The 230,686-nt window shown below is 44.0% G+C and carries 211 protein-coding genes, 1 other RNA gene and 10 pseudogenes (2 of these 222 only partly in view); 95 read left to right on the top strand and 127 right to left on the bottom strand.

The genetic code is table 11. From position 1 onward, the window contains the following. The 11 genes from M1D59_RS11005 to M1D59_RS10955 form a co-directional block, all read left to right on the top strand. Positions 1–264, top strand: partial view of an amino acid adenylation domain-containing protein gene (locus M1D59_RS11005; protein WP_458118029.1) — the final stretch only. The gene continues 7,392 nt to the left of window position 1, outside the view; the window shows 264 of its 7,656 coding nt (coding positions 7,393–7,656); the start codon falls outside the window, past its left edge; its stop codon occupies positions 262–264. Positions 265–290: 26 nt separating this feature from the next. Further along, positions 291–7,985: an amino acid adenylation domain-containing protein gene (locus M1D59_RS11000; protein WP_458118028.1), complete on the top strand. Its 7,695-nt coding sequence runs from the start codon at positions 291–293 to the stop codon at positions 7,983–7,985. Between the two features lie 16 nt (positions 7,986–8,001). Then, positions 8,002–15,642, top strand: coding sequence for an amino acid adenylation domain-containing protein (locus tag M1D59_RS10995; RefSeq protein WP_458118027.1), 7,641 nt, complete (start codon positions 8,002–8,004; stop codon positions 15,640–15,642). 22 nt (positions 15,643–15,664) lie between these two features. Then, complete coding sequence (locus M1D59_RS10990) at positions 15,665–26,455, top strand: amino acid adenylation domain-containing protein (RefSeq protein ID WP_458118026.1); 10,791 nt, start codon at positions 15,665–15,667, stop codon at positions 26,453–26,455. A 17-nt stretch (positions 26,456–26,472) separates the two neighbouring features. Beyond that, positions 26,473–30,276 (top strand): non-ribosomal peptide synthetase, encoded by a 3,804-nt coding sequence (locus tag M1D59_RS10985; protein WP_219192640.1) that lies wholly within the window; start codon positions 26,473–26,475, stop codon positions 30,274–30,276. A 238-nt stretch (positions 30,277–30,514) separates the two neighbouring features. After that, positions 30,515–31,855, top strand: coding sequence for an acetyl-CoA carboxylase biotin carboxylase subunit (locus M1D59_RS10980; RefSeq protein ID WP_020451697.1), 1,341 nt, complete (start codon positions 30,515–30,517; stop codon positions 31,853–31,855). Positions 31,856–31,872: 17 nt separating this feature from the next. After that, complete coding sequence (locus M1D59_RS10975; protein ID WP_003182452.1) at positions 31,873–32,085, top strand: acetyl-CoA carboxylase biotin carboxyl carrier protein subunit; 213 nt, start codon at positions 31,873–31,875, stop codon at positions 32,083–32,085. Positions 32,086–32,102: 17 nt separating this feature from the next. Beyond that, on the top strand, positions 32,103–33,014 hold the full coding sequence (locus tag M1D59_RS10970; RefSeq protein ID WP_080131408.1) for a hydroxymethylglutaryl-CoA lyase: 912 nt from the start codon (positions 32,103–32,105) through the stop codon (positions 33,012–33,014). Between the two features lie 21 nt (positions 33,015–33,035). Next, positions 33,036–33,818 (top strand): enoyl-CoA hydratase, encoded by a 783-nt coding sequence (locus M1D59_RS10965; RefSeq protein ID WP_039072760.1) that lies wholly within the window; start codon positions 33,036–33,038, stop codon positions 33,816–33,818. Between the two features lie 20 nt (positions 33,819–33,838). Then, positions 33,839–35,368, top strand: coding sequence for an acyl-CoA carboxylase subunit beta (locus tag M1D59_RS10960; RefSeq protein WP_026579615.1), 1,530 nt, complete (start codon positions 33,839–33,841; stop codon positions 35,366–35,368). A 30-nt stretch (positions 35,369–35,398) separates the two neighbouring features. Then, the gene (locus M1D59_RS10955; protein ID WP_458118025.1) at positions 35,399–37,351 is read left to right on the top strand and encodes an AMP-binding protein; all 1,953 of its coding nucleotides are present in this window, start codon (positions 35,399–35,401) and stop codon (positions 37,349–37,351) included. 70 nt (positions 37,352–37,421) lie between these two features. Here the strand turns inward: M1D59_RS10955 and M1D59_RS10950 are convergent, their stop codons facing one another. Beyond that, the gene (locus tag M1D59_RS10950; protein WP_020451692.1) at positions 37,422–37,646 is read right to left on the bottom strand and encodes a hypothetical protein; all 225 of its coding nucleotides are present in this window, start codon (positions 37,644–37,646) and stop codon (positions 37,422–37,424) included. Positions 37,647–37,739: 93 nt separating this feature from the next. On the opposite strand from M1D59_RS10950, the gene M1D59_RS10945 reads away from it, so the two are divergent. The 14 genes from M1D59_RS10945 to M1D59_RS10880 all read left to right on the top strand — a co-directional run bounded on the left by M1D59_RS10945 (position 37,740) and on the right by M1D59_RS10880 (position 53,212). Then, complete coding sequence (locus tag M1D59_RS10945) at positions 37,740–37,970, top strand: excisionase family DNA-binding protein (protein ID WP_020451691.1); 231 nt, start codon at positions 37,740–37,742, stop codon at positions 37,968–37,970. A 398-nt stretch (positions 37,971–38,368) separates the two neighbouring features. Further along, a complete protein-coding gene (locus M1D59_RS10940; RefSeq protein ID WP_020451689.1) occupies positions 38,369–38,803 on the top strand; it encodes a helical membrane plugin domain-containing protein in 435 nt (144 codons plus the stop codon). Between the two features lie 36 nt (positions 38,804–38,839). Then, positions 38,840–40,018, top strand: a complete 1,179-nt coding sequence (locus M1D59_RS10935) for an NAD(P)/FAD-dependent oxidoreductase (protein WP_020451688.1) — start codon at positions 38,840–38,842, stop codon at positions 40,016–40,018. Between the two features lie 373 nt (positions 40,019–40,391). After that, complete coding sequence (locus M1D59_RS10930; RefSeq protein ID WP_458118024.1) at positions 40,392–40,811, top strand: hypothetical protein; 420 nt, start codon at positions 40,392–40,394, stop codon at positions 40,809–40,811. Further along, complete coding sequence (locus M1D59_RS10925; RefSeq protein WP_020451686.1) at positions 40,804–41,658, top strand: ABC transporter ATP-binding protein; 855 nt, start codon at positions 40,804–40,806, stop codon at positions 41,656–41,658. The genes M1D59_RS10930 and M1D59_RS10925 overlap by 8 nt, the downstream gene beginning before the upstream one ends. Next, entirely contained in the window at positions 41,655–42,365 is a 711-nt protein-coding gene (locus tag M1D59_RS10920; protein WP_101560950.1) for a fluoroquinolone export ABC transporter permease subunit, read from the top strand. The genes M1D59_RS10925 and M1D59_RS10920 overlap by 4 nt, the downstream gene beginning before the upstream one ends. Then, positions 42,362–43,078: an ABC-2 transporter permease gene (locus M1D59_RS10915; RefSeq protein WP_103750463.1), complete on the top strand. Its 717-nt coding sequence runs from the start codon at positions 42,362–42,364 to the stop codon at positions 43,076–43,078. The genes M1D59_RS10920 and M1D59_RS10915 overlap by 4 nt, the downstream gene beginning before the upstream one ends. Positions 43,079–43,141: 63 nt before the next feature. Continuing rightward, positions 43,142–44,614, top strand: coding sequence for a D-alanyl-D-alanine carboxypeptidase/D-alanyl-D-alanine endopeptidase (gene dacB / locus M1D59_RS10910; protein WP_224067050.1), 1,473 nt, complete (start codon positions 43,142–43,144; stop codon positions 44,612–44,614). A 136-nt stretch (positions 44,615–44,750) separates the two neighbouring features. Further along, entirely contained in the window at positions 44,751–46,250 is a 1,500-nt protein-coding gene (locus tag M1D59_RS10905) for a glycosyltransferase family 4 protein (protein ID WP_123032185.1), read from the top strand. Positions 46,251–46,526: 276 nt separating this feature from the next. Next, on the top strand, positions 46,527–48,752 hold the full coding sequence (pflB, locus tag M1D59_RS10900) for a formate C-acetyltransferase (RefSeq protein WP_020451683.1): 2,226 nt from the start codon (positions 46,527–46,529) through the stop codon (positions 48,750–48,752). A 60-nt stretch (positions 48,753–48,812) separates the two neighbouring features. After that, the gene (gene pflA / locus M1D59_RS10895; protein WP_458118023.1) at positions 48,813–49,571 is read left to right on the top strand and encodes a pyruvate formate-lyase-activating protein; all 759 of its coding nucleotides are present in this window, start codon (positions 48,813–48,815) and stop codon (positions 49,569–49,571) included. Between the two features lie 155 nt (positions 49,572–49,726). Continuing rightward, complete coding sequence (locus M1D59_RS10890) at positions 49,727–50,929, top strand: DHH family phosphoesterase (RefSeq protein ID WP_458118022.1); 1,203 nt, start codon at positions 49,727–49,729, stop codon at positions 50,927–50,929. 91 nt (positions 50,930–51,020) lie between these two features. Then, entirely contained in the window at positions 51,021–52,214 is a 1,194-nt protein-coding gene (locus M1D59_RS10885) for a glycoside hydrolase family 10 protein (RefSeq protein WP_373367296.1), read from the top strand. Between the two features lie 140 nt (positions 52,215–52,354). Beyond that, positions 52,355–53,212 (top strand): RhaT/GlcU family sugar-proton symporter, encoded by an 858-nt coding sequence (locus tag M1D59_RS10880; RefSeq protein ID WP_020451679.1) that lies wholly within the window; start codon positions 52,355–52,357, stop codon positions 53,210–53,212. Positions 53,213–53,496: 284 nt separating this feature from the next. On the opposite strand, the gene M1D59_RS10875 is transcribed toward M1D59_RS10880, so the two are convergent. Beyond that, the gene (locus tag M1D59_RS10875; protein WP_020451678.1) at positions 53,497–54,222 is read right to left on the bottom strand and encodes an endonuclease/exonuclease/phosphatase family protein; all 726 of its coding nucleotides are present in this window, start codon (positions 54,220–54,222) and stop codon (positions 53,497–53,499) included. Between the two features lie 123 nt (positions 54,223–54,345). On the opposite strand from M1D59_RS10875, the gene M1D59_RS10870 reads away from it, so the two are divergent. The 4 genes from M1D59_RS10870 to arsC all read left to right on the top strand — a co-directional run bounded on the left by M1D59_RS10870 (position 54,346) and on the right by arsC (position 57,354). After that, complete coding sequence (locus M1D59_RS10870; RefSeq protein WP_020451677.1) at positions 54,346–54,939, top strand: YdeI/OmpD-associated family protein; 594 nt, start codon at positions 54,346–54,348, stop codon at positions 54,937–54,939. Positions 54,940–55,146: 207 nt separating this feature from the next. Continuing rightward, a complete protein-coding gene (locus tag M1D59_RS10865) occupies positions 55,147–55,494 on the top strand; it encodes an ArsR/SmtB family transcription factor (RefSeq protein WP_020451676.1) in 348 nt (115 codons plus the stop codon). 122 nt (positions 55,495–55,616) lie between these two features. Further along, positions 55,617–56,912 (top strand): arsenic transporter, encoded by a 1,296-nt coding sequence (locus M1D59_RS10860; protein ID WP_458118021.1) that lies wholly within the window; start codon positions 55,617–55,619, stop codon positions 56,910–56,912. Between the two features lie 22 nt (positions 56,913–56,934). Continuing rightward, positions 56,935–57,354, top strand: coding sequence for an arsenate reductase (thioredoxin) (gene arsC, locus M1D59_RS10855; RefSeq protein WP_023857526.1), 420 nt, complete (start codon positions 56,935–56,937; stop codon positions 57,352–57,354). A gap of 255 nt (positions 57,355–57,609) precedes the next feature. On the opposite strand, the gene M1D59_RS10850 is transcribed toward arsC, so the two are convergent. Continuing rightward, positions 57,610–58,620, bottom strand: a complete 1,011-nt coding sequence (locus M1D59_RS10850; RefSeq protein WP_023857527.1) for a LacI family DNA-binding transcriptional regulator — start codon at positions 58,618–58,620, stop codon at positions 57,610–57,612. Between the two features lie 465 nt (positions 58,621–59,085). Between M1D59_RS10850 and M1D59_RS10845 the strand changes: the two genes are divergently transcribed. From M1D59_RS10845 to M1D59_RS10795, 11 genes are all read left to right on the top strand, one after another. Continuing rightward, positions 59,086–60,090: a TRAP transporter substrate-binding protein gene (locus tag M1D59_RS10845; protein WP_144497696.1), complete on the top strand. Its 1,005-nt coding sequence runs from the start codon at positions 59,086–59,088 to the stop codon at positions 60,088–60,090. A 54-nt stretch (positions 60,091–60,144) separates the two neighbouring features. Further along, a complete protein-coding gene (locus tag M1D59_RS10840) occupies positions 60,145–60,660 on the top strand; it encodes a TRAP transporter small permease (protein WP_023857529.1) in 516 nt (171 codons plus the stop codon). Between the two features lie 39 nt (positions 60,661–60,699). Then, positions 60,700–61,995 carry a TRAP transporter large permease gene (locus tag M1D59_RS10835; protein WP_023857530.1) on the top strand — a complete coding sequence of 432 codons (1,296 nt, stop codon included), beginning with the start codon at positions 60,700–60,702 and terminating at the stop codon, positions 61,993–61,995. A 19-nt stretch (positions 61,996–62,014) separates the two neighbouring features. Then, a complete protein-coding gene (locus M1D59_RS10830) occupies positions 62,015–64,423 on the top strand; it encodes a TIM-barrel domain-containing protein (RefSeq protein ID WP_458118020.1) in 2,409 nt (802 codons plus the stop codon). Positions 64,424–64,667: 244 nt separating this feature from the next. Beyond that, a complete protein-coding gene (gene uxuA / locus M1D59_RS10825; protein ID WP_145929821.1) occupies positions 64,668–65,738 on the top strand; it encodes a mannonate dehydratase in 1,071 nt (356 codons plus the stop codon). Positions 65,739–65,775: 37 nt separating this feature from the next. Next, positions 65,776–66,627 (top strand): SDR family oxidoreductase, encoded by an 852-nt coding sequence (locus M1D59_RS10820; protein WP_101561238.1) that lies wholly within the window; start codon positions 65,776–65,778, stop codon positions 66,625–66,627. 288 nt (positions 66,628–66,915) lie between these two features. Then, positions 66,916–67,290 (top strand): GntR family transcriptional regulator, encoded by a 375-nt coding sequence (locus M1D59_RS10815; RefSeq protein WP_020451666.1) that lies wholly within the window; start codon positions 66,916–66,918, stop codon positions 67,288–67,290. A gap of 2 nt (positions 67,291–67,292) precedes the next feature. Next, positions 67,293–68,171: an ABC transporter ATP-binding protein gene (locus tag M1D59_RS10810; RefSeq protein ID WP_023857534.1), complete on the top strand. Its 879-nt coding sequence runs from the start codon at positions 67,293–67,295 to the stop codon at positions 68,169–68,171. After that, positions 68,155–68,811, top strand: coding sequence for an ABC-2 transporter permease (locus M1D59_RS10805; RefSeq protein ID WP_023857535.1), 657 nt, complete (start codon positions 68,155–68,157; stop codon positions 68,809–68,811). Before M1D59_RS10810 ends, M1D59_RS10805 begins: the two co-directional genes overlap by 17 nt. 272 nt (positions 68,812–69,083) lie before the next feature. After that, positions 69,084–71,027 (top strand): BglG family transcription antiterminator, encoded by a 1,944-nt coding sequence (locus tag M1D59_RS10800; RefSeq protein ID WP_318601963.1) that lies wholly within the window; start codon positions 69,084–69,086, stop codon positions 71,025–71,027. A gap of 771 nt (positions 71,028–71,798) precedes the next feature. Beyond that, positions 71,799–71,975, top strand: a complete 177-nt coding sequence (locus M1D59_RS10795; protein WP_026579630.1) for a hypothetical protein — start codon at positions 71,799–71,801, stop codon at positions 71,973–71,975. A gap of 189 nt (positions 71,976–72,164) precedes the next feature. On the opposite strand, the gene M1D59_RS10790 is transcribed toward M1D59_RS10795, so the two are convergent. Both M1D59_RS10790 and M1D59_RS10785 read right to left on the bottom strand, forming a co-directional pair. After that, the gene (locus M1D59_RS10790) at positions 72,165–72,479 is read right to left on the bottom strand and encodes a YfzA family protein (RefSeq protein ID WP_023857538.1); all 315 of its coding nucleotides are present in this window, start codon (positions 72,477–72,479) and stop codon (positions 72,165–72,167) included. Positions 72,480–72,601: 122 nt separating this feature from the next. Beyond that, positions 72,602–72,766: pseudogene (locus tag M1D59_RS10785) on the bottom strand (hypothetical protein); the annotation flags it as partial. Positions 72,767–73,019: 253 nt separating this feature from the next. Between M1D59_RS10785 and M1D59_RS10780 the strand changes: the two are divergent. The 7 genes from M1D59_RS10780 to M1D59_RS10750 all read left to right on the top strand — a co-directional run bounded on the left by M1D59_RS10780 (position 73,020) and on the right by M1D59_RS10750 (position 82,435). After that, positions 73,020–74,963 (top strand): PTS fructose transporter subunit IIABC, encoded by a 1,944-nt coding sequence (locus M1D59_RS10780; protein WP_039072745.1) that lies wholly within the window; start codon positions 73,020–73,022, stop codon positions 74,961–74,963. Between the two features lie 18 nt (positions 74,964–74,981). Further along, a complete protein-coding gene (gene manA / locus M1D59_RS10775) occupies positions 74,982–75,938 on the top strand; it encodes a mannose-6-phosphate isomerase, class I (RefSeq protein WP_065643169.1) in 957 nt (318 codons plus the stop codon). Between the two features lie 462 nt (positions 75,939–76,400). Next, positions 76,401–78,116, top strand: a complete 1,716-nt coding sequence (locus M1D59_RS10770) for an acyl-CoA dehydrogenase family protein (protein ID WP_026579632.1) — start codon at positions 76,401–76,403, stop codon at positions 78,114–78,116. A 15-nt stretch (positions 78,117–78,131) separates the two neighbouring features. Then, positions 78,132–79,019, top strand: coding sequence for an NAD(P)-dependent oxidoreductase (locus M1D59_RS10765; RefSeq protein ID WP_020451657.1), 888 nt, complete (start codon positions 78,132–78,134; stop codon positions 79,017–79,019). 18 nt (positions 79,020–79,037) lie between these two features. Beyond that, positions 79,038–80,492: a CoA-acylating methylmalonate-semialdehyde dehydrogenase gene (locus M1D59_RS10760; RefSeq protein WP_216920699.1), complete on the top strand. Its 1,455-nt coding sequence runs from the start codon at positions 79,038–79,040 to the stop codon at positions 80,490–80,492. An 80-nt stretch (positions 80,493–80,572) separates the two neighbouring features. Continuing rightward, positions 80,573–81,358: an enoyl-CoA hydratase-related protein gene (locus M1D59_RS10755; RefSeq protein ID WP_020451655.1), complete on the top strand. Its 786-nt coding sequence runs from the start codon at positions 80,573–80,575 to the stop codon at positions 81,356–81,358. A gap of 15 nt (positions 81,359–81,373) precedes the next feature. Continuing rightward, positions 81,374–82,435 carry an enoyl-CoA hydratase/isomerase family protein gene (locus tag M1D59_RS10750; protein WP_020451654.1) on the top strand — a complete coding sequence of 354 codons (1,062 nt, stop codon included), beginning with the start codon at positions 81,374–81,376 and terminating at the stop codon, positions 82,433–82,435. Between the two features lie 101 nt (positions 82,436–82,536). Here M1D59_RS10750 and M1D59_RS10745 read toward each other — a convergent pair. Further along, positions 82,537–82,752: pseudogene (locus M1D59_RS10745) on the bottom strand (Tn3 family transposase); the annotation flags it as partial. A 362-nt stretch (positions 82,753–83,114) separates the two neighbouring features. Here M1D59_RS10745 and M1D59_RS10740 point away from each other — a divergent pair. From M1D59_RS10740 to M1D59_RS10700, 9 genes and pseudogenes are all read left to right on the top strand, one after another. Continuing rightward, on the top strand, positions 83,115–84,359 hold the full coding sequence (locus tag M1D59_RS10740; RefSeq protein WP_023857547.1) for an MFS transporter: 1,245 nt from the start codon (positions 83,115–83,117) through the stop codon (positions 84,357–84,359). Between the two features lie 14 nt (positions 84,360–84,373). Then, positions 84,374–85,639, top strand: coding sequence for an ATP-grasp domain-containing protein (locus M1D59_RS10735; protein ID WP_025810008.1), 1,266 nt, complete (start codon positions 84,374–84,376; stop codon positions 85,637–85,639). Positions 85,640–85,849: 210 nt separating this feature from the next. Next, a complete protein-coding gene (locus tag M1D59_RS10730; RefSeq protein WP_095290763.1) occupies positions 85,850–86,950 on the top strand; it encodes an MBL fold metallo-hydrolase in 1,101 nt (366 codons plus the stop codon). Between the two features lie 499 nt (positions 86,951–87,449). Then, positions 87,450–87,551: pseudogene (locus tag M1D59_RS10725) on the top strand (NADP-dependent alcohol dehydrogenase); the annotation flags it as partial. A gap of 529 nt (positions 87,552–88,080) precedes the next feature. Then, positions 88,081–89,397 (top strand): branched-chain amino acid transport system II carrier protein, encoded by a 1,317-nt coding sequence (brnQ, locus tag M1D59_RS10720; RefSeq protein ID WP_095290657.1) that lies wholly within the window; start codon positions 88,081–88,083, stop codon positions 89,395–89,397. Between the two features lie 137 nt (positions 89,398–89,534). Then, positions 89,535–90,941 carry a right-handed parallel beta-helix repeat-containing protein gene (locus tag M1D59_RS10715; protein ID WP_458118019.1) on the top strand — a complete coding sequence of 469 codons (1,407 nt, stop codon included), beginning with the start codon at positions 89,535–89,537 and terminating at the stop codon, positions 90,939–90,941. 268 nt (positions 90,942–91,209) lie between these two features. Further along, entirely contained in the window at positions 91,210–92,388 is a 1,179-nt protein-coding gene (locus M1D59_RS10710) for an MFS transporter (protein ID WP_145929827.1), read from the top strand. Positions 92,389–92,409: 21 nt separating this feature from the next. Continuing rightward, the gene (locus tag M1D59_RS10705) at positions 92,410–92,967 is read left to right on the top strand and encodes a TetR/AcrR family transcriptional regulator (protein WP_026579640.1); all 558 of its coding nucleotides are present in this window, start codon (positions 92,410–92,412) and stop codon (positions 92,965–92,967) included. A gap of 357 nt (positions 92,968–93,324) precedes the next feature. Continuing rightward, on the top strand, positions 93,325–94,461 hold the full coding sequence (locus M1D59_RS10700; protein ID WP_095290649.1) for an alpha/beta hydrolase: 1,137 nt from the start codon (positions 93,325–93,327) through the stop codon (positions 94,459–94,461). 600 nt (positions 94,462–95,061) lie between these two features. On the opposite strand, the gene M1D59_RS10695 is transcribed toward M1D59_RS10700, so the two are convergent. The 4 genes from M1D59_RS10695 to M1D59_RS10680 form a co-directional block, all read right to left on the bottom strand. Next, the gene (locus tag M1D59_RS10695) at positions 95,062–95,568 is read right to left on the bottom strand and encodes a GNAT family N-acetyltransferase (protein ID WP_101560930.1); all 507 of its coding nucleotides are present in this window, start codon (positions 95,566–95,568) and stop codon (positions 95,062–95,064) included. Between the two features lie 26 nt (positions 95,569–95,594). Beyond that, positions 95,595–95,852, bottom strand: a complete 258-nt coding sequence (locus M1D59_RS10690; protein WP_023857562.1) for a YnfE family protein — start codon at positions 95,850–95,852, stop codon at positions 95,595–95,597. A 98-nt stretch (positions 95,853–95,950) separates the two neighbouring features. Continuing rightward, on the bottom strand, positions 95,951–97,498 hold the full coding sequence (locus tag M1D59_RS10685) for a cellulase family glycosylhydrolase (protein WP_025809984.1): 1,548 nt from the start codon (positions 97,496–97,498) through the stop codon (positions 95,951–95,953). 425 nt (positions 97,499–97,923) lie between these two features. Next, on the bottom strand, positions 97,924–98,295 hold the full coding sequence (locus tag M1D59_RS10680; RefSeq protein WP_020451642.1) for a DUF1360 domain-containing protein: 372 nt from the start codon (positions 98,293–98,295) through the stop codon (positions 97,924–97,926). A 165-nt stretch (positions 98,296–98,460) separates the two neighbouring features. On the opposite strand from M1D59_RS10680, the gene ric reads away from it, so the two are divergent. Then, on the top strand, positions 98,461–99,174 hold the full coding sequence (ric, locus tag M1D59_RS10675) for an iron-sulfur cluster repair di-iron protein (protein WP_075213281.1): 714 nt from the start codon (positions 98,461–98,463) through the stop codon (positions 99,172–99,174). Between the two features lie 44 nt (positions 99,175–99,218). Here ric and M1D59_RS10670 read toward each other — a convergent pair whose 3' ends face one another. From M1D59_RS10670 to M1D59_RS10660, 3 genes are all read right to left on the bottom strand, one after another. Continuing rightward, the gene (locus tag M1D59_RS10670) at positions 99,219–101,573 is read right to left on the bottom strand and encodes a nitric-oxide reductase large subunit (protein WP_020451640.1); all 2,355 of its coding nucleotides are present in this window, start codon (positions 101,571–101,573) and stop codon (positions 99,219–99,221) included. A gap of 155 nt (positions 101,574–101,728) precedes the next feature. Beyond that, positions 101,729–102,397: a Crp/Fnr family transcriptional regulator gene (locus M1D59_RS10665; protein WP_023857565.1), complete on the bottom strand. Its 669-nt coding sequence runs from the start codon at positions 102,395–102,397 to the stop codon at positions 101,729–101,731. A 43-nt stretch (positions 102,398–102,440) separates the two neighbouring features. Continuing rightward, entirely contained in the window at positions 102,441–102,680 is a 240-nt protein-coding gene (locus M1D59_RS10660) for a DUF2164 domain-containing protein (RefSeq protein ID WP_020451638.1), read from the bottom strand. Between the two features lie 220 nt (positions 102,681–102,900). Here M1D59_RS10660 and M1D59_RS10655 point away from each other — a divergent pair, with 220 nt between their 5' ends. Then, complete coding sequence (locus M1D59_RS10655) at positions 102,901–104,085, top strand: nitrate/nitrite transporter (RefSeq protein ID WP_020451637.1); 1,185 nt, start codon at positions 102,901–102,903, stop codon at positions 104,083–104,085. Positions 104,086–104,231: 146 nt separating this feature from the next. Continuing rightward, positions 104,232–104,945: a Crp/Fnr family transcriptional regulator gene (locus tag M1D59_RS10650; protein ID WP_020451636.1), complete on the top strand. Its 714-nt coding sequence runs from the start codon at positions 104,232–104,234 to the stop codon at positions 104,943–104,945. 45 nt (positions 104,946–104,990) lie between these two features. Here the strand turns inward: M1D59_RS10650 and M1D59_RS10645 are convergent, their stop codons facing one another. Further along, positions 104,991–105,713, bottom strand: a complete 723-nt coding sequence (locus M1D59_RS10645; protein WP_212110209.1) for a YwiC-like family protein — start codon at positions 105,711–105,713, stop codon at positions 104,991–104,993. Between the two features lie 149 nt (positions 105,714–105,862). Between M1D59_RS10645 and M1D59_RS10640 the strand changes: the two genes are divergently transcribed. The 9 genes and pseudogenes from M1D59_RS10640 (at position 105,863) to M1D59_RS10600 (ending at position 116,137) form a co-directional block, all read left to right on the top strand. Then, positions 105,863–106,330 (top strand): cyclic nucleotide-binding domain-containing protein, encoded by a 468-nt coding sequence (locus M1D59_RS10640; RefSeq protein WP_020451634.1) that lies wholly within the window; start codon positions 105,863–105,865, stop codon positions 106,328–106,330. A gap of 112 nt (positions 106,331–106,442) precedes the next feature. Next, positions 106,443–107,546 carry a TIGR04053 family radical SAM/SPASM domain-containing protein gene (locus M1D59_RS10635; protein WP_023857568.1) on the top strand — a complete coding sequence of 368 codons (1,104 nt, stop codon included), beginning with the start codon at positions 106,443–106,445 and terminating at the stop codon, positions 107,544–107,546. 103 nt (positions 107,547–107,649) lie between these two features. Then, positions 107,650–107,880, top strand: coding sequence for a DUF1858 domain-containing protein (locus M1D59_RS10630; protein WP_458118047.1), 231 nt, complete (start codon positions 107,650–107,652; stop codon positions 107,878–107,880). Continuing rightward, positions 107,877–109,118 carry a DUF438 domain-containing protein gene (locus tag M1D59_RS10625; RefSeq protein ID WP_023857570.1) on the top strand — a complete coding sequence of 414 codons (1,242 nt, stop codon included), beginning with the start codon at positions 107,877–107,879 and terminating at the stop codon, positions 109,116–109,118. The genes M1D59_RS10630 and M1D59_RS10625 overlap by 4 nt, the downstream gene beginning before the upstream one ends. A gap of 172 nt (positions 109,119–109,290) precedes the next feature. Beyond that, positions 109,291–112,977, top strand: a complete 3,687-nt coding sequence (locus M1D59_RS10620) for a nitrate reductase subunit alpha (RefSeq protein WP_458118018.1) — start codon at positions 109,291–109,293, stop codon at positions 112,975–112,977. After that, entirely contained in the window at positions 112,967–114,436 is a 1,470-nt protein-coding gene (gene narH / locus M1D59_RS10615) for a nitrate reductase subunit beta (RefSeq protein ID WP_020451629.1), read from the top strand. Before M1D59_RS10620 ends, narH begins: the two co-directional genes overlap by 11 nt. A gap of 17 nt (positions 114,437–114,453) precedes the next feature. Further along, positions 114,454–114,997: pseudogene (gene narJ / locus M1D59_RS10610) on the top strand (nitrate reductase molybdenum cofactor assembly chaperone). Beyond that, the gene (narI, locus tag M1D59_RS10605) at positions 114,994–115,680 is read left to right on the top strand and encodes a respiratory nitrate reductase subunit gamma (protein ID WP_458118017.1); all 687 of its coding nucleotides are present in this window, start codon (positions 114,994–114,996) and stop codon (positions 115,678–115,680) included. Before narJ ends, narI begins: the two are co-directional and overlap by 4 nt. Positions 115,681–115,792: 112 nt before the next feature. Continuing rightward, entirely contained in the window at positions 115,793–116,137 is a 345-nt protein-coding gene (locus tag M1D59_RS10600; protein WP_020451626.1) for a hypothetical protein, read from the top strand. A 45-nt stretch (positions 116,138–116,182) separates the two neighbouring features. Here M1D59_RS10600 and M1D59_RS10595 read toward each other — a convergent pair whose 3' ends face one another. Further along, positions 116,183–117,595 (bottom strand): alanine/glycine:cation symporter family protein, encoded by a 1,413-nt coding sequence (locus tag M1D59_RS10595; RefSeq protein WP_023857575.1) that lies wholly within the window; start codon positions 117,593–117,595, stop codon positions 116,183–116,185. 327 nt (positions 117,596–117,922) lie between these two features. Between M1D59_RS10595 and M1D59_RS10590 the strand changes: the two genes are divergently transcribed. From M1D59_RS10590 to M1D59_RS10580, 3 genes are all read left to right on the top strand, one after another. Further along, positions 117,923–118,267, top strand: coding sequence for a hypothetical protein (locus tag M1D59_RS10590; RefSeq protein ID WP_020451623.1), 345 nt, complete (start codon positions 117,923–117,925; stop codon positions 118,265–118,267). A gap of 28 nt (positions 118,268–118,295) precedes the next feature. Further along, positions 118,296–118,421: a hypothetical protein gene (locus M1D59_RS10585; protein ID WP_020451622.1), complete on the top strand. Its 126-nt coding sequence runs from the start codon at positions 118,296–118,298 to the stop codon at positions 118,419–118,421. 309 nt (positions 118,422–118,730) lie between these two features. After that, entirely contained in the window at positions 118,731–119,513 is a 783-nt protein-coding gene (locus M1D59_RS10580; protein ID WP_020451621.1) for a (S)-acetoin forming diacetyl reductase, read from the top strand. A 226-nt stretch (positions 119,514–119,739) separates the two neighbouring features. Here the strand turns inward: M1D59_RS10580 and M1D59_RS10575 are convergent, their stop codons facing one another. The 4 genes from M1D59_RS10575 to M1D59_RS10560 all read right to left on the bottom strand — a co-directional run bounded on the left by M1D59_RS10575 (position 119,740) and on the right by M1D59_RS10560 (position 125,223). Beyond that, on the bottom strand, positions 119,740–121,146 hold the full coding sequence (locus M1D59_RS10575) for a sugar porter family MFS transporter (protein WP_026579648.1): 1,407 nt from the start codon (positions 121,144–121,146) through the stop codon (positions 119,740–119,742). A gap of 281 nt (positions 121,147–121,427) precedes the next feature. Continuing rightward, the gene (gene araA / locus M1D59_RS10570) at positions 121,428–122,852 is read right to left on the bottom strand and encodes an L-arabinose isomerase (protein WP_020451619.1); all 1,425 of its coding nucleotides are present in this window, start codon (positions 122,850–122,852) and stop codon (positions 121,428–121,430) included. Positions 122,853–122,895: 43 nt separating this feature from the next. After that, a complete protein-coding gene (locus M1D59_RS10565; RefSeq protein ID WP_039072737.1) occupies positions 122,896–123,591 on the bottom strand; it encodes an L-ribulose-5-phosphate 4-epimerase in 696 nt (231 codons plus the stop codon). Between the two features lie 24 nt (positions 123,592–123,615). Then, the gene (locus M1D59_RS10560; RefSeq protein WP_224067033.1) at positions 123,616–125,223 is read right to left on the bottom strand and encodes a xylulokinase; all 1,608 of its coding nucleotides are present in this window, start codon (positions 125,221–125,223) and stop codon (positions 123,616–123,618) included. A 351-nt stretch (positions 125,224–125,574) separates the two neighbouring features. On the opposite strand from M1D59_RS10560, the gene M1D59_RS10555 reads away from it, so the two are divergent. Then, complete coding sequence (locus tag M1D59_RS10555) at positions 125,575–126,666, top strand: GntR family transcriptional regulator (protein ID WP_095290630.1); 1,092 nt, start codon at positions 125,575–125,577, stop codon at positions 126,664–126,666. A gap of 313 nt (positions 126,667–126,979) precedes the next feature. Here the strand turns inward: M1D59_RS10555 and parC are convergent, their stop codons facing one another. The 3 genes from parC to M1D59_RS10540 all read right to left on the bottom strand — a co-directional run bounded on the left by parC (position 126,980) and on the right by M1D59_RS10540 (position 132,112). Then, a complete protein-coding gene (parC, locus tag M1D59_RS10550; RefSeq protein WP_216920680.1) occupies positions 126,980–129,403 on the bottom strand; it encodes a DNA topoisomerase IV subunit A in 2,424 nt (807 codons plus the stop codon). 4 nt (positions 129,404–129,407) lie between these two features. Then, positions 129,408–131,375 (bottom strand): DNA topoisomerase IV subunit B, encoded by a 1,968-nt coding sequence (gene parE / locus M1D59_RS10545; protein WP_020451614.1) that lies wholly within the window; start codon positions 131,373–131,375, stop codon positions 129,408–129,410. Positions 131,376–131,698: 323 nt separating this feature from the next. After that, positions 131,699–132,112 (bottom strand): CoA-binding protein, encoded by a 414-nt coding sequence (locus tag M1D59_RS10540; protein WP_075754574.1) that lies wholly within the window; start codon positions 132,110–132,112, stop codon positions 131,699–131,701. Positions 132,113–132,290: 178 nt separating this feature from the next. On the opposite strand from M1D59_RS10540, the gene plsY reads away from it, so the two are divergent. From plsY to M1D59_RS10520, 4 genes are all read left to right on the top strand, one after another. Further along, positions 132,291–132,884, top strand: a complete 594-nt coding sequence (gene plsY, locus M1D59_RS10535) for a glycerol-3-phosphate 1-O-acyltransferase PlsY (protein ID WP_023857586.1) — start codon at positions 132,291–132,293, stop codon at positions 132,882–132,884. Between the two features lie 102 nt (positions 132,885–132,986). Continuing rightward, positions 132,987–133,274: a HesB/YadR/YfhF family protein gene (locus M1D59_RS10530; protein WP_020451611.1), complete on the top strand. Its 288-nt coding sequence runs from the start codon at positions 132,987–132,989 to the stop codon at positions 133,272–133,274. A 267-nt stretch (positions 133,275–133,541) separates the two neighbouring features. Continuing rightward, a complete protein-coding gene (locus tag M1D59_RS10525; protein WP_035338659.1) occupies positions 133,542–134,573 on the top strand; it encodes a YdcF family protein in 1,032 nt (343 codons plus the stop codon). A gap of 426 nt (positions 134,574–134,999) precedes the next feature. Beyond that, positions 135,000–135,362 (top strand): YxeA family protein, encoded by a 363-nt coding sequence (locus tag M1D59_RS10520; protein ID WP_130569491.1) that lies wholly within the window; start codon positions 135,000–135,002, stop codon positions 135,360–135,362. A gap of 223 nt (positions 135,363–135,585) precedes the next feature. On the opposite strand, the gene M1D59_RS10515 is transcribed toward M1D59_RS10520, so the two are convergent. The 7 genes from M1D59_RS10515 to acnA form a co-directional block, all read right to left on the bottom strand. Beyond that, positions 135,586–135,888: a hypothetical protein gene (locus tag M1D59_RS10515; protein ID WP_020451608.1), complete on the bottom strand. Its 303-nt coding sequence runs from the start codon at positions 135,886–135,888 to the stop codon at positions 135,586–135,588. Beyond that, entirely contained in the window at positions 135,888–136,304 is a 417-nt protein-coding gene (locus M1D59_RS10510) for a YbgC/FadM family acyl-CoA thioesterase (protein WP_020451607.1), read from the bottom strand. Before M1D59_RS10510 ends, M1D59_RS10515 begins: the two co-directional genes overlap by 1 nt. Before the next feature lie 104 nt (positions 136,305–136,408). Then, positions 136,409–136,645 carry a small acid-soluble spore protein Tlp gene (tlp, locus tag M1D59_RS10505; RefSeq protein WP_023857589.1) on the bottom strand — a complete coding sequence of 79 codons (237 nt, stop codon included), beginning with the start codon at positions 136,643–136,645 and terminating at the stop codon, positions 136,409–136,411. A gap of 25 nt (positions 136,646–136,670) precedes the next feature. Continuing rightward, positions 136,671–136,814: an acid-soluble spore protein N gene (locus tag M1D59_RS10500; RefSeq protein WP_003182261.1), complete on the bottom strand. Its 144-nt coding sequence runs from the start codon at positions 136,812–136,814 to the stop codon at positions 136,671–136,673. A gap of 68 nt (positions 136,815–136,882) precedes the next feature. Continuing rightward, positions 136,883–137,008 (bottom strand): FbpB family small basic protein, encoded by a 126-nt coding sequence (locus M1D59_RS10495; RefSeq protein ID WP_023857590.1) that lies wholly within the window; start codon positions 137,006–137,008, stop codon positions 136,883–136,885. 71 nt (positions 137,009–137,079) lie between these two features. Then, positions 137,080–137,586, bottom strand: coding sequence for a redoxin domain-containing protein (locus M1D59_RS10490; RefSeq protein ID WP_020451605.1), 507 nt, complete (start codon positions 137,584–137,586; stop codon positions 137,080–137,082). Positions 137,587–137,655: 69 nt separating this feature from the next. Then, positions 137,656–140,382 (bottom strand): aconitate hydratase AcnA, encoded by a 2,727-nt coding sequence (acnA, locus tag M1D59_RS10485; RefSeq protein ID WP_458118016.1) that lies wholly within the window; start codon positions 140,380–140,382, stop codon positions 137,656–137,658. 234 nt (positions 140,383–140,616) lie between these two features. On the opposite strand from acnA, the gene sspO reads away from it, so the two are divergent. The 4 genes from sspO to M1D59_RS10465 all read left to right on the top strand — a co-directional run bounded on the left by sspO (position 140,617) and on the right by M1D59_RS10465 (position 142,128). Beyond that, on the top strand, positions 140,617–140,763 hold the full coding sequence (gene sspO, locus M1D59_RS10480) for a small acid-soluble spore protein O (RefSeq protein ID WP_020451603.1): 147 nt from the start codon (positions 140,617–140,619) through the stop codon (positions 140,761–140,763). 41 nt (positions 140,764–140,804) lie between these two features. Beyond that, positions 140,805–140,951, top strand: a complete 147-nt coding sequence (locus tag M1D59_RS10475) for a small acid-soluble spore protein P (RefSeq protein ID WP_003182250.1) — start codon at positions 140,805–140,807, stop codon at positions 140,949–140,951. 135 nt (positions 140,952–141,086) lie between these two features. Then, entirely contained in the window at positions 141,087–141,494 is a 408-nt protein-coding gene (locus tag M1D59_RS10470) for an Hsp20/alpha crystallin family protein (protein ID WP_020451602.1), read from the top strand. A gap of 205 nt (positions 141,495–141,699) precedes the next feature. Continuing rightward, positions 141,700–142,128 carry a DUF2621 family protein gene (locus M1D59_RS10465; protein ID WP_020451601.1) on the top strand — a complete coding sequence of 143 codons (429 nt, stop codon included), beginning with the start codon at positions 141,700–141,702 and terminating at the stop codon, positions 142,126–142,128. Positions 142,129–142,163: 35 nt separating this feature from the next. Here M1D59_RS10465 and M1D59_RS10460 read toward each other — a convergent pair whose 3' ends face one another. The 3 genes from M1D59_RS10460 to M1D59_RS10450 form a co-directional block, all read right to left on the bottom strand. Beyond that, positions 142,164–142,658, bottom strand: a complete 495-nt coding sequence (locus M1D59_RS10460) for a CcdC family protein (protein ID WP_020451600.1) — start codon at positions 142,656–142,658, stop codon at positions 142,164–142,166. Between the two features lie 73 nt (positions 142,659–142,731). Then, positions 142,732–143,103 carry a response regulator gene (locus M1D59_RS10455; protein ID WP_020451599.1) on the bottom strand — a complete coding sequence of 124 codons (372 nt, stop codon included), beginning with the start codon at positions 143,101–143,103 and terminating at the stop codon, positions 142,732–142,734. Positions 143,104–143,186: 83 nt separating this feature from the next. Beyond that, positions 143,187–143,894 carry a cytochrome c biogenesis protein CcdA gene (locus M1D59_RS10450; protein WP_020451598.1) on the bottom strand — a complete coding sequence of 236 codons (708 nt, stop codon included), beginning with the start codon at positions 143,892–143,894 and terminating at the stop codon, positions 143,187–143,189. A 242-nt stretch (positions 143,895–144,136) separates the two neighbouring features. Between M1D59_RS10450 and M1D59_RS10445 the strand changes: the two genes are divergently transcribed. Then, positions 144,137–144,298, top strand: coding sequence for an aspartyl-phosphate phosphatase Spo0E family protein (locus M1D59_RS10445; protein ID WP_020451597.1), 162 nt, complete (start codon positions 144,137–144,139; stop codon positions 144,296–144,298). A gap of 80 nt (positions 144,299–144,378) precedes the next feature. Here M1D59_RS10445 and M1D59_RS10440 read toward each other — a convergent pair whose 3' ends face one another. The 6 genes from M1D59_RS10440 to yneA form a co-directional block, all read right to left on the bottom strand. Beyond that, on the bottom strand, positions 144,379–144,597 hold the full coding sequence (locus M1D59_RS10440) for a YneF family protein (protein WP_003182236.1): 219 nt from the start codon (positions 144,595–144,597) through the stop codon (positions 144,379–144,381). 84 nt (positions 144,598–144,681) lie between these two features. Further along, a complete protein-coding gene (gene sirA, locus M1D59_RS10435) occupies positions 144,682–145,119 on the bottom strand; it encodes a sporulation inhibitor of replication protein SirA (protein ID WP_003182234.1) in 438 nt (145 codons plus the stop codon). Positions 145,120–145,273: 154 nt separating this feature from the next. Beyond that, entirely contained in the window at positions 145,274–147,277 is a 2,004-nt protein-coding gene (gene tkt / locus M1D59_RS10430; protein ID WP_458118015.1) for a transketolase, read from the bottom strand. A 163-nt stretch (positions 147,278–147,440) separates the two neighbouring features. Then, positions 147,441–147,674: a DUF896 domain-containing protein gene (locus tag M1D59_RS10425; protein WP_020451594.1), complete on the bottom strand. Its 234-nt coding sequence runs from the start codon at positions 147,672–147,674 to the stop codon at positions 147,441–147,443. A 65-nt stretch (positions 147,675–147,739) separates the two neighbouring features. Continuing rightward, complete coding sequence (locus M1D59_RS10420; protein ID WP_161517393.1) at positions 147,740–148,387, bottom strand: YneB family resolvase-like protein; 648 nt, start codon at positions 148,385–148,387, stop codon at positions 147,740–147,742. An 18-nt stretch (positions 148,388–148,405) separates the two neighbouring features. Then, a complete protein-coding gene (yneA, locus tag M1D59_RS10415) occupies positions 148,406–148,717 on the bottom strand; it encodes a cell division suppressor protein YneA (protein WP_020451592.1) in 312 nt (103 codons plus the stop codon). 151 nt (positions 148,718–148,868) lie between these two features. On the opposite strand from yneA, the gene lexA reads away from it, so the two are divergent. Continuing rightward, complete coding sequence (gene lexA / locus M1D59_RS10410) at positions 148,869–149,492, top strand: transcriptional repressor LexA (RefSeq protein WP_020451591.1); 624 nt, start codon at positions 148,869–148,871, stop codon at positions 149,490–149,492. A gap of 197 nt (positions 149,493–149,689) precedes the next feature. Here lexA and M1D59_RS10405 read toward each other — a convergent pair whose 3' ends face one another. From M1D59_RS10405 to M1D59_RS10320, 18 genes and pseudogenes are all read right to left on the bottom strand, one after another. Beyond that, complete coding sequence (locus M1D59_RS10405; protein WP_025809943.1) at positions 149,690–150,118, bottom strand: NucA/NucB deoxyribonuclease domain-containing protein; 429 nt, start codon at positions 150,116–150,118, stop codon at positions 149,690–149,692. A gap of 292 nt (positions 150,119–150,410) precedes the next feature. Then, entirely contained in the window at positions 150,411–151,250 is an 840-nt protein-coding gene (locus tag M1D59_RS10400; protein WP_025809941.1) for a thymidylate synthase, read from the bottom strand. A gap of 59 nt (positions 151,251–151,309) precedes the next feature. Next, on the bottom strand, positions 151,310–152,071 hold the full coding sequence (locus M1D59_RS10395; protein WP_025809940.1) for a hypothetical protein: 762 nt from the start codon (positions 152,069–152,071) through the stop codon (positions 151,310–151,312). Between the two features lie 88 nt (positions 152,072–152,159). Continuing rightward, complete coding sequence (locus M1D59_RS10390; RefSeq protein WP_020451587.1) at positions 152,160–152,993, bottom strand: prohibitin family protein; 834 nt, start codon at positions 152,991–152,993, stop codon at positions 152,160–152,162. After that, on the bottom strand, positions 152,986–153,126 hold the full coding sequence (locus tag M1D59_RS10385) for a hypothetical protein (protein ID WP_023857597.1): 141 nt from the start codon (positions 153,124–153,126) through the stop codon (positions 152,986–152,988). Before M1D59_RS10385 ends, M1D59_RS10390 begins: the two co-directional genes overlap by 8 nt. Positions 153,127–153,435: 309 nt before the next feature. Then, positions 153,436–154,050, bottom strand: coding sequence for an NAD(P)H:quinone oxidoreductase (gene wrbA, locus M1D59_RS10380; RefSeq protein ID WP_026579653.1), 615 nt, complete (start codon positions 154,048–154,050; stop codon positions 153,436–153,438). Between the two features lie 201 nt (positions 154,051–154,251). Continuing rightward, a complete protein-coding gene (locus M1D59_RS10375; protein ID WP_020451585.1) occupies positions 154,252–154,860 on the bottom strand; it encodes a flavin reductase family protein in 609 nt (202 codons plus the stop codon). A 21-nt stretch (positions 154,861–154,881) separates the two neighbouring features. After that, the gene (locus tag M1D59_RS10370) at positions 154,882–155,820 is read right to left on the bottom strand and encodes a ring-cleaving dioxygenase (protein ID WP_025809935.1); all 939 of its coding nucleotides are present in this window, start codon (positions 155,818–155,820) and stop codon (positions 154,882–154,884) included. Positions 155,821–155,852: 32 nt separating this feature from the next. After that, positions 155,853–155,991: pseudogene (locus tag M1D59_RS10365) on the bottom strand (nitroreductase family protein); the annotation flags it as partial. A 129-nt stretch (positions 155,992–156,120) separates the two neighbouring features. After that, positions 156,121–156,576 carry a MarR family winged helix-turn-helix transcriptional regulator gene (locus tag M1D59_RS10360; RefSeq protein ID WP_020451583.1) on the bottom strand — a complete coding sequence of 152 codons (456 nt, stop codon included), beginning with the start codon at positions 156,574–156,576 and terminating at the stop codon, positions 156,121–156,123. 239 nt (positions 156,577–156,815) lie between these two features. Continuing rightward, positions 156,816–157,421 (bottom strand): TetR/AcrR family transcriptional regulator, encoded by a 606-nt coding sequence (locus M1D59_RS10355; RefSeq protein ID WP_020451582.1) that lies wholly within the window; start codon positions 157,419–157,421, stop codon positions 156,816–156,818. A gap of 323 nt (positions 157,422–157,744) precedes the next feature. Then, entirely contained in the window at positions 157,745–158,047 is a 303-nt protein-coding gene (locus tag M1D59_RS10350) for a hypothetical protein (RefSeq protein ID WP_020451581.1), read from the bottom strand. Between the two features lie 16 nt (positions 158,048–158,063). Further along, on the bottom strand, positions 158,064–158,411 hold the full coding sequence (locus M1D59_RS10345; protein WP_229129055.1) for a GNAT family N-acetyltransferase: 348 nt from the start codon (positions 158,409–158,411) through the stop codon (positions 158,064–158,066). Beyond that, complete coding sequence (locus tag M1D59_RS10340; protein WP_458118014.1) at positions 158,369–158,524, bottom strand: hypothetical protein; 156 nt, start codon at positions 158,522–158,524, stop codon at positions 158,369–158,371. The genes M1D59_RS10345 and M1D59_RS10340 overlap by 43 nt, the downstream gene beginning before the upstream one ends. Before the next feature lie 131 nt (positions 158,525–158,655). Next, positions 158,656–159,456, bottom strand: a complete 801-nt coding sequence (locus M1D59_RS10335; protein ID WP_020451579.1) for a DUF2935 domain-containing protein — start codon at positions 159,454–159,456, stop codon at positions 158,656–158,658. Positions 159,457–159,538: 82 nt separating this feature from the next. After that, positions 159,539–160,403 (bottom strand): annotated as a pseudogene (locus tag M1D59_RS10330) (manganese catalase family protein). Positions 160,404–160,479: 76 nt separating this feature from the next. Next, positions 160,480–161,019: a thiol-disulfide oxidoreductase ResA gene (gene resA / locus M1D59_RS10325; RefSeq protein WP_458118013.1), complete on the bottom strand. Its 540-nt coding sequence runs from the start codon at positions 161,017–161,019 to the stop codon at positions 160,480–160,482. A 61-nt stretch (positions 161,020–161,080) separates the two neighbouring features. Next, the gene (locus tag M1D59_RS10320) at positions 161,081–161,521 is read right to left on the bottom strand and encodes a hypothetical protein (protein WP_026579657.1); all 441 of its coding nucleotides are present in this window, start codon (positions 161,519–161,521) and stop codon (positions 161,081–161,083) included. A gap of 209 nt (positions 161,522–161,730) precedes the next feature. Here M1D59_RS10320 and M1D59_RS10315 point away from each other — a divergent pair, with 209 nt between their 5' ends. Continuing rightward, complete coding sequence (locus M1D59_RS10315) at positions 161,731–162,057, top strand: YxeA family protein (RefSeq protein WP_206761302.1); 327 nt, start codon at positions 161,731–161,733, stop codon at positions 162,055–162,057. Between the two features lie 36 nt (positions 162,058–162,093). Here M1D59_RS10315 and speG read toward each other — a convergent pair whose 3' ends face one another. From speG to M1D59_RS10295, 4 genes are all read right to left on the bottom strand, one after another. After that, entirely contained in the window at positions 162,094–162,636 is a 543-nt protein-coding gene (speG, locus tag M1D59_RS10310) for a spermidine N1-acetyltransferase (protein WP_020451574.1), read from the bottom strand. Between the two features lie 28 nt (positions 162,637–162,664). Then, positions 162,665–162,982, bottom strand: a complete 318-nt coding sequence (locus tag M1D59_RS10305; protein WP_020451573.1) for a DMT family transporter — start codon at positions 162,980–162,982, stop codon at positions 162,665–162,667. A 2-nt stretch (positions 162,983–162,984) separates the two neighbouring features. After that, positions 162,985–163,317: a DMT family transporter gene (locus M1D59_RS10300; protein ID WP_020451572.1), complete on the bottom strand. Its 333-nt coding sequence runs from the start codon at positions 163,315–163,317 to the stop codon at positions 162,985–162,987. 80 nt (positions 163,318–163,397) lie between these two features. Then, the gene (locus tag M1D59_RS10295; RefSeq protein WP_020451571.1) at positions 163,398–163,982 is read right to left on the bottom strand and encodes a TetR family transcriptional regulator; all 585 of its coding nucleotides are present in this window, start codon (positions 163,980–163,982) and stop codon (positions 163,398–163,400) included. A 560-nt stretch (positions 163,983–164,542) separates the two neighbouring features. Here M1D59_RS10295 and M1D59_RS10290 point away from each other — a divergent pair. Next, complete coding sequence (locus tag M1D59_RS10290; RefSeq protein WP_026579659.1) at positions 164,543–165,163, top strand: hypothetical protein; 621 nt, start codon at positions 164,543–164,545, stop codon at positions 165,161–165,163. 352 nt (positions 165,164–165,515) lie between these two features. On the opposite strand, the gene M1D59_RS10285 is transcribed toward M1D59_RS10290, so the two are convergent. From M1D59_RS10285 to M1D59_RS10240, 10 genes are all read right to left on the bottom strand, one after another. Beyond that, the gene (locus tag M1D59_RS10285) at positions 165,516–165,689 is read right to left on the bottom strand and encodes a hypothetical protein (protein WP_224067028.1); all 174 of its coding nucleotides are present in this window, start codon (positions 165,687–165,689) and stop codon (positions 165,516–165,518) included. A gap of 119 nt (positions 165,690–165,808) precedes the next feature. Beyond that, positions 165,809–166,285, bottom strand: a complete 477-nt coding sequence (locus tag M1D59_RS10280) for a Rok-like winged helix domain-containing protein (protein ID WP_130569497.1) — start codon at positions 166,283–166,285, stop codon at positions 165,809–165,811. A gap of 130 nt (positions 166,286–166,415) precedes the next feature. After that, a complete protein-coding gene (locus tag M1D59_RS10275) occupies positions 166,416–166,988 on the bottom strand; it encodes a GNAT family N-acetyltransferase (RefSeq protein ID WP_095290608.1) in 573 nt (190 codons plus the stop codon). A gap of 33 nt (positions 166,989–167,021) precedes the next feature. After that, complete coding sequence (locus tag M1D59_RS10270) at positions 167,022–167,504, bottom strand: DUF4944 domain-containing protein (RefSeq protein ID WP_145929835.1); 483 nt, start codon at positions 167,502–167,504, stop codon at positions 167,022–167,024. Between the two features lie 105 nt (positions 167,505–167,609). Continuing rightward, positions 167,610–168,206, bottom strand: a complete 597-nt coding sequence (locus tag M1D59_RS10265) for an SAM-dependent methyltransferase (protein WP_101560914.1) — start codon at positions 168,204–168,206, stop codon at positions 167,610–167,612. Between the two features lie 110 nt (positions 168,207–168,316). After that, a complete protein-coding gene (locus M1D59_RS10260; protein WP_026579662.1) occupies positions 168,317–168,538 on the bottom strand; it encodes a hypothetical protein in 222 nt (73 codons plus the stop codon). Positions 168,539–168,597: 59 nt separating this feature from the next. Continuing rightward, positions 168,598–169,578 (bottom strand): alpha/beta hydrolase family protein, encoded by a 981-nt coding sequence (locus M1D59_RS10255; protein ID WP_212110221.1) that lies wholly within the window; start codon positions 169,576–169,578, stop codon positions 168,598–168,600. Positions 169,579–169,811: 233 nt separating this feature from the next. After that, positions 169,812–170,114 carry a hypothetical protein gene (locus M1D59_RS10250; protein WP_026579664.1) on the bottom strand — a complete coding sequence of 101 codons (303 nt, stop codon included), beginning with the start codon at positions 170,112–170,114 and terminating at the stop codon, positions 169,812–169,814. Positions 170,115–170,743: 629 nt separating this feature from the next. Further along, entirely contained in the window at positions 170,744–171,172 is a 429-nt protein-coding gene (locus M1D59_RS10245) for an HIT domain-containing protein (RefSeq protein ID WP_026579666.1), read from the bottom strand. Between the two features lie 198 nt (positions 171,173–171,370). Further along, positions 171,371–171,583, bottom strand: coding sequence for a hypothetical protein (locus tag M1D59_RS10240; protein ID WP_145929838.1), 213 nt, complete (start codon positions 171,581–171,583; stop codon positions 171,371–171,373). A 224-nt stretch (positions 171,584–171,807) separates the two neighbouring features. On the opposite strand from M1D59_RS10240, the gene M1D59_RS10235 reads away from it, so the two are divergent. Further along, complete coding sequence (locus tag M1D59_RS10235) at positions 171,808–172,125, top strand: hypothetical protein (protein WP_026579667.1); 318 nt, start codon at positions 171,808–171,810, stop codon at positions 172,123–172,125. A gap of 126 nt (positions 172,126–172,251) precedes the next feature. On the opposite strand, the gene M1D59_RS10230 is transcribed toward M1D59_RS10235, so the two are convergent. From M1D59_RS10230 to M1D59_RS10215, 4 genes and pseudogenes are all read right to left on the bottom strand, one after another. Then, a complete protein-coding gene (locus tag M1D59_RS10230; RefSeq protein WP_035338642.1) occupies positions 172,252–173,688 on the bottom strand; it encodes a DUF6179 domain-containing protein in 1,437 nt (478 codons plus the stop codon). A gap of 1 nt (position 173,689) precedes the next feature. Beyond that, entirely contained in the window at positions 173,690–174,157 is a 468-nt protein-coding gene (locus M1D59_RS10225) for a DUF6323 family protein (protein ID WP_020451555.1), read from the bottom strand. Positions 174,158–175,232: 1,075 nt separating this feature from the next. After that, the gene (locus M1D59_RS10220) at positions 175,233–175,436 is read right to left on the bottom strand and encodes a hypothetical protein (protein WP_035338640.1); all 204 of its coding nucleotides are present in this window, start codon (positions 175,434–175,436) and stop codon (positions 175,233–175,235) included. 356 nt (positions 175,437–175,792) lie between these two features. Then, positions 175,793–176,089: pseudogene (locus tag M1D59_RS10215) on the bottom strand (type I glutamate--ammonia ligase); the annotation flags it as partial. Between the two features lie 132 nt (positions 176,090–176,221). On the opposite strand from M1D59_RS10215, the gene M1D59_RS10210 reads away from it, so the two are divergent. Continuing rightward, a complete protein-coding gene (locus M1D59_RS10210; RefSeq protein WP_009327761.1) occupies positions 176,222–176,452 on the top strand; it encodes a hypothetical protein in 231 nt (76 codons plus the stop codon). Positions 176,453–176,484: 32 nt separating this feature from the next. Here the strand turns inward: M1D59_RS10210 and M1D59_RS10205 are convergent, their stop codons facing one another. The 19 genes and pseudogenes from M1D59_RS10205 to M1D59_RS10115 form a co-directional block, all read right to left on the bottom strand. Further along, entirely contained in the window at positions 176,485–177,072 is a 588-nt protein-coding gene (locus tag M1D59_RS10205) for a hypothetical protein (RefSeq protein WP_020451551.1), read from the bottom strand. 157 nt (positions 177,073–177,229) lie between these two features. Next, the gene (locus M1D59_RS10200; RefSeq protein WP_224067359.1) at positions 177,230–177,823 is read right to left on the bottom strand and encodes a peptidoglycan-binding domain-containing protein; all 594 of its coding nucleotides are present in this window, start codon (positions 177,821–177,823) and stop codon (positions 177,230–177,232) included. Between the two features lie 545 nt (positions 177,824–178,368). Then, positions 178,369–178,998, bottom strand: a complete 630-nt coding sequence (locus M1D59_RS10195) for a hypothetical protein (protein ID WP_035338636.1) — start codon at positions 178,996–178,998, stop codon at positions 178,369–178,371. 682 nt (positions 178,999–179,680) lie between these two features. Beyond that, positions 179,681–181,015 carry a type I glutamate--ammonia ligase gene (gene glnA / locus M1D59_RS10190; RefSeq protein ID WP_020451550.1) on the bottom strand — a complete coding sequence of 445 codons (1,335 nt, stop codon included), beginning with the start codon at positions 181,013–181,015 and terminating at the stop codon, positions 179,681–179,683. 56 nt (positions 181,016–181,071) lie between these two features. Next, complete coding sequence (locus tag M1D59_RS10185) at positions 181,072–181,479, bottom strand: MerR family transcriptional regulator (RefSeq protein WP_003182143.1); 408 nt, start codon at positions 181,477–181,479, stop codon at positions 181,072–181,074. A gap of 102 nt (positions 181,480–181,581) precedes the next feature. Further along, positions 181,582–182,847 carry a methionine gamma-lyase family protein gene (locus M1D59_RS10180; protein WP_212110224.1) on the bottom strand — a complete coding sequence of 422 codons (1,266 nt, stop codon included), beginning with the start codon at positions 182,845–182,847 and terminating at the stop codon, positions 181,582–181,584. 18 nt (positions 182,848–182,865) lie between these two features. Then, positions 182,866–184,110: a GTPase HflX gene (gene hflX, locus M1D59_RS10175; protein WP_020451548.1), complete on the bottom strand. Its 1,245-nt coding sequence runs from the start codon at positions 184,108–184,110 to the stop codon at positions 182,866–182,868. Between the two features lie 122 nt (positions 184,111–184,232). Next, the gene (spoVK, locus tag M1D59_RS10170; protein WP_003182136.1) at positions 184,233–185,198 is read right to left on the bottom strand and encodes a stage V sporulation protein K; all 966 of its coding nucleotides are present in this window, start codon (positions 185,196–185,198) and stop codon (positions 184,233–184,235) included. 306 nt (positions 185,199–185,504) lie between these two features. Further along, the gene (locus M1D59_RS10165) at positions 185,505–186,203 is read right to left on the bottom strand and encodes a hypothetical protein (RefSeq protein ID WP_224067024.1); all 699 of its coding nucleotides are present in this window, start codon (positions 186,201–186,203) and stop codon (positions 185,505–185,507) included. A 439-nt stretch (positions 186,204–186,642) separates the two neighbouring features. Beyond that, entirely contained in the window at positions 186,643–187,080 is a 438-nt protein-coding gene (locus tag M1D59_RS10160) for a hypothetical protein (protein WP_026579677.1), read from the bottom strand. A gap of 397 nt (positions 187,081–187,477) precedes the next feature. Then, complete coding sequence (locus M1D59_RS10155; protein ID WP_080131400.1) at positions 187,478–188,080, bottom strand: PadR family transcriptional regulator; 603 nt, start codon at positions 188,078–188,080, stop codon at positions 187,478–187,480. A 35-nt stretch (positions 188,081–188,115) separates the two neighbouring features. After that, positions 188,116–188,804 (bottom strand): annotated as a pseudogene (locus M1D59_RS10150) (urease accessory protein UreH domain-containing protein). A 65-nt stretch (positions 188,805–188,869) separates the two neighbouring features. After that, positions 188,870–189,694, bottom strand: coding sequence for an urease accessory protein UreD (locus tag M1D59_RS10145; protein ID WP_458118012.1), 825 nt, complete (start codon positions 189,692–189,694; stop codon positions 188,870–188,872). A gap of 1 nt (position 189,695) precedes the next feature. Next, the gene (gene ureG / locus M1D59_RS10140) at positions 189,696–190,307 is read right to left on the bottom strand and encodes an urease accessory protein UreG (RefSeq protein ID WP_020451539.1); all 612 of its coding nucleotides are present in this window, start codon (positions 190,305–190,307) and stop codon (positions 189,696–189,698) included. 20 nt (positions 190,308–190,327) lie between these two features. Then, on the bottom strand, positions 190,328–191,011 hold the full coding sequence (locus M1D59_RS10135; protein WP_026579680.1) for an urease accessory protein UreF: 684 nt from the start codon (positions 191,009–191,011) through the stop codon (positions 190,328–190,330). Further along, complete coding sequence (gene ureE, locus M1D59_RS10130) at positions 191,004–191,459, bottom strand: urease accessory protein UreE (protein WP_026579681.1); 456 nt, start codon at positions 191,457–191,459, stop codon at positions 191,004–191,006. Before ureE ends, M1D59_RS10135 begins: the two co-directional genes overlap by 8 nt. Before the next feature lie 10 nt (positions 191,460–191,469). Next, positions 191,470–193,182, bottom strand: coding sequence for an urease subunit alpha (gene ureC / locus M1D59_RS10125; protein ID WP_458118011.1), 1,713 nt, complete (start codon positions 193,180–193,182; stop codon positions 191,470–191,472). After that, a complete protein-coding gene (gene ureB / locus M1D59_RS10120; protein ID WP_020451535.1) occupies positions 193,179–193,505 on the bottom strand; it encodes an urease subunit beta in 327 nt (108 codons plus the stop codon). The genes ureC and ureB overlap by 4 nt, the downstream gene beginning before the upstream one ends. A gap of 21 nt (positions 193,506–193,526) precedes the next feature. Then, the gene (locus tag M1D59_RS10115; RefSeq protein ID WP_020451534.1) at positions 193,527–193,829 is read right to left on the bottom strand and encodes an urease subunit gamma; all 303 of its coding nucleotides are present in this window, start codon (positions 193,827–193,829) and stop codon (positions 193,527–193,529) included. Positions 193,830–194,070: 241 nt separating this feature from the next. Between M1D59_RS10115 and M1D59_RS10110 the strand changes: the two genes are divergently transcribed. Continuing rightward, positions 194,071–195,015: an urea transporter gene (locus M1D59_RS10110; RefSeq protein WP_020451533.1), complete on the top strand. Its 945-nt coding sequence runs from the start codon at positions 194,071–194,073 to the stop codon at positions 195,013–195,015. Between the two features lie 571 nt (positions 195,016–195,586). Here the strand turns inward: M1D59_RS10110 and M1D59_RS10105 are convergent. The 17 genes and pseudogenes from M1D59_RS10105 to M1D59_RS10025 all read right to left on the bottom strand — a co-directional run. Next, a complete protein-coding gene (locus M1D59_RS10105) occupies positions 195,587–195,838 on the bottom strand; it encodes a hypothetical protein (RefSeq protein ID WP_020451531.1) in 252 nt (83 codons plus the stop codon). A 518-nt stretch (positions 195,839–196,356) separates the two neighbouring features. Next, positions 196,357–197,490 carry a Rap family tetratricopeptide repeat protein gene (locus M1D59_RS10100; RefSeq protein WP_025811520.1) on the bottom strand — a complete coding sequence of 378 codons (1,134 nt, stop codon included), beginning with the start codon at positions 197,488–197,490 and terminating at the stop codon, positions 196,357–196,359. 59 nt (positions 197,491–197,549) lie between these two features. Beyond that, the gene (locus tag M1D59_RS10095) at positions 197,550–198,803 is read right to left on the bottom strand and encodes an MFS transporter (RefSeq protein ID WP_025811518.1); all 1,254 of its coding nucleotides are present in this window, start codon (positions 198,801–198,803) and stop codon (positions 197,550–197,552) included. 205 nt (positions 198,804–199,008) lie between these two features. Further along, positions 199,009–199,428, bottom strand: coding sequence for an SMI1/KNR4 family protein (locus M1D59_RS10090; protein ID WP_025811516.1), 420 nt, complete (start codon positions 199,426–199,428; stop codon positions 199,009–199,011). Then, positions 199,428–199,811, bottom strand: coding sequence for an immunity 22 family protein (locus M1D59_RS10085; RefSeq protein WP_458118010.1), 384 nt, complete (start codon positions 199,809–199,811; stop codon positions 199,428–199,430). The genes M1D59_RS10090 and M1D59_RS10085 overlap by 1 nt, the downstream gene beginning before the upstream one ends. Before the next feature lie 192 nt (positions 199,812–200,003). After that, the gene (locus M1D59_RS10080) at positions 200,004–200,459 is read right to left on the bottom strand and encodes a DUF4274 domain-containing protein (protein ID WP_025811512.1); all 456 of its coding nucleotides are present in this window, start codon (positions 200,457–200,459) and stop codon (positions 200,004–200,006) included. 209 nt (positions 200,460–200,668) lie between these two features. Then, the gene (locus M1D59_RS10075) at positions 200,669–201,196 is read right to left on the bottom strand and encodes a hypothetical protein (RefSeq protein ID WP_216920643.1); all 528 of its coding nucleotides are present in this window, start codon (positions 201,194–201,196) and stop codon (positions 200,669–200,671) included. 9 nt (positions 201,197–201,205) lie between these two features. After that, positions 201,206–203,044, bottom strand: coding sequence for a T7SS effector LXG polymorphic toxin (locus M1D59_RS10070; protein ID WP_106070730.1), 1,839 nt, complete (start codon positions 203,042–203,044; stop codon positions 201,206–201,208). Positions 203,045–203,194: 150 nt separating this feature from the next. Next, positions 203,195–203,755 (bottom strand): SMI1/KNR4 family protein, encoded by a 561-nt coding sequence (locus M1D59_RS10065; protein ID WP_458118009.1) that lies wholly within the window; start codon positions 203,753–203,755, stop codon positions 203,195–203,197. A 772-nt stretch (positions 203,756–204,527) separates the two neighbouring features. Beyond that, positions 204,528–204,962: a DUF2243 domain-containing protein gene (locus tag M1D59_RS10060; RefSeq protein ID WP_020451523.1), complete on the bottom strand. Its 435-nt coding sequence runs from the start codon at positions 204,960–204,962 to the stop codon at positions 204,528–204,530. A gap of 171 nt (positions 204,963–205,133) precedes the next feature. Beyond that, entirely contained in the window at positions 205,134–206,873 is a 1,740-nt protein-coding gene (locus M1D59_RS10055; RefSeq protein WP_023857639.1) for a hydantoinase B/oxoprolinase family protein, read from the bottom strand. After that, positions 206,870–208,348, bottom strand: coding sequence for a hydantoinase B/oxoprolinase family protein (locus tag M1D59_RS10050; protein ID WP_458118008.1), 1,479 nt, complete (start codon positions 208,346–208,348; stop codon positions 206,870–206,872). Before M1D59_RS10050 ends, M1D59_RS10055 begins: the two co-directional genes overlap by 4 nt. Continuing rightward, positions 208,345–210,450, bottom strand: coding sequence for a hydantoinase/oxoprolinase family protein (locus M1D59_RS10045; protein WP_458118007.1), 2,106 nt, complete (start codon positions 210,448–210,450; stop codon positions 208,345–208,347). The genes M1D59_RS10050 and M1D59_RS10045 overlap by 4 nt, the downstream gene beginning before the upstream one ends. A gap of 24 nt (positions 210,451–210,474) precedes the next feature. Beyond that, positions 210,475–211,824: a cytosine permease gene (locus M1D59_RS10040; protein ID WP_075213262.1), complete on the bottom strand. Its 1,350-nt coding sequence runs from the start codon at positions 211,822–211,824 to the stop codon at positions 210,475–210,477. A 32-nt stretch (positions 211,825–211,856) separates the two neighbouring features. Beyond that, entirely contained in the window at positions 211,857–212,243 is a 387-nt protein-coding gene (locus M1D59_RS10035; protein ID WP_448155299.1) for an OsmC family protein, read from the bottom strand. A gap of 2 nt (positions 212,244–212,245) precedes the next feature. Then, positions 212,246–212,869, bottom strand: coding sequence for a TetR/AcrR family transcriptional regulator (locus M1D59_RS10030; RefSeq protein WP_025811499.1), 624 nt, complete (start codon positions 212,867–212,869; stop codon positions 212,246–212,248). 298 nt (positions 212,870–213,167) lie between these two features. Then, positions 213,168–213,290, bottom strand: a pseudogene (locus M1D59_RS10025) (hypothetical protein); the annotation flags it as partial. Positions 213,291–213,732: 442 nt separating this feature from the next. Between M1D59_RS10025 and M1D59_RS10020 the strand changes: the two are divergent. Continuing rightward, complete coding sequence (locus M1D59_RS10020) at positions 213,733–214,182, top strand: DMT family transporter (protein WP_197407280.1); 450 nt, start codon at positions 213,733–213,735, stop codon at positions 214,180–214,182. A gap of 21 nt (positions 214,183–214,203) precedes the next feature. Then, entirely contained in the window at positions 214,204–214,689 is a 486-nt protein-coding gene (locus M1D59_RS10015; RefSeq protein WP_020451514.1) for a DMT family transporter, read from the top strand. A gap of 173 nt (positions 214,690–214,862) precedes the next feature. On the opposite strand, the gene ssrS is transcribed toward M1D59_RS10015, so the two are convergent. Continuing rightward, positions 214,863–215,046, bottom strand: a non-coding RNA gene (gene ssrS / locus M1D59_RS10010) — 6S RNA. 159 nt (positions 215,047–215,205) lie between these two features. On the opposite strand from ssrS, the gene M1D59_RS10005 reads away from it, so the two are divergent. Then, the gene (locus tag M1D59_RS10005) at positions 215,206–215,967 is read left to right on the top strand and encodes an N-acetylmuramoyl-L-alanine amidase (RefSeq protein ID WP_025811494.1); all 762 of its coding nucleotides are present in this window, start codon (positions 215,206–215,208) and stop codon (positions 215,965–215,967) included. 54 nt (positions 215,968–216,021) lie between these two features. On the opposite strand, the gene M1D59_RS10000 is transcribed toward M1D59_RS10005, so the two are convergent. From M1D59_RS10000 to sufU, 4 genes are all read right to left on the bottom strand, one after another. After that, positions 216,022–216,996, bottom strand: coding sequence for a DMT family transporter (locus M1D59_RS10000; protein ID WP_020451510.1), 975 nt, complete (start codon positions 216,994–216,996; stop codon positions 216,022–216,024). Between the two features lie 7 nt (positions 216,997–217,003). Continuing rightward, positions 217,004–217,669 carry a GntR family transcriptional regulator gene (locus M1D59_RS09995; protein ID WP_048350649.1) on the bottom strand — a complete coding sequence of 222 codons (666 nt, stop codon included), beginning with the start codon at positions 217,667–217,669 and terminating at the stop codon, positions 217,004–217,006. Positions 217,670–217,713: 44 nt separating this feature from the next. Further along, positions 217,714–218,178: a Fur family transcriptional regulator gene (locus tag M1D59_RS09990; RefSeq protein ID WP_026579698.1), complete on the bottom strand. Its 465-nt coding sequence runs from the start codon at positions 218,176–218,178 to the stop codon at positions 217,714–217,716. 94 nt (positions 218,179–218,272) lie between these two features. Then, a complete protein-coding gene (gene sufU / locus M1D59_RS09985) occupies positions 218,273–218,704 on the bottom strand; it encodes a Fe-S cluster assembly sulfur transfer protein SufU (protein WP_020451508.1) in 432 nt (143 codons plus the stop codon). 202 nt (positions 218,705–218,906) lie between these two features. Between sufU and M1D59_RS09980 the strand changes: the two genes are divergently transcribed. Further along, positions 218,907–219,707, top strand: a complete 801-nt coding sequence (locus M1D59_RS09980; protein WP_020451507.1) for an MBL fold metallo-hydrolase — start codon at positions 218,907–218,909, stop codon at positions 219,705–219,707. An 18-nt stretch (positions 219,708–219,725) separates the two neighbouring features. On the opposite strand, the gene M1D59_RS09975 is transcribed toward M1D59_RS09980, so the two are convergent. From M1D59_RS09975 to M1D59_RS09940, 8 genes are all read right to left on the bottom strand, one after another. Next, complete coding sequence (locus M1D59_RS09975) at positions 219,726–220,343, bottom strand: hypothetical protein (RefSeq protein ID WP_020451506.1); 618 nt, start codon at positions 220,341–220,343, stop codon at positions 219,726–219,728. Between the two features lie 117 nt (positions 220,344–220,460). Further along, positions 220,461–221,438 carry a class 1b ribonucleoside-diphosphate reductase subunit beta gene (gene nrdF / locus M1D59_RS09970; protein ID WP_020451505.1) on the bottom strand — a complete coding sequence of 326 codons (978 nt, stop codon included), beginning with the start codon at positions 221,436–221,438 and terminating at the stop codon, positions 220,461–220,463. A gap of 20 nt (positions 221,439–221,458) precedes the next feature. After that, entirely contained in the window at positions 221,459–223,561 is a 2,103-nt protein-coding gene (nrdE, locus tag M1D59_RS09965) for a class 1b ribonucleoside-diphosphate reductase subunit alpha (RefSeq protein ID WP_020451504.1), read from the bottom strand. Next, entirely contained in the window at positions 223,518–223,913 is a 396-nt protein-coding gene (gene nrdI / locus M1D59_RS09960) for a class Ib ribonucleoside-diphosphate reductase assembly flavoprotein NrdI (protein ID WP_020451503.1), read from the bottom strand. Before nrdI ends, nrdE begins: the two co-directional genes overlap by 44 nt. 250 nt (positions 223,914–224,163) lie before the next feature. Beyond that, a complete protein-coding gene (locus M1D59_RS09955; protein WP_020451502.1) occupies positions 224,164–224,376 on the bottom strand; it encodes a hypothetical protein in 213 nt (70 codons plus the stop codon). A gap of 313 nt (positions 224,377–224,689) precedes the next feature. Next, positions 224,690–224,911, bottom strand: coding sequence for an RNA chaperone Hfq (hfq, locus tag M1D59_RS09950; RefSeq protein WP_020451500.1), 222 nt, complete (start codon positions 224,909–224,911; stop codon positions 224,690–224,692). Positions 224,912–224,952: 41 nt separating this feature from the next. After that, positions 224,953–225,897 carry a tRNA (adenosine(37)-N6)-dimethylallyltransferase MiaA gene (gene miaA, locus M1D59_RS09945; protein WP_025811482.1) on the bottom strand — a complete coding sequence of 315 codons (945 nt, stop codon included), beginning with the start codon at positions 225,895–225,897 and terminating at the stop codon, positions 224,953–224,955. Between the two features lie 101 nt (positions 225,898–225,998). Next, complete coding sequence (locus tag M1D59_RS09940; protein ID WP_020451498.1) at positions 225,999–226,400, bottom strand: YmaF family protein; 402 nt, start codon at positions 226,398–226,400, stop codon at positions 225,999–226,001. A 124-nt stretch (positions 226,401–226,524) separates the two neighbouring features. Here M1D59_RS09940 and M1D59_RS09935 point away from each other — a divergent pair, with 124 nt between their 5' ends. From M1D59_RS09935 to erbB, 3 genes are all read left to right on the top strand, one after another. Next, the gene (locus M1D59_RS09935) at positions 226,525–226,746 is read left to right on the top strand and encodes a hypothetical protein (RefSeq protein WP_020451497.1); all 222 of its coding nucleotides are present in this window, start codon (positions 226,525–226,527) and stop codon (positions 226,744–226,746) included. A gap of 372 nt (positions 226,747–227,118) precedes the next feature. Further along, positions 227,119–227,457: an SMR family multidrug efflux transporter EbrA gene (gene erbA / locus M1D59_RS09930; protein ID WP_080131392.1), complete on the top strand. Its 339-nt coding sequence runs from the start codon at positions 227,119–227,121 to the stop codon at positions 227,455–227,457. A gap of 13 nt (positions 227,458–227,470) precedes the next feature. Continuing rightward, positions 227,471–227,830: an SMR family multidrug efflux transporter EbrB gene (gene erbB, locus M1D59_RS09925; protein WP_020451495.1), complete on the top strand. Its 360-nt coding sequence runs from the start codon at positions 227,471–227,473 to the stop codon at positions 227,828–227,830. On the opposite strand, the gene M1D59_RS09920 is transcribed toward erbB, so the two are convergent. Continuing rightward, the gene (locus M1D59_RS09920) at positions 227,827–228,282 is read right to left on the bottom strand and encodes an OsmC family protein (protein ID WP_020451494.1); all 456 of its coding nucleotides are present in this window, start codon (positions 228,280–228,282) and stop codon (positions 227,827–227,829) included. The two genes, erbB and M1D59_RS09920, sit on opposite strands and share 4 nt — an antisense overlap. Before the next feature lie 165 nt (positions 228,283–228,447). On the opposite strand from M1D59_RS09920, the gene M1D59_RS09915 reads away from it, so the two are divergent. Continuing rightward, positions 228,448–228,753 (top strand): hypothetical protein, encoded by a 306-nt coding sequence (locus M1D59_RS09915; protein WP_020451493.1) that lies wholly within the window; start codon positions 228,448–228,450, stop codon positions 228,751–228,753. A 54-nt stretch (positions 228,754–228,807) separates the two neighbouring features. Here M1D59_RS09915 and M1D59_RS09910 read toward each other — a convergent pair. The 3 genes and pseudogenes from M1D59_RS09910 to M1D59_RS09900 form a co-directional block, all read right to left on the bottom strand. Beyond that, positions 228,808–229,660 (bottom strand): annotated as a pseudogene (locus tag M1D59_RS09910) (NmrA family NAD(P)-binding protein). Positions 229,661–229,677: 17 nt separating this feature from the next. Further along, positions 229,678–230,094: a nuclear transport factor 2 family protein gene (locus M1D59_RS09905; protein ID WP_020451491.1), complete on the bottom strand. Its 417-nt coding sequence runs from the start codon at positions 230,092–230,094 to the stop codon at positions 229,678–229,680. Between the two features lie 88 nt (positions 230,095–230,182). Beyond that, positions 230,183–230,686, bottom strand: the 3' portion of a protein-coding gene (locus M1D59_RS09900) for a TetR/AcrR family transcriptional regulator (RefSeq protein ID WP_020451490.1). The gene runs 81 nt beyond the window's last position; the window shows 504 of its 585 coding nt (coding positions 82–585); its start codon lies beyond the right edge, outside the window; it ends in the stop codon at positions 230,183–230,185.

Below are 230,686 nucleotides of genomic sequence, written 5' to 3'. Positions count from 1 at the left end.
GCAGAAGAGCGGCCGAGAGAATTTGATTTGGACATTAATGCAATGGTCGTCAATCAGCGGCTTGATATTCAAACTGTCTATACCGACGTCTTTTCCAGGCGTACGATTGAAACATTTATGGATGGCTTCTATGACCGCCTTTGTGAGGTCATTGAGCATTGTTCCGCCAAGAAAAAACGAGAAAAAACATTGAGCGATTTCAGCAATAAACAATTGACTTCCGCTTCATTCGAAAGTATTGCCAATCTCGTAAAAGAACTTTAATTTCGCCGGAAAGGTGTGTGGCATTCATGGCGCAAGAGACAGAGATTCAAGATATTTATCCATTGTCGTATATGCAGGAAGGAATGCTGTTTCATTCACTGCTTCACCCTGATTCAAACGCCTATATTGAACAAATTTCCTTCACCATCAGCGGTGATTTGTGTCTGGATTCATTTCAGAAGAGTCTGGATCTATTGATTGAACGTTACGACATTTTCAGAACGATTTATATAAAAGAGGTGCCTGATCTGGACGGGCCGCAGCAAGTCGTTCTATCACACCGAAAAGTAGCTGTTCAGACGGAGGATATTTCTGCCTTGACGGCTGAACAACAGAATACGTTGATAAATAGCTGCAAACAAGCAGATCGGCATCAACGGTTCGACCTGCAAAAAGGCCCATTAATGCGGCTGACCCTGTATCAAACAGGAGAAAAACGACATACATGCGTCTGGACCCACCACCACATCATGATGGATGGATGGAGCTTAGGTATTGTGCTGCAAGATTTTTTCCATATGTACTACGCTCTAAGAAACGGCCGGCCTTTCCGCCTTGGGAAGCCGGCGCCTTACAGCACATACATGACTTGGCTTCGCGGTCAGAGTAGAGAAAAAACAGCTGCCTTCTGGTCCGATTATTTGGAAGGGTACGGGGAGCCTGTCTCTGTCCCCGGTTCAAAAAGCAAAACAACAGAAGGCGTTTATACACCGAGTCACCTTCAATTCTCACTCAAGCCGGAAACGGTTGAAAAACTTTCCGATTTAGCAAGGCGATTGGGCGTGACGTTAAACACATTGTTTACAAGTATATGGGGCTTGCTTCTGCACCGCTACAACGCGACTGATGACGCTGTATTCGGCGCAGTTGTTTCAGGGAGGCCTTCCGCCATTGACGGGATCGAATCAATGGCCGGACTGTTCATTAACACGGTGCCTGTCCGGATTCGCTCTTCTGCGGGTATGTCATTTTCTTCACTCGCCAAACAGGTGCAAAAAGACATCCTGACTTGTGAAGATCACGGCTATTATCCTCTCTATGAGATTCAAAACGAGAGCGGCTTAAACAAAGACCTGGTCAATCATATCCTTGTATTTGAAAATTATCCCGTCCAAATGCAGAAAGAGGTTAACGGCTGGGAAGAATCGGAGGAAAACGCTCTTCATCTTGATCATTTTTCCACGTCAGAGGAAACCAATTACGACTTGAATATTGTCATTGTTCCCGGTGAGACCTTTTACATAAAATTCAGCTATAACGCCGAGGTCTATGATCAAACCGACATACTTCGGCTTCAAGGGCATGTAAAAGAAGTGATCGATTGTATACTATCAGATCCCGATCAATTGATCACAAGCATTGATCCCGTGCCACTCGCTGAAAAAAAACTGATTCATTCCTTTCACGGCAAACAGCGAACTTATCCGGATCAAACAGTTTATGAGCTGTTTGAAGAGCAGGCCGCCAAAACACCGAAACAAGAGGCGCTCAGATTCAATGAAACAAGCTGGAGCTACCGTGAATTAGATGAGCGAGCTAATCAAATCGCTCGTGCGCTAAGGAAAGAAGGCGCAGGTCCAAATCAAGTTGCAGCTGTTATGCTGCGCCGCTCAAAAGAAACTGTCGCAGCTCTTCTCGGCATCTGGAAATCGGGCAGTGCGTATATGCCGCTTGATCCGGATCATCCGCCTGAGCGGCTCTCGTTTCTCTTACGCGACAGTCAAGCCAAATGGCTCGTTACGCAACAAGAACTGCTCCCTTTTATCCCTGCGGATTACAAAGGGAAGATTGTAACAATTGAAGAAACAGACGCGGAACCAAAAGCCGCTCTTTCAGCACAGTCACACAGCGAAAATTGGGCCTACATCATTTATACATCAGGGACAACGGGGCAGCCCAAAGGGGTGCTCGTCAGCCACAGAAGCATTTCCAATACATTGCAATGGAGACGGGAAGAATACAGCATGACAGACCGAGATATCGCGCTCCATCTCTTTTCATATGTGTTTGACGGGTCAATAACAGGTCTGTTCACACCGCTTCTGTCAGGCTCCTGCGTCTTGCTGACCGATGAAGATGATGCAAAAGATGTCGTGGCTATGAAACAGCTTATCGCCCAACACGGCGTCAGCCATCTGCTCTTCGTTCCTTCCTTATACCGCGTACTGCTGGAGACCTTGACAAAAACAGACGCGGAAACACTCCGGGCTGTGACATTCGCCGGGGAAGCCGTGACACCTGATTTAATCACCGTAAGCCGCGAGATTTGCAGCAACGCCGAACTGATAAACGAATACGGACCGACAGAAAACAGCGTGTCAACGACGGTGCTGCGGAATCTTCAGAAAAGCGAGCGATTGACAATCGGACGGCCGGTTGATAATACATCTGTCTATATTATGCACGGGAACCTCCTTCAGCCGATCGGTGCTGTCGGTGAATTATGCATTTCAGGAAAAGGCCTTGCTGAAGGGTACTTTCAGCAAAAGGAATTGACAGATCAAGCCTTTACCGCCCATCCCTTTCATGAAGGAGAACGGCTGTACAGGACAGGGGATAAGGCGCGCTTTTTGCCGGATGGAACGATCGAATACCTTGGACGCCTGGATCACCAAGTAAAAGTCAGAGGATTCAGAATAGAACTAGGAGAAATTGAATCCGCACTTCGCGGTATTTCCGGGGTAAAAGACGCGGCGGCACTCGTACGCACCACAGCAGATGGAGAACAGGAGCTTGCGGCTTATGTTGTGTTGCAAAAGGAAACAGAGCGCTTGGACCTGCATAGAGCCCTTGCCGGGAAATTGCCGGCCTATATGATGCCTGACAGCTTTACAATACTGCCCAAAATGCCGCTTACAACGAGCGGAAAGCTGGATCGCTCCGGTCTCCCGGAACCGGCACATTCAGGCGGGACAGACGTCATGCCGAAAACGCCCCGCACTTTGCTGGAAACAGAGCTTATGTCGATTTGGCAAGACGTGTTGAAGCGGGAGCGGATTAGCATACATGATGATTTCTTCCAATTGGGCGGTCAATCTCTTAAAGCGGCGGCGCTTGTCTCAAAAATCTATCAGCGGCTTAATGTTCAGCTGCCGATTCGCGAAGTCTTTTCATATCCGACGATTGCCAGCATGGCTCCTGCAATAGAACGGGTCAAAAGTGAGACCCGTCCGGAGATAAAACCGGCGCCGGAAAAAAATCTGTATCCTTTGTCTTTCGCGCAAAAAAGGCTCTATGCCCTGCATCAGCTGGCAAAAGACAGTACAAGCTACAACATGCCCGCTTGCTTGGAACTCTGCGGAACACTGAACCGAAAGCGATTGAAAGAAACTTTTGCATCATTAATCGACAGACATGAGGCGCTGCGCACTTCGTTTGTTTTACAGGACGGGGAGCCGATGCAAAAAGTCGTATCATCTGCCGAAGTGAAATGGACAGAGTTGCACATCCAATCCGAGAAATCGCTCAATGAAGTGTTGGAATCGTTCGTTCAGCCGTTTGATCTTGAAAGAGCTCCGCTGATCAGAGTCTGTTTAGCCGCGTTGAACAAAGACCGGCATTTCTTCCTGCTTGATATGCATCATCTCATTGCTGACGGAATGTCAATGAGCACGTTTATTCGTGAATTCACGGCCATTTACAGCGGGAAAGAGCTGCCTCCATTGACACTGCAATATAAAGATTTCGCTGTATGGCAAAATGAACAGTTTTCAGCCGGGGTATTCGGCAGCCAAAAACAGTACTGGCTGGAAGTGCTGAAGGGAACGTTGCCGGTGCTGGACTTGCCGCTTGATCAAAAACGGCCGCTTCTCCCCGATTTTAGCGGAGACACTTTGACCACGCATATTGACAGGGAAACAGGGGCAAAGCTGCGCCAGTTAATGGATGAGACCGGTTCAACGTTATATATGGTGTTGCTGGCTGGCTTCTCAGTCTTTCTTTCTAAACTGAGCGGCCAAGAGGATATTGTCATCGGTTCGCCGGCACATGGCCGAGAACGCGCAGAACTTGATGGCGTGATCGGGATGTTCGTGAATACAATGGCGATGCGAAGCAAGCCTGAAGGGAATAAAACAGTCCGTACATATTTGAAAGAGATCAAAACACTGACACTTGAGGCTGTTGACAACCAATATTATCCGTTTGAGGAGCTCGTCCAACACATTGACGCCCCACGAGAAGTGAACCGCAACCCGCTTTTTGACGCTATGCTGGTGCTTGAAAACAGCGATGATTTCAAGATGGAATTACCGGAACTGACGCTTTTATCACATAAACTGCCGCATCACTCGTCAAAGTTTGATTTGACTTTGCATGCCGAAGAACAAGATGACGGTACGATCAGCTGTCATTTTGAGTACAGTACCGCCTTATTTGAAAAGGCAACGGTCGCGCGCTGGTCTGATCATTTTAAAGCGCTAATCGGCAGCATGTCGGCCAATCACGACATGAAACTGTCCGACATGCAAATGCTGACTCCGAAAGAACAAAACATGCTGATCAATGCTGCAGGAGAAACGGCTGAATACCCGAGACAAGAGAACATCGCGAGTCTATTTGAAAAACAGGCAATGGCCGCTCCGGATCAAATAGCCGCCGTGATCGATGATCGGCAGCTGTCTTACCGGGAACTTGATGAAAAGGCTGAACGGACAGCTGCTGTGTTGAATGAACATGGTGTCGGTTCAGGGCAAGTGGTCGGTTTAATGACAGACCGTTCACTCGATATGCTTGTTGGGATTCTCGGCATCTTAAAAGCGGGAGGCGCCTATTTGCCGATCGACCCTGATTATCCAGCTGAACGGATCCGCTTTATGCTGAATGACAGCGGGGCCAAACTGCTGCTTACTCAATCCGGACAACAATGGGAAGAACCTATAGACATACCTGTTTTATATATTGACGAGGCAGAAAAAGCCGCAGCGAAAAGGCGGCGCCAGCCGATATCAGCCGAACAGCCGGCATATGTGATCTACACATCAGGAACAACAGGAAAGCCAAAAGGTGTAGTGATTGAACACCGCAATGTGGTCAGCCTGATCAAACATGACGAGCTGCCTTTTTCATTCGGATCCTGGGACGTCTGGACGCTGTTCCATTCCTATTGTTTCGACTTCTCAGTTTGGGAAATATTCGGCGCTCTTTTACACGGCGGAAAAATTGTCATTGTCCCGAAAGAAACCGCCCGCGATCCCCATGTCTACCGGCGGCTTTTACAAAAAGAAGGCGTGACTGTGCTAAACCAGACGCCTACAGCTTTTCACGGGCTTATCGATGAAGAATTAAGGCATTCGGACCGCTTACAGCTCCGCTATGTCATCTTCGGCGGAGAAGCCCTGCAGCCCGGGATGCTGATGAACTGGATTGAGAAGTATCCAGAAACGGATCTCATCAATATGTACGGCATTACCGAAATAACGGTGCACGCCACGTATAAAAAGCTGACTCGAACCGATATGAAACACAATAAAAGCAATATCGGAAAACCTCTGGCAACCCTACAAGCCTATGTCGCGGACGCCTATATGAACCTGCAGCCTGTCGGTGTGCCGGGAGAACTGTATATCGCAGGCGCCGGAGTCGCAAGAGGCTATATCAACAGAGAAGAGCTGACCGCTTCCCGATTCATCACAAATCCATATGTCGGAGGTCAGCGCCTGTATCGTACGGGAGACATCGTCAAAAGGATGCCAAACGGCGAGCTGGAATATGTCGGCAGAAAAGATGCGCAAGTGAAGATCAGAGGATACCGGATTGAGTTGGGAGAAATCAGAAGCGCCCTTCAAGAACTGCCTCCAATCAAGGAAGCAGCAGTCATAACAAGAAATGACAAAGACGGACAGCAATCGATCTATGGATATGCGGTAACGGCGCAAAGCCTGAATGAAGCAGAGATTCGTACATATCTCAGAACGCTCCTCCCGGAATACATGATACCCGCGCGGATCATACAGGTTGATGAACTGCCACTGACAGCTAACGGCAAGCTCGACGAAAATGCGCTGCCAGAACCGGCGGCCAATCAGGGCGCAGGTGAAGATATAAGCCCAAGAAACGATATTGAACAGATGATGGCTGAGATTTGGGAAGAGCTCTTAGGAATGGAGGGGCTCGGTGTGAACGCCCATTTCTTTCACCTTGGCGGAGATTCTATTAAAGCGCTGCAAGTATGCGCAAGGCTAAAGCAGCGAGGCTATGAAACAACGGTTCGCGAGCTGTTTAAACATCAGACGCTTGGCCAGCTGTCAAAGCGGGTAACGAAAGTCCGGCGCGAGATTGATCAAGCGCCCGTCAACGGCGAAGTGCCGCTGACGCCTGTACAGCACTGGTTTTTCTCACAATCTTTGTCACACGATCACTTTCATCAATCTGTCATGCTGCACAGTTCCGCGCGATTTGATGAAACAGCTCTGCAAAAAACGCTCGCCCATATCGTGGTCCATCATGACGCATTGCGGATGGTATGCGGATATCAAGACGGAGTTTTAACACAGTACAACAGAGCCGAAGAGCTTGCCAAAGAGGAGCTGTTTTCGTTTGAACTGCTTGATGTAAGAGAAGCAGGATCATTAGCTCAAGAGCATGTGATGATTGAAAGGGCCGCGGAACATATTCAGAAATCGATTCAGCTTCAGACAGGGCCGCTTGTTGCAGCCGGCGTTTTTCGCGGATCGGACGGCGATCATTTGCTGCTTGTGATTCATCACCTTGTCATCGACGGAGTATCATGGCGCATCCTCTTCGAAGATTTAACCGCCGGATACAAACAGGCCCTGGCGGGAAAAGAAATCGTGCTTCCGGAAAAGACAGATTCCTATCAAACCTATGCCAAGCGGCTGACTGATTACGCAACAAGCCGACAGCTATTACGGGAAATAGATTACTGGACTGAAAGGGAAAAAACAAGAGTTGAACCGCTTCCGAAAGATGCCGAAACCATTACGAATCTGCTGCAAGATACAGCCACCATAGACATTCGGCTGACAAAACAAGAAACAGAGCGTCTGTTAACGGCTGTAAACATGCCGTATACGACAGATACAAATGACATATTACTCGCCGCGTTAGGTCTTGCGCTTCACAAATGGACCGGCAATGATCGATTCAAAATCAGCTTGGAAGGCCATGGAAGAGAAGCGCATTTGGAGGATATCGATATCAGCCGGACGGTCGGCTGGTTTACCTCGATTTATCCTGTTTTACTCGATGCAAGCCTTCCGGAGTCCGCAGATGATCATGAGCGTTTCGGCTACCACATCAAGCGGACAAAAGACATGCTGCGCCGTATTCCGTATAAGGGCGTTGGCTACGGGGTGCTGAAATACATCGGCGGCATGTGGGAACCTGAAGATTTCCAGCGTCCCGACATCAGCTTTAACTATTTGGGACAGTTTGACGAAGATATCAAGTCGAGCGGATTTCGCGTTTCTCCCGTCAAAGCGGGGCATGAGATCAGTCCGGATTGGGAGCGGCCTCATCTTCTCGATATCAGCGGCGCCATATCTTCAGAATGTCTCGTCATGCACTTTGTCTACAACCGGCTTCAATATGAGAAAGAAACAGTACAAGCTCTAGCAGACCATGTTCAATTTTTTCTCAAAACGATCATCAAGCATTGCACAGAAAAAGAAAACCATGAAAAAAGTGCAACAGACTTCACTGATGAAGATTTAACTTTGGAGGAACTAAGCGACATTATGGGAGCTGTCAATAAATTATAGAAAAGGAGAGTCGCTGATGGTGCAGCAACCGGAAATACAAGATATCTATCCTTTATCTTTTATGCAGGAGGGCATGCTGTTTCACTCGCTATTGGATCAGGAATCTAGAGCCTACTTTGAACAGGCATCATTTACGATAAACGGCTCGCTTGATACAGAACGGTTTCAAAAAAGTTTAGACGCGCTGATTGAACGCTATGATATTTTCCGCACTGCGTTTATACACAAAAATGTGGCAAAACCGCGCCAAGTCGTGTTAAAAGAGCGGCAAAGCCGCCTTCAATTTGTTGATATTTCTCATCTGGACGAGGCGGCTAAAGAAACATTTGTCGATCAATTCGAACATGACGACAAGAAAAAAGGATTTGATCTGCAAACAGACCCTCTTATGAGAGTATCTATCTTAAAAAGGGCACACGAACAATATCATTGTATTTGGAGCCATCATCACATTTTAATGGATGGCTGGTGCTTTGGTATTGTGATGAAAGAATTTCTTGCGATTTACAAGGCTTTAGGAAAAGGGCAGCTTCCTGATTTTGAACCGGTTCAGCCGTTCAGCAAGTATATTAAATGGCTGATGCGACAGGATCGAAAAGAAGCTGAAGCCTTTTGGAAAACAAGGCTTGTCGATGTCAAACAAACCGCATCACTGCCCAAAACATCATCATCCTCAAAAGGAAAGCTTGAGCAGATGGCATTTACCCTATCTAAAGAACAGACTGAAGGGCTGCGAAAATTGGCCTTGCAAGCAGGCGCGACGCTGAATACGGTTTTTCAGGCATTATGGGGAATCATTCTGCAAAAGATCAACCGCTGTGATGACGCAGTCTTCGGCTCCGTTATTTCCGGGAGGCCGTCTGATCTTGAGGACGTAGAAAAAATGGTCGGGCTTTTCATTAACACCATTCCCGTCCGGGTCAAAAGCGGGCCGGAGTCCTTTTTGACATTGGTCAGCCACTTGCAGCAGGAGTCACTGAAAGCGGAAGCGTACAGTTATTATCCTTTATATGATATTCAGGCGCAAAGCACGCTGAAACATGAGCTGTTTGACCATATTGTCGTATTTGAAAACATACCGGCCCAGCGCGAAATTGAAAGTCTGAATCAAGCTGATGCATTCGATTTCACAGTCGATGATTTCGATATGGAGGAAGTTACCAACTATGGATGCAGCATTAAAATCATTCCGGGAAGCTCGCTTTATATTCGCATAAATTTTGATATCGGACTGTATGATCCAGCCATGATGAAAAAAATCGAACTGTATTTACGCCATATCATAGGCTCTGTCATCGCTGATCCCAATCAACAAATCGCACAAATTGCATTGCTTGGCGAAGAAACTGCCAAAAAGATGCTGTACGAATTCAATCAAACAGAGCCCGCTGCACCTTTGGCGCCGACGCTGCATGGTTTTTTCACCCGCCGTGCAGCTCTGTCGCCGAACATGCCGGCGCTTCGTTTTTCCGGCGGTACCTTAACATATCGAGAGCTTGACCAGTATACCAATCAGCTCGCTGTCCGGTTGAAGAAAAAAGGCGTTGCCAAAGAAAGTGTGGTCGGCGTGCTCGCTGACCGTTCACCGGAGATGGTGATCGCGGTGCTGGCTGTTTTGAAAGCCGGCGGCGCTTACGTGCCGCTTGATCCAGACTATCCTGAAGAACGGCTCAGATACATGCTCGCCGACAGCGGCGCCAAGCTTCTCGTCACAGGGCCGGGTTTGTCCGTCTCCGGTTTTGCCGGTGAGACGCTTGAAGTCAACCTGTCATCGTTTCAAGCGGAGACAGCGGAGACCGAATCGGTTTGCGTTCATACAGATGGCGGCTCACTCGCCTATGTCATCTATACATCCGGTTCAACCGGGACACCGAAGGGCGTCGCGGTTGAGCACCGACAGGCTGCCGCCTTTTTGTCCGGGATGCAGCGCCAGTTCCCATTAACTGAAGATGATGTCATCGTGCTCAAGTCATCGTTTTCATTTGATGCTTCGATCTGGCAGTTGTTTTGGTGGATGATTCCCGGCGCCTCCATGTATTTGCTTCCGCAGGGCTGGGAGAAGGATCCCGCTTTAATGACAGAAGCCTTCACAAACGAAGGAGTGACGACGGCGCATTTTATCCCGGCGATGGCCAACAGCTTTTTAGACCAGGTCGAGATGGAAACAGAGGAGAAAAGGACAAGCCTTGCGAAAACCTTGAAACGCGTATTCGCCGGAGGTGAAGCGCTCGCTCCCCAGACAGCCGCCCGATTTGCCCGGTCTTTGCCGGAGACTGCGGTCATTCACGGCTACGGGCCGACAGAAGCTACGGTGGATGCCGCATTTTTTCGGTACGACCACGAAAAAAACAGGGAACGGATGCGGCTTCCGATCGGAAAGCCTGTACCAGGGGCGCGTCTTTATATTTTAGACAGTGAGAAAGCTGTCCAGCCCATAGGGGTGGCCGGAGAACTGTATATCGCAGGCGCGGGTGTCGCAAGGGGCTATTTGAACCGTCCGGAGCTGACAGAAGAACGGTTTCTCGATGACCCCTTTTATTCAGGGGAACGCATGTATCAAACGGGCGATCTGGCGAGATGGCTCCCGGACGGCACCGTTGAATGGCTGGGCCGCATGGACGGTCAAGTGAAAATCCGCGGCTACCGGATCGAACCGGGGGAAGTCGAAGCGGCGCTTCGCCAGATCGACGGCGTGCGGGAAGCGGCGGTTGTCGCCCGGACAGAAGGGGAGGAAACCGAGCTTTGCGCCTATATTGAAGGTCAGGATCAAAAGACCGCAAGGACAGAACTGGGCAAACGCCTGCCGGCCTATATGATGCCTTCATCATTCATCGAGATGCGTGACTGGCCTGTCACACCGAGCGGAAAGCTTGACCGCAAGGCGCTGCCCGCTCCCGACGGAGCGGCTGAACGACGCGCTTACACCGCGCCGCAAACCATCACGGAAATGAAGCTCGCCAAGCTTTGGGAAGAGGTGCTGAAATACGGCCCTGCCGGCATTCGCGACCACTTTTTCGAACAAGGCGGCCACTCGCTGAAAGCGACTGCGCTCGTCTCCCGCATCGCCAAAGCGTTTGGCGTGCAAGTGCCGCTGAAGGAGATTTTCGCCAAGCCGACACTGGAAGAGCTCGCCGCCGTGATTCAGGAATTGGATGAAAGCCCGCATGCGGCGATTGAACCGGCAGAAAAACAGGACACCTACCCGGTGTCCTCGGCGCAAAAGCGGATGTATGTCCTTCAGCAGCTGGAAGACGGCGGTGTCGGCTACAATATGCCGGCGGCGCTTAAGCTGACAGGACCGCTCGACCGCGCCCGGCTTGATGAAGTATTCAGGCAGCTGATCCGCCGCCACGAATCGCTCAGGACGTCGTTTGAAACTGGGGTAGACGGCGAGCCTGTCCAGCGCATCCATGATGATGTCCCGTTTCAGCTGATGGAATTGGCCGCGGCTGAAGACTTTGTCCGTCCGTTCCGGCTTCAAGAAGCGCCGCTTTTCCGCGCCGCTCTTGTGAAGGAAGCGGAGGAGAGCCACCTGTTGTTGGTAGACATGCATCACATCATTTCCGACGGGGTGTCTGTCGGCACTTTAATCCACGAATTCAGCGAGCTGTACGCCAGCCGGACGCTTGCCCCGCTGCGGATTCAATATAAAGACTACGCCGTCTGGCAACAGGCATTCAAACAAGGGGAGGCGTACAACAGACAGGAAGCCTATTGGCTGAAGCAGCTCGACGGAGAGCTGCCGGTGCTTGAGCTTCCGGCCGACAACGCCCGCCCGGCGGTACGAAGCTTTGCGGGTGATACAGTGTCCCGCACGCTTGATGCGAAAACAACAGCCGGCCTTTACAAGATCGCCCGCGACAACGGCTGCACCCTGTATATGGTTCTTCTCGCCGCGTACAGCACGCTTCTTGCCCGTCTCAGCGGACAGGAGGACATCATCATCGGTTCGCCGATCGCCGGAAGGCCGCACAAAGACTTAGAACCTGTCATCGGCATGTTTGTCAACACATTGGCGATCAGAACGCAGCCGGCAGAAAACAAATGTTTCAGCGATTTCTTAAAGGAGGTCCGCGAAACGGCGCTTGAGGCGTTCGAACATCAGGATTATCCGTTTGAGGAGCTTGTCGACAGGCTTGATGTCGTCCGTGATATGAGCCGCAATCCGTTGTTTGACGTTATGTTCGCTCTGCAAAATATGGAGCGGGAATCACTGACTCTGCATGACTTGCATTTGACGACTATAGCTCATGACGCCCATAAAGTCTCTAAGTTTGATATGACTCTTTATGCAGCTGAAGAAGATCAAGAGACAATCCGTTTTGATGTTGAATTCAATACAGACATCTATCAAAAACAAACGATCAAGAAATGGCTTTCCTACTATATTCATATTCTCCATCATGTGATCGAACATCAGAACATTCATCTCGGAGATATCCATGTATTAGATGAACATGAGACAAGCTCATTCATTCACACATTTAATCAGACAAAACAAGACTACCCGAAACACGAAACGATCAGCCGTTTATTTGAATATCAAGCAGCCAAAACACCTCACGCCCCGGCCGTTATATATGACAGGCAAACCTTGACTTACCGTGAACTAAACGAACGCGCCAACAGAATAGCCGCTGCGCTTCGAGCAAATGGCGTCGGTTCAGAAAGTGTTGTCGCACTATTAACAAGTCGCACCCCTGAACTTGCGGTCGGAATTCTAGGTATTTTAAAAGCCGGCGGAGCCTATCTTCCCGTCACTGAAGACATGCCGACAGAACGGCTGGAATGGATGTTGTCTGACAGCAATGCTGTGATGCTCCTCCAATCAGATCGATTAGAATCTCATATGGCAGGAAAACGGTTATTCATAGAAGACATCCAGCTTGAGGCCGGCATTTCAGCAAACAATCCCGAACAGCAGGGCGGTCCTGATTCTCTCGCTTATATCATGTATACATCCGGATCAACCGGCACGCCAAAAGGCGTAATGGTTGAACAGCGCGGCGTCGTCCGTCTCGTAAAAAACAGCGATATGGCATTTTCACCTGAAGACAGGATTTTATTGACAGCGTCATTGGGATTTGACGCGATGACATTTGAAGTATTCGGACCGCTATTAAACGGTGCTTGTTTATACATCAGTGACAAGGAAACTTATTTAGATTCCGATCGGCTCAAGACATTCATACAGCAGAACGGCATCACGACTTTATGGCTGACATCATCCTTATTTAATCAATTATCAGAACAAAATGAACGAACATTTTCCGACCTGTCCAGATTGATTCTCGGCGGAGAAGCCCTGTCGCCAAACCATGTCAATCGCGTTCGCAACGCGGCGCCGGATCTCGCGCTATGGAATGGCTACGGCCCAACGGAAAACACAACATTCTCAACGTGCTTCCGGATTGAACACGAGTATAAGCATTCCATTCCGATCGGCCGCCCAATCGCTAATTCAACCGCTTATATTGTCAACAGCCGCGGGAGATTGCAGCCTATGGGTGTCATCGGAGAATTATGCGTTGGCGGGGACGGGCTAGCCAGAGGCTACTTCGGGAGACCTGAACTGACGAAAGAAAAATTTGTGCCAAATCCCTTCACACCTGGTGAACGAATGTACCGGACCGGTGATTTGGCCCGCTGGCTGAAGGATGGGTCGATTGAATATATCGGCCGGATGGATGATCAAGTAAAAATTCGCGGCTACAGGATTGAGCTGGGAGAAATTGAAGCAGCATTGCGGCAGATTGACGGTGTCAAAGAAGCCGCCGTCATCGTGCGAACCGGTCCCTCAGGACATAAAGAACTCCTTGCCTATATGAGTCTGCAAGCGGAAATGAATATCGAGAAAGTCAGATCCCTTCTTTCTCAGCAATTGCCCGGGTTTATGATCCCGGCGCATTTGGTTGAGCTTGCCGCCTTGCCTCTGACACAAAACGGAAAGCTCGACAGAAGAGCGCTGCCTGAGCCGGAGACCACAGCAATCAACACAGCATACGCCCCTCCGCGCAACCAGCTGGAGGAACGGCTTGCCGTGATCTGGCAAGAGGTGCTCGGCGTTGAAAAAGTCGGGATTGAGGATTCGTTTTTTGAACTGGGAGGCGATTCGATTAAAGCCCTCCAAGTATCTGCGCGCCTTGGACGGTTTGACTTGAAAATCACGGCAGGCGACTTATTCCGCCATCCAACTATTAAAGAAGCCGCGCCTCTCATCCGCAAGACTGAGAGAAATATAGATCAGCGGCCGATTGAAGGAGAAGTACCTTGGACGCCCGTTCAGCGCTGGTTCCTCGCACAGCATATCGAAAAGAGGCAGCATTTCAACCAATCTGTCATGCTTCATAGCTCAGAAGGATTTCAGGAACAGCCGCTTCGAACAGCTTTACAGCATCTTGTCATCCATCATGATGCCCTCCGCATGACAATCATCGATGACGGCGGCCAGCTGCAGCAATTTAACAGGGGAATTCATGGAGAACTTTACAGCCTGAACATAAGAGACCTTTCTAAAACGGCACAATGGGAGAAGCTGATTGAAGACGAAGTCGCTGATTTGCAGCGCAGTATCCATTTGCAAACAGGCCCACTGCTAAAAGCAGGCTTGTTCAACACAATGTCGGGAACTTATTTATTTCTCACCATTCATCATTTGGTCGTCGACGGGGTCTCATGGCGGATTTTGCTTGAGGATTTATCGGCAGCATACAGTCAGGCGGCCGCAGGACAACCGGTTCAGCTTCCGCGGAAAACGGACTCATACCAATATTTCGCAAACCGGCTTGCCGAATACGCAGAGAGCAGCAAGGTCATTCGCGAACAATCGTATTGGCGCACTGTTGAAAAAGAAAAAGCCGCTTTACTTTCTTGTGAAAAACCGCATAGCGCTGCGGACAACATTCGGAAAACGGAAAGCTTTACCCTTTCCGAAGAAGACACACACGTTTTAATCCACAAGGTTAACAACGCCTACAACACAGACACCCAGGATATTCTGCTGACGGCAGCATCATTAGCCCTGTGTGATTGGATGGGAGAGAGGAAACTGCGGATCGCGATGGAAGGACATGGGAGAGATCACACCCTTCCTGAATTGGATATCAGCCGGACAGTCGGCTGGTTTACCACAATATATCCTGTGTTGATTGATTTACATGCAGTCGAAGGCGAGTTGGGGCTGGCAGTGAAAACAGTCAAAGATACACTCGGCAGAATACCGGACAAAGGAATGGGATACGGCATTTTGAAATATTTAACATCCTCTGAAAACAAAACAATCCAGTTCAGCAAAGCGCCTGAAATCGGTTTTAATTATTTAGGGCAATTCAATGATACAGAACGCCAACAAAAGTTCAGCTTTTCGGGGCTTGCAAGCGGGAAAGACATTACACCTACATGGCAGCGTGAGCAAACGCTGGAAATGAGCGCCATGGTAAGGCAAAATCAGCTGCATTTCAATTTGAGCTATCCGCCAAGCCGGTTCCATAAAACAACAATGAAACAGCTGCTGCACATGGTGAAACATAATTTGCACCAAATCATCAAACATTGCGCACATAAACAAGAAACAGAGAAAACGGTCAGCGATTTTAGCAGCCAATCGTTAACAGCGGAAGATTTGGACAATATTGCGAGCTTTGTCGAGGAACTGTAGGAACAGGAGGCAGGGAAAAAATATGACAAAAAAACATGAGATTCAGGATATTTATCCGCTTTCTTATATGCAGGAAGGCATGCTATTTCACACCCTTCTTAACAAGGACACACAGGCATACGTCGAACAAGCCTCATTTTCAATGACAGGAAAGGTTGACACAGACATTTTTCAGAAAAGCATCACTGCTCTGTGCGCCCGGCACGATATTTTCAGAACGATTTTTATCAGTCAAAATGTATCCGTTCCGCAGCAGGTCGTCTTAAAAGAACGGACGATCACCGTTGAAGAAAAAGATCTGACTCATTTGGATCGATCCGGCCAGCTTAGATTGATCGATGACGTCAAAAAAACAGACAGAGCCAAAGGATTTCATTTGCAAAAAGATGGATTGATGCGCGTCATTCTTTTTAAAACAGGGGAACGCGAATTTACATGCATATGGAGCTTCCATCACATCATTATGGACGGCTGGTGCCTCGGGATTGTCCTGAAGGAGTTTTTCCATATATACGCTTCCCATTTGCACCAAACACCATTAAAGCTTGAGCCTGCTGTGCCTTACGGGAGCTATATTCAATGGCTGATGGAGCAGGACAAAGAAGCCGCCGCCCGGTACTGGGAGGGTTATCTTGAAGGATATGACCAACAGAGCCGGCTGCCGCAGCAAAAAAAAGCGGGCGCCAAAAGCAGACAAGAAGAAGTCACATTTTCCCTTTCTAAAACAGTTACGGATAAGCTGAAAGAGCTGGCCGCAAAGGAAGAAGTCACATTGAGCACCATTTTTCACACGCTTTGGGGAATGTTGCTGCAAGCTTATAACCAGACGGATGATGCGGTTTTCGGTTCGGTTATTTCCGGCAGGCCGGCTGAAATTGCAGGGATAGAGCGGATGATCGGCCTTTTCATTAATACGGTACCGGTGCGTGTTACCGGTACAAAAGTGCCTTTTGTGAAACTGATTAAACAAGTGCAAAAAGATGCGCTCAATGGGCAGCCGTACAGCTACCACCCGCTCTATGAGATACAGGCGGAATCCGCCGTCAAACAAGGCTTAATCGACCATATTCTTGTTTTTGAAAATTATCCTGTTGAAAAAGAAATCGCGCTGCTGAACAGTGGACAAGATGCAGAGGATCTGTTTCGCATTCATGATTTCAACATGGAAGACGAGACCAACTACAGCTTTTATCTCATGGTAGCACCAGGTGAAAACATTCATCTCAAAATGAGATTTGATTCCGGCATTCATGAACGTTCTTTCATCGAAAGCGTCAAAGGCCATTTGCAGCATATCATCGCACAAGTGCTGGAAAATCCGAATTTGACCCCGGAGGAATTGACGATCACAACACAGCAGGAACAAAAAGACCTGCTCAGCACGTTGAAAATAGAGACTAAACAGCGTGAATATGAAACGATCCAGTCGATGTTCGAACGTCAGGCGGCACAATCCCCTGATGAAAAAGCAATTCACTATGAAGGGCAGTCGATCACTTATAAAGAGCTGAATGAAATGGCCAACAAACTTGCACGCCTTCTCCGAAAACGGGGTGTCAAACGCCAGGAGCCGGTCGCGATCATGGTCGAACGTTCTCCCGCATTAGCGGCGGGAGTACTCGGCATTTTAAAAGCGGGCGCGGCATTTGTTCCGATTGACCTGAGCCATCCTGCCGAACGCATTCGCTATTGCATAGAAAACAGCGGCTGTCAGCACATAGTATCACAGCATCATGTGGCGGCTTTAGCAAAGTCAGCCGCAACAAAACGATCTGTGACATTCATAGAAGAAGCAGATGCGGAAAGCGACGGAAGCAATGTCGAGACGGTAAACACTGCGGAAGATTTGCTTTACATCATGTATACATCTGGAACAACGGGGAAGCCGAAGGGTGTTTTATTTGAACATCGAAATATGGCCAATTTGCTTCATGACCAATTTGAAAACTCACGTATTGATTTCAAAACAAATGTGCTCCAGTATGCATCTTGTGCGTTTGACGTCTGCTATCAAGAATTGTTTACAACTTTGCTTAGCGGCGGCACGCTTTGCATCGCGCCTGAATCAATCAAGCGCGACCCAGCTCAGTTGTTTTTGTTGATCAATACACAGCGAACAGAAGTCGTCTTTTTCCCGACGGCTTTTGTGAAGATGCTTTTTAATGAGGAACACTATGCGAACCACTTTCCAAACTGTGTGAAGCATGTCATCACTGCGGGGGAGCAATTGACGGTCTCGCATATTTTTAAGGCATTGCTCAAGCGGCACGGCATACACTTGCATAATCATTACGGCCCGGCGGAAACCCATGTCGTCTCGACATGCACCATTCATCCTGAGGGCGACATCCCGGATTCTCCGCCGATCGGAAAACCGATCAGCCATAACGCCTTGTATATCCTTGACAAATACAAACGACTTCAGCCCTGCGGTGTAGCAGGAGAGCTTTATATATCAGGCGCGAGCGTCGGGAGAGGATATGTCAATAATCCAATCTTGACAAAACAGAAATTTTTGCCCGATCCATTCAGAGCGGGAGCCGTCATGTATCGAACAGGAGATATAGCAAGGCTTCGTGCAGACGGACAAATGGACTATATCGGCCGGACGGATGATCAAGTGAAAATCAGGGGCTACCGGGTCGAACCTAAGGAAATAGAGGTGACATTGGCAAATCATCCTGCTGTTAAGGAAGCGGTTGTCCTGGTTCAAAAAGACAGTGAAGGGGAACATGAATTGTGCGCATACTACAGCACACGGAAACCGATCGACCCTTCTGCATTGCGTCATGATTTGGCCGACGCCATCCCTGACTACATGATGCCAGTAAAATGGACTGCTGTGCCAGCGATTCCGCTTACAGCAAATGGAAAAGTCGATAAAAGCGCCCTCCCAGAACCGACATCATCCGCATCGCATCAGTCATACGCCGCACCTCGCAATTTGAACGAGCTCAGGCTTTCACAGCTTTGGGAAGGTCTACTGAAAAGGGGGCCGGTCGGCATCCGCGACAACTTTTTTGAACTGGGCGGCCATTCTTTAAAAGCAACATCGCTCATCTCTCGCATCGCCAAAGAATGGAACGTTCAGATTCCGTTAAGTGATGTCTTTGCCCATCCGACCGTAGAAGGGTTGGCAGCAGTCATCAGTGAAGCGGAAGAAAACCCGTTTGCTTCGATTCAGCAAATAGAGAAGAAGGAGACAAATCCGGTTTCTTCCGCACAAAAACGGATGTATGTTCTGCACCAGCTTGATGGCGGAGGAGTCAGCTACAACATTCCGGCCGTTTTGGAGCTGACAGGCGAGCTCGATCAACAGAGGGTGGAAGCTGTATTTCGCGAACTGATCCGCCGGCATGAACCCCTTAGGACATCATTCGAAGCAGGAGACGACGGCGAGCCGGTGCAGCGGATTCATGAAAAGGTGCCGTTTGCTTTTTCAAACGAATCTTCATCTGAATCATTTATCCGGCCGTTTGATCTTGGAAAGGCTCCGCTTTTCAGGGCGGGCTTAGCGACCATTGAAAAAGGACGATATCTGCTTTTAGTGGACATGCACCATATTATTTCAGACGGTGTCTCCATCCAATTGCTCATGCAGGAATTCAGCGAGCTGTATAAAGGACTTGAACTGGCTCCGTTGCGCATTCAATACAAAGACTATGCAGCATGGCAAGAAACATTCAAAACAAGCGACATATACAAACGGCAAGAATCGTATTGGCTCAAACAACTGGCCGGTGAGCTGCCAGTGCTCGAATTGCCGACGGACAAACCGCGGCCCCCGGCAAAAAGCTTTGCAGGTGACCGGGTTACGTTCGAGATCAGTCAGGATCTTACATCACGTTTACAACAGCTCGCAGGAGAAAACAGATGCACACTGTATATGACGCTTCTTGGGATATACACCGTTTTATTATCACGGCTAAGCGGGCAGGAAGAGATCATTGTCGGTTCGCCGATCGCGGGCAGACCGCATGCTGACCTGGAATCCGTGCTCGGAATGTTTGTGAACACATTGGCTTTTCGAACACGTCCGGTGAGCGGAATATCTTTCAAACAATATTTACAGGACATTCGAGAAACAGCGCTAGAAGCCTATGAACACCAGGACTATCCGTTAGAGGAGCTGGTTGACCGCCTCGGCGTTCAGCGGGAGATGAGCCGAAATCCGCTCTTTGATACAACGTTTGCACTGCAAAATATGGAGCGGCAACAATTGTCGATGGAGGGGCTTGAGTTTCGGCAGAAAGATATCAGCCACCCGATTTCTAAATTCGACCTGTCACTGTACATGGCCGAAAGCGGCGGACAAATATATTGTCAGTTTGAATACAGTACAGATTTGTTTGAACGGAAAACGATTCAAAAATGGGCCGATTTTTTTAAAACGTTGGCTAAAAACGCTGCACAGCATCCGGAGCTGGAACTGGACCATTTGTCAATCCTTTCGAAAAAGGAAGAAAGCGCACTTCTGCAAAACCTCAGCCCGATGCAAAAAATCGATTTCCCACTGGATCAGCCGCTTCATCATCAGCTCGAGCAGCAGGCAGAAAAGACGCCTGATCGTCCGGCCGTTTTGGCGGATGGCGTCTCCATCTCCTACAGAGAACTGAATGAACGGGCCAATCAAATTGCATGGAAGCTAATTGGCCTCGGTATTCAACAGGAAGATGTGATTGCCGTGATGGGGAGACGTTCACCAGATATGCTGATTGGAATTTATGGCATTTTAAAAGCGGGAGCTGCTTACGTGCCGATCGACCCTGACTATCCTGAAGAACGAATCCGTTTTTTAATGAAGGACAGCGGCGCAAAGACCTTGCTTGCAGAATCTAATCCATCGATGTTTGAGGGAACCATTTTGCCGCTAGATGGCGGGCGCGAGAATCACGGAGAAGCGGCAGTCAATCCGAATCTCCCGGTACCGCCCGATGCCTTGGCCTATATCATCTATACATCTGGCTCAACGGGACGCCCAAAAGGCGTCATGGTGGAACACAGGTCCGCGGTCAATTTTTTATACTCACTGCAAACCCGCTACTCACTTAACGACTCGGACATCATTCTGCATAAAACGTCTTACTCGTTTGATGCTTCAATATGGGAGCTGTTCTGGTGGCCATTCGCCGGGGCTTCTGTTTATCTGCTTCCTCAAGGAGGGGAAAAAGATCCTGAAATCATCTTAAAAGCGCTGGAGGAAAAGGAAGTTACAGCCGCCCATTTTGTCCCTTCTATGCTTCACTCATTCTTGGAATATATGAATCAAAGAAAAAAACCGGCCGACATCAGACATTTAAAAAGAGTCTTTGCAGGCGGCGAGCAGCTGTGGGCGCACCTCGTCTCCCGTTTTCATGAGCTTCTGCCGAGGGTGGAATTGACAAATTCCTACGGACCGACGGAAGCGACGGTAGAAGCGGCATACTTTGATGTCCCTAAAAGGAAAACACTTGACCATGTCCCGATCGGCCGATCAGGACACAATATGAGACTCTATATTTTAAATAAAAAACGGCAGCTTCTGCCGTTCGGCTGTCGAGGGGAACTGTATATCGCAGGCGCGGGCGTCGCAAGGGGCTACTTGAACCGTCCGGAGCTGACAGAAGAACGGTTTCTCGATGACCCCTTTTATTCAGGGGAACGCATGTATCAAACGGGCGATCTGGCGAGATGGCTCCCGGACGGCACCGTTGAATGGCTGGGCCGCATGGACGGTCAAGTGAAAATCCGCGGCTACCGGATCGAACCGGGGGAAGTCGAAGCGGCGCTTCGCCAGATCGACGGCGTGCGGGAAGCGGCGGTTATCGCCCGGACAGAAGGGGAGGAAACCGAGCTTTGCGCCTATATTGAAGGTCAGGATCAACAAACTGTAAGGACAGAGCTGGGCAAACGCCTGCCGGCCTACATGATGCCTTCATCCTTCATCGAGATGAAAGAGTGGCCTGTCACTCCGAGCGGAAAGCTTGACCGCAAGGCGCTGCCCGCTCCCGACAGAGCGCCTGAACGACGCGCTTACACCGCGCCGCAAACCATCACGGAAATGAAGCTCGCCAAGCTTTGGGAAGAGGTGCTGAAATACGGCCCTGCCGGCATTCGCGACCACTTTTTCGAACAAGGCGGCCACTCGCTGAAAGCGACAGCGCTCGTCTCCCGCATCGCCAAAGCGTTTGGCGTGCAGGTGCCGCTGAAGGAGATTTTCGCCAAGCCGACACTGGAAGAGCTCGCAGCCGTGATTCAGGAATTGGATGAAAGCCCGCATGCGGCGATTGAACCGGCGGACAAACAGGACACCTATCCGGTGTCCTCGGCGCAAAAGCGGATGTATGTGCTTCAGCAGCTGGAAGACGGCGGTGTCGGCTACAATATGCCGGCGGCGCTTAAGCTGACAGGACCGCTCGACCGCGCCCGGCTTGATGAAGTATTCAGGCAGCTGATCCGCCGCCACGAATCGCTCAGGACGTCGTTTGAAACCGGGGCAGACGGCGAGCCTGTTCAACGCATTCATGATGATGTCCCGTTTCAGCTGATGGAATTGGCCACGGCTGAAGACTTTGTCCGTCCGTTCCGGCTTCAAGAAGCGCCGCTTTTCCGCGCCGCTCTTGTGAAGGAGGCGGAGGAGAGCCACCTGTTGTTGGTGGACATGCATCACATCATTTCCGACGGGGTGTCTGTCGGCACCTTAATCAGCGAATTCAGCGAGCTGTACGCCAACCGGACGCTTCACCCGCTGCGGATTCAATATAAAGACTACGCTGTCTGGCAACAGGCATTCAAACAAGGAGAGGCGTACAACAGACAGGAAGCCTATTGGCTGAAGCAGCTCGACGGAGAGCTGCCGGTGCTGGAGCTTCCGGCCGACAACGCCCGCCCGGCGGTGCGAAGCTTTGCCGGAGATCATGTGTCCTTTTCACTTGATGCGGACACTTCATCCGGCCTATACAAGATCGCCCGCGACAACGGATGCACCCTGTATATGGTTCTTCTCGCCGCGTACAGCACGCTTCTTGCCCGGCTCAGCGGACAGGAGGATATCATCATCGGTTCGCCGATCGCCGGAAGGCCGCACAAAGACTTAGAACCTGTCATCGGCATGTTTGTCAACACATTGGCGATCAGAACGCAGCCGGCCGAAAACAAATGTTTCAGCGATTTCTTAAGAGAGGTCCGCGAAACGGCACTTGAGGCATTTGAACATCAGGATTATCCGTTTGAGGAGCTTGTCGACCGGCTTGATGTCGTCCGTGATATGAGCCGCAATCCGTTGTTTGACGCTATGCTTGTCGTACAAAATATGGATCGCCAAGAGCTTTTCCTGGATGGACTGCATATTCAGCCTGCCGATATGCCTCAAACTGGGGCGAAGTTTGATCTGACGCTGCAAGTTTCAGAAGGGGATGAACGCATACACTTTCGGTTTGAATATGCATCATCTTTATTTAAACAAGATACGATCGAACGCTGGGCATCACATTTCACGACAATGCTTCAGCACATTGTCCACGCACCGCAGACAGCGTTGCCTGCCATCAGCATGCTGACAGCTAAAGAACAACAGCTGCTGATGACAAACTTTAACAGGATGCCGGAACAACACGGCCCTAACATAACCGTTCACGAATTATTCGCCCGTCAGGCGGCAAAATCGCCGAGTGCAACTGCACTCATCACTCGGGAAGGGGTGCTCACTTATCAAGAATTAGACGAATGGTCCAACAAAATAGCGAGAACATTGCAAAATCAAGGGATTGGTCCGGATCTCACTGTAGGTATTATGATTCCTAAATCAACAGGCTTGATCGCAGCCGTTCTCGGAACCTGGAAAGCAGGGGGCGCCTATGTCCCACTTGATCTTGGATATCCGGACGAGCGCAAACAATATGTATTAGCCGACAGCGGAGCTAAACTGCTGATCACCGATAAAAAAACAATTCATCAAGTACCTGATGATTTTAAAGGCGAAGTGCTTCTGATTGAAGATGTACAGGAACAGGACACCTCACCTATTCTAACTGCTTCCGGGCCTGATCATTTGGCTTATATCATTTATACATCAGGTACGACGGGCAATCCAAAAGGCGTCATGGTGGAACACAGAGGAGTCGCTTATACAGTTCAGTGGCGCAGTGCTTTTTATGAATTTCATGATCATGATATCGCGCTTCAGCTTTCCTCATTTTCTTTTGACGCATTTGTCACAAGTATGTTTGCGCCGCTTATATCAGGAGTACAGACCGTTATCCCGGCTGAGGAAGAAGCGAAAGACATTCTCGCTATTAAACAATATCTAGCCGATTACGGCATTACGCATATGAATCTCGTTCCGATTCTATACCGGACACTGCTTGACGTATTGCAGCCGGAAGATGTACAAGCACTGCGACTTGTCACATTAGGAGGCGAAGCGATTGAACCGAATTTGCTGGAGCGCAGTTTCTCGCTCCGCCCTGACATAGAGATTTCCAATGAATACGGGCCGACAGAGAGCAGCATCACGGCCACTGCGGCCAGAAGATTGAAACGAGAAGAAAACATCACGATCGGCCGGCCGATCGGCTATACAAATGTTTATATTTTAAAAGGAGATCACTTGCAGCCTATCGGTGTCACCGGAGAACTTTGCATTACAGGACCGGGGCTTGCAAGAGGATATATCAATCTTCCTGAGCAAACGGCAAAAGCTTTCGTTCAAGATCCGTTCCATCCAGATCAGCGCATGTATCGGACGGGGGATTTGGCGAAATGGCTGCCGGACGGCACACTGCAGTATGTCGGCAGGATGGATGAACAAGTCAAAATCAGAGGCTACCGAATCGAGATAAAAGAAGTGGAAGCGGCACTCTCCGGCCTTGCCGTAGTAAAAGAAGCGGCAGTGGTGGATTCTGTTACCGCAGCAGGTCATAAGGAACTGTGCGCTTATATCGTTGTTGAAGACGGCGCAGATTGCGGCATGGTGCGCAAAGCTTTGGCCAAAAAAGTGCCGTCTTACATGGTACCGGCGTTTTTCCAAACGCTTGATGCATTGCCTACCATGCCAAACGGGAAGCTGAATAAGCCCGCACTGGCAAAGATCCCGCACAAGGGAGAGACTAGGCAAACATTTACGGCTCCGGCCACTGATATTGAAAAAGAATTGGCTGCCATCTGGCGCGGGGTGCTCGGTGTGGACAAGATCGGAATTGATGAATCATTTTTTGAGCTTGGCGGAGATTCCATTAAGGCATTGCAAGTCTCCGCGAGATTGCATCAATCAGGAAAGCAATTGGCCGTAAAAGATATCTTCAGCCATCCGACAATCCAAGAATTGGCGCCATATGTCCGTTTATCACAACAACCGATCAGCCAAGCATCTGTAGAAGGCGAGATGACATGGTCACCGGTGCAAAAATGGTTCCTGTCTCAAGATATAAAAGAAGCCCACCATTTTAATCAGTCAGTTATGCTGCATCGGTCAAATCCGTTAGATGAAGATGCATTGAGGAAAACGCTAAAAGCGATAACCGTCCATCACGATGCACTCAGGCTCATATGCGTCAAAGATGAACAAGGGAACTTGCGCCTGTACAATCGTCCAGCGAACATCGGAGAGGACCAGCTTTACAACTTGCGAATCTTCAATCTGGCCGGCGAACCAAAAGATCATGAACACATTATCAAACACCAAGTTCGTGAGCTGCAAAAAGCAATGGACTTGGAAAACGGGCCGCTGGTGCAAGTCGGGCTTTTCCGCTCAAGCGAAGGAGATGACCTGTTTCTTGCTATCCATCACTTGGCCGTCGACGGCATATCATGGCGGATTATCCTGGAAGACTTGGCATCCGTCTATGAGCAGGCGATTCGCGGAGATGACATAGCACTCCCGCCAAAAACCGCATCATTCCAGACATATACCGAGCAATTAGCCAAGTATGCAGAAAGCCGGCGGTTATTACAGCAAGCAGACTATTGGCGCGCCATCGAACACCATGAAACAGTTGCACTGCCAAAAGATCAGACACATATCGACAAAACCGCTTTGAAAAAACGTAACACCGTATCATTTACTTTAGCTCAACAAGAAACAGACGCGATTCTAAAAGATGTGCACAATGCTTACAATACGGATACCCAAGACCTGCTATTGGCGTCAGCGGTACTCGCTATATGGCAATGGGTGCCGCAAAAGGCGCTAAAAATCGCGCTTGAAGGGCATGGCCGTCAATCTGAGGCGGCATATCACGATATCAGCCGAACCGTAGGGTGGTTTACTTCCATATATCCAGTATTGCTTCAACTTGAACCCAATACATGGGATGACCATCATGAAGAATATATGATCCGCGCATTAAAAATAACAAAAGACACGTTAAGGCGGATACCTGATAAAGGATTTGGATACGGTGTTCTCAAATATATGACACCGCCTGAAAAAGCAAAGATCAAATTCGGCAAAGCACCTGATATCACCTTTAACTATTTAGGACAATTTGAAATCGGAAACCGTGCGCAAACCGAAACAGAACAGCTTGATGCATTTACATTTTCTCCTTTGGGGGGCGGCGAGGATATCACCGGCACTTGGAAGCGTGAACAGTCGCTGGATATCAGCGCACTCGTAGCCGAAGGCAAACTGACCGTTAACATGACATATGAAACAGGGCGTTTTCAAAAAGAAACCATTGAGCGGCTTTCCCAAGATTGTCAGTACTATCTCAGAAAGCTGATGAACCATTGCCTCGGCAAAACTGAAACAGAGAAGACCGTCAGCGACTTTGATGATCGCGAGCTGACCGAGGAAGCTTTTAAAAATATAACCGACTTACTCGGATTTCATTAAACGAGCGGAGGGAAACAATGGATCATACACAAAAAATCCAAAACATTTATCCTTTAAGCCACATGCAGGAAGGAATGCTTTTTCATTCTTTCCTGCAAGACGAAGGAACCGCATATATTGAACAGTCCGTCTTCACAATAAGAGGTCAGCTCCATTTAGACTGGTTTCAACAAAGTGTCCAATCGATCATTGACCGCCACGATATTTTCAGAACGGTTTTTTTGCCTCATGTTGCCGGGCTGAAAGAACCGCGCCAGGTCGTTTTACGCGATCGATCCTTTCAGTTGCATGCTGAAGACTTGACCGAAATGCCGGAGACCGATCAAACCGCATATATCAGCCAGTTTAAAGAGCGGGATCGGCAGAAAGGCTTCAATCTGCAAAAAGATATGCTGATGCGTATTTCTCTGTTCAAAACGGCGCCGGAACAACACGTATGTGTATGGAGCCATCACCACATCTTAATGGACGGCTGGTGTCTCGGGATCGTACTCCAAGAATTTATGCAGTTGTACGAAGCCATCTATACGGGTGAATCTGTGCCTTTAGATCCTGTTCAGCCATACAGCGCATATATTTCCTGGTTGTATGATCAGGACAAAGACAAAGCCAAGGAATATTGGAAGAACTACTTGACAGACTTCAATGCGCCAACAGGTCTTCCGAAAGTGTCTGCAAAACCTGCTGAAAAGGGATATCGGCAGAAAGAGCTGATGTTTTCATTAGACCGAAAGTTGACAGCCAGACTCAAAACAATCGCCAAACAGCATGGAGCCACACTCGCCACTCTCATACAAACCGTGTGGGGCTTAATGCTTCAGCGCTATAACCGGACAGATGATGTCGTGTTCGGCTCTGTCGTTTCCGGCCGTCCTTCCGTGATTCCGGGTGTTGAGAAGATCATCGGTTTATTTATCAATACTGTGCCGGTGCGAATCAAGACCGAGAGCGAAAATGAAACCTTTTCAGAGCTGCTTCGCCGCTCCCAAAAAGAAAGGCTCGCTCAAGACATGTTCAACTTTTATCCATTGGCTGACATTCAGTCGCATATCGCTTTTAAACAGCATGCGATTGACCATATTTTCGTTTTTGAAAACTACCCTTTGCAGCAAATGCAAGACTCGGCAAACCGCGCCGAATCACCGCTTCAGATCGAAAATGTAAAAGTGTCGGAGCAATCAGGCTACAACTTCAACCTCATGATTGCCCCGGATGATGAACTTGTCATCAAGTTCATCTACAATGCAAACGTTTATGATGAATCATGGATTGACTGTGTGAGGGGCCACCTGCTGGAAGCTTTGCGAAGAGCGGCGGAGGACACCGATATCCCCGCCTCCAGGCTGCCGATGATCGCGCCTGACGAAAAAGCCCGGATCATCGGGGAATTCAACGATACAAAAACAGATTACGATACGAACAAAACAATCACTGACTTGTTTTCCAATCAAGTAGAGAAAACGCCGGAGCATATCGCACTACATGCCGGCGGCTTGACGATGACATACCGGGAGCTGGATCAAACATCCACTGCATGGGCCCGCATCTTCCAAGAACAAGGCTTAAAGAAAAACGGAATTGCCGGCATTTTAGCAGAGCATTCACCTGAATTCATCATCGGAGTTCTTGCCGTTTTGAAAGCGGGCGGCGCCTATCTCCCGCTCGATGCCGAACTGCCGCCTGAACGGATCAGCTGCATGCTGAAAGAAAGCGGGGCGGACGTATTGGCCGTTCAGAAAGGACTCAAGACGAACATTGATTTTCCGAAAAAAGTGTTGATATCCAAGGAAGCGAAATTGGCACCTGTCAGCGCTATCAACATAAATACGCGTCCGGATGATTTGGCTTATATCATGTATACATCAGGTTCGACAGGCAAACCAAAGGGCGTAATGATTTCGCACCGCAATGTCGTATCACTGATCTCAAACAGCAATTACACATCAGCCGATACAAATGACCGATTAATCTTAACCGGTTCACTGGGCTTTGACGCCATCACATTTGAAATATTCGGAGCGCTCCTGAAAGGAGCATCTCTTCATGTTATCGACCGCTCGACGATGTTGACTCCTGCCCGTTTTGGCAGCTATTTGCTTCACCATGATATCACAGTGCTGTTTTTAACAACGGCTCTCTTTAACCAGCTGGCACAAGCCCAGCCGGACATGTTTTCAGGGCTCTCCACTTTATATGTCGGCGGGGAAGCTTTGACGCCTGCACTGATGAATACGGTCAGACATCGGTGCCCAAACCTGAAGCTTTATAACATATATGGTCCGACGGAAAATACAACATTCTCTACATTTTATGAAGTCAAGCAAGATTTTTCACAAGCGATTCCCATCGGAAAACCGATCAGCAATTCAAATGCCTTTATTGTTGACGAGAGCGGTCAGCTCGCGCCGATCGGCGTTCCCGGCGAACTTTGCGTCGGCGGCGATGGGGTTGCAAAAGGATATTTGCACAGACCTGATTTGACGAGTCAAGCATTTGTAGAGCATCCGTTTCAACCAGGGGAAAAAATGTACAAAACCGGCGATCTGGCGCGCTGGCTGCCAGACGGCAACTTAGAATATATCAGCCGGATGGACCGGCAAATCAAAATTCGCGGCAAACGAACTGAACCGGCTGAAATAGAAGCGCGGCTCATCGAGATTGAAGGCGTTCAAGAAGCCGCTGTCATCATTGAAGAAAAAAACGAAGAAGCATTCCTTATCGCATATTATGTAAGCGATGATCAAACAGAGGAAAAAACGATCCGTTCATTACTATCAAGGCAGCTTCCCGACTATATGATTCCTCATGATTGGGTTAAACTGGACCGCATGCCTCTTTCGGCAAACGGCAAAATCGACCGCCGCGCGCTGCCTGCACCTGATCAAAAAACGGCTTTGAAACAGATTGTGCCGCCAAGAAACTGGGTCGAAAAAGAACTGATTGACATATGGAGACCTATCCTTGGCGTGAAGGAGCTCGGTATTGAAGATGACTTTTTCGAACTTGGCGGTCATTCGCTAAAGGCTCTTCAAGTCATTCACCAGCTGAAAAACAGCCAGGGGATCGATATTCCGATTGAATTATTATTCGAGAATCCAACAATCGAACAATTGGCCGAAAAGCTGTTTTCACATGAGCTGCGCGCCTCGGCCGTACAGCATGTCAGCAGACTGAATCCGCCGACCGGAGTGAACCTTTTCTGCTTTCCTCCCATTTCGGGCTTCGGGATATTTTATAAAGATCTCGCTGCCAAGCTAAACGGCAAAGCGACTGTGTACGGATTTAACTTTATTGAAGAAGACAGCCGTATGGAACAATACGTGAACAACATCATCCAAAAACAGCCTCGGGGTCCTTATATCCTGCTGGGATATTCAGCGGGAGGCAACACGGCATTTGAGACTGTCAAAGAAATGGAAAACCGTGGTTTGGAGGTCAGCGATCTCATTATTGTCGATGCATATCAAAAGAAACAAGCATTGCCGCCACAGCCAAGCAGCACCTCGGCAGAACATGTTCCCGCTCACCTCAGGGAAGCAGTCATCAAAAAGACGGCAAACTATCAAAAATATTGGGCACAATTAATCAATGGCGGCCAAATCAACGCAAACATCCACTTTATTGAAGCCGGCATTCAGACGGATCAAATTGACAGATTCATATTGCAAAAATGGGCCGACGCCACAACAAGAAACTATCAAGAGTATAAAGGAGCCGGGCCGCATCAGGATATGTTCGAAACTGCCTTTCTGTCAAAAAACGCCGAGATCATTCAACATATCCTCACAAACAGCGGCAAACATGCAGAGCATTCTCGGTAAAAGCCGTCCAAACACCAACAGGCCCGAGCCAAAACATTGAGAGTTCTAAAGCGATTTCTTAAGCTTTAGGACTTTTTTCTTTCAAATCATCATAAGCTGTAAAGAACAGACAAGACCCGTCTGAACCTATGGCAGGAAACAGGATAAGCTACTTCACTTTCGAATTCGCACAATAAATAAATGAAGGCGCTTTCAAATTCTATTTCAGACACTTTTGAATATGAAAGGGGGCATTTTTTTGTTTCAAAAATTGCTTATCGCCAATCGTGGCGAAATCGCACTTCGGATCATCCGAACTTGTAAACGGCTCGGTATTCAGACAGCTGCCGTCTACTCTGAAGCGGATGCTGAGTCCCTGCACGTTAAAGCTGCAGATGAAGCCTGGCTGATCGGCAAACCGCGGGTCAGTGAAAGCTATTTAAATATCGAAAAAATCATCGAAACCGCTAAAAAAGCGGGGGTCTGTGCCATCCACCCGGGATACGGCCTGCTTTCCGAGAACAGCCGTTTTGCCGAAAGATGCCTGCAGGAAAATATCACGTTTATCGGTCCGCCGTCCGATGTGATCGCCAAAATGGGGAGCAAAATTGAAGCAAGGCTAGCGATGGAACAAGCCGGGATTCCCGTCGTTCCCGGCGTGACAAAAAGCTTGGCCGGTCTGAATGAAGCCAAGGCTCTTGCCGAATCCATCGGCTATCCCGTGATGCTCAAGGCTTCTTTTGGAGGCGGAGGCATCGGAATGCAGCTGATTCGCAATGAAGGCGAATTAGCAAAAGCATATGAAGGCAGCCAAAAACGAGCCGCCGATTTTTTCGGAGACGGGGCTATGTACATCGAGAAATATATCGAAGATGCAAGACATATCGAGATTCAGATTTTAACAGACGAATACGGAAATGCCGTCTATCTTTGGGAACGGGACTGTTCGATTCAGAGACGCCAGCAAAAAATCATCGAAGAAGCACCTGCTCCGTTATTCGATGAAAACATGCGCGCGAAGCTCGGTGAAGCGGCCGTGAAAGCCGCGCTGTCGATCGGCTATGCCAACGCCGGGACAATCGAGTTTTTAGTAGACAGCAAGAATCATTTTTATTTTCTCGAGATGAATACCCGCCTGCAGGTCGAACACCCGGTGACAGAGGAAATTACAGGGCTCGACATTGTCGAAGAACAGCTCAATATCGCAGCAGGCAAAGCGCTTCCGTATAAGCAGAAAGACATTCGGCGTGACGGACATGCGATCGAAGTCAGAATCTGTGCCGAAGATCCGAAAACATTTTTCCCTTCGCCGGGACGGATCACTGACCTTAAGCTGCCTGAGCACCCGAATGTCCGTCATGAATGCGCAGCAGCCCCAGGTATGAACATCACACCGTATTACGACCCGATGATCGCCAAGATGATCGTCAAAGGAAATAGCAGAGATGAAGCCATCCGGACATTGGCCGAAGCGCTCTCACAATATCAAGTGAAAGGCATTAAGACAAATATTCCGTTGCTTGAAGACATCGTACGTTCTGACGAATTCCGAAAAGGCGGGGTCCAAACCGATTTTATCAGTCGTTATCAGTCAAAATGAAATTAAGGAGGCGCGCCATGAATACTGTTGTCACCAATATGGCGGGAAACGTGTGGAAAATATTAGTGAAAGCAGGAGACAAAATCGAAAAAGGGCAGGAAGTCGCCATTTTAGAATCGATGAAAATGGAGATTCCGATTGTCGCCGAAACGGCCGGCACCGTCAAAACCGTCAGAAAAAACGAAGGTGATTTTGCCGATGAAGGAGATGTCTTATTGGAGCTTCAATAAGGTCTGGAGGATGGCAAATGAATGTACCGAAGAAAATTTTCATTAAAGAAGTCGGGCCGCGCGACGGTCTGCAAAATGAAGAAACCGCACTCTCGACAGCCGATAAAATAACCTGGATCGACATGCTTTCCCAAACAGGGCTTTCATATATCGAAATCACTTCATTCGTTCATCCTAAATGGATTCCTGCACTGTCTGATGCCCTTGACGTCGCCAAAGGCATTAACCGGAAGCCGGGCGTCACCTACGCAGCCCTCATTCCGAACCGAAAAGGGCTGGAACGGGCTCTCGAAGGAGGGATCGATGAAGCTTCTGTTTTTATGTCGGCAAGCGAGACACACAACCGGAAAAATATTAACAAATCGATCGGCGAAACGCTTCCAGTCTTGCAGGAAGTCACCGGGACAGCAAAACAAGCAGGCCTCACCACCAGAGCCTACCTGTCCACCGTATTTGGCTGTCCTTATGAACATCATGTGCCATTAGAACAAATCATACGCCTCTGTGATGCGTTGTTCAACATGGGCATCGACGAACTTTCTCTCGGAGATACAATCGGCGCAGCGAATCCCGTGCAAGTTCAAAAGGTGCTTGACGTACTTTTAAAACGCTTTCCGAAAGAGAGTTTCGCCCTTCATTTTCATGATACGAGAGGGATGGCGCTCGCCAACATGATCACAGCGATGGATATGGGAATCACCGTATTTGACGCATCATGCGGCGGGCTGGGCGGCTGTCCTTATGCCCCTGGAGCCACGGGAAATGCGGCAACTGATGATTTGATTTACATGTGCGCCCAGATGGGCATCGAAACCGGAGTTGATCTCAGCAAGCTGCTTTCAGCTGCCAAATGGATCGAAGACAAAACCGGGAGAGAGCTACCAAGCCGAAATTTGCAGGCGGCGAAATCAAAGAATTGCTTTTCATAGATTGAGGAGGAGGAAGACCGAATGGAGCCCAATGTTCTTTATTCCATAAACGAGCAGGCGGTCGCCGTGTTGACGTTGAACAGACCGCAAGCTGCAAATGCCCTCTCGCTCGGACTTCTCGACGACCTTCAGCATATCCTTCGCGATATCCGTTCAAACCCGACCGTCCGCTGTGTCATTATAACGGGAGTAGGGAACAGGACGTTTTGTGCAGGTGCCGATTTAAAGGAAAGAGCCCGCATGAGCCCCACAGAAGCGAAGCAGGCCGTTTCCATGATTCAACAAGTGGTCAGCCAGACGGAAAAACTGCCGCAGCCCGTCATCGCTTCATTAAACGGAAGCGCTTTGGGAGGGGGGCTGGAGCTTGCATTGGCGTGCGACATCAGGATCGCAGCCGAACATATTGAACTCGGCCTCCCCGAAACAACGCTCGCGATTATTCCCGGGGCAGGGGGAACACAGCGGCTGCCCCGCTTGATCGGCAGGGGAAAGGCAAAAGAAATGATCTATACCGGCTGCCGCATCAGCGCCGAAGAAGCGCAAAAGATCAGCCTAGTTGAACATGTCGTTCCGCTTCAAAAGTTAAAGGAAACAACCGAAAATATCGCAGCGAACATTGCGGCGAACGGACCGGTTGCCGTCAGACAGGCGAAGTTCGCTATCAATCAAGGGCTTGAGACAGATATCGAAACTGGACTCGTGATTGAACAAAAAGCCTACGAACTGACGATTCCGACGAAAGACAGAACAGAAGGGCTGAAAGCTTTTACAGAAAAGCGGAAGCCGTATTATACGGGAGAATAAAACGAACGGGGGGACAGCCGATGCCGGCCGAAAAGGAATTGTATGAACGCATTCGCCGGATTCAGGAAGGCGGAGCGCAAAAATACCATGAAGCTAATGAGAAAAAAGGAAAATTATTTGTCAGAGACCGATTAAAGCTGCTGCTTGACGAAGGCCTCGACCTTGAGGACGCTTTTTTTGCCAATTGCATGGCAGACGGGCTTCCAGCAGACGGAGTCGTCACGGGAATCGGAAAAATCGGCGGCCGAACCGTTTGCGTCATGGCTAATGATTCAACGGTGAAAGCAGGATCATGGGGAGCGAGAACCGTCGAAAAAATCATCCGCATCCAGGAAACAGCCGAAAAGCTGAATTGTCCGCTTCTTTATTTGGTCGATTCAGCAGGCGCAAGGATTACGGATCAAGTTGACATGTTTCCGGGGCGAAGAGGAGCAGGGCGGATTTTTTATCAGCAAGTCAAATTATCCGGGCGCATCCCGCAAATCTGTCTTTTGTTCGGTCCTTCAGCGGCAGGCGGCGCCTACATACCGGCTTTTTGCGATATCGTTATCATGGTCGAAGGTAACGCCTCGATGTATTTAGGCTCGCCGCGCATGGCGGAAATGGTGATCGGCGAAAAAGTGTCGCTTGAAGAAATGGGCGGAGCGCGAATGCACTGTTCTGTTTCAGGCTGCGGAGACATTCTTGCCGAAACGGAAGAAGATGCGATCAAGTCGGCGCGCCGGTATCTTTCCTACTTTCCGCCGAATTACACCGAAAAAGCGCCTGTTATTGAAGCAAAACCCGCTCGTCCGTTTGACCGGCCGTTGGAGGAGATCATTCCGAAAAACCAAAACGCACCGTTTCAAATGATGGATTTAATCGACCGGATCATTGATGAAGCGTCTTTTTATGAGATCAAAAAATTGTTCGCGCCAGAGCTGATTACCGGTTTGGCGAGGATTCACGGGCAGCCTGTCGGCATCATCGCCAATCAGCCGCGTGTCAAAGGCGGTGTGTTGTTTCACGATTCGGCAGACAAAGCCGCAAAGTTTATCAATTTGTGCGATGCCTATCATATCCCGCTGCTGTTTCTGGCTGATATCCCCGGCTTTATGATCGGAACAAAAGTCGAGAGGGCGGGTATTATCAGACACGGTGCGAAAATGATCTCAGCGATGGCCGAAGCAACCGTGCCGAAAATATCTGTCATCGTCAGGAAAGCTTATGGCGCAGGCTTGTATGCGATGGCGGGACCGGCCTTTGAGCCTGACTGCTGTCTGGCGCTGCCTACGGCTCAGATTGCTGTGATGGGTCCGGAAGCAGCGGTAAATGCCGTTTATGCCAAAAAAATCGCACAATTGCCTGAAGAAGAGCGGTCCGCCTTCATTGCCGAAAAACGGGAAGAGTACCAAAAAGACATAGACATTTACCGGCTTGCTTCAGAAATGATTGTCGACGGGGTCATTCCGGCCGATTCGCTTCGTACGGAACTCATCAAACGGCTGAATGCATATATGACCAAATACATGATATTTACGGAACGGAAGCATCCTGTTTATCCCGTCTAAAGGCCAATGAAACGAAAAGGGGGAAACGGTATGGCCGAAAAAGCGGTTTGGCAGCCTGATCCGGAATTTGTAAAAGCGACCCGGCTGTTTCAATGGATGACAGCTCTCGGTTTTTCCGACTATGATGATTTTTTGAAAGCAAGTACAGACGATATCGCCTGGTTCTGGGAAGAGGCCGAAAAAGCGCTCGGCATCAGCTGGTACAAGCGGTACAGCCAAACATTGAATCTCGATAAAGGCATAAAATGGCCGAAATGGTTTTCCGGCGGACGCTTAAATGCCGTTTGCAGCGCCGTGGAAAAATGGTCCCGACAGCCTGATACGGCCGAGAGGACAGCCCTCATCTGGGAAAGTGAAGACGGAAAAACAGAACGGATCACCTATTCTTCTTTACATCAAAAAGTCGCCCGTGCGGCAGCAGGCTTTAAAAAACAAGGCATATCAAAAGGGGATGTCATTGCGATTTACATGCCGATGATCCCGCAAACGGTCATCGCCATGCTTGCCGCCGCTAAAATCGGCGCGGTATTCTCCCCGGTTTTTTCAGGCTACGGGGCCCATGCGGCAGCCGCGAGACTCAGCGCTGCCGGAGCAAAAATTCTTGTCACGGCAGATGCCTTTTTGCGAAGGGGAAAGAAGGTCTGTATGAAGAAAGAAGCTGACAAAGCAGCAGACCGCGCCCTCACTGTCCAAAAAGTTGTCGTCTGCCGGCTTCACGATGGCGAACAAGATTGGAATCATAAGAGAGATATAGACTGGAATGAATTGATGAAAAGCGATCCTCTCCAGATGACAGAAGAAATGGACAGTTCAGATCCGCTCATGCTGCTTTACACATCAGGCACGACAGGACAACCGAAGGGAGCGGTTCATACCCACGCCGGTTTTCCGCTGAAAGCTGCATTTGATGCGGGCTTCGGGATGGATGTCAAACAAGGGGACACGTTTTTCTGGTTTACAGACATGGGCTGGATGATGGGACCGTTTTTAATATTCGGGGGACTCATAAACGGAGCGGCAGTTTTGCTGTATGACGGAGCACCGGATTTCCCGGCCCCGAGTCGGCTGTGGGAGCTTGTCAGCAGACACCAGGTGTCGCATCTCGGCGTCTCTCCGACGCTCATTCGCTCACTGATGCAGCACGGCGAAAATTTTCTTCATCAATGCGACCTGAGCAGTCTGAAGGCAATCGGCTCAACGGGAGAACCATGGAATTATGAACCGTGGATATGGCTGTTCCGCCATGCTGGAAAAGAGCGGATTCCTATTTTTAATTATTCAGGAGGAACGGAAATTTCAGGCGGCATTTTGGGCAATGTGCTCCTGCGGCCAATCACGCCGATGACGTTTAATTCGCCTCTGCCTGGCATGGCGGCCAATGTCTTCAACGAAAAAGGGGAGGAAGTCGTCAATGAAGTCGGGGAGCTTGTCCTGACAAAGCCGTGGGTCGGCATGACGAACGGTTTTTGGAAGGAGCCTTCCAGATATGAAAAAGCATATTGGAGCCGCTGGACTGACGTCTGGGTGCATGGCGATTGGGCAAAACGTGATGAAAACGGCTACTGGACGATCAGCGGACGTTCTGATGATGTGATCAATACTGCTGGGAAAAGGATCGGGCCCGCCGAAATAGAGTCCGTACTGGTCGGCCATCCAGCGGTGGCGGAAGCAGGCGTTATCGGCGTTCCGGATCAGCTCAAAGGTCAGGCTGCCGTCTGCTTTGTCGTCCTCACACAGTCGGAAAAGCCGTCGGAAAAACTAAAAGATGATTTGCTGAACCTCGCCTCTGACGCGATCGGTAAAGCGATCAAGCCAAAAGCGGTTTACTTTGTCAGCGGTCTGCCGAAGACGAGAAATGCAAAAGTGATGAGACGGCTGATCAGAGCTGCCTATTTGAACGAGCCGGCAGGCGATTTGTCAACATTGGAAAATCGTCAAACATACGATGAAATTGCCGGCCTTTCAGCGCAAAAAAATCTGTAGTATACTGGATAAGGCTTGCAGACAAAGAAGAAGGACACGTCCTTCCTCTTTTTATTTTAAGACCAAAAACTCACATTCTGACGATAACCGAACCTCCGCCGGCCGCGCAGACGCGGTTTTGCTGCTCTTCAATTGAACGCAGCAGCTGATTGTTGCATTCCATGAGTTTGATCAGCAATTCCATTTGATCTTCGAGATTTTTCAGCCTTTGATTCATCTGCTGAGAAGATTGGCCGGTGTGCATGTGCGGGGCTGAAGGCGGATAAGACGTTTCAGAATTCCATTTTGAATACATAGAAATAGGCCTCCATCATCTAAACTGATATATCTTATCGTATGATCCTAAAATCGCAACGTTCGCCTAAATCAAAACGAGAGGAACTAAAACATGTACTTGACGATAAAGGAAACCGCAGAATATTTAACGCTTTCAGAAGCATATGTTGAACAGCTTGTGAGAGAAAAGAAAATTCGCACCGTCTTCGACGGACAGCAGCATTTAATCAACAAAGATCAATTCAATACCCATATGGAACAGATGGAAAAGTATAAAGAGTGGGCGGAATCCGTTCTGAACGAACCCATCCCCGAAGATCCGGATGTTAAAGATGAAGATTAACCGAGATAACGATAATTTCATTATGTAAACTAGATGCGTTTCTAGGAAATGTTCGCACGACTCTATCATGACGTGTGAATGGGACGTTTCGTAAAAAAAGACACAATATAGGAAATGAAAGGGATGAAAGAAGCCCTATATATAAAGTTTTCTATGATTTTATTTCATTTCCGAAACAATCACGTTCATTTTTTGTTCAAAAAGTGTTATCATTTAGTAGTAAAAAATACAGCGTGTTTTGAGATTGCGGGTTTTCGGGAATTCCAGACTGAAAACAGCAAAACAAACACAAAAGGGGAGAACCTTTTTGCGGACTTGTTTGTGCACAAATTCACAAACTGTGAAAAAGGGGTTCCTTCAAAAAACAGCACATCGCTTATTGAAAAGGAGAATTGGTTATGCCGGAAACAATCGATCAAACAGCTGATCAAACAAACGAATCTGTAAGCCAAAGCCAACGCGATCTTATCGATCAACTGCTAAAACCTGAAGTACAGGAGTCTTTGACTGTTTTAGTCGACCAGCTTCCAAAGCTGACAGAACTGGTCAACATTTTGACAAAGTCTTACGATTTCGCACAATCCGTTGCAACTGATGAAGTATTAAAAAATGATACGGTCGGTGCCATCACAGAAATTCTTGAGCCTGTCAAAGATACGGCAAAAGAAATCGCGGCTACCGCCATTGAAGCAAAAGACCGCGCTGACGAAAGCAATGAAGTCATCGGACTTTTCGGTTTGCTGAAAATGCTTAAAGATCCGCAGGCCCAAAAGATGTTCCGCTTTGTTCAAAGCTACCTGCAAATCATGTCAGAACGCGAAAAACAAAAATAATCACTATACATTCAGAATAAGGACGGAGGATTCACGATGTCAAAACATATCGTCATTTTAGGCGCTGGTTACGGCGGATTACTGTCTGCTTTAACAGTTCGCAAACACTACACAAAAGAAGAAGCAAAAATCACAGTGGTTAACCAATACCCGACACATCAAATCATCACAGAACTGCATCGCCTTGCTGCGGGCAACGTGTCAGAACAGGCCATTGCGATGCCGCTTGCAAAGCTTTTCAAAGGAAAAGACATCGATCTTAAAATCGCCAAAGTCAACTCGTTCTCAGTTGACAAAAAAGAAGTCGCTCTTTCTGACGGCTCTACCCTGACGTATGACGCGCTTGTCGTCGGTCTTGGTTCTGTCACTGCTTACTTCGGCATTCCTGGCCTTCAAGAAAACAGCATGGTGCTCAAATCTGCAAACGATGCAAACAAGATCTTCAAGCATGTTGAAGAGCGCGTGCGCGAATACGCTAAAACGAAAAACGAAGCGGATGCTACGATCCTAATCGGCGGCGGCGGACTAACAGGCGTCGAGCTTGTCGGTGAACTCGCCGATATCATGCCGAACCTTGCGAGAAGCTACGGTGTCGATCCGAAAGAAATCAAGCTGAAGCTTGTTGAAGCCGGTCCGAAAATCCTGCCGGTTCTTCCGGATGAGCTGATCGAACGTGCGACAAAGAGCCTTGAAAAACGCGGCGTTGAATTCTTGACAGGACTGCCTGTCACAAATGTAGAAGGAAACGTTGTTGATTTGAAAGACGGGCAAAAAATCGTCACAAATACATTTGTCTGGACCGGCGGTGTTCAAGGCAATCCGCTGATCGGCGAGTCAGGTCTTGAAGTGAACCGCGGACGCGCAACTGTAAACGATTTCCTTCAATCTACATCACATGAAGACGTATTTGTTGCAGGAGACAGCGCCGTTGTCTTCGGTCCGGATGGCCGTCCGTACCCTCCGACAGCTCAAATCGCTTGGCAAATGGGCGAGCTGATCGGCTACAACCTGTATGCATACTTAGAAAACAAATCAATGGAAACATTCAGCCCTGTCAACTCAGGCACGCTTGCAAGCCTTGGCCGCAAAGACGCAGTTGCCGTTATCGGCGCGAACAGTACATCTCTTAAAGGCCTGCCTGCTTCATTGATGAAAGAAGCGAGCAACGTCCGTTATCTGACTCATATTAAAGGTCTGTTCAGCCTTGCTTATTAATGGAAATGAAGCGCTACTTATAGTTTAAACTATAAGTGGTGCTTTTTTTTGCTTTAAATTTGACGGGCAAATGAAAATATTGTGGTAAATTTGAACCAAAATGCATTGACAAAAAGACGGTCTCATTGCATTATATGAATATAAAATAAAAATATTCATATGTTTATAAATCAAGGAGAGACTGACATGCCGAAATTTACCGAAAAAGAAAAGGAAGCGATACGCTCAGCTTTAGTGCAAAGCGGAAGAGAGCTTTTTGCGCAGCTTGGATTGAAAAAAAACGAGCGTTGGTGAGCTAACAGCCTCGGCCGGAATTGCCCAAGGCTCATTTTATACATTTTTCGACTCGAAAGAGGAGCTTTATTTTGAGATTTTGCAGCAGGAAGAAAGTAAGATCCGCGCCCAGCTTGAGGCTTCATTTTCTGAAAGCGGGAAAACATTTGCACAGTTTTTGCGTGAAGCATTGGCGGTGATGGAAGATAACCCGTACATTCGCCAAGTTTACGATGACAACTTACTCGAGACACTCTTCCGCAAACTCCCCGAAGAAAAGCTGCAGGCGCATTTCGACAGCGACGAAGATTTTTTCAAGCCTTTAATTGAAATGGGCCAGGAAAAAGGTTGGCTTGTCAGAAAAAAACCGGAGACGATCGTCAGTGTGATTCGCGCCATTGTTCTTTTATCCTTTCAAAAATCAAATATTGGGGAAGACCGCTATGACGAAACGATGGATTTGCTTATCGAATTGATCGGACAGGGGCTTTCGGCCAAGGAGGATGCATCCCATGATTGAAGTCAGCGGGCTTCGCTTCACATACCCCGGACAAAAAACGCCCGTATTGAAAGGAATCGACTTTTCGATTCAAAAGGGTGAAATTTTTGGATTTCTCGGCCCGTCCGGTGCTGGAAAAAGCACGATTCAAAAAATATTAATCGGTATTTTAAAGCAATATGAAGGCCGGGTTTCTGTGATGGGGAAAGAATTGAGTCAAGCCGACAGCTCCTTTTATGAGAAAATCGGCGTCGCCTTTGAATTTCCGAATTTCTATCAACGATTAACGGCACTGGAAAACTTAAATTTGTTCCGTTCCTTGTATGCATCTGAAACCGAGGAGCCGGAAACGCTGCTCGCTTTAACGGGTCTTGAAGAGTACGGCCGGACAAAGGTATCCGCTTACTCAAAAGGCATGAAAATGAGGCTGAATTTTTTGAGAGCCCTGATCAATCAGCCTGATCTTTTATTTCTAGACGAACCGACCTCGGGGCTCGATCCCGTGCATGCCAAAAAATTAAAACAGCTTATCCTGAACAAAAAGGCGGAAGGGAAGACGATCCTGATCACAACGCACCACATGCAAACAGCTGAAGAAATCTGCGACCGCGTAGCTTTCATCGTTGACGGCAGGGTGGCTTTGATTGATTCTCCAAGCGCCTTGAAAGTGCAAAAAGGAAAAAGGCACGTAAAAGTGGAGTACCGCAGCCGCAGGCAGCTGGAAACTGCTCAATTTGACCTTGATCAGATCGGCAGCAGCCCGGAATTTTTGAACTTGATCAAGGACCACCCTGTGGAAACCATTCATTCCCAAGAAGCATCGCTTGAAGACATCTTTATCGATGTGACGGGGAGGCGTTTAAGTTGAGGATCTTATCAGCGATTTCCCATGATATCAAACTTCAGTTCAAGCACGGTTTTTATTATGCCTATTTGCTGATCAGCGCGGTGTATATCGCTGTGTTGCAGTTTCTTCCAGCTGATTACAGGGAGGCGGCCAACATTGCCTTGACGTTTTCAGACCCGAGCTTCCTGGGGTTTTTCTTCATCGGGGGTCTTGTTTTACTGGAGAAAGGGCAAAACATCCATGACAGCCTGTTTGTAACGCCGCTAAGTGCGAGTGAGTATATTCTTTCCAAAACGGCGTCTTTATCCGTTTTGTCTCTCGGATCGAGCATTTTCATCCACAGCAGTGTGTTTGGCTATGGAACAAATTCCGGTTTGTTCGCTTGCGGCGTGCTGTGCACTTCATTTTTCTTCACGATGATCGGCTTAGGTTTGGCGGTGCGGTGTGAAACCTTAAACGGATTTTTCTTTTTGTCTTCTTTGAGCACCTTTGTGTTCGTTCTGCCTTTGTTTGAAACAGCTGGCATTTGGAGCAGCCCGCTGTTTTACGCTCTGCCGTCAAAGGCCTCATTAATGCTGTTAGGTTCCGCCTTTACCGGCCTTCAGCAGTGGGAGCTCGTCTACGCGATTTCCACTCTCTTGTTGTGGAACGGAGCCGCGTATTTGTGGGCGAGGCATTCACTTCAAACGTTCATCACATTAAAGCTTGGCGGAGGTGATACACGATGATGAAAATCATTCAGCTGATACGCGGAGATATGAAACAGATCAAACGTGATTCAATGCTTGCTTTTTACGGTCTGGCGCCTTTTCTGCTCATCATCGTGACAGCCGCTGGCATTCCTTTGTCAGCGGAACTGGCGGCATTCAATATCACCCCATACCGTCATTTGATCATGAGCTTTGCCATGCTTTTCATCCCCCTGATTCTCGGTATCATGTCGGGGTTTATCCTGCTTGATGAGCGCGACGAAAATATGATTCAGTATTTTGCCGTGACGCCCTTGTCGAAGCGCGGATATGTCTTGATACGCCTCATCCTGCCAATGGCGCTGACTTTTTGCTACAGCATTTTGCTGTTTGCATCCGGCGGTTTAATGGCGCCCGGCTCTGTGTACCTTTTGTTCATCCTGATCATGGTCACGCTTGAAGCCCCGATTTACACGCTGCTTTTAGCCGCTTACGCTTCGAACAAAGTGGAAGGGCTCGCTTTAATGAAAGGGTTCAGCCTGCTCACTTTCATGCCGGCCGCGGTTTATTTTATTCCTTTGCCGTGGCAGCTTTTCGGCGTTTTCACGCCGACCTACTGGACAGCGAAAACGTACTTGGCAGGAACTTCTCATGAAGGGCTTGTTTTCGTTTTCGGGTTCATCGGAGTTGTGCTGCATGTAATGATACTGCTGCTTTTATACCGGAGGTTTTTGGTGAAAACCGATCAATAGGAGTATATCCCGCCGCGTTTTGCAATAAAGTATTAGAACCATCAGCGGGAGGCGGGATATTCTATGAAGAAAAATATGAAGCTTTGTCTGTGTATGATGATGATCTTTGTATTGACGTTGGCCGGCAGCATAGACGGCTTGGCCGCCGGGGAAAAAGGCGCCGGGCTCAAAGAGCAAATTGATCAGCTGTTAAAGACCGAGCCTGATTTAAAAGGAGCGCTCGCAGGCATCAGCGTCAGGTCCGCAGAAAGCGGGAAAATGATATACGGCCATATGGGCGATACACGGATGAGACCGGCGTCCAATCTGAAGCTTTTAACGGCAGCAGCTGCCTTTTCCGTCCTGGGTGAGGACTATACCTTTCCCACAGAGGTGATGACAGACGGCGCACGATCCGCGAGCACACTCAAAGGCAGCCTTTATCTAAAAGGAAAAGGCGATCCGACGCTTTTGAAAGCCGATTTTCAGCAAATGGCCAAGGCACTCCGAAAACAAGGGATCACTGTCATCCGGGGAGACTTGGTCGGCGATGATTCCTGGTATGATGAGGTCCGCTACTCTCAAGACCTTTCCTGGAGCGATGAAGACGCATACTACGGAGCGCAGATCTCGGCTTTAACAGCTTCGCCAAACGAAGACTATGATGCCGGAACGGTCATCATCGACGTGAATCCTGACGGCAAAACCGGGAAAAAACCCGTTGTATCGCTTACTCCGCAAACTAATCATGTCAAAATCGAAAACGGTGCCAAGACCGTTGCTGCAGACGGAAAAAAAGATATCACGATTAAAAGGGAACACGGCGGAAATACCATCCAAATCAAAGGGACGATTCCACAAGGCGCTTCAAGGGTCAGACAATGGGTTGCGGTTTGGGAGTCGTCAGAATATGCACTCGATTTATTTAAACAGGCTTTACAGCAACAAGGCATTCGAATCCTGGGAGAGACTAAAACCGGCAAAGCGCCAAAAAAAGCGCGCCGCATCACCGCACATCAATCCATGCCGCTTTCAGAGCTGATGATCCCCTTTATGAAGCTCAGCAACAACGGCCATGGCGAAACACTGATCAAGGAAATGGGAAAAGCCGCGAGCCGTGAAGGAAGCTGGGATCAAGGTCTGGAAGTGTTGAATAAAGAACTGCAGGGATTTGGAATGGACACAGAGAAGATCGTTCTCAGAGACGGCTCAGGCATCTCGCATATCAATTTGATTTCTGCCGACCAGATCACAAAGCTATTGTATTCCGTTCAAGAAGAGAAATGGTTTCCGTCGTTTACCCGTTCACTCCCGGTTGCGGGAGAAAGCGACAGAATGGTCGGCGGCACATTAAGAAACCGGCTGAAAGACCCGGCTCTAAAAGGCAAAGTCAGAGCGAAAACAGGCTCTCTTTCAACCGTCAGTACCTTATCGGGCTATATCGATACTGCAAGCGGCGAGACATTGATTTTCTCCATTCTTCTCAATCAGCTCGTGGATGATGAAAAAGGAAAGGATATTGAAGATAAAATCGTTCAAATATTAGCTTCTTCATGACAGCTCCCATTGCTTAAGGCAATGGGTTTTCTTTATTGAAAAGGCTTTCCATTCACTTCGTACTTTTTTCAGCTGAGGCCATATAATGCTAAGAGATTTCATTTCAATAAGTTTAACAGCAGGCAGGGGGAAATATATGAACATTTTGCTGGCTTATTATCGATACTCTCCACATACAAACGGCCCGTCTACCTATATTGATATCCTTAGAAAAAGCTTGGAAGGAGAAGGGCATTCTGTCGATTTAATGTCGCACGATACCCGATGGCTCAACATTCAGGTCGCCGATCAGCAGCCGGCCGATAAACACCGGTTAAAACATGAGCTGATTCACCGTCTTCAAACAGCTTATACCGAAAAATATCCCCTGTGGATATATTGGCGTGAAATGGAGCGCTACAGTTTGGAACAAGCTGTTAAACAGTTTGATCTTAAGAAGTATGATTTGATCCACTGCCACGATTTTATGACGGCAAGAGCACTGGCCCGTTCCAAACCTCAGCACACGCCTTTAATCGTGTCCCTCCATAACTTTAAATATCATGAAGCAAAGATTACCGGGGAATTTGACGAGAAAAGCGGCCAGGAACAGCAATACATGAAAATCGAAGAATGTTTGGGCGCAATGTCTGGAGACGTTGTGGCCGTTCCGTGCGAATGGCTGAAACACGAGCTGATTCAAATTGGTGTGACGCCTTCGAACATCCGAGTCATCCCGTATGGAATTGTAAAAACACCCTTTATCGAAAAGAAAAATAATCTCCCTAAAAACCTCCCGCATCAAGGAAAAAAGATCATTCTCTGTCCGGCGCGGCTCGTTCCGGTGAAAGGACACCGCTATTTGATCGAAGCGCTTTATAAACTGCGGTGCGAAAGGGATGATTTTCACTGCCTTCTCGCAGGCGAGGGTCCGGAGCTCGAAACTCTGCAAAGCCTGTCCGAAAAGCTCGGTATCGCGTCGGCGGTCTCTTTTCTCGGAAAGCGAAAAGATATACCTGACTTAATGAATATTAGTGATGTCATTGTTTTGCCGTCGCTTCACGATACATTTCCGCTCGTCATCCTGGAAGGGCAGTTCTCCGCAAAACCTGTGCTGGCGACAAACGTAGGCGGGGTAAAAGAAATCATTGATGACGGTGCGAACGGATTGCTTGTTCCCCCGGCAGACAGCGAAGCGCTTACTGAAAAGCTGCGCCTGCTGCTCGACGATGACAAAACCCGGCAAAAATTGGGGCGCCAAGCGTTTCAAAAAGCTATGAAACATTGGGATATCAGCTTTCACATGAGGTCGATCGAAAACCTGTATCAAACATTCGAGACACAAAAAAGAGCAGTGCGGTCCTGCAAAAATCATCGAAAAGAGCAGGGGCTGGACCTGGAAATCCTCGAACAAATCGGTGAAAAGAAAACGTCAGAAGCGGAGTACACGATTGCCGGGGAAATCCCGGAACATCTCAAAAGCCAACTTAAAAAAGAGGACCATTACATTCATGTTTATGATTTGTCAGGCGTTTTACTGCAGACAAAAGCGGTCGATTCGAAAGGGTGCTATGAATTTCACCAGCTCCCCCGAGGCAGCTATGTCTTGAAAAGCACTATCGAAGCATTCGGCAATCAGTTCGTATCCCTCGACTGATGATAAATACTTCTGCGCAAGCCGGCTGTTTAGCCGGTTTTTTTATATAACAGTTTTCATTTTATTTGACTTTATTATAATACAGATTCAAATAAGAAAATTGCTTCAAACAACATCCTATATTAGGAAAAACGCGATGTTCAAAGAACTTTCTTAAATTTGTTAACTATTTCACAAAATATGTGATTTTTATCACATTCAAAACTGTTATATTAAACATAAGATATAAATGCAACAACTGTTATATCATTTCAACTTGAAAAGAGGGGGATTTAAATGGAACAATGGAAAGGTTTCACCACAAACGTTTGGCAAAAAGAAGTCAATGTCCGCGATTTTATTCTCTCGAACTTTGAGCCATATCAAGGTGACGAATCGTTTCTCGAACCTCCGACGGAAGCTACATCGGCATTATGGGATCACGTAATGGACTTGACAAAAAAAGAGCGTGAAAACGGAGGCGTCCTCGATATGGATACAGAGATCGTCTCAACGATTACCTCGCACGGTCCCGGCTATTTGGACAAAGACTTGGAAAAAGTCGTCGGCGTTCAAACCGATGAGCCGTTTAAACGGTCGCTTCAGCCTTTCGGCGGCATTCGCATGGCGAAACAAGCATGTGAATCCTATGGTTTTGAATTGAATGAAGAAGTGGAAAGAATCTTTACCGATTACCGCAAAACCCATAACCAAGGCGTGTTTGACGCGTATACGGACGAAATGAAACTCGCCCGAAAGGTCGGAATCATTACCGGACTGCCTGATGCTTACGGGCGCGGGCGCATCATCGGCGATTACCGGAGAGTGGCGCTTTACGGCGTGGACTTCCTGATCGATGAAAAGAAAAAAGATGCGGCCGGCACCTCTCGCGTGATGTCTGAAGAAAACATCCGCCTTCGTGAAGAATTGTCAGAACAAATCCGGGCATTGAATGAACTTAAAGCACTTGCAGCAAGTTATGGCTTTGACATTTCCGAGCCTGCGGCGAATGCAAGAGAAGCATTTCAATGGCTGTATTTTGCCTATTTGGCTGCCATTAAAGAGCAAAATGGAGCAGCAATGAGCCTTGGCCGCGTGTCCACGTTCCTTGATATATACATCGAAAGAGATTTGAAAACGGGCGCATTAACAGAACAGGAGGCCCAAGAGCTTGTCGACCATTTTGTCATGAAGCTGCGCTTGGTCAAATTTGCACGCACACCTGACTACAATGAGCTGTTCAGCGGCGATCCGACGTGGGTGACAGAATCAATCGGCGGAATAGCGCACGACGGACGCGCACTCGTCACGAAAAACTCGTTCCGTTTCCTGCATACGCTTGACAATTTAGGTCCGGCGCCGGAACCAAATTTAACCGTCCTTTGGTCTGTCAGGCTGCCGCAAAAGTTTAAAAACTACTGTGCCAAAATGTCGATTAAAACGAGCTCGATTCAATACGAAAATGACGATATCATGCGTCCTGAATACGGGGATGACTACGGCATCGCCTGCTGTGTATCGGCAATGGCAATCGGCAAACAAATGCAGTTCTTCGGAGCACGCGCCAACTTGGCGAAAGCGCTTTTATATGCGATTAATGGCGGAAAAGACGAAAAGCATAAAATGCAAGTCGGTCCGGAAATGCCTCCGGTTGCTTCCGATGTGCTGGACTATGACGAGGTCATGCATAAATTCGATCAGACGATGGAATGGCTTGCAGGCTTGTACATCAATACGCTCAATGTCATTCACTACATGCATGATAAATATTGCTATGAAAGAATTGAAATGGCGCTACACGACACGGACATTTTGCGGACGATGGCCACCGGGATCGCCGGCTTGAGCGTTGTGGCCGATTCGTTAAGCGCTATCAAATATGCCAAAGTCAATGTTGTCCGCGATGAAAACGGCATTGCCGTCGATTTTGAAACAGAAGGCGACTTTCCTAAGTACGGAAATAATGATGACCGCGTCGACGCGATCGCCGTTGACATTGTCAAGCGCTTTATGAAAAAACTGCGCAAGCACCAGACATATCGCCAGTCTGTTCATACCATGTCAATTTTAACGATCACGTCAAACGTCGTTTACGGCAAGAAAACCGGAAATACGCCGGATGGACGCCGGGCGGGAGAACCGTTTGCTCCAGGCGCGAATCCGATGCACGGCCGCGATACTAAAGGAACGCTTGCATCGCTGTCTTCAGTGGCAAAGCTGCCTTACAGCTATGCGCTCGACGGCATATCCAACACCTTTTCGATCGTCCCGAAAGCGCTTGGCAAAGACGAAGAGAGCCGCGCCGTCAATTTATCAAGCATCCTTGACGGTTACGCCGCAAAAACAGGGCATCACTTAAATGTAAACGTATTTAACAGAGAAACATTGCTCGACGCCATGGAACATCCGGAGGAATATCCGCAGTTAACGATTCGCGTCTCAGGCTATGCGGTCAACTTTATTAAGCTGACGAAAGAACAGCAGTTAGACGTTATCAGCCGTACCTTCCATGAATCGATGTAACGAGCATAAAGCGGAGCGCGGCCGAGGCGCTCCGCCCCATAAAAAGAGGTGATCTTCATCATGGATGGAAATATTCATTCGATCGAAACATTCGGCACCGTTGACGGTCCGGGCATCAGATATGTCGTCTTCACACAAGGCTGCCTGATGCGCTGTCAATTTTGCCATAATGCTGATACATGGGAAATCGGAACCGGAAAACAAATGACGGTTTCCGAAATCGTTCAGGATGTCCAGCAATATCTCCCGTTTATTCAATCATCAGGCGGAGGCATCACCGTTAGCGGAGGCGAGCCGCTTTTACAACTGCCATTTTTAATCGAGCTGTTCAAAGCCTGTAAAAGCCATGGCATACACACGGCGCTCGATTCGTCCGGCGGATGCTATTCGGCGGCGCCGGCATTTCAAGAGCTGATCAAAGAGCTGATCCAGTATACAGACCTTGTTTTGCTTGATCTCAAGCATATCAACAGGAAAAAACATATCAACCTGACAGGAATGCCGAATGACCACATATTGGATTTTGCCCGGTTTCTCGCTGATCATCAAGTCCCCGTCTGGATCCGCCATGTACTGGTTCCGGGGATCTCTGATATCGATGACGATTTAGCAGCCCTCGGCACGTTTATCGGCACGCTGGGGAACGTTCAGAAGGTGGAGGTTCTTCCTTATCACAAACTCGGCGTCTACAAGTGGGAAGCGCTTGGCCTGGATTATCCATTAAAAGGGGTTGAACCGCCAAGTGCCGCCAGGGCCGAAAACGCATACAGACTACTCACCGCCCACTTGCAAGGGGGAGCCATGCTGCAAGAAACATAAACCCTTTTAACCGGACAGACTTTTTCCAACAAAAAGCTGTCCTTTTTGTCTTACCGCACAACCGTATAAAAAATCCCTTTTTTTACAATAGTAAGATGAGAAAGATGCGCCTGCTGCGGCAGGCCGACAATAAAACAGCAAGGTGGGCGGGAAGCATGTATCATTTGTATTCTCACAACGACTTGGACGGAGTCGGCTGCGGAATTCTCGCAAAGGTGGCCTTTGGCGAACGGGTCGAGGTCCGCTACAATTCGGTCACCGGACTTGATATGCAAGTCGGACGTTTTTTGGAACGGACAAAAGGAAAAGAAAAACAGCATGAAGGCCTGTTTATTACGGACTTGTCTGTTCATCAAGAAAATGAAGAAAGGCTGGACCAATATGCTGAAGCGGGCGGAAAGGTCAAACTCATCGACCACCACAAAACTGCGCTTCATTTGAATGAACGCTCTTGGGGCATGGTAAAAGTTCAATATGAGGACGGCAGGCTCGCTTCAGCGACTTCTCTTTTTTATGAATACTTAATAGACAACGGCTATATTCAAGAGACAAAAGCGATGGATCAGTTCGTCGAACTCGTACGCCTCTATGATACATGGGAATGGGAACAGACGGACGCGCTCGAAGCAAAACGCCTGAATGACCTGTTTTTTATGGTCTCCATTGACGAATTTGAGGAAAAAATGGTCCGGCGCCTTAAAGAAAGCGACGCGTTTTCATTTGATGAATTCGAAGAAAAAATCTTGGATATGGAAGAAGAAAAAATTGAACGGTATATCCGCAGGAAACGGCGGGAAATCGTTCAGACCTTCATCAATGCACACTGCGTCGGCATCGTGCATGCGGAATCCTATCATTCCGAAGTAGGGAACGAACTCGGAAAAACGTATCCGCACCTTGACTATATCGCCATCTTAAATATGGGCGGCAAAAAAGTGAGCCTTCGCACCATCCATGATGAAACAGATGTATCAGAAATCGCCGGCACGTTCGGCGGAGGCGGCCATGCCAAGGCAGCGGGGTGCCCGCTGACAGATGAAGCATTCAAGCTGTATGTGACTGAACCGTTTCCGCTGGAGCCCTTGAGAGCGGATGCCTTTAAAAACGTCTATAATTTAAAAGAGTCGGACAACGGCAGCCTTTATATCAACAGGGACGAAGACCAGTTTTTTCTCTTTCCTGGAGAACACGGCTGGAACATTCAATTAAACGGCGTGACTCAGCATGAGACATTTACTTCATTCGAAGAGGCAGAACGGTTTATTAAAAGAAATTATGCTGCATGGCTCGCAAGGGATGAAGCATTTGTCCAATATTTGATGCAGCAGGTGAAACAGGCAATCCAAACGACAGGCTAAAGACTTCGACAGTCTTGGCCTGTTTTTTCATATACAAAAAAGAACAGCCGGCATATAATAACAGAAAGTTCCGATTTTTCCAAAAGGGGAGATGTTCATGAAAGAAAAGAACACAAGCTGCGAAACAAAAGAATTTCGGGCCGTGTGGATCGCCACCGTCACAAACATTGACTGGCCTTCGAAAAAAGGGCTGACAATCGAAGAGCAAAAAACAGAATATGTGAAGCTTTTGGATGCTGTGACAGCCATGGGGATGAACGCAGTTGTCGTTCAAATTAAGCCGGCGGCGGATGCGTTTTACCCTTCCGCATACGGGCCGTGGTCGGAATACTTAACAGGCGTTCAAGGAAAAGACCCCGGCTACGATCCGCTGTCATTTTTGCTCGAAGAAACCCACCGGAGAAAGCTTGAATTTCATGCATGGTTCAACCCTTATCGGATCACGATGAATCATACGGATTTGAACAGGCTCTCACAGGATCACCCGGCTAGAATGCACCCCGATTGGGTCGTTGCCTACGGCAGACAGCTGTATTACAATCCCGGCATTCCTGAGGCACAGGAATTCATTGTCCAAGGCATAGCAGAGGTCGTCAAGAATTACCAAGTCGACGCCGTTCATATGGATGACTATTTTTATCCGTATAAAATTGCGGGCGTCGAATTTCCCGACTTGAGCACGTATGAACAATATGGAAAGGACCGTTTTTCAAATATTGAAGATTGGCGGAGGGACAACGTCAACCAGCTTGTCAAACAGATCAACGCCGCCGTCAAAAAAGAAAGAGCATCGGTCAAATTTGGAATCAGCCCCTTTGGTGTATGGCGCAATATAGCAGATGATCCGACGGGATCGAATACAGCCGCCGGAATGACAAACTATGACGACCTTTATGCTGACACGAGGGAATGGATCAGGCAGGGATACATCGATTACATCGCCCCGCAAATCTACTGGAGCATCGGCTTTGCCCCGGCTTCCTACGACATTTTAGTAGACTGGTGGAAAAATGAAGTCAGCCAACGCCCCGTTCATTTATACATCGGACAAGCAGCCTATAAAATCAATCAAAACTCAGATCCTGCCTGGTCAGACCCTGAAGAATATCCGCGACAGATCGCCTTAAACCGCGACTCAATGGTGATGGGAAGCATCCATTTCAGCCTGAAAGATTTAAACCGGAACCCGCTCGGCATAAAAGACAGGCTGATCCAGGACTTGTACAAAAAACCGGCAGCTATTCCCGGTATGCCTTGGCTTGACAGCGTAAACAGCAAACAGTGAAAACTGATATTTTAGTGATACGGCCGCCGGTAACAGTACCAATCCATTTTGACAATGTTCAAAATGGATTTTTTGTGTTAAAAATCGCATGAATAGAGCACCTTAATAGATAAAAACAAGGAAAGAAAGGTTTACATCAAATGGACATTTTCTTAGCGATTTTACCAGCGATTTTCTGGGGAAGCATTGTGCTCTTTAATGTAAAGCTTGGGGGCGGACCGTACAGCCAGGTGCTCGGTACGACATTCGGCGCTTTAATTTTTTCAATCGGAATCTACTTCGTCGTCCAGCCTGAATTATCCCCCCGTATATTTGCCGTCGGCGTCGTCTCCGGACTATTTTGGGCGCTCGGTCAGACCAATCAGCTGAAAAGCATCAAGTTGATCGGCGTGTCTAAAACGATGCCGATCTCAACAGGACTTCAGCTTGTATCCACTTCTTTGTTCGGCGTGCTTGTTTTTCGCGAGTGGGCGACGACAATCTCGATTGTTCTCGGGATTCTGGCGCTGATTTTCATCATCGTGGGAATCGTGCTGACATCGCTGGAAGACCGCAGCCAAAAATCGGAGGAAAAAACCGGCGACATGAAAAAGGGAATCGTGATTTTGCTGATTTCCACATTCGGCTATCTCGTGTATGTCGTCGTCGTACGGCTTTTCGATGTCAGTGGCTGGGCGGCTCTTTTTCCTCAGGCTATCGGCATGGTAGCCGGTGGCTTGATCTTGACATTCAGGCATAAGCCGTTTAATTTTTACGTCATCAAAAATATCATTCCGGGTTTAATCTGGGCAGCCGGAAACATGTTTTTATTCATTTCCCAGCCGCGGGTCGGCGTAGCGACCAGTTTTTCGCTATCGCAGATGGGAATCGTCATCTCAACGCTCGGCGGCATTATTTTGCTCGGCGAAAAGAAAACGAAGCGGCAGCTGATCGGTATCGCCATCGGCATTATATTAATCGTCGCAGCCGGCGTTTTGCTGGGCATTGCAAAAGCTTAAAGGACGGCTTCTAAAGCCGTCCTTAAGCTTTTTGACAAAATCCCAAAACGATATTTAGTTTTGGGATTTTGTCATCCTTTCAGCGTGATTGAAAACCCTTGCAGTCTAGGAAGACCGAGCATCGGAAGCTGACTTTCACAGGATGTGATGACGGCGGCGTTCAGGCAGGACGCCTGGGCGGTTAGCCGCCGATCCTTCTCCTATTCGTGAGCACCGACGCACAGGCCTGACAACGAATGCGAGGGTTTGTCGACACGCTGAAGGACGGCTTCTCAAGCCGTCCTTTAATATGTGACAATGCCCTTAAGCGGCAGGTGGTCGGAAGCGTTCGGATCAACGGCGACAACTTCAGCCGCTGACACATGAAAAGACCGGCTGAGGAAGATGTAGTCCAAGCGTCGTCTCGGGCGGTGCGAAGGGTGGGTGAACCCCTGTCCGTATTGTCTTTCATCCCACAGGTCGGCCAGTTTTTCCGCGACCTTTTTCCACCCCCGTGAATGAGGTTTCATATTAAAGTCTCCCATGACGATCACAGGCAGATCACTCTCTTGAACCCTCTCGATTAAAAAATCCGTCTGCTTGCCGTGAAGCCACGGATTCAGGCTCAAATGCGTAACAAAAACGCGAAGGAGCCGATCACCGATCCGGACATCAGCCTCAAGAAGAGACCTTCCTTCGATCAGCCCTTTGACAAAGTTGAATGAATGATGCCGTTCTTTCACAATCGGAAAACGCGTTAAGAGAGCGTTCCCGTATTGCCTGTTCACTGAAGAATCACCGGAACTCAATGAAAGGGAGGGGCAGTACGCATAGTGCATGTTCAATTGTTCTGCTAACGAGCCGATTTGGTCTTCGTAATCGCTTCTATTGGAGAAATGCTGATCTACTTCATTAAGGCCGACGATGTCGCAGCCGCTCTCGGCGATCACACCGGCTGTTCTCTCTAAATCAACGCGACGGTCCCTTCCTTTTCCATGATGAATATTAAATGTCATGATGCCAAATTTCATAATCAACCCGCCTCTTCTTTAAGCTAAGCATATTGTACCTCCGGAACGATTAAAATATTTCTGCTGTCGGCGGAGCGAGATTAGGTTAAAATGACATTATGATATAAAGAGGAGTGTTCCTTGATGACAAATAGCAGAACGAATCCAAAGGTTGATGAATTTTTAAGCAAAGCCGAGAAGTGGAAGGGAGAGTTTGAGAAGCTGCGTCAAATCGTTCTTGACTGTGAGCTGAACGAAGATTTCAAGTGGAAGCATCCTTGCTATACGTTCGAGAATAAAAACATCGTATTAATCCATGGATTTAAAGAATATTGTGCGCTCTTGTTTCATAAAGGCGCCTTGTTAAAGGACCCCAACGGGATTCTTATCCAGCAGACGGAGAATGTACAAGCCGCGCGGCAGATTCGATTCACCAATGTACAAGAAATAGCTGAAATGGAAACCATCTTGAAAGCTTACATCAATGAAGCGATTGAAGTGGAAAAAGCCGGTCTTGAAGTAGAGTTTAAAAAGGCTGCGGAATATACGATTCCAGAAGAGCTTCAAAAAAAATTCGCTGAAATCCCAGCTTTAAAAACGGCGTTTGAAGAATTGACGCCGGGACGGCAAAGAGCATATATTCTTTATTTTTCTAAACCAAAACAATCCAAAACCCGAGAATCGAGGATTGAAAAATATACAAAGCAAATTCTTGATGGAAAGGGATTGAATGACTAGTCTATTTCGCAACTACCGTTTTCATGAGAGAGGCGAATCATAACCATATGGCCGAAGAAGCGGTGAATTGATTAGTGAAGGGCCGCTCAATTTTTCGAATGGCACGAGATCCATACCTTGATGATCACCGCTTGATTATATAAAAAGACATTTATATAATGGAGGCAATATACCGGCTGCAAAGCGCCTGAGATTGGAGGGAATGTCATGACCGTACAAACGAAGCTTGATTCGAAAAGCACGGTGAGCTGCATGAAGATATTGAACGATTCGACCCGGCTCTTGATCCTGAAACTGCTTCAGGAGAAACCTTATTGCGTCTGCCAGCTTGTCGATATGTTTGAAACAAGCCAGCCCGCCATCAGCCAGCATTTACGAAAGCTGAAAAGTGCAAATATGATCAAGGAAGAAAGAAGGGAGCAATGGCGCTTTTATTCGCTTCATGACAACTTTCCGGAACGCGAATTGGTCCTTGCCATTCTCAATCAGATCGATGAACACGATGAGGTTCTTCAAACCGTTAAAAGAAAAGAAAGACCCGTTTCGTGCCAATAAAAAAGCAGAGGGAGGACGGTTCCCTCTTTTTCATTTCACTTTTTATATAAGCATTGACTTATATAACGATTTTATTATAAGATGTGTCCGGAGAGGAAACCTATGAAGGAGGCGTACACGCGATGACGACAGTCTTAGCCATTTTGATTTTTCTGCTGACCCTCACGCTTGTCATTTGGCAGCCGAAAAATCTATCCATCGGCTGGTCGGCCTGCGGAGGTGCGGTGCTGGCTTTAATTGCCGGGGTCGTCAATTTTCAGGATGTATTAGATGTGACGGGAATCGTATGGAATGCGACTTTGGCTTTTGTCGCGATCATCATCATCTCCCTGATTCTTGATGAAATCGGATTTTTCGAGTGGGCCGCCCTGCACATGGCCAAGGCAGCGAAAGGAAACGGCATTCGGATGTTCGTCTATGTCTCCCTGCTGGGAGCCATAGTAGCCGCGCTGTTTGCCAATGACGGAGCTGCTTTAATTTTGACGCCGATTGTGCTTGCCATGGTACGCGCGTTACATTTTCAAGAAAAGCTCGTTTTTCCTTTTATTATCGCAAGCGGATTTATCGCGGATACAACATCGCTGCCGCTTGTTGTCAGCAACCTTGTCAATATTGTCTCAGCAGACTTTTTCAACATCGGATTTATCGAATATGCGACAAGAATGATTGTTCCAAACCTGTTTTCGCTTATTGCAAGCATCATCGTGCTTTTTTTGTTTTTCAAAAAAAGCATTCCGCGGCATTATGACATGACAAATGTAAAACAGCCGGCGGAAGCGATTAAAGACAGGAAAATATTCCGCTTGTCATGGCTCATATTAGCCGTTCTGTTGGCCGGTTACTTTATCAGCGAGCTGTTCTCGATCCCTGTCTCGATCATCGCAGGCGTGATCGCCGTCATTTTCTTAATTACAGCGAAAAACAGCCCCGCGGTACAAACGAAGAAAGTGCTGAAGGGAGCGCCTTGGGCGATCGTTTTCTTCTCAATCGGGATGTATGTAGTGGTATATGGTTTAAGAAATGCCGGCTTAACAGATATTCTCTCACAGGTCATCCAGACCGTCAGTGATCAAGGGCTGTTTGCCGGAACAATCGGAATGGGCTTTATCGCAGCCACCCTGTCTTCATTCATGAATAATATGCCGACGGTGATGATTGATGCGCTTGCGATTCACAATACCGACACACACGGGATTCTCAGAGAAGCGCTGATTTACGCCAATGTCATCGGCTCTGATCTCGGTCCGAAAATCACGCCGATCGGCTCCCTGGCGACGCTTTTGTGGCTTCACGTCCTTTCACTGAAAGGCGTAAAGATTTCTTGGGGAACCTATTTTAAAACAGGTGTCATTTTGACCATTCCAACCCTGTTCATCACGCTTGCCGGACTTTATGTGTGGCTGCTGATTATCCACTAAACATGATAGGAGACGATGACCAATGTCAAAAAAGACCATCTATTTTTTATGCACAGGCAACTCTTGCCGCAGCCAAATGGCTGAAGGCTGGGCGAAGAAACACCTCGGAGACGAGTGGAACGTCTACAGTGCAGGGATTGAAGCGCACGGTTTAAACCCGAACGCGGTCAAAGCCATGCGAGAAGCAGGCATCGATATTTCTGAGCAGACGTCCGATATCATTGATCCCGATATCTTACACAACGCAGACCTCGTCATTACGCTGTGCGGGGACGCGGCTGATAAATGCCCGATGACACCGCCGCACGTCAAGCGCGAGCATTGGGGTTTTGACGATCCCGCCAAAGCAGAAGGGACAGAAGAAGAAAAATGGGCATTCTTTCAGCGTGTACGCGATGAAATTGGAGAGCGGGTCAAGCGTTTTGCGGAGACAGGCGAATAAATACAAAGCTCAGGTATTGTTACCTGAGCTTTGTATTTTTTAGAAACATCTATTTTTGATAAAGAAAGAACGTACCAAAAGGCATGCGGCCGTTCATGTAAAAATTCAAAAATCAATTTACCGAGAAATTCTGTAAGATCCATTGCCAGAGGCTGAATGAGTACCAAGGGATTCCCGGCAAACACTAAAAAATCCCCAGGCCGGGGATTTTTCACTTTAATAAGAAAAGATGACCTGAAAGACTCGTTTTAAATGTTAATTGTTTTCTTTACCTAAAACTGCTGGAGAAGCGCATGACATTCTGACGTTTAATTCAGGGTCCATTTTTTGAGTTAATGGTATTGAGCCCGGCTCACGAATAAGAGACAGCAGAGAATCGACCATTTTGTGAGCCAATTGATCAATTGGAACCCCTACGCTCGTCAGCGGGGTTTCAAGGCTTGCCATTTGAGGAATATTATCATAAGAAATTAAAGATAGGTCTTCGGGTATGCTGAGCTGTTGTTCCTTTACGGCTCGTAAAATCCCTACACTGATATCGTAGCTTCCGCTAATAATAGCTGTAGGTTTTGAGGTTTGTTGTAACAGTTTTTTCGCAGCGGTGTAACCGTTATACCAGCTTAACCCATTAGTATTTAAAATACTGTTTCGACTTAACTTTAAACCGGCTTCCATCATAACCTCTTCAAACCCTTTGCTTTTTTCAATCTGACGCTTATCGGCAGGGGAAAGGTCGCCGACGTAGCTAATGTTTTTGTGGCCAAGTTGATACAGATACGCAACGGCTTTGTAAATTGCTTTTTTATGATTGACATCGATAATAGGATGTGTATGTTCACCTGACACTCCGTAAGATAAGATAGGAATCGTTAATCCAGTATCATCACTGAGCTGAGTTTCGCCGCCTTCTTCAAAAATCATGATCCCATCCACGCGAAAACTCTTGAACAATTCCACTGCCTCTTTAGCTCTGTTAACGGATAAAATCATTGAATAGCTGTTCTTTTCGACCACTTCATTTATTTTTGTAACAAGTGCCGATAAAGCGATTCTTTCAATTGTAGGCCAGACAAGACCGATCGTTTGACTTTTTTTAGATGCCAAGCTTCTCGCTGCAAAATTCGGAGTATACCCTAATTGTTCGGCAACTTGCAAGACCTTTTTCTTTGTATCCGGTTTTACAAGAGGGCTGTTTCTTAAAGCCTTTGAGACTGTTGAATAGCTTACTCCGGAAGCATGGGCGATGTCTTTAATAGTTACAGTCATTTTGGACCTCCAAAAAATCCTTAAAAATATAATATTGCAAATTTTCGAAAATGATTTTATGATAATAAATAACAACGTTGTTATTATAAATGATACATTATAAAATAACAATCATATACATCTTCCGAATAAAATAACAACGTTGTTAAAAGGGTTTTCGGATCATGAAGCAACGTTTATTTTTAACAACGTTGTTAAACTTATCGTAAAGGAGGGGAAGGGTGAGAAAGACGATCATCTAATGTCTTGCACCACTAAAATATTACACAAATTGTTACTGAACATCATCGGAAACGGGATTCAGGGGATAAACCGAAACATACAATGCAAAAATTTTACTTATTCGTTCACTATTTGAGAGAAATTGTAAACGCTATCAAAAAAATATGACGATGAAAGAAATCATGAATCGCAATCAATCATTGCTTAGAAAGCAACGGTCATGAGATTCAAGGAGGGTAGTTCATGAGAAAAATGCTATCCGTGTTTTTTGTATGCGCTTTAATCTTTGGGATGCTTACGGGATGTAAAAGCAGCGATGTAATAGGCGCCGATAAAACCGTAACGTTACGGCTTGCTCACAACCATAATGAGGAGCACCCCATCCACAAGTCTTTACTCAAATTTTCAAAAGACGTAGAAAAGAAAACCAATGGCACCGTTAAAGTGCAATTGTATCCAAATGCTCAGCTCGGTTCAGAGCGTGAAGTGATTGAATTGACACAAACCGGGGCTGTCGATCTGGCTAAAGTAAGTGCGAGCGCTTTAGAAAGTTTTTCAGAGGTCTACTCCATCTTCAGCCTGCCTTATTTATTTGACAGCAAACATCATTTCTATGAAGCCATGGACAGTGATATTGCAAAAGAAATGTATGATACAACGAAAAACATAGGTTTTATTGGATTAACCTACTATGATGCCGGTTCACGGAACTTTTACACAAAGAACAAACCGATTATGCACCCAAATGACCTTAAAGGTTTAAAAATTCGGGTGCAGCCGAGTGCTACAGCGATTCGAATGGTGGAACTCATGGGTGGAGCACCTACTCCAATGGCTTATGGAGAAGTGTATACAGCATTGCAGTCAAGTGTAATCGATGGCACCGAAAACAACGAAATGGCTTTAACAAGCAGCAATCACGGGGAAGTGGCAAAAGAATATTCATACTCAGAACATGCGATCGTTCCGGATATTTTAATCATGAATTTGGACAAAAAGGATCAATTAAGCGAAGAGCAGCAGCATGCGGTGATCGAAGCGGCGAAAAAATCTACTGAGTATCACAAAATCGTTTGGGCTGAGGAAACTGAAAATGCGGTTAAGAAAGCAAAGGAAATGGGAGTGAAGTTCCACAAACCAGACAAGACTCCATTCCGGGAAGCGGTAAGCCCGCTTCATGATGAGTTTGCCAAAAAAGAATTGATCGGAAAATACTATAGGAAAATTGTGCGAAAGCTAAAAAAGTAAAATGACTCTGGATGAATGAGGGACTCGAATATGTTTCGATAAGGGGGGATGTATATGCTAGCTTTAAAAAAAGCAGTGAATAAAGCGATTGAATGTTTGACTTGCACACTAATGGCCATCATGGTTTTGGTTGCGATATGGCAAGTATTTACGCGATATGTACTAAATTCTCCCAGTACGTTTTCAGAAGAATTTTTACGCTATTCACTGATATGGATCTCTATGTTGGGCGGTGCCTATGCATTTTGGAAAAAAAAGCACTTGGCGATTGAATTTATCGTTCGAAAACTTCCAATAAAAGCAGCTGTTTTCGTTCATACTTTCATTCAGATTCTTTTGATTGCTTTTGCTCTGATTGTGTTGGTCTTAGGAGGTTCGAAAGCAGTGATCACCACAATGGAGCAATCTTCAGCAGCATTAGGGATACCGGTGGGATTTGTTTATCTATCACTTCCTGTTGCAGGCATACTCATCATTGGATACAACTTGGCCGGTTTATATGAATCTTTACATGAATTCAATTCAAAACAAAAGTCAGGTGATGATGTAAAAAAAGCAGCAAAGATGTGACCTGAGGCTTTTTGAAAACTAAAAAAGAGGTGAAATGATATGGCCATAGCAGCAGGTCTCATTTTATCGGCAGTATTCTTCATATTGTTGTTTCTCGGCGTTCCGATTTCTGTAAGTATTGCGGCAGCATCCATTGTAACAATGCTTACCATTTTTCCTTTTGATGTTGCCATTTTCACTTCGGCGCAAAAAATGGTCACTGGAATCGACAGCTTTGCTTTATTAGCGGTACCGTTCTTCATTTTATCAGGCATTATTATGAATAATGGCGGTATTGCAATGCGGCTCATTAACTTCGCAAAATTGATCAGCGGCAGGCTGCCCGGTTCTCTGGCCCATACAAATGTTGTCGGAAACATGTTATTCGGTTCCATTTCCGGTTCGTCTGTAGCTGCTGCGGCGGCAATCGGCGGGGTCATGTCGCCGCTGCAAGAAAAAGAAGGATATGACCGGACTTACTCTGCCGCAGTAAATATTGCTTCTGCACCAACTGGTTTGCTTATTCCGCCTAGCGGTCTTTTGATCATTTTCTCATTAGTCAGCGGCGGAACATCTGTAGCCGCTTTATTTATGGCGGGCTATTTGCCCGGAATCTTGTGGGGGCTGGCTACGATGGTTGTCGCCTGTATGATTGCAAAAAAGAAAAAGTACCCTGTTGCGCCAAAAATTACAATTAGTCAAGGTTTTAAAGTGCTGCTCGATGCGATTCCAAGCCTGTTGCTCATTGTAATCGTAATCGGGGGTATTATCGCCGGTGTTTTTACAGCAACTGAAGGAGCGGCAATAGCGGTGGCTTATTCCTTATTGTTATCGCACTTTTATAGGACATTGAAATGGAAACAGCTCCCCCAAATGCTGCTGGAAACGGTAGAAATCACAGCCGTTATTATGTTTTTGGTTGGGACATCAACGATGCTCTCATTGGTCATGGCGTTTACAGGCATACCGACGGCAATCAGCAATGGAATTCTAGGGATTACAGATAACCCAATTTTGATCTTGCTGTTGATGAATATCATCTTATTAATAATCGGTACATTTATGGACATCACTCCGGCTGTATTAATTTTCACTCCAATCTTTCTGCCAATTGTTCAAAGCTTTGGCATGGATCCCGTGCATTTTGGAATTATGATTGTATTTAACCTTTGTATCGGCAATATCACTCCTCCTGTGGGAAGTGCTCTGTTTGTGGGCTGCAGCATAGGTAAAGTTGATATTGAACGAGTGGTTAAACCGATTCTGCCATTTTATGCTGCGATCATGATCGTCCTTTTAATTGTTACCTACATTCCACAAATCAGCTTAATGCTGCCTCAATTATTTGGACTTTAAGACAGGAGGCGTCTATTTAATGTCAATTAAAGAAACCTACATGTTTACATTTATGAAAGAAGAGAAAAATGTGCTACATTTTCATTTAAATGACGGTCATGCACATGCGAAAATATTCATTCTTGAAGAAGATATAATTCGGATTTTACTGACGGAGGGAGAAGCGTTAACGCTTGAAAAAACGTGGAGTGTCGCGCCTGGACAGATCGATGTGCCATGGGAGGGACGCCATCGTTTAGACATGAGCGGATTTACATTGCCTCAATACGAATTCCAGCAAGTCAAAGATGTTTTTATCGTGAAAACCGGTAAGGTCAAGCTTCATGTTCAATTGAACGGCTTTAGAATCAGCTGGTTTTATCACAATGGTTCTGAATGGATCAATGTTGCAAACGATCGGCAAACACAAGGGTATAATTTTGAAGGGGCTTTTGGAAAGGACGTATACCATTATTTACAACGCGATGTCCAGGAACAATATTTTGGATTTGGCGAGAAAACGGGAAACGTCGATAAACACGGGAAACGCTACCGGATGTTAAATATCGATGCGATGGGGTACGACGCAGAGTGGTCAGATCCGCTATACAAACATATCCCATTCTATATTACACGTCATAAGAAAACAGGCATCTCCTATGGAATGTTCTATGATAATCTATCAGCTTCCATTTTTGATATGGGTTCAGAGCTTGATAACTATCATGGACTGTACCGCTATTATCAGGCTGAAAAGGGGGATTTAGACTACTACTTCATAGCCGGTCCGAAAATAAAAGATGTAGTCGAAACATTCTCTTGGCTGACAGGCAAAACGATCTTGCCGCCAAAATGGAGCCTGGGCTATTCAGGCTCTACGATGAGCTATACCGATGCGCCAAATGCACAGGAACAATTAAAAAACTTCGTTCGTCTTTGTGAAGAACATGATATGTTATGCGATTCGTTTCAATTATCGTCAGGATACACATCTATCGGTGATAAACGTTATGTCTTTAACTGGGATGAGAGCAAAATCCCTGCTCCAAAAGAGATGGTGCAACACTTCCATGAGAAGGACGTCCGTTTATGCGCCAACATTAAACCGTGTTTGCTAAAGGATCATCCGTACTTTGATGAACTACAAGAAAAAGACATGTTCATTGTAAACAGAGAAACACAAAAACCGGAAATGGCCCAATTTTGGGATGATATCGGAGCTTATTTAGACTTCACGAAGCGCCAAACGTTCGACTGGTGGAAGGCTCAAATAACAGAAAAGCTGTTGGAATACGGAATTGATTCAACTTGGAACGATAATAACGAATTTGAAATATGGAGTCAAAACGCCAAGTGTCACGGCTTCGGCAAAGAAGTGGAGTTTGAACTGATCCGCGCGCTTCATCCGCTTTTGATGATGAAAGCGTCTTTCGAAGCTCAGCTAGAATACAACCCGGAATTACGCCCGTACCTGATCTCAAGATCCGGATGTCCCGGCATGCACCGTTATGCACAAACTTGGACCGGTGACAACCGAACAAGCTGGAAAACATTAAAATTTAACATTAAAACAGGCATCGGTCTAAGTTTATCAGGCATTTACAATTTCGGCCATGATGTCGGCGGATTTTCAGGACCGGCCCCTGAACCGGAGCTATTCGTAAGATGGATTCAAAACGGCATCATGCATCCGAGATTTACCATTCATTCGTGGAACGATGACGGGACAGTTAATGAACCATGGATGTTTCCTGAAACAATCGATGAAATCCGTGAACTCATTAAGTTTAGACATAAGATCATCCCTTACATTTACACCGCGCTATATGATGCGCACGAACATTATCAGCCGATCATTCGACCGACATTTTATGATTTTGAACATGATGAGAAAACATTTGAAGAGAACGATGAATTTATACTTGGTGAATCTTTGCTAGTTGCATCTGTCGTCGAAAAAGGAATGAGGGAGCGGGAGGTATATTTACCGAACCATGAAAAAGGCTGGTATGATTTCCATACGGGAACATGGTATGAAGGAGGGAAGACAGTCGTTCTGCCGGCACCATTACATTATACTCCGCTATTAGCGAAAGCGGGAGCGATCGTTCCGGTAAATAGTGCAAAAGTGACATTCCAAACAAAGAACCAAGATGAAAGAGGATTTTTGTTATTCCCATTCAAAGGAAAAGGAAAATCGACATATCGTTTGTATGAAGATGATGGGTTAACAAATGAATATACTCGTACATTTGCCTTTATACATGTCGATATGGAGACAACAGAAGACGGGATCAATCTTTCAATACAAAAGGAAGGAACATACGAGTTATCGTATGATCAACTCACTTTTCACGTACCAAATGGAGAAAAGAGAAAACTGATCGTAAATGGCACAGAGCTGGAAAGCAAGAACGGAGCGTTTTCTTACAGTTTGCCGTGTGATTAAAAGATTAAGGCCACATGATGATGATGTTTCCATTAATCGAGCAAGAATCTTTGTCCGCGGTTACATCCCGGCCAGCTGAATTTTGTCATCTAGCACGACACATGAATCATGATCATGAAAATTTATGTAAGCGGATACTAATCGGCAAATTCTTTTGAAAAAAACCGCTCCAATATATTGTTATTGTCATGCGAAATGATGATATCGAATGTTAAATAATAAGAGGGAAGAGGATGGGAGAACCATGCAAATGACGTTTCGATGGTACGGAGACAGCGACCCGGTCACATTAGAGTATATTCGCCAAATTCCCGGCGTTACTGGAATTGTTTCGGCCATTTATGATATTCCTGTAGGGGAAGCATGGCCTTATGAGAAAATTGTAGAGTTAAAAGAAAAAATTGAAAATCATGGTCTATCGTTAAGTGTCATTGAAAGTGTACCTGTCCATGAAGATATTAAATTAGGTCTTCCGACAAGAGATCAATATATTGAAAACTATAAAACGACGATACGCAACTTGGCAAAAGCGGGAGTTAAAATCGTTTGTTACAATTTCATGCCTGTATTTGACTGGACTCGTTCTTCTTTAGACTATGCACTAGAAGACGGTTCTACAGCATTAATTTATGAAGAAGAAAAAGTTAGACAAATGAATCCATTACATGGTGAACTAAAACTTCCCGGTTGGGACACAAGCTATGAAGATGGACAGCTAAAGAATCTTTTTCAACAATATCAGCACATGACGGAAGAGGATTTATGGGAAAATCTTTCGTATTTTATTAAAGCGGTTATACCGGCGGCAGAAAATGAACAAGTCAAAATGGCGATTCACCCGGATGATCCGCCATGGCCTATCTTTGGACTGCCTCGAATCATAACGAACAAAGAGAATTTGGAGCGATTGATTAATCTCTATGACAGCTCCTTTAACGGTTTGTGTTTATGCAGCGGGTCACTGGGTGTGAATTCAACAAATGATATTCCGGAATTGATTCGTTATTTCGGAAAAAAAGGAAAAGTCAACTTTGTGCACCTGAGAAACATTAAGATCATCGGGGAACAGTCATTTCAAGAATCCTCCCACCGTTCAGAAGACGGTTCTTTAGATATGTATGAAATCGTAAGAGCATTAAGAGATATAGATTTTGCCGGACCAGCCAGACCGGATCATGGAAGAATGATTTGGGGAGAGACCGGTAAACCGGGTTATGGTTTATATGACCGTGCGCTGGGTGCAGTGTATTTAAATGGAATGTGGGAAACATTGACGAAAGAAAAGAAGCGGATAGCCTTTGAATGCAATAAATGAACAAGCACTAACTAAAATGCAGAGACGAGGGATGAATGTGCAGATTCCTTTTCATGTCAACTTGAAAGATAAGGTGGCTGTAGTGACAGGTGGAGGCGGCATTTTATGCAGCTGTTTCGCTAAAGCAATAGCTCAATGCGGTGCAAAAGTAGCAGTAGTCAGCCGAAGAGCTGAATCGGCAGACAGAGTAGCGAAAGAGATCCAAGAAAACGGAGGCGAAGCACTTGCCGTTACAGCAAACGTCCTTGATAAACAAAGCCTTGAACAAGCGAAACAACTCATTAACAGAACATTCGGCAGATGCAATATCCTCATTAACGGTGCAGGCGGCAACCATCCAATGGGAACAACAGATAAAGAATATTTATATAAAAAAGACTTGAATACTAAAGAATTGACTACGTTTTTTGATTTAGAAATAGAGGGAGTAAGGTCTGTATTTGATGTAAACTTTCTTGGTACACTGTTAACCACTCAAGTATTTGCAAAAGACATGGCTGATCACGACGGAAATGTGATCGTTAACATCTCATCCATGAACGCCTATACGCCGCTTACGAAAATACCAGCCTACAGCGGTGCAAAAGCGGCCGTCAGTAACTTTACCCAATGGCTTGCTGTGCATATGTCAAAAGTCGGAATTCGTGTCAATGCCATTGCCCCAGGCTTTTTTCTTACCGCCCAAAATAGGAGCCTATTGCTCAATGAAGACGGAACATATACGGAGCGAGCACAAAAAATTATCAACCAGACGCCGTTGGATAGATTTGGGGTTCCGGAAGATCTAATCGGAACGTTATTATGGTTGGTAAGCGATAAAGCCTCGCGATTTGTCACTGGAACCATCATACCGGTCGATGGAGGATTCTCCGCCTATTCTGGAGTATAACTAAGAGGATTTGCTCTAAAAAGCTGATTTTCAACACTGAAAAAATCCCAATTTCTCTGTGCCACATTGAGAAATTGGGATTTATTAATTCAATTTTTCCTTTTTACAGGCAAGAAGATAAACAACATTTTTGTATGATCTGCCATGCAGGAAACAGGAGGTTTTCTGCTGCTACGTAATACAAAACCATCGCAAATAATATGCATTGTTTTGTGATGGTTTGACAACAGTACTATAACTGTTTATATTGTATATATACAGTTATAACGAATAGAGGGATGTCATGCATTGAATATCATCATTTCAAATTCATCGGATGAACCGATTTATTTGCAGATCGTCAACCAATTAAAAGATCAAATCGTCAAGGGAGAACTCTCGGAGTCAGAGGCGCTCCCATCGATCAGAAACCTGGCCAAAGAGCTTAAAATCAGCGTAATTACAACAAAAAGAGCCTATGACGAACTGGAGAGAGAAGGGTTTATCGTCACAGTCGCGGGAAAGGGCTCGTATGTCGCAGCGATCAACAAAGACGTGCTTCGAGAAACAAAAGTCAAATTGATCGAAGAACACATAGCAGAAGCCGTCACTGAAGCGAAACAAATCGGCTTTACATACGAGGAACTTCAAGAGATGCTCAAACTGGTTTATGAGGAGTGGTAAAAATGACCAGCATACTGGAATTAAAAAATGTATCAAAACATTATCAAGATTTCTCTTTAAAAAACATCAACTTCTCGCTTGAAAAAGGATATATTATGGGCTTTATCGGCCCGAACGGAGCCGGAAAAAGCACGACCATCAAGCTGATCATGAACCTGATCAAAAAAGACGAAGGAGACATCACCATTTTCGGTCTCGACAATGAAAAGCACAATATCGAAATCAAGCAGAGGATCGGCTTTGTATACGATGAAAATCATTTTTACGAAGAACTGACACCGAACGAAATGAAAGGAATCATCAGACCGTTTTACAAAAAGTGGGATGAGGCTGTTTTTCAGCGGTACGCAAAAGACTTCCAGCTCCCTTTAAACAGGCAGATCAAAAACTTGTCAAAAGGAATGAAGATGAAATTCTCACTGGCGGTCGCGCTATCCCATCATGCCGAATTATTGATTATGGATGAACCGACTTCAGGACTCGATCCTCTTGTCAGATCGGAGCTCCTCGACGTGCTGCAAACATTGCTGCAGGATGAAAACAAGTCGATTTTCTTTTCGACGCATATTACCTCTGATTTAGAAAAAGTAGCGGACTATATCACTTTCATTCATAACGGCCGGCTCGTGCTGAGCAAAACAAAGGATGAGCTGTTGGAGGAGTACTGCATTGTAAAAGGAGACCTCGATACGCTGCATAAAGGAAACGAAGACGCCTTAATCGGCATTAAGAAAAACAGCTATGGCTTCGAAGCGCTCTCCAAAGATAAGCGGGGAGTCGTTCAGCATTTCGGGGATTCGGTCATGATCGAAAAACCGACTTTGGAGGATATTTTGGTATTTTCAACCGGCAGGAGTGATCAACATGTATCATCTTATTAAAAAGGATATTTTAATGCAGAAAAGAGCAATGAAACTATCGCTGTTATTGATGATATTTTTTACTTTTACATTGTCACAGCTTGAGCTCGTCGGATATACAGTGGCGGTTTTGGCTGTCACATATCAGCTGGCATTAGGCGCAAGCTCCTTAGAAGACAAAAACAACAGTGATAAAATCCTGATCAGCTTGCCCATTAAAAGAAACATCATCGTCTTATCAAAATATGTATCGGTTTATGTCTATGCGGCTTATGCCATTCTCTTCTATTCTTTGATCAATGCAATCGGACATATGCTGCACTTGCCGCTTGATTTCCCATTGACACTTTCAGGCGTCATGGGTGCTGTTGTGGCTGTCACTTTATTTAGCTCGATCTCATTTCCTCTGATTTTTAAGTACGGCTATTTGAAGTCCAAAATGGCCAATATCATCATATTTTTCGTCATTATATTTGGAGGGACGGCCTTTTTTAAATTTATAAATGCGGGGGAAAACCTTGCACTAAGCCAAAAATTAACGGCTTTTCTGAGTGAAATGTCAAATGCGGGCACATTCATCCTTTTAGTTGGCGTACTGCTCGTGATGATTTCTGTTTCATATGCGATATCGCTCAGCTTTTATAATAAAAGAGAATTTTAGTTTAAGGATCAGCGGGAGGAGCTTTCGCTGATCCTTTTTTCGTTGCTTAGAACCGTACGGCTGTTTTACTTTCCTCCCACTATCATCTATTATAAAAAATTCCTATAAAAGAAAAATTTCCGTGTAGATAAAAGCATTTTTTCCGGAAGTTTCGGTAAAAAACGAAACTTTTGACCCTTTTATTTCACTGTATAATGTAAACGGTTACGTTTGTAGTATACTTATACTATCATTTCTTTTTAGGGAAGGATAGAAAAACAGGTGAGAGAGATATGAATACAAGGCAAAAAGACATTCTGAATCTGTTGTTATCTGAACCTGAAGACTATTTAGTCGTACAAGATTTCGCAGACAGGGTAAAGTGTTCTGAAAAAACGATCAGAAATGATCTAAAAACGATTGAAGATTATCTCAATCAGTACTCTGATGCTCAATTGATTCGCAAACCGGGACTGGGCGTTTATTTGAATATTGAAGATCATGAAAGGGTCCGTTTAAGCCGGCAGTTATATACCGAACATCACGCCGCACAGCAGCAATCCGATGAAGAAAGGATGCTGCAAATCGCTTATCAGTTATTAATGAATCCAAAGCCGGTTTCTGCAAAAGAAATGGCTGCCGAGCACTTCTTGAATAAGTCTTCCATTAAAAGGGATTTGAATCAAATCGAAGTTTGGCTCCAGCGGTTTGGCCTCACTCTTGTGTCCAAGCAGCGCCTCGGTTTAAAGATCGAAGGAAGTGAAAAAAATAAGAGAAAAGCGCTGGCGCGCATCTCGGAGTTGATTGATAACCCGGAGTTTACAAGTCGATTTATTAAAAGCCAATTTTTAAGTCATGAAGTGGAATTTGTTAAGAGGGAGATCAGATCATTACAAAAGCGCCATTCTTTATATTTCACTGATGAAACGTTCGAAAATTTACTGTTGCATACACTGCTGATGATCCGCCGCATCAAAATGAAACAGCCGATCACCATTTCTCCGGAAGAAATAGATGCAGTCAAAAAGAAAAAAGAATTTCAGTGGACGTTTGCTTGTTTAAAACGGCTGGAAGCGGTTTTTGCGATCCGCTTTCCTGAAGAAGAGGCCGTCTATTTAACATTGCATATATTAGGCGGCAAAGTTCGTTATCCATTTGGGAAAGAAGGGGAGAACGGACTGGAAAACCCTTTGCTTCCAAAGGTTGTCGAATATTTAATCCGGCGTGTCTCAGAGTTGAAAATGATGGATTTCCGCGAGGACCGGGTTTTGATTAACGGATTGAAAATTCACCTTAATACCGTTTTAAACCGGCTGAGCTATGACCTTTCCGTATCAAATCCGATGCTCAACGATATCAAAAAAATGTACCCATATCTGTTTCATACTGTCATTGATGTTCTTGAAGACATCAACCAAACGTTTTCACTTTCGATTCCCGAGGAAGAAGCCGCCTATCTGACATTGCATTTCCAAGCGGCGATCGAGCGCTTCAGCTATGGAAAAGACAAGCATAAAAAAGCGATCATTGTCTGTCATATGGGCATCGGGATGTCACAACTGCTGCGGACAAAAATTGAACGGAAATTCTACCAAATTGCCGTGATGGACTGCATCGCAAAAGCTGATTTGGCGGACTATACTGCACGACATGAAGATATCGATCTTGTCATATCAACGGTCAGCCTGGAGGATTTATCAATTCCCCATATCGTTGTATCTCCGCTGCTCGAGTCGGCCGATGAGAAAAAGCTCAGCGCTTTTATGGATCAGCTCGGTGAATCGTCCCGGCAAACACAAAAAACGTTTAAAGTGCTGAATGACACGACTCCTTTCCTCGTCTTCCTGCAGCAAGAATCAGAACACCGCTACAAGCTGATTGAACAGCTGGCGATGGCTTTATACGAGAAAGGCTATGTAGAAAAAGAATATGCTGTACAGGCAGTCATGAGAGAAAAAATGTCGGCGACAAACATCGGAGCGGGCATCGCCATTCCTCACGCGAACGCCAAATTGATTAAACAATCAGCCATTGCGATCGCCACATTAAAAGAGCCGCTTGACTGGGGCTCTGAAAAAGTATCGCTCGTCTTTATGCTGGCTGTCAAACACGAGGATCAAAACATGACAAAACAATTGTTTCAAGAGCTGTCCAGCTTAAGCGAGCAGCCGGCTTTCATCCAAAAGCTGACGAAAGAAACAAATGTCATGACATTTTTATCTTATTTGGATTATTAAAGGCGGGGTTCTGACCTTCATCAACATTCAAGAAAAGATCGATATACAGACAACAGAATGGGATAGGTGAGCAGTTTTGCTTTATCCTATTCTTTGTTTATTGCAAGCCCAACAACAAAGGGTTATGTTGTCCATAAAATTAGATTTTTTAATGTGTAATTAAAATATATTCTTTGGAGAAGAAAGGCTTTATTAAAGTATCAACTTTGTTTTTAGTTAGAGGGAAGAACTTCATTTTCGCTTAACATCTTCAATGCGATTCTATGTTTTTTGTTAAATTGCTGCGGATGTTTTTTGATTTAACTGTTTTATTTGGACTCTCCGGGCTTCAACTTTTCTGTTCTTACGTAGTACTTTTTGAGAAACTTTCCAGCATCTTTTCCAGTTACAATGGGGCTGCCTCTCATTTCCGCATCCGTATAGTTACCTCTTTATGAAGAGAGTATCAGTAACGTTCCCACAATTTAAGAATTTTAACTATGAGATAAGTATTTTAAAAGAGAAATGAGCATATGAATTGAATGTTTTTCAAAATGAATGAATAGTTCTGATCTTTATAAAAAACACAAACCATTACATCGGGAAAATTTACTCGAATTTTGGACTTTTTATGTAAAACGAAAAGGCAACGTGTTAGAGTTAGGCATAATGAGAAATTTTAAAGCCGATAATTACTATAAAGTTATTTATTTTCCAATAATATAAAAATTTATTATTCCAGGGTTGCATCAAATATGCACCTAGAATCAATTGCTTAATGGGGGGAACTTGATGTACAACAAGAAAAATGTTTTTGATATTGTGATGTACATTATTTTCGGTCTGATCAGTCTTTATTTAGTATCAAAAACTGATTTTGGCACTGGAGTATTAGTGTTTATTGCAATTTTATACCTCGCTGTAATTGCTTATAAAGTTAAGCAATTATTTAGTAATTCTAATTCGTAAGGTGTAACACGAGGAGGATATTAGTGAACAAGGACTAGCACGCCTGCACGTATAGATTTACCCAATAGCTAATGTTGCCGAAATCGCTTTGCCTCTGTTTAGAGACAAAGTGATTTTCAATTTCACTCAAAAGCAAAACCCCTCTCAAATTTATTCATTTTAATCAACCATATTTATTTTTAATCACGGTTATTTAGAGCTATTACTATAGTGTCTAGGCGAAAATACGTTTTTTAATGCACTTATTATTCCTGGCACAAGAAAGAAGACGCCAAAAAAGACAGTAAGTAAATTTAATTGTGGTGTTTCATAAAAAGTAAACCATTCTATAAAAATTGACGATTCCGTAATTCTCCCAAATAGTGTTCCATCAATCTCTCTATAATTAGGTATCCATCCTGTTGTTTCAAATGTAATAAAAATTATCTGTGACAATAAAAATACACCAATTTGAGAAACCCAATATTTTTTAAAAAATGGAACCCTTTTTTGCTTTTCAGCCAACGAATATTCCTCCCCGCATTAGATGCCATTTTTATATTGATATACGGAAAATTAAAGAATAAGTTTCAAAATTTAATCCTCTCGACATGATAGGAGGAAATACCTTCTTTTTTACATTTCACTCAAAAGCAAAACCCCTCAAGAAAGGGATCTTGGTTTTTGAATAAAAGAGTGATTTTACATAAATATTTGATTCGAAGATCATAGTTTTTCATTGTAGTGGAAACATCTTCGTGTTCAGCAAGGGATTTGCTGACAAGTTCAACCTTGATTTTCTTGATTTCGAGATATCCTTCATTAAAAAGGAATGTCCTCACTTTACACCTCTTCGAAAAATTTCAGTCCCCAATTGTTGCAATACGGCACATTTTCACAATCAGTCCCAAGTGTTACAAGTCGCCCCTTATTGCAGTCCGGTTTTTTTAAAAAAGCCGGTTTTTCCGGAACATGCGGTAAAAAACAACGCTTTTACACACACGTTTTTATTATAAAGTAATGACAAGAGCTGCTCACTACTTTAGTTTCAGAAGGAGGATTCGCATGAAACTGTTAGCGATTACATCATGTCCAAACGGAATTGCCCACACGTATATGGCTGCGGAAAATTTGCAAAAAGCGGCCGATCGAATGGGCGTTCAAATGAAAGTCGAAACACAAGGCGGCATTGGGGTGGAAAATGAGCTGACCGAGCAGGAAATCCGCGAGGCAGACGCGATTATCATAGCCGCAGACCGCTCGGTCAACAAAGACCGTTTTATCGGGAAAAAACTTCTGGCTGTCGGTGTTCAGGAAGGCATCCGAAAACCGGAAGAATTAATACAAAAAGCGATCAGCGGCGATATACCTGTCTATCGGCCGGCTGCGAAAACGGAAGCCTCAGCTCAAACTGAGAAAAAACAAAATCCGATTTACCGGCATTTAATGAACGGTGTATCGTTTATGGTTCCTTTCATCGTCGTCGGCGGATTATTGATTGCGGTCGCACTGACGCTTGGAGGTGAAAAAACGCCGAAAGGGTTAGTGATTCCTGATGAATCTTTTTGGAAAACGATTGAGCAAATCGGGGCTGCCTCATTCTCATTCATGATCCCGATTTTAGCCGGTTATATTGCCTACAGCATCGCCGATAAACCGGGGCTTGTGCCAGGGATGATCGGCGGATACATCGCAGCGACAGGAAGCTTTTACGGCAGCGGAAGCGGTGCGGGGTTCCTCGGCGGCATTATCGCGGGCTTTTTAGCCGGATATGCGGCGCTGGCCATCAAAAAATTAAAAGTGCCAAAAGCCATTCAGCCGATCATGCCGATCATCATCATACCGGTGGTTTCCTCGCTTATTGTCGGCTTGGCATTCGTATTGCTGATCGGCGCGCCTGTCGCGCAAATCTTTGAATCTTTGACGGTTTGGCTGGCTGGTATGCAGGGCTCAAGTTCGATTCTTTTGGCATTAATTTTAGGGGCGATGATTTCGTTTGATATGGGCGGCCCCGTCAATAAAGTGGCATTCCTGTTTGGTTCGGCCATGATCGGTGAAGGAAACTATGAAATTATGGGTCCGATCGCCGTCGCCATTTGTATTCCTCCGATCGGGCTTGGCATCGCAACGTTTTTAGGAAAAAGAAAATTTCAGGCGCAAGAAAGAGAAATGGGAAAAGCAGCATTTACAATGGGGTTATTCGGTATTACTGAAGGTGCCATACCGTTTGCTGCACAGGACCCGCTTCGCGTCATACCAAGTATTATGGCGGGTTCAATGACTGGTTCTGTGATCGCCATGATCGGTAATGTAGGGGACAGAGTCGCCCACGGCGGACCGATTGTAGCAGTGCTTGGCGCTGTCGATCATGTGTTGATGTTCTTCATCGCCGTTATTGCCGGATCCCTGGTCACCGCTCTTTTGGTCAATGTACTCAAAAAAGAGGTCGCAGCCGCTCCTGCAGGGGCAAGTGAGACTGCTGCAGTTCATGACATTCCGCAGCCGAACATCGAAATAAAAGCGGAAAGCAAAAAATCCGAAATACCGGAAATTAAAAAGCTCACAGACATCATTGATACAGATTTGATCGAACCTCATTTATCAGGGGATACGAGAGACGACATTATCGATGAAATGATTCAAAAATTGTCCCGTAAAGGTGCACTGCATTCGGAAAGCGAATTTAAACAAGCGATCATGAACCGCGAATTAGAGGGGACAACGGCAATCGGCATGAACATCGCGATCCCGCACGGGAAGTCTGACGCCGTCAAGAAGCCGAGTGTAGCATTCGGCATCAAACGTTCGGGCGTCGACTGGAAGAGTCTTGACGGAACTGACGCCAAACTGATCTTTATGATCGCCGTCCCGAAAGAAAGCGGGGGAAACGAGCATCTGAAGCTTCTGCAAATGCTCTCCCGAAAACTGATGGATGACACCTACAGGGACAAGCTTCTCTCTGCTCAAACAAAAGAAGAAGCATACAAACTTCTGGATGAAATCATCTAAAAAAGGAGGATGCCCGTCATGACTGAACCATTATTTTTCGAGCCTGTTTTTAAAGAAAGAATTTGGGGCGGCACAGCTTTAGCCTCTTTCGGCTACGAGATTCCATCCGAACAAACGGGGGAGTGCTGGGCTTTCGCCGCCCATCAAAATGGGCAAAGCGTCGTGAAAAACGGCATGTATAAAGGGCTCACACTCAGCGAATTATGGAATGAACATCGCCATTTATTCGGACATATAAAGGGAGACCGCTTTCCTCTTCTGACAAAAATTTTGGACGCCGACCAAGACCTATCCGTACAAGTGCATCCAAACGATGAATATGCAAAACTGCACGAAGACGGGGAGCTTGGAAAAACGGAATGCTGGTATATCATTGATTGTAAAGAAGATGCGGAGATCATTTACGGCCACCATGCCAAAACGCGGGAAGAACTGGTCTCAATGATCGAACACGGGAAATGGAACGAGCTCTTGCGCCGCGTCAAAGTGAAGCCGGGAGATTTCTTCTATGTGCCGAGCGGAACCGTCCATGCGATCGGAAAAGGTATTTTGATTTTGGAGACGCAGCAGAATTCAGACACAACCTACAGACTATATGATTATGACAGAAAAGATGCTGAAGGAAACCTGCGCGAGCTCCATTTGCAAAAAAGCATAGAAGTGATCGACGTCCCGTCTTCGCCTGGCCGCGAAGACGTTCGATATGAAACATCGGGTAATGTCAAGACTGCCGCACTGATTGAGTGTCCTTATTTCTCAGTAGCAAAATGGGATGTAAAAGGATCAGCCTGTTTCAAACAGGATAAACCGTTTCTTCTTGTCAGCGTCATAGAAGGGGAAGGGCAGATCAATGCGTCTTGCGGCAACGACTTTTCTTTTAAAAAAGGAGATCACATGCTGCTGCCTGCGGGCTTTGGAGAATTTACAATCGCCGGCCGTGCAGAATGTATCGTCTCAAGCCTGTCAAATGAATAAGCCATCAACGGTACACTTTCTAAACAGACCATCAAAACGATGGTCTGTTTTATTTTTTCAAAAAAAGCATGCCGGCTTGCCAAAACGCGTTCGCCACAAGGCGGACAATGCATATTCCCAAGCTTTCACAAGTAAAATAGAGTAAACCAAAAAAACATTTGGAAATCTTCCGATTATTTGATAAGCTGATATTAAAAGCTTCATAACTTACACATCAGCTGCACTGCCCGGAGCTTTTCGCGGAACAGTTGCTTCATGAAACAAAAAAGCGGGGCTGTGTTCCGGCGACAGGCAGAAGAAAAGCCTGCTAAATGACCGAAACAACCGTGCCCTTCATAATTGGTTGGTCCTTATCTGGATGAGAAAAGGAGACGATGATTCGTATCAGGTAAAATGTAAGCGGATTCATCGTCTTTTTATCTCAGTTTATCACTCTTTTTAGCGGAAGCGAGGAGGAAAGCAATGGGGAAAGCAAAAATTCGATGGAATGAACCCTTGATTTCTCAACACGAATCGGCTGCTGAAGGATTTACGCCGGAAGATTTCACAGAGGAAGATCAACTGATTTCAAAAACGACAGAATCATTTGTCAAAAATGAAGTCATGCCCCTTCTTGAATCGATCGATCAGCAGGATCACGAAAGCGTGAAAAAATTGTTTCAAAAAGCGGGAGAGCTCGGATTGCTCAGTATCGAAGTTCCTGAGGAATACGGCGGCCTTTCACTCAGCAAGAAGCTTTCCGGGTTAGTAGCAGAGAAAATGGGAGCCGGCGGATCGTTCAGCGTCTCCTTTAATATTCATGCGGGCGTCGGGACATTGCCGTATATTTATTATGGAACAGAAGAACAAAAACGAAAATACCTTCCGAAACTGGCATCGGGCGAATGGATCGGAGCATATGCTCTGACAGAGCCGGGCGCAGGCTCAGATGCTTTAAACGCAAAAACGACGGCCGTCTTGAATGGGGAAGGAACAGCCTGGGTTTTAAACGGGGAAAAACAGTGGATTACGAACGCGCAAGTAGCTGATGTATATGTTGTCTTTGCAAAAACGGCGGAAGGCATGACAGCATTTATCGTCGAACGTTCGTTTAAAGGCGTTTCCATCGGACCTGAAGAGAAGAAGATGGGAATCAAAGGGTCTTCGACGGCAACCTTAATCCTCGAAGAAGTCGAGGTGCCAAACGATAATGTTTTGGGTCATGTCGGGAAAGGTCATCACGTCGCTTTGAACATTTTAAACATGGCCCGCTTAAAGCTCGCGTTTTCGAACATTGGAATGGCAAAGCAAGCATTGAACCTTGCCGTTAGCTACGCCAAACAGCGCAAACAATTTAACAAGCCGATCATCGGTTTTTCAATGATTCAAGAAAAGATTGCCGACATGGCAATTTCGATTTTCGGCGCCGAAAGCGCTGCTTACAGAACGGCAGACTGCCTGGACCATGTTTTAAATTCGGCTGAGCCATTAGACGACAGACTGAGAAAACTCACAAACTATGCATCCGAATGCGCGATCAATAAAGTTCACTGCTCCGAAATACTCGACCGAAATGCAGACGAGGCGGTACAGATTCATGGCGGCTACGGATACATGCAGGAGTACGAAGTCGAACGTTTGTACCGGGACGCGAGGATCAGCCGGATTTTCGAAGGGACAAACGAGATTAACCGTTTGACGATCGCCAAACTGATGATGAAAGAAGTGAAGCAAAACGGCATCTCAGAGCCGGAAGCTCAATTAAGCAGCGGGGAAAACCGAAACCGGCGGTTTATTCAGCTGTCCAACAGGCTTTTCGGCAAAACATTAAAAGCGCTTAAACGCTCCCGCGTGAACATTCAAAAGGAGCAGGAATACGCGCGGATTCTCGCCGACATGCAAAAAGAACTCTATGTGATGGAATCCGCCGCCCTCCGGACCGAAAAGGCAACCAAAAGATACGGAAGCGAAAAAGCACGGTTGAAAGAAATGATGACGAACGTTATTTGTGAAGAAGGCTTCCGCAAAATCGAAGAGATGGCGGTAACCGCCTTATCAGGCATAGAATCTGATGAAGCTGAAAGAAAGCTCGAATTGGAAGAGGTTCACAGCCTTACTTTGCCCCTTTTCAGCAATCTGTTTGCTCAAAAACGCGAAATCGCAGAGAAAATAGCCGCTCATGAAAAATATACGGTGTGATCGGAGGGAAACCGTTTGAAAAAAATCGGGTTTATCGGTTTGGGCAACATGGGTCTGCCCATGTCGAAAAATTTGCTTCAGGAGAACTTTGCGGTATATGGAACGGACCTTAACAAAGAAGCTGAATTGGCCTTGCATCATGCAGGGGGAACGATCGGGATTTCAGTTGAAAAGATGGTAAAAGAGTGTGACGCCATCCTGACAAGCCTTCCTTCATCAAAAGCTGCAGAGGAGGTTTTTCTGGGGAAAAAGGGGCTCGTACACCTGGCTGAACCAGGCGTCCTTCTGATTGATACAAGCACGGTCGCTCCTGAACTGAATATCCGGATTGCAGAGGAAGCGAAAAGCAAAGGAATTGATTTTCTTGCGGCGCCGGTCAGCGGCGGTGTAATCGGAGCAGTCAACCGGACGCTTACCTTTATGGTCGGGGGGCCGAAGTCTGTTTTTGATAAAGCATTGCCTATTTTCAACGTATTGGGCGAGAATATTTTTCATGTGAACGAAAACATCGACAGCGGAACGAATACGAAGCTGATCAACAACCTCTTAATCGGTTTTTATACAGCCGGCGTCAGTGAAGCCTTGCATCTTGCCAAAAACAGCAATCTCGATCTCGAAAAATTGTTTGAGATGCTGAACGTCAGCTATGGGCAGAGCCGAATCTATGAGCGCAACTATAAAAGTTTCATAGCGAATGAAAACTATGAACCTGGCTTTTCTTTGAAGCTGCTGCTGAAAGACCTTGGCTTTGCACTGGATTTGGCTGAGAAAAATGAGGTTGAACTGCCGGTGAGCAAGATTCTCTTCGGCATCTATGAAGAAGCCGATCAAAATGGATACGGCGACAAAGATATGTCTGTTTTATACAAAAAAATAAGCGAACAGAAGACAACTTATCGGTAAGGAGAGGTGAGAAAGTACATGATCACAACGAATGCCAAGAAAATTATGAACCATATCGACGGGGAGTGGGTGAATTCCTCAGGTACGGAAGCTGAAGAAGTCGTCAATCCTGCAAACGGAAACGTCATCGCTTATGCGCCCCTATCTGTGAGAGCGGATGTAGATCGTGCCGTGCAGGCTGCCAAACACGCTTATCAGACCTGGTCACTTGTGCCTGTCCCCAATCGGACGAGACTTTTATACAAATATTTACAGCTTCTTCAAGAGCGAAAAGAACAATTGGCAGACATCATTACGACAGAAAACGGCAAAACGTTGAAAGACGCCCGAGGCGAAGTGCAGCGCGGAATCGAAGTTGTTGAGCTTGCGACAGCCACACCTACTTTAATGATGGGAGAATCCCTGCCCGCGATAGCTGGGGGCATCGACGGATCGATTTGGCGCTATCCTTTGGGGGTCGTCGCCGGTATTACGCCGTTTAACTTTCCAATGATGGTTCCTCTGTGGATGTTTCCGCTCGCCATTGCTTGCGGAAACACGTTCGTCCTGAAACCTTCGGAACGCACTCCTATTCTTGCCGGAAAGCTTGTCGAGCTGTTTTATGAAGCAGGGTTTCCGAAAGGTGTGCTGAACCTCGTTCATGGAGGAAAGGATGTTGTAAACGGAATATTGGAGAACGATGATATTAAAGCCGTCTCCTTCGTCGGTTCAGAACCGGTCGCAAAATATGTGTATCAAACGGGCACAGCCAACGGGAAGCGCGTTCAGGCTCTGGCCGGCGCAAAAAACCATGCGATTGTGATGCCGGATTGTCATCTTGAAAAATCGGTTCAAGGCATCATCGGGGCGGCATTCGGAAGCAGCGGAGAACGCTGTATGGCCTGCTCCGTCGCGGCGGTCGTTGATGACATCGCCGATGACTTCATGGAAATGCTCGTGTCTGAAACACGGAAGCTGAAGACAGGGGATGGCAGATCAGAGGATCACTTTGTCGGCCCGCTGATCCGCGAAGTTCATAAAGAACGCGTTCTTGACTATATCGACAGCGGTATAAAAGAGGGAGCCGCACTCGCCGTGGACGGACGCAATCCGGATGTTCAGGAAGGATATTTTGTGGGAGCCACGATTTTCGATCATGTAACACCGGAGATGAAAATCTGGCAGGACGAAATCTTTGCGCCGGTCTTGAGCGTCGTCCGCGTACAAGACCTTGATGAGGGGATCGAGCTCGCCAATCAATCCAAGTTTGCCAACGGCGCTGTCATTTACACGTCGAGCGGGAAAAGCGCCCAGCAGTTCCGCGACAAAATCGATGCCGGAATGATCGGCGTCAATGTCAACGTACCAGCTCCGATGGCATTCTTCTCCTTCGCAGGGAACAAGGCCTCTTTCTATGGAGACCTTGGGACAAACGGAAAAGATGGCGTCCAGTTTTACACGCGCAAAAAGGTCGTCACCGAACGCTGGTTCTAATTCTTAACATAAGGCTCCCTCTCATGCGCAACAGATTTTTTCAGAGGGGCCTTTTCTATTTCAACAGGGAGGGATCCATATTGAACTTGAAATATGCCACACTTAAAACCGAACATAGCATCACGACCGTCACGTTGAACAATCCGCCGGCAAATACACTCTCTTCTTCCTGTATCGCCGAATTGCGCTCTCTTTTTCGGGAATTGGCCCGCGACGAGGAGACAAAAGCGATCATCGTCACAGGAGAAGGACGATTTTTTGTGGCGGGAGCGGATATAAAAGAATTCGTTTCAAAACTCGGGGACCAAAAACAAGGGCTGGCACTCGCACAAGGGGGCCAGGCGCTCTGTGATGAAATCGAAGCTTCCAATAAGCCCGTCATTGCGGCGATAAACGGACCGGCTCTTGGCGGAGGCCTGGAACTCGCAATGAGCTGCCACTTCAGAATCGTATCAGACGATGCAACACTCGGCCTTCCCGAATTAAAGCTCGGCTTGATTCCCGCATTTGGAGGTACACAGCGGCTTCGCAATATAACGGATACAGCGACAGCACTCGATCTCATCCTGACGGGCCGAACGCTTTCAGCTCAAGAAGCGGTAGAGCTGAAAATTGCGCAGATGGCGGTAAAGGGGGAGGAACTGATGAAGACGGCAGAAGGGGTCGCGTCGTCTTTTATCGAAGGAAAAAGCATGACCAGCGTGAGACGCGCCGTTGAATGTGTCGTACAGGGCGCCTCTGAAAGCATGGAACAGGCACTGGAGAGAGAGCGAAACAGATTCGCCGAGCTGTTTGTCACTTCAGATGCCAAAGAAGGAATTCACGCATTTGTCGAAAAGCGCAAACCAAACTTTCATCATTCATAAAAGGAGTGGATCCAGATGTCCGATGATGTGCTGTTTTCCCTTAATCAAAACGGCGCCGCAGCGATTGTTTTGAATCGCCCGAAAGCGCTCAACTCCCTCACATACGACATGGTCCGTCTGATTGGTGAAAAATTAAACGAGTGGGAGACAGATCAAAACGTTTCTGTTGTATTCATCAAAGGTGCAGGACCAAAAGGACTGTGTGCCGGAGGGGATATTAAGGCACTCTATGAAGCACGTTCGTCAAAACAGGCCCTGCAAGAAGCCGAGCGCTTTTTTGAAACAGAGTACGAAGTCGATATGGCAGTCCATCGATTTCCGAAACCGATCATCGCCTGCTTGGATGGGATCGTCATGGGGGGAGGCGTCGGCCTGACATACGGGGCCAGCCACCGGATTGTCACGGAGAGGACAAAATGGGCGATGCCTGAAATGAATATCGGTTTCTTTCCGGATGTCGGGGCAGCCTATTTTTTAAACAGAGCTCCGGGACACATAGGAAGATATCTTGGATTAACGGCATCTGTCATCCATGCGGCAGACGTGCTGTATATCAATGGGGCAGACGCCTACATGGAGAGCGGCGCTTTAGAACGATTGATCCAAACAGTGGAACAAACAGATTGGCGCCTTGTAAACGTTGAAGAAAAGCTCAATCAGCTGATCGGCGAATCGAAAACGAAGCCCTCCCAAGAAAGCACGCTCGCCCGTGATCAGCAAGCGATTGACCGGCATTTTAAGTATGATAAGCTCGAAGAGATCCTTCAATCGCTCGAAAGCGAAGGAAGCACTTTTAGCTCGAATGTGAAAAAAACGATGCTTTCAAAAGCGCCATTTTCATTGAAAATCACATTGAAACAGCTGGCGGACGGACGTCAAAAAACATTGGAAGAATGCTTTGCCACGGATCTTGTGCTGGCGAAGAACTTTTTGAAGCACGACGATTTCTTCGAAGGCGTCCGGTCCGTCCTGATCGACCGTGATCAATCGCCGAACTACAAGTACCGGCACGTTTCAGATGTAACCTATGAAGCGGTGGACCGGTTTTTCCAACCTTCTGAATCTGTCCGATTTTAAAAGCTGGAGCTGACGATTAACGTCAGCTCTTTTTTTGTAAACCTCCCACGGTTTCTATCTGGGGGCCACCAACAATATGCTAAGGTACCATCGGCTTTAATTCATTGATTAAGAGGGCTGAGTGAACCTAAGCTTGCTATATTCTTCATATCAAAGGTGTATACTCCAAGAAAATTAATATGTTCCCATCCCAATTCCCCTCGTTTCCCAAAAATAAGGCGCTCGCAAGGCCATTCATGGTCTCACCTTTTTTCACTGATACGACGACGTAAGGATTCATTTGATATGTAATCCAAAATTAGAATTGTATTTTTCAATTCCTCCACGTGATTCTCATAATCCACACTAATCTCAACGATAAATGTTTCCTGTTCAATGATATGGTTTTATAAATTCGTTGATTATTGATGCTGTACATTCATTAGGATCATTGGAGAGTACCTCAGCTTTTTAAAAAACTGAGGTCATTTGTTTCAATATAATTACACCTATAGTTGAACATCAAAACAAAAACTACAATTTTGATATCTTGCTTTTACATTCGCAAACGCGTACGAGGGTCATCATAGGAGATATACTATGGATGGAGGTTAATAACAATTGAGACGCCCAAAACAATGCTGAATAAGGGAACTGGCGTATAAAGGTTTCGAATAATATGAATTAATAGGGGGTTATTATGAAAAATAAAATACATTTTAATTTTTACAAGCTTTGGCTAGGACAGTCTGTAAGTTTGTTAGGTACCCAGTTTACAATAGTAGCTTTGCCTCTTTTTGCATTAGAGGTGCTACAAACAAGTGAGGCAAATGCTGCCATGCTTCGTGGGATTATATTCATACCCTACCTAATTTTCGGATTAGTAGCTGGTGCTTTGATAGACATCCTTCACAGAAAAAATATTTTGCTAATTTGTAGTATATGTCAAGGCGTTTTATTTTTAGCAGTATTCATACTGACTGTAACAAATATAATAACGTTCCCTTTATTGGTGTTTCTCATGTTTTTGAATGGAGTATTTACTACGTTTTACAACATTGCAATTCCCTCTTTCTTGCCTGAAATATTAACAGATAAAGACAACTTAAAAAAAGGAAATGCACTACTAGCTCTTTCAGAGTCTCTCTCTATAGTAATTGGTCCTATGCTAGCAGGAATCGTTATTACTCTAGTTGGATTAACAGGCTCTTTCACTGTTGACGCAGTAACGTATTTTGTTTGTTTTGTGTTTGTATTATTTATTTCAAAGTTTAAACCGCATACAGAGGGCTCTTTAAAAAACGCAAATATAAAATCCGTATACAAAGACATATATGAAGGTTTGATATATTTTAAAAAACACCCTGTATTAGAACCAATTGTAAGCTGTGGCGCTGTTTACGGTTTTTTTAAATACATACTAAATAGTATTTTAGTAATATTCCTTTATAAGGTAATGGGTCTATCTGAACTTGAAATAGGCTTTGTTGTAGGTTCAGCAGCGGTGGGATTTTTAATAGGCAATACATTACTCATGAAAAAAAGTCAACAAATTAATAATACAAAAATGCTTATTTATAGCGCTACTGTATCAGTTATCGGTCTGGCCTTTATACCGATAATGGGATATTTGGGAACCGTTTACGGTATAGTAGCTGCAAGTATCATACATGGCATGGGAGAAGGTGTATTTGGCCCTTACTCTGCAACCATACGACAACTTGCTTCACCAAGTCACATGCTAGGCAGAGTAAATGCTGTACAGCGTACGCTTAATTGGGGAGCTTGGGCATTAGGAAGTTTTGCTAGTGCATTTTTAGTTTCTATATTCGGGCTTCAAACTACGTTATTTATAGGGGGCTTCGGAACAACATTGTGTTTAATGATGTTGTTAAGGCGAGGCGTATCAAAAGGAACCGAAATTGAATATACGAGTTCATTATAGAGGAGATGATTATGATGTATAAGATATCAAAAGGAATCGACATAGAAAATACACCACACATTTTATTTATAGGGGGATGGACAAAACCTATACAAGATGCTTTAGATAGGGGGTATACTGTTTCGTATATAGGGTCTTACACTAAACACATATACTTTGATGGAACTATTTTAGAAAAGTGTTTCTATAAAAAAGAAATAGACACAACAAATATACCCTTGTCTGTATACTATGCTGAAGAATTGTACAAAGAGAAACCATTTGAGGTGGTAGTATCTTTCAACGAAGCAGCCTTAGATACGGCTTGCATAATTGCAAAGATTTTTAATGTTAAAGGACCTTCTTACAATGCTAATATGATAACCCGCAATAAGGACATGATGCGTGAAATTCTAGCAGGCAAAGACTTTTCGATAGATTCGACAGTTTGCAATAACATAAAAGACATTGATGAATTTTTGAACAAAAAAGGCAGCATTATAATAAAGCCTCCGATTGGTGCAGGTGGTATAGGAGTGTCTAAGCTAGACACGGGAGATAACGTAGAGGTATTTATTAAAGATAATGGTATTCAACTACCTGTTTTAGTGGAAGAGTACGTTGAAGGTGACGTAGTTTATACGGTCGAAACCGTTTCTTATAACAAAAAACACTCTATACTAGCTATATCAGCTGAAATATTTAAAGAAGATACGTTTATAATAAACTATACTATTATGCCGGCACCTATAGATGAATCCCAAAAAAAATTAATTATGGAGAAAGTAATGCTATTTTTGGAGGACATGCAACTGGAAGACGGCATTACTCATACAGAGGTAAAGTTAGACAAACAAAAAAAGCCAATAATCATAGAGTCTCAAGTTAGGATAGGTGGCGGAAACATATGGAAAATGGTGGAACTAACAACCGGCATATCTCAATTTGGATACTATTATGATGCGTTAGCTACCAAGACTATAGATGAATTTAGATGTGTACCTTCAAAATGTCAAGCTATGTCTTTAAGCTTGATTCCAAAACCAGGTTGCATAAAAGAAATCAAATACAATGAGCTAGCTAACATTTCCGAGGTCGTATTAATTGATCTATTTGTAAAAGAGGGTGACACCATATCACCTATTGTTGACAGTACAGGGCGCAAAGGAAGTATATTATTTACAGCTAAGGATATAGAACATATGTATGAAGTTGCTTATGAAATATGTGACAATATAACATTTGTTTATCAGGACTTGTCAGAATGGAAACCTTCATTTAAAAAGAAATGTGGCACATGACTTGTCTATGTCAAGGTGCCTCAAAAAAGAACTCTTCAAATTCGAAGGGTTCTTTAAATTTTTATTCGCTGTTTAGTTATGCACGGTATTCAGCTACGATGGTATTATCTCAAACAGTACAGCGTTACACTGGCGATGATGCAAGTATAATCGGTAGAATAGGAAGCAGCAAGATATCATCCTAAAAAGGAAGGAACAATGAAAAAAATCATGATGTTTTTATTCATTTTTATCATCGTATTTTGCGCGGCTGTTTTGTTATTCATCAATTTACACCCCGTGTTTGGGGGAAATCCAAGCACAGAACAAAAAAAGCTGTATCAAAGCTTTGACAATTATGCAGATGGCAAATTTGTCAATCAGGCTCCAGAAAAAATGGATATGGGCGGAATCTCCGGCGTTTTCTCGATGATGAGAGACGCTGTTTCCGGCGGCAAGGAACGCAACCCTTCCGGTCAAATCCCTGTTTCTAAGATCGATTGGAGCACAGTTAAAAGTAACGAAGACAGCTTAACGTGGTTTGGACATTCCGCTTTTTTACTGAGCATCGACCGCAAAAAAATACTCGTAGATCCTATGCTGGGTCCAATCGCTTCACCCGTATCATTTATCGGAAGCAGACGCTACAGCGAAGACATCCTGCATATGGTCGATGATATGCCGCCGATTGACGCCGTCTTGATCACACATGATCATTATGATCACTTAGATTATCCATCCATCTTAAAACTGAAGGAAAAGGCCGGTCATTTCTTCGTTCCCCACGGAGCCAGCGCACACTTGATACGGTGGGGAGTTGAGAAAGAAAAAATCACAGAGCTCAATTGGTGGGATGAAACGGAGTTTCAAGGTTTGACGATAGCCTTGACACCGTCCAAACACTTTTCGGGTAGAGGGTTGTTGAATCGAAACACGACCCTGTGGGGCGGCTGGGTTATCCTCGGAAAACATACGCGTTTTTATACGAGCGGCGACGGAGGATATGATGAACATTTTAAGGAAATCGGCAAAAAATACGGCCCTTTTGATATCACCTTAATGGAGGGCGGTCAATATGACAGACGCTGGTCCGGGATTCATATGACACCCGAACAATCTGTACAAGCCCACAAAGATGTAAAAGGAAAGAACATGATGTTGATTCACTGGGGCGCGTTCACCCTCGCCTATCATGGCTGGAAAGAGCCGATTGAACGTGCTTTGAAAGAAGCTGAGAAAAAAGGCGCCAACATGATTGCTCCCGCGATTGGTGAAACAATCCTGTTAAACGGCCAATACTCGCTTCCCGAGTCCTTTTGGTGGGATATGTAAACAGGCCGTTTATCCGTATACAAGTCATATCCTTTGCAACTCTAAAAAAAGCCGTTTCCCGCGCAGACCGGAGACGGCTTTTTCTCTATTTTATTTGGCTGCAAACTTTTTAGTCTGCATTCCTTTAATCATGACTGAATTTTTTTGAAAGAAACTTGATTATATTAAATATCCAATAGGCAATTGCCCCTGTTGCGATGCCATATAATGCGCTCACTAAAAGGATTGCTGTTATAACACTTACATACCCCATAGCTGTTTGTCCTGGCCTTGACCTGAAACTTGTTTTCATCAATTGGAGTTTCGCTCACTGAAGTAATAAAATAGGTTGGAGAATAGTAAGGATAAGTTTTATACCATTTCCTAAATCATGCTCACTGAAGCTTCCGTCATCAATACTACTTTGTATGTAGTTGTCAATATCTATTGTATCACCAAAAATTTAACAAGTGTTCTACGTCAACAGGATTTTCTTTGAAGTATTGAGTGGAAAACTCATCAGATTGAAGTCATCGGAGCGGAACAAGTAGATGAAGCGTATGAGCGCGTACTTCGCAGCGATGTGCGTTATCGATTCGTGATTGATATCTCCACTTTGTAAATCATATGTAATACAGAGAGGCCAGACATTTTATTTGACTGGCCTTTTTTGGCATGATCCGGCAATTTCAGCAGATTGGATGGACATACAGCTTCATTCTATATGTCTCGCTTGGAAATTGGCGGGCTTGGGTCTCTGAAAAAGAGCAGTTTGCGACAAGGGAGTTAGAGCTGAGACGTTCTGCCATCAATTAGATTTTCTCACAGCTCTCATGATGACATATACGATGCCGAATACTATTAATACCGAAATGATTGCAGGCCCTAATGGCATTTCACAACCTCCCACATGTGAATTTCCTTTCCGTTATTATTTTTACATGTTGTAACAAACTTGTAAATCCATTTCAAAGTAAAAGCATATACAGACGAAACCTTTGACAATACAAGCAACAGCTACTATAGTAGGATAGTACTTTTATTTAATATTTACTGATAATTCAGGACATTCATTTATGAAATTTTTATCGTGCTACACTGCTGACTACTACAAACACACTAATAGCTTAACCCGAATCGGAGGACTCATGATGGCAAAAAAAATTCCTTTTTCATTTATCCTAATCATAGGACTAATGTTGTTTGCATTATTTTTCGGTGCAGGAAATCTCATTTTCCCGCCTATGCTTGGTCAGATGGCCGGAGAGAATGTATGGACAGCCAATGCAGGATTCTTAGTGACCGGAGTCGGATTGCCATTACTCGCCATTACCGCATTCGTTTTTTCAGGAAAAAATGATTTGCAGTCTCTGGCCAGTCGTGTGCATCCATTGTTCGGAATTGTATTTACGACGGTTCTCTATTTAGCAATCGGCCCTTTTTTCGCGATTCCCAGATCCGGTAATGTATCGTTTGAAATAGGGGTTAAACCTTTTTTATCTCATGATGCAAGCCCTGTCGCCTTAATCATATTTACCGTATTATTTTTCACGGTGGCCTGCTTGCTGTCTCTGAATCCAACTAAAATTATTGATGTTATCGGAAAATTTTTAACTCCTATTAAATTAACATTTATCGGATTGCTCGTCGTTACGGCAATTATTCATCCAATCGGAAGCTTTCAAGCTCCGTCTGCAGGATATGCATCACACGTGTTTTTTAAAGGGTTCAAAGAAGGTTACTTTACACTTGATGCCCTTGTCGCTTTTGTATTTGGAATCATCATTGTGAACGCCATGAAAGAGAAGGGAGCGGTCTCCAAAAAACAGCTCATGATCGTTTGTGCAAAATCGACGGCGATTGCAGCAGCGCTCCTGGCTCTGATCTATTCAGCGCTTTCATACATGGGGGCTTCCAGCGTTGAAAAACTGGGTCTATTAGAAAATGGAGCCGAGGTTTTAGCGAAGGTTTCATCCTATTATTTCGGACCATATGGTTCCGTTTTTTTGGGCTTAATGATCACAGTGGCATGTCTGACAACAAGTGTGGGACTCATCACAGCATGCTCTTCGTTTTTCCACGGCTTGTTTCCAAACATCTCCTACAAAAAAATTGCTGTCATTCTATCAATGTTCAGCACCCTTGTAGCAAATATAGGATTAACACAGCTGATTAACGTTTCAATGCCGGTTTTAACAACTTTGTATCCCATTGCGATTTCTTTAATATTCTTAACATTTTTACATCCCTTATTTAAAGGGAAGAGGGAAGTGTATCAAGGCAGTCTGATAATGACCTTTATCATCAGCTTGTTTGACGGCCTGAATGCTGCCGGACTCAAAATTGCAGCTATTAATCAATTTTTCAATCAGTTTCTCCCGATGTATGACATCGGATTAGGATGGGTGCTTCCGGCGATTCTAGGAGGAATAGGCGGCTATATTATTCATAGACTGCGGAAGTGCTGAATAAATTCATAAACATGGAGGCAACCCTTTGATCACAGGGTTGCCTTTTTCTTTCAAATGTTTGCGATGGTTTTCCATAAATGGATATTCTATAATGGTGTTAGTTTATCCATTTTGAAAAGAAAAGAGAGCTGAGTATGAGAAAATGGTATTTTATTTTATCAGCGTGTATTTTAGTTTCTGTTATCATCGCTTTTGCTTACGATAAGACCGGAGCAAAAGAAGCAGAACCGGCTAACAGCTTGTATGTTTCCCCCGATGGAAATGATCAAAATGAAGGAACGAAAGAAAAGCCGTTTCGAACTCTGGGACATGCAGCAAAAAAAGCTGTCCCCGGCACAACTGTTATGATTCGGGAAGGCACGTATCATGAAACGCTTGATGTGAAGGAGAGCGGGTCGGCTGAAAAGCCTATCACATTTCAAAACTATGAGAATGAAAAAGTCGTCATCAGCGGAAAATCTATTCAGGACGCTGAATATGAAACACCGCTCATTCAGATTCACAATCAACAGTACATCACAATCAACGGCCTGACGATTCAAGACCTTTCCGTTTCATCGGAAGAAGCAACCGCCATCGGAATTTATGTTTCAGGCTCCAGCAGTCATATCACCATTAAAAACAATCACGTCCGGGATATAAAAACAACAGCGGATGACGGCAATGCCCACGGGATTGCCGTCTATGGCTCCGGCAGCATGAAAGACATTAAGATCGAGGACAATACGGTTGAAAAGCTGACACTCGGGGCGAGTGAAGCGGTTGTGCTGAACGGAAACATTGACGGTTTCACGGTGAGAGGCAATGTGGTTCGCGACAATAATAACATTGGAATTGATCTGATCGGTTATGAAGGAACGGCCGCTCAAAACGATTTTGTGCGCAACGGTATCGTAGAAAACAACACGGTTTACAATAACTCCACTTACGGAAATCCCGCCTATGGGGATGATTACTCTGCGGGCGGAATTTATGTTGACGGAGGACAAAGCATTGACATTAAGAAAAACACGGTCTACGGCAACGATATCGGGATAGAAGCAACGTCTGAACATAAAGGGAAATATGCTGATGATATTCAAATAACCGACAACAAAGTGTATGAGAATGCGTACACGGGCATTTCTATCGGCGGATACGACCAAAAGCGGGGAGGCACCAGCCATTCTGTTATTGCGCACAATATTGTTTACCGCAATGATACAAAGGGGCTGGACGGCGGACAGCTTTTGCTCCAGTATGACACAAAAAGCAACAAAATTGAAAAGAACATCATCACAGCAAGCGATTCGCGAATATTTATCGCAAACGATTTTACGAAAAATGAAGGAAATAAAGTAAATCATAACGTGTACCACAAGGAAGCCGGCAAAGACGGTCTGTGGATTTGGAAACAGAATGAATACGACTCGTTTTCGTCGTATCAACATGCGACAAATCAAGATCAAGACTCGATTTATGCCGATCCGATGTATCGCGACGAGACGTCTTATGACTTTACATTAGATCCGGCTTCACCGGCTTGGCCGCTCGTTAAATAATTTCATAGGAAAACAGGTTTAATTTATGAAGCGTATGGAAGTTTAATGCCTGCACGCACCACAAAAGCTACTCTTTGAGAGTAGCTTTTTTATTTATTGGAAGATACCCTTTGCGACTCAACTTCTATCTGTCAACAGTCAGTTTAATCAAGTTTTATTTTTTAAATTCTGCTTATTAATAGCTTAAATTATATTTACAAACTGACCGTGGTCAGTTAAAGTGAATGCTTAAGAAGGAAAATAAAATCAGTGAGTGAGAGGTAGCCAAATGGAATTGAATGTAGAAAAAATACATACTGCAAAAATGTGGTCATTGTCATTTGTTTTTGTGACGTTTGCAAATGCTTTCTTGTTTATGGTATTTGAAATGTTATTGCCGACATTGCCTTTGTTTGTGACGGCTATTGGGGGAGGGGCAAAACAAGTCGGGTATGTTACAGGTATTTTTATGATCTCTGCAATTGCTGTTCGTCCTTTTGCAGGGGCATTGGCTTTACGGTTCAATAAAAAATATTTGCTCATTTTAGGAATTGTGATCAGCGCTTTCTCAACAGGAGCCTATTACCTGGCGTCTGATGTCAGCGTTTTATTATTGATTCGCTTAATACATGGGGCCGGGTTTGGATTGGCGACGACCTATTTTGCGACAATCGCAGCCGAAATTATCCCTAAAGAGCGGAGAGGGGAAGGCATTGGATATTTTGGAGTAGGTGAGACAATTGCAGTTTCCGTTGGACCGATGATCGGTATCGCGGCTCTGGAGCTTTATGATTTTCAAAGACTTTTTTTAGGCGGGATGTCCGTTCTTTTGCTGGCGGTACTTATGGCTGTTTTCGTGCGAAGACAGCCGGAAACAACTGGCACTGGCGGAAAAGGAACTGCAAAGTTAAAAGTATTGGAAAAACGTGTACTGTTTCCGTCAATACTTATTTTATTCGTTGGTATTGCTGCATCTGGAATTATGTCTTTCTTTTCGCTCTATGCAATCGAAAAGGGGTTTCATAGTGTCGGGATGTTTTTCTTTTTGATTGCAGGAGCCAGTTTTTTTATACGGCTTATTTCCGGCAGAACATTTGACCGATACGGAGCTGCCGCCATCCTTATTCCCGCCTCGCTATTTTCAATAGCAGGGCTGTCAATATTATATTTCGCGCAAACAAATGCAATGTTTTTTACAGCGGCTATATGCTACGGTTTTGGATTCGGCTCAATTTTTCCCGCCATCCAAACATGGTGTATCAATCTTGTGGAAGAGCATGAACATGAGGATGCAATGGGAACGTTCTTTAATTTTTTCGATATGGGGATTGGCGGAGGGTCCTTATTATTAGGTTTGGTGGCGACGGTTTATTCCTATCGGGAGATCTATATTACCGCCATTTTCATGTACCTTCTGTTTCTTTTATTATATATTTTATATATCTGCATGAAGAGAAAAACAGCCTGAAAAATAGGGGAGGACGGTATATTGACCAGAGAGAATATAAAGCGTACAGCGGTTCGCCAATTTAATGAATTGGGATATGAGGGAGTCAAAATGTCGCATATCGCACAAGAATTAGGAATCAGAAAACAATCTCTCGCTTATCATTTTTCGTCAAAAAAAGAGCTGCTGATGGAAATATACCCCGAGATTGTGGAAGAGGAAATTTCATTTATCAACGAATTCTTCGATTCAAGAAAACATATGCCTGCAAAGAGTCAAATATATGACTTTTTAAAAGAAACCCAAGTCCGTTTTCATGCATTGCCAAATGTAGCTTTTTTGCAGGCAATGTCCTTTAAGGCGCCTGCTGAAGTAAGCGATTTTATTTCAGCCCAATACCTTTTATATCTGCATACTTTAAAAGAACGGGTAGCGAATGTTTTTAAGGAATCGGATGTGAACTGTCCGCCGGAGAAATGTGCGATAGGCTTTATTACGCTTTATGACGGGCTTAACATTCAACTGGTATACGAAAACAAACAATCATTTGAACGGTCTTTAGAGATATCATTTGATATTTTTTGGCGCGGACTATTGTAGGTGCATCTGATTTAATTTAGAGCTGGAATCCATGGTTGAAAGGCAGAAGGGGGGAGGCCGCTTGTCTGGAGTTATTTTTGGAATCGTATGCTTCTTTCTTGTGTTTTATTTCCTAAACTATATCGGTCAAAAGTTAATATCTAGAAAATCACCTGTGAATCATAAGATTATCATTTCGATTTCATTTGTAGAAGCTCTTATTTCACTAACTTTAGTCTATTACCGTCCCCCATTTTTATAATAACAAATTAATTTTAAGTTACCTCCATTAAGAAGTGTCTATATAAAATTGTGGCTTTTCTTTGAATCTTCAGCAAGTACTTTGCTGACTTTTATTAATTAAGGGGGAACAAGAAAATGAAAACTTATGACGCATTTCCAGAACCAATTGGCGGCTATACTGTCGGTCGAACCCAGATGGATTTTGATTACACGGCATCAGACCACTCAAAAAGAGAACTGACGGCGTTTGTGTACTATCCGTCCGACAGTAGCGAAGGCAAGACTGCATCAACGTACATGTTTCCTGAGGTCTACGAAATGCTTGATGAGCAGCCACTTCTCACTGCGTTGAAGGATGCTTACTCTATAGATATCAAGACCCAGTGTTACGACGACCTTGCTCTCTCCGGGAAGGAAAAGCGCTATCCGGTGTTATTCTATGTATGCGGCGGGGGCGGTTCTCCAGAATGGGGTACAGTGATCTGTACAGACTTGGCAAGCATGGGATATGTTGTGGTAAGCATCGGCCATCAGAATAGCACGATGTATAAGCGTAAAGATGGGCGCCTGTTTAATGTATCAAAGGATTTTTCGGATGCCATTATGGCGTTTTCTGAAGATCCGGAGATGCTGGCGTTGGCTGGTAAGATGGAGATGCGGCCTGACGATGAAACTGCCATTGAGATGTGCCGTAACGTGCTTACACTGCCGATACTTGCCAAGTTAACAGAGTATAGTGAATTACAGGCAGAAGATGTAAGGTATGTAGCCGATTATCTTTACAAACTGGACTCTGGAGAACTGAATTCCATCTTTAAGGGCAGATTGTTGCTTGACATCGGCATGGGCATAGTCGGACATTCTTATGGAGGGCCTACGACGGCGATTGTTTGCCGGGACGACGACCGGTTCGCCTGCGGGATTGGCTTGGATAGCGGTGCGTTCGGCCTTCGCGACAGCGACCTGAAGAAACCCTTTTTGCTACTGTTTTCTGAACCTAACTATAATATGAATGCGATCATTGGCGCTAACAACAGCATGGAAACCTATTATTTCTCTGTTGATCGTGTTGCGCATTTAGATTACTGCGACATCGTGTTTACCAGTGTTAATGAGGAACTCAGAGGCGAACGGGATGCTATGGAGATGCGAAATCTTGTTACAAACTATACGAAGAACTTTTTTGATCATTACATACTGCAGAAGGCTGCAAGTGTGGAAAGTCTGGCATACGATGGCGTGGACTTGATCAAGAAGACCAGCAACAAGTGACATAGCCGAGAGGTTGCTGATAAACGCATGTCAAAGAGCTAGCCGTACAGACACAGAGCCGATAACCCTATTACGCGGTTATCGGCTCTCTCATATTTCAGGCATTGTTTTTAAGTGATACAAGCTTTTGTCTAGATACTGAGATGAGTGTTGATTTGGGAGAATCGCGTCCAATTAAAACTAAATGAATATGCAAACTGCATGCTTAATGTATGGAATGAAGTTAATACATTACATGTGAATGCTGATGTTGAAGTCAATGAAATATTACATATAATGTTGTGAACATTTCAAATCAGTAAAGTAAAGTTGAAAGAACCAGCCAAAATTACAATGTAAGTTAAAGGAGTTTGCGAAGAATGGGTTATAGGAATGGAAATTATGGCTGCATTTTATGTCAAAGAACTGTTTAGTGAAAGTAGTTCATGGGCTAATGCAACCAAGGGTTTTGTGTCGTACAGCTGATGGAGGAACATTGCATAATCCTGACCTTCATTTTTTCTAGTTTACATAATATATATTCTCGGAAGTTAAGGATTGAAAAGAAATTCTGTCTCAATATCAAAGTATACTCAAGTTAGTGAGACAGAATAAAAAATTTTATCGATAAACTGAATATACGGCAATTTCTTTTCCCCATTTATGTATCGTTTTTTCTAAAGTCATGCCGATTCGTTCGGCAACTTTTCTGGACGGCAGATTTTTCGCATCAGGTAAAGATACGATTTTTTTCAGGTGAAATGACTCAAATCCATACTGTTTGCATGCTGATGCCGCTTCGGTTGCATAGCCGTTTTTCCAGACGCTCCGTTTAAACAAATAGCCGATTTCCATTTCGTCCGATCCTTCGACTTCCTGTGGCACGATACCGCATTGACCTAGAAATTCGCCTGTTTGTTTATGTTCGGCAACCCACAGGCCGGTTCCGTGTTTTTCATAGTTTTCAAGCGTCCAGTCGATCCAGTGCAATGTCTGTTTTTCATTCTTTGTCGATGGATAATATTCCATGGCTGTCGGGTCAGAAAAGATTTCGAGCAGGTTTTCGGCGTCATCACGCCTCATTTTTCGCAAAATCATCCGGTCTGTCTTCATGATCGTATCTTTCATGGTTCTTCTCCCCCTTATTTTATTGATTATGAAGACGTTAATTCCCGATAAACCGTTTCTAATTCTTCCATTGTCAGATCTCCGTATGCGCATTTAATCACGGCATCTGCGAATTCATCATAGTCGTCATCTGTTGAAAAACCTTGCTGGAGCGTTTTGGCGTAAAGCTCGATTTGTTTTTTTCGCTTTTCAATGTCTTCCTCTTTGCCTGCGTAATCAGGTCCATTGATCGTGTCGTAGTTTTCCTTGACAAGCATCATGTATTGCTGCAATGTTTCATTCATACATCCATCTCCTTTCATGTTTACAAAAATATTCCTCATTCCTTCCATTATAATATATACGAAAACGGACACCAAATTCGGTGTCCGTTAAAGTGCCGTTATTTAGGTTCAGCGCCCCAAATCAGTTTTCCATTCTCATACAACGTGATTTTTTTCGTATTTTTAAATGTGTTTGAACCTGAAGAAAATGAATAGTCGCCGCTTTGGGCATAATTGCTCCAGTTGTCATTGTGAAGACGGATCTGGATTTCGCCTGTACTTGCACCCGGCGCTAATGTACCGTTTTTAAATCCTACTTCAAGATACGTGTCTGCTCCGTTTACCGCTTTTTTTAATTGGACGAATTTGTGCGTGATTTTGCTGCAGCCGATTTGGGCATAGTCGCAGTCAAAATTTTGTCCTTTGTGATTCGTTTTATACCAATAGCGGACAGTGATTCGATTTAAAGACACGGTTTTTTTGCTGTTGTTTTTAATGTTGAGTTGAGGGCGGATTTGGTTGCCGTTTACATTGTTGTCCCCCGCTCTGTATTGTACTGCTATCGTGTTGGCTGCAGCGCCGCTGTCTTGACCTGGTTTATCCTGATCCTTTTTCTGGTCTTTTTGATCTGACCCTTTCGAATCCGATCCAGAGTCTCCTGACGAACCGTTTGATCCGCTGCGGATGTTTTCCCTGACGAATTTACCTGATGAGGATAAGTCGGATTGAGACCATCCTCCCTTTTTAGAGGCGCCGGAGTTTAAAGCAGCTGACGACTCTTGTTTGTCGCACAAGCTCCAGTTTACCCAGCTGATTTTTTTGCTGTCTAAATATTTCAGCCACTCCCTGGATTGGTCGAGGTAGACACCGCCGTTTCCGGAAGCATCGCTCGTTCCCCATTCTGTGACGAAAATCGGCGCTCCTTTGCTGAGTGCATAGTCTGCTTTATCCCGCAAAGACTGACCGTGCGTACCCGCATAAAAATGGAGCGCGTACATGACATTGCCGTCTTTCAGCTGATTGTCCGCCGCATCGTTGACATCTTGGCTCCAAGTGCCTGTCCCAACGATCACAATATTTTTCGGAGAATTTTTGCGGATCACGGACAAAATGTCTTCAGCGTAAGGTTTAATGTCACGGTTCCAGTTGACATCGCCGTTCGGCTCGTTAGCAATTTCAAAAATGACGTTTGGCGTCTTGCCGTAAAGCCTTGACATTTCGTTGAAAAACTCTTTTGCTTTCGCTTTGTTTTGGTTTGGATTGCCGTCGCTCAGTATGTGCCAGTCGATGATCACATAGATTCCGAGTTCTTTTGCCGCTTCGACGGCTTCCTTCACTTTGTTTTTAACCGACGGATTGTCAATATAGCCGCCTTCACCCGTATACATAGCCGCGCGGAAGACATTGATGCCCCAGTCGTCTCTCAGCCATTTTAACGAGTCTTTGTTGACATAATCGCCATACCACTGCAGCCCGTGTGAACTGATTCCTTTCAGCTGAACCGCTTTTCCTTTTTGATTGACGAGCTGCGTACCTTTCAAGGTGAGCTGTCCGTTTACAGCAACGGGTGTTTGAGAAGCGGCAGACGCTTTAGGTGCGATGATACCGCTGATGCCGAGTGCTGCTACCATGAAGCAGGCGATGAAGACAGAAATGGAACGTTTCATGTATGACATTCTTTTTCCTCCAATGATGTTATTTTCCAAAAACACTTTCTGGCAGACATTTTCACCCCTTTCTTGGCTTGTAGCACGTTACTGATTGTAAAAAAACTATTCATTGATTGTCTATCAACCATATTTCACGTTTTTTTCGTTTTGAAAATCTATCTATTTCCTCTTTTCGTATGAAATGGGAGGTCTGAATGCTAATGATGAAAAGCTAAAAAAGTATGACCGGGGACTTTGTGCTTCCTTTTTCTCTCAATTCGAAATTTTAAAACCTGATTCTTCTTCAAAATAATGTCTTCCCTCTGCCTAAAATGCGGCAACCGGGAAAAAATCGCTGTAAAAAGTTCACAAAGCGGACATGTTCTCTCTGCTGTTTGTGTCACTTTATTGTCAAAAAAATAAAACCATCCGCTTGGAATGGTTTATTTCTTTAAATCAGAGAAAAAGCTGACAAGTTTTGTTGCGACACCGACAAACGTTTCAAGAATCGCCTGTCCACCTGCGACCGATAAAATTAAAATTAACGGGAATATCGTTTTTGGGACAATCAGATACCCGACAGCGATGATCAAAGCGCACCATATCCCTGCGCACCAATAGCAATTCAGCAAATAGCCGAAGTTTGATTTCGGCACTTTTTTCGTTTCTACATGCCCTTGTTCATCAACCGTCTGCTTTTTCTTCATGAACGGTTTCCGGATAAACTCCGTGATCTTGTCAAAAACAATCAAATGAGTTAGCCGGTAACTGGCGAGAATCAGCATCGTAAATGTAAGCCAGGATAAATGCTCCATTGCAGGCCTCCAACATGAAAAGTTATCTATAGCTATTTCCCGATTTCTTCTGACTTATTGCTTTTTCTGTCATTTTTCCCGAATGTGATGTAGATCACGATTTTCCATCGGTGAACCCGTTACATTTAACCCATAGCATAAAAAACACTTCAGGAGGTTTTACAAATGGAAGCAGTATTTGATCAAAACACAAAAACAGGTGATATTGTTACGCGTTTTCCAAGAGCCAGCCGGCTGCTGAAAGAATATCGCATCGACTTTTGCTGCGGGGGCAACCGCCCGATCGGTGAAGCGATAAAAGAACAGGATTTAAATGAAGAAGAGATCTTAGCAAAAATCAATACATTATATCAAGAGACAAAGGCATTGAATGCAAAAGAGACGAACTGGAGTGAAGCCCCGTATTCACAGCTGATCGACCATGTGATTCATACGCACCATGCTTACCTGTATGAGGTGCTTCCTGAACTATCAGGCTTTGTCACAAAAGTCTACCGGGTTCACGGCATCCATCATCCGGAACTCGCCCAGGTCCATCAATTGTTCCATCAGCTGAAAACTGAACTGGAACACCATCTCTTTCAGGAAGAGGAACTCATTTTCCCGAAAGTGACGGCCTATGAAGAGACGCGATCAATGGACAGCCTGGCAGAAGCGGTTCAGGCGATCGATGTCCTTGAACAAGAGCATGAAGCCGCAGGCAGCATCTTGAAGGAACTGAGAAAAGTGACCAATGACTATACCCTTCCTGAAGGGGCATGCACAACATATACACTGACTTACTTAAAGCTTGATGAATTGGAAACAGATCTTTTTCAGCACATTCACCTGGAAAACAATATTTTGTTCCCGCGGCTTGAAGCGGAAGCCAATCAATAAAATAAAAAGACAGAGGATTTCACTTCCTCTGTCTTTTTGTTTATCTATTCATCTGAAGCAATGTCTTTAACTGGAAGCGCTTCTCCTTCCTGATGCGTCGGTTTGCGGAGATGGAATAATGCTCTGATGCTGAATATGACCAAAATCACGATTCCGGCTAAAAAGATCGTATCCGGCACAGCCCTCCAAGTCAGCAGCGTTTGCACCGTATCCTGCTGTAAAAACTCAGGCGCCCTTGAGCTCCAGTACCCGTCTTCAAACGCTTTTTTCAATTGAAGAAAACCGACCGGCAACAAATTGATAAACACCATTCCGAACAAGCCGATGTTCAGCGACCAGCAGGCTATTTTCAGCCATTTATCATTCCACGCTTCTTTTTTGGCGATATTGCGTAGCGTATACAGCCAGACAGCAATGGCAAACATGCCGTACACGCCCATCATCGCCCCGTGCCCGTGGGCAGGTGTCAGGAACTGGCCGTGCTCAAAATAGCTGACAGCAGGCAGATTGATCAAAAAGCCCAATACCCCTGCACCGACCAGATTCCAGATCGCCGTTGAAATCAAGAACCAGAACGTTGCTTTATACGGGAAATGATGGCCTCCGTCTTTCATCATCTTGTATTGTTCATAAGCTTCCAATACAAGCAGGGTAAGAGGAATCACTTCCAGGCATGAGAAGACGGAACCGAGGCCGATCCAAACTTCGGAAGAACCGTTGTAATAGTAATGATGTCCGATCCCGATGACACCGCTCCCCAGCAGGATCGTCAGTTGAAAATAAAGCGTTCTGACGGTCGATTTTTTCGTAACCAGGTTCATTTGCACGAGCAAAAAGCCGATGACCACGACGGCAAAGACTTCAAAAATCCCTTCCACCCAAAGATGGATAATCCACCACCGCCAAAAATCCGACATTGTAATATTTGTGCCGGGATTAAAGAAAAAGGCTGCACCGTAAAACAGCGGAATGGCGATCGAAGAATAAAACAGCAGATGAATCAAACCGCCTTTATCAGATTCCCGCTTGAGGCCGCTCTTAATGCCTCTGAAAACGATAAACAGCCATATCAGCATGCCGAGTGCGAGAATGACCTGCCAGAAGCGGCCGAGTTCAATATATTCCATTCCTTGGTGGCCGAATAAGAACCAGTTGTTTCCTAAAAGGCCTTTCGCTCCGAGCCATTCGCCGGCCATGCTTCCGCCGACAAGGACGATCAGCGCCCAAAACAGAATATCGACAAGCAGCCCCTGCCTTTTCGGCTCGCGGCCTCCGACAAGCGGCGCCGCATAAATGCCCATACCGAGCCATGAAGTCGCAATCCAGAAGATCGCCAGCTGGAGGTGAAATCCCTTAGATATGCTGAATGGCAACATATCCCTGATCCAATCGATCCCAAAAAAGCTGTCCGGCTCAATATAATAGTGGGCAAGCAAAGCTCCGAACATGGCCTGAACAAAAAACAGCAGCGACACAACGGCGAAATATTTTCCGGTTTTAACCTGTGACGCCGTAAGCGGCTGTTTATCCAGATCAAATACCGGAAACGCCCCTTCCTGGTAAGCCTCTTTCATTCCAAGCTTGTAACGGTAAAACACGAATAAAATAATGCCGACAAATAAAATCAGGATGGTGACGCTTGCGCCGCTCCACCAAACGGCGGCAAATGACATCGTGTTTCCGGCATCTTCATCATACGGCCAGTTGTTCGTGTACGTAATGTCGTCGCCAGGCCTTAATGTACTGGAAAGCCATGCCGTCCAGAAGATAAAATCGGAGATCTGCGTGATTTGGTCTTCGCTGTCAACCCACGCTCTGTCGCGTTTAGGCATGTGGCTTTCTTTAATTAAACCGGGCTCAAGCCCCCAGCCGTCTCCTTTTGTAAAGACATTGCGGTAATGATCACGCACTTGCTGCAATCCATAAACCTGCGCATCTGTCAGCTTCAATGTATCTGACGCGCGATTATAACGGTTTTTTCTCATTTCGCGGATGACTTGATTCCGGATGGTGGACTGCTTTTCATCTGAAAGTTGTTTAAAGCGCTTGCCGTATCGTGCCTCCGCCTTAAAATCCTGCATCCCTTCCGTATAGATTTTCAGGGCTTCGGCCGTGTAATCAGGCCCCATGTAAGATCCGTGCCCCAAAATCGTGCCATAATCCATCAGCGCGTATTTTTGAAATACGGCCTGACCGCCTGAAATGGACGATTTGGTCATGAGCACCTCTCCGTTTGGCCCGGACACTTCAACTGGTCTTGGTGCAAGTCCTTTGAAGATCCAATAGCCTCCCAAAAGCAGCACCGAAAAACTAACGATTAAAGTAAAGACGAGAACAGATTTCAAAAAACCGTTTTTCGATGCTTTTTTAACGGGCACCGTCTTTCTTTGAACTTCCATTGCGGTTCACTCCTTTTTTGATTTTGCATGTCCTAAGATACTGGATATGCAGCACACCGGTTGTGAACCAGATCACTTAAATAATGGCGGATTTGTGAACAAAATAAAAACAGGCTTTCCATCTGTTGTTCAATGGAAAGCCTTCATCTTATCCTTCAATTGCAGCCGTTCAGCCAGTCTGTATCATGTATGAAAATTCCGCTCCTGTCAGCTGTCAGCAGATTTTTCTTTTTCATTTCATTTAATGTGCGGTTAATCGTTTCCCTTGACGTTCCGACCATGTTCGCAAAATCCTGATTGGTAATGGGCAAGCTGATGTAGACCCCTTTTTCTTGAGGAATGCCGTGTTCTGCAGCGAGCTTCATTAATACATGCGTCAAGCGGTGCTGGACATCTTTTGAAATAAAACCCTGGATCCGCTCTTGCAAATCGAGAATCTTTTTCCCCATGATTTGCATCACTTTTATTGTCATTTCCGGATATTTCATCAAAAGTTCATTAAAATCAGCGATGCGGATTACGATCAACTCGGTTTCCTGAACGGCTTCGGCTGTTGCCGGGTATGGGGAGCGGTCAAAAAAGCCGACATGGGGAAACATGTCCCCGCTTTGCAGAATCGAAATCACTTGCTCATTGCCGTCTTCATCGATTTTAAAGGCTTTAACAAGACCGGATTTAATGAAGAATACCGCTTCCCTCTCTTCCCCTTCCATAAAAACAAACATTCTCGGCTGATAGGTGCGCTTGACCGCGATTTGCTCGATTTGTTTGAACTCTTCATCATTCAGCCCGCTGAAAATCATAAATTGCTTCAGAAACTCCATTGGTCTTTCAATCCCTTCGGTTTTGCTAAAGGAGAGCGCGTTGTCACAGACGGCGCTCCAGCGCAAAGAGCTCTTCTTCAATCGCCGCTGCCTTCTCTTCCACGACTCTGCGGCTGTCCTTCAGCGCCTGATTATAAAAGTAAGGGCCCAGCTTTTCCTTTACGAATTCAAACATTTGAATCGCCGCGATGTCTCCAACCTCTTCTCCCCTTTCTTCAACATAAAAGCGTTTGATTTCCTCGATGATCGCTTGCTTTTCTTCTTGCGTAAGCTTTATAAACATAAAAGCGGCACTCCTTTTTTTATTTTCATGATAAACGAAAAAGTCCGCAAATGAACCATTTATTTTTTACATCCGTTTACTATCCCTCACTTACCGATATTAAACACGAATCAAACGAATGACCGTGTGACGTAATTCACAATGTTTTTAAAAGACTTTTTGTAAGATAAACATGCTGATTGATTTATTCATTTTTCCCTTTGAAAGGAGCAAAAACGCAATGGTAAATCGTCAAAAAATACAATTACCGCTGCAGTCATTTAGTTTAGTCGCAGGATTTATGGTTTGGGTGTTGATTTCCTCTTTAATGCCCCACATTAAGCAGGACATCGCCCTGACAGACAGTGAGATCTCCCTTGTCACGGCCATTCCGGTCATACTCGGCTCGCTTCTGAGGATTCCGCTGGGATACTACACAAACAGATTCGGTGCGAGAATCACGTTCATGATCAGCTTTGTGCTGCTTCTGTTCCCGATTTTTTGGATCAGCACAGCCGATTCGCTGTTCGACTTGATCCTTGGCGGATTCTTCCTCGGCATCGGCGGAGCGGTCTTTTCCATCGGGGTCACATCATTGCCGAAATACTACCCTAAAGAAAAACACGGGTTTGTCAATGGGATCTACGGCGCCGGGAACGTCGGTACAGCGATTACCACGTTTGCCGCTCCTGTCGTAGCAAAGACAGCCGGGTGGGAAAATACGGTGCGGATGTACATCGTGTTAGTCGCCGTATTCGCTTTATTGAACTTTATCCTTGGAGATCGAAAAGAAACAAAAGTGACGGTTTCTGTAACAGAGCAAATGAAGGCAGTCTACCGAAATCAGACATTATGGTTTTTAAGCTTGTTTTACTTCATTACATTCGGATCTTTCGTCGCGTTTACGATTTATCTTCCGAACTTTCTTGTTAATCACTTCGGGCTTGATCCCGTTGATTCAGGGCTTAGAACCGCCGGATTTATCGCTGTCGCAACTTTTCTGAGGCCTGTCGGCGGCTGGCTCGCGGACAAATTCAACCCGCTGAAGCTGTTGATGTATGTATTTGCCGGCTGTACCTTGTCAGGGATTTTATTGGCCTTTTCACCCAGCCTCGGACTTTACGGATTTGGGGTATTAACCGTTGCCGTGTGCGCCGGTCTTGGAAACGGGATCATCTTTAAGCTTGTGCCGCTTTATTTTTCAAATCAGGCCGGCATCGTCAATGGGATTGTATCAGCGATGGGCGGCTTGGGAGGATTCTTCCCGCCACTCATCCTGTCAAGCGTTTTTCAGGCAACCGGCCATTATGCGATCGGATTCATGGCGCTGTCAGAAGCAGCCCTTGCCAGCTTTGTGATCGTGGTCTGGATGTATTTTCAGGAAGTGAGCAAAACATCGACCAAAACGAAGACGAACCATTTATAAACCTTTCCTGCAAAAGGAGCCTTGAGCTGATGTGCTCAGGCTCTTTTTTGGGACTTTATTCATAAGTTCACAATATTGTTTATATTTAAAAGGTCACTCAGCCTTATTTAACGTTAAAATAAGAACTGCTAAAGGGGTGACGCTCAATGAATATTTCTGTTAGAAAATCAGACACAGATTTGCTCTCAGACGATCTGCATCACTTGCTGGAATCAATCAGTACACGACGAAAAATCAGGCAGGACACATTCCTTTTTCAAGAAGGGATGGATGCGGAGGAACTGTATCTTATTCAGTCGGGACTTGTCCAAATCGGCAAATTGACGTCCGATGGCAAAGAACTGACACTCAGAATGTGCAAAAAAAATGATATTGTCGGGGAGCTTACGCTTTTTACAGAAGATGCGAAATATATGCTGAGCGCAAAGATCCTCTCTGATGGCGAAGTGTTGGTCATCAATAAAGATAAGCTTGAAAAAGAACTCATACAAAACGGTGCACTGACGTTTGAGTTTATGAAATGGATGAGCACGCATTTGCGAAAGATTCAATCGAAAATCCGCGACCTTTTGCTGAATGGTAAAAAAGGCGCGCTCTACTCCACCTTGATCCGTCTCGCAAACAGCTACGGCATCACAAGAAGCGACGGGATTCTCATCAATATTGTGCTGACGAACCAGGATCTGGCGAAATTCTGTGCCGCCGCAAGGGAGAGCATCAACCGCATGCTGAGCGACCTCCGGAAGAACGGTGTCATTTCAATTGAGGACTCGGGAAAAATCGTCATTCATCAGCTCAACTATTTAAAACGCGAAATCGACTGTGAAAACTGCCCGCTCGACATCTGCAATATCGACTGAAAAAACGAAAACAAACAAGGACATGAAGCACAGTGTCCTTGTTTTTTACGTTTGCAGCAGAAAAACGATCAACACGGCCATAAAGAAACAGGCATTCACCAGCTCTGAGATTCCGATTGTCTTAATCGACAGTTTCCTTCCATGTAAAAACCACGCTCTGAAACTGCTCGGCACTACACCAAGCACGGCCCATCCTGCCCCCGCGGCCAGCGAGATGAACGGCAGGAATATGTGGTATCCCCATGAATAAAGTTTAAACCGATTGTTTTTCTTTTCGCGGATCATCGACTTGACATAAAAGGCGCTCCCTGTGAAAAACAAAACGGACTGGATAAAAACAAACAATGCTTCACCATCAAGCTTCCCCGCTCCCATCCAGAAGCTTGCAAGCCCGCCCGCGCTGAAAACAAGGATTGCAGCAATATCATTTAAAAGCGCCCTGTCGTTGTTTCTTTTCGCATAATAAAGATTGATGAGAAAGAGCGGAAACAGCGGCAGCCCGAGAAAAACGAGCCGCGGCTCCAGCCAGACCGAAATAAGCAGGAAAACGATGGCCGGAATGCCGTAGATGAGAACCCATTTTTGATAGTAAACGATATTTTTCTTCTTCACCATCATCGTAGCCGGAAATGCCGCTAGATATAGAAACAGCCATCCGCAGAACAGCGGAATATGCTTTACATCCGCGCCCCCGGCGAACATGCCGAGAACAAACGGGATGACAAGCATCGCCCAGGCGCCGTGCTGCTTCGGTATGAACACTTTCATCACGCATCCTCCCTTCTTTTCTATTACATTATAAAAGTTTCGTCTTTTTTACACAGTGACATTTTGCATACAGGCGTGTGAAATAAATCACTGCGCCCTCCAGCCCGGCGCTTTATACTAAATGCTAATATATAGAAGGAGGATATACCATGGACCGGTTTGACTACTTATTGTTTCTGAAAAATCTTCCTATGTTTCTCGGGGTACCCCTTCCGATCATCAAAAGGCTGCTGAAAAACGGGAAGGTGATCGATATCCAGCCATCTCAGCATTCGCGATCGTTCCTTCATTCGCAATCCGTCTATTTTGTTTTAAAAGGGGAAGTTCATTTTTCTGACAGAAGACTTCCAGAAGAATCCCGAACGATCGCCGAGTGGGAAAAAGGCGATGTTTTCCCTATTGATCAAAAAGGCGAACCTTTCGTATCTCCGTTTATTTCAGTCAACACTGCCGCAGAAACCGCCGTACTTGAAATTCCATTTCATACTTTCAAAAAAATGATGACTTATAACCGCCAATTACAGACGAACTTTCTCATGCTGCTTCAGCAGAATTTGTATTTTTCCTACCAGCTTTTTTTGCGTTACCTCAACTCCTCCGCAGAAGACGACGCGTGAGAAGGGCCTCCCCCTTCTTTCCCTTCCTTTTCTAAATGTGATCTACTTAACTTTTTTTCTTTTTCATTTCCGCTACGATACACATGAATGCAAACGAAAGGACAGATGAAAGATGATACATTGCGATTTCGACAAGTCTCCGTTTATCGTCATTTGGGAGCTGACAAGAGCGTGCGAGCTCAAGTGCCTTCATTGCCGGGCATCGGCTCAAAATAAACGCGATCCGCGGGAGCTCACCCTGAAAGAGGGAAAAGATTTAATTGATCAAATTCATGCGATGGACAATCCCCTCCTCGTGCTGACAGGGGGTGACCCTTTAATGAGAGACGACGTATTCGCCATTATTGAGTATGCCGTCCAAAAAGGGGTTCGCGTCTCCATGACCCCGAGTGCTACGCCGAATGTTACAAGAGAAGCGATTCAATCAGCAAAAGAAATCGGCTTATCCCGATGGGCGTTCAGCTTGGACGGCCCGACCCGAGAGATTCATGATCATTTTCGAGGAACGGACGGTTCCTTTGACCTGACCATGAAGGCCATACGCTACATTCATGAATGCCATCTGCCTCTGCAGATTAATACCGTTATATCCGCTTATAACATCGATTACCTGGATGAAATGGCAAAGCTGATCGAAGAATTGAACTGTGTATTATGGAGTGTATTTTTTCTCGTCCCGACAGGCCGCGCGAAGCGGGAAGATATGATTTCGCCGGTGGACCATGAAAAAGTCTTTCTTTGGCTCAGCCGTTTGGCAAAAGAAGCGCCTTTTGACATCAAAACGACAGCAGCCCAGCACTACCGACGGGTCGTTATTCAACAAAAAATGCGGGAAGCGAAAGACCCCAACATGAAAATCCGCTATGAACACGCATTGCAGAAAGGGAAAATGGATGCGATCGGCGGATTGGGCCGGGCTCCGAAAGGTGTGAACGATGGCAACGGCTTTATGTTTATCTCCCATATCGGCGATGTATATCCAAGCGGACTCCTGCCGTTTAAAGCCGGAAACATCCGCGAACAGCCGCTGGCTGAGATTTATCGCGAATCACCGATCTTTAAGGATTTGCGAAATCCGGACGGATTTAAAGGAAAATGCGGCGTCTGTGAATTCCGCCATGTGTGCGGCGGTTCGCGCTCACGTGCCTATGCTCTGACAGGCGATTATCTGGAAAGCGACCCGAGCTGTATTTATATTCCGAAGGCTTTGCGCTGAAAAATGTGATGTACGTCACATTTTTTTCAGCATACTTGTATTACGGTATAGATGAGAATGATCATCACTATCAAAGGATGTGATCCCTCTGCATAATAAAAAAATTGATTTGAACGATTCCGTATACGAACTTTGCACATTGCATCCTGAACTAAAATCCGTGATGAAGGAAGCCGGGTTTAAAAACATAACGAAGCCCGGCATGCTGGAAACAGCCGGGCGTATCATGACGATTCCGAAAGGCGCGCGAATGATGCAAATCGAATGGCCGCTTGTCTTAGACATATTGAAAGCGCACGGATTTGACCCCGTTTGGAAAGGAGAAAAACAATGAGCGAAATGATTAACAACCGGGAAACGCAGCAAGGTCTGCCAGAGGAAAAAAAGCAGCTTTTGAAAGAAATCATCATCGACCTTCATAAAGGAAAACCGCTTGCCGACGTCAAAAAACGGTTTGAAAAGGCGTTCGGTTCAGTCAATGCTGAAGAAATCGCTCAGCTGGAACAGGCGTTAATGAAGGAAGAAGGCATTACCCCCGAAGAAATTCAAGAGCTTTGTTCCGTTCACGCCGCTGTGTTTAAAGGATCGATTGAAGACATTCACCGAGCTGACGCCGATAAGCAGCCAGGCCATCCCGTTCATACTTTTATGAAAGAAAATAAAGAAATCGACCTCCTTTTGAACTTTAAAATGCAGCTTCATTTGGAACGTTTTGAAAAAGAAGATCACCGCGACAACATTCTCAAGCTGCTCACAGACTTAAACTTGCTCGCCGATGTCGACAAACATTACAGCAGAAAAGAAAATCTTCTCTTCCCCTATTTAGAAAAGTACGGAATTACTGGGCCCAGCCAAGTGATGTGGGCTGTCGATGATTTTATCCGCAAGAGCATCAAAGAAGTGAAGCGTTTGTTGGAAGAGTATACGCCGGACAAAAAAGATGAAGTCATCCGCGAGCTAACGTTTATCATTCAAGAAGGCACGGAAATGATTTATAAAGAAGAAAATATCCTCTTGCCGATGGCGCTCAGAACGCTGACAGAAGACGAATGGCTGAAAATCGCGGCTGAAAGCGACGAGATAGGATATTGCCTGACTGCTCCGGAAACGGTGTGGAAGCCTGAACGCCATCAGCTCAAAACAACAGAAGAGGCGGCTGACGGATATGTCAGGCTCCCTACTGGTATTCTGTCCGTGGCCCAGCTTGAGCACATGATGAACCATCTTCCGGTCGATATCACCTTCATCGATGAAAACGATGTGGTCCGCTATTTTTCACACGGAAAGGAACGGATTTTCGCAAGGACAAAAGCCGTAATCGGCCGGACCGTCCAAAACTGCCATCCGCCGGCAAGCGTCCACATCGTCAACAAACTTCTTGACGACTTTAAATCAGGCAAAAAAGACGTTGAAGACTTTTGGATCAAATTTAAAGACAAATACGTGTTCATCCGCTATTTTGCCGTACGCGATGAAAACGGCCGCTATATCGGAACTTTGGAATTCACCCAGAACATCGCCCCGATTCAAGAGATTACCGGGGAAAAGAGAATTTTGAACACGAGCGATTGACCCATTCGACAGCCCGCTTCCATGCAGGCTGTTTTTTTGTCCTCCCTCTCCCCTCCTGAAAATGTGACAAATTTGTGAAAACCCGAAACCATGTGACAAATTTAACAAGGTCCAGCGCCTCCTCCATATATAGTGAGGGTAGCATCACTGACTCAGAAGGAGTGAACCAGCAATGAAAAAAAAGAAACAGAGTCCCATTTTCAGGAGATTAAATTATTTCTCTCCTATTGAACGCCATTCCAATCAACACAGCCAAACCACTTATGAAGACCGGAATTGGGAAGATGTATACAGAAATAGATGGCAGCATGATAAAGTGGTTCGCTCTACCCACGGGGTGAACTGTACAGGCTCCTGCAGCTGGAATATCTACGTCAAAAACGGAATCGTCACATGGGAAGGGCAGCGACTCGATTACCCTTCGACTGGCCCTGATATGCCGGACTTTGAACCGCGCGGCTGTCCGAGGGGAGCGAGCTTTTCCTGGTATATATACAGCCCGCTCCGCGTGAAATATCCGTATGTACGCGGTGTGCTGATCCAGATGTGGCGCGAGGCGCTAAACAGCAGCAAAAATCCGCTGGAAGCATGGAAATCAATTATCGAAAACCCTGAAAAAGCAAAGGCCTATAAACAGGCGCGCGGAAAAGGCGGATTTGTCCGCGCCGAATGGAGCGAAGTCCTGAAGCTGATTTCGGCTTCCCTTCTGTACACCATTGCCAAATACGGTTCTGACCGAAATGTCGGCTTCTCGCCGATTCCAGCCATGTCGATGCTCAGCCACGCAGCAGGGTCACGCTTTATGTCCCTGATCGGCGGGCCGATGCTGAGCTTCTATGACTGGTATGCCGACCTCCCTCCTGCTTCACCGCAAATTTGGGGAGATCAAACCGACGTTCCGGAAAGCAGCGACTGGTACAATTCAGGCTACATCATGACATGGGGTTCTAATGTGCCGCTTACCAGAACGCCTGACGCTCACTTTTTAGCCGAAGCCCGCTATAAAGGGGCAAAAGTGATTTCGATCAGCCCGGACTTTGCCGAGTCCTCAAAGTTTTCCGATGATTGGCTGAGCATCAGACAAGGCACGGACGGCGCACTGGCCATGGCGATGGGCCACGTCATTCTCCAAGACTTTTATGTCAACCAGAAAACGGAGCGTTTTATTGATTATGCAAAACAATATACCGATTTCCCGTTTTTGGTGACTTTGAAAGAGGAAAACGGAACGTTCACAGCAGGCCGCTTCCTCCATGCTAAAGATATCGGGCGTGCGACAGAACATGATGAGTGGAAGCCTGCCGTTTGGGATGAAGACACAGATGGATTTGCGATTCCGCAGGGCACGATGGGCTCCCGCTGGGACGGCCAAGGAAAATGGAATCTGCGCATGGTTGATGAGGATTCAGAAAAACCGATCACACCTCGGCTTTCCATGCTTGGACACGAAGATATGATCGGCACGGTCAACATTCCTTACTTCTCACATGACGGCAATAAAGTGCTTGAAAGACCGCTTCCGATCAAAAAAATGATTCTGGACGGAGAGGAAGTTTTTGTTTCTACCGTTTTCGACCTGACGCTCGCCAACTATGGCGTCAACCGCGGAATTGACGGACAGACGCCGGCATCATTTGATGATCCTGAACCGTTTACACCGGCTTGGCAAGAGCCGATTACCGGCATTAAAAGTGAAATGGTGATCAAGATCGCGAGGGAATTCGCGCAAAATGCGATTGACACAGAGGGCCGTTCAATGATCATTGTCGGCGCCGGTATTAACCATTGGTTCAATTCAGACACCATTTACAGAGCTGTGCTGAACCTTGTGCTTCTCGTCGGAGCTCAAGGGGTTAACGGAGGCGGCTGGGCCCACTATGTCGGCCAGGAAAAACTCCGGCCGGCCGAAGGATGGCAGACGATCGCGACGGCCAAAGACTGGGGAGGCCCTGCCAAACTGCAAAACGGAACATCATTTTTCTACTTCGCTACCGACCAGTGGCGCTATGAAGATCAGGAAATCAGCGGGCTTGCTTCCCCTATCGCAAAAACATCGCGCTACAAGCACCACGCCGATTACAATGTGCTGGCGGCAAGACTCGGATGGCTTCCTTCGTATCCGACGTTTGAGAAAAACGGTATCGATCTGTATAAAGAAGCAGAAAAAGCAGGCGCTGAGAACGCTCAGCAAGTCGGAAGCTATATCGCCAGACAGCTTGAGGAGAAAAAGCTCAAGTTTTCAATTGAAGATCCTGACAATGAAAAGAACTTCCCGAGAAATCTATTTGTCTGGAGAGCCAACTTAATCTCGAGCTCCGGCAAAGGTCATGAATATTTTCTGAAGCACTTGCTCGGCACGACTAACGGACTGATGAACGATGATCAGGACAGCGTCCGTCCCGAAGAAATCACATGGCGTGACAAAGCGCCTGAAGGCAAACTCGACTTACTGGTCAATCTCGATTTCCGGATGGCGGGAACAGCCCTTTATTCAGACATCGTGCTCCCTGCGGCCACCTGGTACGAAAAACACGATCTCAGCAGCACGGATATGCATCCGTTCATCCACCCGTTTAACCCGGCAATCAGCGCGCCGTGGGAAGCAAAGTCTGATTGGGATATTTTCAAAGCATTGGCAAAAGCGGTTTCCAATCTGGCTGAAGAAATGGACATGGAACCTGTAAAAGAGGCTGTTGCGACTCCTCTTCTCCATGACACTCCACAGGAAATGGCGCAGCCGCTCGGGAAAATCAAAGATTGGAGCAAAGGCGACTGCCCTGCCGTTCCCGGCAAAACAATGCCGCAAATTCATGTTGTGGAACGGGATTACAAGCAGATTTTCAATAAGATGACATCGCTTGGGCCGAATGTTGTCAAACAGCCGTTTGGTACGAAAGGTATGAACTGGTCTGTTGAAGCGGAATATGATTCCCTCAAAAAAACGATCGGCGTCGTAAAAGACGACACGATCGCCAAAGGCTGTCCTGACATCAGTGATGCAAGACAGGCTGCGGAAGCGGTATTGACCCTCTCTTCCACTTCAAACGGGAAAGTAGCCGTTAAAGCGTGGGAATCGCTTGAAAAAATAACGAATCTTGAGTTGAAAGACTTAGCTGAAGAACGGGAAGAGGAATGCTTTACATTTGAGCAAATTTCGGCTCAGCCGAAAACGGTGATCACCTCCCCTGCTTTCAGCGGTTCTGAAAAAGGCGGACGGCGCTATTCTCCGTTTACAACGAACGTTGAAAAACTGATTCCGTGGAGAACGCTGACCGGCAGACAGTCTTTTTACCTTGATCATGAAATGATGACCGAATTCGGCGAGAACATGGCGACATTCAAGCCGATCCTGATCCACCGCCCTTTCTTGAACAAGCGTCCGGATCAGGAAGGAAAAGAAATCGTTTTAAACTATTTAACGCCGCATAATAAATGGTCGGTTCACAGCATGTATTTTGATTCCCTGCCGATGCTTACCCTTTTCAGAGGCGGGCCGACAGTCTGGATGAATAAAGACGATGCGGAAGAAACCGACATTCAGGACAACGACTGGATCGAATGCTTCAACCGAAACGGAGTCGTCGTCGCACGGGCCGTGACATCACACCGGATTCCAAAAGGAATGGCCTTTATGCACCATGCCCAAGACCGGCATATCAATGTACCGGGAACAAAGCTGACGAATAACCGCGGTGGAACCCATAACAGTCCGACCCGCATCCATGTCAAGCCGACGCAGATGATCGGAGGCTACGGCCAGCTCAGCTACGGATTCAACTACTACGGGCCGACAGGAAATCAGCGCGACCTCAATGTCGTGATCAGAAAATTGAAGGAGGTCGATTGGCTTGAAGATTAAAGCTCAAATCGGAATGGTAATGAACCTTGATAAATGCATCGGCTGCCATACATGCAGCGTCACATGCAAAAACACATGGACAAACCGTTCCGGTGCAGAATATATGTACTTCAACAACGTCGAAACAAAACCGGGCATCGGCTACCCTAAACAATGGGAGGACCAGGATAAATACAGAGGCGGCTGGGAGCTGAAAAAAGGCAAACTTCAGCTCAAATCAGGCGCCAAAACAACGCGGCTCATGAATTTATTCTACAACCCGTACCAGCCGACGATCGATGACTACTATGAACCTTGGAACTATGATTATGAAACGCTGACAAACAGTCCGGAGAAAAAACACCAGCCTGTTGCAAGGCCGAAGTCTTCTATTACGGGAGACTTCATGAACCTTGAATGGGGTCCGAACTGGGAAGACGATCTTGCCGGCGGCCACATTACAGGCCTTCAAGATCCAAACGTCAAAAAAATGGAAGAATCGATCAAGACTGAATTTGAAGACGTCTTTATGATGTATCTGCCAAGGATATGCGAACACTGCATCAATCCTTCCTGCGTCTCCTCCTGTCCGTCGGGAGCGATGTACAAACGCGAAGAAGACGGGATCGTTCTCGTCGATCAAAATGCGTGCCGCTCATGGAGACACTGTGTATCATCATGCCCTTATAAAAAAGTGTATTTCAACTGGCAGACGAACAAGGCGGAAAAATGCACATTGTGCTTCCCTCGTCTTGAAGCAGGACTGCCGACAATCTGCTCTGAGACATGCGTCGGCAGAATCCGCTATCTCGGAGTCATGCTTTATGATGCAGATAAAGTCGAAGAAGCGGCTTCAGCCGAAAATGAAAAAGATCTATATCACTCCCAGCTGGAAATTTTCCTTGATCCGAATGATCCCGCTGTCGCAGAAGAAGCAAAAGCTCAAGGCATTCCGCTGGAGTGGATCGAAGCAGCGCAAAAATCTCCGATCTACAAAATGATCATCGATTGGAAAATCGCTCTGCCGCTGCATCCTGAATACCGGACATTGCCGATGGTATGGTATATTCCGCCGCTCAGTCCGATTATGAATATGTTTGAAGGAAAAGGAACGGCCCAATCAGCTGAAGATATCTTCCCTGCCATTGATGAAATGCGGATTCCGATCGAATATTTGGCCAATTTGCTGACTGCCGGTGATACACACCATATAAGAACGACATTAAAGAAAATGTCTGTGATGCGTATGTACATGCGAGCGACTCAAACGAACAAACAGATCGATTCAGCCCTGATTCAAGATACCGGATTGACTGAAGAGCAGATTGAAGATATGTACCGTCTGCTTGCGATCGCCAAATATGATGACCGCTTTGTCATTCCGCAAACCCATCGCGAAGAAGTCGCGGATCTGTACATGGAACAAGGAAGCTGCGGATTATCGTTTGCCGGAGGACCCGGCTCTTGCCAAAACATATAACACTGGAGGGAAGCTTCATGAATGGAACAGACAAACAAACCGTTTTTGCCGCTCTTTCTCACCTCCTCTCCTACCCTGATGAAGAGTGGAGAAAAGAACGTTCCGAATGGCAGCAGATCATCGGCGAAATCGAACATGAAGCGCTGAAAGGGCATCTGCTTGCCTTTTTGGAAAGCGCGGCTTCCTATTCGTCTGAGGAATTGATCGAAACGTACGTATATACGTTTGATTTCGGCAAAAAAAACGAACCTTTATGTCACCTATTTCAACTCCGGTGAACAAAGGGAGCGCGGAATTGAATTGCTGCAGCTGAAAGATCTGTATCAGCAGTCCGGTTTTCAGCCGACAGACAAAGAGCTGCCGGATTATCTGCCGCTCATGCTTGAATTTGCTGCAGTCGCCGATCATGAAAAAGCTGCGGCTGTATTCCAAAAATACGCAGCGAACCTGGAAGAATTAAGATTGCAGCTTTCAGAGAATGAAAGCATCTATACGCCGTTATTAGACGGATTAATGATGATTTTAGAGGAAATTGGTGTTGAAAGGAATGTACAGCCATGATCGAACAAATCCTGTGGGTCATCCTCCCCTATATCGTCATCACCATTTTTATCGGAGGGCATATATACCGCTATCAACATGATCAGTTTGGCTGGACGGCCAAATCAAGCGAAATGCTCGAAAAGAAAAAATTGGCGCTTGGCAGCAGCCTTTTTCACTGGGGAATCTTTTTTGTCATCGGCGGGCATGTGATGGGAATTTTAATTCCGGAAAGCCTTTATCAAGCGCTCGGCGTATCAGAGCATATGTACCATAAAATCGCGATCGGTTTCGGACTGCCCGCGGGCATCGCCTCGCTGTCAGGACTTATCATATTGACCTACCGCAGATTCACGGACAAACGAATTCGAAAAACGAGCTCTGCCGGTGATTTCATCACGCTGGTCGCTTTGTTATTCGTCATGACGACTGGGCTTGCGGCAACCTTCTTGAACATCGATTCAAAAGGATTCGACTATCGGACAACAATCAGCCCGTGGTTTCGCAACATTTTCTTATTCAAGCCTGATGCCGGACTTATGGCGAGCGTGCCCCTCTGGTTTAAGCTTCATATTATGATGGGCTACGTCATTTTCATCGTCTGGCCGTTTACTCGGCTCGTCCACGTATTCAGCATGCCGCTAAAATATTTGACAAGAAGCTATGTTGTTTACCGAAAACGGGCGCCCCGCAAAAGCATTTAAACATTTTCCCTAAAGCCAAAACGGCTTTAGGGATTTTTTTCTCTATAGGCAAGCTACCCTTATTCCCTATCAATCATACGATAAAGCAAACCATCAGAAAGGAGCGTTTTTATTGTATCCATACGATCCTTCACTATATGATCCGTATCGCCAGCAATTTCCGCCGGGGCCGCCTCCAGGAGTTGGAGGACAGCAGCAACAGCAGTTTCTCCCCCCGCCGCCGAGCCAATTTCCGCAAGACACCGGCCCTTCGGTATTTGCCGTTGATCCCGGCGGAATCAGAAGATGCCTGTTCAAATATACATTCATCCGCTTAAGAAACGGCAGCCGCTTTTGGTTCTACCCGGTTTTCGTCGGACGTTATTCGATTGCGGGCTACCGCTGGAGACCGCGTCAATTCCGCTGGGTTTACTTCGGTATTGACTTGAACGAGATTACCTCATTCAGCTGTCAGTAAAAAAACAAGAAAAAGGCGCCCCAAGGACGCCTTTTTTCATATTGTTTATTTCGATTGCAATGTTTCCTTCTCGTCTTCCCAAGCCTCTGTGTTTTTCAGACCTGGAATCGAGCTTGCCTTAAAGACAGGGTTCTTCCCTGTTTTACGCTGATCAGTATAGTCTTTCAGCACTTTCGCGGCAATTCCGGAAAGAAGCAGAATCGCAATCAGGTTAATGATCGCCATTAATCCCATAAATAAATCCGCCATGTCCCACACAAGTTGAAAACCGGATACAGATCCGAAGATGACCATTGCGACAACAGCTGTACGGTAAACGGCAAGCGTCGTCTTGCTCTTTTTAATAAATTCAATATTCGTCTCACCATAATAGTAGTTTCCGACGATTGAGCTGAAAGCGAACAGGAAAATCGCCACTGCGACAAACGCAGGCGCCCAGCTTCCGACATGATGCTGCATGGCTGCTTGTGTAATTTGAATGCCGTCAAGCTCTTTGCCCGGCGTCAGATTGAACAGCAGAATCATAAAGGCTGTCGCACTGCAGATAACCATCGTATCAAAGAATACGCCAAGCGTTTGGATAAAACCTTGCTTCGCCGGGTGAGAGACATTGGCAGTCGCCGCTGCGTTCGGCGCGCTTCCCATTCCGGCTTCGTTTGAAAACAAGCCGCGCTTCGCACCGATAATAATGATGCTGCCGAGCGTACCCCCTGCAATCTGCTCGATCCCGAAAGCATCTTTCACAATCATCGCGAAAACGGCCGGTATTTGAGAAATATTCGTCAGCACGACAAATAAAGCAAGTCCAAGATAAATGACCGCCATAACCGGAACGATCAACTGCGAAACTGTCACAACGCGTTTCAAACCGCCGAAAATGATAAATCCGGTCAATACCGCCAAAACAATTCCGACCGTTGTTTTATCAAGGTTGAAAGCCCCTTCCATCGAACCGACGATCGTATTGGCTTGCACCGCATTAAAGATCAATCCGAATGTAATCGTAATCAAAACGGCAAAGATAATGCCCATCCATCTGGCGCCCAGCGCTTTTTCCATGTAATAAGCTGGGCCCCCTCTGAAATGATCGCCGTCTTTGACCTTGTACACTTGAGCCAGCGTACTCTCCACAAAGCTGGAAGCCATACCGACAAGCGCGACAACCCACATCCAAAAGACCGCTCCAGGTCCTCCTGTTGCAACAGCAAGCGCGACACCGGTCAGGTTACCCGTGCCGACACGCGAAGCGGCGGAAATAAAGAAAGCCTGCAAAGACGAGACGCCTTTTCCTTTCTCCTCCTTTTGTCCGACGATACGAAACATCTCGAAGAAATAGCGGAATTGAACGAATTTCAATTTAAAAGTAAAGAACAGGCCTATTCCTATTAATATATAGACTAAATAAGTCCAAATAAAACCGCTTGGGACATTGATGATTTCGCTTAAAATTTCTTCCATAGCACCCTCCTGAAACAAACGAATTTTGTTTTGATGTTAAGTTTTCTAACATGATAGGATTATATCATAATAATGACACAAGAAAAACTAGATAGAATTTTCTGTCTTTTAAACATAAAGGCTGTTAACATCATTATTACTTTAGTCCCAATGCTCATTATAGCAGAGTATCATCTTTATTCATATATAAAAATGCGCTTTCATTCCAAGTGCGTTGCGAAAAATCTCATATTGTCAATAAATATTTGCCAACTGTCACAAAATAATCATCTTTTCTTATAACATAAAATATGCTAAGATGATGAGATACTAAGGGGATGAGATCAAATGAAAAAGACATTGTTTCTGCAACTGTCCATATTCTTTTTAGTCATTGCGAGCCTTCATTCGTTCTCAATGCCCCAGATGCCGGCAAATCACCATACGCAAAAAGCCGCTGTTTCAGGAGACGAACTCCATGAACTGACAGCCGGCAAATATGGTGAAGAAAAGGCGAAATCATTGTGGAATTCACTCGGCTTCGGAGCTGAATCCATCCTTCTCTTCATCTTAGCTGCGGCTTCCGGCCAGGCGTTCATGATGAACAGGCGGAAAGAGCATCTGAAGGCATTTATGCTCGCGGTGTTCTATCACTCTTCTTATTTCGATAAAGCGCATGTTTTAAAACCATAACCATACGAAAAAAACGGGAGGTTTTAACATGTTATTTATTATAAGAACGGTGATTATTGGACTATTTTCATTAGCAGCAATCAATTTGTTTGTTTTTCAAGGAATTGAATTCATGCACGCGATTACCGACCTTTTCAATCGCCAGGACAGCTGAATTTGAAGCGATTTGAAAAAGCTAGACAATAAAATTCATGAAACAGTTTGATTGGCATGAGTCCGGCACTGCACGGATTCATGCCTTTTCATTTGGTCTTCCTTCGTCTTGTGATTGCAGTAAAAGCGGAACAATCCTATTATACTTAAATACAGCTTTTCCATCTTCTTCAAAAACAATTAAATTTTTTCGAAAAATTTTAAACATTTTTTCAACAACTGCCGGGATTTTATTTCAAATCTACAAATATAAGATATAATGTTTCTGTACCAATTAAATACCAATTACTTATAGAAAGAAGATGTTCATATGAGTAAAGTATCTGGAAAAATTGCTTTTGTTACTGGCGGAGGCCAAGGAATTGGCGAAGCAATCTGCAAACGTTTGGCGGAGGATGGGTTCGCTGTTGCAGTTGCCGATTATAATGTAGAAACTGCAACACAAGTTGCTGAGGACATTAACCAGCATAACGGTAAGGCAATTGCAGTTAAAGTGGATGTTGCTGATCGGGACGATGTTTTTAAAGCAGTCGATGAAACGGTTAAACGCCTCGGCGGTCTTGATGTGGTGATCAATAATGCAGGTCTTGGACCAACCACACCTATTGAAAGCATTACATATGAAGATTATCGGAAAATCTATGATGTTAACGTCGGCGGTACTTATTGGGGAATTCAAGCAGCTGTAAAAGCCTTTAAAGAACTTGGACACGGCGGGAAAATCATTAATGCTTCTTCTCAAGCCGGTCAAGTCGGTAACCCAGGCTTGGCAGTTTACGGCGGAACAAAGTTCGCTGTTCGCGGGATTACGCAAACGGCGGCAAAAGATCTAGCTGAATTAGGCATTACGGTTAACGCCTTTTGTCCGGGTATCGTAAAAACGCCTATGATGATGGGGATTGCACAGCAAACCGCTGATGAAGCAGGCAAGCCATTTGAATGGGGAATGGAACAATTCGCTAAAAATATTGCATTAAAACGCTTATCAGAGCCGGAAGATGTAGCAGCATGCGTTTCTTATCTTGCAGGGCCGGATTCAGATTATATGACCGGCCAGTCTCTTATCATTGATGGCGGAATGGTATTTAATTAATTTTAAAATCATATTCAATATGGAGGGCGGAGTTTTCCACCTCCATATTGAAATAACAAGCTAGAGCTGATATGTCACGGTTCGTCCAATCACGCCCCGTTTAAAAATTTGGACCAAAGAGCGTCTTCCCTTTTGAAACCCCCTGTTTCAAAATGAACTAGTGCGAAGATTTCCCCTGCGATAAGCGGCACCCAAGATAGCTCTTTTCGATTCCCCACTCCAAGCCTCATAGGTTTATTTGCGCGCTTTTTCCGCCAATTTGTTTATTTCCTCCATTTTTTTCGATTTCCTCTAAACTGCGACCTCGAGTTTCAGGGACGCGTGTCCGGATAAATACAACTCCAAGTAAACAAATAACACCGAAGATTGCAAACACAGCTTCTTGAGACATCGAAGCGGTCATAATAGGAAATAGCAATCCAACCAAGAAAGAGCCGATCCAGTTAAATGATGAAGCTATTCCAGACGCGCGCCCGCGAATGACCAGAGGGAAAATTTCTCCAACGATGACCCAAGTTAAAGGAGCCCACGTGAATGAATAAAGTGCTACATAGATACTTAAAAAGACAACCATCATCATCGGATTTGCATTAGGAATTAATATATTCAATATTGCCGGCAAAATAAAGGACAGCCCCATAACGGTTCCGCCTACTGTTAATAAAGTACGGCGATTAAATTTATCAGCGATCATGATGAATAGCAATGAACCTAGCACGAGAATAACACCTTGAATAATCGGCCACATCAACGCTGAACTTGCCGCATTCCCTGTTGCTTTTTCTACAATCAAAGGAATGTAATAAAAAATTGCGTTAGCACCCTGGAATTGTTGAAAAGCGGCAACACCCACACCAGCAATTAATAAAAAACGATATTTATTACTTAAGAGTGTAGCCCATGATGCTTTTTGATTTGCCTTTGTTTCCTCTCTGGCAGTTTCTTGTATTTGTGCTATTTCAGAATCAATCTCTCCTTTGTTAGAGCGAATATAGCTCAACACCTTGCGTGCTTCATCAAGTTTATTGTTCTTGATTAAAAAACGAGGTGATTCAGGTAACTTTAACATTCCAACATATAAGATCACAGCAGGTACGGCAGCCAAACCAAGCATCAACCGCCATGCCATTGTTTCCGGCAAATCTTTCAATAGAAAATCAACAATGTAAGAAAGCAACATTCCAGAACAAATCATGGTTTGATTAATTCCTGACAGCCGTCCGCGTAAACGTGCAGGCGCCATTTCCGACATATAGGCCGGGACCAATGCAGAGGCAGCACCAACGGCCAATCCTAATAAAACCCGAGAAATAATTAAAAACAGTACCCCATTATGAGGTGCTATTCCTGACAAAATGGATCCAACAACAAAAATGACAGCGGAAATTAAAATCATTTTGCGACGTCCCAAACGATCAGAAAGTTGTCCGGCCAGGGCGCCTCCAAAAATAGCGCCTAACATGACCGAAGAAGTAATCCAGCCAATAACCCCGGCGTTGTCTTGAAGGTTCCAATCGTGTTGCAGAAAAGGCAAAGCACCCGTCATAACGCCGATATCATAACCGAAAAGAATGCCGGCAAAAGCCCCGAAAAAATAAATGAAGCCACTTGAGATTTTCTTTTCATTAACCATTTAAGTTCCCTCCTCAAGGTTGAAATTATATTGTGTAATCCAGCCACCAAAATTATCGATGGCTTTTTCAGAAATCATTAAAGTGTTTCCAAACTGCAAATACATGCTAGGATATTGGTGGGATTTCTCACTAAACCTCATGGTTTTATTCGCCTATTATTAAACGCTTTCAATTTTTCCGGAACATAACGATAACGCTTACAAAATCATGAATATTTTGATATCTGATATCCCTATTTTTCACCTCCAAGGAAGCAGAGCCTCCTCGGAGGTTAGAGGCATTACTTAATCACTACATATTCCAGGTCAACCAGCTTTGCATAAGTGATCATTTGGTCTGTTGTTAAATTCAATGAAACAACTGTATGGTGACCGCCGCCGTTTTCAAGCCACGCTTTCACTCCATCCTGAAAGTTAGGCTTCACTTCCCAAAGCACCCGTGCCACCGGAAGGTTTGGTGCCGGAACAGTTGGTTCAAATGCAGAAACTTCGTTAATCAACAGTTTGTAATGCGTACCAAAGTCTGCCATCGAAACAACCACACCATCTCCTGCTTTTCCGTCGAACACTAAGCGTGCCGGGTCTTCACGATCACCAATACCTAATGGAGATACGATAATTTTCGGTTTGTTGCTTGCTAAAGATGGGTCAACTTCAAGCATATGTGATTGAAGGATTGATTCTTGACCGGCAGCTAATTCATATGTGTAATCTTCCATAAAGCCGGTTGATTGGTTACGGCTCATCACTTTGAGTAAACGATCGAGCGCTGCAGTTTTCCAATCTCCTTCACCAGCAAAGCCATATCCTTGGGCCATCAAACGTTGGACGGCAAGACCCGGAAGTTGTTTCATCCCATATAAATCTTCAAAGTTAGTTGTGAAGGCATTATAACCACCATCATCCAGGAAACGTTTAATGGCGATTTCATAGCTTGCTTGTACTTTTACGCTCTTCTCCCAATCTTCCTGACTGTAAGTACCATAATCAAATTCATAAAGGTCTGCATATTCAGCAAACAATCGATTAATTTCTTCATCTGTAACCGCATTCACGTATTGAACAAGATCACCAATGCCAAAGTAATCAACTGTCCAGCCAAATTGAATTTGTGCTTCAACCTTATCCCCTTCAGTAACAGCAACGTTACGCATGTTGTCACCAAATCGGGCGACCTTGATGTTGAAGCTTTCGTTATAAGCAACCGCTACGTCCATCCATTCCGCAATTTGCTGTTGCACTTCAGGGCGTTCCCAATAACCTACGACAACTTTATTTTGTTTTTGCAAACGGGCATTGATAAAACCATATTCACGGTCCCCATGAGCAGATTGGTTTAGGTTCATAAAGTCCATGTCAATCGTTGTCCACGGAATACTTTCATTAAATTGTGTCGCTAAATGAAGTAACGGTTTTTGTAATAATTTTGTTCCGCGAATCCACATTTTTGCAGGTGAAAAAGTATGCATCCAAGTGATAACACCGGCAACTTCGTCACGATAGTTCACTTCTTTCATGATGCTTGTGATTTTATCTGCACTAACAGCTAAATCTTGCAATACAAGCGGGTATGGCAATACAGCGCTTTCATTTAATGCATCAGTCACGGCTTGCGCGTGCGCTCTGACTTCTTCAAGCGCTTCTTCCCCATAAAGATGTTGTGAACCTACGACAAACCAGAATTCTTTTTTTCCTTGTGTTAACATCATAACCCTCTTTTCTTAAATGAATAGTTTGATAGAATTGATTTTACTTTTGACCATAATAAGCATTTTTACCGTGTTTTCGTAAATAATGTTTATCTAAAATACATTGTGGTAATTCTTTTGCAAAATGATTTAATTCTCGGGTAAATAAATTCATTTTCGCGACTTCATCCAACACCACACTATTCAATACTGCTGATTTTACATCTTTGCCCCAAGTAAATGGACCATGACCATGAAGTAAGACACCGGGAACAGCTAAAATATCTAACCCGCGCTCTTCAAATGTTTCGATAATGACATTACCGGTTTCTACTTCGTAACCTCGATCAACCTCCTCTTGTGTCAAGTATCGGGCACATGGCACGGAACCATAGAATGTGTCTGCATGAGTGGTCCCCATCGCCGGAACATCAAGGCCTGCTTGAGCCCAGATTGTCGCCCAAGTTGAATGAGTGTGTACAATTCCTCCAATTTCAGGGTAATGCTTATAAAGTACCGCGTGAGTCGCTGTATCTGATGAAGGCCTCAGCTCTCCTTCAACAATATTGCCATCTAAATCAACAACCACCATATCACTAGCTTTCATTGTTTCATAATCAACACCACTAGGTTTGATAACGAATAAACCAGTTTCACGGTCAATGGCACTTGCATTTCCCCATGTGTATTTCACGAGGCCGTATTTAGGCAAGTCCAAATTTGCTTGTAACACTTCTTCTTTCAGTTGTTCTAGCACGTCAACCCCTCCACTTTCCACTCATTAAATCAAATGATCCACAGCGGCCTGCTCAATCATTAAACCTTTTTTGTACCGTTCGATAAATGCTTCAAATCCTTCAACATCTAATTGATCAGGGTAAATTTCTTGCCCGGCATCCTCTTCAAAGACTTTTTTGTCGAGGAAATCTTCTAAGCTTTCTTGTTGATCTTTGTTCATCATGTAAGAAGCAAGAATAGCCATTCCCCACGCACCGCCCTCTCCGGCAGTTGCCATAACTGATACTGGCGTATTCATTGCAGCTGCAACAATTTTTTGTCCGACAAGAGGGGTTTTGAATAAACCGCCGTGAGCTAAAATGCTATCAATATCAATATTTTCCTCTTTGGTCAAAATATCCATTCCGATTTTCAAAGCTGCAAAAGCTGCAAAAAGGTGTGTCCGCATGAAGTTTGCTAAATCGAAACGGCTCTCTGGTGAGCGGACAAATAACGGCCGGCCTTTTTCTAGTCCTGTAATATTTTCACCAGAGAAATAACCGTAGCTTAGTAAGCCACCGCCGTCTAAGTCAGCCTCCAATGCTTTATTCAACACCACTTCGAATAATTTATTCATTTCAACCTTTTGTCCCATTGCCTCAAAAAATTCACGAAACAACCCTAGCCAAGCATTCAAATCGCTTGAGCAGTTATTCGCATGAACCATTCCAACCGGACTGCCGTTTGGCGTTGTTACCAAATCAATTTCTGGATATACTTTCGAAAGTTCTTTCTCTAATACAATCATGGCAAAAACTGAAGTTCCTACTGAGATGTTTCCAGTGCGTTTCCTCACACTATTCGTAGCAACCATTCCTGTTCCAGCATCGCCTTCCGGCGGACAAACCGGGATACCTGGCTGTAAATTTTTTGATTGATCCAGAATTTTCGCGCCAATTTCGGTTAATTCGCCTGCTTGCTCGCCTGAAATATAAACTTCAGGAAGAATATCCTTTATACTCCAAGGATAGCCTTTGTTCGAAATCAGTTCATCAAACTGCTTGAGCATCGATTCATTGTAATTTTGCGTTGATTCATCAATTGGGAACATGCCCGAAGCATCTCCAATGCCAATTGCTTTATTGCCAGTCAGCAACCAGTGAATGTACCCAGCTAAAGTGGTGATATAATCAATGCGAGGCAAATGTTTCTCTTCATTTAATATCGCTTGATATAAATGAGCAATACTCCACCGTTCAGGGATATTGAATTGAAATTGATCAGTTAATTCTTTTGCTGCAGCACCGGTTGTTGAGTTACGCCAAGTTCGAAACGGAACAAGCAGCTCCCCTGTGTTGTCAAAAGCCATATATCCATGCATCATTGCAGAAAATCCAATAGAACCGATTTTGCGAATGGTGATGCCATAATTTCGTTCAACATCATTCTTCATTTCACTATAAGCTGTTTGCAACCCAGTGATAATATCTACTAAGTTGTACGTCCAAAATCCATCTTCCAAGCGGTTTTCCCACTCATAACTTCCAGATGCGATTGTTTCAAAACTGCTATCAATCAACACTGCTTTAATACGTGTGGATCCGAATTCAATTCCAAGCGATGTTTCTCCCTCAGTTATCGCCTGCTTGATGTTTACTTGATTCGCTTTCACGTTATCCCCCCTCTGATAGCGATTTCAATATTATTCGAAAGAAGGCATTTCCCTTTTCGCTTAACTTAATTACAGACTTAGTATATTTTTTGTACGTACATTTGTCAATCAATAATATAATATGTTCATATAAATATCACAACGATATTTATATTCTTTTTCTCTTCATGCTTATAATAAAAAGTATTTGTATAACATGAAATTTAAAGAAAAAAATTAGAATTACTTATTCATTTTCACGAAAATAAGGTGAAATCTTTTCATTCATTGAAAGCCATGATAAAATATGTCCACACAAATCATTCAATTAAAAAAATTAGAATGCGAACAACTATGAAAGAAGTGAGTGAAATGAAACCAAAGTATAAGATCATCATTAATGATATAAAAAGTAAAATCCTTTCAGGAGTTTACAGGGTAGGAGAACAAATTCCTACTGAATCCGCCATACAAGAAGAATACAAAGTCAGCCGGCACACTGTTCGAAAGGCGATTTTAGAGCTGGCGAACGAGGGGTTTTTAAGAAGTGAAAAAGGGTCTGGCACTTATGTAAGTAATCAGTATCAATCAAAACCTGGAGGGAATTCCAATAATAAAATAATCGGTGTAATTACGACCTACATTTCAGATTACATTTTCCCCTCAATTATTCGCGGAATTGAAGGGAGATTGAATGAGGCTAATTATTCGTTACTATTAGCTAGTACAAATAATGATGTCGAACAAGAAAAAAAAGCTTTGGAAATGATGTTGTCATTTGGCGTCGATGGTTTAATTGTTGAACCTACGAAAAGTAATCTATACAATCCCAATATTGCTTACTATTTATCGTTTAAGGAACAGGATATTCCTTTCATCATGATCAATGCTTATTATGAAGAATTAGATGTTCCTTTTCTTTGTCTCGATGATGTGCAGTCCAGCTATCTCGCAACAAAAGAATTAATATCAAAAGGACATACACAAATTGGTCTCATTTCAAAAATGGATGATTTACAAGGAAAGTATCGAATGAAGGGGTATATAAAAGCGCTTGGTGAAGCCAAATTACGATTTCAACCAGAGCATGTGCTTTCGTACAATACAGAGACGAAGCTGGAACTATACACAAACCTGAAGAAGTTTCTAAATGAAAAGAGAGACGTGTTGACTGCAATTGTTTGCTATAACGACGAAGTAGGGTTGGAAGTAGCAAATGTATGCAGACAACTTAATATTTCTGTCCCGGACAAATTGTCAATTATTGGACAGGACAATTCGTATATTGCCAAAAATGCGAATATCAAACTAACAACATTGACACATCCTCAAGAACAAATGGGACACGATGCAGCTGATTGGGTCATCAAGAAATTGCAAGGAAAGAAAGACTTACCAAACGAAACCTACTATCAGCCTGTGTTAATTGAAGGTGAAACCGTAAAAGAGTTAGATGTACAATAATCTTGGTGTGATCAAGGAAAACCCAGTCCATGTGCACTAAAGGCGTGAACGCGGACTGGGTTGTTTTACTCTGTTATTAATTAAGCAGCAGAGAATTTTCATGTATTTGACGCTTGCTCCAAAAAGAAAGCGAAAATCTCACCGATACGGGAAAAAGCTTGTATCACAAGAAAGTAGCCTAGCATTTAAAAATGAACCTGTGTAAAGTTTATCTGGCATGCTCTTTTTCTGCAGCATTCTTCGTTGTCTTGCAGAATGGCTCTATTCTTGATAGGCATGTGGTGATATCCCTAGAATTGGGCGCAGGTCGATTTCACTCCCGTTCATGTTTGCTGATCCATACATCCGTTACTTCCCCTGCCTCATCTTCGTCGATGATGAAAGAACCGTTGCTGTACCGGTCATGAAGCTTGATATCTTTGACAAGCATCTCCTCTGTGATGCCTTTTTCGGTTTGAAGCGTGATTTGAGCATGATATGAGCATGCGAGCAGCCCGGTGATGCGGTGAGGTTTTTTCTTCAATTCCCTCAGCATGAGAACCCCTCGTTTCGCCCGTGACGTTTTTTCAAATTCAGTGCGGTTCATCCGCTTAATAGATCCGCGCTGGGTCACGAGCACAAGCACATCCGATTCCTCTAAAACCTGCCCGCTGGCGACAAAGTCGCCGTCTTTCAAATTGACGCCTTTGACACCGGCCGCCCTTGCACCGACGACGCTGACCTCATCTTCTGAGAACCACAGACCGTAGCCGGAATGTGTCGCGATAAACAAATCTTTCGTTCCGTCCGTTACATGAACATCAACCACTTCATCGTCGTCTTTTAAGTTAAGAGCGACCAATGCTTTTGAATAGCGCTGTGCTTTATACTGCATCAGCTGAGTTCTTTTCGCCATTCCGTTTTTCGTAAAGAACAGCAGGTATTCAGATTCGGTAAACTCTCTGACAGGGATCGCCTTGACGATGGATTCATCGCTGTCGATCGATATGATATTTGTGATGTGCTGACCCAAGTCTTTCCATCTGATATCAGGAAGCTGGTGAACCGGACAATACACATAGCTCCCTTTATTTGTAAATAAGAGCAGTACGTCTGTCGTATTCATTTCCAGCTGACAGAGCAGACGGTCGGTATCTTTCATGCCGAAGTCCTGGCCGTTTGATGCAGCAAAAGACCGCTGGCTCGTTCGTTTAATATAACCGTCTTTCGTCACGGTCACATAAACGTCTTCAGACGCCACCATCACTTCAAGATTGATTTTGATTTCTTCAATTTTCTCCTCGATGACAGAGCGCCGTTGACCGGCATAGATTTTTTTCACCTTTTTCAAGCTGTCTTTGATCACTTTCAAGAGTTTCTTGTCATTGGAAAGGATCTCTTCCAGCTCTTTGATCTTCTGGTCGAGTTCTTTTGCTTCTTCCTGGAGGGCCGTAATATCTGTGTTTGTCAGCCTGTACAGCTGCAATGAAACGATCGCTTCAGCCTGCGGCTCTGTAAATGCGAACTTTTCGATCAGATTGTTTTTGGCATCGCGCTTGTCATTGGAGGAACGGATCGTCGCAATGACTTCATCCAAAATGGACAGTGCTTTCATCAATCCTTCTACGATATGATGCCTTTCCTTCGCTTTTTTCAGCTCATACTGAGAACGGTTGGTGATGACTTCTTTTTGGTGGCCGATATAAGCGTCCAAAATTGATGTGAGATTCATCAACATCGGTCTTCTGTTATGAATAGCCACCATGTTAAAGTTGTACGGAATCTGCAAATCCGAGTTTTTGTACAAGAAATTTAAAATACCTTGTGCATCCGCTTCTTTTTTCAGCTCAATCACGATTCTGAGTCCTGTCCGGTCGGTCTCGTCACGGACTTCGGAAATCCCTTCGACCTTCCGTTCAATCCTGAATTCGTCCATTTTTTTCACTAAATTCGCTTTGTTGACTTCAAACGGAATTTCAGTAATGACAATTTGCTGGCGGCCGCCTCTGATGGTTTCGATCTCGGCTTTGCCCCTGATGATGATTTTACCTTTTCCGGTTTCATAGGCTTTTTTTATGCCTTCTTTACCCTGAATGATTCCTCCGGTCGGAAAGTCCGGTCCTTTTACGAGCTCCATGAGGTCATCCACACTGCAGTTCGGCGAGTCAATCCGCCTTATCACGGCATCGATCACTTCCCCGAGATGATGCGGCGGAATGTCAGTCGCATACCCGGCGGAAATCCCTGTCGATCCGTTGACAAGCAGGTTCGGGAACATCGCCGGAAGGACGACGGGCTCCTTGCTTGTATCATCAAAGTTTGGCACAAACTCGACCGTTTCTTTGTCAATATCTCGCAAAAGCTCTGAAGCGATCGCTGCGAGCCTTGCTTCTGTATAACGCATCGCAGCCGGCGGATCACCGTCGATGCTTCCGTTGTTACCGTGCATTTCAACCAGCACGTTGCGAACCTTCCAGTCCTGGCTCATCCGCACCATCGCTTCGTAGACCGAACTGTCTCCATGAGGATGATAGTTCCCGATTACATTACCGACCGTTTTTGCGGCCTTGCGGAAATTCTTATCGTGCGTGTTCCCTTCCGCATGCATGGCGTATAGGATTCTTCTTTGAACAGGCTTCAGGCCGTCCCTGGCGTCAGGGAGCGCCCGATCCTGAATAATATATTTGCTGTATCGGCCGAAACGGTCGCCGATCACGTCTTCCAATGGTAAATCATGATAAATCTCTGGCTGTGCCATTTATTTAAACCTCCTCAGCGACCGATAAATTCTCGTTTTCTAAAATGTTGCTTTCTTCATCAAGTCCGAAGGCGACGTTTTTCTCAATCCATTTTCTTCTCGGCTCAACTTTGTCGCCCATCAATGTCGTCACGCGCCTTTCCACACGGGCTGCGTCATCGATTTTAACCCTGACAAGCGTTCTTGATTCGGGGTTCATTGTCGTTTCCCAAAGCTGGTCAGCGTTCATTTCGCCGAGACCTTTATAGCGCTGAATCGTATATCCTCTTCCGACTTTTTTGAGGACGTCGTCCATTTCTTCATCAGACCAAGCATATTCAATGATTTCTTTTTTGCCAGACCCTTTGCTGACTTTATAGAGCGGCGGCAGCGCGATAAACACTTTTCCGTGCTCGATCAGCGGCTTCATATAGCGGTAGAAAAAAGTCAGGAGCAGCACTTGGATATGAGCGCCGTCTGTATCCGCATCTGTCATGATGATGACTTTGTCGTAATTGATGTCCTCAATGTCAAAATCAGCGCCGACCCCTCCGCCGATCGCATGAATAATCGTATTGATCTCTTCATTTTTAAAAATATCGGCCAGCTTCGCTTTTTCCGTATTGATAACCTTTCCGCGGAGCGGCAGGACAGCCTGGAATTTCCGGTCTCTTCCCTGCTTTGCTGATCCTCCGGCAGAGTCACCCTCCACGAGATACAATTCGTTTTTGGACGGATTCCTTGATTGTGCAGGCGTCAGCTTGCCGGAGAGCGTCGCTTCGGATTTCTTTCTTTTCTTTCCGCTTCTTGCCTCTTCTCTTGCTTTTCTCGCAGCTTCTCTTGCCTGGGAGGCTTTAATCGCTTTTTTGACGAGCAATGTTGCCGTTTCCCTGTTTTCTTCAAGGAAATATGCGAGCTGCTCGGAGACGATCGCATCAACGGCTGATCTTGCTTCACTCGTGCCGAGCTTTCCTTTTGTCTGTCCTTCAAATTGAAGAAGCTCTTCTGGAATCCGGACGGAAACGATGGCTGACAGGCCTTCCCGGATGTCCGTTCCTTCAAGGTTTTTGTCCTTTTCTTTTAAAAGGGCCACCTTTCTCGCATATTCGTTGAATGCTCTTGTCATCGCCGTTTTCGCACCGGACTCATGGGTTCCTCCGTCCTTTGTTCTGACATTATTGACGAATGACAGGATGTTTTCGGAATAGCCGTCATTAAATTGAAACGCGAAGTCCACCTCGATGCCGTTGTGCTCCCCTTCAAATGAGACCACTTCAGAAAGCGCGTCTTTCTCCTCATTTAAATAAGCGACAAAAGCTTCGATTCCGTTTTCGTATAAAAACGTTTCTTTTGTTTGATCGCGTTCATCGATCAATTCGATTTTTAATCCTTTTAACAAAAAGGCTGATTCTCTCAGACGCTCTGAAAGCGTTTCAAAGTTAAAAGTCGTTGTGCTGAACATCGTAGGATCAGGCTTGAAATGAATCAGGGTGCCGGTCTTTTTGGTCGTTCCGATTTTATCAAGGGATGTCACCGGTTTGCCGCCGTTTTCAAAACGCTGTCTGTAAACATTTCCGTCCCGCTCAATTGTGACTGTCAGCCACTCAGACAGGGCGTTTACAACGGATGCACCGACGCCGTGCAGCCCCCCGCTCGTTTTATAGCCGCCTTGGCCGAACTTTCCTCCGGCATGCAGCACTGTCAAAATAATTTCGGGAGTCGGTTTGCCGAGCTTATGCATTCCTGTTGGCATTCCCCGGCCTCTGTCTTGCACCGATATGCTGTTATCTTTATGTATCTTTACTATAATATGATTCCCATGGCCCGCAAGGACTTCATCGACGGAATTATCGACGATTTCATATACGAGATGGTGCAGACCCCGGCTGTCTGTCGAACCGATGTACATACCGGGGCGTTTTCTGACCGCTTCAAGGCCTTCGAGCACCTGTATGGAATCATCATTATAGTCAAATTGCTGTTTCTTAACCAAATGCATAAACCCCTTTCAAAAATCAAACATTGCTTATAAAGAATAATACACACTCTGTCATGTAAAGCAAAGTATTATCCGATTCTTTTCCAATCGCTTCAAGCATTGTCGGGAAAATGTTAAATGAATGCCGTTTTTTTTGCACAGCCGTCATTTTACACGATTCGCCCCCTGGAGGACAAGGCTTTTCCACCAGCAATTGGAAAATCATTCTTAAAAAAACTGTCCAAGACTTATTGTAGCCGTTTTTCACAGCAATTCGCAAACATATTCTCGCATAAAAAAGACAAAAACCCTTGAATAAACAAGGATTTTTGTCTTTTTTATGCCGATTTTGTTAACGCGTGTGCCACTTTTATACACAAATCCATAATCACCGTATAGCCTTTTTCGCTCAGAAGCCGATAAGCTTCTTCGTTGACAAGCCCCTGCTGCGCCCAAAACACATCTGCGTCTATCTCCAGGAATTCCTTTGCGACATCGGGCAAATGTTCGGATCTTCTGAACACATTGACGATATCGACATGTCCTTCAATGTCTTTTAATGATGCCACAGCCTTGACGCCCAGCGCCTCATCTATGGACGGATTGACAGGGATGATGTCATATCCCGCGTCCTGCATCGCTTTTGATACCATGTACGATGTTCTTTCAGGATTGTCGGACAGGCCGACTACCGCGATTCGTTTACTGTTTTCAAGAATGCTTTTGATTTCCTGTTTAGAAGGGTTTTCCATGGCGATCACTCCTTTTACGTTCAGTTTACACGAAATCAAAGGCGATAATCAAAATTTTCATATGATTAGGGCGCATTATCTTGTATGATATATACGGTACTTCTAAAGAAAAGCCGTCATGAAAAGCGCCTCTCATGTTAAAATAAAGAGAAGGGATCATCTAAAAAGGAGAAATGAAATGTTAATTGCTTTATTATTTGTTTTAGCCTATCTACTCGGCAGCATTCCGTCCGGCTTAATTGTCGGAAAGGCCGCCAAAGGAATCGACATCAGGGAACACGGCAGCGGCAATCTTGGCGCCACCAATGCATTCCGGACACTTGGGGTGAAAGCCGGCTCCATCGTGGTGGCTGCGGATATTTTGAAAGGGACGCTCGCCGCCTTTCTGCCCACCATCCTCCACATCGGCGTACACCCTTTGTTGGCCGGTGTAGCCGCAGTCATCGGGCATATGTTCCCTGTGTTCGCCAAATTTAAAGGCGGAAAAGCTGTCGCTACTTCCGGAGGCGTATTGCTTTGCTATCAGCCTTTTCTGTTTCTCACAATGATTGCGGTGTTCTTTCTGTTTTTGTATATCACAAAATATGTATCGCTTTCTTCCATTTTAACCGGCTTGTATACAACGGTTTACAGCCTGTTTACGAAAGATCTTTTATTGGTGGCAGTCGTCGCCTTTCTAACGGCGTTTGTCGTATACAGACACAGGACGAACATTAAACGCATTATGGATAAAACCGAGCCCAAAATCAAGTGGATGTCCGGCAAAAAATGAGCCTATCCGAAAAACATTATATTTTCATGATCGGACAAAATCGTTATATACTATAAATAGATTCAGCATGCTTTGAAACAAATGATGAAGGAGTGCTTGCCCGTGAATTTGAAAATTAATGAAGAGGCGCTTAAATGGTATAAGGACGAGCTTGATTTAAAAGAAGGAGATCAGGTTCGCTTCTTTGTCCGTTACGGAGGCTGCAGCAATGTTCAAAAAGGCTTCTCCCTTGGGGTTTCAAAAGATGAGCCGCAGCAAATCGGTGTGAGCGCGGAAAAAGACGGCATTACGTTTTTCGTTGAAGAAAGCGATGTATGGTATTTCGACGGCCATGATCTGCTTGTCACCTATAACGAATCTTCGGAAGAGCCTGTTTTTGAATATCAGTAAAAAAGAGCATTTTATAAAACTTGCAGAGAAACTCTTGTTTTTCTGCAAGTTTTTTTATTTTTCATCTTAATTAAAGTACCGAAAAAAGCCTTCCAACACATAGACTGGCTCGCCTGAGTGTGCGGCAGCTGCACACCGTACGCTGCGTACACCTCCCGAATAACCGAGTGAGTATAGATTCTGTATATCTAAAATGCAGTTCGTCTAAAATAAACCGGCAAGGATTTTCCCATATTATACAGAGTCATTGATATCGAGGTGTTTGACATGGTTTACGGTGTGATAACCTTTATTTTGCTAGCTGTTTTTCTGATCTTTTATTTAACGGACCGAAGAAGGATCATCAACGGTTTTTTATTCAATCTATTTTTTTGTTCATTTCTTGTTCTATCCTACTATCTGGCATACGTTGTCGGAATCGGTTTTTTCAGACTGTTCGTCATTGTACCGCTGCTGATCTTTTTCTTTATCCTAACGTTTGGTCTATTTGCTTTAATGATCGGGTTATTTCTGAATGCGAGAATTCTTATCAAAAGAGAAGGACGGCGATTGTCTAATTGTTTGACTTTAATTTCCGGGTTAGGCATTATCATATTTTTCCTATTATCCGTGATTGACCCCGCTCGTTTTTTATCGCCAAATGTTCAGCCATTGTTTGCGGGATCATCGCTTATTACGGTCTATTTCTTTTTTCATTTAACAAATTTCTTAACAGCTTATTTTCTATATCAATTTAACAGACCGAAGCTTAATCAGGATTACATCATCGTTCTCGGGAGTGGATTAATTAACGATACAGTACCCCCGCTTTTAGCAAGCAGGATCAATAAGGCTGTCGATTTTTATTGGAAACAGACAGCTATTGCTTCTCCGCCAAAAATCATTTTCTCCGGCGGGCAAGGACCTGATGAAAATCTTTCTGAAGCCGAAGCTATGCAAAGATATGCTATAAAAAAAGGGATACCTGGAGAGCACACTTTGAAAGAAGACCGTTCTGTAAATACATATCAAAATATGCTTTTCTCCAAACAACTGATGGACTCATTAACAGACGGCAAATATAACAGCATCTTCACAACAAACAATTTCCATCTGTTCCGTGCCAGCCTATATGCAAAACGAGCAGGCTTGAAAAGCGATGGCATCGGTTCAAAGACCGCTTTTTATTATTGGCCGAACGCCATGATCCGTGAATATATCGCTGTTGTTGTGATGAATCGTAAACGGCATAGCATTGTCGTGGGAACTATATTGGGCATTTCTATCCTTTTGACCGCATTTAATTTTTTCATTGATTAAAAAATGGCAGTCTCAATTGATTATGATGGGTATTTTCGAAGGACATCTTCACCAAAAAGATGTCTTTTTGCTTGGAAAATATAATTTCACTGCACTGATGCTTCAAATATCTTTTTAATAGTCAGCATAACAGCGATTGATAGAATGGAAAACGATTTTCCCCCTATTTCGCAAAAACCTCCCCTTCTTTTATCTGCAACAAGCCACAACTGAAAAGTGATTTTCTCAAATGCTAAAGCCTCAATTTACCCTTATCAGATCTAATGGTGAACAGATTCTTTTTTCTTAATGCTTCTTCCTACTTCAAGTAGCTGTTTTTTTGGTGCGCTTGGACTTTAAATGCTTACAACAGTGAAAGGAATATGTAAGATAAATCAATGGTTTCGTTTGGAGGTTTTATATATGATGGGTTCGAGGTGATAAAAGATGAAATGGTTTTTAGGGATTTTAACGGTAGGACTGATGATTTTGGCCGGGGGCTATTTTTTATATTCCGGATATTATTCAACGGAAGCTTATTACGTCAAAATTACAACAGATCCAAAAGTCGTTAAAGAAAAAACAAGTGATGGATACACATATATAAATTATAACTATGATGTTACGGGTTATGATAAAGATGGAAAACCCAAAAACCTAAAACTCTCTTCTCAGGAAAAAATGCAGAAAGGTCAGTATTATATTATTCATTGGGAAGACAGAAGAGAAATCATATCCAGCAAAGAAAAAGCAAGCGAGAAGCAAATAGATCAGGACATCCTGCACAAATTAAACAATCAAAGTCAATGAGACGCTCACTCTGCTCCCTAAAACTTCTTGTTTTAGGGACTTTTTCACGAAAAATAAAATGACTGCGGCCTTATCAAGGCATGAAAAACACTAAGGTACGACATCTTGAAACTAAAGATATCGTTCCGACTTTTTCTCCTTCAATGTTTGCTCGTCAGGATGAAACAAGCAAGGACAATCCTTGCTTGTTTCAAGGGTGTCCGGGTTTCTCTAAAACACCGGATTATTCGAGCCTGAAACGCTTGATATGGCTTGAGAGCTTTTCTTGTTTTAAAATCTCGATCTGCTTCTCTCCCAATAAATCAAAGTGAGGAAATTTGCTTCTTTTATGGATCCACTCTTTTTTCAGTCCGTACTGTTTGCCCCACTCTGCAAGCTTATCAATGTTGCCGCATCCGGCTTTTGTCACGGTATTGACATCCGGATACCTGTCATCGAGCCAGTAATGCGTGAGGAACGCAACTTCGCCGTTTAAAACGGCGCGCTTCCATTCGTTCAGCTCGTTTCTTTTAATACCGAATGCCATTACTTTTTGGCCTCTTCATAAGCTTCATGCCACTTTGGATAAAGCTTACGGAACTGAACCGGTTTGAAGCTGTCCCCGTCAACGCAAATATGGGACGATGTGGCCTTCACAGCGGTTTCACCAGCGGAATTGAAGATTTCATACCCATATACCGTTTTAAAGCCGTTATATTCTTCAATCCATGTATGTACCGTCGCGGTTTCACCGTAGCGAAGAGGTTTGACGTAGCGGACATTGATATCCACGACAGGCGACAGGATGCCGTCTTTCTCCATTTCGGCGTAAGAGAAGCCGAGTTCTTTAATTAAAGCCGTCCGTCCAACCTCCATCCAAATCAAATAATTGGCGTGATAGACGACGCCCATTTGGTCTGTTTCGGCATAGCGGACTTCTATTTCTTTTTTTGAGACGTACAAATTCCTCTACTCCCTTTTCACAATATATATAATCCAATCTTAGCATATAGAATGGGCAAAAACACGACAGACGGCTTCATGCAAAAAAACCAGGTCGCCCTGGTTTATTGATGATATCCGTTTTCGCGGTCTTCCGCCTCGTCATGGATTTCATTGCGCATCGCCTCAATGCTCTCATTTCGGCGTTGATTTTTTTCGCGGATCTGCTCCTGTTCCGCCTGGTTGGCAAAAGACAGCTGCTCCTCAGACTCCTCGATATTTTCGATTGTGTTCTGCACCATGTCTTGAAGCTTCTCCACGTTGTCTGATCTGTCATCCGGATGATGTTTTTGGTGTGTCATGCGGGTCTCTGCCTCCTTTTCTTCTTTACTCGCCCTTTGTCTGCATAATGATCGGCGTTTCTCCTGATTTATCATGCATCTTTTTTCCTTTGTTGCGCTTATATTCTACCGGTTTTGTCCCAAGATGGCTCGGGGCAAATTTAGACTGTTTGTCATGTTCCCTCGGCATGTCTATCCCTCCTTTTCAGCATTAGGATTCTCAAAAAGGAGCGTAAACATGAATCGATTTTTAAAAAGTCACTTCAGCTTAAATTTCTCTTCAAGCTTATCTTCCAGCCGATCAAGAAACTCCTGGTTGGTCATGAGCTCCTTTTTGTTTTCCAAGACAAGTTCTTCAAATGTCCGCCTTTTCGTTTTTTTCATGTTGAATCACCTCCAGCTTGTTTTCATTTTCACCATTTTTTGGGCGATATAAGCAAAAAAGCCGGGATTTTTTATAATCCCAGCTTTTCTTCCATATTCTTTTTCGACATCGTCCCAAGGACGATATCTTGAATCATTCCGTTTTCATCAATAATAAATGTTGTCGGATACGAAAAAATCTCGTATTTCGCATTGATGCCCGTTCGATCTAAGACGATAGGGAAATGTAAACCGTGCCTTTCGGCAAACGTTTTGACCGACTCTTCGTTTTTCTCGGAAGAGGTAAAGTTGACGGCCAAAACGGCAATGTCCTGATTTTCGTTTTGGAGTTCTTCCATTGCAGGCATTTCTATTTCACACGGTTTACACCAGGTGGCCCAAAAATTTAACAGCACTTTTTTTCCTTTAAAGTCTGATAAAGATACATCGTTTCCATCCTTTAAAGACGGAAGCGTAAAATCAGGCGCCTTGTCTCCTTTCGCAATGCCGATTTCGGCTTCCTTTTGCCCTGTGAAGTTCCATACCGCAAGACCGGCCAAAACGAAAAGAAACGCGGCAGCCAGCAATTTTTTCATCATCGGCATCCTCCAATTCAGGATCACGCTGAAAAAAGAAGAGAAAGCTAAAGGCTTTCTCTCCTCATTCAATTACTGTTTCATTTTATTGCGGAGCACCATTTGCAGGATTCCGCCGTGACGGTAATAATCGATTTCTACTTCGCTGTCAAAGCGTACAACAGCTTGAAACGACTTGACTGTGCCGTCTTCGGCAATCGCTTTGACTTGAACGAGATCCCGCGGGCGAACCGTCTCACTCACGTCAACTTCAATCGTTTCTTTCCCGGTCAAACCGAGCGTTTCAGCGTTTTCTCCCTCTTTAAATTGAAGCGGAAGAACGCCCATCAGCACAAGGTTGCTTCTGTGAATTCTTTCAAAGCTTTCTGCAATGACGGTTTTGATGCCGAGCAGATTTGTTCCTTTTGCCGCCCAGTCGCGGGAAGAACCCATTCCGTAGTCTTTTCCGGCAATGACGACCAGACCTGTGCCGTCTTCTTTATACTTCATGCAGGCATCGTAGATGGACATTACTTCTCCGGTCGGCCAATACGTTGTATAACCGCCTTCTGTACCCGGAGCGATCTGGTTTTTGATTCTGATGTTGGCGAATGTTCCCCTCATCATGACTTCATGGTTTCCGCGTCTTGAACCATATGAGTTGAAGTCTCTAGGAGAAACGCCTTTTTCCTGCAGATATTTTCCGGCTGGCGTGTCTTTGCCGATCGCTCCCGCAGGAGAAATATGGTCTGTCGTGACAGAATCTCCGAATTTGCCGACAATGCGCAAGCCTTTAAGCGGTTCAACCGTACCAGGCTCAACTGACATGTTTTCAAAGAACGGCGGGTTTTGAATGTAAGTGGATTCTTCATCCCATTTATACAGGGCTTCATCCGTTGTTTCAATCGCATTCCAGCGTTCATTGTCATCAAACACGCGCTCATATTCTTTTCTGAACAACTCAGGAGTAACGGTTTGCTTCACGACGGAGTTGATTTCGTCCATCGTCGGCCAAATATCGTTGAAGTATACGTTTTGACCGTCTTTTCCGACGCCGATCGGTTCGTTTTTCAGGTCAATATCTACCGTGCCCGCCAATGCATAGGCTACGACAAGCGGCGGAGACGCCAGGTAGTTTCCTTTGACAAGCGGATGAATCCGGCCTTCAAAGTTACGGTTTCCGGAAAGGACAGACGTAATCAGCAGGTCATTTTCGGCAACCGCTTTTTCGATTTCAGGCGCAAGCGGTCCGGAGTTCCCGATACATGTCGTACAGCCGTATCCGACGATGTTAAATCCAAGCTCGCGCATATATGGAAGCAGGCCTGAATTGACTAAGTAGCCTGTTACGACTTTTGAACCCGGAGCCAGGGATGTTTTCACATAGTTCGGTACTTTCAATCCCAGTTCAACCGCTTTTTTAGCGACAAGGCCCGCACCGATTAAGACATAAGGGTTTGATGTATTTGTGCAGCTGGTGATCGCCGCAATCGCAATCGCACCCGTTTTCATGACGGCTTCTTCGCCGTTTTCAAGCTTAAATTTGATTTCTTTGTCAGCCTCACTCGCGTTTAAACCGAATCCCTGGTTCCCTGCAGGGCTTGCCAAATGCTTGTGGAATGTCTCTTTCATGTCAGTCAGCGGAATGAGATCCTGAGGACGCTTCGGACCTGAAAGATTCGCTTCAACTTTTGACAAGTCAATTTCAACGATATCGGTAAATACGGGATCTTCCTGATCAGGCGTGTAGAACAATCCGTTTTGACGGCAATATTCTTTCACCACATTGATATGTTCTTCATCACGGCCTGTTAAACGCATGTATTCCAATGCTTCCTCATCAACAGGGAAGAAACCGCAAGTCGCGCCGTATTCAGGAGCCATATTTGCGATTGTCGCACGGTCTGCAAGCGGAAGTTCTGCAACACCCGGTCCGAAGAATTCGACGAACTTTCCGACCACGCCTTTTTCACGCAGCACCTGTGTTACTTTAAGCGCCAAGTCCGTCGCCGTCGTGCCGTTCGGCAGCTTTCCGACAAGCTTCGCTCCGATTACTTCAGGTACAGGGAAATATGAAGGCTGGCCGAGCATGCCCGCTTCAGCTTCAATTCCGCCGACGCCCCAGCCGAGAACGCCGATTCCGTTGATCATCGTTGTATGGGAGTCAGTACCGACAAGCGTGTCAGGATAAGCGACAATCTCACCGTCTTCTTCCACAGCATGGACAACGTTTGCCAAATACTCAAGGTTCACCTGGTGAACAATACCTGTAGCAGGGGGAACAGCCTGATAGTTATTAAACGCTTTCTTAGCCCAGCTTAAAAATTTGTAACGCTCTGCATTTCGTTGGAATTCAAGGTCCATATTAATTGTCAATGCATCTTCCGTACCCGCTTTGTCAACTTGTACGGAGTGGTCGATGACAAGGTCTACCGGTATTTCAGGATTGATTTTATCCGGATCTCCGCCGACTGAAGCCATCGCTTTTCTTAATGAAGCAAGGTCTACAACGGCTGGAACGCCGGTAAAGTCCTGCAAAATAACGCGGGATGGTTTGAAAGGAACGTCAATATCCTTTAATTCGGCAGTGCCCCATTTTGCCAAGTTTTCAACGTGTTCCTTTGTAATGACTCTCCCGTCTACTTGACGAAGAACGGATTCGAGCAAAACTTTAATGGAATAAGGAAGTTTTGATACGTTTCCGATTCCTTGATCCTCTAATGCTTTTAAAGAATAATAGCTGTACGTTTTGCCTTGTACTGTAAACGTTTTTCTTGATTGAAAAGCGTCTTTTTTTGCGACTTGTTGCTGATTCGCCATTTCTCCAAAATCCCCCTTTAAAGATCAAGATCATACGCCAGAAAAATCGGCATATTTCACCACAATTTTCTCACAATTTAATCTTAAAACAATTTTAAACATAAGTAAATATCAATGTTTTTATTAAATTCAATAAGAATGCCTTATATAAGGAAAAAAGTTTATTTTACTGGAAATACATTTTTTTATACAATACACCCGCTAAGGCTATACTACAGTCTGAGGTGATCGAAATTGGCCAAACGAAAAGCAAATCATGTCATCAATGGAATGAACAATGCTAAACGCCAAGGAAACGGCGCGGGATATATTGAAGATGACCAGCATATTCTCACTGAGGCGGAACGCCAAAACAACAAAAAACGGAAGACCAATCAATAAATCCTAAAAATCCTTCATGAATGGCTTAGGAGGTTAAGACATTGACAAATAAAAACGACGGCAAAGATATGCGCAAAAACGCACCGAAAGGAGCTCAGCCTGGGCAGCCAGAGCCTTTGAGCGGAAGCAAAAAAGTTAAAAACCGGAACCATACGAGACAAAAACATAATTCCAGTCACGATATGTAACATTTTCCGCGTCTTTCACGGCGCGGTTTTTTACTTACCTCTCTGGCGATGCAACCCCCTTCGAATCGCCTCCTTCACATGAATTCACAGCTGTGCATAATCTAACGGTAAGGCTAGGTATGGAGGAATGATCAAATGACAAATACAAAACGTTTCGATTCCGCAGATTTTGATAAAGAATGGATGAAACAGTTTGTTGACGACCCTTTTCTCCTCTATGATGAGACTTTTCCGATCGACCTTTATGAAACGAGCACTGAATATATAATCGAAGCAGATTTAAGCCGCTTGAATGCCCGGCACCTTGACATGACGTTTTCCGGCTACGATTTCAAGCTTGCGGTTAAAACCGATGAACAGCATTACGAAAAATCGCTGATGCTTCCTTTCTTTTTGAATGACAAACAGATCGAAGCGGAATGCGAGAACAGTATTCTTGCAGTTAAAATCAATAAGGAAGCAAGCCAAGATGAAGTTTCGCTTTCATTTCATATTCCTTTTATATCATACATGCACAACAAGCAGAACCCGGACAGCGCGTAAAACACTTTGCCATCCGGGTTTTTTTCCGTTCGTTCGTCAAATATCCGCTAGCAATTCTCTATGGCCGATTAGGGAATTGCTATACAATAGATTATGTTCTAGCACCTCTTTTGATCAGGCCGGTGTCCCATTTTATATTATTTTTTCTATGTTCTTCTAAAACGCCTTCATGTAAAATAGGTTATAGACAAAGGAGTGATGAGAGATGCTGGAAGGATGGTTTTTATGGCTGATGCTCGCTTGGATCGTCATCATGATCGTCCTCTTGTCAATCGGCGGTTTTTTCATGTTTCGCAAATTTTTAAAAAGGCTGCCTAAAGAAGATGGGAAATCTGAGCTGGACTGGCAGGATTATTATATTGAACAGACAAGGCATTTGTGGAATGAAGAAGAAAAAGAACTGCTTGAAGAATTAGTTTCTCCCGTACCCGAACTGTTTCGCGATGTAGCAAAAGCGAAAATCGCCGGAAAGATCGGAGAACTCGCATTAAAGGAAAAAGCAGGCGCAATCGACCGGGATTTAATCGTCAGAGGCTATATTATGGCCACACCGAAAAAAGACCATAAGTTCCTCGTAAAGCGTTTAAAAGAAAAGAACATTGATCACTCTTCCTATCAAGAGCTTTTTAAATAAACAAAACCTTTCCTGAAAGAAGGAAAGGTTTTGTTTTAATTGACCTGTATGTGATTTGACGCTTCAATCTGGCTTGAAAGCTTTCTGAACGATAAAAACATGGCAATCCGCCAAGGAACGATCATCCCGAAAGCCAGAATCCAAAACATTCCGCTCAGTGCGCCGTAATCGATCGTTGTGCTTAATATGCTCTTCATCGCGATCCGGATGACGAGCAGCGCAATTAAAATAAACACAAACGATTTGGAGCGTTTAATATAGATTTTATCATCGCGGATTTCAAATTTTGAGGTTTTAATTAAGAAAATAGAAAAGATCATGCCCACTGTGAGAGCTTCCAAAAATTCGGCACCGGTCACGTGGAACATCGGAAATAAAAACATGAGAGCACCGGTGCTCATAAAAATCGGAGGCAGTATAATTTTTTTGGCCGTAGCCGGTTTTTCAGATGACTTGATTCTGACAGCCATGACAATGACGGCCATCACGACGGCAAGTATAGATGAAACGACGATCATCATACATATCATCCCTTTTTCTAAAGCTAATTTCTCTACTTGTTACTATACTCCAAAACGAAGAAAAAAACCATGTTCAGGTTTTTCAGCTGCAAGGATTTCCGAGCACGTGGCGAATCGCTTCGACGACTTTCGTCTCCTCGAAAGGCTTGACGATAAAGTCCTTGGCTCCGGCTTCGATCGCTTCAACAACGATTCGCTTTTGCCGCATGGCCGTACACATGATCACTTTCACCTTCGGGTTCAGCTGGATCATGTCCTTTAAAGCTTCAATCCCGTTTTTCACAGGCATTGTAATATCCATGATAACCAAGTCCGGCTGCAGCTCTTGATAAAGCAAAACAGCTTCTTCCCCGTTCCCGGCTTCACCCGCGACTTGCAAGTCTTCTGTTTCAAGTATTTCTCTGATTTTATCTCTCATAAATTTTGCATCATCAACAATTAAAACCCTTGTCATACTCCCCTCCAACATCATTATTCAATTTTGCTGTGAATAAGTCCTATTATAACAAAAAACCAAGGCGGTCCTTAGCCAGGTATCTAAAAGCCTCTGAAATCGCCGAACAGGCCTGACAGTACGATAATGATTTTCGTCATCCAGTCAAAGAACAGCAGGATTCCGACTGCAATCATTGCAATTCCGCCGATCTTCATGATGATGAGCTGATGCTTTCGAAGCCATTTCATCTTTGTCATGAAAAAAGACAGGAGCAGAAACGGCAGGCTGAATCCGAGCGCATAAAGCACCATATAAGGTACGGCCGACATCGGGTTCGTTCCGGCGAGTGTGATGACCGCTGCAAGAATCGGACCGGTGCAGGGCGTCCAGCCGGCGGCAAATGCCATTCCGATTCCGACAGAACCGAGCAGGCCGCCGGGCCTGTTTTTAAAATGGAGGCGCCTTTCTTTCATTAAAAATTCAGGCTTAAAAACCCCCAGTGTGACAAATCCAAAAAAGATGATGAATACCGCGCCAAGCTGCCTGATGAGCTGATGATAATCCTTAAAAAAGGACCCGACAAGCGATGTGCTGTAGCCGAGAGCCACAAAGATCATCGAAAAGCCAATCAGGAAAAAGATCGTATGTATCAGGCTCCTTTTTTGAAACATAAGTCTGTCAGAATGGATTTCACTCATGCTGACACCTGTAATATATGATAAAAAAGCGGGATACAGCGGCAGGCAGCATGGCGAAATAAACGATAGAAACCCTGCACCGAAAGCGAGAATATAGTTGATATCAGCCATCTCTTTCTCCCTTCTATTTTTTGGAATACTATGAAAGAAAATCATTTGATATGACAATTACATTTCAATTTCCTAACATATCACAAAAAAGGATGTTGGTTTCACGAATTTCTTTATATAATCAATTTTGACAATTTACCCTTATCACCTTCAGAATTGAAAAGGAACCTATATATGGATATAATAACATTTAGTAGGCAACAAAAAGATGATTTTTACAGAAGAAAGGATAAATTCCTGTGATGAAAGAAAATCTGCTTCATGAAATTGAGGAAAAAAGAAAAGAGCTGCTAAAAATCGTCATGACAAACGGCATGACTTCACATATCACCATTCAGCACAGCCAGCAGCTGGATATCCTTCTTTTGGAATACCAAAAACTATCTCTCGGACATACACAATAATCATAGATCAAAATAAAAAACCCGGAAGCGGGTTTTTTATTTTATAACCATGTTCCTTCTATGTCATAATCGCATTCGTATTATTTCGTTTGATTTTCCATGGCTTTCATCATTTGATTAATTTTCTTCTGGGATGGTTTCATACCCATCTGCATCATCATCATGCGCAGCATTTGTTCATTAATTGGCGGATTTTTTTTCAAATAGTTCATCATATATTTACGAGCAATAAAAAATCCGAGTGCAACACCTGCGAGCAATGCTAAAACGCCCACTAGGATGACAACCCATAAATCCATTTAATTTCCTCCTTCATGTTGTCTCGTATAAAGTGTACTAAACCAAACGCTATTATACAACATCTACAGTCCAAAATCTTTTTTTTATACAAAATTTCTTTCTTTCACAGGGTTCAGCCAGCCGTAACGTTTCATATTAAAATCCATCGCAAGGAAACACGGACTTACTTTCCGCAAAACCTCAAAGAAAACCGTTTCGGCATCGAATGGACCCTTCGCCAAAATCTCAATATGTCGGTCTTTGATAATAAAAGAAGCGCTTCCTTTTGGAACAATCAATCTGTATACATAGTCAACTTGTGTATAGTCTTCCCGGCAGAGGTTCATTTTCATTCTTTTGTGTATATGGGCTGCGGGAATCGGTTTTGTAATGAACTCGATCTGCTTGGCGGCTAATTGAGACTTTTGATCGGGGCTCGTCCAATGATAATCGTAAAACAGCTTGAACATGACAGACTCTCTTCCAAAATAATGGCTGGCAAATTCCTCTTCTATCAAATACGTATAATAATGGCGTTCCATCACTGTCTCATCCCCCTGTATCGAAGAATATATGCTTTCTATTATACAAAAGGGGGTTAGAAATAATTGTCTGATGATGATAAAAGAAGCGACTAATTTTGTCGAAATGAAAAAAAGAGAATGATCCGCAGATCATTCTCTTTCATATGCCCGATTAGCGATTTAACAGTTTTTTCACCCGGTCAACTACATTCGCAGGCGTAAAACCGTATTCTTTCATGATCGTTTCGCCGGGAGCTGAAGCACCGAAATGGTCGATTCCGAGAATGTCCCCGTCAGTGCCGGTATATCTCTCCCATCCGAGCGGTGATCCCATTTCAATTGCGAGACGCTTTGTCACATCAGTTGGAAGAACAGCGTTTTTATATTCGGCCGGCTGCTTGTCGAAACGATCCCAAGACGGAACGCTGACAACGGATACGTCAATGCCTTCTTTTTTCAGCTCGCTTTGTGCGTCAAGCGCAAGGCCAACTTCAGATCCGCTCGCAAGCAAGATCGCTTGCGGTTTTTCGTTTTGGCTTTTCGAAACGACATATCCACCTTTTTCAACGCCTTCATAAGCTGCTTCAGGAGACTGATCGATTGTCGGCAAGTTTTGACGTGTCAACACAAGCGCAGTCGGCTGACTTTTTGATTGAAGCGCCAGTTTCCAGGCTGCTGCTGTTTCATTTCCGTCTGCAGGTCTGATGACGGACAAGTTCGGCAGCGCACGAAGTGATGCCAACTGTTCAATCGGCTCATGAGTCGGTCCGTCTTCTCCGACGGCAATGCTGTCATGTGTAAACACATATGTGACAGGAAGCCCCATTAATGCAGCAAGACGGATCGCAGGTCTCAGATAGTCGGAGAAAACGAAGAACGTTCCGCCGAATACGCGAAGGCCACCGTGGAGAGCCATTCCGTTCAAAGCTGCTCCCATCGCAAATTCACGTACACCGAACCAGATATTTCTGCCGGCGTAATCTCTCGCTGAAAAATCTCCGCCGTTTTTGATTGTCGTTTTGTTGGAGCCGGCCAAGTCAGCGGATCCGCCAAAGAAGAACGGCACTTGTTGTGCGATTCCGTTTAATACTTCCCCTGAGGATGCACGCGAAGCAAGGCTGCTTCCTTTCTCATACGCAGGTACTTTCTGATCCCAACCTTCAGGAAGCTCGCCCTTCATCGCAAGTTCAAGCTCTTCGGCAAGTTCCGGGTGGGCTTTCTTGTATGCGGAGAACAGCTCGTTCCATTCCGCCTCTTTTTTCTTGCCCGCTTCTTTCACTGTTTCGTTAAAGTGTTCGTACACTTCAGAAGGGACATGAAAATCTTCTTCGTATGTCCACTCATACGCTTCCTTCGTTAATTTCGCCTCTTCTGAGCCAAGCGGAGCACCGTGAACGCCGGATGTTCCCGCGCGGTTTGGAGAGCCGAAACCGATCGTTGTTTTCACTTCAATTAATGTCGGCTGCTTTTCATTTTGTTTCGCTTTTTCGACGGCCGCCGTAATCTCGGCAATGTTATTGCCGTCTTCAACATAAAGCACTTCCCAATTCATCGCTTCAAAACGCCGCTTCACATTTTCAGAGAATGAGCGGTTTAATTCACCGTCAAGCGAAATGTCATTTGAATCATAAAGCACGATGAGACGGCCGAGTTTCAAATGTCCCGCAAGCGAAGCCGCTTCCGATGAAATTCCCTCCATCAAGTCTCCGTCACCGCAAATGCTGTATGTATAATGATCAACGACGCGATAGTCGTCACGGTTGTAAGTTTCCGCAAGGTGACGTTCAGCAAGCGCCATTCCGACAGCCATTCCGATTCCTTGGCCAAGCGGGCCTGTCGTCGCATCTACACCCGGAGTATGTCCGAATTCCGGATGTCCAGGCGTTTTGCTTCCCCATTGGCGGAAATTCTTGAGGTCTTCAATTGAAACGTCATATCCGCTTAAGTGAAGCATGCTGTACAGAAGCATTGATCCGTGTCCGGCGGACAGCACAAAACGGTCCCTGTTAAACCAATTCGGATTTTCAGGGCTGACATTCATCATTTTTGTCCAAAGCGCATAAGCCATCGGAGCAGTCCCCATCGGCATGCCGGGGTGACCGGATTTAGCTTTTTCAATCGCGTCTATGGAGAGTGTTCGTATTGTTGCGACAGATTTTAATTCAATCGTTTTCATTATGATCCCCTTCCTGTATGGACTCTACTTTCTTATCATAAATCTACCCATCGGTTTTCACAACCATTTCAGCTCAAAAGCAGTGAAAAATGACGAATCTTTGCCTTCATTTTAAATTGTAGTATATACAAAAAGGGAATACGATATCGGCGTATTCCCCAAATTAATGCAATCGGCGGTTTCTTTTTTCCTGTTTGAGCTTTTCAGGCGTCACATCATTACCTTCAGGATCAACAATCGTCACAGTTTTCAACGTGTTTTTCATAGACGCGCGGACGCCTTGAAGATATTCCTGGCGAAGCTTCTGCTGTTCTGCTTTTTCTTCGTCTGTTAAAGATCCGCTCTTTGCTTTTTTGGCAAGCTCGTTAATTCTGGCTATTTTTTCATTAGAAATCATAAGATACTCCTTTGATTCGGTATATATCCATCATACTACTAAATCCGCTTTCGTTTGACAACAGATTAGTCTGCAAGGCCGTCCTTATACTCCTGGTAGCGACGGTGAACGGTTGCTTTTGAAATGCTGTATCCGAACCCTCTCAACACGGCTGCAATCTCCGCAAACGTCAGCTTGTTCTCCCTGAGCCTGACGATTTCTGAAAGAGGCGCTTCGATCCGCTCTCTCCCGCCGCCTTCATTGCGGTGTTTCAGATTCCTCTCCGGGCGGTAGCCGTTTTCGACCGCCTTCTTCATTCCCCGCTTAATCTTCAGGTTATGTATTTTCCGCTGGTATTCTTCGACAACGCCGACAATCTCCAAAACCATCGAATCCGCTTCGGAAAGCTCAAGCTTTCCCCGGTGAGCCAGCGTGTAGATTTGAACGCCTTCTTTATATAAACAGTGAAGAAGGGCAATTTTGGCATTCCCTCTTCCAAGCCGCGTATCATCCTGTATTAAAACCGCGTCAATGTCTGATGTTTTGATTTCCTCGAGCAGATCGAAGACGCCGTCGCGGTCCATCTCATATCCGCTCGCCTGTTCGGAAATGACGTTCACGACGTTCATCCCGTGCTCAGCGGCAAGCGACTGGAGCTCTTCAGCCTGCCGTTTTAATGAGGTTTCCTGCTGCTCCTTCGCAGTGCTTACCCTGGTGTAAATAATCGCATTCATGGAAATCCCCTCAATCATTTATTCTACAACTGCAAGCTGATATTGATCGGAGTGCTGTTTGGCTACCGGCAGGACCAAAACATCGCCCGGTTTAATAACGGATGTCGGCAGATTGTTTTTATCGGCGACCCATTCGATGAATTTTTGTTTGTCAGCGGGTTTTCCGCCTTTGATCCGGTCGGCCAGCTCCCACAATGTATCGCCTTCCTGCACTTCTATTTTAACATATTGCTTTCTTTCTTCGATTTTACCGGCAAAAGACACAAACAGAATACAGCAGCTGATCACAGCAGTAAACAGACTGACAAAAATCAATGATTCTCTTTTCATATCCATCACCCCAGAATGTTTGTTCGGTTTTATGATTTCAGTATACATACGAACAAATGTTTCTGTCAATCGTTTTTTTCGAACCTATGTTTGTACTCAAAGGAAAAACATGCTATAATCTAGCTAAAATCGACGTTTTGAGGTGCAAAAAATGACGAAGCTATCAAAAAGACAACTTGATATTTTGCGTTTCATTAAAGAAGAAGTGAAACGCAAAGGCTATCCGCCTTCCGTCAGGGAGATCGGAGAAGCGGTCGGCCTGGCGTCAAGTTCAACGGTCCACGGCCACTTGGCAAGGCTTGAAACGAAGGGATTGATCAGAAGGGATCCGACGAAGCCGAGAGCGATCGAAATTCTCGATACAGAGGAAGAAATTCACATTCCGAAAAACCAGGTTGTCAATGTCCCGGTCATCGGAAAGGTGACGGCCGGTACGCCGATTACCGCAGTCGAAAACATTGAGGAATACTTTCCACTTCCAGACCGCCTGGCGCCGCCGGATGAGCATGTCTTTATGCTGGAGATCATGGGCGAAAGCATGATCGATGCCGGAATTCTTGATCAGGATTATGTGATAGTCAAACAGCAGAACACCGCAAACAACGGAGATATCGTCGTTGCGATGACCGAAGACGACGAAGCGACTGTTAAGCGGTTTTTCAAGGAAGAAACCCATATCCGCCTTCAGCCGGAAAACCCGACGATGGAACCGATCATCCTCCAGAATGTGACGATTCTCGGAAAAGTCATTGGCGTATTCCGCACGGTTCATTAAAAAACGGACTCATCAGCAAAACCGCCGGTCGGCGGTTTTTTTTACACGAAAAAACAGGCTCACATCCATACGGAAATGAAGGATGCGAGCCTGAAACAGAGGGATTGATCATATGCTTACATTACCATTATCCCCCAAACGAGTTTTCCTGTCAACAAAAATGTTTCCTAGAGGAAACATTTTTCGTTGTCTCCCTATTATCGAACGATAAACAAAATTCTCGTCCCGTCAGCGTAACCGCTCAGCCTGTTCCCGACCCAGGAGCCGGCTCCGCGGTTATCCGATGAGCTGACATATCTGACCGACGCTCCTTTTCCCCCTTCTTCACACATGGCCATCGGCCATTCGTCACGGTCAAAGCCCGGCTTAGTCGGAATCCCCTTTAATGATTCCTGACGGCGCTTATCCGCTCCAGATCTTTCAATTGTGCAGACATCTGAATGGCCCGCTTTGATCGCATCGCTTATATGAGCACCGGTTTCAGGATAGCGCGATGCCGGAAAATACAATACGTCATCATACCTTGCAACGCCTTCGGCATGCTGAGGAGAATATGCAGCCCCTCCCGAAAGCCCAAGCAGCACCAATGCGGAAAACAGCAGATGAATCGCCCATTTTTTGATCATGACAAAAACAACCTCCTCTTGTATATGCTGGTGTCACTAACAGATTAAGAGAGAATTGTTTTTGCTTTTCGGGCTCTTTGTGAAAAAGACGTTTAGATTGTGTAAATAAACGTAAGTTAAATACTCGGGTCATACCCGTGAAAAACTGCATGTACTTTTTGCGTCCGCTCTAAACGTATACACGGCTGCCGTCAGGAAACATGCGGCTGCCGGATAGCAAATTTTTTCATCGTTGTATTTTTTAAAAATGATTCATTCACACAACAAAAAAACAGGCGGAAAATCCGCCTGTTTATACGGCAACTTCAAATGTCAGCTTGTCGCCGTGCTTATAGTCAATTAATTTAAAATCATCGATTGTAAAGTCATAAAAGTTTTTGATGTCCGGGTTGATCCACAGCTTCGGCGCTTCATATTGCTCGCGTTTCATCTGAATGTTTAAATTATCGATGTGACGGGTATAGATGTGACAGTCGCCGATATTGAAGATGTATTCGCCCAGCTCATAACCGAGGACTTGGGCGATCATGCGCTGCAAGACGTTATATTGGAACACATTGAACGGGTTGCCAAGCGCCATGTCATTGCTTCTCGCTCTTACTTCCAAAGAGAGCTTTCCTTCTTTCACATACCATTGCGTCTCATAGACGCAGGGCGTCAAAGCCATGCCGTCCAAGTCATCGGGATTCCACAGCATGGTCAAATGCCTGCGTGAAGACGGATTATGCTTTAACTGATGGAGCAAATAATCCACTTGATCGGCTTTCTGCCCGTTAACCGTTCTGTTTTTCTTCGCTAATTGATAGCCGTAGGCTGCTCCGATTGTGCCGTCTTCAAGCCGCCATTGATCCCAAATACGAACCCCCATATCGTTCAGAACTTGGACATCATTGGATTTCAGCTGCCAGATCCAAAGCAGCTCTTTGATGGCCGTTTTCCACGCCACCTTCTTCGTCGTCAAAATCGGCACTTCCGAATTGTCAAACCGCATTTTTTCGCTCATGATGCTCAGCGTATGAGCCGGCGTTCCGTCTGAATCCCACTTCGTCCGGACCTGATATTCTTCATCGGAGATCCCTGATTCAATAATTTTTTGAATGATTGCATTGTATTGCTGGTCATAATGGCTCATCTTATCCTCTCCTCTTTCCACATGATATGTATAAAATGAGTTTTTTTCAAGATTTAAGATCATGCGCGGGTTTGATAAATCTCCAACGCTTTCTTGATAACATTTTTATCGTATCCGGTGACATCATGGATTTTCTCAGTCCAGCCTTCGATTGTGTCCGGCTTCGCTTCTCTGTATAATCCTTTGCTCGTGCTAAGATATATGTCCCAGCCGCTGAATTCCCAATGCGCGATTTCATGTTGAAACGGAATTCTGCATTCCAGTAATGGCGCAGGCTTCAATGCCGCTTGCGAGCATTCAGCTGCCTCCCAAAAAACGGACATGTCAACAGGCTCTGTAGAGTAGACTTGAGTTGACACCTTTCCGTTCGGCCGATGGTAAAGTACCTTAACTCCGCCGGTTGTCGGCTTGACTTGAATTTGTGCTGCCGGGAAAAAACCGTCCAGCTTTTCACTGGTATAATCTTCACATTCGCAGTCGATCAGAATCGGCTGCAGCCATTGATCTCCCAGATCACATAAAAAGCGCCGTCCTCTTTCATCAAGCGCGATGACTGCGGCATGCGCGCGTTCTGTTTTGAACGAACGGCCGATCGGAAAAGCTTCCACTCCGTCTTTTGTAAACTCGTCCAGCAGCCAAATCGAAAGGTCAAAGCAATTGCCGGCAATGCCGTACTCTTGGTGGTGTTCCTTCATCATTGAGACGTTCCGCTGTTTCTGATCCCCTCCCTGATGATAAAACCATGCCTTTGTCAGCGTTTCCATCGGAAAAGCGTCGAATCTTCTCCACGTACGGAGAATGGCATCCGGAGCAAACATCATCTTCCCCCCTGTCCAGAAGCGATTGTTAACACTATTATATACGGGCGACCGAGACGAAAAAAATCCCTTAGCAAGGGATTTTTTCGTTTTATTTTCCTTTCTCATCAGTCGGAATCTGGATCAGGGAATTCGATCCTGTCGCTTTAGGCATTTTTCCGTCCCATTTTTGGATCCATTGATACTTGATCATTTCATCTGACATCGATTTTTTAATAATTTCATTATACTCGGCAATACCTTGGGCTTCGATCTTTTTCTTTTTCGCTTCCGCTTCGGCGATCTTCAGCTCTGTCTGCGTTCTTTCCAGTTCCTGCGAAGACTTCACGCGCGCGTCAATCGCTTCCTGGGTCGCTTTATCAGGCTTTGGCACACCGAGTGTTAAATCGTCAATGACAAAGCCGAGCCCCTTCATATCATCTGCAAATGTTTTTTGGATTTCTGCGGCGGCATCAGATGATTTTTGTCCGTATGTATCAATGACGGAGTATTTGGAAATCGACTTTCTTGCAGCGTCCCACAGCCTTGTTTTCAAGTAGCTGTTTTCGATTGATTCAATATCGACCGCTCCGAATTTATTAAACAATTCTACGACTTTATCAGGCTGAACGACATAGTTGTAGGCGATGTCCATTGAGATGTTTTTGCCGTCAGAAGTAGCCACTTGAATATCCTGATTGTTTACAGTCTGCATCCGCACCGGATATCTTGTGACTTTGTCAAACAGTCCGACTAAATGCCAGCCTTGATCAAGCGTTTCCGATTTCACCCCGCCATTCGGGGAATAAACGACGCCGACATATCCGTTCGGAATTTTCTCGATGAACAAGGAAGCTGTGAATCCTCCGATAATTAAAGCAACAGCGACAATGATTCCGCCGAGCAGCGTTTTGTTTTTATTCTTCTTTGGTTGTTTTTCATTCATCTTTGTCATCCTCCAGCGTTTTCTTTATTTTGCTCGCCCCGCTTCCGACTTTTTTAAAAAGCGGGCTTAACATAAGCCATACGCCAAACCCTATAATGGATAGCAATATGATCGAACCAATCATGACTTTCACTTTTGTTTCACCTCTTTTGCATTTGTTGATTGATCGTATGACTAAATAAAATCATTTCACTTATGTTTACGTTCATATGAACTTAAAGTTTCATTTTTTTAAAATGTAATAGAAAAAATTTTATCATTGCAATTGCGAAATCAATGGCATCGTTAAAGGATATGTCGGATATCTTACTCTTTATGCCGCGTATATCATGGTGTGTTCGCAGTCAAATGAAGACGAAGCGGCATGCCGAACCAACTATCAGCTGGGCACATACTAAAAAAAGAGCCAAATGATTGGCTCTTTTAAAAATATTAAATTCAATTATTGTTGATTGCCCTTTTTAACCCATTCAGCTACTGTCACTGTGCGTTTAGCTTGATGTTTCACTGCAGCTTCCACGTCTTCAATCATCTTCCCGTTTTGATCGACTGTAACACTCGTTCCATATGGATTTCCGCCAGCCCCGAAGAGGACAGGATCAGTGTATCCCGGAGAAGCAATAATAGCTCCCCAGTGCATCATTGAAGTATATAAGGACAAGATTGTTGCTTCTTGACCACCATGTGGATTTTGAGCGGAGGACATTGCGCTTACAACCTTATTTACTGTCTTTCCGTTTGCCCAAAGTCCGCCTTGTGTATCAAGAAACTGTTTCATTTGGGATGCCATATTGCCAAAGCGTGTTGGTGTACTGAATATAATAGCATCTGCCCACTCTATATCTTCTGAGGATACGACTGGAATGTCCTTTGTTGCATCAACAGTGGATTTCCACACTTCATTTCCCTCAATGGCTGATTGCGGAGCCAATTCTTGTACTTTTAAAACTTTGACCTCAGCACCTGCTTCTTCTGCACCTTCTGCAGCCCATTTGGCTAATTGATAGTTTGTTCCGCCCATACTATAAAAAACTACAGCTAATTTTACATTTGACATATGATCCAGCTCCTTTGATTTTCTAAATAGTTTGTCTAAAAATCCCATGTTTTAACACCTGCTTTTTTGTTTTCTTTTCGGCAAACCTTTTAAGAACCACCCCCTTGAAGTGTTTCGCTGCCATTATTATTCCTTGCTAGAATAAACTTAAAACATTTCAATTTAATGAATCTCAACTTCAAGATATTATGGATGGTTATATTACTTCGGTCTTTTTCTGGTGAAGATTTCGCCAATCTTTGCGTAATCATGCCCGGCTAAACGACTGATGGCGCCGAGGCCTCTTGGATCGATTTTTCCATTTTCATAGATGCCGCTTTCGATATGATATTGAACGACTCTGCCTATCATAAAATCGCATCCGTCAGAGTGCTTATCTCCCAACTCTAATGAATACTCCAGAACACATTCCATACGCACTTTTGCTTCTATCACGCCCGGCACCGAGACTTTCATACTTTCAACGGGGGTTAACTCCGCTAACTGAACTTCACTTTGACTTGGTGGTAGGCTGGCGGCCGTTAAATTCATTTTTTCAACATTTTGTTCATCAACGATATGGACCACAAATTCTTTGCTGTTCAAAATGTTTCTCGCTGTATCCTTTTGGCTCCCTTCAAAACGTTGAATAGAAAGGGAGATCATCGGAGGATTTGAAGATACAATATTAAAGTAGCTAAAAGGAGCTCCGTTTAAGACGCCCTCTTCTGATAAACTTGTAACAAATGCAACCGGTCTCGGTATAATACTCCCGATTAAAAACTTGTAGTTCTCTCTTTCTGTTTTTGTATTGGGATCAATGGACAGCATCGAATCACTTCCTTACAAAAATTAATCCAGCGCCTTCACTGTTACAGGAATTAATCTTCTTTCTAACTGCTCTCTGTAGTGTTCATACTGGGCCGGCAGCATTAACTGTTCTCCCATTGTTTCATACGATTCATCATGGGCGAATCCTGGTGGATCTGTTGCAATTTCAAATAAGATTTCCCCGTGTTCTCTGAAATAAATCGCGTTAAAATAATTTCTGTCTTGCACAGGTGTAACACGGTATCCGTTTTCCGCAACATATTTTTGCCATTCCAATTGATCATTGTCATCAATGGCTCTCCAGGCAATATGGTGAACTGTACCCGTCCCCATTTGTCCGCTTCCTATAGTTGTTAATTTCAAATCAATTATATTTCCTATGTCACCAGCAGAACGAAAACGTACAAAATCTCCTTCTTCTCCAACTTTTTCAAGTCCCATGACCTTTTCTAATAATTCAGCCGTTTTTTCGGGTTGTTTGGATAACAGTGTTGCTCCGCCAAATCCTTTGATTGCATTGTCCGGTGTTATTTCCCCTACTTTCCAGCTGTTCTTTTCCCCTTGTTCTCTTTCGACAATTTCCAGATGAAGACCATGAGGATCATCGAACTCCAAGTATTCCTCTCCAAAACGGTTCATTTTTGTATAAGGCACATTGAATTTTGCTAATCTATTTTCCCAAAAAGCCATTGCACCTTTAGGAACGACGTAAGAAGTCACTCCCACTTGACCATCTCCAATGACTCCTCGACGGGCACCTGCCCAAGGAAAGAATGTAATAATCGTTCCCGGTTTCCCGCCTTCATTGCCAAAATAGAGGTGGTATGTTCCCGGATCATCAAAATTAACGGTTTTTTTCACTAAACGTAAACCAAGAACGCCAGCGTAAAAATCCACGTTCTCTTGCGGATGGCCGACAATCGCTGTAATGTGATGGATTCCGCTTGTTTTCTTTTTCATTCCACTTCACTCCTCTTTCATGAAACATAGCTTTATGATGAGAAATACGTTACAAATTCATTTACAGGTTTTCTAAATCCCCGTGGTTTTTCTGCTTTTTATTTTTTCCTTCCCGAGGGTGATCATCATGACAACTTCATATTGTTCACTTATATTCAACACCTCTTTAACCTTTAGATGAGCCCAGGATCTTGTTATGTCATGAAGCTCATGTTCAGAAATAGAATACCCAGTTCAATATTTATTTCTCATTATCATGAATTCATATATTTCGAATTCGAGATATTATCATAAAAAAATTTACATGCTTTGGGCATGGAAGCCAAGTTTTTTTAACTTTTCAATTAGAACTTCTTTTTCTTTTATGTCTAAGCCGCCGAAAATGCCTTTCATAGCTGTTTTATGTTTTGGAAAAAGATTGTTCATCAGTGCAGTTCCTTCATTCGTTAAAGCAGCGTATGTTATACGGCGATCTTTAGGACAAGGCCTTCTCTCTATTAACTTTTTCTTCTCCAACTTATCTACAACATAGGTAATGCTGCTGCTTGCGATTAATACTTTTTCGCCTATTTTTTGGATCGGCTGATCGCCTTTACTATAGACTAATTCTAGAACAGCAAACTCAGTTGGGTTTAGTCCTAAACATTTAATATCCTCTTCCACACGCTTTTTAATCGATTGCAGTGCACGAGACAACACAATAAATGCCTTTAAAGACAACTCCTCTTCGTATCTCTCCATTTCCTGACTGCCCACGGTATTCATCCTTTTTAATTATCTCGAATTCGAGATAATTGTATAATAACGATTTGCTGTTGTCAACTTTTTAAAACGGGTTTAAAACGGGTTATTATTATTACGAGTTAAAACCGATGAGACAGAATTGTTAAACGGGTGCAGTTGATTTGGGCGTACCATTGACCAAGCAGGATTCGGATCTAACACAAAAAACCGCCGACTCAAGGTCGGCAGCGCCGGCTGTTTCAGAAGTCTTGTCATACATGAAATAGTTTGTCTTTTATCTGGAGATGCAGCTTCGGATTCAGCAAGAAAATAATCGACTGAAGCTGTTCCTGTTTATTAATCGAGGGATCCGCGTGGTGTTGATGGTTGTATCCGTTAAAGATTGCAATCAGCGTGGTGGCCATCACCTTCGGATTGAGCTGTTTTTGAACGATGCCTTCTTCCTGAAGCTGCTCGATCAGTTCGACAAAAAACTCTCTCCACTGCTCATACAGAAGGGCTACTTTTCTTTGAATCTCAGGATATCTATGACTATTTGCCATAAATTCCAAAAACAAAGCTGTCGAATGCTCTTTATTTGATGTTTGAATCAAGTGTTCAATCCCTGCGAGCAATCCCCTCAGCGTCTTTTTTCGAAAACAATTCATGCTGGTTTGAAAGCGATCTTCCATTTGCTCATTCATAATATGGAGAAACAGCATCTCCTTTGACTTGAAATACAAATAAAACGTAGCTTTAGAAAATCCGGCTTCTTTCATAATTTCATCTACAGAGGTTGCCGAATATCCATTTTGGGCGAACAGATGATATCCGGCTTCTACGATCTTTTGAACCGTATTCTGTGTCTTCTTTTTCATTAAGCTGTCCTGTCCTCTCTACTTCTCTAATTAAGTTAACCATCTATGTATTGAGATATACTGGGAACGTCAAGGACTCGTTATGTTAAAGAAAATTGGAAAAAGACGCTTAAAATCTTTTGCTCAAACATACACTTGCAGCCTAAGCGGACGTTCTTTCATCAAGCATAGCAGTGACATATAAACACCGCCAAGTGACATTAGCCCGGTAAGTCAACAAGGTCAATCGCCCTAACAGGCCGGTAGCCGTATGTTCCTTTCCTTGCAAAATTCCCAACATTCATTCTAGCATTTACTGCTAAAAACTTCATATATATTGTAATTTATTTAATTGGATTTTTCTGTTTTTTAAAAGCCTCTATGAAATACCCGGGGTCCGCATCCACTTCATAAGCAAATACCCCCTGGTTCGTATGGAGGTAAAGCAAACCGGCCTCGGAAAAAGGTCTGTATGATACATCGTGGACGTGCTCAAGGCGATACTGGCGGCTTGCAGTTAAAATTTTATCGTTGTACAGGTACATTTGATTATGCTTTTTTGTATAGGTTTGCCGGTTAAAATCAATCGTCCGTTCTGTTTTGTAGTAGCTGACAGCCGCGATGGCCTGATGGCACCCGTCTTTCATTTGAAACCTCCATTTGCTATTCGTTGATTAATTTGGACATGACATATTCATCAACATATTGTCCTTTTACTTTCAAAGCGTGCTTTTTAGTGCCTTCAATGATAAAACCCATTTTTTTGTATAAACGCACGGCGGCTGTATGATGGGTCATGACAGTCAGCTCAAGTCTGTGAAGCTTTTCTTCACAGGCCCATTTTTCCAATGCCTGAAACAGCTTTACTCCAATACCTTGTCCAATATATGTTTGGCGTATGCCGATGATGATATGGGCACGGTGGCGTGTTCTCTGAACCTGTCCTCTGACTGCTGCAACATATCCGACTAAGCTTCCGTCATCAGCCGCACAAACAAAAACTTCACACACGCCGGATTGGATCTGTTTGATTTGACGTTGTGCCTGAAGCTTTCGTTATCGATCGTTTCACAAAGCTTCAGATAGTTTTCTGCATCTAAAGCTGTTAATTTTCTGACATGCAAGAAAGGCCCTCCAAACAGTTTTTAGATTATCTATATATTCTGAATTATAATCGCATGAAAAAGGCTATGCAAACCGCAGGTGCCAAGATCGATTCGCGGCTTCATCAAAAAAAATAGCAAAACCGCCGGCATTACTTTTCAAGCAGCCTCGGTTTCGCAGGGTCGCACGCAGGTTTTTGCGTATTTGTCGATTCGGCGATTTTCATTAAATAATAGCATTCTTCCCTCATCATGTGGTCTGCCATCAGCGCGGAGAACGTACCGAGCATCTGATCTGTAAGCTCCAGCTCCTCCACTTCTTTCAAAAAGGTACGAAACAGCTCAATCTCAAGCTTCACGTCTTTATTCATCCTTCTGAGAGCGGGAAAAGATTCAACATTCGCTCTGAGATACCCCGTCAATTCAACGGATTTAATATAGAACTGTTCAAAGTGTTTGACAAACTCCCTGCTCTTCTCTTTCAACCGTTTTTCCACCGCATCCAGGTCATCGGCAATTGCTCCAGCATGTCCGGCGGCATCCATCAGCCACAGCATATGGTGGTGCAACTCGTGGAAAACAGGCGGCACTTCCCGTTTTTTTAAGTATTTTAGCACAAGCAAGTACTCCTCCAGTTCATTTACCATATGGTTGATAAAAGTCGGAGGAAGGTGAATTTTAATATCGCCTGTCAGGTGCCTTTTAATGATGGAGAGTTTAAATTTCCTGAATTGAAGGGCATATTCTTCAGCTTCAAGCGTTAATGAATACAAATCAGGCGAAGCATTCACTTTTTTCAGCAAAACATCAAACGTCTGCTTGAACTGCTTCGCCTTTTGAATATCTTCTTTTTCCCTTTCAGCCAAAGAATCCAAAATAAAACGCGCATGATCACCCAAAACCTGAAGCCAAAATTTATGTTCAAAAACGGCCGTCTCCTTATAAGTTTTCAAGCTTGCGCCTCCCTTTAAATACCATTCTTCACTATGGCTATTCGCTGCAAGCCCGAAATATGATCATGCAAATAGAAGCTGATCAATAAAGATTCGGAGGCAGTATGTCATCCCGGGGATGTTGAATAACCGATGGCGGCGTATCATGAATATATGCAGGCGCAGGTTTTAGCACCGGTTTTTTTCGCAAGGGGCTGAGGATGTTCAACATACTGAAAAACGCCTTCCCCATCCATGCTCGGTCCCTTCGCCCATCTGCCTGTAGCGCTCTCGTTGCCTCTTGAAAAATTAAATAATACATGGGAGACTTCCCTTTTTTCCAGATGGCGCGGAAACGTGCTTGGGACGACGACATTTTCTTTCGCTTCCAGTTCTTTAATGGCTGCAAGCCACTGGTTTTGATGCATCGTATCCCTTGCAATCAGCCAGGACAGCATATCTTTGACACCGCGGTCCGTCGTCTCTTCATAAAGGCGGACCGCCTGCAGGCGTCCCTGTGATTCCGCGTTTAAATTTGCCCGAAAGTCGGCAAGCAAATTTCCGCTTGCAATAATATAATCGGCAGTCCAGCGGTTTCCCACACTGTCGGCCGGCATCGCCCCTAATCCTGATACGATGGCATGCTGCGGATTCATCCCTCCGAGAATGGCACCGAGCACCGGATCTTTTGCAGCTTTTTCAAGATCGCCGACCGGCGCACCGTCCAAAAGCCTTGCAATCATCGTCGCCAGCATCTCGATATGGGCGAGCTCTTCAGCTCCTGTATCCATCAGCAGATCTTTGTACTTGCCGTTTCCTCTGACACTCCAGCCTTGAAAAAGATATTGCAGAGCTACTGATATTTCCCCGAACTGTCCTCCCAGTATTTCCTGCAGCTTTTTCGCAAATAATGGATCGGGTTTTTCAGGCTTTGCATGATACTGCAGTTCTTTAATATGAAAAAACATAAGATCGCTCCTCTCCTGAGCTACCTTATGAACGATAAGAACAATAGGTGTTTGTCTATCCCTTTTAAATGAGTTTCTATGAACCGCTAAGAAGGTCTTCAATCCACATATCAACTTGCCGCTCAGACATTCCTCCGACATACATCCGCTCTGGTCTTCCTTCCCGATTAATGAATATACTTGTAGGCAAATAATAAATTTCCCAAGAACGGTAAACTTCAGCCGATTGATCCAAAGCGACCGGAAAAGTTAAGCCATGGCGGTCGACAAAGCTCTTTACTGCACCTTTCGATTCACGCACATTGACAGCGATGATTTCAAAACCGTCTCCTTTAAAACGGTCATAAGCTTTTTGCATGACCGGCATCTCCTCTTTGCACGGTGTACAAAAAGTCCCCCAAAAGTTAACAAGTACCGCCTTTCCCCGTAATTTTTTCAGTTCGATGTCACCGCCCTCTAAAGTCGATAATTTAAAATGTAATGCCTGCTGATGAAGGGCAGTGCCTGCCTGTTCATTCCGGCCTCCGGCAATATGCTGATAAAGAGCAAAACTAGCCGCACAACATAGGAGCAAGAGGATGGCGCCTCTCAATAAAAGCAGCGTTTGTTTTTTCATTTTTTTCTCCCGATATGTTAGCCCTAATATGAAAAAAGGACTCTCCTCTGCTGGGCTTTCTTTATGATGAGTAGTCCGGCATTTCATGCTCAAAGCCGTAAAAGCCTGTAATTCCAACATCTCCGCAGCCTGACACTTTTGTGATATCCAGGAAATGATTGCGGTGCGGCGTCCCGCTCACTTTATCTGCAGCACTTAAATGAAGATGATTTCCAGTAAATTCTTTCTCGCTTAAAGTGATCGCATGTCCTGTTAACGTGATTCTCTGCAGCTTGATGTTGAGTGTACAGCCTTCTGCATTAAAAATCGTAAACTTATAATACAGCCATGTCGGGTAGTAATTTACATTGGTGCTGTCCGCCATAAAAAATCCCACTTGATCTTCACTCATTGTCATGGTCGTCTTTTTCTCATCTTTTGTAACCGCGGCATCAGCAGGGTGAATATGAAAACTGCAGGCCATCATGATTGAAAACAACATCAAAAATAAAATTTTTTTCATTGGCGCCCCTCCCTTTTTCCATATTATAAACTTTATTGAATAAAAAGGATATTGAAATTTAATCTCCCGTTTCAAGATGAGTGTGCCGAACGATCCCTTACAAAAGTGTAATGTTCATGTCACGTTATTCGATTTTTTTATCAGACAATAAATCTTAGAATGATAAATGAGGTGAAATTGTGAAAAAGCATATCGTATGGATCAGCCTGATGATCATATTTACCGCATTATTAAGCGGATGTAACTTAAACCGTGTGGGAACAGACGAATATTATGTTCACATTACCGGAAACGGGAAGGAAGACACGTCGAAGTTTGACGACGGCGAGGAATACTCCGTCTTCAAATATGAACTGGCCGGTTTTGATGAGGACGGTCAAGAAAAAACAATGGAATTCACAGCTGATAAAAACCTTCGTACAGGCGCGTTTTTACGGCTTTTCTATTCTGAAAATAAAGGCGTGAAATCGTGGGAAGAGGTTGAAAAAGACGATATTCCCAACAAAGCCAAAGATCGATTAGGTGTGAAAAATTAAAAAACATGCGGGAGATGGCGGCGCCATCTCTTTTGTTTATCCTTGCATGCCTTCCTTTTTGCTTTTTTTAAGTGATAAAAATTCATCCTGAAAAATGCACATTCTAATAGCGTTACGATAATAGCCGTCAACGAAAAACTCATCCTGCAGCTCGCTCTCGATTGTGAACCCTGCCTTTTTATACAAGTGAATCGCTTTTGCATTATCTTCGTCGACGATCAAATACAATTTGTGCAAATTCAAAACGGAAAACGCGTAGTTCATCGCCAAATACGTTGCGCTTGACGAATACCCGTTCCCTTGATGCTCTGGATCAATGATGATTTGAAACTCCGCCCTTCTGTGAATATAATCAATTTCGACCAGCTCAACCAATCCGATCATCTCAGTCTCTTTCTCTATGATAAAGCGCCGTTCGCTTTGGTCATGAATGTGTTTGTCAAACAAATCCTGCAGCTCAACAAAAGTCTCATACGGTTCTTCAAACCAATACGACATAATCTTCGCATCGTTGTTAAGACGGTGGACAAACGGAAGGTCTTCTCTTTCGAGCGGACGCAATTTAAGCTGATTGAACATATCAGCAACCTCCAATATAAATTAAAATTTAAGATGATGTAAGGCGCAGGCCGATCACCCCGATTATAATAAAGCCAAGTGAGATGAGCTGCGGAGCGCGAATCCGCTCCTTAAACCAAAATAAGCTGACTGCCGTAATGCCGATGCTGCCGATCCCGGTCCAAACGGCATAGGCAACACCGGCTGAAAGTGCCTGCATGGCTTTCGAAAGGCAGAAAAAAGACAAAGCAAACCCCAATACCATGACAATAATCGGCCATTTTTTTCTTGTGCCGTCTACATATTTCATAGCGATGGCGGCAATGACCTCTTCGATTCCAGAAATCACCAAAAATAACCACGGCATGATCAATCACCCCCTGACTGGGTATTGTTCTCTTTTGTAAACATTTTCATGCCAATAATGCCTCCCAACAGCACGATCAAAAAAAATATTTGCCCTCCTGAAAAGGGTTCGCCCATAAAAACACCCGTCACATATGTGCCGGCCGTTCCGATTCCGACAAATACGGTATAAGCCGACGCCATCGGAATGTTCCTGTAAGATCGTATCAGCATGAGAAAACTTGCCGCGATCAGTACAAAGATCATCAGCCAATCGGCGAAGGAATCCGCATGTTTAAGACCTGAGGCCCAAACCACTTCCAAAAAACCCGCAATAATGACGAGGAGCCAACTCAATGATAACACCCTTCCTGTTGTGAATGAACGTCAGTCATTTTTAGGCCGATAAAAAATGAACAGCTGCAGCCGGTCATTTTTCACTTGGTTCCTATGCTTCTCTTTAGAAAAGTAAATATTTCTTTTTTGAACACACTGAGCTCTTCGTCTTTTTCCGCCCCGATGTAATAACGTTCCGCTGTGTTTTCGACAAAGTTGATAATCGTTCTGGCCGTCCAGCGCACATTGATGTCCGGAATGACCTCGTTTTTCTCAACTGCTTTTTCAATAAGTCCTTCAAGCCAGGAATAATAAGGCTGATAGATCGCCTCCCATTTTTCCATCGAATGGTCAAAGGCAAGACCTGAGTAGCAAAGAACGATAATATCCTGATGAAGTTCCGTCATGTTGAACGTCTCATCAATCATGATGTCCAAGGCGGTCCAGAAAGACATGGTTCCGTCGACCTTGCTCTTAATATGGTCCAAAGAATGTGTCAGAAGATTTTCCGCGATCGCTGGAATCAGCGCATTTTTGGATGAGAAATAAAGATAAAAAGTGCCCTGCGCAGTGCCTGCTTTTTTCACGATATCTGAAATCGACGCCTTATCCAGCCCCTTTTCAGAAATGACTTCAATGGCCGCCTGCAAAATCTTTTCATATTTCCCGGACGTTTGCTTTGGCATGTTGCAGACCTCCCTAAAAATGAATGACTATCATTCATTTTAGTGGAGCGGCTTTTCATTGTCAACCGGGCGGCGCAGGACTTATTTCCTTAAACTTTCTTTAAAATCCTAAGCATAAGCTGGCTTTGGATATGAATCCCTTTTATACTTTACACATATACCGAAAACAGATGGAGTTGATATTGTTGAAACCGCTGATCAAGCTGGCATGCGGAGCTGCCTCTCTTATCGCAGCCGTCCTCGCAATATGTTTTGCAGTGAAACGGAGCAAAGACAAACATTAGGAATTAGGAAAAGTTCTCAGCAAAAATTTTCTTTTGCTAAAAGTTTTTTTGTTGATCTCCCTGTTCATTTTAAAGAGAAATGCAATGCATAGTGATCATGAAATCGAACAATCGATTAGACCTCCTACAGCTTTCTATGAATCTTTTTGGACTATTATCCTATATGAAAATATCCACACAAAATATAACACTTGGAAAATCAATATGATATAATCATCACTCTAATGAGTAAATAAAGAGCTTTTTTAAATATATAAACGACGAAGGAGCTATAGAATGGAACTTACGATCACCAGAGCACTAAGCGAACTCAAAATGTTGGATAAAAGAATCAAGCGGGCCGTAAATGAGAGCACATTCGGAGGCTTGATGATCGGAAAGAAACTGCCGAACGGATTTCGGACAACCGAAGACTTGGAAACTAGGGCGAAAGCCGATTATCAATCAATTGAAGCCTTAATCAAAAGGCGAAATGCCATTAAGTCTGCCATTGTTGTATCCAACGCGACGACCAAAATCGAAGTGGCCGGAGTCAAGATGACTGTGGCTGAAGCCATCGAAAGAAAAACCTCCATCAGCTACGACATTCAGCTTTTGGATAAGCTGAAAGAAGTGTACGCTGATTTAGTCGACGAGGCCGAGAGCGTCAATCAAAAAGTAACAGAAAGACTAGACAAACATCTGGAGACTCTTTTCGGAAAAGACGGCAAAGTAAAAGCGGCTGAAAACCAGGAAATCGTCAAATCTTTCCTCGCTGAAAATGAAGCAAAAATCATCGATCCGCTGAATCTAAAAGAGAAGATCGATTCCTTGTCAAAAAAGATCGAGGACTTTGAAATGGAAGTTGACTTTGCATTGTCCGAGAGCAATACACTCACCAAAATCAAAATCGATTAACGGCCGATTGTTAGCCAACCGAAAACCGATAAAACTAAACACCTTCCGAGGGAAAGGTGACTCCCTCCTTTTATTTCATCTGCACAGCCAAAGAGACGCTGTGCCAACATTGAGATAAAAGCTCAAAGCTCAACGTTCAGCGTTTACAGCTTAAGTATCAAAGCTCTTAACAGTTCAAAGCTTACGCCTTAAAGTTAAAAGATCGATAAAATCTGGGAGAAACGGCTGCTTGAGCATTTGTTTACCGGCTCAGTCGGTTGCCGCTCAGCAGGTTGGCTAACAATGGATATCAATAACAAAAAAACGTCTATATAGACGTTTTTTTAGTGGATTCGCAAATCAAAGGATGCGCTCAATCTTTCTGTTTGTCCTTTTCTATATGCGCCCAAAGATAATAAATCACCCCGCCTGCTAAAATAAACACAATCCCCAAGTACCCTTGCTCTGAGGGAACAAAAAATTGAAATAAAAACGCTAAAATTAAAGCCGGTACCATAATCATGAAGTATTTCTTTTTATCCAACATGTAAAACACCCTTACATTGATTTTAGCTAACGATACGATATAAGTGCTGTTTGGTTTCAATTTTTAAAGATTCCGCTCTGATTTATGACATATATGAATCTAGAATTATGACGAAAACCTCAAAGGTCTTTTTCTTTTTGCAAAATATAATGGCCGCGGGCAGGTTTTTTAATATCTGGGCGATGTTTCATTAAGCTCTTCATAAATGTTGTCATGTTTTTAATCGGAAAGCCGGTTTCTTTCTCGATTTCAGTTTTGAGCTTAATGCCTTTCAAGCCCTCTTCATAGCGGCTTAAAATGTTTAAGGCAGCCTCACGCTGTATGGTTGTTTTTGATTGGAAAATAGTATGAGATGGAGTTTTGATGGGTGGATGTTTGTCAACGGCAATCTGGGATTGTTTTAATTCCTCTGCTGCAGCGCTTGCCAAGTCGATTAATGAAGATTTTTTGTTAATTGCGGGATCACTCTCCTGATCCAATTCACGCAGCTTCGAATAAATGTCTTGTCGTTCTTTCCGCAATTCCCGCATCACCTGAATCTCCGCATCACCTAGCTGTTCAAGTCTCAAACGCAACGCTTCTCTTTCGTCGAACATATCTCCCACATCCTAAAATTAAGATTCCATTATAGTTTATAGGACTTTTTTAACTTTAACAATTTATTTAAAAATAAATTCAAGAAAAGTTCTTTTTATCGTTAAAACGCATATGGAATATAAAGGATGATTACGTTATTGATGTTCTTGTATCAATCGGCATATCCTTCGTCCGTCTCCTCCAAATCATATGATCATATCCTTTCCCCCAATAATCCTTCAGCATATAGTCAGGCTCGCCGAATTTCTTCTTCCATATTTTCTGTGCACCGGGATAACCGCTGTCCAAACAAAATTCCTTCACTCCCCGATTCAGAAAGGTCAAAAACATAACGTTGAACAGCAAAGACCCGATTCCGCGTCTTTGATAATCCGGGTGGACAAATACCGTCCCTACCTCATATAAATCCTTTAAAGCCCCATCCGTACAAATATCGATCAATTCGCTTGCAGGGCCATATTCGATTGTACCGATGATTTTATTCAGACGTTGATCTGAAGCGATAAAAAAGTGCCGGCTCTTCCCTTTGCTGTCTAAGTCTGCTTTCAAGTATTGCCTCTTACTTTCAATTTCACTTTCTTGATCATCAAGCAGATCGGATATCCCCTCTTTAGCAAAAGTATCCTCGACCACGATTCTGAAAAACTGATTCAGCTCTTCAACGTCGTCAATTTGCGGCCTTCTGATCTCAATTTCATTCATTTTAAATCACTTCCTTATTCAGTGATTGTCGTTTCATTTATACCACGGAATCTTGGTTAATTTCATTATTTCTGCGTTCTCTTCATCTCCGGTTTTCCACTCCACTTTGACTGATAACGCATGCCCGATGACATCCTCTTCAGGCATAAAATCAAAAGTCGCGATATGATCTTCCATATGGCCTCCGTCATCCATTTCCTCTCCGGTATACTCAGAAAGATCGTATTCTCCTCTATCATCATACTTTTTGCCGTCTATGTATAAGGTGATTGTATTCACAATCGTTCTTTTCGCATCTTCTTTCGCGCCATCCCAATACAAATTCAAAAAATAATTAGGCCCGATTGACGTTTTATCTGATTTCTCAATCGAAGCATGCCACAGACCGCTTTCCCCCTCTCCTTCATACACCACTTTCTTTCCGAAGATCATTGCACTGACATATCCCCCGCCAATTAAAAGCAGAAATGCGCTGCTGATCATCAGCAGCCGTTTGAGTCCATTTTTGTTTTTCATCATTTCCCCCGCTTTCATCACAATAGTAGTGATGACGGTGAAAAAAGTTACGCAAAAAAGGCGCCATAAACGGCACCTTTTTAAAATCATATTTCCCCGGAGTATTCAGCGCTTTTGACCAATAAATTGAATGACATGAGACAGGCCGTTGTGCCAAGCCCCTTCATGACGAACGACTTCCCCCATAAAAAAGTGGACAATACGCCAATCTGAAAAGGTTTGTAAAAATTCTTCCGGTGTATATAAAAGCTCCGGATCCTGCGGCCCGCCGCTTTTGTAAGGAATTTGGTGCGTCGAATACACTTCCGTCACGAAAAATCCCCCGGGCTTCACGGCTTTTTTTACTCCAAGAAGTGTTTTTCGGCGCAGCTCTTCTGGAAAATGTCCAAAAATACATACAATCTCGTCCCAATGCCCTTGATTCCAAGACGCTTCATTTAAGTCAACAAGCTCCGTCTTCACCGATACATGACGGGTTTCAGCAAGCTTTTTCGTTTTCTCCAACCCTGACTCGGCATAATCCCATGACGTGACGTTCATCCCTTGTTCTGCTAAAAAAACCGCATTGCGCCCCTCGCCTTCTGCAATGGCTAAAGCATCACCCGACAATTGAAGTTTTTTCTGCGAATCTGCCAAAAACGCATTCGGTTCCGTTCCATACACATAGTTCTCATCTTGAAAGCGCTCGTGCCAAAAGTTCATCGTTTTTGTTCTCCTTTTTTTAGAAGCTTTCATATCAATGATATACCCGTTTCTTTTAGATGATGCATCTCATTTTCGCTTCGCAGTCAAACTCGATACTCTCCTTCGAATTAACCCTTATCATTTGTTCGCAAATGAACAATAATCATGATGACGCCTAAAATGAGAAGCAAAACAGGATAAAACAATACAGATGATTGAAAATAAACCGAAGCTTCACTATTGCCATCTGCATCCATTATATAATGAGGAAAAGCAACAGATAACACCTGTAAGAAAAACAGCGTTAATAGACCCAGCAAAATTGAAACAAATCCGGAAACAAAGTACATAAAAAAACCTCCTATTCGCACATTTTGAAAATTGCCAGCTTTTTAATAAATTAAAGAAATTATCCCTCATGAAGCTGCTTTAATTTTTTTCGGATGAAAGAAATCGTATCTAATGCCAGCTTTTTACGACAAAGAACAATTCCGGCATGGCCGCAATTGTAGAGATGTCTTTCGGGTTTCCCCCAGCTCTCCCATAACTTATCAGCATCCTCTAAGTGAACATATTGGTCATGAACGGCGGAAATCAGCAAAATGTGATCTTTGTTAACTTTCGGCACAGCCTGACTGGGATCTGTAATTTCCCAATATGTTTGTAAATCTTCATATGTCACACCGTACTGTTCCAATTCTTCTCTTATGAATTTACCCGGAATGGTATTCCATATCGAGTAAGAAAGACGATTCGCATAAAATATCGATACCACGATGTCGATTTCAGTCTCAAGGGCAGCCATTAAATTTGTCATCCACCCGCCTAAACTGACGCCCACTATAATAACAGGGCCGGTTTTATTTGCTTTGATCCAGTGAATGAGCGCCCGTAAATCCACGACAGCTTGTCTTGTTGATTCAACTGTACGATTCAAATTCGCACTTATCATGAATTCACCGCTGTAAAGCGAATGTTCCGGCTCTCTTTCAAAATGATACGGAAGAGAATAGTAGTACATGTTCCAGCCTAAATCGTTCATCATACGATCATGAAATATCTTTTTTATTCTGTCGTATGAATCCATTCGCCAGCCGTGTACAAAAATAACATTAGGTTGATCTATATCATTCTTATTTAAAAAAACCTCGCCTTTTAAACTATCATTGACAGGGTCTCCGGATGGAATGATAGATTCATAGCTGAAATGTCCAGCCAAATAGTTTTTTCTCGCTTCATGAAGAGTAAAGGAGACATCAGCCGCTTTTGCTTGATAGAATTCGTCCCTGTCAATCGAATCCAATGAAAAAGCGGAAAAATGTTTTTCTTTACTTCTTTTCCTGTGCAAATCATATAACGCTAAACGATCGATCATCTTTGCCAAAAACACTTTTTGTCCTCCTGATTGGTATAAGTAATGGTGCTTTTTTGATTGAAGGCAGTTCCGCCAAGTCCTTTCACACAGACCATTGGCCATCTAATCGGCTGAGCCTGATGAATCCACGAAGCTGCCTTGACAAAAGGGGCTGTTCGCAACACCAAAGGTAATTATGATTGCTGCGGTTTATCGGGTAGAACTTGCTTTATTTTCACCAAGAGAACTGTATTCAAACAAGAATGCTGTTATAGTTGTTCTAAAAATGCTAATAGTTCTGAATCATTAATTTCAAAAATTATAAATTGAATATAATCTATTTTGTTCGTATCAGGGAAAAGAAAATGATTTATCGTAAATTTCGTGGCTGATTTCCCCAACATACCGGCAATACGCAGGGCGATGTCTACATTTTCAAAGTCAATATCAAAGGATGCAAACTCTTGAATCTCTTGATTCACATAGTAATTCTTTACTTTTGTCTCCATTGGGTTTGATGGGTTTGACGCGCAATTAAGAAATTTTCTTAGTTTTTCCGGCTCGAAATTCATCAATAGCCCCCTTTAAAGTATAGTGGATGCAACTTTTATGTAGAGTAAAGCCATTGCTCCGGTCCTTAACGATATGCCATACAAACTGTTAGGATTAAAGCAATTGGATACAAAGCCGATGCTAATCTCTGCTTCTTTTCATCAATATGAATGAAGTTTTTACGAGATAAAAATTTGCGAATCTCGGGTAATAATATCAAAATAACTTGGGACAAGAAAGACAGCTTTTGCATCAGGGTAAGTGGACTAAACGTAAACCCGACTCCCGCATTCCCTCCTATCGTTGTCCAGTACATATAAAAATTAAGGAAAGGGATGACGAAGCAAAATATAAGTCTATATTGATTAATATAACAATCGTATTTTTCAGCATTAATGCCTTTAGAAGAAAATCTAAATCCGTAGATGAAAAGAAAAAGTGTCCCCATACTTAATATCGGCTGCTTGATAAAATACGCCAATACAAAAGCTATTAAAAACATAATTTACTCCCTTGCAACCATTGTTAATCATCACCATTATACAACAAAGGAAAGAATTTCTGGACGAAATGATGAATTCAGCAAAACCTGCACGAGATCATATCAAATCATCTTTCCATTTTTAAATTCTAGGACAATCTTTTCTCATCATCTCCCTGTAATCTTTCTCCATACCGAAAGTAAGTTACTTTTCTCAGCTGCAGTAAAGTCGGTGTTTAATTTGAATTCAAACTTTTCATTCATGTGTCTCGGTATGACATGAAAATGCAGGTGCTTAATATCTTGCTGAGCAAAGTGACCGTTGTCTGAGAGTATCGTGTAATCATCACAAATACCTGAATGAATTAATATTTGAGGTACTTTAATTAAAGAATCCATTATTTCATTAGATAGATGGGGATCGTTAATATGATCGAGTCTTTCAATATGCTTATTTGGTATGATTATTGTATGGCCACATGTAACAGGATTTATATCAAGAAATGCTGTTACATCGTCATTTTTATAAACCTCATAACTTGAAATTTTTTGACTAACGATTTCACAAAATATACATTTGTCCATTTCACTACCCACACTTTGTTAAGTGTCCCTCTCTTTCTGAAGTTTTTTCGGATGCCCAAACTCACAACTCGTTAAGATCCTTTATAAACTAGAGATATTTGAAAAATGATCTAGCTATGTTTAATCCGAAATTCGAAATGATTACCTTCCTTTATTAATCCAAAGAATATTTTCCCTGCATGTTAAAATAGAGAAAGAAACCGAACTTTATTAATCGGTCTCTTTAATATTGATTTCTTTTCTTATAAACATTCCCAAAATACACCCGACAATTGCCGCTGCAACATTGAGTATAAGTTTATTCTCCAGGGATAAATTTTTGGAAGAATACTCAATATAAAAAGTCACTAAAAATACAGCAATACCCGCGAAAACCGGCGGCAAAAATCTAATAACAATCTCCCCTTCTGATAATCTAATCATTTGTCGGCAGCTTAGCATGCTACCTTATTTTATATACAGATAATAACATATCAACCTATATATAGATACAGTTCGATTGATACATGAGTTATTTCCTTAAGACAGCGTTTGGAGTTGCGATTGAAAATCAGAAATTCTTATTGCCCAGTAATGATCGATATAGTTAAAGATCTGCGGTTTTTTTAACTTCATTAATATCACTATAATTTTAAGGAGTCAGTTGGATGTTTATAAAATATAATGAATATGATTTATTAGAACTTTTTGAGAGTGAGCCAGCCAGTATAGCTGATGATCCAGAGGCCGGCGAATTTATTTATACTTATAAAGATAATCAAAACTTCAAGTTAATTTTGATGCTGGATGTTTATCAACTAACTTGCAGCCTGGATATAACCTATAAAGATTTCGCGGTATTTACAGGTGTTTTTCAAAACGTAACTAGCATTAAGAAAGTTGAAAATTTCATGGTTGTAAGTATTGGAGAAGAAGAGAGAATAAAAGTAAAATTCACTAAGCAAGTTGGAGTAGAATTACTTTAAGCTTTTAAGTTGTGTTGAAAAATAACTTTCTTGGCGGGATAAGATTGCATTTATCGAGTGCTGTTATTTATCTTCGTCTTTCTTTAGACTCTCCTTTGTAAAAGAACTTATAAAAACGTCTTTAACTTAATAAAACGATATCTCCTCATAGTCAATATCATTGATGAGCTGTCCAATCGTTGCAATGCGCTCATCTTCTAATTGTTTAATAAATTTCATATAATATGTTTCCCACTCGCTCTTTGCTTCAGAGCAGTCAGCAACAATGTCAATGAAATTGAGGATTCCCCCTCTTAATTCTTCATAAAATACAATTTTCGCAAAAATGGCCAATTCAAAATTCCCAAACGTAGCAAAAAGTGCGTTATATTCGTCGTCAAACAGACATCCCGAATTTAGCAAATCCAAATAATCATGCAGTGAAACAAAATGATCGCGGATCAGCGATATTTTTTCTGCTGTGTTTTTTCTTTCCATGATGCAATCCACCAATTTCCGCATTTCAATATCACTCATGCGATCATTTTCATTTAACATTAACGCTATTGGTTTTTCTCTCTCTTCAATTTCTCTGATGATCAACATTTTGAAGCCATCAATTTCCGCAGCGTTATTTACCCTTTGAATACATTCATTGCGATACAAATTGATATAATCAGTAATCGTTTGATCTGTCTTTAAATCCCGCTGTAACCGATCAAATGCTTCGTTAATCAAGTTTGCCCTTTTATCAGCATGGCAATCACTTAACAACCGACTCAACCTGTCATATTGAACTTCAGAAATTCTGACTTGATTGGCTTCGCCCCCGGATAGCAGTGAAAAAACAGCATTGTTTATCATTAACTCAAAAATATTAAAAAGTTCTATGCGATAATTAAAGCGGCATATTCTCCCGAAGTTTGTCAAGATATACATTAGATCTTGATGGTTAAAAAAGTGACAGAATCTCGTTTCTATCAGCAGTCGCTCTAAATACTGTTTAATATAAAAAACACCTTGCAGTTCCATGTTGTCAATAGCTAAAGGATAGTCAATGCTCGCCATCGTATTTTGAGCTTCAAAAATAATATTATAATGATTCATAAATACAGGTAACGATTCGTCAATGGTTAAATTATAAGCATCAACAGGCACATCTAACTTTAATTTTTTTACGTCTTGATACAATTGTTTAGCTTCTTCAAAATAACAGTGAAGTAATTCGACACCTTTGGTATATATTTTTTTTATACTATCAGAACGTAAATGTACTATAACCTCTTCAGGTTTCTCAAAATGGAGAGCATAAGCATCTATTGCATACATGAGGGAAACCATAATCCCTTCCGCCGTTTCTGTAGTAACCGACGTACTTTCCCCTTTGGTATACTGGCCTATCAATCGTTGCAGGATTTGCATAATCTCTACCTGTATCTTGTAAGCTTTTTCGCTGGTAATAACTCCAACCCTTTGGCCTTCTTTTAGAAGCGACAACATAAATTGGCTTTGCTTTAACTTTGATTTATCAATCGTAAAATTTGAAACCAAATCATAGCGATTTAAAGTATTTTCTTTTCCCATGTTATTCATCACCTTTATATAAAGACTCACTTCTCATCGTATTTCTTCTGAAACTCTCCGCGAGTTCCTCCATTTTACTTCTTAATAACTCTAAAGATCCCGCAGAAGGTCCGTTAAAACACTCCATCATCTGATGAATCAGTTTCATGTCACCTATCTTATCTTCTGTTTCATTTCTGAGATAATAAAAAATCTCCTGAAGCTCGATTAACGTTTCGACATCATGATCCTCATCCATATAGGGTGAAGCAGCAAACACCTCAATTAATTCCTTTAGTACTTCAATCCCCAGCTCTATACGTCCATGATCATGAAGCACTTTATTTCTATAAACGATTAATGTTTTGATATCGCTGGGTGTTAAGATCAAGCCATGCTCTTTTGTTTTTTCATTTAATTCAAGCAGTTCCATCATAGGTTTTGATTGAGGGGATAATTGAATGGAATTCAAAAAACGAGATAAGTTCATAACCTCTCTTCCTTTCAAAAGCATCTTTTTTAAAAAAACATTGACTTTTTATATCTTGTGTGCTATGATAAAATTAGGTGTTTTTTATAACAATAATTAATTTATTCTATTTACTTACATATGTCAATAGTTGTTTTTCAGCAGCATTGTTTCTTTCCCTCTTAAATCAGCTTTTTATTCCTCAAGACCAATTTAATTTCCCTTCAACTCAACAGATTTCGTTCAAAATTTTTATCTGCTTATACTTCATTCTATTAATTGTTGTGTAATTTAACTTTTCTATTTTTTGTCTTAGACCCGTAAATACCATCAGTGACGGTCCCGCCGCTTTCTGACCGTATTGCCGTCAATACCTTGCTCTCTTAGGGCTAAAGAACAGCCAACGTTTCCTGAACCTGACGTACAGCCGCTCCTTTCATTTCATGCGTTTGTCACTTTAAAGATGCCGACCAACAGTGTGTTGGATGATTTCTTTCCATTTGTACTAACTTTTTTCAAACTAAAAAGGCTGCAGCTTGCAACCTCATTTTGTTAACCTTTTTGTTTCAATGCCTCTTTCTGTTCTGGATATGATAGGTTTTCATTTCATTTTCGACAACAAAAGAAATAAAGACATTTCAATAAGGAACTCATACTAGAGAGTAAGTGAATGCCAGTGTTCATAGTGAGAACTCCGAAGGAACTATAATGTCCGAGTTGAAAACAAACGGTTTTGTTCTTCAGTCAAAGAATGAAATAAAGATGCTTATTTCATCGACATCTCAATCCTAAATGTGGTAAAATCGATGACAATGTTAACCATAAAAAGGAGGATTATGTGTATATGAGTATTATTATTTTGGCATCCATACTTTTATGGAGTGCATTAATCTATGAATTAAGTAAATCTCCAAAAAAGCAAAACAACCGAAAAATTGTATCTTTGATATCTTTGGGCTCTTTATCAACCTTAGTTATTACTATTTCGCTTTTTCAAAACCTCCCGTTTTAAAAAAATTGTTTATAACTAAATCGATCGTATATGTCGTCGGTGTGGTATTGTTATAAAAAAAATCCTTCTTGCAAGAAGGGTTTTTTATTCATTATTCTCTTCTTTATTATCCAATTCTGGAAAATCCTCAATCATTGATCGAATATCTTCAACAAATTCTTTCTCTGTATATTGACCACCCCCGTGTTTTAGATTATCCAGTTTTCCGCAAATAACCTTAAGGGTTCCCTTTGCGTGCTCTTCTTTAAGGCCGTTTACTTTGTTTATCATCTTATCCAACTCAAACATTTAATAGTTTCCCCTTCGCTTATTGTTCCCCTAAATATAACATATTCATTCCAATCAGTATTTGGTCACTTTTGCCGCGTCATTCCAAGCTGACCACACTTTTCGCCTAACACACGTGGTTTTACTCTTGGAATTCAGGTACAGACATGAAATATATTAAGAAAAGCAGCTGATGTTTACTCCCAATATCAGTAAGAAACTTGACCAAGATAGAATCGAAGATTACGAAGGTTATGTCTCATCGATTATGGAGTTAGATTGAAACTTCAAATTTTTTTGGTCATATTTTGGTCACCCAATCTTTTGACCAAAATTCAACCCCCCCTGGCACCACTGGTGCCAAGGGGGTTCCTAGATTAATACTGAGACATATACTGCTCGCGCTCCCAAGGGTGGACTTGTGTGCGGAACATATCCCATTCGATTTCTTTTGCTTCGACGAAGTGTTCGAATAGATGGTCGCCGAGGGCTTTGACCATGACTTCGTTTGATTTGAATTCTTCGAGAGCGTCTGCGAGTGTCGCAGGAAGGTCGACGATTCCGTTTTCGAGGCGCTCTTCTTTTGTCATCACATAGATGTTGCGGTCGATCGGAGCCGGTGCTTCGAGCTTGTTTTTGATGCCGTCAAGTCCTGCTACAAACTGTATACTCAAGTCTATAGTTATCACGAAAAAATTCCTCTTTTGACAGGTGAAGATGTTACAAACGTCTCCTTTTCTATTATAAACATTTTTGGTAAAATCAAGTTGTTGGTTAAAGAATTCAAAATGTGGGAGTGACCAGCAATGCTTTTGTTTTTTGGTAAGTTTATCTTGCTCTATTTGCTTTGTTCAGTTGCATACGCCTTTTTCAACGTGCTGTATTACAATATCGGCAAAAAATTTGTTTCAAAGACGGTCGATGGTACAAAATTGAATTGGGCTTTAAATGTTTTTGTTAAAAACGGCACGAAAATGGATAGTAGTGATTACTTTATTATGGCTGTCTTAGCGGCTTTATTGGCGATTTACTTATAAAAAAGCTCCTGGAACTAATCCAGGAGTTATTTTTATTTTGTTGGATATCCATTATTTTCACAGAAGGCTTTAATCTTCTTATGTTTTTTTGAAAACTTTTTGCATGCTTCTTTAATCCCATGTGTGTAAATGTCTTTTAAGAACTTTTGAGCAACACCAGCTAATCCCACAGCTGTTAAAATTGCAATTAACTCTTGCAACGAAATATATACAACCCATGGTAACGCAGGCACAAACATAGGCTTGATTTGATTATCGCCTTTTACCGCAACCTGTTTCCCTTCCTCTAAAAATTTCACTTGTTCTGTTGGCAAGTTTTCATAAAACATCGCCATATTTGTTACTTGATCTACAGAAAAACCAATTTGGAGTGCTTTTTGACGGTCTACAGAATATGTAAAATCATCATTGGTTTTCAATGCTTCTTTTACAAACTTTTTCGCTTTTTCCATGACTTTTTCATCAACATTTTGCACAACATCGCTAACTTCTTGATGATTGATCAAACTTTCTGTTGCATTTTTTGCCTGTACCGTAGCCGCTGGCGTAGTCAATACTACTGTGGTTAGGAGTGCAAATACTGAAAAAACCATTAACACCCTAGCCTTCATACTTTTCATACCAAAAACAACCTCCTATAGTTTATATTTACAAGTAATATATTAACATATAAACCAACTATATGGAAAAGCTCCTTTGGAAAATTTTACGAACTTTTAATTTTCTATCTGATAAAAGATTAGTATAAGAAGGTTCTCGAGATAGAAGACCTTGTCTTCACTGCAATAATGATTCAAGTTTTGCTTTCGTTTTTGGCCCGTAAATACCATCCGCAGACAGCCCGTACATCAGCTGGAACCGTTTGACCGCGTTTGCCGTTTTCGGCCCGTAATAACCATCTATACCGTTATTTTTCGCGCCCTTCTCCGGATAGAAATAGAGGGTAGCTAAGGCCTTCTGAATCTGGCGGACGGCCGTTCCCTTCATCAACGGGCTTTTTACTTTATAGATGCCAGACGGCAGCGGGTAGGATGATTTTTTGCCGTTCGAGAAAGGCTTTTTCTTTTTCGCTTCAATAGCTGCAAGCGCCTTTTCTGTCGCCAGTACGTAAATTCCATCCACCGCGATACCCGCTTTCTTTTGCAGGGCTTTAACAGCCTGCACCGTCTCATTGCCATACGAGCCATCGTCCCCATACTTCGGCAGTGAGAAGCCTGCGGCAATCAAACGTTTCTGCAGCGCCTTGACCTGGGAACCGGTCGCCCCTTTTTTCAGAATGGTCCCTGTGGATTTGCTTGACTGGCTCGTGGATGATGTTGTCTTTGAGACAGTTTTATTTCCAAGTAGGGCATCAACTTTTTTGAAAGTCACCAACTGACTTGAATCACTCACCCACAGCGCCGGACAGTTTTTGTTTGTCACATCATAATAGCGAACGATTTTTTCTGTAGAAAGGCGTAACGCTTGCACAGATCGGCGACCAATTCAACAGCATTCTGAACCGTTTTCACTGTGAATCCTGCCGTCTTTTTCGACACACATTTCAACGCTGTTTGACTTTGTATTGGCGTTCGGCTCAAAAAAAACTGACATAGCAGCGGTTTGATCATGGATGTGATAAGCGACTTCATTTTCAGGAATAATCAATTATGCTTCTTTTTGTCGCTTAATTGTCGTTTTCATTCTAACAAAATAAACAAAAAGAGAGCAGATTGAAATCTGCTCTCTGCAAAAATTTATGATTTTTCATTATCAGATAATCTTAGAACCGCAATACTCAATAATATTAAGCCTATAAACGTGCCGTATTTTCCGGTATCTATATCTGTAAGTGGGGCTACAATATATTCAATTAAAAATATAATAATAGCTATTGAGACCAATATACGATTCATTTGACATTATCACCTCAATTATTAACCATTTCTCCAAGGAAAAATAAAAATGGTACCAGGTACCCAATTATAAGAAATTCCGTACTTTCCATTATCAGATATTTTTTTTATAACATACTTACCAGCAAACATTGCCCCTGCAATTGCTCCAGCATATACTGAAATCCCAGGTACTTTCTTTACCAATGCTGTTATCCCAGCGATAGCCCCTGCAATACCGTCAGCATCCTCAACAATATTCAAGAATTTTTTAATTGTACATGAATTCAAATGCATCTTGACTAAAGGATATTCTACTGAAGCACCTTGTTTCCCTCTACATTTTGCTTGAATTGACATCTTGCTTGATTCCTTAGAAAGACTGACTGTAGCAGAATCAACTAGTGTTTTATGTCCATCAGTTAACAAATATTGATCAACTTTGATTGCCTCTTTAGAGGTTCCTTTATCTAATGTTTTTTGATCAATAAGATACTGTTTTCCACCGTATTCAAGTGTATAAGATGCTTCATCTTCAGACTGGCTTATAACATTAATTCCAGAAGCATTAGTTTTTGCCTTTTCATTCATCGATGTCTTAGCATAAGATGGAAGTGCAAATCCACAGACTAAACTTAATACAAGTAGCAAGCTTACTATTTTTGTTTTCAAATTATTATCCCTCCTTTAACGAGATTAACATAGTCATATTGAAAAATATACCACCTAACGATAAAACAGGAATTTTCACCCACACAAATGCTAACTGCAAAAAAGCACTCAGGTTATTCCGAGTGCTGTTGCTATACGATATATTGTACGCTGTTTTATTTCATAATAGGTGTCCTTTTTGAAGCTGAGTTCCATATTAATTTCTTTGACCCTGAGTTCTTTAAAATGCTGATTCCTTTTGCTTCCTCATATCTACAATAATGATCATGCTGTCGAGGATACTTTTCATTTCAGTATCCGAATAGTGTTAGTGAATAATCGTCATGCTTTCTTCCCCTTAAAATACAACATAGCCCTTTCATAGATTTCTAAAGAGAAGCTTGTCCGTTTCTTCATCCTCAAAATTCGAAACAGAGCTGTTCAGATCTCTCCAGCCGTGTTCAGGAGCGCCTCGGCCACAAAAGTATTCAAGTAACATCCGATATTTATTCTCATGTCAGCAAAAAGATTGACATGGATTCGATGAATAGATATGAAGAGTATATCTCCACGATAATGGAGTAATTTTTTTATTGATTTTTTGTGGGTGATTTGTGGGTGATTAATGTTCCCTCTTAAAATATTAGAAACACCCACAAAAACAAAAACCCCCTGACACCGCTGGTGCCAAGGGATTCCTAGATTAATACTGAGACATATACTGCTCGCGCTCCCAAGGGTGGACTTGTGTGCGGAACATATCCCATTCGATTTCTTTTGCTTCGACGAAGTGTTCGAATAGATGGTCACCGAGGGCTTTGACCATGACTTCGTTTGATTTGAATTCTTCGAGAGCGTCTGCGAGTGTCGCAGGAAGGTCGACGATTCCGTTTTCGAGGCGCTCTTCTTTTGTCATGACATAGATGTTGCGGTCGATCGGAGCCGGTGCTTCAAGCTTGTTTTTGATGCCGTCAAGTCCTGCTGCAAGAAGTACGCTCAAAGCAAGGTACGGGTTCGCAGAAGGGTCTACGCTTCTGACTTCTACGCGCGTGCTGATGCCGCGGGAAGCCGGGATACGGATCAATGGGCTTCTGTTTTGCGCGCTCCATGCCACATAGCAAGGTGCTTCATAGCCTGGAACTAGGCGCTTGTAAGAGTTGACAGTCGGGTTTGTCACAGCTGTAAAGCTTGTTGCGTGCTTGACGATGCCGGCGATGAATTGCTTTGCCGTTTCACTCAGCTGAAGGTCAGTGTCTTTGTCAAAGAAAGCGTTGGCTCCGTTTCGGAAGAGTGATAGATTGCAGTGCATGCCTGATCCGTTTACGCCGAACAACGGTTTTGGCATGAATGTTGCGTGCAGGCCATGTTTGCGCGCGATTGTTTTAACGACGAGCTTGAACGTTTGGATATCATCGCAAGCGCGGATGGCTCCAGCGTATTTAAAGTCGATCTCGTGCTGTCCAGGTGCAACTTCGTGGTGAGACGCTTCGATTTCAAAACCCATTTCTTCGAGCTCAAGTACGATGTCGCGGCGGCAGTTTTCGCCAAGGTCAGTCGGCGCAAGGTCGAAGTATCCGCCTTTGTCGTTCAGTTCAAGGGTAGGCTCGCCTTTTTCGTCAAGCTTGAACAGGAAGAATTCCGGCTCCGGTCCAAGATTGAAATCTGAGAAGCCCATGTCTTCCATTTCTTTCAAAATGCGCTTCAAGTTGTTGCGCGGATCGCCTTGAAACGGCGTGCCGTCCGGATTATAAATATCGCAGATGAAGCGGGCTACTTTACCTTTTTCGGCGGTCCACGGGAAAATCACAAATGTATCTAAATCAGGGTACAAGTACATATCGGATTCTTCAATGCGGACGAATCCTTCGATTGAAGAGCCGTCGAACATAACCTTATTATCAAGTGCTTTTTCCAGCTGGCTCACAGGAATTTCAACGTTTTTAATCGTTCCAAGAATGTCTGTAAACTGAAGGCGAATATATTTTACATTCTCCTCATTTACTAGTTTAACAATATCGTCTCTTGTATACTTTGCCATTCGTAAAACTCCTCCTCTAAAAGGTAAATGTATATAGCAATGCAGTTGCTAACAAATTAATGAAAAAACCTGGACATGTCTCCCTGGCGGAATGTCGTCCCTCTTTGGAAACGGCCTGCTTGGATAAGCTCGTTTTTCAGCAGTTTTCTCAGTTCTTCATCCGACAAGTTGTGTTTCTCTGCTTTTTTCGGCTTGTCTTGTTTGTCTTCTTTTTGTTCGTTTTCTGTTTTGGCGAAAATTTGTTTGATCCCCGCCATGTTTACACCTTGTTCGATCAAATCTTTAATTTCGAGCAGCTTATCTACATCATGGAATGAAAATAAACGTCTGTTCCCTTCACTTCTTGCAGGAAATACCAGTCCATTTTCCTCATAATACCGAATTTGTCTTGCGGACAGTTCGGTCAGCTGCATGACGATACCTATCGGAAATAAGGGCATTGAGCGGCGAATTTTATCACTCATCTCAATTTCCTCCTTTTCTTATATAAATTTATTATATGTGATGTTATATAATGTGTCAACACGATGTAAGGATTCTTTACATGAAAATATTCTTTATTTTCTTTACATTAACCCCTGCTTCATGAGCGTATCCACAGCACTGCATATCGCATTCTTCACATGGGAATAGGTTAATCCGCCTTGAACATATGCCACATAAGGCGGTCTTATAGGGCCATCCGCTGATAGTTCAATGCTTGCTCCCTGTACAAAAGTGCCGGCCGCCATAATGACATCGTCTTCATAGCCCGGCATATAGCTCGGATATGGTGTCACATGGGCGTTGACAGGAGAAGCGTACTGAATGGCCTGACAAAACGCGATCATCTGCTCCGGGTTGGAAAATTCGACAGACTGGATCAAATCGGTCCGCTTGCTGTCCCACGAAGGATTCGTCCTAAAGCCGAGCTTTTCAAGAAAACGGGCTGTGAACACGGCTCCTTTTAATGCCTGGGAGACGACATGCGGCGCAAGGAAAAAGCCCTGGTACATCTCCTGAAGGGTGTACAACGACGCACCGGCTTCACTGCCGATTCCAGGTGATGTCATTCTGTAGGAGCAGGCTTTCACCCATTTTTCCTTGCCGGCGATATAGCCGCCCGTTTTGGCGAGGCCGCCTCCCGGGTTTTTAATCAGCGAGCCTGCCATCAGATCCGCTCCAACATGGCACGGCTCACGCTCTTCTACAAATTCGCCGTAACAGTTGTCGACGAAAACGATGATGTTCTCGTTTATTTCTTTAACAAAGCGAATCATCTTCTCAATCTCATCAATTGTAAAAGACGGACGGTCTGCGTATCCTTTTGAGCGCTGGATTCCGACAACCTTTGTCTGCGGTGTAATGGAAGCTGCCACGCGGTCAAAATCAACGGCTCCTTCTTCAGTCAGCTCGACATGGCTGTATCCGATCTGGAAATCTTTCAAAGACCCCGAGTTTTCCTCACCTCTGACGCCGACGATCTCTTCGAGGGTATCGTACGGTTTGCCTGTGATGTAAAGAAGTTCATCTCCCGGGCGGAGAACGCCGAATAAAGCAATTGATATCGCATGGGTTCCCGAGATGATCTGCGGTCTGACAAGGGCCGCTTCACCGCCGAAGACGTCGGCATAGACTTTTTCCAGCGTATCGCGGCCGATGTCATCGTAGCCGTAGCCAGTCGATGGTGTGAAATGCGTATCCGATACTTTGTGCTTTCTGTAGCTTTCAAGCACCCTCCACTCATTTCGTTCACTGATTTCATCAATTGTTTTATGGATTTGAGCGATATCGGTTTCAGCCTCTACCGCCGTTTTCTTTAGTAGATCTCCGTGTTTTAATGTCTCAAACATGTTCTGCAGTGTCCTTTCCTACATATACTTCTTCAGCTCTCCCAAAATGTTTTGGTCAGGGAGAATATATCCTTCTACTTCATATACTTCGCGATCTTCGTCAAAAACAGTGCTGTTCGCCATTGTCTCAGACTTGATTCTCGACAACAGCCTTCCTTCTGAAGCGGGAATCCTTACGTCATACGGAACGAGCAGTTCCTTTTTCAGATAGTCTTCAACCGCCTGCTTAAACAGCCGCAAGTCTCCGTCTATTTTGGCGCTCGTCATGATATGCCCTCTCCCTGAAGAAGGGATGAAATCCGGCCGCTTCCGGTCTCTTTTGTTATAGACGGTTAAAACGGGAATATCGTCGGCTTCAAGTTCTTCAAGAAGGCGCTTGACCGTCGCTTCGTGGCCCTCGTAGTCTTCGTGTGAAGAATCGATCATATGAAGAATCAGATCGGCTTCTTTTACTTCTTCGAGCGTCGATCTGAAAGCCGCGATCAAAGTCGTCGGCAGATCCTGAATAAACCCGACCGTATCTGAGAGCAGCACGCTGTATCCGCTCGGCAGCGTCATTTTGCGGGTCATCGGGTCAAGTGTGGCAAACAGCAGGTTTTCTTCATAGCTGTCGGCGTCTGTAAGCCTGTTAAACCAGGTCGATTTCCCTGCATTGGTGTAGCCGACGAGCGCGATTTGCAGTACGCCGTTTTTCTTTCTTCTTTCTCTGTATCTGCTTCTGTGGCGAATGACGGTAGACAGCTGAACATTGATTTCATGAATCCGGTTTCGGATATGACGCCGGTCGGTTTCCAGCTTTGTCTCCCCTGGGCCTCTTGTTCCGATTCCGCCGCCTTGCCTTGACAGGTTGATTCCCTGGCCGCTTAACCGCGGGAGGGCGTATTGCAGCTGCGCCAGCTCAATTTGCAGCTTTCCTTCCCTTGTCCGCGCGCGTTTGGCGAAAATATCGAGGATCAACTGCGTCCTATCGATAATTTTCACGTCAAGCGTTGTGACAAGCGCTTTCAGCTGACTCGGCGACAATTCATCATTAAAAATTAAAACATCGGGCGACAGCTCTTCACAGAGCACCGACAATTCATCTACTTTTCCTTTTCCGATATATGTAGCAGCATCCACACGGTTCCGCTTCTGCGTGACCGTGGAAACAACCGTTCCATCGGCCGTTTTCGTCAGCGCGGCGAGCTCTTCCATCGAGTATGAAAAACGCTCATCAGATACGTGCGGAAGCTGGCATCCGACTAATATGGCTTTCTCTTTCATGACGTCCTGTCCGTTCAAATGATCATGTTCCTTTCTTAACGTTAGTCAATTAAGCAGTACTATCATAACAAACGAAGGGAGCGGTTGCCAGAAATCCTCGAAAATAAAAAAAGAACGCGCCATTATACGTGCGGCGCGTCTTCCTTCAAGTCGAGATCCTGGCTTTTGATGGTTATCAGATCATTCTTTAAATAGCAGTCTCCCATCAGCAGTCTCATCGCCTGCGACCGGATGGATTTTTCGATCAGGTTGCGGACGAAGCGGCCGTTGCTGAACTTCGCGGGGCTGACCGTGCTTTTGACGGCCATCAGATGATCTTTCAACTTCCATTCGGCCTCAGGACTGAACTGATATTCCCTTTCCGCCATCATCCGTTTCGCAATGTCCATCAGCTGGCTGACTGAGTAATCGGGAAAATCGATGCTGATCGGAAACCTTGACTGAAGGCCTGGATTTAATGAAAGAAAATGATCCATTTCCCGCGAATATCCAGCGAGGATTAAAATAAATTCGTTCCGCTTATCTTCCATATGTTTGACTAATGTATCGATTGCCTCCTTGCCGAAGTCTTTCTCTCCACCTCTGGCAAGGGAATAGGCTTCATCGATGAACAGGATTCCGCCCATCGCTTTTTTGATTAAATCCCTCGTTTTTTGCGCCGTATGACCGATGTACTCACCGACAAGATCGGCGCGCTCCGCCTCGATCAGATGGCCTTTTGAGAGAACATTCATCTCGTAAAAAAGCCTGCCGATCAGCCTGGCGACGGTCGTTTTTCCGGTTCCCGGGTTTCCTTTGAACATCATGTGTAGCGCCTGTTTTCCAGCTTTAAGGCCTTGTTCTTCACGCTTTTTATTGACGAAAATCCAGGCGTAGATTTCCTTAATATTGCGCTTCATTTCCTCCATCCCGACCAGGGTGTTCATTTCCCTTTCAATTTCCTTCAGAATGCTGTGTTTGGCTTCATTTTTTTGCAGTGCGGCCTGATATTCGGCTTCAGCCTCTGAATTGGCCAAAACCTGCTTTTGACCGTTCAGTATGATATTGATTTGTCCGTTGTTTTTATAAGTAACAGCCCTTTCCAACACACTCACCTCACCATTCTCTCTTTATATCCTATTCATGGCGCGCTTAAGCCGTGACAGACGCCCACATGACTGCGCATTCCGATGTTTTTTGAGAAGGACGGGGCAGGTCTTGTTGAAACCTGCGCTTTCCCGAGAAATACTTTATTTCTTATTGTATTCAGGTAAGCTGTGCGGACAAACCAATTTTTTATTTCTGTTTGCCTTTTTGGTGAATGCTTAACGGGTTGACATGATGATGTACTGAACCAGCTGTAGGAATACGTTAACAGTGATAAACCCCGACTAGGCTCTTTCGCTTTAATATAGTTATTTTTCATAATAATAAGCTTTGACCCAATAATAGTTTCTACCCTTATTTTCACACCATTCAACAAATCCTTTTGATTGCCCTTCTTTAAACATCACCCAGTCATTCAATAGATCTTGATAATAGTTAAGTGCTTCGTTATTGTTTTTTCTTGTTTGTTCACATTCTACTTTGTTATTTAACTGCCGGGACTTAGCAAGAAGTACTGTATCTTCTTTAATATCGCCAAGATATAAATCTTCAGATATATGATGAAATGAATACCAAAGAGCATTCAAATAAATATCGATTAGCGTTAATAGGGATAATTGATCATTGCTGCCACCACGTCTAAGTGCGTTGTTTAAGTAATCGACACGTTTTTCAGTATTTAAAAACACGCCATACCATCTATATGGTCTTGGATCTTCGGGATTACTCTTCATCCATCTCTCAAGTAAAGGCTTCAAAAGTTCCTCCTCCAAAGGATAAACGAGTATATGATGAATATTATCTGATTCTTCAAATAAGGCAAATAGCCAACTGGCAAAATGCTGTTGTACATTATTATCCCACGTCTTTGCTTCATCAATAAAGGCGGACAATGCTTTAAAGGATTCCTTTCGCAACCCTTTTTCTTTGAGGAAACAAAACTTTTTAAATAATGGATATGCATCCAATCTGTCATTTTTTAAGACATTTGTTAAGACATTTACCATTTTCACATCTCTCTTTGCTCAGAATAAAACCGTAATTTTTATTCAAAATCTCACTTTTTTGTTCGAAAATGAACAATAATTAATATTACACCTAAGATCATTAACAATACAGGATAAAATAACACAGATGATTGAAAATAAGCTGAAGTCTCTTCATCACTAATCCCATCAATCACATAATTAGGAAAAGCAACAGATAACAACTGTACAGAAAATAACATTGATAGCCCCAGCAAACACGACATGAATCCTGATATAAAGTACATTTATAACCTCCAAAAAATAAAATAATTCCCTTCACTAAAATGCTATCTTCCCCAAAGTTTCCGTTAGTCTCTCTCTGATACTGACTAGTGTTTCAAGTTCATGTTAAGCGCTATATAATTCAGCATCAAAATATCCTTTTGCATATTCATTAAAAGCCTTCATATTTATTTTCCTACTTTTTCGAAGATCGTGATTTATACTCTCTTCTAATAGATGATTTTTTTACCCACCATTGAGTGCCCTTATTAGACCCGCTTAATACTTCTATTAATGCCAAGTTATCTTCTTCTAAAATTTTTATAATTTTTATTCTTTGATGCTTTGAAATAGTAATTGTCTCCCCTTCAACGTTGAATAAATTACCGGAGTTTTTCTCTAAATTCTCAATAGAATTAGCACCTGTAATAGACTGTCCGAGCCGTAATTCATCCCCTGCTTTATCGTCTCCTCCACTCCCAATCACGTATAGAGCTGCCATTACTACAAAAACCAAAAGAACGCCAGCAATTCCATAAAGCGCTTTTTTCATGAGTTCTATTAATTTATCTACGAAGTTGATTATTGGATTATTTATATATTGGTGTTGTCTGTTTTTCACTCGTGATTGCATTCTGCCCTCTTCTTTCTTATTTTCTTTATTGCGTCATGGTGATCATTAGGGTACTCAATATAGCTTCCGTCATTCCCTGAACAGCAAATGTCTTTTCCCAAATCATCTTCAGTTCCCCTTCAGTCACGTTTCCATCACCAAACCATGTAACCCGATTCTCATTTAAAAACACCTCCAAGTCATATTTCGGATAAGATTGATCCGATTTCAAACTCGAAGGTGTTTTTTATTTGTCTCATCTTGTGGGGCAGTCCGGCAGTTCCCTCGATTGTTTAACAAAAATGGCACGTTTCGTTTTCTGCACCATTCGTTTTTTGAACGCGGGCGTGAACATGCGGCGTTCTCACTGTGTTATATTGAGGCGCCTTATCTTATGTACGTGACATTCGTTTTCAGTCTAGATAAGCAGTGACGCTCCATTTATCCCTTCTACACTGACATAACACAGAAAGGGAAAATTAAATTTCTTATCTTTTATTAGATTTAAAACCTTTTGACACCATGTTTTTTCTTCTTTAGCCAGTCTGAATTTGCGATCAATCAAGATATAACGGCCAAAGTTTTTAGACATGCTATCCGATTCCTTGTTTTCTAGCTCCGCCATTTTGTTCAATTGGGTATCAATTGTTTTTTCTAAATTTTTGATTCGATCCTGAATCAATTTTACAGAATCTTCCTCTTCCAACAACCAAATCGAATATACTTTAATAAGAAATTCGTCCCTATTTATTGGATCTGAAGGAGATACAGCGATCCAATCTTCTAACGCTTCTTTTCCCTTTTCAGTGATGGAGTATATTTTTTTATCAGGTTTCCCTATTTGCTCTACATGCTCGTATTCAAGAAATTCTTCTTGTTCCATTTTATTTAGCAAAGGATATATTTGACTATGTTTTGCCGGCCACACTACCTCCAGGTACTGAACTAACTCATATCCTGAACAAGGTCTTCTGCCGAGAACGCTCAGAATGGCATACCCTAAAGTATTTATATCATTCACCTCAATCTTTAAATGGCGGTTACTTTATACTATTTTTAAATCCAAAGGTTAAATAAACCCTCATTAATACCCAAGTTATACATATAGTATACACCAAAAACAGCACTTATTACACCCGTCGTCATCCCTAGTGTTCCGCTGATTGCCCCTCGCTTCTTACTCAGCACAAAGGGAATTCCAATAATTGTTGTAAAGAAAAGCATACCAATAACTGTTCCTGCCCCGAATATAAGAATATATATTGCCGCTTCCTCTACACTCTTGACAGTACTTATCGTTAATAAGACCATGGCTCCACTTCCTGCAAGACCATGAACTAAACCGATGAATGTTGATCTTAAGTACGTTACGTTTTTATGGCGGCGCTTATGGTCGCCGCTGCTTTGATGGGTGTGGAGATGTTTGTGTTGATGCGTATGTACAGGGCTATTCTTGAAAGAAAGAATCGTTTTAACCCCTAAATAAACAAGCATGACTCCTACTAAAAATTCTAAGGACATCGACCATTTTTCTGATATTTGCCCCTTCATTACAATGACAATGATTCCAACTATAAACAATGTTACAGTATGGCCAATGCCCCAAAAAATGCCCGCTAAAGAAGCTTGCCATAACTTTTTACTTTGACTTGCAATTGTCCCGCAATCACATGGTCAGGTTCAATCGCATGCTTGATTCCTAAAATTAATGCCAGCATTAAAACCGAGAATAATGTACCTTCCACAAAATACAGCCCCTTCTTGAATCTGAAAAAAACCAACAATTGAACAGTTGCTGGTTTTTTAACCGTTAATATTTTCTTAAAAAACTCGGGGTTTTGTTAAACCATACTTGGTTGAGGAGATGATGAAATTCGGAAAACAGACTTTCGATGATCTGTGTTTGATTTGCTAATACCCGTACGGAAAACCCAGGGACAGGCAATAAAGATATGCCTATTTTATATTCTTTTGTCTGAGTATCCACGGCCTGATATAAACGATCAAGAAGGTCATGATCTACTTGTTCATTGATCACAATCATGGAACCTAAGTGAGAATAGCCTTCCATTAAACCCAGACCATCTATATTTTGTTTGGTCGGGCATAGTTTGATATGGTCATAGACTGCCAGCTCATTTTCCATATAGATTTCATTAATGAATTGAAGCATCTCATAGGTAAACTTTTCTCCACTAGGAGACCATCCAGGAGTCACAATATCTGAATAAAGGAACGTACATCCTTTTTCAATATATACTATATTTTTTTGTTTATACCGTGCATTTTGATAGCCGATAAGCGGATCGGGAATGTACTCAAGATAACTGCCTTCCTTAAGGTTAAATTCCGTTTCCTGATATGCATGTGTATGCGGTGTCTTATATATTTTAGTTGCCGATTGGGTTGTTAATGTTAATCTTGCTTGTTTCTCCAGTGAAATCTTCATTTGATAGCGATCACCGTCTAAATAACCGCCGCCGGGGTTTAAAATATAATAACAGGCTTGTCCTGATTCATCATGATAAATAGGACGCATGACTTTATACGCCCCCTGAAAATACACATTTTTCGCAATGGTCTTTCCATTTTTTTCTTCAGCGCTCAAACGCAAAACGCCTGTCCAGTCCCCCATCTTACTCCAGTCCTTTTAATAGTGCATTTTCCTTAATCCAGTCAATGACTTGATCAAGACCTTCATTCGTTTTTAAATTTGTAAAAGCGAACGGCTTGTCTCCGCGGAAAACCTTCGTATCAGATGCCATAACGTCCAGATTTGCTCCAACGAAAGGCGCTAAATCTGTTTTATTGATGATAAACAAATCAGATTTAATCATTCCTTGACCGCCTTTTCTCGGTATTTTCTCCCCTTGGGCCACATCAATAATATAGATTGAAAAGTCAACAAGTTCAGGGCTGAATGTAGCTGCCAGATTATCTCCACCGCTTTCAACGAAAATAAGTTCAACGTCTGGATTCTTCTTCACTAGCTCATCAATGGCTGCAAAGTTCATTGATGCGTCTTCGCGTATTGCCGTATGAGGGCAGCCGCCTGTTTCCACACCTATAATCCGATCTGCGGGAAGCACCCCGTTGTTCATTAAAAACTTGGCATCTTCTTTTGTATAAATGTCGTTTGTCACAACTGCCATACTCATTTCATCTTGCAAATGCCGGGTTAATTTTTCGACTAACATCGTTTTCCCTGCTCCTACAGGTCCTCCTACACCGATCCTAATTGGTTTCATACCTAACACTTCCTTTTTTATTAAGACATGAAAATACGAATATTTACACGCTCGTGCATCATTTGAGATAATTCTAAACCGGGAGAAACAATCCCGAATTCTTCTTCATTTAAACTTTGAATTTTTTCTGTTGCTTCGATTAAAACAGTCTGAAATTCTTGAATTGTCTTTTGACCTGCCACTTGCCCTAGAGGGACGGCCCGTACCGCATTTTGAACAAGATTTGAGACTGCTGAATACAAATAGTACAGTGTAGTCGTTGATGAAGGGACACCAAGATGATGACCTACAATCGTAAATACAATGGAGGGATGTCCAAACGATTGCTTTTGATCTATACGCTCCCGATATGTTGAAAGAATGGGTATATCATATAGGGATTCAATAAGATTTAACATCCGCTCGCCCATCCTTTGGGTTCCTTCTCTTGTTTCACGCGGCAAACTTTGAACAGTCAACATGCGATCTAATTTCCATACTGTTTGTAAATCTTCGTTCTCTAAAGCTTCATATACAAGACGGGAAGCCAACCCATCTGAATAGATGAGCTGCTCGTTTACATACGTATGAAGCCATTGTACGAACGTTGCTTGATCATGGACTTTATCTTCTTGAATATAGGTCTCAAGACCATACGAATGACTAAAAGCCCCTATAGGGAAATTTGAATCACATAGTTGGAGTAAAGATAAAATATTAATCATGGCTATGACCGATATGGCGGAAAGCCTGTTTTACTTTTCGGTCTTCACGTTTATATGGAATTTGCAGGTCTTGAAGTAACTCTTCTACAAGATAATCATATTGAACAAGCATTTCGTCCTCTTCAAACTGCGCCGGCAGGTGGCGATTTCCTAATTGATGAGCGATCGTTCCCATTTCATTCAAGGTGCGCGGTTTGATAACTAATAAATCATCGGACAGTACATCGATGACGACCATATTTTTATCGTCCATATACAAAACATCACCAGCGACAAGGTCACGCGCTTCTTTTAAGCGTATTCCAATTTCGTTGCCATGATCTGTTTTCACCCGTTGGATTCGTTTTACTAAATAAGCACTTTCAAGGTAAACTTTTTCAATATGGCGTTTTTCAATTTCCTCTTTTTCCATGTTTTCAAGATTTGTTACGATTTGTTCAATGATCATGACTCTCACCTCAGAATAGGAAATATCGTTGACCCATTGGCACCTTATCAACAGGGTCACATGTAATTAATTGGCCATTTACTTTTACTTCATATGTTTGTGGATCGACCGTTATTTCAGGAGTTTCGCAATTCAGCTTCATATCTTTTTTCGTTAGTTTGCGAATACCGCGAACCGGAAGAATGATTTTTTGCAACCCAAGCTTCTCATGCACTTTGTCATCGAAAGCTGCCTGGGAAATAAACGTAATGGAAGTGCTGGACAACGCCTTGCCAAACTGCCCATACATCGGACGGTAAATAACAGGCTGCGGTGTCGGGATAGAGGCGTTAGCATCTCCCATTAAGCTCTCTGCAACAAAGCCGCTTTTCATCACCATTTCAGGCTTCACACCGAAAAATGCTGGATTCCAGACAACGAGGTCGGCCATTTTCCCTCTCTCGATAGAACCGACATATTCAGAAATACCATGAGTAATGGCAGGATTAATTGTATATTTGGCAATATAACGTTTTACGCGGTTGTTGTCCGAAAGCTCGCTGTCGCCCGCCATTGTTCCTCTTTGTTTTTTCATCTTATCGGCTACTTGCCATGTACGTAAAATGACTTCTCCAATCCGTCCCATCGCTTGGGCATCCGAACTAGTCATACTGAATACACCCATATCCTGGAGAATATCCTCAGCTGCAATCGTTTCGCGTCTGATACGTGAGTCAGCAAACGCCAAATCTTCCGGAATAGATGGATTCAAGTGGTGACAGACCATTAACATATCTAAGTGCTCATCTACCGTATTGACTGTATAAGGTAATGTCGGGTTCGTAGATGACGGCAGAACATTGTTAAAGCTGGCCGATTTAATTAAGTCAGGAGCATGTCCTCCCCCTGCACCCTCTGTATGGTACATATGAATGACGCGATTTTTAATAGCTGCCATTGTATTTTCCATAAATCCGCCTTCGTTTAATGTATCCGCGTGAAGGGCAACCTGAACATCATATTTGTCAGCCACACTTAGCGCATGATCGATAGCTGAAGCTGTAGCGCCCCAGTCCTCATGAACTTTCAGTCCAATGGCACCGGCGCGTATTTGCTCTACCAGCGGAGCTTCTGAAGCGGCTTGTCCTTTTCCTGTAAACCCAACATTAATCGGCATGCCCTCTGCCGCTTCAAGCATTCGGTGCATATGCCACTCGCCCGGTGTAACCGTGGTAGCCTTTGAACCTGCAGCAGGGCCTGTTCCTCCTCCAATTAGGGTGGTAAGACCTGAAGCTAATGCTGTTCTGATTTGCTCCGGATTAATAAAATGGACGTGAGTGTCAATTCCGCCCGCAGTTACAATCATACCTTCAGCAGCAATAACTTCTGTACCAGAGCCAATCACAATATCCACATTGTCCATGATTAGCGGATTACCTGCTTTCCCGATTCCAGCGATTTTGCCATCACGAATTCCAATGTCCGCTTTATAAATACCAGTGTAATCTAAGACAACAGCATTCGTAATGACAACATCTGCTATTCCCTCTCCACGTATAACTAAAGGGTGTTGTCCCATTCCATCACGAATAACTTTACCGCCGCCGAATACCACTTCATCTCCATATGTCGTGTAGTCTTTCTCAATTTCGATGAGCAAATCTGTATCTGCCAGACGAATAGAGTCCCCTGTAGTCGGGCCGTACATTTCAGCGTATTGCTTTCTTGGCATCTTGAAGCTCATGATTGGTTCCCCTCTTTTTCTAATGATCCGTCCACTTTATTATTAAATCCGTATACCCGGCGTTCGCCGGCGTAAGGCACTAATTCCACTTCTTTTTCATCCCCGGGCTCAAAACGCACAGCTGCTCCTGCCGGAATGTTTAGTCGCTTTCCAAATGCTTCTTCTCGTTTGAATTGAAGCGCTTCATTCGCTTCATAAAAATGAAAATGTGAACCTACTTGAACTGGGCGGTCACCTGTATTCGTTACATTCAATTTGGACGCCGCTCTTCCGACATTACAAATGATATCCGTTTCTTTTAAAAATAGTTGCCCCGGTTCCATTTCAATAGCCTCCTATCCATTTTATTTAATTGGACTATGTACAGTTACAAGCTTTGTGCCGTCTGGAAATGTAGCTTCTACCTGGATATCATCAATCATTTCCGGAATGCCTTCCATTACATCTTCCCGCGACAAAATGGTTGTTCCATATTCCATCAACTCCGCAACTGTTTTTCCATCCCGTGCTCCTTCCAACACTTCATACGTTATCAGGGCTACTGCTTCCGGGTGATTCAATTTTAATCCCCGTTCTTTACGTCGCTTCGCAAGATCTGCTGCCACAACAATCATAAGCTTGTCTACTTCACGCGGTAATAGTTGCATCACAAAACCTCCCTGTATTTTTATTACGACCAAACGGTGAGCATTCATTATAAGGGGGAGCCAGTTCATTAACATTCTGAGCTGAAAGCGCAAAAACTAAAAAACTGAAAATATATTTGATTCCCCTGCTTCTGTTTTAAATGTATATCATTTTTTACATATATGTCAATTTATATATTCAAAAATTTATATATGATACATTGAAGATATATAACCTTGAAAAGAAAGGAGAATATTCATTATGCGAAAAAACAAACATCATTTATTAAGCGAGGCGGTGTTTTCCCGTTTAATAACAGCTTCTCTCAAAGGCATCTCTCAAGTCATCCTGATTGAGAATGTTATGACCGGCTTTCTAATCCTTATAGCCATTACTATTTTTTCCTATTATTTAGGTATAATCGCTTTGTTGTCCGCTATTATCGGTACTTTAGTAGGGAAATTGGGAGCGGCAGATGAAAAGATTATAAATGAGGGTCTATTAGGATATAATTCTGTGTTAACAGGAATGGCATTGGCATCATTCTTAACTGGCCCTTACATGTGGCTTGTCGCTTTAATTGGATCAGCCTTAGCAGCCATTTTTACAGCCGCCATGATGCATTTTACGAAAAGAACCGAAGTTCCAATTCTTACATTCCCCTTTGTTATCCTGACATGGTTTATATTGCTGGCTTCATACAAATTAAATGGGGTTAAATTAAGCTCTGCCCTGATACCTCAGGATTTAACACACTGGGAACTAAAGACAGCAGGGGGAGTCAATTTAGTAGACGGGGTCTTTCATGGAATTGGACAAGTATTTTTTCTGAATAACACAGTATCCGGGATTTTAATTTTTCTAGCCGTATTTTGGGCAGGAAGAAAACTGGGACTTTATGCAGTTATCGGAAATGCAGTTGCCATCATCATTGCATTCCTTTTAGGAGGAGAGCGTTCTCTCATAACATTGGGTCTTTACGGGTATAATGCAATTTTAACAATCCTGGCCGTATCTGCCATTTTTAAAAGTGAACATAACCGGTTTTCATTTTTGTCAGGGATCATTTCAGCTTGTCTGACGGTGCCTATAACAGCGGGACTCAGCACTTATCTTTTGCCATATGGACTCCCTGCCCTAACAATGCCGTTTGTTCTTTGTTCATGGCTGTTTTTAGGTGCAAGAAAGGTTCTGCAAAACTTATAAGCATTGCCTATTGATGATGTAAATCAGCCGCTTAGTGGTTACGCAAGAAATAAAAGTCATGGAAGAAACCCATGATGTCTTACTATACGAATCTACTCGCGTTTAGACATTAATGAATGATAACTTGTGAAAAACGATGGTGAGCTAAAAACTTACAGGAATGCCGGGACTTTGATAGGAATGTTCCATTTCATTGACACTCTCACTTCAGAAATATCTGGAATCAATCGATTACCACATGAAACAGACTTATTTTTCAATAATGATGCTATGAGAGCGTCTCCGACATTATTCGCTAGATAAGACCCTTAGGCCAGTCAGTCTGAAGGTGTGCTGCGGCCGCTGTTCAGCTCTCCCATGTAAACTGTGAAAAACTCATATTGGCGCAAGCATATTCTGATGGTGCCGCGGAAAACTGTTCCAGCTTTGTTTTCATTGATCAACGAGAGGGGCATAAATAAAGAGGATTTGGACACAGAGAGGTGAAAGTAACTGATTTGGTTAATGAAAAAAATTCTGTCTCAGAAAGAATAAGAATACAAACGATTGAGACAGAATTTTGTCTTACGGTTTACTTATACACGTAGCAAGTTCCTTGTATAACCGTAACACATGTATATGTTTCATGATAAGATTTACCTTGGCTGTCTCTAAAGAAAACAGTTACAGTATTGTTGCCATTCCATTGGAATTGATAGGCGTCTGGATACTTGTCTCGAATCGGAGTTAAATCCGGCGCAGCACTTGCAGGTAATCCGGATACCAACAGAGCCCCAGCAACTGCAACCGCTCCCGCTACTTTTTTGAGTTTGTTTTTAAACATAAACACATCCCCTTTTCGTTTTGTTTAACTATTAAATGCTTGTCCATTTAATAGACACCTTGAGCTTAACACCAAAAGGATGAAAAAATTGTCAAATGGTGTAGAATTGAAAAATAATTCAAAAATAATACACATTTTTACAATTGATTAGCCATAACTTTAATCACTTTTCACTTAGGATTTACTTTAATTGCATTCCTCAGCATCAATCCTTCCATTTTTTCTAGAGGCAAATCTGGTGCTGGGAGTATATTTGAGAGCCGCTTCTTTACTGGCTTGAATATATTGGTGAAATCCGGAAAACTAATCGATATTTCAGAAATGAAAAAGACCAGCCCATAAACTCACAGTGAGTTTCACGAACTGGTCTCTTTTAAAGGTTCTATATATTAATTTAGCAGTCTCAGAGTTAAATTGCTACCCTGTCAGCAACATGATATGCTGTATTTGTTGATTGATCGTAAGAAGTGCCCAATAAACCAACTGCACCTAATAACAGAATAGAGCAAATTAGCAACTTAGCTTTCATGTACTGTCCCACTCCTTTGTATTTGTCTTCTTGCCTCAACTACTCTGCGGTAAAACTCAAGTGAATCATGTAGCATTTCTTTTCCTTGTAGAAGTTCTGCCGTGATGACTCCATACTCTTCTATGTCTGCATACATACCTTTTTCACTGAAGAACTCAAAGGATTCTCGAACTGTGTCAAGGTCAAATGATAAATACAACCCGTAAATCATTTTCAGCTTTGTAAGGAATTCTTGGTCCTCAAATTTTTGAGCCCATTCCATACCCTCAAAGTACCGATCTTCTGCTTCAATCCACTTCTCTTGTTTCGCTTTAACGTGCGAAATATTAAAGAGGGCTTTTGGCAAAAAGCTGTGCTTTTCATTTTTATAAAGTTCAGCAGCCATTTGAAAATGATTTTCTGCTTTGTAAAGTTCTTCAAGTTGATTATAACATATTCCAATATTCAAGTGTGAAGAACCAATTAAATAATCAACTTGTAATTCCTTTGCATCTGACAGTGCTTTGCTGGTATGCTCCAGGGCTTTTTCAGGATTCATTTTATCCAGCCAGTTACCAGTCATTAAAAATTGGCATTGTACTCTACGCTGTCCATATGTTGGCTGTTTTAAATAAATCTTATATGCATGATTAGCATAATACATTGAAAAATATGTTTGTTTCATATAGTAATAAATTTCTGACAATTTGAAATAAAATTCTGCCTTTTCAACATCATCGCTTTCAAATGAATTCAATTGATTTTCGGCATTTTGGTAGTAAGCTAAAGCATGAAGAAGTTCTTTCTGTCTAAAATGATACATTGCTGTGAAGAAATAGTAATAATATTCGAGCATACCATTCAAATTTCTCCCGCCTTTAGTCTTTTCCCTTAACTCTTCATAATGAACCTGTATATCTTTTGCTGCTTCTGGACAAATGTAATCCAACATCAGCTTATGACGGAATTCAAGCAATGAAAAATATATAAGGACATCCTGATTTTCTTCCATTATAGCGATCTCTTGTTTAACCTCAGATTTCATTTTTTCAGCTTCATCAACCCAGTCATTTTTAAGAGCTACATACCAATAATTCATTTTCGTTGCCACTAGATCATAAGGTATTACGCTTTTATATACCAAAATAAAAACCCCTTTCTTAATCATTTTGAAATATTCGGCATTTAAACGTATGAATTTTCTTACATTTTTAAACTTTCTTCTTTATCCCTTATCATGTCTGAACGATTGGTTTTACTTAGTTTCGTAAGAGTTAATATCGCAATTCCAGCTAGAATTTCAATCAGTCCGCCGAAAGCGATAACTTTTCCTGCACCAAAGGCAGCAGCTGCATAGCCGCTAATTAAAGCCCCTAATGGTACCATCACATGAGAGATCATTCTAATAACAGCAAATACCTGCGGCTGATCTTCATCTGCAACTGAGGTTTGAATAATGGTGTGTTCAGGTACGTTTATGGCACTAATGGTAGCCCCCAAAACAAATGCTGCGAGAAGAAGTAGTAATAAAACTGAATTCATTCCTGTTATGAAAAGTGCAATTCCTTCTATAATTCCAGCGGAGACAAACAATAGTCCATATCGGTTCACTCTTACTTTAGTTAAGATAAACCCCATTAAAAAGGCTCCGGTAGCTGTTGCTACTCTTATGAAAGAATGAATGACCGAACCGCCGCCTAAATCTTCTGACAGATAGATCGCTGAAAGCGCCTCCCAAGGAGCTGAACCGATATTCAACAAAATGCAGTATACGGCTAGCGGAAGCAAAATATGATGATTTCGAACAAGTACAAAACCTCTTTTTAGCTTTTTAAAATATGCGCCTTTTGGTTTCTGTTCCTGAGCCCCTTCTTCTTTCGAGCTAAATTTTATACACAGAACTAAACAGGCTGAAGCGATGTAAAATGGAAATATAATAAGCATTGTATAAGCAGCGCCTATTACAGCAATCAATATACCGCAAACCATTAACGAGACCAATTTTACAATTTGGGCTGAAGATTCTATGGTGGCATTAGCTTTTTGAATAAGTTCATTCTTAACAATTTGCGGAATCATGGAAATGGATGCAGGATCATAAGAAGCCCCAGTTGCCGAATGTATCAGCATTAGTGAAATAATGAACCATAATGGTGAAAATCCACTAAAATAAAAAATTGGAATGATCAGCATCAATGAAGCCCTTGTTATATCTGCGGAGAACATCCAGAACTTAAGAGTTTTTGGTTTCATAAAAGGTGAAATCAACGGTCCTATTAAAGCTTGGGGAAGAAGGGTGACAGCTATTAGCATACCTGTTCCGACAGCCCCTTTTCCATCTAAAATGAGAAACCACAAAATAGAAGTAAAAGCAAAGCTGTCTGCGGTTATTTTCACCATTTTAGAGACAAACAGAAAGGAAAAATTTCTTTGCCACACAGTGGAGCCACTATTCATTCCTCAAAAAATCCCCCTTACAAAAATCCCTCATTTTTACAGGTCTCTCACCAAAGCATATCCTATATTTGGTTTCTTGGTCAATGTAGGAGAGGAATAATTTAAGAAACATTAAGGTAAAAAGGGCTTTCACAATTAATCGTCTCCCTTCTAAAACAAAAACCCCGCCCTTTTTAGAGGTGGAGTTTTAAATCTTGGCTTTTCCTTACCAGTTATCTATTGCTTCTTGAAAACTGTCTTGTAAATAATCATCAAAGCTAGAATATCTTTCAATCTCCTTTTTGCTTATGTCATCCCACCTTATTACACAATGATTTTCTCCAGTATTGAGACAATAAACAAACTCGTCCACATTTTCAATAACTAAGTATTCCTCAGGTAAACCAAATTTTCTAAATCTTTCTGTAGCATCAACTACTGAAGCATATCCATTTCCCTCTACTCCTAAGACCTCAACTCCACATATTCCTCCTGAGCCATATGCTTTAACAAACTCTTTATATTGCCTTGGAAATTTGCATCCTAATTTCTCTTCAGCCCTCGAAATATCTTCATCGGGTACTGCTCCGAAAAAATCATCTTTTTCTATATATTCATTTATCATCATTGAAATTTGAGTATTCATTACATATATTTAACTGAACCTAAAAATTTAAATTCACCGCCACCAATAGATACCTTCTTTTTGACACCTTTATAGTCGAAATTATATAAGACCACCGCATTATAATTTTTTGTCAGGTGCTCTCCACATACTGAAATAAATTCGGGGATAATCGTATGATCGTAAGAGAAGTCTTCTAATAATCGACTTACTGAGTTACTAGACTCTTCATAAAAATCTGCTTCACGAACAGACTCGTCGTACCTTTCTATATTAAAGCTATGAGCAAATATTGAAGGAATAAAATCACCATCTTCAGTATAAGAAGTTTTAAGAATCTTTTCTAATTCTTCTGGAGAACTGATACTGCCTACCCAAAGTGATACAAACTCTTCTTTTTGCATAAAGCTACCTCCTCTTCTATAGCTGCGCCTTTAGTGCCGACGACAGACGTAGCAACCATTCCGGTAGCCATATTTAAAACATCTCACCCGGCTTCTTCCCAAAACGCCTATAATTCCGCCCTATTCCTTGCTGGGTTTCTCCAATTTGTTCAAAAACCTTGAAAGGCACTGCCGTTCAAGGTGAAAAACGCATCAAATTTTTGGAACTTCAATCAAAACCCCTGGTGACTTATCAAGTAAAGCATCGGGAATATGCGGGTTATTTTTTTTCAACTTAAACCTATGAACCCTTGTTATTTCAGGATCGAATGAAATATTTTGAGAATTAAACTGCAAATTTATAAGCTTTTGATATGTTTGAATTAAAAAATCCTTCCATTCTTCTAAAGCAGATGCTGAAACATCGTCTGGGCTTTCGAGCATACGATAACCGTCTGCATAATGGAACATTAATAACCCCGTACCATAATCGCAATTTTCATTCTCTAGAATTGCTTTTGGAACTTCAAAACCACTATTCCAATTATAATTCGCTGCAAAAACATGGAGCAACAAAGGGTCATCAATGTTTCTTACCCGACTTATTGCGCTGTCTTTTTCTGTATTATAAAGCAACTCTTCGAGGAAATTAATATCTTTCTTCTTCATTACTGTTTTACCTCCTAACACACATACTACATATCTTTGTTTGACATAGTTTGGATCTAATCAATCTCATCCCCAGCTCACAAGAAAAAGCTCTCTTTCCAGAGAGCCTTTGTACCCCATCAAAATTTATTTCACAATAATACGCATTTATGACCAGCTTCTTTCGGACAAACCACCGAAATACTTATCTAATTTATAGAAGGTGTATTTTAAATATCAGCAAGAAATTTTTTTCTCAAAGACTCAATCATATCAATTTCACCATTATAATCTACGTTACTTACAAAGGATTCATTCATTTTTTCAAAAAAATAGTCCGCCCCTTCAATTAAAGCAAGAAGGAAATCTCTTTTAGGTACGGCAGCTTTAATTTGAGTAGGAGCATCTAGTTCAAAAAGTAATAAATCATTAGCTAATGATCGCATACTTAAACGTAACGGCTGATCTGGAAAGTAAGTTTCACCATATCCTGTGCTCAAAACATTCTCGATTACATTTAATAAATATGCCCACAAATCATCAACTAAGTCCCATGTGGTTACATCCATCAAAATTTGATCATTAAATTTTATTATTATTGCGCCTTCAAGATAGTCAAAATCCAATATACGTTCTATATTTTTTAAATCATAGATGTTCTTAATATCTACAAAATAATCATTTTGCTGAGATTTCAATATCGATAAATCAGTAATTGTTCTATCTGGTCTGCGAATTAATGTATTAATATAAAACAAAATTTCCACCTACTCTACTGGATAGAATTGACCTATTCGTCCTTTTTTAAAACCAACTACATATTTTACTCCGTTATACGTTCCTGTTATTTGCTGCTTACCTGTTGTTCCCCTAAAGTCTTTTTCAGTCAAAACTCCTCGGTTTTGTTTTAAAATAGATTCTATAGCGTTAGCTATATCTTCTGTAGACAAATCCTTCTTGAAAAAAGACTGTGTCGCTTTAACTGATCCATCCCAATATTTAGGATGATGCCTTTCCAAAATATGCTTCATCCCTTTTTTATCTAGTAAGAACCGTCGATTTCCAAATGTCATTTTTCTGCTTTTGAAATTAGACAAGGCATTAACGACTTTTTCGGAAGTGGCTTTATTTATTCCGATATCGCCTTTCTCAACATTAGCAAGTTCCTTTATTCGTCGAATAAGCTCTTCTTTAAAGTTACTGCCTTCAATAGCATTATAAGGGAGTTTCCCCCCACCAGCAAACTGAACTTGCGGCGCAAAAGGGTTGTGTATTTGAATTCCTTTTATGTTTGAAGCGACCCTTTGCATCGATTTCTTGAAAGACGCTACGCTTTTTTCCAAAGCTTGTTTCGATACTTTTTTAGAAGCTTTAGTTGCTTTGGCAGCGACCTGCCCTACCTTCCCCGCTTTGGCGGCTTTTGCTGCTTTGTCAACGCCTTTAGAGCCAACAATCGATGTCCCGACCATTCCAACGGCATAGCTAAACCATCTGGCTTGGGTGTAAGAATCACCATTGACGACATCTCGTTGATACGAGTCTTCAATTCCTTTTTTTATAATATTGAATGTGACATCAGGATGATGAAGTGTAAAGTTAATGCCCTCAATCGTTTCGTCTGCGTGAACGACCATGTCCCATAGGCCTACTGCAGTATCGACGACTGCATTTTTGAGTCCTTCAGCACTTCCTTTAATTGCGTTGCCAAAATCACGAGCGCCTTCAATTTGATTGAAATATCGCTGTTGCCAAGGGGAAAGGTTCTCGTAGCCAATTTCTGTGGCCATCTCATAAAACTCTGAAGCCGTTGAAAAATTGTAATCATCAAGCTTCTTCTTTAGTTTAGCAATTTTATTATCCTGTTTGCTAACCTCGCTAGCTTCTTTTTCAAGCTTTGATCTCTTATCCAGCTTATCCAACATGACGCCCATCGCTGTGTCTTGTCCACCACGTAAAGCATCCATCTCATCCGGTTTTAAAATCGAGCCTTTTTGATAGCCGGTAATTTCAATTTTAGGCCCTGTGTACATTTTTTCAAGCCTGCTTATGTATCTCTGCATCGTTTCCAGGTCGTTTTCAGCGGTTTTAAGAGCGCTTGTCTGTTCCCTGTCGAACGTATGCAGCTTTTCAATTGTCTGATTGATTTCCTTTAAGGATTTCTGATTCTGTTCATGAAAATCGGTGTCATTCAAACCAGGCAAATCGACAATATGACTGACCTTCGCGATCGTGGCGTTCGATTTAGACACCAGGTGTTTGGTTGTTCGATTGGCCGCATTCAATCCTTGTTCTAGCTCGTGCTCAAGAAAGGTTTGCGAAATAAACCCGTTATGGTTTGGTTCCAGCGAATTCAATGCGGTTTTCATTTTCTTCAGCGTGGAACTGTATTCCTCTATGAAAGTATCATAGAACTGTAGAAAAGGGGTGTGGCACTCTTTGTAAAAGGCACGGATCGCGTCGCCGCCTTTTCCTTTTAAAGCATCATCTAGTGATGCGATTTCCTCAACGCTTTTTTGGACTTTGGCGAATTCGTCTGATTGATGTTTTAATTGTTCCAGGGTTTGATCAATGGCTTTGTGTAGCGCCTGAACATCCAAAGTCTTCATGGCACTCTCCTCTAATACTAAAGTTACAATCATTTTAGAGTTTACCACTTTATAGAAGTGAATTGGGGAATAAATCCTGATCATCCATGAAAATGATTCCTTAGAATTAGAAAAAAAACTATTCAAAAAAGACGACCAAAAATCCGGTCGTCATGTTCTATAATAATTCTCAGCTGTGTAATATCTCCACTCCCAAAATGGCTGCCCATGACACATAACATATCGGTCTAAAAATATCTCAAAATTTAAATCGAGAGGCTTATACTCAAGACCATCCTCAAGTAAATAAAGGTAGTTGGGATCTCCTTCCTTGAGCCTGTCTCTGTCAATCATTAGATCGCACTCTTCCAGCAAATGTCCAATTGGAATACCGTTAACATCCGCATAAAATTCCTCATCTTTCAGTTCTGTATCAATTTCCTTGATGTTAAATAAATGCAGACCTCCGCCAATATTCACTCCATCTAAAAGACTATCAAAAATTCCAGCTCCATTATGTAGAGTTAAAAATTTTTTATAATCATCAGGAAGAGATAATTGGTGATGTGTTTCGAAAGCTCGTATATCGCTTTGAGAGGCTCCGCTGCCAGAGAATGTGACAAGAGCATCTGTAATTTCACCTTCAGAGCCAAGAATCCTAATGACTCCATTTTGATCTAATAAGCTCTTTAAACCATGCACGGTATTCTGAACAAAACTTGTCAAGTGCATCCCCTCGCATTTACAGATTATTTATTTCTCCAACAACATGAATCTTTCTTATGAGCATCTATTTGAAGAGGAAGCAAATTGTTCAGGATGTCGTAATCATCACAAGTTTGTCTTTTAAGGATTTCCAATTACCGTATTATGTGAATTCGGATTAATTAAGGTTATTTTATTTAAAAGTTTAGGGGTACACAGCAGCAAACCAATAGCTGCATGAAACAGCCTCCTTGCAAATCTAAACCCGACTTTCACTTGAACAAAAGGTACAGTCTTATGCTCAAATGTTTCCTCTGAGGCACAACTAAATCACTCCAGAAATATAATATCTTTTATTTCCGCTCTAAATCTTTGCTTTTCACTTCCTTTAATATCTCCCTAAGCAACTGTTGAGTTTCCTCGTTTTGTTTGCGATTTATCTTGTTTTCCTTTACCAATACGATCATGTAACATAAAAATAAAATGATAGCGGAAAGGATAAGCTAATTAGGCAGCAGCACACTTAACATTTTATATGGAAACCTCCTCTTAAAAGATGCCAGTCAAACGATATGAACACCTTTTTTCCATTGAATATCTGAACCCCCTTTTTGCTTGAAGTGAACAGTTGCACTTTAATAACTTGTTTACATAAAACAACTTCCTCAAGCGCCGCTTACTGATCACGTCAATTTTTAAAATGGAGTTTTTTATTTCTTCAAATTTTGACAAAAACAGGGCAAGTCTTGTTGAAACCTGCGCTTTCCCGAGAAATAATTGTGCGAGTCAAACCAATTTTTCATTTCTGTTTGCCTTTTCTGTAGATCAGCCATCCGGCCAGAATGATCAAAAGGCCTGATGCGTCATAGGCAAGGTCGAATAAGAGGCGGTTCGGGCTTAGCGGGTTGACGTGGTGAATCTGAAGAAGATGATGATTGATGATGCCCTCGAGGAAATTAAACCAGCCCGCTCCCAGCAAAGAGGCTCCCCAAAAGATGTGTTGCGGCCGGCTGCTGCTCAAGTCACCTCTGTTCCACAACAGGATCCCGCCGATAAAAAGAATGACGAGCGAAAACAGATGGAACAGTCCGTCGCTCATAATTTGGTGAGAGCGGTCTGTGTCCATGTACACGCTGTGCCATTGAAGTAATTGGTGAAAAACAATGCCATCGATCATGGCGATGATACCCACACCGAACAGAAAAGGTCCCCAAAACGCTTTTTTGTTTTTCATATGATTTGTCCTCCTTTACTTGCTAATCTGTTATGTACCCGCCGGCTTAAAAGATCAAACCGGTTATGTTTACATTCTCTCCTGAAAGCGATTATCCTCTTTTTACCATATGAGTATTTAAAAAGCTGATCCGAAAAGGTGTCTTCATTCCTTTCAGATCAGCTTTTTTATTTATGAAAGGCGGGAAGCCCGCACACGATTTGTTTCCATTTCATTAATGGTAAGTGTCTCAGGGTCAATCACGACACCGTAATCTTGCAATGCTGATTCAATGCTGACAAACTCGTTGAAGACGTCGTCCAGCACCTTTTCGGGTTCACGTTCCAGCGGATTTCCCCAGCCTCCGCCGCCTGCACGGTAAAATTGGATGATGCCGCCCGCAGGCATTTTGACTTCAAAAGCCGTTTCCTCGATCTCTTTGGCTTCGTCTGTTCCATACCCGACGATCACCTTGTTGCTTGGTGCATCGCCAGCTCCGCAGAAGCCTTTTGTTGTATTTCGGACCCCTGCCATCATGACGCTTGTGCGGCTTTCCTTTAAGTGCTGGATCTGAACATCCAACCCGGGGGTGCCTCTCCATCGGCCTGCTCCCGTAAAATCGCTCGTATATTCATGCTTTAATACACGGCTCGGGTATTGAACTTCAGTCATTTCAATAGATGGCAGAATAACTCCTGTCATAACAGGCGGATAAAGCCCCCATCCGTCCGTTTCGTATGCAGCCCCCGCACCGCCGGTATAGCCGTAAAAATTCAGGTTCACCCACGGCTTCCCGTCGTCGTATTTTCCGTGGGAATAAGCGAGAGGAAGCTTATGGGCGTTCACTCCGACGCGTTTTGGCGCACATTGGGAAATGGCCTGGAGAACAGCCTCGGCTATTTCTGCTCCTACGCACGCAGTTGCGTGTCCGCACGGTGCCGGCAGCTGCGGGTTCACAACTGTTCCTACAGGTGCAGTTACTGTTACCGGATTCATATATCCTTCATTGATCGGAATATCCTCATCACAGCAAGTCGAAATACCGACAAAAGCAAATGAAGTCGTATTTGAAAGCGGGCTGTTGATGAAGCCCTTTACTTGCGGAGAGGAGCCGGTAAAGTCAATGTGAAGATCGCTGCCTTTGACGGTCACCGTTGCGCGAACCTTAATATCGCGGTTGCCTTGAAAGTCGTGGTCAGCAAATGTTTCACCGACATAGGTGCCGTCCGGCCAGCTGGTGATTTCATCGCGAACCCTGTTTTCTGTATATTGAATCCGGTTGTCAATGGCCGTAATCACCTTCTCGGCGCCATACTTATCCAGCATCGTTTGGATTCGGGAGGCAGCGACCTTGCATGCCCCGATCATCGCGTTTAAGTCGCCTTCAAGCCAATGGGAAAGCCGGTTGTTTGCAACAATTAAATCGAATACATCCCTGCGCTTTTCTCCCCGCTCATAAATTTTTAATGGCGGAATCCGCAGCCCGTCATGCCAAATATCTTTTGAGCGCGGATTGTACCCTCCGGCAACCGGTCCTCCATTATCGGCCATATGGCTTCGGACAGCAGGAAGCAGGATTGGCTTGCGATTATAAAAAACCGGCATGACGATTGTCCAGTCAAGGCTGTGCGAGCCTCCATGATACGGATCATTCACCAGGAGAATATCTCCGGGATGAAGATCGTACCGAAAAGCGTCCAATAAATGGTCAACTGCGCCTACTACCGCATAAAGGTGCAGCGTACAGCCCGGGGCTTGCGCGACAAGGCGCGATTTTTTGCCAGAAAGGTCAAAGACGCCCGTCGTAAAATCGTGTGCTTCGTTAAACAATGGTGAACGGGCCGTTCTCGTAACAGTGGCGCTCATTTCCCTGGCAACCGCATCAAGGGAACCGCCGACCACCTGTGATAGAATAAAGTCCTGATTAATCATAGCTGCTCCTCCTTTTGAGAGTACGTAAAGACGAGGAGCTCGCCTTTTTTCACATGTTGGTTTACCGTGCTTTCATAAAAGATTTCGTCACGATCTCCCGTTCTTGACAGAGACCCGTATTCTCCCCTTTCACTAAAAGGCAGAAGAAGGTTGAAATAAATATCGTCCTCCTGGTTAAGCAGAGACACTTTCATTTCCTCCCCATTGTCCGTCCACTCCCGGGAAACCATTTTAAAACCGTGGTAAAGCTCCAATTCCTCTGCAGAGACAAGCATCCGTTGACCAAATAAAGCAGGCGGCCCGAAGCCTTTTGAAGCTGATGGATACCCGGGCGCCAAAACGATTGATTTCGTTTCAGCTTCCGCGCCAAGCTCCGGATAAAAAACGGCCTGCGGACCTGTCCCGTAAATCGGCGGAAATTCTTCATTCGTGCTTTGTCCGTTTTGAATGGCTTTATATACCGCTTCAGCGATGAAATGGCCGGTAATGCTTGGAGCTAATGCTGTCGCTGCAGGAAATTCCGGATCCAAAATCGTACCCAGCCTCGTCTTCGTTTGAAAAGGTTGAAGCGTTCCTTCATTGATCGGTATTTCATCGGCAATTCTCGCCAGGAACGGCCAAACGGCAAACGCCTTCGTTAAAGCGGCAGGCGAATTAACCGGCTTTACGGATTGTACCGATGATCTGCTCAAATCGATTTCAACCGCATCGTCCTTCTTTGAAATTTGCACATGAATTGTACTCTTGCTTCCTTCGGAAACTTCAAACTCCTGGACAGCGCTCATTTCTGTTTCAGGCAGACAAGAGACATGGTGCTCAACCCTTTTGCGGCTGTATTCAAACATGCTGTCGATCGATTCGGTCACTGTTTTCTGGCCGTAGCTGCCAAGAAACGTTTTCAATTGCTGTTTGGCGCCACGCAAACATGTATACATGGCTTCCAAATCCGCTTTAAAAGAAGCGGGCACCCGGCTGTTTGATAATAAGAAACGAAGAATATCGGTCTGCAGAACGCCTTGCTTATAAAGCTTAACAGGTGTAATTCTGATATTTTCCTGCCATACTTCAAATGCATCGGGATGGAATCCGCCCGGATACTCGCCGGCCAAATCGATCATCTGAGCGCGGACAGCGGGGAAGAGTACGAGCTCCCCTTCAAGAAATAACGGCGCCGCCATGGTGAGCGACTGTCCTTTCGTTCCGCCGCTGTATGGATCTGCGACGAGCAACACATCTCCATCTGCGATATCAAATGAAAAATAGTCGAACAGATTTTCCACGCTTTCTTTTAATGCGAACAAATGTTCAGGCTCATATTGATGTTGAACCGCGATTTTCAGCTCATTCGTAAAAATCGCTGTAGCAAATGCCCGGTCTTGAGAAAGCAAAGGGGAACGGGAGATTCGCTGCAAATTATCCCCGATTTCTCTGCCGATCGATTGCAGCTTGCTATAAAGAATTTGAGCTTGGATCATGCATTTCCACCTCTAGTCGTCTGCTGAGAGTGCTTTACTTCAATGACACAGTTGCGGTAAGAATCGATTAGAGCCTCATGTCCCGGATAAACAACAATGGTCGTACCCCATTGCTCAATGATGGCCGGACCGACAATCAAGTTGCCCGGCTCAAGCATTGATCCGTTGAAAATAGGCGTCCTCGTCGGTTCGATGTCAAAATACATATCGCGTTCACCTGTTTTCGCTTTTGAAGGGTCCTCCTGCTCAAACGGCTCCTCTTTAAGCTTTAACGGCTCTCTGACGCCAACCAGGTCAAGGCGGAGATTTAAAATTTCAATGTCGTGCTCGGGATCTTTATGGGCAAACATTCTTTCATGAAGGTCATGGAAATCTGCCGCCGTTGCTTCAAGATTCAATTCTGTAATCCTCCGCGTCCTCGATTTTACCGGTACGGTTACTTCATGGACTTCCCCGGCGTAGCGCATATCGATAAAGCGGCGGGTTTCATATTGATTGGTGACCGACTGGCCTCCAAGTTTTTCGCGGGCCGTCTGTTCCATCTTTTCAAAATCGGCATTCATCGCTTGCAGGTCAACGTTTTTCAGACTTTCAAAGCGCGTCCTGAGCTCCGTTACTTTAAGGTTTGCTGCCACATCGCCGAGCGCACAGAAGACCGGGGCAAGGGACGGAACAATAACGGTTTTAATGCCGAGGTCTTCCGCCTGCTTGCCTGCATGGATGGCTCCGGCGCCGCCGACAGCCATTAGGGCGAAATTCCTTGGATCATGACCCCGTTGTGTCGTCACAAAGTGGACTGCATTTGACATATCGCTATTGACGATTTGTGAGATTGCAAGAGCGGCTTCTACTGTCGAAATTCCGAGCGGATCGGCAATCTGTGTGCGGATCGCCTTTTCAGCCAGTGAACGGTCAAGCTTCATTTCTCCGCCTAGAAAGTTATCTGGGTTAATATAGCCTAAGAAAACATTCACGTCCGTAACTGTCGGTTCTTCTCCGCCTCTTCCGTAGCAGGCCGGCCCCGGATTGGAGCCTGCGCTTCGCGGGCCGACTTGTAAAGCTCCGCCGCTGTCAATCCAGGCGATGCTTCCGCCGCCGGAGCCGATCGTGTGAATATCCATCATCGGCAAGGCAACCCGGTATCTGCTGATCCAGTTCTCAGTCGTGATCGCCGGATTTAACTTTTCGATAACCGAGACATCGTAGCTTGTTCCACCCATGTCTACGGTAATGACGTTCTCGTAGCCCGATTTTTCTCCGATAAAGGAAGCAGCCGTCACTCCTCCGGCTGGACCTGAGAGAAGGCCTCCTGCGGCAAATTTTCCGCTTTGAATGACATTTTGGACCCCGCCGTTAGATTGCATGACAAACAGTTCTCCGGCAAATCCGTCTTCGCGAAGCCGTTCGTCAAGATGGTTCAAGTAGCTTTGCATGGAAGGGCCGGTAAACGCGTTGACAATGGTCGTGCTCACCCGTTCAAATTCCCGAATCTGCGGCAGCACTTCATACGATAACGATACAAACATGCCGGGAGCTTCCTCATGAATAATCTCTTTAACGCGGATTTCGTGCGAAGGATTCATGAAGCTGAACAGAAAGCATACAGCAATCGCCTCGATCCCCTCTTGGATAAACCCTCGGACTGCCCGGCGGACGGCTTCTTCATCAAGCTCAGTTACGACATTTCCTGTATGATCCAGTCGTTCAGGAATCCCCACACGATATCTTCTTGGGACAATTTGATAAGGTGCTTCCAAGCGCGGAGAAAACACGCTTTCTTTGTACGCGCGACGGAATTCGATTTCGTCCCGAAAGCCTTCCGTTGTGAGAAGCCCCACCTTTGCTCCGTTATATTCCAGCAAAGCGTTAGTAGCAACTGTTGTTCCATGGACCACTAATGGACTATTGGCTAACAGGTCCTTTACGTCTATTCCGATGATTTCAGCCATTTTTTTAATTCCGTTCATGACACCATCAGACTGATCAGGGGTTGAAGGCGTCTTCGTCGAAACCATTTTCCCTCCCTTGTTGACAGCCACTAAATCTGTAAACGTCCCGCCGACATCAATTCCAAATACCCATTGGTTTTTTTCATTCATCATTGAAAACCTTTCCTCCTTATCCGCTTAAAAACCAGACGATTCCTCTGTCGCTTCTCCGATTTCGTAACGGAGATTTAATTTTGTGAAAATAAATGTAAAAACGATATAAATCAAAAATGCAAGTACAGTAGAGTTAATCGGTCCGATGCCGAATGTTACCTTTGAAGCGGTAAAACCTCCGATGATCACCGAAAGAATCGCCGCAACATTCAGCTTCGAATAAGTTGTTCCAGCCCCGAATCGATATTGTTTTTTCTTGATGACAGGTGCTGTGATCCAATGATCTGCGATCATCACGCCTGCGATCGGCGGAACATACAAACCTAAAAATGTTAAGAATGGCACAAACATATTCTGGACACCTAATAATGCAATCATGATGCCGATCACGCCCATGATCGCCACAAGTGCTTTCTTAGGAATGTTCACAACATTGCGAAGCCCCAGAGATCCGGTATACAAATTGTTATCATTCGTCGTCCACTGTGCAAAAACGATGATGAAAAATGCCAAAAATCCAAGTCCGAGCTTGCTCATCGCGGCAGGAATATTCGGTGTTGACCCGATATCCGGAACATTCGCAGCAATGGCCATTGCCGCTCCTGCAACAAGACAGAAAACACCTCCAAGGAAATAACCGACAGACGCACCTATTCCTCCTGAAACCGCTCCTTTTGCATATCTCGTCACATCAGGAAAAACAACCGCACCCAATGCAGCATTTCCAACTACGATTGTAATTCCGGCAAATATCGTCATAGGGTCCCCTGTCGGATGAAACGTCAGCAAGTTATGCCAGCTTCCAGAATAATTGACAGCACTCACGATGCCCCATATAGAAAAGATGACGACTAAAGGTACAGCGATAAAGCTTAAAGCGGCAAGTCCGCGATATCCTATAAAAGCGGTAAGGATCATTAAAATACCGCCCCAAACGATGGCGACTTCAGGCTTTGCAAGCCAAACACCCGGAAACATTTCAGAAATGGTCGTGCCGAAAAAAGCAACCTGCCAGCCAAACCAGCCGATTCCCAGCGTCAGCGCCAAGACGATTCCAAAAAGGCCCGATCCGTAGCGTCCAAAAGCCTGACGGGCAAGAACGGTTGTCGATATTCCGTATTTTGCACCCATTACACCTTGAAAAAAGCCATAGACCGCAAGAATCAGCATACCTAAGACGGCAGCCAAAACGGCGTGCGCAAAATTCAATCCCTGGATCAGCGCTCCTCCAGTCACAATCGTCGACAATGAGATAATCCAGGCACAGCTTGTAATCGTAATGTTAAAAATCGATTTTCTCTTATTTTCAGGCACTGATGTAACAGCAAAATCATCAGCATTTGTATAGGAAGGTTTTTTACTGTTGTTTTCCATTTTCATGCTCCTTCGTTTCATCATGTAGGTTGTTACATCATATTCGTATCAATCGTTACCCCTCGTTTTAACGTATTGCCGATTGTACATGCCCTTTCAGCAGAGGTGATTAATTTCTTTTTATAGTCGGTCGGAAGATGCTCGGGCAATTTGACGCTAACCGTACATTTTTCAACACGGGACGGGCCATCGGGCGCTTTAGCGGCGGAAACAGAAACTGAAAATTCATCCTCCTGCACTTCTATGCCGTCCCTTTCAAACATCCTTTGCAAAGAAATGGTGATACACATCCCTAATGAAGCTTCCAACAGCTCAATCGGCGAAAGGCCGTCTGAATTCGGAGTGAAAGACCCCTTGGCCTGCATACCGGCTTCATGAAAAATCCCAAACTCTCCATTTGTTTTTTGGATAATAGACAAATTTAATTCCTCCTTTGGCCAATCAGCCCGAAAAATTCAAAATGAACCAATTCTTCAGTCATTTCATCAACTGAAAACTTAGGGACATAATTCAGATCATGCTTTGGTCCAAACAGCCATTTTGATAGTGTGCCCAACACAAGACTTGTTAACATGGTGGCCTGCAGATCAGTATTATGGGAGGAATTTAGCATGCCAAGCTCTGTAGCCCTTTGGATGTTCTTTTTAAATGCTTGTTCAACACTGATCAGCGCCTCTTCGATTGCCTCCCTGATTTCCGGATCGGCGCCTTGTCCCTTGACTAATAAAAACGTCATTAAGTTTCGGTTCTCCTGTGCAAACGTAAAAATTCTTTTCATAAGGGCTGTCGTGGATTGGATCATATCATCTGTAAGAGCAAACGTCTGCCTGTAGCCTTGATGAATGGCTGCAAGAAGGTTTTCTTTCCCCTTGTCTATGATTTCCTTGGCGATTTCTTCTTTGCTTTTGAAGTGCCAGTAAAAAGTTCCCTGTGCAACGCCAGCCTGTTTTACGATGTCTGATATTTTTGTCGCATGATATCCTTTCGTAGCAAAAATCTCAAGCGCGATATGTAGCAATTCCTCTCTTGTATCCGTATTTCCCAAGTGTTTTCCTCCTTACCCTGAATCTCGATTGACAAGTCAGTCAGTTTTAGGGCCGTTATTCCTATTGGATTTGTAAGAATAATCTTATACAATGTTCTTTTCCTAGTCAAGTTGCTAACCTTTCCATTTTTCGCGCAATTACAAAATATGAGCAAAGCAAAACCTCTATTTCATTCTTTCATCCCTCTCACGGCCACTGGATCAAACGGCTTTCGGTTTATTTTTTTAAGAGATTTACAGTTTCATCGACTAATTCTAATAACGTTTTTTTATGATGTGATGATGAAACTTTTTGACAATCTAATTCCCGCAGCCTGGAATAAATGTCTTTCCGCTCATTTTGGAGTTCGCGTATGGCTTGTATCTCGGCATTGTTCAGTTGTTCCAGTCTTAATCGGAGCGCCTCTCTTTCGTTGAACACATTCCCACCCCCTAACAAAATATTACTTGTAGTTTATAGGACTTTTTTCAGTTTAACAATTCTTCTTTCATGAAAATTTGCTTGTACGATTTGGATGAGGTGAATTTTGCCGGGATTCCAACTTACTTTTTATGGAGAGATTTTACGGCTTTGAACACGAGGAACCGGACTTACAAACACCAAAGAGAACTCAGCCGGAGTCCTCTTTGGTTTTTTTATCGCTACATCACCTTATTGAATCTCAAAATCTTCTTGAAACATGATTTTCAAAAAAGAAAAACATGATATAGATACAAAGCTGCAAATTTTGAATTCTTTTCATCAATCAGCACTTGCATCATGAACTCCTTTTCGCCAAAATACAAAGTGTCCCTCAAAAACAGCAAGACTTTCAGCTTTGAAATAATCGTTCCAATTACCGCAAAAAGGAGTTTTTAAAAATATGATCATTTTAATACTTATAGCCGGGATTTTGGCCGGAATGGCCATTCCTGTTCAAACCTCAATTAATTCACGGCTAGGCATGAAGATCGGGTCTCCTTACGGGGCGGCGGCCATATCTTTTTTTGCCGGTACGCTTATCCTGGTCATTGTCGCCATAGTGACAGAGCGCCATTTTTTGTCTATCATCGGACTTCTCCCTTCCATCCCCTTGTGGATCCTCATTGGAGGCGGATGTTTAGGCGTTTTTTATTTAACTTCAAATATTTTGTTGCTTCCGCGTCTTGGATCAGCACTGACAGTTGTCGTCACTTTGCTTGGGCAGATGGTGATGGCTCTGGCCATCGATCACTTCGGATGGTTTCATATTCCCGTTCATGAATTAAACTTTCCTAGAATCATCGGCATTTTGTTCATCATCTCCGGGGTTTTCATTATCAAAAAATATTAATAGCAAGGGAGTTCATCACCGATGAAAAACAACACTATGAACGTTTTTCTTTACATGATGCTCGGGCTTTTTGCCGGAATGGCATCACCGATTCAAACATCTATTAATTCAGAGCTGAGAAATGCTCTCCAATCACCTTTTATCGCTTCACTTATTTCGTTTTTGGTTGGAATGGTCATTCTTCTCTTTCTTACGTCGATCATTGAACATCGGCGGTTATTTCATTTAAACAATTTACATACAGCAAAAACCTTTATCACGGGCAGCCCTTGGTGGCTCTGGACTGGCGGAATACTTGGCGTCATCTTTATCACATCCAATATTTTGCTTTTGCCGATTGTCGGAGCGTCACTTACTGTTGTTTTGGCTTTAAGCGGCCAAATGATCATCGCCCTCATCATCGATCATTTTGGCTGGTTCGGAACCCCCAAACACCGCTTAAATGTGCAGCGCATGCTGGGAATTGTCCTGATGATCACGGGAATTATCATCATTCAGCATTTTTGATGCCAGTCATTTTTGCACCTTCTACTTGCTGGAATTCAGGCATTCGTTTTTCTTTAAAATGAATAAAAGGGCGGTGTCCGCCCTTTATTTACAGCAAGTTAGTTTACATAAAACATTTACAGTAAACCGATTTTAAGCAAATAAAAAAAGCCATTTTATTCAAATGACTTAAGTGAAGTGCTGCAATTGCCGTATGCAAGTAAGAAAGTTTTAAACCACACTCCTCAAAGTGGGTGTCTGCAGAAACGTTCCTGTCGTCCTTTCGAGGAAGGCATGACATTCCGGTTCCGATATAAAACTCCCTATTACAGCTTAAAGGTTAAAACTTAATTATCATTACGTACAATGCAGCGTAATTGAATTATATGATAAAAACATTAAAAATGCAACCTCTTGCCTGAAGAGAATATGACGCTCTATAATAAGTTGAATATTTACAAAATTCTGCAATATTGTGGCGTTCGTACAACCCTTCATGTCCATCTGTTCATAGACTGTCTATTGAGGTGATGTCTTGTGGTAAAAATTTTTATCGATCCCGGCCATGGCGGGTCTGATACAGGTGCTTCAGCTAATGGTTTGCAAGAAAAACAGTTAACATTGCAAACCGCCTTGGCTTTAAGAAACATGCTGCTGAATGAATATCAAAATGTTTCAGTCCTGTTGAGCAGGACAAGCGACCAAACCGTCAGTCTGACGCAACGCACGAACGCCGCGAACAGCTGGGGAGCGGACTACTTTCTATCGATTCACATGAATGCCGGGGGCGGGACAGGTTTCGAGGATTACATTTATCCCGGCGTCGGCGCACCTACCACCACCTATCGGGATATCATGCATGAAGAGATTTTAAAAGTTGTCGATTTCAGGGATCGCGGCAAGAAAACGGCCAATTTTCATGTTCTTAGAGAAACAGCCATGCCCGCACTCCTTACGGAAAATGGCTTTGTAGACAATACAAACGACGCCGAGAAACTGAAGTCTTCCGCGTTTATTCAATCCATTGCCAGAGGCCACGCCAACGGACTCGCAAGGGCATTTAACCTTTCCAAAAACGCAGCAGCTCTCTATAAAGTGCAGATCGGCGCTTTCAGGACCAAAGCCAATGCCGATTCGCTTGCCGCTCAAGCGGAAGCGAAAGGGTTTGATGCCCTTGTGATTTACAGGGACAGCCTTTACAAAGTGCAAATTGGCGCTTTTTCTTCCAAAGAAAATGCCGAAGCGCTCGTTCAGCAAGCCAAAAACGCCGGATTTGACGCTTTCATTTACCAGGAATAGGGACAATCATCAAGAAAAGCCCGCGATCTGTCTCGTATAGATCGCAGGCTTTTTTTATGCTTTTGCAGCTTTACTTTGAATCGCCGGCTTTTGCGTTTGATTCGATGCATGGCTGTTCAACACCATTCCGATAATCACAAGTGCCATGCCGCTCCATGAGATGGCACCAGGAAGCGGACTTGAAAGAAGCAAAATTTCACCAGCGGCAGCAAACAGCACTTCAAACGATTGTGTGGCCTCGACAGCCCCTAATTTTCGCATATCCCCTTTTACAAGATCGGTTGCGGCAAAGAACAGCACAGTTGCGCATATTCCGGAAAAGACAGCCACCAAACCTGACTGAATGACTTGTCCCCGGCTGGGCGCACCCGCCGATGCCAGCCCGTACAGTGAGAGGATCAGCCAAAACGGAAGGCTTGCCAACGTCATCCCCAATACCCGCTGATAAGCATCAAGGCGCCCGGCGCATGCTTCCATCATTTTTCTGTTCCCAAGCGGATATGCAAATGAAGCCAACATAACCGGCACGACGCACAGCAGCATCTCATGCAAAGAAAGCTGTGCCGCATGCTCAGCCTGCATCAGCGCCACCCCGATTAAAATGATCAACGACATCGCCAGCCCTTTATAGGGAATTTTGCCCCTCATCTGTACGGGACCTGTTTTTGTTTGGATGGTTTCGTAAAAAAGCGGCGCCAAAAGGGAGCCGGAAATAATCGTGATTTGCCATGTTCCTGCAATCAGCCAGCCCGGCCCGTAAGCCGCCGCAAAACAGAGCGGCGCATAAAAGAGGCCGAAGCCGACGATGCTCCATCTCAGCCAAATGCCCGGTGCTTTTTTGATTTCCTGAAAAAGTTCTTTTACGTTCCCCCTCAGCCAAACAATGACAAATAAAAGAGGCGCCATAAAGATAAATCTTAGCGATGCGCTCCAGATCCAGCTTCCCCCTTCAAGCTCCATCGCCCTGTTTAAAACGAATGTAAAAGCAAAAAAGAAGGCTGCAAAAACGCCCAGTATAATCGGCCTCACAATCCCCTCACTCCTTTTCCTGATGTCCGGCCAATCGGTCTCCGAGACTGAGCCAGTTTTCCTCGGCAAGCTTGATGGCCGCATTCCGATCCCCCTGTCTGCAGGCATCGATGATGTTCTGATGCTGTTCGACAGATTTCAAGCTGCCGATCGAGGAAAACTGCGACATCTCAAGGCGGTAAATTTTTGAAGAAATTCTCTCCAATGCCCGGGTAATTTCCGGGTTTTTTGATGCTTGTAAAAACACCTCATGAAAAGCAGCATCCGATTCGATTGCTTCGATAATGTCTTCTTTTTGAATCGCTTGCTGCAACGTTTGATTATGCCTCTCCAGTTGATCAAGGTCTGAATCCGTTAAAAAAGGAAACGACAGCTTGACAGCCAGCGCATGCAGTGCTGCAGTGACTGTAAAAGCATGTTCAGCTTCCTCGCGATTTAACGGTGCTACACGTGTTGCTGAACCCGGAACAGTTTCAACAAGTCCTTCATCTTCCAGGCGTTTGAGCGCCTCCCTGACAGGTGTGCGGCTGATGCCAAACTGCTCTGCAAGCTCCTGATCATGCAAGCGCTCCCCCGGCTTTAGTTCCAAATGTACGATGGTGCGCTTCAGCGTTTGATACACTTCTTCCCGAAGCGAAATTCGTTTGATTCGTTTAATGTTATTTTTCATCATAAAACCAATATATCGGATTTTGGTTTTATGCACAACCAAATTTTTTATCTAACCCCTTTCTCTTTAGCGGCGTATTTTCTTTTCGCCTGGCAATCTTTGCAGATGCCGTACAGTTCCAATCGGTGATGTGTCACTTTAAATCCGGTCAGCCGTGCCGCAATGTCTTTTACTTTCTCCAGTTGCGGACAATGAAAATCGACGATTTTCCCGCATACTTCGCATATGACATGATCATGTTCCTCTAGAGCCAGATCAAAACGAAGCGGATCGGTAAACCCCATTTCTTTTATAAGGCCCTCTTGTTTAAAATAGCGGATGGTGTTGTATATCGTCGCTGTACTGACGGCAGGATATATCTCCCTCAATGATTGTTGAATTTCAGCTATTGTAGGGTGGTTCCTGTTGGCTAAAAAATAATGGTAGATGGCCAGCCGCTGCGGCGTCATTCGAATGCCTTTCCGTTTAAGCTGCGCCATCGCTTCCTGCTTTACATTCGTTTCGTTTTCCATACCTCTTTCGTCACTGCCCCTTTTTTCCCTTGAATCTTCCGATATTCTTTGCCTGGCTGCCTTAGAAACGGAGTGCTTTAGATGTGATGTTCATTTAATAAACGTTCTCCTTGATCCGATCGAGCGCCTGCCAAGGCATCAGGGCACAGTTATGGCGGGCCCGTAACGGATGGACGCCAATCAGGGAAACGGCATCTCCCAGCAGATCCTCTGCCGGTTCTTCTCCTTTTCTGATCATATTTTCCATCGCTTCACGCATTAGCCCGGCTTCTTTTAACGTCTTTCCTTTTATCAGTTCAGTCATGATTGATGAGGAAGCCATGCTGATGCTGCACCCATCTCCGATAAAAGCTGCGTCTTCGATCTTTTCATTTTTAATGTCGATAAACAAAGTCATCACATCACCGCATGTTGGATTTTTGTAATGGACGTAATACGCGCTGTGTTTATCGATTTTTCGAAAATTTCGCCTGTATCTTGCATGATCCATAATGACGGACCGATACAGCTCTTCCAGTTTCGGCATGAAATGATGCTCCTTCCCTTTTAAACAGTTGTATTTTGGTTGAAAGAACAAACGGATTTAGTTATACTTCCGTTATTAAATCGTAATCATTACGATTTAATAATAACCGATCAAGAAGCTCACCGCAAATGAAAAGACACAATGAAACTGCCTCTTCTAATAAAGAGACAGATCGGTCAAACGCAAAGGGGGAAGATTTATTATGAAGGAGCCAGACCGCATTCAACTCGATTCTTTTCAAATGACAATTTTATCTGATGGAGCATTTCGAGTTTCAAGGGATTTCTTTTTGGCGGGAGGAGACCCTCATGAAGCAGAACATTATCCTGAAGAATTTGAAGTAGCGCTGAACTTTATCTGCCTGGAAACGAACGAAAAACGGATACTGATTGATACGGGATTTGGCGAAACAGGCGGACAAGAAAGCGGGCACTTGATTCATCACCTGACACAGGCGGGAATTATGCCTGACTCCATAGACTATGTCATTTTGTCACACAGTCATTTAGATCATACGGGAGGTCTTCTGAATAACGGGAAACCCGCTTTTCCAAACGCTGTTCATCTGATCAGTGAAGCAGAATGGCTGTACGCAAAACAAACGCCGGCTTCTAAACAGTTTCGCATTCTCTCCACTGTCCGGCCGCTTCTGAAGCTGCTGACAGAAGATACCGAACTGCTTCCCGGACTGAAGCTGATCCATACGCCCGGACATACGCCTGGACACTTGACTATTGAATTACAGACAAAAGACGGGGTCTGTCAGATCATCAATGACGCATTTCACATTCCCGAAAGCATCTCCAATCCAAAGCTGCGGGTTTCGCTTGAGCATGACCCTAAAGAGGGAGAAAAGACAAGAAGACTGCTGGCCCGGCAGGCTTATAACGGACAGGTCCTGCTCCACGGGTGTCATTTCCCCTACCCTGGTTTCGGGTTAATCGAAAAGCAGGGCTCACTTTTTCAATGGAAACCGGTCCAATACGAAAAGAAAACTCGCTGAATCAGCGAGTTTTCCCATTTAAACTAAGATATCAACGACAAACTGTGACCAAGATTCAAGTCTGTCATAGACGCTTTTATCTTTCAGATCACTGGCTTTCATCCACCGGCCGGCAATCTGCTCCTTTTCTTTAACTTCAACGTGTGCGCCCGGTTTTAACTCAAGCGCTGAAAGGATTCCGATATGTACTTTTCCGACGCTGTTTTCATCATCATTAATCAGTCCGAGCGTCACCATTTTTTCTTTATCTGATTCCTCAATCAGAAGCTCTTCATCAAGTTCACGGTCTGTGTTTAACTTCAGAATACCGGAAAAATCAAGCCCTTCGGCAAAGTTCATGTGGCCGCCGAAGCCGAGTGACAGCTTGTTGTGAAGCCGCGCTTCCCCTCCGCCTTCGAGCCGCTCGTATACAAATATTTCGTCTTCTCTTTTGATGACAACATAAGGGATCGGCTGTTTAAACGCAGGATCTTCTTCGGCGTCTCCCCTTCTCATTTCACTGAAGTGCTGTTCAATATGCGCCATGATCTTCCCAACCTTCTCACCGTCGCTGTTGACGCCTTGGAAGGTCAGCGTTTCATTTGCAAATACGTTTTCCCGCGGAACCACGAGAATGATTTCATCCATTTTTCCCATTGTATCCGTTTCCTCCTCAAAGTGAAAAGAGCAGATTCGTTCTGCTCTCATTTTGCCGTGTATCTATAACTGAAAGGCGGGGCTTGGGCGCGGATGCGCCCTTTTAGCCCGGCCGGCTTACTTATCGTCAAAGTAAAAATCGTCGTCTCTTATCGGTTCAACTGTTGCTTTTTTGTAGCCGTTTCCTTTCATTGAGAAGAAGTCGTGTGACTTCGTTTTCGTATTCAACCCGTTCAACACGATCGGATTGATCTCTTCTTCTTCAAAATAAGCTTCAAAGCCAAGGTTCATCAGCGCTTTGTTGGCATTATAGCGGATGAACTTCTTCACGTCGTGTGAAAGGCCGACCTGGTCGTACAGATCTTCTGTATATTCAAGCTCATTTTCATAAAGCTCTTTTAATAGATCAATGGCAAACGCGTACAGCTCTTCTTTTTTCTCAGGTGTCTGCTGATTGTAAATCTCCTGAGCGAGCAGGCCGACATAGACGCCGTGAATCGCTTCGTCCCGCAAGATCAGGTTGATGATTTCGCCGCTTTGCATCAGCTTGCCCTGTCCGTAAAAATAAAGCGGGTAGTAGAAGCCGCTGTAGAACAGGAAGCTTTCTAAATAAACGGATGCGACCATCGCTTTAAACAGCGAAATTTTATCGCCCTGGCGGATTTTCTCATAGAGTCCGACAATGACCTGAGCTTTTTTCTGCAAATATTTGTTTTGTTTAACCCATTCAAAGACTTCGTTGATCGTCTCTGTCGGGGCAAGCGTCATGAAAATGTTTGAATAGGACTTGGCGTGGACCGCGTTTTCCATCATCGCCATGAAGTTCAGCACCGCTTTGCGCTGATGCCCTTCTACATGCTCAGCGACAAGGGGCATTCCCGTGTTCCCCTGCTCTGTATCGAGAAGCGTCAGCCCCGCGAGCACCTTCATGTATGTGTCCTGTTCATTTTTACCCAAGTACTTCCATGTCAGAAGATCTCCATTAAGCGCAATCTCTTCCGGAAGCCAAAATTGCTTCACATTTTGGTTGTAAAACATTTGGGTAAAATCATCTTCATGCTTTGACCAGTTTGCTGCATCATAAATTTTCGTCACTTTCGCATACTCTCCTTTAATCAAACGACACAAGAAAGGCAGCCTTCTTGCCCTGTATCCTTCGTTCTTGCATAGTAAAGTGTTTTGATTCCTTTATGGTGGGCATAAAGATCGATCCGGTTCAGATCGCGTGTCGTCATTGTATCTTTCAGGAACAATGTAAAGCTTATGCCTTGGTCAACGTGCTGCTGAATCGTCGAGATCATGTCGACAACTCTGAACATGTCCATATCATACGCTTCTTTATAGTAGAACCAGTTGCTCGGCGCAAGTCCAGGCATCGGATAGTACGTCTTGGAGTTGCCGTAAGTTCTTTCTTCAATCCGCTCCATGATCGGCATGACTGATGCCGTACTTGACTGTACATATGAAATGGACCCGGTCGGTGCGATGCACAGTCTGTAGCTGTGATACAATCCGTGTTCTTTGACAAACTGTTTCAGCTGTTCCCAGTCTTCTTTTGTCGGGATGTGCATGCCTTCAAAAAGCTTGGCCACTTTTTCGAATTTAGGCGAGAAATCTTGTGTAACATACTTTTCGAAGTATTCACCCGTTGCGTAAGCCGAACCTTCGTAGTTATGGTACGTCTCACCTTTTTCTTTGGCGATTTCGGCAGACCGTTCAATCGAGTAAAAGTTCATCATCATAAAGAAAGTGTTCGCGAAGTCCCTCGCTTCCTCACTTTCGTAGGCGATATTGTTCTGTGCCAGGAATCCGTGCAGGTTCATCGCTCCAAGGCCGATGGATTTCATCGCTTTGTTCGCTTTTTTGACCGCCGGTGCGTTCGTGATGTTCGTCGTTTCAGAAACGTGCGTCAGCGAATCGGTTGCAAGCTTAACCGTCTGCTCAAGCGATTTGTTTTTCATGACGTTCAATATGTTCAATGAACCAAGGTTGCAGGAGATGTCAAGGCCGATCTCATCTTCTTGACCGTAGTCTGTGTATGAAGAAACCTGTGAAGCCTGAAGAACCTCTGAGCAAAGGTTGGAAAATTTAACCTTGGAAATATGATTGTTCGCATGCGCGTTGTTGACATTGTCCTGGAACATAATGTACGGATATCCTGATTCCGATCTTAACATCGCAAGCTTTTCGAGCATCTTGCGCGGGTGGATTTTTTCTTTTTTGACGCGCGGATCTTCCACAAGCCGGTCGTACATCTCGTTCATGTCCATTTCATCGAGGTGCTCGCCGTACGCTTTATAAACGGTGTGCGGATAGAATACGTATGCCGCTTTATCCTCTCTTGCAAGCTCGATGAATTTATCTGGAATGACGACTCCGATGGACAATGTTTTCACCCGGACATCCTCATCAGCGGAAATCTTCTTCGTATCGAGGAAATCGTTGATGTCACGGTGGAAAATGTTTAAGTATGCAGCCCCTGAGCCTTGTCTTTGTCCCATCTGATCAGCGTAACGGAATGCGTTGTCAAGAAGCTTCATCACGCCGACGACGCCTTTTGTCGCGTTTTCGACGTCTTTGATCGCTTCGCCTTTCGCACGCAGTTTTGAAAGGTTCAACGATACGCCTCCGCCTAGCTTTGACAGCTGCATTGAAATATCAATCGCTCTCGAGATGTCGTTCAAGGAATCATTGACTTCCAAGAGGAAGCAGCTGACCAGCTCTCCGCGGCGTTTGCGGCCGGCATTTAAGAACGTCGGCGTGCTCGGCTGATACTCCTGGTTGATCATCATTCTGACGAATTCCTTCGCCTTCTCCTTATCCCCGTTTGCAAAAAATAAAGCTACGATAGAGATTCTGTCTTCATAGCGTTCAAGAATTTTTTTCTTGTCGTTTGTCTTCAGCGCATAGTCATTGTAAAACTTAAAAGCGCTCATAAAGGACGGGAATCTGAATTTTTTAGCGTAAGCCTCTTTGAACACTTCCTTGATTTCTTCGAACGTGTAGCGGCTTAAAAACTCTTCTTCATAGTAGTCATTCTTGATTAAGTAATCGATTTTCTCTTTCAGATCATGGAAAAATACCGTATTTTGGTTGATATAGTCTACAAAATAACTATGTACAGCTTCTTTATCTTTATCAAACTGGAATTTCCCGTCTTTTTGGATCATGATCTCATTGTTTAACTGGATCCATTTTGGCACTTGATTTTGTGACAATTCTTTCTACCTCCTGAGTAAACAGTTCAACGTCTTTGGCCGTCCCGCTGAGCTCAAATTTGCCGAGAATCGGAACCTGATACTGCTTCGAGATTTTTTCTGCGCTTTTCGCAAAATTGTCTCCCCACACTCTGTTTCCGCTTGCCGCAACTCCCAAAAGAAGATGGGCGTTTTTCTCAAGAAACATCTCAGTCGTTTTCGGAACTTCCCCAAACCCTGTCGTGTACGTGATCAAAACAAACGGTTCGTCTAGATACTCCTCTGTGCTGACTTTCCGTTTATTGCGAAAAGGCGTCTTATCCACAAAGCGCTGAACGTTTCCCGTTTTTGAATCAAATACGATCTGAATCATCATTATCACGACCTAGTAAAATTGTTTCCGAGTCTTTCAACTCGAACCTTACACAATATATAGTATACTATCATTCAAGAAAACACAATATATTGTGCTCGGGTTGATGAAAGTTCACAATTTGCTTCAGCTTAGGAGGCCTAAGGCCAAAGAAATATGAGTAGAATGAGAGCCGTTCGCTCATCCTACTCACAAACCGAAATCTATCATAACACGAAAAAAATTGAGTTAGTAGACTAGACTTTTTCGCTTATTTTTTGTAAGTGTCACAGCACTTGTTCTCGCATACCTCTTTAATATCGGCTTCGATGCCGAGTTCCTTAAGAACCGACTGAACAGCCGTCATGATCGACGCTTCCCTGACAAGTTCTTTTCCATTGACGAGAATACTTGTGCCGTATTCATAGCAGGAATCATCTTCACACGTCTCTTCCCAATGGTTGATGACGATCTTAGGTTTCATTGTTCGCTCATTCCTTTTCATTTTCAAACTGAATTGATGTAAACACTACTTAGTTTAGCGATTAGATGCCGCTTTGTAAATTTGAATGCCTCGGTCTTTCACAGGACGTGATGACGGCGGCGTTTTAGACAGGATGTCAGGCAATTGGTCGCCGTTCCTTTTATTCCCAGACTCCTGCTCGGACCGGCAACGGCCGCAGTTGATTGTAAAGTCGCCTCGAAAACGACAAAATCCCAAAACAGTAAACTGTTTCAGGATTTTGTCAGGCAATCTGAAAAGACCATGCCAGGCATGGTCTTTTAGCCGTAAATCGCTATTCGAGTTCGAGTTGAACGTTTTTTTGCGGTGCAAATGTGGAAATGGCATGTTTGTATATAAGCTGCTGCTTTCCTTCCGATTCAATCAACACTGTAAAGTTGTCAAATCCTTTTACTTGTCCGCGCAGCTGAAATCCATTCAGTAAAAAGACCGTGACAAATGTACTTTCTTTCCGAATCTGATTCAAAAACTGATCTTGAATATTTATCGATTTCATGTTTCTGGTCCTCCTTGTTTCTCTATACCATACTGTTTCGATTAAAGTTCGAGCTTTCCTGCTATGTAAGTGAAAATTTCCTGTTTTTTCTGCTCGATATTGACAGGGGGCGTCATGTCATACCAGGCGACATCCATTTGATTTCTGAACCATGTCAGCTGTCTTTTGGCGTAGCGTCTCGAATTCCGCTTCAACGTCTCAACCGCCTCTTCCAAGGACGCTCTGCCTTCAAGGTACGCATAAAGCTCTTTGTACCCGATGGCCTGAACAGACTGGCAATTTCTTATGTTTTCATCATAAAGCTGTTTCACTTCATTCAGCAGCCCCTCATCCATCATCTGGTCTACGCGGCTGTTGATCCTGTCATACAGCACTTCCCGCTCCATCGTCAAACCGATGAGAGCCGTGGTGTATAAAAGCTCTTTCCGCTGTCCTTCCATATGTTCAGACATCGTTTTTCCTGTCGTATGGAAAATTTCAAGCGCCCTGATGACCCTTCGTTTATTGTTTGGATGAATGGCTTTTGCCGCTCCGGGATCGCGCTCTTTCAATAGACAGTGAACATATTCGGCTCCTCTCTTGTCAGAGAGCGCCTCCATCTCCGCTCGGAACTCAGGGTCGCCCGCTTCCTCTGTGAATGAATAGTCGTAAAGGACAGACTGGATATAGAGCCCTGTCCCCCCCACAATCATCGGAAGCTTCCCTCGCCTGCCAATCTCTGCGATTTTTTGTCTGACGATCTCCTGATATTCAGCAACCGAGAAAGATTCCGTCGGTTCTTTAATATCGATCAAGTGATGCGGAACCCCGTTCATTTCTTCTTCTTTAATTTTTGCTGTGCCGATATCCATTCTTTTGTAAATCTGCATCGAATCTCCGCTGATAATTTCCGCATTCAAATGCTCGGCAAGCATCACGCTTAATTTTGTTTTACCGACAGCGGTCGGTCCGATCAAAACGATGACCGGCGGTTTCGTTTTATTCACTGCTGATCACTCTCTTTAAACAAGCTCCTCCCATTATACCATTTCACGTTCAAAAACATCCATTTCATTTTACCCGTTTTCATTGCTTTCCAAACATTCCCTCACCACCCTATCGGCTCATTCCCCACAATTTCTCTAGTGGAACCTTTAAAAGTATGCCGGTGCCTCTCCTTTATTCCATCGCTTACATACACGACTCCGCCAAATCTGATCGGGGGAGCCGCAGAATATGCCAGATAGGTCGTGCCCCCGATTTCATGATAATGCGTGCCGTCCGCCCGCGGAATCGCGGGCCCCGTAATCGCGTAATACCTGTGATAATGTCCCTTATCGAAAGAAGTGATGCCGGAATAAAAATGAACGTGCCCATCTGTATTGCTCCCGTTTGCCGGCTGGGAAAAGCCTTCAATTAGGTGGTAATGGCCATTGGCAGTCGATGTTCTCGCCCTGTAGGCGTGGGCATGGGGAGGCGCTTTTGACCAATCCGACTGATACAGCGTCATGTTTCATTCACTCCTTTTTAAGGGCGGCTTCACTAAAAAATACGACGGGCGCCCAAGCAAAAACGGCTGGGCAGAATACAGTGATGTTAGTCAGGTTTCATTTTATTATTGGAGGGATTTTTTTATGAATCATTTCGAGCACGCTCCTGTATACGGCGACGACAACCAGCGCATCATCGGCAGACCTTTCTTTGGCGGACCTTTTGGGCGCCCGTTTTTCGGCCCGCGTCCGTTTTTCGGTCCGGGCCCCTTCTTCGGAGGTTTTTTGGGCGGACTTACTGCCGGAGCGCTTCTCGGCCCTTGGGGATATCCGTATCCGCCGTATCCTTACTATCCTTTTTTCTGACAGATAAAGGCTCTTCCAGGGGCCTTTTTACATAACTTTTTTCTTGACTTAGAACTTTTGCATCAATTAAGATGGATTTTACCAACCGGTTAGTAATACGGGTTTTTTTATGTCTAAAAAAGAAGAAATCTTTGAAGCGGCCTCATGACGATTGCGGAATACACCTTTAACACTTTAAGATCGTTTATGGGCTGCGTTTTTTGATATTCGAATGAAAACTAACTTTGTACAAGCGCCCTTGCTGCGGCAGCATGTCTTAAACTGCAGCGTGAGTTGTGTGAAAAGAGCGCTGGCAAATGGTCAAAGTCTTTTGTTTCAATTGGAACTGCTGGCTGACGAAGAGAAAGCTCTCCTTTTGAATCATGGAATAACATTGATAGAGGAGGATTTCATATGATTGCAGGCTACATTTTTCTGCTGATCGCCATCTTGTCAGAAGCGGCGGCAGCCGCCATGCTGAAAATCTCTGACGGGTTCGCGCGCTGGCGGCCGTCGGTTCTCGTAGTGATCGGCTACGGTCTCGCATTTTACATGATGTCGCTCACATTGCAGGTCATCCCGCTAAGCCTCTCCTATGCGACTTGGAGCGGAGCTGGCACCGTTCTGACTGCAATCATCGGCGTCTTGTGGTTTCAAGAAAAGCTGAACCGGCGAAATATCGCCGGCATTATTTGTCTCGTGTCAGGCGTTGTCCTGATCAATCTGTCATAAGGAGGAGAATGTCATGAAAGGCATGATCTTTTTGGCGGCTGCCATTTTGTCCGAAGTATTCGGAAGCACGATGCTGAAGCTGTCAGAAGGCTTTAGCGCCCCCCTGCCCGCGGCCGGTGTCATAATCGGTTTTGCGGCTTCTTTTACGTTTCTGAGCTTTTCATTAAAAACACTGCCTCTATCTGCGGCTTATGCGACTTGGGCCGGCACCGGGACGGCTTTGACAGCTGCGATCGGGTATTTTATATTTCAGGAGCCATTCAATCTCAAAACTCTTATTGGGCTTGTATTGATCATCTGCGGCGTCTTTTTGCTCAATTCAAAGCATGCTGACGCCGCAGACCAAAAGGCTCAGCTCACGATCGAAATCTAATCCGCTTTGGAGACGACAATCTTCGGGTCTAATTCAATGGCGACATTGCCCTGAACCGCCCTTGATATCATACAGGATGTCTCCGCCTTTTCAGCCAGCCTTCCGGCAAGTTGGACCTCTTTTTCCGCCGCTTCTTTCGGAAGGCGGATCAGAGGTCTGTGAATGATTTTTTCGTACGTAAACACCCCGCCTGTCACATCGACAACAGCCTCGGATTCCATCGTCAGGCTCTCTTTTTCCAATCCGCTTCTTTCCATCATGGCTGCAAGCGTGATGATATAGCAAGTCGCAGCGGCGCCGAGCAGCATTTCGTCAGGGTTTGTCCCTGCCCCCGGACCGTCCATTTCCTTTGGAATTGAAATTTCTGTTTTTAAATTCCCGCTTTCAATCCTTCCGATGTCGTTACGTTTTCCAGGCCAGTCTGCCTGAAGGTAAAAATGATGTTTAGCCATAAAAAATACCTCCTTTTTTTATCCTGCTTAAAGTCTACCGGTATTTGACCTTTCTGTCTGTTGATTTGCCTAAAAAACCGGTAAACCGTGACAGCCGTCTAACACACGGGGCATGAGCGGAACATAGAATACAACGAAAATCCGCGCAAGAAAGGACGAAAAGAAATGGAGAATGTAGAACATTTACAGCAGACACCGGCTCCCGAACAGCATATGCATATCCCCCAGTATCAGCACGCCGAAGCAGCCGTGCACCACATCAAATGTCCGTTGTTTCCGCACTTGAAACATAAGACGTTGTGCACAGTTGCGCCTTTTGTTCATTACGGTTTAAATGAAGCGCAAACCACTTCCTATCACCACGCCATGGAAGAAGTAGCGGCAATGGCTTATTTAATGGGCATGGGTATGGACCCTCACTTGGCCTACTGTACAGTTGAGTCATGGGAAATCAACGAAACATTCTACTAATTAGACTGAACGGTCAAAAATAAAGAGAAAAGACCGTTCAGTCTCAGGAACGGGTTAAAGCAGACGCCAGCGTCCGGCGTGTTCATTGGCGAAATCAGCCAGTGAACGCGGTTTTTTTTCCCGTGATGCGTTCCACTGTATCTGTGATGCGGTTTTCTTTGCCATTCTTGATTTTCTCGTCTAGTTCCGACATGAATCCGGCATAATCGGGAGATAATCCTGCTTTTATATACCTTTCCCTCAAAGCGGACACTTCGACATTGACATGCCTGACGTCGCGGCCTGCCGCTCTGCCGATGATTGCCGCGGCTTCAGCATAACTCAAGGCTTCCGGCCCGGTCAAGATATGGCTCGTATTATGCGGCTTTTGATCAAGCAATGCGCGCACAGCCACTTCAGCAATATCGTCTGCCTCTATAAACCCGACTTTGCCGCTGCCTGACGCCGTGACGATTTCATTTTTCTTCCGAATCGAAGCGCCATGCTGATGGTCAAAATTCTGCATGAAATATGAAGGCTTTAGCACCGTCCATTCAGGAACATATCGCCTGACCGCGTGATGAAGCTTCCCGAATACGGGTCCGTCTTCATCAATAATGGCAGCGCTGAGCAGAACAATGCGGCGGACGCCGGATGCCGCTGCCATTTCCAAAAACGGCACAACGAGCGGCGACGGTTCGAATACACCGACAGGCGCAACCAAATACAATGAGTTCGTGTTTTTTAATGCGTCTCTGTAAGTTTTTTGATCATTCCAGTCAAAATACACATGTTCCGTTCCGGCCATTGCAGGCATTCTCCGGCTTGCGATCCGGACACCGGCCCCCAAACGTACAAGCCGTTTGGCGATTCGGCTTCCAGTCGTGCCGGTTCCGCCGGTAATCAATATTTTTTTCTCCACTTTTATCACTCCTTGTTACGTCATTAAAAAGTCTGCAGCCGTCCCCCGAACGATTCGATGACAGTCAGAGGATTCCAATAATCTTTGTAGTGGACAATTTTGCCCTCTTTCATGTTTACAAGGCTGATGTACTGTTGGTTATAAGGAAGCCCCGTCTCGCACACCGTGCCTTCACATTCAAATTCGACAGCTGCATAGCCCGTATTTGCCATTTGATGAATAGTGGGTGCTGTGAAGCGGACAATATCGATCTTTTCGGGAAAATCCTTTATATATTCGTAAATCGCCGACTTTCCTTCTAGTTTTTTAGGAAAACCTGGCGGTGCATATGGATGCTCAAACACCGCGTCTTGATCCCAAAGCTGTATCCACTTTTCCATATCCTTTTCGAGCATCGACTGCAAAAATTGTTCCATCACATCGGTTATCGTATGCGCCATTTTCTTTCCCCCATTATTTTTTTGACCACTTGGTCTAAAATAGTGATAAAAACGAGCGGCAGCCCATCTTCCTTGACGAAAAAATTCTTTAATCAAGAACAGACAGGCTGACATCGATCAAATCCTGAAGGGCGTCAAAGTCCCCCGTTAACTTCGCCTGAAACGTGAGCGACAGCCGGGTTTGATTTAAAAAACGGGCAACTGCTGAAAGATCTTGACCTCCCTTCTTTAGTTCCCCCTGTGACTCGGCCCGGACAAGCGCTTTGTAAAAGGCGGTTTCCAGTTGCTTTGTCTGCTTATCAAAGTATTCGGCAACCTCTTGATCACGGGGAATTTGTTCAATTGCACTGTTGATGATATAGCATGCCTTTGAGCGCTCGGGGTCTTTCAGAGCGTTTAAGCTTTCCTGAAAGATCTGCCGAACCGATTGCTTCACTGAGCCGGGGCTTTCAAGCCTGGCGATTACTTGAGCATTTTTATCATCAAGATATCTTGTAAGAGCGGCAATAAACAGATCCCGTTTCGTGCCGAATGTATTGTACAGACTTTGCCTGGCAATTCCCAGGCGGCTGAGCAGCTCTTGCATCGATGC

The sequence above is a fragment of the Bacillus sp. PK6-026 genome, assembly GCF_054161455.1.
This window is presented reverse-complemented; position numbering and strand designations above follow the sequence as displayed.

Excerpts from the sequence above, each read along its gene's own strand:
- M1D59_RS10070 (WP_106070730.1), bottom strand. The coding sequence starts at position 203,044 with ATGAAGACTTTGGATGTTCAGGCGCTACACAAAGCCATTGATCAAACC.
- M1D59_RS10710 (WP_145929827.1), top strand. The coding sequence starts at position 91,210 with ATGGAATTGAATGTAGAAAAAATACATACTGCAAAAATGTGGTCATTG.
- plsY (WP_023857586.1), top strand. The coding sequence starts at position 132,291 with ATGTTAATTGCTTTATTATTTGTTTTAGCCTATCTACTCGGCAGCATT.
- M1D59_RS10960 (WP_026579615.1), top strand. The coding sequence starts at position 33,839 with ATGCCGGCCGAAAAGGAATTGTATGAACGCATTCGCCGGATTCAGGAA.
- M1D59_RS10690 (WP_023857562.1), bottom strand. The coding sequence starts at position 95,852 with ATGAATGAAACATTGCAGCAATACATGATGCTTGTCAAGGAAAACTAC.
- M1D59_RS10660 (WP_020451638.1), bottom strand. The coding sequence starts at position 102,680 with ATGTTTATAAAGCTTACGCAAGAAGAAAAGCAAGCGATCATCGAGGAA.
- pflB (WP_020451683.1), top strand. The coding sequence starts at position 46,527 with ATGGAACAATGGAAAGGTTTCACCACAAACGTTTGGCAAAAAGAAGTC.
- M1D59_RS10355 (WP_020451582.1), bottom strand. The coding sequence starts at position 157,421 with ATGAAAAAGAAGACACAGAATACGGTTCAAAAGATCGTAGAAGCCGGA.
- narI (WP_458118017.1), top strand. The coding sequence starts at position 114,994 with ATGATCGAACAAATCCTGTGGGTCATCCTCCCCTATATCGTCATCACC.
- M1D59_RS10805 (WP_023857535.1), top strand. The coding sequence starts at position 68,155 with ATGTATCATCTTATTAAAAAGGATATTTTAATGCAGAAAAGAGCAATG.
- glnA (WP_020451550.1), bottom strand. The coding sequence starts at position 181,015 with ATGGCAAAGTATACAAGAGACGATATTGTTAAACTAGTAAATGAGGAG.
- M1D59_RS10665 (WP_023857565.1), bottom strand. The coding sequence starts at position 102,397 with ATGGAGTTTCTGAAGCAATTTATGATTTTCAGCGGGCTGAATGATGAA.
- M1D59_RS10780 (WP_039072745.1), top strand. The coding sequence starts at position 73,020 with ATGAAACTGTTAGCGATTACATCATGTCCAAACGGAATTGCCCACACG.
- brnQ (WP_095290657.1), top strand. The coding sequence starts at position 88,081 with ATGGCAAAAAAAATTCCTTTTTCATTTATCCTAATCATAGGACTAATG.
- M1D59_RS10940 (WP_020451689.1), top strand. The coding sequence starts at position 38,369 with ATGCCGGAAACAATCGATCAAACAGCTGATCAAACAAACGAATCTGTA.
- M1D59_RS10020 (WP_197407280.1), top strand. The coding sequence starts at position 213,733 with ATGATCATTTTAATACTTATAGCCGGGATTTTGGCCGGAATGGCCATT.
- sufU (WP_020451508.1), bottom strand. The coding sequence starts at position 218,704 with ATGCCGAAACTGGAAGAGCTGTATCGGTCCGTCATTATGGATCATGCA.
- nrdI (WP_020451503.1), bottom strand. The coding sequence starts at position 223,913 with ATGATTCAGATCGTATTTGATTCAAAAACGGGAAACGTTCAGCGCTTT.
- M1D59_RS10375 (WP_020451585.1), bottom strand. The coding sequence starts at position 154,860 with ATGCTGTCCATTGATCCCAATACAAAAACAGAAAGAGAGAACTACAAG.
- M1D59_RS10045 (WP_458118007.1), bottom strand. The coding sequence starts at position 210,450 with ATGATGAATGAAAAAAACCAATGGGTATTTGGAATTGATGTCGGCGGG.
- tlp (WP_023857589.1), bottom strand. The coding sequence starts at position 136,645 with ATGACACACCAAAAACATCATCCGGATGACAGATCAGACAACGTGGAG.
- M1D59_RS10060 (WP_020451523.1), bottom strand. The coding sequence starts at position 204,962 with ATGAAAAACAAAAAAGCGTTTTGGGGACCTTTTCTGTTCGGTGTGGGT.
- ureE (WP_026579681.1), bottom strand. The coding sequence starts at position 191,459 with ATGATCATTGAACAAATCGTAACAAATCTTGAAAACATGGAAAAAGAG.
- M1D59_RS10460 (WP_020451600.1), bottom strand. The coding sequence starts at position 142,658 with ATGATATGTATGATGATCGTCGTTTCATCTATACTTGCCGTCGTGATG.
- M1D59_RS10655 (WP_020451637.1), top strand. The coding sequence starts at position 102,901 with ATGGTAAATCGTCAAAAAATACAATTACCGCTGCAGTCATTTAGTTTA.
- M1D59_RS09975 (WP_020451506.1), bottom strand. The coding sequence starts at position 220,343 with ATGGGAAAAATGGATGAAATCATTCTCGTGGTTCCGCGGGAAAACGTA.
- M1D59_RS10440 (WP_003182236.1), bottom strand. The coding sequence starts at position 144,597 with ATGGATTTATGGGTTGTCATCCTAGTGGGCGTTTTAGCATTGCTCGCA.
- M1D59_RS10470 (WP_020451602.1), top strand. The coding sequence starts at position 141,087 with ATGACAAATACAAAACGTTTCGATTCCGCAGATTTTGATAAAGAATGG.
- M1D59_RS10935 (WP_020451688.1), top strand. The coding sequence starts at position 38,840 with ATGTCAAAACATATCGTCATTTTAGGCGCTGGTTACGGCGGATTACTG.
- M1D59_RS10225 (WP_020451555.1), bottom strand. The coding sequence starts at position 174,157 with ATGAACTTATCTCGTTTTTTGAATTCCATTCAATTATCCCCTCAATCA.
- ric (WP_075213281.1), top strand. The coding sequence starts at position 98,461 with ATGGAAGCAGTATTTGATCAAAACACAAAAACAGGTGATATTGTTACG.
- M1D59_RS10320 (WP_026579657.1), bottom strand. The coding sequence starts at position 161,521 with ATGAAAAAAATTTTATTTTTGATGTTGTTTTCAATCATGATGGCCTGC.
- M1D59_RS11000 (WP_458118028.1), top strand. The coding sequence starts at position 291 with ATGGCGCAAGAGACAGAGATTCAAGATATTTATCCATTGTCGTATATG.
- M1D59_RS10210 (WP_009327761.1), top strand. The coding sequence starts at position 176,222 with ATGCTTTTGTTTTTTGGTAAGTTTATCTTGCTCTATTTGCTTTGTTCA.
- M1D59_RS10525 (WP_035338659.1), top strand. The coding sequence starts at position 133,542 with ATGGTTTACGGTGTGATAACCTTTATTTTGCTAGCTGTTTTTCTGATC.
- M1D59_RS10880 (WP_020451679.1), top strand. The coding sequence starts at position 52,355 with ATGGACATTTTCTTAGCGATTTTACCAGCGATTTTCTGGGGAAGCATT.
- M1D59_RS10315 (WP_206761302.1), top strand. The coding sequence starts at position 161,731 with ATGATCATATTTACCGCATTATTAAGCGGATGTAACTTAAACCGTGTG.
- M1D59_RS09980 (WP_020451507.1), top strand. The coding sequence starts at position 218,907 with ATGAAGGAGCCAGACCGCATTCAACTCGATTCTTTTCAAATGACAATT.
- M1D59_RS10520 (WP_130569491.1), top strand. The coding sequence starts at position 135,000 with ATGAAATGGTTTTTAGGGATTTTAACGGTAGGACTGATGATTTTGGCC.
- M1D59_RS10730 (WP_095290763.1), top strand. The coding sequence starts at position 85,850 with ATGATGTTTTTATTCATTTTTATCATCGTATTTTGCGCGGCTGTTTTG.
- M1D59_RS10420 (WP_161517393.1), bottom strand. The coding sequence starts at position 148,387 with ATGAATGCGATTATTTACACCAGGGTAAGCACTGCGAAGGAGCAGCAG.
- M1D59_RS10945 (WP_020451691.1), top strand. The coding sequence starts at position 37,740 with ATGTACTTGACGATAAAGGAAACCGCAGAATATTTAACGCTTTCAGAA.
- M1D59_RS10235 (WP_026579667.1), top strand. The coding sequence starts at position 171,808 with ATGTTTATAAAATATAATGAATATGATTTATTAGAACTTTTTGAGAGT.
- tkt (WP_458118015.1), bottom strand. The coding sequence starts at position 147,277 with ATGAAAACGATTGAATTAAAATCTGTCGCAACAATACGAACACTCTCC.
- M1D59_RS10490 (WP_020451605.1), bottom strand. The coding sequence starts at position 137,586 with ATGATGAAAAAATTGCTGGCTGCCGCGTTTCTTTTCGTTTTGGCCGGT.
- M1D59_RS10305 (WP_020451573.1), bottom strand. The coding sequence starts at position 162,982 with ATGCCGTGGTTATTTTTGGTGATTTCTGGAATCGAAGAGGTCATTGCC.
- M1D59_RS10165 (WP_224067024.1), bottom strand. The coding sequence starts at position 186,203 with ATGGTAAATGTCTTAACAAATGTCTTAAAAAATGACAGATTGGATGCA.
- M1D59_RS10735 (WP_025810008.1), top strand. The coding sequence starts at position 84,374 with ATGTATAAGATATCAAAAGGAATCGACATAGAAAATACACCACACATT.
- M1D59_RS10290 (WP_026579659.1), top strand. The coding sequence starts at position 164,543 with ATGGAACTTACGATCACCAGAGCACTAAGCGAACTCAAAATGTTGGAT.
- M1D59_RS10700 (WP_095290649.1), top strand. The coding sequence starts at position 93,325 with ATGAAAACTTATGACGCATTTCCAGAACCAATTGGCGGCTATACTGTC.
- wrbA (WP_026579653.1), bottom strand. The coding sequence starts at position 154,050 with ATGTCAAATGTAAAATTAGCTGTAGTTTTTTATAGTATGGGCGGAACA.
- M1D59_RS10180 (WP_212110224.1), bottom strand. The coding sequence starts at position 182,847 with ATGTTTGAGACATTAAAACACGGAGATCTACTAAAGAAAACGGCGGTA.
- parC (WP_216920680.1), bottom strand. The coding sequence starts at position 129,403 with ATGGCACAGCCAGAGATTTATCATGATTTACCATTGGAAGACGTGATC.
- M1D59_RS10585 (WP_020451622.1), top strand. The coding sequence starts at position 118,296 with ATGTTATTTATTATAAGAACGGTGATTATTGGACTATTTTCATTAGCA.
- M1D59_RS10250 (WP_026579664.1), bottom strand. The coding sequence starts at position 170,114 with ATGAATTTCGAGCCGGAAAAACTAAGAAAATTTCTTAATTGCGCGTCA.
- M1D59_RS10295 (WP_020451571.1), bottom strand. The coding sequence starts at position 163,982 with ATGCCAAAGCAAACGTCCGGGAAATATGAAAAGATTTTGCAGGCGGCC.
- M1D59_RS10580 (WP_020451621.1), top strand. The coding sequence starts at position 118,731 with ATGAGTAAAGTATCTGGAAAAATTGCTTTTGTTACTGGCGGAGGCCAA.
- erbB (WP_020451495.1), top strand. The coding sequence starts at position 227,471 with ATGAAAGGCATGATCTTTTTGGCGGCTGCCATTTTGTCCGAAGTATTC.
- M1D59_RS10845 (WP_144497696.1), top strand. The coding sequence starts at position 59,086 with ATGAGAAAAATGCTATCCGTGTTTTTTGTATGCGCTTTAATCTTTGGG.
- yneA (WP_020451592.1), bottom strand. The coding sequence starts at position 148,717 with ATGAAAAGAGAATCATTGATTTTTGTCAGTCTGTTTACTGCTGTGATC.
- speG (WP_020451574.1), bottom strand. The coding sequence starts at position 162,636 with ATGTTCAATCAGCTTAAATTGCGTCCGCTCGAAAGAGAAGACCTTCCG.
- M1D59_RS10400 (WP_025809941.1), bottom strand. The coding sequence starts at position 151,250 with ATGAGCCATTATGACCAGCAATACAATGCAATCATTCAAAAAATTATT.
- M1D59_RS09995 (WP_048350649.1), bottom strand. The coding sequence starts at position 217,669 with ATGATGAAAAATAACATTAAACGAATCAAACGAATTTCGCTTCGGGAA.
- M1D59_RS10595 (WP_023857575.1), bottom strand. The coding sequence starts at position 117,595 with ATGGAAGAAATTTTAAGCGAAATCATCAATGTCCCAAGCGGTTTTATT.
- M1D59_RS10870 (WP_020451677.1), top strand. The coding sequence starts at position 54,346 with ATGACAAATAGCAGAACGAATCCAAAGGTTGATGAATTTTTAAGCAAA.
- M1D59_RS10860 (WP_458118021.1), top strand. The coding sequence starts at position 55,617 with ATGACGACAGTCTTAGCCATTTTGATTTTTCTGCTGACCCTCACGCTT.
- M1D59_RS10350 (WP_020451581.1), bottom strand. The coding sequence starts at position 158,047 with ATGAAAGACGGGTGCCATCAGGCCATCGCGGCTGTCAGCTACTACAAA.
- M1D59_RS10680 (WP_020451642.1), bottom strand. The coding sequence starts at position 98,295 with ATGGAGCATTTATCCTGGCTTACATTTACGATGCTGATTCTCGCCAGT.
- M1D59_RS09990 (WP_026579698.1), bottom strand. The coding sequence starts at position 218,178 with ATGGAAAACGAAACGAATGTAAAGCAGGAAGCGATGGCGCAGCTTAAA.
- M1D59_RS10390 (WP_020451587.1), bottom strand. The coding sequence starts at position 152,993 with ATGAATGAAAAACAACCAAAGAAGAATAAAAACAAAACGCTGCTCGGC.
- M1D59_RS10635 (WP_023857568.1), top strand. The coding sequence starts at position 106,443 with ATGATACATTGCGATTTCGACAAGTCTCCGTTTATCGTCATTTGGGAG.
- M1D59_RS10395 (WP_025809940.1), bottom strand. The coding sequence starts at position 152,071 with ATGATGTTTGCTCCGGATGCCATTCTCCGTACGTGGAGAAGATTCGAC.
- M1D59_RS10830 (WP_458118020.1), top strand. The coding sequence starts at position 62,015 with ATGTCAATTAAAGAAACCTACATGTTTACATTTATGAAAGAAGAGAAA.
- M1D59_RS10740 (WP_023857547.1), top strand. The coding sequence starts at position 83,115 with ATGAAAAATAAAATACATTTTAATTTTTACAAGCTTTGGCTAGGACAG.
- M1D59_RS10810 (WP_023857534.1), top strand. The coding sequence starts at position 67,293 with ATGACCAGCATACTGGAATTAAAAAATGTATCAAAACATTATCAAGAT.
- M1D59_RS10770 (WP_026579632.1), top strand. The coding sequence starts at position 76,401 with ATGGGGAAAGCAAAAATTCGATGGAATGAACCCTTGATTTCTCAACAC.
- M1D59_RS10110 (WP_020451533.1), top strand. The coding sequence starts at position 194,071 with ATGCGAAAAAACAAACATCATTTATTAAGCGAGGCGGTGTTTTCCCGT.
- M1D59_RS10890 (WP_458118022.1), top strand. The coding sequence starts at position 49,727 with ATGTATCATTTGTATTCTCACAACGACTTGGACGGAGTCGGCTGCGGA.
- M1D59_RS10995 (WP_458118027.1), top strand. The coding sequence starts at position 8,002 with ATGGTGCAGCAACCGGAAATACAAGATATCTATCCTTTATCTTTTATG.
- M1D59_RS10455 (WP_020451599.1), bottom strand. The coding sequence starts at position 143,103 with ATGACAAGGGTTTTAATTGTTGATGATGCAAAATTTATGAGAGATAAA.
- M1D59_RS09955 (WP_020451502.1), bottom strand. The coding sequence starts at position 224,376 with ATGAAACCTAAGATCGTCATCAACCATTGGGAAGAGACGTGTGAAGAT.
- M1D59_RS09935 (WP_020451497.1), top strand. The coding sequence starts at position 226,525 with ATGAATCATTTCGAGCACGCTCCTGTATACGGCGACGACAACCAGCGC.
- M1D59_RS10590 (WP_020451623.1), top strand. The coding sequence starts at position 117,923 with ATGAAAAAGACATTGTTTCTGCAACTGTCCATATTCTTTTTAGTCATT.
- M1D59_RS10370 (WP_025809935.1), bottom strand. The coding sequence starts at position 155,820 with ATGAAAAAGAAAACAAGCGGAATCCATCACATTACAGCGATTGTCGGC.
- M1D59_RS10885 (WP_373367296.1), top strand. The coding sequence starts at position 51,021 with ATGTTCATGAAAGAAAAGAACACAAGCTGCGAAACAAAAGAATTTCGG.
- M1D59_RS10990 (WP_458118026.1), top strand. The coding sequence starts at position 15,665 with ATGACAAAAAAACATGAGATTCAGGATATTTATCCGCTTTCTTATATG.
- M1D59_RS10135 (WP_026579680.1), bottom strand. The coding sequence starts at position 191,011 with ATGATTAATATTTTATCTTTACTCCAACTATGTGATTCAAATTTCCCT.
- ureG (WP_020451539.1), bottom strand. The coding sequence starts at position 190,307 with ATGAAACCAATTAGGATCGGTGTAGGAGGACCTGTAGGAGCAGGGAAA.
- M1D59_RS10985 (WP_219192640.1), top strand. The coding sequence starts at position 26,473 with ATGGATCATACACAAAAAATCCAAAACATTTATCCTTTAAGCCACATG.
- M1D59_RS10495 (WP_023857590.1), bottom strand. The coding sequence starts at position 137,008 with ATGAAAAAAACGAAAAGGCGGACATTTGAAGAACTTGTCTTGGAAAAC.
- acnA (WP_458118016.1), bottom strand. The coding sequence starts at position 140,382 with ATGGCGAATCAGCAACAAGTCGCAAAAAAAGACGCTTTTCAATCAAGA.
- M1D59_RS10715 (WP_458118019.1), top strand. The coding sequence starts at position 89,535 with ATGAGAAAATGGTATTTTATTTTATCAGCGTGTATTTTAGTTTCTGTT.
- M1D59_RS10145 (WP_458118012.1), bottom strand. The coding sequence starts at position 189,694 with ATGGGGGACTGGACAGGCGTTTTGCGTTTGAGCGCTGAAGAAAAAAAT.
- M1D59_RS09905 (WP_020451491.1), bottom strand. The coding sequence starts at position 230,094 with ATGGCGCATACGATAACCGATGTGATGGAACAATTTTTGCAGTCGATG.
- M1D59_RS10950 (WP_020451692.1), bottom strand. The coding sequence starts at position 37,646 with ATGTATTCAAAATGGAATTCTGAAACGTCTTATCCGCCTTCAGCCCCG.
- M1D59_RS10650 (WP_020451636.1), top strand. The coding sequence starts at position 104,232 with ATGAATATTTCTGTTAGAAAATCAGACACAGATTTGCTCTCAGACGAT.
- M1D59_RS10670 (WP_020451640.1), bottom strand. The coding sequence starts at position 101,573 with ATGGAAGTTCAAAGAAAGACGGTGCCCGTTAAAAAAGCATCGAAAAAC.
- M1D59_RS10695 (WP_101560930.1), bottom strand. The coding sequence starts at position 95,568 with ATGAAAGATACGATCATGAAGACAGACCGGATGATTTTGCGAAAAATG.
- M1D59_RS10065 (WP_458118009.1), bottom strand. The coding sequence starts at position 203,755 with ATGCACTTGACAAGTTTTGTTCAGAATACCGTGCATGGTTTAAAGAGC.
- M1D59_RS10750 (WP_020451654.1), top strand. The coding sequence starts at position 81,374 with ATGTCCGATGATGTGCTGTTTTCCCTTAATCAAAACGGCGCCGCAGCG.
- M1D59_RS10840 (WP_023857529.1), top strand. The coding sequence starts at position 60,145 with ATGCTAGCTTTAAAAAAAGCAGTGAATAAAGCGATTGAATGTTTGACT.
- M1D59_RS10850 (WP_023857527.1), bottom strand. The coding sequence starts at position 58,620 with ATGACTGTAACTATTAAAGACATCGCCCATGCTTCCGGAGTAAGCTAT.
- M1D59_RS09940 (WP_020451498.1), bottom strand. The coding sequence starts at position 226,400 with ATGACGCTGTATCAGTCGGATTGGTCAAAAGCGCCTCCCCATGCCCAC.
- M1D59_RS10555 (WP_095290630.1), top strand. The coding sequence starts at position 125,575 with ATGAAACCAAAGTATAAGATCATCATTAATGATATAAAAAGTAAAATC.
- M1D59_RS10280 (WP_130569497.1), bottom strand. The coding sequence starts at position 166,285 with ATGTTCGACGAAAGAGAAGCGTTGCGTTTGAGACTTGAACAGCTAGGT.
- M1D59_RS10975 (WP_003182452.1), top strand. The coding sequence starts at position 31,873 with ATGAATACTGTTGTCACCAATATGGCGGGAAACGTGTGGAAAATATTA.
- M1D59_RS10160 (WP_026579677.1), bottom strand. The coding sequence starts at position 187,080 with ATGCAATCACGAGTGAAAAACAGACAACACCAATATATAAATAATCCA.
- uxuA (WP_145929821.1), top strand. The coding sequence starts at position 64,668 with ATGCAAATGACGTTTCGATGGTACGGAGACAGCGACCCGGTCACATTA.
- arsC (WP_023857526.1), top strand. The coding sequence starts at position 56,935 with ATGTCAAAAAAGACCATCTATTTTTTATGCACAGGCAACTCTTGCCGC.
- M1D59_RS10965 (WP_039072760.1), top strand. The coding sequence starts at position 33,036 with ATGGAGCCCAATGTTCTTTATTCCATAAACGAGCAGGCGGTCGCCGTG.
- M1D59_RS10515 (WP_020451608.1), bottom strand. The coding sequence starts at position 135,888 with ATGGCATTCGGTATTAAAAGAAACGAGCTGAACGAATGGAAGCGCGCC.
- dacB (WP_224067050.1), top strand. The coding sequence starts at position 43,142 with ATGAAGAAAAATATGAAGCTTTGTCTGTGTATGATGATGATCTTTGTA.
- M1D59_RS10575 (WP_026579648.1), bottom strand. The coding sequence starts at position 121,146 with ATGGTTAATGAAAAGAAAATCTCAAGTGGCTTCATTTATTTTTTCGGG.
- M1D59_RS10915 (WP_103750463.1), top strand. The coding sequence starts at position 42,362 with ATGATGAAAATCATTCAGCTGATACGCGGAGATATGAAACAGATCAAA.
- M1D59_RS10240 (WP_145929838.1), bottom strand. The coding sequence starts at position 171,583 with ATGATTAGATTATCAGAAGGGGAGATTGTTATTAGATTTTTGCCGCCG.
- M1D59_RS10105 (WP_020451531.1), bottom strand. The coding sequence starts at position 195,838 with ATGTTTAAAAACAAACTCAAAAAAGTAGCGGGAGCGGTTGCAGTTGCT.
- M1D59_RS10205 (WP_020451551.1), bottom strand. The coding sequence starts at position 177,072 with ATGAAAAGTATGAAGGCTAGGGTGTTAATGGTTTTTTCAGTATTTGCA.
- ureB (WP_020451535.1), bottom strand. The coding sequence starts at position 193,505 with ATGGAACCGGGGCAACTATTTTTAAAAGAAACGGATATCATTTGTAAT.
- M1D59_RS10645 (WP_212110209.1), bottom strand. The coding sequence starts at position 105,713 with ATGAAAGTGTTCATACCGAAGCAGCACGGCGCCTGGGCGATGCTTGTC.
- M1D59_RS10875 (WP_020451678.1), bottom strand. The coding sequence starts at position 54,222 with ATGAAATTTGGCATCATGACATTTAATATTCATCATGGAAAAGGAAGG.
- M1D59_RS10445 (WP_020451597.1), top strand. The coding sequence starts at position 144,137 with ATGAAAGAAAATCTGCTTCATGAAATTGAGGAAAAAAGAAAAGAGCTG.
- M1D59_RS10405 (WP_025809943.1), bottom strand. The coding sequence starts at position 150,118 with ATGATCAAAAAATGGGCGATTCATCTGCTGTTTTCCGCATTGGTGCTG.
- M1D59_RS10905 (WP_123032185.1), top strand. The coding sequence starts at position 44,751 with ATGAACATTTTGCTGGCTTATTATCGATACTCTCCACATACAAACGGC.
- M1D59_RS10760 (WP_216920699.1), top strand. The coding sequence starts at position 79,038 with ATGATCACAACGAATGCCAAGAAAATTATGAACCATATCGACGGGGAG.
- M1D59_RS10620 (WP_458118018.1), top strand. The coding sequence starts at position 109,291 with ATGAAAAAAAAGAAACAGAGTCCCATTTTCAGGAGATTAAATTATTTC.
- M1D59_RS10625 (WP_023857570.1), top strand. The coding sequence starts at position 107,877 with ATGAGCGAAATGATTAACAACCGGGAAACGCAGCAAGGTCTGCCAGAG.
- M1D59_RS10835 (WP_023857530.1), top strand. The coding sequence starts at position 60,700 with ATGGCCATAGCAGCAGGTCTCATTTTATCGGCAGTATTCTTCATATTG.
- manA (WP_065643169.1), top strand. The coding sequence starts at position 74,982 with ATGACTGAACCATTATTTTTCGAGCCTGTTTTTAAAGAAAGAATTTGG.
- M1D59_RS09915 (WP_020451493.1), top strand. The coding sequence starts at position 228,448 with ATGGAGAATGTAGAACATTTACAGCAGACACCGGCTCCCGAACAGCAT.
- M1D59_RS10050 (WP_458118008.1), bottom strand. The coding sequence starts at position 208,348 with ATGATCCAAGCTCAAATTCTTTATAGCAAGCTGCAATCGATCGGCAGA.
- ureC (WP_458118011.1), bottom strand. The coding sequence starts at position 193,182 with ATGAGCTTCAAGATGCCAAGAAAGCAATACGCTGAAATGTACGGCCCG.
- M1D59_RS10115 (WP_020451534.1), bottom strand. The coding sequence starts at position 193,829 with ATGCAACTATTACCGCGTGAAGTAGACAAGCTTATGATTGTTGTGGCA.
- M1D59_RS10955 (WP_458118025.1), top strand. The coding sequence starts at position 35,399 with ATGGCCGAAAAAGCGGTTTGGCAGCCTGATCCGGAATTTGTAAAAGCG.
- M1D59_RS10465 (WP_020451601.1), top strand. The coding sequence starts at position 141,700 with ATGCTGGAAGGATGGTTTTTATGGCTGATGCTCGCTTGGATCGTCATC.
- M1D59_RS10865 (WP_020451676.1), top strand. The coding sequence starts at position 55,147 with ATGACCGTACAAACGAAGCTTGATTCGAAAAGCACGGTGAGCTGCATG.
- lexA (WP_020451591.1), top strand. The coding sequence starts at position 148,869 with ATGACGAAGCTATCAAAAAGACAACTTGATATTTTGCGTTTCATTAAA.
- M1D59_RS10085 (WP_458118010.1), bottom strand. The coding sequence starts at position 199,811 with ATGCAAAAAGAAGAGTTTGTATCACTTTGGGTAGGCAGTATCAGTTCT.
- M1D59_RS10095 (WP_025811518.1), bottom strand. The coding sequence starts at position 198,803 with ATGAATAGTGGCTCCACTGTGTGGCAAAGAAATTTTTCCTTTCTGTTT.
- M1D59_RS10450 (WP_020451598.1), bottom strand. The coding sequence starts at position 143,894 with ATGGCTGATATCAACTATATTCTCGCTTTCGGTGCAGGGTTTCTATCG.
- M1D59_RS10285 (WP_224067028.1), bottom strand. The coding sequence starts at position 165,689 with ATGTTGGATAAAAAGAAATACTTCATGATTATGGTACCGGCTTTAATT.
- M1D59_RS10015 (WP_020451514.1), top strand. The coding sequence starts at position 214,204 with ATGAAAAACAACACTATGAACGTTTTTCTTTACATGATGCTCGGGCTT.
- M1D59_RS10185 (WP_003182143.1), bottom strand. The coding sequence starts at position 181,479 with ATGAGTGATAAAATTCGCCGCTCAATGCCCTTATTTCCGATAGGTATC.
- hflX (WP_020451548.1), bottom strand. The coding sequence starts at position 184,110 with ATGAAAGAGAAAGCCATATTAGTCGGATGCCAGCTTCCGCACGTATCT.
- pflA (WP_458118023.1), top strand. The coding sequence starts at position 48,813 with ATGGATGGAAATATTCATTCGATCGAAACATTCGGCACCGTTGACGGT.
- M1D59_RS10270 (WP_145929835.1), bottom strand. The coding sequence starts at position 167,504 with ATGAAAAACAAAAATGGACTCAAACGGCTGCTGATGATCAGCAGCGCA.
- hfq (WP_020451500.1), bottom strand. The coding sequence starts at position 224,911 with ATGAAATCGATAAATATTCAAGATCAGTTTTTGAATCAGATTCGGAAA.
- M1D59_RS10795 (WP_026579630.1), top strand. The coding sequence starts at position 71,799 with ATGTACAACAAGAAAAATGTTTTTGATATTGTGATGTACATTATTTTC.
- araA (WP_020451619.1), bottom strand. The coding sequence starts at position 122,852 with ATGTTAACACAAGGAAAAAAAGAATTCTGGTTTGTCGTAGGTTCACAA.
- M1D59_RS09920 (WP_020451494.1), bottom strand. The coding sequence starts at position 228,282 with ATGGCTAAACATCATTTTTACCTTCAGGCAGACTGGCCTGGAAAACGT.
- M1D59_RS10055 (WP_023857639.1), bottom strand. The coding sequence starts at position 206,873 with ATGATTAATCAGGACTTTATTCTATCACAGGTGGTCGGCGGTTCCCTT.
- M1D59_RS10080 (WP_025811512.1), bottom strand. The coding sequence starts at position 200,459 with ATGAAGAAGAAAGATATTAATTTCCTCGAAGAGTTGCTTTATAATACA.
- M1D59_RS10685 (WP_025809984.1), bottom strand. The coding sequence starts at position 97,498 with ATGAAACGTTCCATTTCTGTCTTCATCGCCTGCTTCATGGTAGCAGCA.
- M1D59_RS10500 (WP_003182261.1), bottom strand. The coding sequence starts at position 136,814 with ATGCCGAGGGAACATGACAAACAGTCTAAATTTGCCCCGAGCCATCTT.
- M1D59_RS10230 (WP_035338642.1), bottom strand. The coding sequence starts at position 173,688 with ATGGGAAAAGAAAATACTTTAAATCGCTATGATTTGGTTTCAAATTTT.
- M1D59_RS10090 (WP_025811516.1), bottom strand. The coding sequence starts at position 199,428 with ATGAATACTCAAATTTCAATGATGATAAATGAATATATAGAAAAAGAT.
- M1D59_RS10220 (WP_035338640.1), bottom strand. The coding sequence starts at position 175,436 with ATGTTTGAGTTGGATAAGATGATAAACAAAGTAAACGGCCTTAAAGAA.
- M1D59_RS10640 (WP_020451634.1), top strand. The coding sequence starts at position 105,863 with ATGGACCGGTTTGACTACTTATTGTTTCTGAAAAATCTTCCTATGTTT.
- M1D59_RS10275 (WP_095290608.1), bottom strand. The coding sequence starts at position 166,988 with ATGAATGAAATTGAGATCAGAAGGCCGCAAATTGACGACGTTGAAGAG.
- M1D59_RS10260 (WP_026579662.1), bottom strand. The coding sequence starts at position 168,538 with ATGTACTTTGTTTCCGGATTTGTTTCAATTTTGCTGGGTCTATTAACG.
- M1D59_RS10040 (WP_075213262.1), bottom strand. The coding sequence starts at position 211,824 with ATGGAAAACAACAGTAAAAAACCTTCCTATACAAATGCTGATGATTTT.
- M1D59_RS10540 (WP_075754574.1), bottom strand. The coding sequence starts at position 132,112 with ATGGAAAACCCTTCTAAACAGGAAATCAAAAGCATTCTTGAAAACAGT.
- M1D59_RS10265 (WP_101560914.1), bottom strand. The coding sequence starts at position 168,206 with ATGAACTTTTGGCACGAGCGCTTTCAAGATGAGAACTATGTGTATGGA.
- resA (WP_458118013.1), bottom strand. The coding sequence starts at position 161,019 with ATGAAAAAACAAACGCTGCTTTTATTGAGAGGCGCCATCCTCTTGCTC.
- M1D59_RS10970 (WP_080131408.1), top strand. The coding sequence starts at position 32,103 with ATGAATGTACCGAAGAAAATTTTCATTAAAGAAGTCGGGCCGCGCGAC.
- M1D59_RS10425 (WP_020451594.1), bottom strand. The coding sequence starts at position 147,674 with ATGATTTCTAATGAAAAAATAGCCAGAATTAACGAGCTTGCCAAAAAA.
- M1D59_RS10800 (WP_318601963.1), top strand. The coding sequence starts at position 69,084 with ATGAATACAAGGCAAAAAGACATTCTGAATCTGTTGTTATCTGAACCT.
- M1D59_RS10925 (WP_020451686.1), top strand. The coding sequence starts at position 40,804 with ATGATTGAAGTCAGCGGGCTTCGCTTCACATACCCCGGACAAAAAACG.
- sirA (WP_003182234.1), bottom strand. The coding sequence starts at position 145,119 with ATGGAACGCCATTATTATACGTATTTGATAGAAGAGGAATTTGCCAGC.